A 230686-nucleotide genomic window follows, 5' to 3' on the forward strand; every position below is an offset into this window, starting at 1 on the left:
CGGCCAAGCCCTCGAAGAAGGCCCCGCCGCGTCGGTGAACGGGCTTATACGGCCACCACCCAACACTGTCAAACAATCATCATACGATACTTATCCACAAGAAAAATGACTGTAAATTAGGGAAAATGCGAGAAATCCACACTTTCCACCTTTTTAGCCTCCACAAAAAACTTTCATTTTTTGCATTTTTCTTCTGAAATCTTCGTCCCGCGTTAGAAATCCGGCCAGTTCGACGCCAGATGCCCTCCCATCCTTAAAGGAGCGACGCGGACAGCCAGACCTGTGGCATCATTTGTCTCGACCATCAGACCGCAGACTGTCGCCTCGCCTTCTGCTGGCTGAGGGCGCTCCCCTGGGATTTTACGGATCAGCCGATGAAGGGACGCTTCCTTCCCCATGCCAATGACACTGTCATAGTCACCGCACATACCGGCGTCCGTCTGATAGGCCGTGCCTTTGGGAAGAATACGATGGTCTGCCGTCGGCACATGCGTATGTGTTCCAACAACAAGCGACACCCGCCCGTCGAAGAACTGACCAAAGCCCATCTTCTCACTGGTCGCTTCCGCGTGAATATCTACGACAATTGCATTCACGGTCACGCCAAGCCGATGACGGGACAGCAGTTCACCAACGACCCGAAAGGGATCATCCAGCGGGTCCATGAAAATTCGACCCATGACATTAACCACCAGAGCGCGGCGACCACGCTCCAGATCTATAATGTAGCTCCCCTGCCCCGGCGTCCCTGCGGGATAGTTAATAGGTCGCACGATATTAGGCATCTGACTGATGTGGCTCACCATATCACGTCTGTCCCAGGCATGGTTGCCCAACGTGATGACATCTACACCGGCAGAGAACAGGCTTCTCGCGATATCAGGGGAAAGGCCATAACCATGTGAAGCGTTCTCCGCATTCACGACAACCAGATCCAAAGAGAGCTTTTTACGCCACTCCGGCAAGTTGTCGGTTATTGCTTCACGTCCACTCCGACCTACAACGTCGCCCAGAAACAGCAGTCTCAACAGTCAGCCTTCCAAATTATAAGGCCCCGTCTGAATCGTCTCTTTTTCAGTGACGACAACAGAAAGGGGAATATCGTACGGCCCAACGGGAATGCTTTTCATTTCCTGAAAGGCAAAACCGAAGCCAATTGCGGGCACATTCAGCTGCGCCAGAGTGCGGTCATAATAACCGCCCCCATAGCCCAAGCGAAAACCTTTCCGGTCAAACGCCAGGAAAGGAACAAGAACAAGATCAGGAACAAGGATGGGACCATCAGGATGAAACGTCCCAAAGCGACCTGCCAGCATGGGCGTCTCTTCGCTCCACCCCCGAAAAACGAGAGGCGTTCCTTTGGGCGTCGTCTCAGGCAGCGCAACGCGTCGCCCATCACCAGCCAGCCTGGAACACAAAGGTCGAAGATCGATTTCTCCCGGCAGGGGCCAAACTGCCGCTACGCTCGGAGCATCATAAGTCTGAACGGTTTTGAAAATCCGTTCCAGAAGGTCCGCTTCTGCATGCGCTTGCGCATTCCTGCGCTTCTCAGCCATGAGGTCGCGGAGTTCTTTTTTTTGCTGATCGATGGAAGAAATCTGTGGAGCCGCCAAAGCCGTTGGTCTTTTCAGCCCTCCTAGACCTGCAAGTGCAGGTGGGCACCAGTTAACGTGACCAGGGTCACGACAGAGCCAGTTCCCGTAGGAATGCTTATCGGCCCGGGGGTTGATTTGCCTGACGCACCAGGCAGCTCCGAACTACATATTAGACACTGCGGAGAGATATTCAACGGGAACCCGTCGATTACCCGTCCTTTTCGAGTGTCTCAGCCAAACCCTCAACCTGCTGCGTCAAATGTGTGAGCCTCGCCTGGCGGGATTCCGCGATACGCAAGGCCGCTTTGGCTTCTTCAACAGTCGCCAGCATATCATCCGGAATCGGGCGGCGCTTCAGCTCGAAAATTTCGTCCGCCATCAAGAGCGCAGCCATCATAAGTGTCTTGGACTCGCTGGCGGCACCACCAAGGGTCCTCGCCCGCTGAAGCCAGCTCTCAACCTGCCGCGCCATGGAATAAAGATGGTGTTCTTCTCCATCCTGGCAGCCAACACTGTAAACATACCCGTTCAGACGAATGGAAACCTGCCCCATGGCTCATTCTCCCTTTCGTTCAAGAATTCCGCGGATACGCACACATAAAGCATCAATGTTTGCGGCAATCTCTGGCAGGTCGGGAGCTGAACGCGCCTCGCGCTCACGCTCTTCCCGCATTCGGGCCTGCTGCTCCATCGCGGTGGCAATTCGCCCCACCGCTTCCTCAAGACGATCAATAGTCCTATCGTCCTGCAGAGATCCTGTCTGCTCGCTCAAAACGCGCTCTTTCCGTTCATGCCATCACTATGCCGAATACTATGACCGACACATCTCATCCTAGACTACCTAATCAGGAAAGACCCGAACCCTTCATCAGGTCAAGCGCTGCAGCTTCTCTGATGCTGCCAGTTTTCAGTATTTCTTCTTACCCTGAAATGACCAGACTCAGAGCGCAGCACCCTCAGCCCTTTCTGGCGCTCTCCCCTGACGGCGCAGGTAACAGCTTCGGAATTCCCTGGTGGCTGGATGTGGTGCAGGAGCAAAAAGCTTTTTCCATTCTGGATTGTGGCGCCTCCGCAGCTTTGGCGCGCATGGCACTCCTGGCCGGGATTGGATGGGTTGTTTGCCAAGCGTCTCCGCAGCAAATGAGAGCCTTGAAGTCAGACAAACTCCATGAAACGAGGGTCCTGACGGCCCGCCCTTCCCCTACCTCATGGCGACGCTAGCCCACCGCGCGTGAATCTGCGAAACTCTGCTCATGATACCTTGCGATCTTTATCCCGTTCTGCCCGCCACATTCGAAACAGCCGCAATGCTTGATGCATTGCCGGGGCTACTCGCACGCCCCGAGGTCACTGCGCTGCGTTTTCCAGCCACCCACAGCCTCGACAAAAAGCAGCTTTCCAAATTCGTGAGTCTGCTTCACGAGAATGACGTCGCCCTGATGCTGGATGTGGCGGATGTAACGGTTTCTATCTCGCCAGATCTTTTAAAGGTGGCTGATGGTATCCACGCGCCGTCACCAGACAGCCTGCCTGCCCTGCGCAAAATAGCAGGAGAGAACATCCAGATTGGATGCTTCTGCCAAAGCCGGGACGAAGCGATGCAGGCTGGAGAAAGCGGCGCGGACTACATCGCCTTCCCTTCAGAACATGCAGACATGATTAAGTGGTGGACGTCCGTAATGGAACTTCCTGCTGTGGCCGAAAACATTGTATCGGCCGAAGCTGCACGGACCGCCAGGGACTCTGCTACTGACTTCCTTGCCATCCCCCTGAAGCTGGATGGCAGCGATCAGGACTCAGTCACCAAGCTTTTAGGCGCGCTCAGCACCTGAGGAGGTAGCGCGCCCTTCTTTGATTCAGTGAGAAACAGGAAGCAGCGCGTCCCGCATGAAATACAGAACACCATTGGACTGCGGCAGCGAATGGCTCCACAGATGAGACACCTGCCCGGCGGGATTATTCAGGAAAATTTCGCCAGTCCGCGCATCGATATGGACGCTGATGATATCTCCATACAGCGTCTTAAGACCGATACCCCGACCATGGTTTCTGGCGATGGCCTTGCGGATAGCTTTTTCGTCCCATTTTCCTGATGCGATTGTATAGCCCAGGATATGGGTTAACTGGCCCTTCATCGCAGGCGCCATCAGTCCACCCGGCCAGCGAGCCGAGAGTTTTTCCATGGCTTCATTAGGAATGGCAAAAACCGTGTAAGGGCCGGGACCCGTGATCCAAGGCACCAGACCTACGTGCCGGATCGCAGCCGTATAATCGGCCAACTCTATTGACGCGGCGATATTTTCGTCCAGCGGGCGATCATCATACGACGGGGATGCAGGCCGGTGATAAGCGACCGGCGTGCTCGGCTCATTATTCTTGGGCGTTTCAAATGCATTGGCAACCGTGTCAGGCATATAAGACATGGATGTCTTTGCCTGGGTCTCGAAACTATCCTGATAATTATGCGACCAGTCCGTCCCATGACATCCTGCCAGAGCTAAACCCAGCAGGGCCACTGCGCCCGAACGAAGACCCGAGAACCGGGTCAAAGCGCCGGGGGCAGAGGAAAAACCGAATCGCACATGCATGTCTGGTCACACCGTCTTAATAAAGAGGACGCAGAACCATAGACGAGGAAACCGGGTTCAGCACCCGTCCCCGCGCATGGTCCATCCCACGACGTGACCGCTTACCAGTTCAAACGTCGTCTGACAGCTTGTGTTGTAATAGGTCGCAGGGAAACCGCCACCCCAGCCGCCGCCGTAGCCACCATAGCCGGGTCCACCCCAGCCACCGCCCCAACCGCCGCCCCAGCCACCATAGCCGCCGCCCCAGCCGCCCCAACCCCAGCCGCCGCCACCGGAATACTGGGTCTGGTTGTCGATATAGGCGAGGAACGAGTGACCTTCTGCCTGGTAGTCCTTCGTCGGGACGCCAAACTGGCGAATGACGTCCACTTCAGACTTCCCGACCATCGAATCGAGAACCTTGCGCTGCTGCAGGGTAGGAACCTCACAGGCGGAAAGAGCCAGAAGAGCGACGACGGAAAGCAGCTTTGCCTTTTTCATTTTCTTTGTCCCCGGCTGTGTGACCAGCACAGATATGTTTCTTCGTGAGACGTTCTAGCCCGTTTGGAGATAGAAACGGATTAAAAGTCCTGCAAGTTTCAAAACGGCTATGCCAACCACAAAATGTCACGGATTGCAGGCGCACCCGTCGCGAGCATGACGAGGCGATCAAACCCCAGCGCAATACCAGAACATGATGGCATATCTGGCAATGCCGTCAAAAAAGCTTCATCAAGCGGCCAGTCCTGATCGGGCGAAATATCGAGTCTTCGTTGCCGATCCGTAGCGAAACGTTCGCGCTGCTCCACAGGGTCCGTCAATTCTTCGAACGCGTTCGCCAGCTCGATCCCACCAATATACAGTTCAAACCGCAAGGCTACCCTCGCGTCCGACGGATCTTTGCGGGCAAGAGCCGCCTGCTCTGCGGGCCAGTGTGTCAGGAAAGTGGGCCTTTCACGACCAATCACCGGCTCAACACGCTCCAGAAGTAGGCGAAAAAAGAGATCTTCCCAGGTCTCACCATTTCTGAGCACTGCGCCCGCCTGTGTCGCGAGAGCTTCTGCATTCCCAGCTGTCACTAGAAGGTCTGCACCTACATATCGTGCAAAAGCATCCTGCATTGTCAGACGTTCAAACGGCACAGACAGGGGGATTAGTCTTCCATCCCGATAGACCTGCTCCGGCAACAGAGCCCTGACGTAAGCCTCCGTCTCATCCATCAGGCTGGCAAGATCAGCTTCAGGCGCATACCATTCCAGCATCGTGAATTCCGGAACATGCGTGGAGCTACTTTCTCCATTGCGCCACACCCGGGCGAGCTGGAAGATCGGTAGCCCCGTGGCCGCTACAATTCGTTTCATCGCAAATTCGGGGCTGGTATGCAGGAACCGTGCTTCACGGCCTCCATCAGGCTGTTCCAGCTCTGTCCGGAAGCAGCGAAGATGCACTTCTTCCCCGGGGACTGGAACCGCGTAAGGCGTTTCCACATCCAGATAACCACGATCATCGAAAAATTTTCGCGTAGCCTGCACCATCGCAGCCCGGCGCCTGAGCAACGGCAGGCGTTCAGCAATCCGGTCATGATCGGATGAGGAATGGGTCATAAGGGAAGAGTTCCTGTTGCAACACACAGCCAGCCAGCGTTAGAGCCACCACATGCACGATATGGTCAAGACCACGAACAAGCGGCATGTGCTGCGCACACCATCTGATCTCATTCAGGCAGGTCTAGCTCCGGAAGCCGACAGAGCGACCCTTGATGCTGTCAGCGGCCACTTTGCGACAGCCATCCCACCTGCATTCCAAGCACTGATTGAAACCTCAGACGACCCTATCGGAAAGCAGGTCATCCCTGACATCCGGGAACTGACCACGCAGCCCTATGAAACCGTTGATCCGATTGGGGATGATGCACTGTCCCCCGTCAAAGGGATCGTACATCGTTACGAAGATCGTGCGCTTCTGAAGCCCCTGTTGATCTGCCCGCTTTACTGCCGTTTCTGCTTCCGTCGGGAGCATGTTGGTCCCGATGGTGGCCTTCTGACAGATAAAGAGCTTGAAAATGCGCTGGACTGGGTTCGGGGTCATCCCGCCATCCGCGAAATCATCCTGACGGGTGGTGACCCTTTGATGCTGGCGCCGCGCCGACTGAAACATATCGTTCAGGCCCTCTCGGCAATTCCGCATATTGAGACCATCCGTATTCATTCCCGTGTTCCCGTAGCAGACCCGGCCCGCATTACACCGGACCTGCTGGATGCCATGGAAACAGATCGCGCCATGTGGGTCGTTGCGCATATCAATCACGCACGGGAAATGACAGAAGACGCCCGCAAGGCAGTTCGCGCCATTCTTTCGCGCGCCATTCCGGTTCTGTCCCAGTCTGTTCTTTTAAGGGGGGTGAACGATACGGAAGCCTCTCTGGAGGCGCTTTTACGCGCGCTCGTGACGGCACGTATCAAGCCTTATTACCTGCATCACCTCGACGCTGCACCGGGAACCAGTCACTTTCAAGTTCCCGTTGAAGAAGGGCGTGCTTTGCTGGGCCGCCTTCGTGGACGCGTCACAGGCCTAGCATGGCCGACATATGTTCTCGACATTCCCCATGGCAAAGGGAAAGTCCCATTGGGGCCGGATTACCTGTTGCCTGGCGAGAAGGGCAAAGTCCGTACACCTCAAGGAGAAATTGCGGATTTTGAAGGTTAGGGCCTATCGCTCAGGCCATCGAAATCCTGACCTGATTCAGCCTTCAACTCTCACCGCCTCAACTGCGGACAAGCTTGCTCAACACGATAGAGCATTGCCCAATGACGAACTTTGGAGCTGCTTACCCAAAGAACTGGTACGCAGCCCCGAGCCCCAGCTTTATCCTTCTGTCTTCGGAAACAGATGCGTCGCATGTGTGACGGCGCCACCCGCACGGATAGCCGCTGCCACCAGAGCAATCTCTGAAAGTTGAGCGTCTGTTGCCCCTGCCTCACGCGCAGCCTTGGCATGAAGTTCGATACAATACGGGCACTGCGTGGTCAGCGCGACAGCAACCGCAGCGAGCTGCTTGGTCAGTGCGCTGACAGTTCCGTCTTCAAATGCAGCGCGATCAAACTGCCAGAAAGCGTCCATCCCCTTGCTGGCGTTCGCTTCGAGATGGGAAATACGGGAAAGATTTTTCATGTCGTACATGAGAGCAAGCCCCTGAGTTATCCGTCCCCGCCTGCACGACAGGGCCATTGCGAGCATGAACCCCTCTCACTTTTCCTCCAAGAGCGACATCCTTCACACTTTCCTGAGTTATTCGGCCTACTCAGGCCGCCTTGCGCCTTGCCGAAATCCCCTCCACGGCGCTAGAAGCCCACAAGACGTGATAAGAAACCCACTATTGCAGGGTCAGGACAACACATGAAGCAACAAGCCAACCTTATCCGCGCCGGTCAGGTCATCGAGCACGATGGCCGTCGCTGGACGGTTCTCAAGCAGCAGATCATCACCCCGGGTAAGGGTGGCGCGTTTATTCAGGTTGAAATGCGTGACCTGAAGACGGGCAACAAAACGAACGAGCGCTGGCGCACCGCAGACACCGTTGAGCGCCTGATCACGGAAGACAAGGACTTCACCTATTCCTACATGGACGGTGAGAACATTGTTCTGATGGACCCGGAAACGTTCGAGCAGGTCATCCTGCCAACCGATATCCTGGGTGACCAGCTTCCGTTCCTGCAGGACAACATGGAACTGAGCGTCAAGCTTGTGGAAGGCGACGCCGTTGGCGTGACCCTGCCGCCGCATGTCACGCTCGAAATCACCGAAGCGGACCCGGTCGTGAAAGGCCAGACAGCCTCATCGTCCTACAAGCCAGCCATGCTCGCCAATGGCGTGAAGACCATGGTTCCTCCTTTCATTGAAGCTGGCGAGCGCATCGTTGTCCGTACGGATGATGCGTCCTACGTCGAGCGCGCCAAGGACTGATCATGCGTCTTTCCCCGCACATGGCCGTCATGCAGAACGCAGCGCAGAAGGCAGCACGCCGCCTGCTCCGCGATTTTGCAGAGGTCGAGCAGCTTCAGGTCAGCATCAAGGGTCCGGGAGACTTCGTGTCCCAGGCCGACCTGCGTGCAGAAACCATCATCCGCGAAGAACTCGCCCGCGCACGTCCAGGCTATGCCTTCCTCATGGAAGAATCAGGCCCCTCGGGCGGGGATAACTGGACGTGGCGCTGGATTGTCGACCCGCTCGACGGCACGACGAACTTTCTGCACGGCATTCCGCACTGGGCCATTTCCATTGGCCTTCAGCGTCGCCTGCCGGATGGTACGGTCGAACTGGTCTCCGGACTGGTTTACAATCCTGCTGCCAACGAAATGTTCTGGGCTGAAAAAGGCATCGGCGCATTCCTGAACGAGCGCCGCCTGCGCGTTTCCGCACGACGGAACATGCAGGAAGCCGTGTTCGCCACAGGTATTCCGTTCGCAAAGGTCCCCAGCAGCAAGCGTCTGCCCTTCGCGCGTGTTCTGGGTGCTCTCATGCCGCAGGTTGCAGGCATCCGCCGCTTCGGTGCCGCTGCCCTTGATCTCGCATGGGTCGCAGCTGGCCGTTACGAAGGTTACTGGGAATTCGGCATCAAGCCATGGGACTGCGCAGCAGGCCTGCTGATCGTTCGGGAAGCTGGTGGCCACGCCACTGATCCGGACGGACAGGAGCTTCATGACCTCGACGACGACGTCAATGTTGTTGCCGGAAATGCCCAGCTTCATGGCACTCTGCGCGGTATCGTGCATGAGGCTTTGAACCGGGAGTAAGCAGAAGTCTCTCCTGCCCCATTGCGGGAGGATGGAACGCTCGGTTAGGATCGGTCCCCTATGTACAGGCCGATCCTAACCTCCCTCTCAGTGGCGGCCGTTCTGGCCTGCCTTCAGCCTTCTGGGGCGCATGCCCAGGTCACCAGCAATCTGGATGATCTTCCCAGTGGCAAACCGACTGCTGTTGCAAAACCCGCAGTCCCTTCCCAAGCCACGCATCGTGCCGCAGCGACGCCTTCTCCGTCACGGAGCACGGTTCCGCACAGCGCCCCTGCACCTACAGGTACAGGCAAAACGACGGTTCCTGCCGTTCCCGCAGCACCGCCGCCACCTGTTGTGCTGCCGCCGCCTTTCGTCCCCATCCAGACGCATGCGCCCGCTCCACCGGTTGATATCAAGGCCGTTGCTGATGCGAAGAGCAGCACGACAGCTCTGCCAGAGGGTGGACTGCGCGTGATTTTCGCGCCGTCGAGTTCAGATCTCACCGATGAGAGCCTCAAAGCCCTTACGGCCTATGGCGCCTCGCTCAAGGATCAGCCTGAAAAACGTATCATCCTGACAGCCTATGCCACGGTGCCAGGTGATGACATTTCAATGCCAAGGCGCATTTCCCTTGCACGAGCACTGGCTGTACGCTCCATTTTCATCAATGCTGGCGTTGCAACCACGCGCCTGTATCCCCGCGCCATGGGACGTCCGGACAAGGGCGATGCCAATCCGGCTGACCGTCTCGATATCGTCACTGAGCAAAATCCGCCGCCTTCCGATTCCCCAACCCCGGCAAACGGCACGCCATAAGCCAGGAAAGACCCGCCGTGACCCGTCCCACAACCTTCCTTCTGCGTATGGGCGTCTTTCTCGCCGCCGTTGCGCTTCTCGCAGCGTCTATGGCCAAGACGCTCCTGAACGCTTTCAATGCCAACCCGAAGCTGGATGCCGTCATTCTGGGCGTTCTGATTTTGGGAATTATCTGGAACCTGCGCGTCGTCCAGCGGCTCATGCCGGAAGTTCGCTGGGTGGAAATGCTCCGTCAGCCCCGCGCTGGGCTTGCAGCTCCAAATCCGCCCAAACTGCTCGCCCCAATGGCGAGCATGCTGGCCGCACGCAGTCGCACGGACCGTCTGACCCTCTCGACCCAGACAACCCAGGCCATGCTGGACAGTCTCTCGTCCCGATTGGATGAGAGCCGCGAAATTTCGCGTTATATGACGCAGTTGCTGATTTTCCTGGGGCTTCTCGGCACCTTCTACGGTCTGCTTCTGACGGTGAGCTCCATCGCCTCCGTGATCGGTGGAATGTCAGCGGGTAACGGCGATCTGGACGCCATGTTCAACCAGCTCAAGACAGGCCTTGCCGGTCCACTGGCGGGCATGTCGACCGCATTCTCGGGTTCCATGTTCGGCCTGGCAGGAGCGCTGGTTCTTGGCTTCCTGGATCTGACAGCCGGTCAGGCACAAAGCCGCTTCTTCAATGAGCTGGAAGAATGGCTTGCGGGCGTTACACGCGTCAGCGGCGGCACAAGCATTGAGAGCGACGGGGCTCCGATCCCAGCCTATGTGCAGGCCCTTCTCGAGCAGACAGCGGAAAATCTTGAAACGCTTCAGAACGCCGTTTCCCGTAGTGAAGAAGCTCGCGTCCGTGAGGTTCAGTTGCTGGATAGCCTGCAGGAGCGTCTGCGCGGCATGACTGAACTCCTGAAAGCCAATCAGCAGATCATGACCCGGACGGCTGAGACGAATGCAGCCCTCGTTCCGCTCCTTCGCCAGATGGGTGAAGAGGGTCAACCGGGCTCGCAAGGCACGCCGCTTCTTCGGATTGAGAGCCATCTTTCCCGTCTCGTTGAAGAACTGCATCAAGGTCGCGCCCAAACCGTCGGTGAAATTCGCAATGACCTGCGCGTTCTCGCGCGGACCATCGCTGCGGCCTCCGGCACCACAAACGGCACTTCCAGCAGGCAGGACTGACCATGGCCCGGCGCAGACGCGGACCCAACAACGCCCTGGATGCCTGGCCCGGCTATGTGGACGCTCTGTCCACACTGCTGATGGTCGTCACGTTCGTTCTTCTGGTCTTTGTGGTGGGACAACAGTTTTTGTCCGTCGCCCTGATGCGACGCGAGCACACACTCGACGCTTTGCAGAAGCAGTTGGCTGAGCTGTCACACATGCTCTCCATGACGGAAGACAAGAACCAGTCCCTGAATGCGACGGTCGCCAGCCTGGCCAATGACAAGCAAAAAAACGAGGACCAGCTCAAGGCTTTGGCCGGACAGATGGCCCTTCTGAATGGCCAGCTTCAGTCTAAAGACCAGGCCCTTGTCTCTGCTGACAGCGCAAGCCAGCAGCAGAACAGCAAAATCTCGGACCTACAGGCTCAGATCGAAGAGCTGACGCGCCAGCTTCAGGCCATCAGTAATGCCCTCGATATCGAGAAAAAGAACGAGCAAGCCAAGGATACGCAGATTCAGGATCTTGGAAACAAGCTGAACGTCGCCTTGGCCGACAAAGTGAACCAGCTCAAACGATATCGCTCGGAATTTTTCGGCCGCCTGCGTGATATCCTGAAGAACCAGAAGGGCGTGAATGTCGTAGGAGACCGGTTTGTCTTTCAATCAGAAATTCTTTTCCCTCAGGGCAGCGCTGACCTGACCACTGAAGGCAAAAAAGAAATCACCACTCTGGCAAAGACGTTCAAACAGGTGTCTTCAACCATTCCCGCAGATATCCCATGGATTCTGCGCATTGACGGCCATGCAGACAGACAGCCCATTCACAGCGCTTTTCCGAGCAACTGGGAGCTGTCCTCTGAACGCGCCATCACTGTTGTGAAACTTCTGATTGCCGAGGGTGTGGACCCGCATCATCTGGCAGCAACAGGGTTTGCAGACTTCCAGCCGCTTGACGCGGCCAGTACCCCAGCGGCATACGCCCGCAACCGCAGGATCGAGTTCCGTCTGACGGATCGCTGATTCCCCTTGCCTGCCTTTTCACGAAGGCAGGCTTTTCAGCAGGTCTGCTGACATTCCTGCGATAATCCCGTATGTAACCTGCCATGACCGAAACCCCGCTCTCCCTCATTCGCAATTTCTCGATCATTGCGCATATCGACCACGGTAAATCGACGCTTGCAGACCGCCTGATCCAGGCCTGTGGCGCTCTCACGGCCCGTGAGATGAAAGCTCAGGTCCTCGATTCGATGGAGCTGGAGCAGGAGCGCGGCATTACCATCAAGGCACAGACGGTTCGCCTGACGTACCCGGCCAAAGATGGAAACATCTACACGCTGAACCTCATGGACACGCCGGGCCACGTTGACTTTGCATACGAAGTCAGTCGCTCGCTTGCCGCCTGTGAGGGGTCACTGCTGGTTGTGGATGCGTCCCAAGGCGTGGAAGCCCAGACTCTGGCAAACGTCTATCAGGCGATCGACGCGAACCACGAAATCGTGCCAGTCCTGAACAAGATCGACCTTCCGGCAGCCGAGCCGGAGCGTGTTCGCACGCAGATCGAAGAGGTCATTGGCATCCCGGCAGATGACGCTGTGGAAATCAGCGCCAAAACCGGCATTAACATCGAAGGCGTCCTCGAGGCACTTGTAACGCGTCTGCCTGCGCCGAAGGGTGACCGTTCAGCACCGCTTCAGGCTCTTCTGGTGGATAGCTGGTACGATGCCTACCTCGGCGTCATCATTCTGATCCGCGTCATGAATGGCACCGTCAAGCGCGGTGACCGCATTCGTATGATGCAGGCCGGATCGACCTATCACGTTGATCAGGTTGGTGTGTTCCTTCCCAAGATGACCAACGTGGATGAGCTTGGCCCAGGTGAGATGGGCTTCATTAATGCAGCCATCAAAACCGTTGCGGACGTCGCGGTCGGTGACACAATTACCCTTGATCGCAAACCAGCTGAAAAGGCGCTTGCAGGCTTCAAACCTTCTATCCCTGTGGTGTGGTGCGGCCTCTTCCCAATCGATGCCGACGATTTCGAGAAGCTGCGTGACAGTCTTGGCAAGCTGCGTCTGAATGATGCATCTTTCCACTTCGAGGCAGAAAGCTCTGCCGCTCTGGGCTTCGGTTTCCGCTGTGGCTTCCTCGGACTGCTTCATCTGGAGATCATCCAGGAACGCCTCTCCCGCGAATTCAATCTGGATCTGATCGCCACCGCGCCATCTGTCGTCTATCGCATGACACTGACGAACGGCACGAAGGAAGAACTGCATAATCCTGCAGACATGCCGGATCCTGCCCAAATCGAAACTATTGAAGAGCCTTGGATCAAGGCTACGATCATGGTTCAGGATGAATATCTGGGTTCCGTGCTGACACTCTGTTCAGAACGTCGCGGTATTCAGGTCGATCTCACGTATGTCGGCAACCGTGCGATGGCCGTCTATCGGCTGCCGCTTAATGAAGTTGTGTTTGACTTCTATGATCGCCTCAAATCCCTGACCCGCGGATATGCGTCCTTCGACTATCAGGTTGATGGGTACGAAGAGAGCGACCTGGTCCGCATTTCCATTCTGGTCAATCATGAGCCAGTGGATGCGCTGTCCTTTGTTGCTCACCGCACCGTGGCAGAAACACGCGGTCGGGCAATCTGTGGCAAGCTCAAGGATCTCATCCCCAAGCAGCTCTTCAAGATCGCCATTCAGGCCGCCATTGGCTCCAAGGTCATCGCCCGTGAAACCATTGGCGCGCTCTCCAAGGATGTGACGGCGAAATGCTATGGTGGTGACATCTCCCGTAAGCGCAAACTTCTGGACAAGCAGAAAGAGGGCAAGAAGCGGATGAGACAGTTTGGTAAGGTCGAAATTCCGCAGAGCGCCTTCCTCGCAGCCCTCAAAATGGACTGACCCAGCATTATGCCCAAAACAGCCGCTGTCCTGTTCGTCCATAACGAGGCCGACAACATCGGCTGGTGGCTCAGTCACCATGCCACGATTGGGTTCTCTACCCTGATCGTCTGCGACGACCACTCTACTGATGGCACCTGGACAATTCTTTCCAATGCCGCTTCGTTTTACGATATTCGCCTTCAGCGATCGGACAAAACCATTTCCGATCGCCTGGAGCGCCAGACAGCCTTCCAGAAAGCTATTTTCGAAAACGGTCGTCATGAATTCGACTGGATGATGATTCTGGCCGCAGACGAATATCTCCATCTGGAACACGCCTCGTCCCTGCATGACTTCCTCTCTGCTTCAGAAGGGCAGAGCATTCCGGTAAACTGGTGTCTGTTTGGCTCGAATGGGCATGAAGTTCCTTCGCCTTTTGCGCCAAGCGAGGCCTTCACGCATCATGCTCTACTGGGAACCGCTGATCACAGAGTAACGCGAGCCCTCTTTCCAATGACACGGTTCGAAGGTGCCTTACCTGATCCTTTCGAACGCGTCAGTTCTCACGCGGACTGGTCTCAGGCTCGAGTTCTCCATTACGCCGCAGGCGATCGTCAGAGTTTTTTTCAGCGCAATCCGAGTGAAGTAGCAGAAGAAGCTTGGAAACACTTCAATCGTAATGATGCTGTGGAGACAGGCCCGCAACGCTGGCTTTCTGAAACGCGTCGAATTGCCGCCGCGCTTGTTCAGTCAGGCTTAACGGACCTGTACTGGCGCCTTCGGCAGACTGTGGTTCAGCATGATGAGGCGACGCTGGAAAAGCTGGGCCTTATGGCATCTGATCTCGTGGCGGGAGACGAGAGCACATTTTCTGATTTTCAGTTTTATGCTTTCGGTGAGACGCAGCCGTTCGTACTGGATCTTCACTCAGAAAAACTTATTGCTCTTCAGGTAACTGATCTCGACCCGACCCGGCATGTCCGCATGATACTCGCAGTCGAGGTCAGTGCAGCATCTCCATGTCCGGCTTTCTTATTCCCTGAACGCCCATGCCCAGCCCCATGTCTGAGTATCGCAGGGTCGCCGTCACTTCTTGCAGCCCTTCCCTTGCGCTTCAATCAGGCAGACCAGCGCATTACTTCTGCGATTACAGGACAAAGCGTCCATATTGAGATGCCCGACCCCATCCCGGTTTCCCAGGAGGCTACCTCCGAGCTTTACGCCCGCCTCACCGCATTGATGGTGCTCAGCCAAGGCGGTCACACGCTGGATGCGCTGCTTCGAGGCATTGAAAGACTCTCTGCCCCCGATGCAACTGCACTGGGGTGTGCAATTGCCATGCTCTCTCCCGCAGAGGCAGCGCGGCTGGCCCTCGCATTCCCAGGGCTTGTTCCGTTGAGCGTCCGGCCTGTCAGCCCGTAACGGCCGCTTTTCGAAACAGATCAAACGTTGACGTCACGCCGTCCATAACTGCCGCGCGATAAGCGGCATCTCCATTGGAAAGCCGCTCCCGTAGAATCTGAAGGAATGCGGGCCAGCCACCTTTCTCATGAGCTGCCGACAAATATTCCCTTGGCAGCCCGTCCCCCACCTGAGCTGACAGCATCTTGCCACCAAGCCGGGATCCTTCCAGCACATAAAGAGCGCCCAGAGCGCCTCCTGAGGCTTCAGGAGGCTGCCAATCAAGTGCCATGGGCAGAGCGTGGCCAAGAGCCTTCAAATCCCGCCGTAAAAGGTCAGTGCGGCCCTGCCAGCTCGGCAACCCATGCTGAGTGGCAAGCCACTGCTCCACAACAGGCAACACCTTCGCATGCGCCTGCAGAAACGCACCATAAGATTCCGGGTCTGACAGACTGAAGCGCGAGTACGCCTGATCGACCTGTTCGTGCACAGCGCGACTGACCTGTCGCAAGGCTGTCAGAGGATCATGCTCTGCTCTGATATCGTTCAAGGTCTCACTCATTTTCCACGCTCTTCATGTCTTCAGGCGCAACTGGGTCGGCTGCAAATCGTATTCATACCAATGCAGTCATATTTCTTCTTCGGCCAGATGTTTCGTGATGTGGAGTTTCAATGATGAGTGATGCCTCGTCCCAAAAGGTTCGTCGCAAGCATCCTGTGTTGAGAATAACAGGAGGTCTTGTCGGTGCCCTAGCCATTGCCATCATTGTTCTGGTGCTCATCTGGCAGTGGGACTGGCTCGTCCCCCTCATTAATCGCAAGGCCTCGGCAGCACTTCATCGCCCAGTCAGCATCGCTCATCTTCACGTTTCACCTGGGCTGCGCACCAGTGTCACCGTCGATGATTTGAAAATTGCTCAACCCGAAGGCTTCGAAAAAGAAAAGGCTGACTTTGCGTCTGCCAAATCCCTGACGGTCAAAGTTGATGTCTGGCGTTATCTCACCGGCCGCGGTCTCTTCATCCCGGTAATCCGCATGGACACACCGAAAGGTGACATCATTTCCCTAATGGACGGCCGAAATAATTATACTTTCGGCGATACATCCAAAGACACCCAACCATCTTCCTCCTCAGGCACAACCACGTTACCTGACCTCGGCGAAATCGACATCCAGAATGCCGACATTCATCTGGCGCTCGCTCAGTTAAAAACAGACATGCATGTACTTGTTCACACGACGCCAGCTCAGGCCAATCAAAAAGGCAATGTCGTCGTTGATCTTAAAGGACGCTACGCTCAGGCGCCAATCAACGGACACATTGTTGGTGGGGCTCTTCTCTCGCTCACCAAGCCTGCTGAGCCGTACCCCATTGATGGTCGTATCGCTAACGGCCCAACTTACGTAACCCTCAAAGGAACGGTCGACGACCCGCTGCACTTCAAGGGAGCAAAGCTCACCCTTCACTTCGCGGGCCCAGACATGTCTTTGCTTTATGGACTGACGGGTGTTCCTGTGCCGCACACTCCGGCCTACAGCATCACGGGTAACCTCGGATATTCCGAAAATGCCATTCGTTTCCAGAAATTCGAAGGAAAGATGGGGTCGTCTGACATTGGTGGGGACATCAACGTCAATCCCCACCTAAAACCACCGTTCGTTGAGGCCGCCCTTCATTCACACTCGGTCGATCTGGCCGATCTTGGCGGTTTCATTGGTGCGAAAACAGGCGAAGCAAAGAAGACTGCTCCTCCAAGCAAAAGCGTGCTGCCCGATCAGAAAATCAATGTTCCCAAGCTGAACGCTGTGAATGCCCACGTGACCTATCACGGCGACCATATCCGCAACAAAGACCTGCCCCTGGACAACATCGATACGGAGTTCGAGGTCAAAGATGGCGCCATTGATCTGAAACATCTGACTTTTGCGACGGGATCTGGAAAAATCAGCGCCGCTGCGACCCTGGAACCAACGAAGAATGAGCAGTTCCGGACCAAGTTCCGCCTTGATGTCTCTCGCCTTCCCCTCTCGCAGATCATGAAAGCAACAGACACCTTCAAAGGTGAAGGAACGATCGGCGGCCACGTCACACTGACATCAACAGGCAACTCCGTCGCGTCGCTGGTCGCGAACGGCGATGGCGGAACCACACTAGTGCTGGATCGAGGCGGAGACGTCACCGCCCTTCTCCCGGATCTGCTCGGACTGAAGCTCGGATCCGCAGTTTTGTCTGCCCTCGGCATTCCCGACAGGTCAAAGCTCGAATGCCTCGTCGCTGATATGCCCCTCGACAATGGCATTCTGAAAACCAAGTCTCTCCTTCTCCAGACTGAAACTACTCGCACAACCGGAACAGGAACCGTCAATTTCCGCAACGACACCCTTGATTATGCTGTCACCACCCGCTCAATTCATCCTCAGATTCTCTCCCTTCCAGGTGCCGTTCACATTTTTGGTCCCTTGAGTGGCCCCAACATTCTACCTGGCGCAGAACTGGTAGGACGTGTTGCAGCCTCTGTAGGCCTCGGTGTTCTCTTTCCGCCTGCTGCGCTGATTCCCACCATTCAGCTCGGGGTGGGAGAAGGCTCAGCCTGTGAGCGTGCCGTGCGAGAAGCCAATACCAACCCGGCAGCGGGCATTGCTCCAGGAAGTACGACAGGCGGCGGGACGAGCAGCGTGCCACATCCTTCAAAATCGACATCTTCTGGCAAGCCTGCGAAGCGCCTGACACCCGCTCAGGTCAAGAAAGCATGGGCTCAAAAAACGAACCCGAAATGAAAAATCACTAAGGCCCCATGGCGGAATGAACTTTTTTCACTATAGCTGAGCAAAATTTTCATTCCCGCCGGAGTGCCTGATCGTTGCTGTCCACACTCGACCGCTGGTTTCATATTTCCGCCCGCGGCTCCACCGTTCCGCGTGAGATCATCGCTGGCCTGACGGTTTTCGGGGCCATGGCCTATATCGTTGCTGTCAATCCAGCCATTCTCTCTACGGCGGGCCTCGATCGCCACGACATGGTTATGACCACGATCGCAGGTGCGGTCGCTGGCACATTGCTGATGGCTCTTTGGGCGAAACTGCCCATCGCCTTAGCCCCAGCCATGAGCAGCAACGTTTTGTTCGCGCAGGTTGTCGTTCAGCAGGCCCATGTGAACCCACGGACCGCCTTTACGGTCGTGCTTTTCAGCGGCCTATGCTTCACAGCGCTTTCCCTCAGTCAGATACGCCAGCGTATTATCCGCGGGTTTCCGCCTTCAATTGTGCTAGGCATTCAAGTCGCGCTGGGTGCCTTCATCGCACGCATCGGCCTCACCACCAGTGGCATTGCTGTCCCGACCGCTCAAGGGCTGACGTTCGGTTCTCTGAGTGATCCGTCCGTTATTCTCAGCCTAGCTGGCGTGCTTCTCTGTGCCGTTCTCGTGGTTCTGAGAGTACCCGCCGGGCTTCTTCTGGCGATTCTGACACTGACTGTGGCAGGCCTGTTCATTCATACCGATAAGGGCGCAATCACGACCCTGCCCACGCATATGGTGGACTGGCCGCATTATCCCACCAATCTGTTTCTTCCTTTTGATTTTGCAGGTTTTTTCTCCCACCTCGGCCTTCTCGTTCCCATCACGCTCTACTTCCTCATCAGTGACTTCTTTGATGCGACAGCAACGATGATGAGTGTTGCCCATCGTGCAGGTCTGGATGGAACGCCCGAGAAACCGGCACTGGATCATCGTGCTTTTGCATCTGACGGCGCAGCCAGCATCATTGGGGCCAGCCTCGGGACGTGTACGGTTTCGGCCTATGTCGAAAGCCTTGCAGGTGTCGAAGCTGGAGGCCGAACCGGCCTGAGCGCACTGATCGTCGCCCTGCTTTTCGCAGCTTCCTCCATTTTCTGGCCACTGATTACCGCTATCCCGGCCATCGCGACGGCGCCCGTTCTCGTCTTGGTCGGCCTCAATATGCTTGGCAGCCTCCACCGCGTGGCATCCAACCCGTCCGATGCTATTCCGCCCCTCACGATGCTGCTCATCGCCGGGATCACCGGAAACTTCATGCTCAGCCTGTCCTGCGGCTTGCTGCTTTATACGGGATTGGCCCTCGCATTGCGGGACTTCAAACGCCTTACGCCAATTGTGCTCGGCCTCGATGCTGCGTTTCTTTTTTATATGGTTCTGCAAAGTCACATGGGCGGCTAACAAACTTTGACCGCTCAGTTTTAAGCCTTTCTTAAGGGGAGATAGAACACTATCTCCCCATGAACGCAGCCCCACACGTCTTCATTGCGACACCCTGCTTTGGTGGAACAGTCACCCAAGCATACATGCAGTCCATTATTAGCTGCATGAGTGAAGCACCTTCTCACAATATTCGCCTGACGCTTTCGACACTAGGAAGCGACGCCTTGATTACACGGGCACGCAATACGCTTCTTCACCAGTTCATAACCCAAACCGATGCCACACACCTGTTATTTGCAGACAGTGACATTGGTTTTTCGTTTGCAGATATTCAAGCACTTCTAAACGCCGACAAGCCGGTTATCGGCGGAGCCTACCCGCTCAAATCTCACTACTGGGACCATAATACCCAGCGGTTCATGGGCAAAGGCGAACCCCCGGAGAGCGCCAGCCTACGCTATGTTGGCGACTGCTCTGCGCTGTATGACACTTCACCGCCAGCCGAAATTGCTTCCGTTTCTTACATCGGAACTGGCTTCATGCTGCTGACACGCGCCACAATCAGCCAGATGATGAGCGCCTATCCTGAGACCGAATACGAGCGCATCGATGCTCAACAAAGTGGCCATCTCACCGATCATTCGGTCCCACAGAAGCCTTTTGCCTTGTTTGACTGCATGATTGACCCGGAGACGAGGACATATCTTTCCGAAGACTTCGCGTTTTGTCGTCGATGGCTCAAAATCGGCGGAAGCGTCTGGCTTCATCGGGGACTGCGCCTGTCCCATACTGGTCCTGCGACGTTCCAGGGCAATCCCCAAAACAGGCTTTTCGCGCTTCGTTAAATACCCATAAAAATCAGATTAAATAATTGGCATATTCAGCTACGCCACTATTCGGTCATAATATACCGATCTAAGGTAAACCTGCGATGTCGGGAGCGTGATGCATACAGGTCCCCGGCATCGCTCTCGCTTTAAGCCTGAACAGCTCTCCTGAAATAATCGACATTGGCCATAGGGTCTGCCGCGCCGAGCGGGGTGTTGTAATGCACCTTGTGATACCGGCTTAAGGCAAACGGATCCTGTGCAGCAGGCAGGGCTTCCCGAACACGGTAAAACCGGATTCGCGCCATCGCACAGGCATATCGTAAATTACTGACCATCTGCGCAGTGCGTGGCAGATCATGAGCCAGCATGTTTTCCAGAATGACAGCATATGGCTGCCCAACCGGGAAACGTAGAAAGTTAGCCCAACAATCGTCGTGGGTTGCAGGTTCCATTTGCCACAGCCCCAGCGCTGGCCCTCCCCCAATCTGCTTTACGTAGGCTCCTCTGCTCTCAGCCAGTGCCGTGCCCGTCAGGAGATTAACAGCCGCTCTCCCGCCAAGTCCCAGTGCGGCAAGAGTTGGCTCCACCACCAGATGCTTGAGTTGTCCGACATCAAGACCTTCCATGACTCGTCCCCTCAACGCGTGCTGAGAGACAGAGCGAAATGCACCATCCCAGTTCCGAGGATGGATGTTGCCAGCGTCACTATCGCCGTCAGAACAGCCCGACCACCGATCAGACGGTCCAGCTTTCCATTCACAATCCTGTTACCATTATCGACTTTGGTCTCCAGGGATTTCATCTGATCCCGCAGAGAACTGATTTCCTGCCGCATCTCCGTACGCAGTTGTTCGTACCGATCTGACAACCCCCCAGCGACTGTTTCCAGTCGAAGAACACGGTCTTCCAAAATACGGATCGTGTAAGCCCGATGCTCATTTCCCTCGGAAGACGGCGACCTTTCAGAGATCTGTTTTTCCATGTGTTCCTCAAAAACAAAAAAAGCGCCCCGAAGGACGCTTTGTGGCATTGAGCCACAGTTATAGAAAAACCACGCTATTTCGGCAATGGAAAATCCGTTACTTGGCCCACGGCACGGCGCAGGGCATAACAGATGTCATGACGATACCTCCGACGGAGACCCTGCTGGACCTGCGCGGTCTTGCCTGCCCCATGCCCGTTCTCAAGGCGAACCGCGCCCTGCGTGACATGGCGCCCGGAACACGCCTCCGTATTCTGGCGACGGATCGCGCTTCAGTGGCGGATTTCCAGTCTTATTGCCGCGAAACAGGCCATGCGATGGTGGCATTCACGGAGAGCGCTGGCGTTCTTTCATTTGTCATCCGCAGGCGTGCAGAAACGCAACCCTCCTGAGGAAACTCCCCCGTTCCCAAGCACAGGGCTGGCAAAACCTGTCATCTGGCTGTAATCCCTCGCTACCTTGTTTCCCAAAGCGTGTCTTGAGGCTTTCCATGCCCGAACCCATTGATGCCATGTCTTTCGAAGATGCCCTCTCCGAGCTGGAGCGGATCGTCCGTGGCCTTGAAGGCGGACAGATGAAGCTTGAAGACGCCATTTCTGCCTATGAACGCGGTGCAGCCCTACGCAAGCACTGCGATGCAAAGCTGGGAGAGGCCGAGATGCGTGTGCGCGCCATTGTCCAGAACGATGACGGCAGCACAGGCACAGAGCCTCTTGCCGATACCGGAGAGACCGGCCGATGAGTGCCACCACGTCCACCTCCCTCAAGGAGGCTCTCGCCCACGCCTGCACGGACATCGAAGCAACAATCGACGCCCTGCTCCCGATGGTGCCGGGTGACGAATCCATTCTTCTTGAAGCCATGCGCTACGCTGCCCTCGGTGGCGGAAAGCGTCTTCGTGGCTTTCTGGCCGTAGAAGTTGCGTCTCTATTTGGTGCAGACCGCAGGGCTGCGCTGCGCGTTGCGGCGTCAGTCGAACTACTTCACGCATATTCTCTTGTGCATGATGATCTCCCGTCCATGGATGACGATGATCTCCGCCGTGGGCGTCCCTCTACGCACCGTCAGTTTGACGAAGCCATTGCCATTCTTGCCGGCGACGCTCTTCAGACGCGTGCTTTCGAGATCCTTCTTGAGGATGAAACGTCTTCCGACGCCACCATCCGCTCCAACCTTGCGCTCGCCCTGGCTCGTGCCTCAGGCGCAGCGGGAATGGTTGGTGGCCAGGTCATCGATATCCGTGGAGAAGGCCGTGCCCTTCCTCTGGATGAAGTCCGCCGTCTTCACGCCCTGAAAACAGGAGCCCTGATCCGCTATGCAGCCGAATCAGGAGCAATTCTGGCGGGTGTGACCGATGATCGACGGGACGCCATTGTCTCGTACGGCCAGAATCTTGGAACAGCCTTTCAGGTTGCGGACGACGTTCTAGACACGACCGCAAGCGCCGAGGAACTCGGCAAAACTGCTGGCAAGGATGAAGCCAGCGGCAAATCAACCTATGTCTCCCTGCTTGGCATTGACGGAGCCCGCGCCGAGGCCCGCCGCCTGAGCGATCAGGCCCGGGAGGCCCTTTCATCTTTCGGCGCACAGGCCGCAGCCCTCAGGGCCCTTGCAGACTACGTCGTCGAGCGCAGGAACTGATTTCATGAGCAACCCGTCTTCCACGATTCCCACATACGGTCGCTATCCGGTTCTGGACCGCGTGACCCTGCCGTCAGATATGCGGAATCTTTCCGTCGATCAGCTCAAGCAGCTTGCCGACGAACTGCGCTCCGAAACGGTTGACGCCGTTTCCACCACTGGCGGCCACCTTGGCGCCTCTCTTGGTGTCGTCGAACTGACCGTTGCGCTACACGCCGTATTCAATACGCCGGATGACCGTATCATCTGGGATGTTGGCCATCAGGCTTACCCACACAAGATCCTGACAGGCCGTCGTGATCGGATCCGCACCCTGCGTCAGCCGGAAGGCCTGTCCGGCTTCACCCGTCGCGCGGAAAGCGAATACGACCCGTTCGGTGCCGCTCATTCGTCCACGTCCATTTCTGCCGGTCTTGGTATGGCCGTCGCCCATCACCTGCGTGCGGAAGAAGATCCGAGCTACCATGAGCGCAACGTGATTGCGGTCATTGGTGACGGCTCCATTTCCGCTGGCATGGCCTACGAAGCCATGAACAACGCCGCTGTTGCAGGTCCGGGCGCGAACCGCCTGATCGTGGTGCTGAACGACAATGAAATGTCGATTGCACCACCAGTTGGTTCGATGTCGAACTACCTGTCCCGCCTGATGTCTTCGCGCCAGTTCTTCGGTCTGCGTGACTTGGCTGGCAAGGTTGCCAAGCGCCTGCCCGGCAAGATCGAGCGGACGGCCAAGCGCGCTGAAGAATATGCCCGTGGCATGATCACAGGCGGCACGCTGTTTGAAGAGCTCGGTTTCTACTATGTCGGCCCCGTTGACGGCCATGACATGAACCAGCTTGTCCCCATCCTGCGCAACCTGCGCGATGCGGACGATCAAGGCCCGATCCTGCTCCACATCATCACGGAAAAAGGCCGCGGTTATAAGCCTGCCGAGGCTGCTGGCGACAAATATCACGCTGTCAGCAAATTCAATGTCGTGACAGGCGAGCAGAAGAAGGCTCCGGCTGGACCGCCGAGCTACACGTCGATTTTCAGCCGCGAACTCCTGCGTCGCGCGAAAACAGACGACAAGCTCGTAACCATCACTGCAGCAATGCCTTCCGGTACAGGTCTTACAGCTTTCGCCAAAGCCTATCCGGACCGCTTCTTTGACGTCGGCATTGCCGAACAGCACGCCGTCACCTTTGCGGCAGGCATTGCGTCCGAAGGCCTGCGTCCGTTCTGCGCAATTTACTCGACGTTCCTTCAGCGCGCCTATGATCAGGTCGTGCACGACGTGGCGCTTCAGAACCTTCCAGTCCGCTTCGCCATCGACCGCGCTGGTCTGGTCGGTGCCGATGGCGCGACGCATGCCGGGTCTTTCGACCTGAACTATCTGTGCTGTCTGCCAAACATGGTCGTGATGGCACCGTCAGACGAAATCGAGCTGCTGCATGCTACGGCAACGGCTTGCGAATACGACGCTGGCCCGATTGCTTTCCGTTACCCCCGTGGCAGCGGCATCGGCCTCGACCTTCCGGAAAAGGGCGAAGTGCAGGAAATCGGCAAGGGCCGCATCGTTCGCGAAGCGCGTCAGGCACCTGGCGCCCGCGCAGGTGTCGCCATTCTGTCGCTCGGTACGCGTTTGCACGAATCTCTGCGCGCAGCGGACCAGCTGGCCGCTCAGGGCGTTCCGGTCACGGTAGCAGATGCCCGCTTCGCCAAACCGATCGACACGAAGCTCGTTGATGATCTGGTCAGCCAGCATGAAGTCCTCATCACCCTTGAAGAAGGTGCGATTGGCGGCTTCAGCAGCCTTGTTGTGCAGTACCTTGCAGAAACCGGTCTGCTGGATACGGTGAAATTCCGTCCGCTGGCTCTTCCAGACAGGTACATCGATCACAATGCCCCTGACGTTCAGTATGACGAAGCTGGCCTGACAGCTCCGCATATCGTGCGCACGGCAGCAGCCGCACTGGGCGTCGAAGTCGTCCAGCAGTCTGCCTGAGACATGGCCAAACGCCGCGCAGACCAGCTCCTCGTTGATCGGGGGCTGGTTGACAGCCGAACTCGTGCCCAGTCCCTCATTATGGCAGGTCTTGCCTATACGGGGGATCGGCGCATCGCCAAGGCTGGAGACCAGCTTCCAGAGGATGCCCCCCTGTCCCTCAAAGGACAGGATCATCCCTGGGTGTCTCGCGGCGGCCTAAAACTCATTCACGGCATTGAGCATTTCGGGCTAGACCCCAAAGGCCGTATTGCCATCGATGTCGGTGCCTCAACGGGCGGATTTACGGATGTCCTTCTCACGCACGGCGCGACGAAAGTTTATGCCGTTGATGTCGGGCACGGTCAGCTGGCTTGGAAAATCCGCTCTGATGAACGCGTCGTCGTCATGGAAAAGACGAACGCGCGCGCTCTGACAGCGGAACAGATTCCTGAACGCGCAGGCATCGTCGTTTGCGACGCCAGCTTTATCAGCCTTAAAACCGTGCTGGCCGCCGCGCTTAAGCTAACATCCCCGGATGCCTGGGCAATCGCTCTGATCAAGCCGCAATTTGAAGCCGGGCGAAACGAAGTCGGCGCAAAGGGCGTGGTACGGGACCCCGCCGTTCACGAACGTGTCTGTGCCGAAATCCGTGACTGGCTCTCGGCCACTCCAGGGTGGGAAGTTCTGGGAGTCGAAGCCAGCCCCATTACTGGCCCCGAAGGCAATCGGGAGTTTCTCATTGCCGCTCGTCGCAATGGCCCGCTGGAAGATCCAGACCTCGCCTAAACGTTTCAAGGCGACGTTTGAAAACACCTGCGTCGCCTCGAGCATGGGCCAACACTAATGCTCCCTGAATGCCACTAACGATTTCCTCAGACAGATCAACAGCGTCGCTTGTCGAACGCCCCAGCCGCTGGAGCGCCTGAGACAGACTTTCCTGCCAGCGCAGAAAATAGTTTCTAATCTGCATAGCAAACGATGTGTCTACGCTCAGGGCCAGCAACCCCATCAGACAGATTCTCTGGCCTGACCTAAAGTACTGCTCAGTACCTTCGAACATCGCTGTCAGGCCGACCTTGGGGTCTTCTTCCGTTTCCAGAGGACTAAAAATTTCAGCATCGAACCACTGCTGGATATGCTCCAGGACTTCAGCAGCCATCTGCTTCTTCCCTTCCGGAAAGAAATTGTAGAGGCTGCCTTTTCCCAGCCCAGTCGCAGCTGTGAAGCGACTGAGAGACGCCCCTTCGTACCCATACTGACGAAATACCTCAGCGATATTTTGCAAGATAGCAGTACGGCTACGGCCGCCTGATCCCGTCATAGCCCCAAATCACTCAATCCAGGATGTCCCTCAGGTCGAACCTTGCCTTCCCAGTGGAACAGGCGTTGAGCGTCCTTGATTGGCACATCATTGATGCTGGCATGCCGCTCTGCCATGAGGCCTGCCTCGTCAAAACCCCAGTTTTCATTCCCGTGCGATCGACACCACTGGCCCTGCCCATCTCGCCACTCATAAACAAAGCGGACGGCGATCCGGTTCTCGTGAAATGCCCAAAGCTCCTTAATCAGCCGATACTCACGCTCTCTCTCCCATTTTCTCGTCAGGAATTCCTTAATTTCAGACCGCCCGTGAACAAACTGATCCCGGTTGCGCCAACGACTGTCGGCCGTATAGGCCAGCGCAACCGTCTCCGGATCTTGACGGTTCCAGGCATCTTCAGCCGCTCGAACTTTCTGAATAGCGGTGTCCCGCGTGAATGGGGGCACAGGCGGACGCGTTTGCATGTCGTACCTTTCAGAACCATAGAAGAAACCATATTTTGTACTGAACGGTACAAAGAGTCCAATCTTTCTTGCCCCACCTCACTTTCCCTTGGAAATCTGCGCCCTCCCCGTGCTATGGCTCCGCCGCCATGATCGCTTTGAAACATCCCGACACCCTCCCCCGTATCAATTCCATCGCTTCAGATGATCTGAATGAGGCGGAGCGCGAACGCATTCGCGCAAAGTCCGCCCTGTTCGCCCCACCTGAGGCACGATTGGAAGACGGACGGCGTGATCTGGTCGGAATGTCACGCGAAGAGCTGGCAACCCTGATGACGGAAATTGGCGAAAAGCCTTTCCGCGCAAAACAGATCTGGCACTGGATCTACCATCAGGGAGCCACCGATTTTTCGAAGATGAGCACAATCGCCAAACCCCTTCAGGCGAAACTTGCAGACCACTTCATCGTCGGCCGCCCGACGACAACGACCGAACAGACGTCGGTGGATGCAACGCGGAAATTTCTTTTCCGCTTCCGCGACGGTCAGGAAGCTGAAACAGTTTATATTCCTGACCGTAAGGAAGACCGTGGCGCTGTCTGCATCTCTTCACAGGTCGGATGTACGCTCTCCTGCACGTTCTGCCACACAGGGACGCAAAAGCTCGTCCGCAACCTTGGCCCAGCAGAAATTGTCGGCCAGTTCATGGCGGCACGAGACAGCTACAAGGAGTGGCCTAGCCCAAGCGCGGACATGCCACGCTTTCTCTCAACCATCGTTCTGATGGGAATGGGCGAACCGCTCTACAATTACGATAACGTCGCCAAAGCCATGCGCATCGTGATGGATGGAGAAGGCATTGCCCTCTCCCGACGACGCATCACGCTGTCTACGTCAGGCGTCGTGCCCATGATGGATCGCTGCGGTGAAGAACTGGGCGTAGGCCTCGCCATTTCCCTGCATGCGGTCACGAACGAGCTGCGCGATCAGATCGTCCCTCTGAACCGCAAGTACCCGATCGAGGAATTGATGGCGGCCTGCAAGCGTTATCCTGCAGCGTCCAATTCCCGCCGCATCACCTTCGAATACATCATGCTGCGCGGCGTGAATGATAGCGAAGCCGATGCGAGGGAGCTGGTCCGCCTGATCAAGGACCTGCCGGCGAAAGTGAACCTTATTCCTTTCAATCCTTGGCCAGGATCAGAGTTCCGTCCCTCCACAAAAGAGCAACTCGCAAAGTTCGCAAAGATCGTGATGGATGCAGGATTTGCCGCCCCGATCCGTACACCACGTGGCCAGGACATTCTTGCAGCCTGCGGACAGCTCAAAACCGAAAGCGAGCGTCAGCGCAAAAGCGTCTGACGCCCGGTTTCCCTCACGGACGCGGGATGCTAGAAACGCCTTCCGAACGAACACCATTAAGGACCACGCAGTTATGAGCGCCCATCAGGACGTCAAGAAAGTCGTTCTCGCCTATTCCGGCGGGCTGGACACTTCGGTCATCCTTCGATGGCTCCAGAAGACCTATAACTGCGAGGTCGTGACCTTTACGGCTGACCTTGGTCAGGGCGAAGAGCTGGAGCCGGCCCGCAAGAAGGCCGAGATGTTCGGCGTGAAGGAAATCTTCGTCGAGGATCTGCGCGAGACCTTCGTGAAGGACTATGTCTTCCCGATGTTCCGCGCGAACACGGTTTATGAAGGCCAGTACCTCCTCGGTACGTCCATCGCCCGTCCGCTGATCGCCAAGCGTCAGATCGAAATCGCCGAAGCTGTTGGTGCAGATGCTGTTGCCCACGGCGCAACCGGCAAGGGCAACGATCAGGTCCGTTTCGAACTTGGCTACTATGCGCTGAAGCCGGACGTGAAAGTCATTTCCCCATGGCGCGAATGGGAACTGACATCCCGCACGAAGCTGCTGGAATTCGCTGAAGAAAACCAGATCCCCGTTACGAAAGACAAACGCGGCGAAGCCCCCTTCTCCGTTGACGCCAACCTTCTGCACTCCTCTTCCGAAGGCAAGCTGCTCGAAGATCCGGCTGTCGCGCCTGACGAAATCGTTTTCCAGCGCACCATCTCCCCGGAAGCCGCGCCGGACAAGGCTACGGAAATCAGCATCGACTTCGTGAATGGTGACCCGGTTGCCATCAACGGCGTTGCGATGACCCCGGCAACACTGCTGACGCGCCTGAACGAGCTGGGCCGCGACAACGGCATCGGCCGTCTGGACATCGTGGAAAACCGCTTTGTGGGTATGAAGTCCCGCGGCATCTACGAAACGCCAGGTGGCACGATCCTGCTGGCTGCTCATCGTTCCATCGAGAGCATCACGCTGGACCGCGAAGCTGCCCATCTCAAGGACAGCATCATGCCGCGCTATGCGGAGCTGATCTATAACGGTTTCTGGTTCTCCCCAGAGCGCCGGATGCTTCAGGCTCTGATTGATGCCAGCCAGCATTCCGTCAACGGCCGTGTCCGCATGAAACTCTATAAGGGCAATGTCGTTTGCGTCGGACGCGAAAGCCCGAACAGCCTGTATGATACCCGCGTCGTGACATTTGAAGATGACGAGGGGGCGTATAACCAGCAGGACGCACAGGGCTTTATCAAGCTCAATGCCCTGCGCCTGCGTCTGGGTGGTCAGATTGGCCGCCGCGGCGGCGCACTCTAAGTACAAACCAGTAGCGGGGGACCATGACCAGCCTGTTTCGCCTTACATCAGCCTTGACCCTTTGCGGCGCACTCCTTGCAGGATGCGCCGGACACAAGGAAGACGCGCCAGAACTGACGCCCGAACAGTTCATGGCGAAAATCCAGGCGGAACCGGGTGTCAAAACCCTCCCGGACGGACTGAGCTACAAGGTTTTGAAGTCCGGCCCCAAAGATGGTGAAAGTCCGCATCGTGGCTCCACCATCATGGTGATCTATGAAGGACGCCTGCCAGACGGCGGAATTTTTGACAGCTCTGATCAGCATGGCAGCGGTGCCTATATGGAAATGCCGCTGGATGGCCTGGTTGATGGCTGGCTCGAAGCTCTACCAATGATGCACGTTGGCGATGAATGGATGCTCTATCTTCCAGCCAAGCTAGGCTACGGGAAGCGCTCCATGGGCATCATTCCGCCCAACAGCCCACTCATCTTCAAGCTCCAGCTTCTGGGCGTCAATAACGGACAGCAGTAAGTCCTGCTGCTTCATTTAAGCCCTGTCAGAGAGGCCTCAAGGCCCCTCTGGCAGGCACCAATGCTCATTGCACCGCGCCTCATACAGCTCCTGATCTCCCGTTTCGAGAAGATGCCCAGTTTCATGTGTCTTGGCAGTCCACTGGGCCGGCTGATTGCAGACATGGCACCGAGCTTCCAGGTGAATAATTTCATCGGCGAACTGCATGAGCCTCGATACAATTTCAAACGGCTCCTGACGATAATCGCTATCCAGGCCACCAACAGTGACAGTTGCTCCGCGCAATCGAGCAGACTGCAACTCTGAAACGATATCTCCCTCGTAATGAGGTGAGACCATAAACTGCACTTCATCCAGAACAATGTGTGAATAGTTCTCGGAATGAGACGGCCAGCGCCGCACGGAACGCGCTGCGAAATGTGAGCCATCCCGACTGACCAGTTCTGCACCGTCACGCGTATCGAATCCCGGCTTCAGTGCCAGAACGCGTTCATGCGCAGACGCAGCCTTGATTAGATGCGAGGATTTTCCTGCAAACATTGGCCCCACATACAGTACCAGACGTCCCTTGCCGCTCATGCTTTCTCCTTCTGATGCGCCCATGAGCCCTATCGGGACGGTTTTGCCAAGAGCCACCCTTGCTGAACGCACCATGAAAATGCGACAAACCTTCTGTGATCAGATTAGACCCAGCAATCCGGCTTCCCCTGTTTATTGCCATTTTCATGGCAATTGTCTTTGTGGTTGGCCATGCCTGGGAAAATCGTGAACAGGCACCTCGAGAATATTCGAACGAGTGCAGTATCTGCCATCATGGTGGCCATGGGCAGGTGCGAGCCGTTGCTCCAATCTTCGGTCGGGTTGGGCATATTGCCCTGACTCCGGAAGGCCATCGCTACATTATCCACGTGCTGCTGAACGGTCTTGACGGACCGATCACAGCGGGTGGCGCTCCTTACAACAGTTCCATGCCATCATTCCATCGCCTTTCGGATGATGAAATTGCACGGATCCTGACATTTGTTGGAGGAAAAGAAATGGCCGCAGGGGGCCCAACATTCACGGCTGCTGAGATCGCTGAAGAGCGCAAACATCCGCTGTCACCTCAGGAAGTGCTGCTTGAACGCCAGAAACTGGAACAGCAGTCCCCTCTCCCATGAAACGGATCGCTTTTCTTGGTTGTCTCGCACTTGCCTGCTGCGGGAAGAAACCGGCTGGCCAAGCCGTTTATGGGCCCAACTGCGGTATCTGCCACCATGGCGGAAGTGGAATGCCGGGTGAGACACCCCCCCTGGTGGGGCGTGTGGATTTCATCGCCCAAACACCTGAAGGTCGCCACTATCTCGCAAATGTTCTTCTGAACGGCCTTCGCGGCGGTTTCACCACGCAGGGCTATCGCTATAACTATTCCATGCCCGCATATCGTGATCGCCTCACGGACCAGCAGATTTCTGATACTCTGAACTGGCTGATTGCACGCGGCAATATCAAGCCTTCCCCCACCATTACGCCAGCCGAGGTCGCCAGTGCACGTGCACAGCAGGGTGATCCGGCAGCGAGTTACCAAGAACGCCAGCTCCTGGAGCAGAAGCAGCCGCTTCCCTGAGAGCATGACCTTTCCCCAAAGCTGAAGACAGATCCATCATGCAGCGTGTATTTTCCGGCATTCAGCCAACTGGCATTCCTCATCTGGGTAACTACCTGGGTGCACTCCGCAACTGGGCGGCCATGCAGGCAGACCATGATTGTGTCTTCTGCCTCGTGGACATGCACTCGATCACGATGCCCTGGAATCCGGAAGACCTGCGTCGTCAGACGCTGGGTTCAGCAGCCTGCCTTCTGGCAACCGGCATTGAACCGACACGCCTCTACAACCAATCCGCCGTCAGCGCTCATGCGCGACTGGGATGGATTTTCAATTGTGTTTCCCGCCTCGGCTGGTTGAACCGGATGACACAGTTCAAAGACAAGGCTGGCAAGAACCGCGAGAACCACTCAGCGGGCCTCTATGTCTATCCCAACCTCATGGCCGCAGACATTCTGGCGTTCCACGCGACCCGCGTCCCCGTCGGTGACGATCAGAAGCAGCATATTGAGTTGGCCAATGACATCGCCCAGAAGTTCAACCATGATATGGATACGGAGTTCTTTCCGCAGATCGAGGCCTTTATTCCTCCAGCGGCAGCCCGCGTGATGAGCCTGCGCGACGGTACGAAGAAAATGTCCAAGTCGGACCCCTCCGAGCAGAGCCGCATTGTCCTGACAGACACCCCGGACGAAATCGCTCTGAAGATTCGCCGCGCCAAGACAGATTCCGACGCGCTACCAAGCGACGTTGAGGGGCTGGGAGACCGTGCAGAAGCCCGCAATCTGGTAGCTATTTACGCGGCCATGTCAGACGAGACGATGTCTGACGTTCTGGCGCGTTTCGGTGGACAGGGCTTTGGCCCGTTCAAAAACGCTCTGGCCGATCTGCTCGTGGAAAAACTTGGGCCAGTTGCCACCGAGACAGCCCGCCTGATGCAGAACGAAGATCACATTATCTCCGTCCTGCGCGCTGGCGCCGACCGGGCCCGTGAAATTTCCGAGCCAATCGTGCAGGAAGCAGAACGCTTGGTCGGTTTTATTCGCTGATTTTTTTCTTCTTGGACGAGCGGGACACCGGCTCGTCCAGAAGATCCATAATTTCCGCAGCCGCTGCATCCGCAGGCGTACCCACAGCAGGAGAGAGCTTTTCCAGCACCTCTTCAAATGCCATCTGCTGCTTCTTTGCCGCTGCCGGATCATCAAGCAGCTTTGAGACCATATCCGCCAGCTTTTCAGGCGTGCAGTTCTCCTGCAACATTTCCGGCACGACTTCACGTCCTGCCAGCAGATTGACCATGGCCACGTATGGCACCTTGATCATCCGACGCGCCATCATCGCCGTTAGCGGATTCACCCGATACGTCACCACCATCGGCACATTGCCCATGGCAAGCTCAAGCGTGGACGTCCCCGACTTTGTCAGAGCGCACTGAGCCGCTGCAAACGCATCGTGTTTATCATGAATATCAGTCACGATATGCGGCTGTACGGGCCATTTACGAATAAGGTTGCGCACGGTCGGCGCAATGACTGGAGCAACCGGTATCACCGGGCAGATGTCCGGATGCGTCTTGCGCACAATGTCCAGCATCTTGCGAAAAACTGGCAACAGCTTCGGAACTTCAGAGCGTCGGCTTCCTGGCATCAAAATCAGGACGGGTGCCGTTTCAGGAATATTATGCCGCGTCCGAAAGCGTGCAGCGTTTCCCTGTCTTACACCCGACTGCAACACTGGATGACCGACGAACCGCGCTTCCAGTCCTCTCTGCGCAAACCATTCCGGCTCAAACGGTAAAAGGCAGAGTAACCGATCCCACAGCCCAGGGAATTCCTTGACGCGATTTTCGCGCCAGGCCCAGACCTGCGGTGCAACGTAATGAACGCGCTTGAAGCCGGAATTTTCAATTTTCTGAAGAAGTCGAAGTGCAAAACCCGGGCTGTCTATTGTGACAACCAAATCAGGCTTACGAAGCTCAATATCCTGAACAGCTTCCAGAAGCCGCTGCCGCAAATGTCTGACCCTCGGCAAGACTTCCACAAGCCCCATGACAGCCAGATCACTCATCGGGAACAGGCTATGCAGCCCAAGGGCTTCCATGCGGCCACCCCCGACTCCGGCAAACACCAGCGTCGGGTCCTGCGCATGAAGCGCCAGCATGAGACGTGCACCAATCACGTCTCCGCTGGCTTCCCCTGCCAGAATCCAAATCACGCGCCCATGCTGAGGCGTGGGAGCCCCCGGCTGAAAGGCCCTATTGCCCGGCTGATGCGCCAGTTCGGATTCTGGAAGAGAGTTCATCGGCGCAACGTAGCTCCTGTTGCCTTGAGAACCGCAGCTTCCACCGATTTGGAAAGCGCTTCAAGGCCGACATCCGTCAGACTTTCGGTCTGTGGCTGCAGGACAACCTCAACACCGAGAGAACGATGCCCTTCCGGCAGGCTACCACCTTCAAAGACGTCAAAGAGGCGAACATCCTGAATCAGGTTCCGGTCGGCCATACGAACGGCCTTGAGAACAGCCTGTGCTTCAACATCCGGCCCAGCAAGGAACGCGAAGTCACGACGCACTGGCTGTAGCGCTGAGAGCGCAGGAGGGGTCTTCTTTTTAGCCTTAGGCTGAGGGATACGATCCAGATACAGCTCGAACGCCACGACAGTCCCAGTCAGACCAAGCGCGCGTGCCGTGCGAGGATGCAGTTCACCAAAGCTACCCAGAACCAGCTTAGGACCCTGCCGTACCTGACCTGACCGACCCGGATGATAAAAGCCCGGAGCATCTGCCGTGACAGACAAAGAAGCTTCCGGAACACCAAGCGCGGTCAACGCGGCCGTCAGATCCGCCTTGGCGTCCCAGAGCGTTGCTTCCTGCGCAGCCTGACCGGGTTCACGAGCCGTCAATCCGCCTCGCAAGCCAGCAACACGCAGGTGCTGACCTTCGAAATCAAAACATGGACCGATTTCAAACAATGCACCTTCGCCAGAAAGCCCCAGACCACGCGCCAGATTACGGCCGAGTGCACGCGCCAGATTGACAAGCGGCGTCGGGCGCAACTGATCCAGATCCATGGCGATCGGGTTCAGCAAACGCTGCGTTTCGGGCACATCACCAAACAGAACTGCGTCTTCATGAGCAACGAAGGAGAAACCAACCGTTTCCATCATCCCACGTGCTGCACAGATACGGCGCATTAGCGCTGCACGCGCCTGAAGAGGCGTGACTGCCGGAGCCGCGACCATGGCCAACTGAGGGAGTGGCACAGCCGGCACAGCATCCAGCCCATAAAGACGCAGCACTTCCTCTATGAGGTCACATTCTGCTTCCATGCGCGGAACATTCGCTGCTGCCTTTGCGGCAACGTCCTCATCAAGTGTGACGGCCTGAGCCAGAACCTGACCGGACGCAACGTCATTCCTCCAGGAAGGAACGGCGAAAGTTGCCTCCTCGTCATTCCGCTCAACGACCTCGAAGCCGAGATGCTCCAGAGACCGCACCGCCTCATCCGCAGGAATAGTGACGCCACCCAACGTTGCCAGACGCTCAAAACGCAGCGTAGCCGTACGTTTCCAATTGGGGAGTTCGCCAGCTTCCGTGATTTCGCTCGGCTGACCACCACACAGGTCACGGATCATTGCTGTGGCCGCTTCGAGCCCGCTACGAACCAGCGCAGGATCAATGCCGCGCTCGAAACGCTGACGGGCATCCGTATGAATGGCGAGACGGCGGCCAGTCAGAGCAATCCGAACAGCATCGAACAACGCGGATTCAACAAACACGTCTGTCGTGTTCTCATCCACACCGCTCTGCTGACCACCCATGATGCCCGCAAGCGACTGCACACCAGCATCATCGACGATCACCATATCGTCCGTCCCCAGGACGTACTCATTGCCATCCAGCGCCGTGAAAGTCTCACGTGCCGCGTGGGTCACGGTCAGGGTGCTGCCAGAAAGTTTCGCAACATCAAAGACATGCAGAGGCCGACCGAGATCATATGTGAGGTAGTTCGTGACATCCACCAGAGCCGAAATCGGCTTCACGCCAACCGCCTGAAGACGGCGCTGCAGCCAACTCGGGCTTGGACCATTCTTCACGCCACGAATGACACGGCCTACCACGTACGGGCAGTCAGGATTTTCGGACTTCCACGAGATCGGTGATTCGAAATCACCCTCAAGAGCTTCCGTCAGCCATGGCTTGAGATGACCAATGCCAGCTGCAGCCAGATCACGCGCAATACCGCGAATGCTCAGCGCATCGCCACGGTTCGGTGTAATCGCGATTTCAATGACCGGGTCATCAAGCTCGGCGTAAGTCGCATAAGCCTCACCGATCGGAGCCGTTTCTGGCAGTTCGGCAATACCGTTGCTCTCCTCACCAAGACCCAGCTCACGCAGGGAACACAGCATACCTCCGCTTTCCTCACCGCGGATTTTGCCCTTCTTGATGGTGATATCCAGCCCCGGAACATACGTCCCCGGAGGCGCAAAAATCACATGGAGGCCAGTACGTGCATTCGGTGCACCGCATACGACCTGCAAATCTTCATAACCCGCACCAGCAGCGACGCGGCAAAGTTGAAGACGGTCCGCATCCGGATGGCGATGTGCTTCCAGAATTTTGGCCGTTCTAAAACCTGCCAGCTTCTCGGCGGGGTTTTCAACGCTCTCAACTTCAAGACCGATGCCGTTCAGACGGGCACAGATCTCTTCGCAAGACGCTGTAAAATCAAGATGTTCACGCAGCCAGGAGAGAGAGAACTTCATGTCACACGCCCTCCGTCAGCGTGGCGGGAGAGAAAGCGGAAAATCCGTAGTGACGCAGCCAGCGCAGGTCACTCTCATAGAACGACCGCAGATCCGGAATACCATTCTTGAGCATGGCCAGACGCTCAACGCCCATGCCAAACGCAAAGCCCTGCCACTCCGCCGGATCAAGCCCACAATTGGCCAGCACGCGCGGGTGCACCATGCCGGACCCCAGAACTTCCAGCCAATCGGACCCTCCGCCAATCTCGCCTGTCGCCTTGGACCAACCGATATCCACTTCCATGGAAGGCTCAGTAAATGGGAAATAAGATGCACGGAAACGCACCGGCAGATTAGGCTTGTCGAAGTAGACGCGCAGGAACTCGATCAGGCAGCCCTTGAGGTGCCCAAGAGTAATATTGCGATCAATGACCAGACCTTCGCACTGATGGAACATCGGCGAATGGGTTGCGTCATGATCGGCACGATACGTGCGGCCGGGAGCAATGATGCGGATGGGTGGCTTCTGACCAATCATGGTCCGGATCTGAACGCCAGACGTCTGGGTCCGGAGAACACGCGGTTCATTGCTGCCTGATTTGGGCGGAAGATAAAAAGTATCGTGCTCGGTCCGTGCCGGATGGTGATCCGGCGTATTGAGTGCCGAGAAATTATGCCATTGGCTTTCGACATCAGGCCCTTCCGCGACGGAAAAACCCATGGCGCCAAAGATGGCTGTCATTTCTTCAATGGTGCGGCTGATCGGATGAATGGCACCTGTCACCACAGAAGGGGCAGGCATCGTGATGTCCACCCGTTCGGCTTTCAGGCGTGCTTGAAGCGCTTCCTCTTCAATCTCCCGACCGCGATCTTCGATCACCTTGGTCAATTCGTCCCGCAGGCGGTTTAAAGCCTGTCCGCGCAGTTTGCGCTCTTCGGGGTCGAGTTTGCCAAGCTGTTTGAGCAGCCCGGTGAGAGCGCCAGACTTGCCCAGCGTTCCAACGCGAACGGCATCCCATTGCGCGCGGTCCTGAGCAGCGCCCAGCGCAGCAAGAGTTTCATTCTTCAGCGTGTCGAGATCGTCAGCCATACCGCCCATCGCTTACAGTACAAATACAAAACGGGCCGCCCTGATAACAGGACGGCCCGCCAGTCACCAGCCCCCACACGTGGGGATCAGGTCTGAATAGCTCAGGCTGCGAGAGCGGCCTGTGCCTTCTTGACGATTTCTGCGAAAGCAGCTGCGTCGTCGAAAGCAATGGCAGCAAGAACCTTACGGTCGATCTCGATGCCAGCCTTGTCCAGGCCATTGATGAACTTGCTGTACGTCAGACCGTGCTCACGGACAGCAGCGTTGATACGCTGGATCCACAGAGCGCGGAAATCACGCTTCTTGTTGCGACGGTCGCGATACGCATAGCGCAGCGCCTTCTCAACGCGCTCGAGAGCAATACGGTAGTTCGTAGACGAACGGCCGCGGTAACCCTTGGCGAGATCGAGAACTTTCTTGTGACGGGCGTGCGTCGTTACGCCCCGCTTAACACGTGCCATGTACCTTAATCTCCCTTAGAGCCCGTAGGGCGCCCACTGCTTGATGGTCTTTGCGTCCATATCCGTCATGGTCTGAGGACCACGGTTGGTGCGCTTCATCTTCTGCGGGCGGTTGATAAGGCCGTGACGCTTGTTGCCTGGGCCGCACATTACCTTGCCGGTCGCGGTGATCTTGAACCGCTTCTTGACCGACGACTTCGTCTTCATCTTGGGCATTTCGGTCTCCCTCGCCGTAAACGATTGGTCCCACCGAAGCGGGACTCTGCACGGCCGGGCATGCCACTTATGGCCCGGACGCGTACACGGAGCGGCTGCCTTATCCCATCGAACTGATTCCGCCAAGGACTTTATTTTCTTTAGCGCGCAAGCAAAAGACGCCTCTTTGTTCAAGTCACGTCACTGTGATCTCACTCACAGTGACGTGAGCAACATGAACCATCTGACATCTTGATTCTTAAAGCGCTTCTATGTGTTTGTCCGAAGGTCAAGTGCTGCACCAAATAACAGCTCTAGGAACATCATGAGCACATCATCCCGGCCAGGGCTCTGGGCCCTGATCACGGCCGCGGTCTTCGCGCTTTGCGGCGCGATCCTCACCGTGGGAGGCGCATGGGCCGCTTCCCTCGGCGGCCCTCTGTATTATCTCCTTCTCGGCATCGCACTTCTTGCGACCGCCTTCCTCGCATGGCGCCGTAACCCGGCTGCCCTGTGGCTCTTTGCTGCTGTAGTGTTCGCGACGGTCGTATGGGAACTCTCCGTGGTCGGTCTCGACCTCTGGGCACTGGTTCCCCGCTCCGACATCGTGATCATTCTTGGCATCTGGCTGCTGATCCCGTTCGTGTCCCGTCAGATCGGTGGCACACGCGCATCTGTCCTTCCCCTGGCAGGCTCCGTCGGTCTCGCCGTACTGGTTCTTGCTGCCGGTCTTTTCACAGACCCGCACGACATCAGCGGCAACCTGCCAACAGAGCTGACCAACGCAGCACCGGTTGACGCAGATAACGTTCCAGATAGCGAGTGGCACGCCTATGGCCGCACGCAGGCTGGCGATCGCTGGTCTCCGCTGAAGCAGATCAACTCGTCCAACGTTCAGAACCTCAAGGTGGCATGGCACATCCACACCAAGGATCTGATGGGACCGAACGATCCAGGCGAAGCAACCAACGAAGTCACGCCGATTGAATTCGACAACACGCTGTATCTGTGCTCGCTGCACCAGAAGCTCTGGGCCGTTGATGCCGCAACGGGTCACGTCAAATGGAAGTTCGATCCACGCCTGCAGATCAACCCTGGCTTCCAGCATCTGACGTGCCGTGGTGTGAGCTTCCACCAGACGCCAGCCGATGCCACGGACAGCGATGGCAACCCTGCTCCGACCGATTGCGCCAAGCGTATCGTTCTGCCGGTCAACGATGGCCGCCTTGTCGAAGTCGATGCAGAAACCGGGCAGAAGTGCTCTGGCTTCGGCAACGATGGCGAACTGGATCTGCGCCTGCCGAACCAGCCTTACACCACGCCGGGCATGTATGAACCGACGTCTCCGCCGGTCATCACCGACAAGCTGATCATTGCCAACAGCGCCATCACCGATAACGGCTCCATCAAGCAGGCATCGGGCGCAACGCAGGCATTTGACGTTTATACCGGCAAGCGCGTGTGGGTGTTTGACGCATCCAACCCTGACCCGAACCAGATGCCAGACCCGGATCATCCGGTCTTCCATCCGAACTCTCCAAACTCCTGGATCGTGTCGTCCTACGACAAGAACCTGAACCTCGTTTACATCCCAATGGGCGTAGGTACGCCGGATCAGTGGGGCGGTTACCGCACCAAGGAATCCGAGCGCTTTGCTCCGGGTATCGTCGCGCTGAACGCAGAGACGGGTAAGCTGGCCTGGTATTACCAGACCGTTCACCATGACCTGTGGGACATGGACGCCCCGTCCCAGCCGAGCCTCGTAGACATCACGTCGAAAGACGGCACGATTGTTCCGTCCATCTACGTTCCGACAAAGACTGGCGACATTTTCGTTCTTGACCGTCGTACGGGCAAGGAAGTCGTCCCGGCTCCGGAAACACCTGTTCCTGGTGGCGCCGCACCGGGCGATCACACCAGCCCAACGCAGCCGATGTCTCAGCTGAGCCTACGTCCGAAGGCCCCCCTCTCCGATTCCGATATCTGGGGTGGCACGATCTTCGACCAGATGTTCTGCAGCATTTACTTCCACTCCCTTCGCTATGAAGGTCCGTTCACGCCGCCGTCACTCCAGGGATCTCTGATCTTCCCGGGCGACCTCGGCATGTTCGAATGGGGTGGTCTGGCTGTCGATCCGCAGCGTCAGGTGGCTTTTGCCAACCCTATCTCGCTGCCGTTCGTTTCCCGTCTGGTGCCCCGTGGTCCGGGTAACCCGCTATGGCCGGAACCGAACGCAAAGGGCTCTGGTGGCGAAACTGGTCTGCAGCCGAACTACGGCATCCCCTATGCTGTTGATCTGCATCCGTTCATGGACCCGGTCCTGCTGCCGCTTGGCATCAAGATGCCTTGCCGTACACCGCCTTGGGGTTATGTGGCCGGTATCGATCTGCGCACCAACAAGGTGGTCTGGCAGCATCGTAACGGTACGCTCCGTGACTCCATGCACGGCAGCTCCCTGCCCATTCCGCTGCCTCCGATCAAGATCGGCGTCCCGAGCCTCGGCGGCCCGCTCTCCACGGCTGGCAACGTTGGCTTCCTGACAGGCACGATGGACTACTACATCCGCGCCTACGACCTGACGACAGGCAAGACCCTGTGGCAGGATCGCCTCCCAGCTGGCGCGCAAGCCACGCCAATGACCTATGCGGTCAATGGAAAGCAGTTCGTTGTCACTTATGCTGGTGGCCACAACTCCTTCCCGACCGTTATGGGCGACGATCTGATTGCTTACAGCCTCGCTGATCAGAAGTGATCATTGAGTAAGCCATTGGTTATCGAGAAAAAGGGGTACCTTCGGGTGCCCCTTTTTTTGTCTTCAAGTCCCGGCAAAAGCTTTCTAAGTTCTCGTTACGTTATGAAATATATTCCATAAAGTAAGGGCGTCATGCATTTTTCTCGATCTGGAATGGCTCTGGCCATCTTTGGGCTCATCGCCGTCGTTCCGTCTCCAGCCCACAGCGATGATACTGTTTCCGTAACGGCGGTGCTGGATCCGAGCCATCACGGACGTCTCATCTATCCGCCGGCTGAACTTGAACTGCGGCATTCGGGATCGGCACATATTGTCTGCGTCATCACAAAGGACGGTCAGCCTCAAAGCTGTGAAACTTCAGCGAGCGCACCGGATTTCGCACTTGCAGCAGAAGCCTATGCCTATTCATCCAAGTTTCTTCCGGCATACCAGGACAGCAAACCCGTTGAAGGCCGCTGGGAAAAGACCATTCCCTTCCAGGCCCAGGGAACAGCAACCGTCCCCGTCGTGGATCATCAGCACACTCCACGCCCCTACTATCCAGACTTTGCGAACGACAGAAATATTACAGGAAGAGTAGCCGTCACCTGTCAGGTTGATACTGCAGGCATCGCGCATGACTGCATCGCCAGCCCGGGGCCCGAAATTTTACGACGGGCAGCGCTCGCTTATTTCACGCTGGCCAGATACCTTCCGGCTATGAAAGACGGGCAACCCATCTCAGCCCCCTATCATGGCAACATAAACTGGGAGTCAGACGCGAAAGACCGGAACGACGGGTTCCGCTGAAATCTTGTGTCTGCACGCTGGTCCATTCCATAATCAGCATCGAAAGCCCTGTCGGTTCAGGGCAAAAAACTGCACAGAGGCTATTCATGACCCTTCGCAAATTTGCTCTTCTTGCCTTCGCTACCATCGCTTTCGGCGGCCAGTTCGCACATGCCAAATCTCAGCCCTGCCGGGACGCCAAAGGCAAATTCACAAAGTGTGAAGCACCAAAGAAGCCGAAGGCCTGCCGGGATGCCAAAGGCAAGTTCACCAAATGTGACGTAACAGCTCCGCAAGTTGCTCAGCCTGCTCACTAAGCTCAAACAAAAAAGCCCCTGTCAGCAGACGCTGGCAGGGGCTTTTTTGAAAGACTGAGATCGTTAGGCAGCAGCACGCTTGAGGATGGCCTGAGCCATTGCCTCAACGCCATTTCCACGGTTCGTGGACAGTGCTTTGACCAGCCCCATATTATGCAAAAAGACCGGGCTCGTCTGAAGGACCTCTTCACGGCTCCGCCCTGAATACACCCTTAGCAAAAGGGCTACCAATCCCTGAACAATGGCCGCATCTGAAGCGCCAGCAAAGAAGAGCTTACCATCACGGTCTTCCGCTTCGAGCCAGACCTGGCTTTGACACCCCGGAACACGGTGGACATCGTCCTGCCATTCCGAAGGGAAAGCCGGAAGTTTGCGGCCCATTTCAATAATATACTGATACCGCTCCATCCAGTCGTCGAACATCGCCAGTTCGGCTTCAATTTCCTCGATGGCAGCGGTCGCCGTCTCTTCCTGAGGGGCAAGAAAGGCATCTCTCACAAAAAACGTCTCCGTCACAGGATAAAGCGGCTCAAATCACCCTTGCGGGCAAGCGGCGCCACCCTGTCACGAACATCCTCTGCCGTCACCCTCACGGTCTCGCCTTTCCGGTCAGATGCAGTAAATGAGACGTCCTCCAGCAGCTTTTCCAGAACTGTTGCCAAACGGCGGGCCCCAATGTTTTCAACCCGCTCGTTAATATCAGCCGCCAGTTCCGCCAAAGCATCCACGGCATCGTCACCGAATTCCAGCGTCACACCTTCTGTACCCAGCAGACTCACATACTGCTTCAGAAGCGAATGCTCAGGCTCCAGCAGAATACGCTTCAAATCGTCTCTGCTCAGGCCAGCCAACTCCACACGAATAGGCAGACGCCCCTGCAATTCCGGCAGAAGATCTGAAGGCTTGGCAATGTGAAAGGCTCCGGACGCGATAAACAGGATATGGTCCGTCTTCACCGAGCCATACTTCGTGCTGACGGTCGTCCCCTCAATCAGCGGAAGAAGGTCACGCTGCACGCCTTCACGAGAGACATCTCCGCTGCGCGTTCCATGCTCAGATGTCGCACAAACCTTGTCGATTTCATCCAGGAACACAATGCCATGGTTCTGGGTGTGCTCTATGGCTTCGCGCGTCAGGGCTTCATCATCCAGAAGTTTGTCCGCTTCCTCACGGATTAACTGCTCGCGGGCCACCGAAACCTTCAGTTTCTTGCGTGAAGGCATCCGGTTCATGAACCCCTTCATCATATCGTTGAAACTGATGACCTGCCCGGGCTGGAGACCTGGAATATCGCTGCTCTCCTTACCGCGCTGTGGATCAGGAGCAATCTGGATTTCAATTTCTTTGTCTTCTAAAGCGCCATCTCGCAGCATCTGGCGAAACTTCACCTTGGTGTCGGCCGTCGCGCCTTCTCCAACCAGCGCATCAACGAGCCGGGTTTCGGCGGCGGCCTCAGCTTTCTCCTGCACGTCTTTGCGGCGTCCATCCCGCAGCATGGTCAGAGAGACCTCGACAAGATCCCGGACAATACTGTCCACGTCCCGCCCGACGTAGCCAACTTCCGTAAACTTGGTCGCTTCCACTTTCAGGAACGGAGACTGCGCCAGCTTGGCCAGTCGACGGGCGATTTCTGTCTTGCCGCAACCTGTAGGGCCAATCATGAGAATGTTTTTGGGAACAACCTCATCCTTCAAGCCTTCAGGAAGCTGGGACCGGCGCCAGCGATTACGCATCGCGATGGCAACTGCACGTTTTGCGTCGGACTGACCAACAATAAAGCGATCAAGCTCGGATACGATTTCGTGGGGGGCAAAATTTGGAACAGACATCTCAGGAGGCCTCCCCGCCTAGTGTTTCCAGCGTCACGGAATAGTTCGTGTAAACGCAGATATCACCGGCAATTTTCATGGACCGACGCGCGATTTCCTCGGCGCTCAGGCCCTCCACCGTCATCAATGCCCGCGCTGCAGACAGTGCGTAATTTCCGCCGGAGCCAATGGCCACAATGCCGTCTTCCGGCTCCAGCACATCGCCATTTCCGGTCAGGGTGAAAGAGCGGTCTGCGTCAGCCACCAGCATCATGGCTTCCAGACGCCGCAGATAGCGGTCCGTGCGCCAGTCTTTCGCCAGTTCGACGCAGGCCCGCTCAAGCTGCCCTGGATACCGCTCAAGTTTCGCTTCAAGTCGCTCCAGCAGGGTAAAGGCGTCAGCCGTGGCACCGGCAAAACCCGCAAGGATATTGCTGTGAGGGCCAATTCGCCGAACCTTGCGAGCATTACCCTTGATAACGGTCTGCCCGAGGGAGACCTGGCCGTCCCCCGCCATGGCCACCCGGCCATCGCGACGGACACAAAGAATGGTCGTGCCATGCCAGCCGACCGGATCGTGGGGAGTGATTTGGTAAGACATCACTCAAAAAGATGGTGCGGATATAGCGCCTGACAAGAGGACCTCTCCTGTCAGGTTATATTGCCTCCTGCATCAGCCGCCTGATCGCATCCTGTAGTCCCTTCTGCGTAAAGGGCTTGGGCAATGGCTCATTTTCAGACTGGGTATCTGTGTGGCCACTGATGAACAGCACTTTGAGATGCGACATTTTTTCCATCAGGATGGCTGCACAGGTCGGTCCATCATGGTCGGGCATGCGCATATCAATCACCGCCAGATCGAAGGGTCCCTTTTCATCTGTCAGCGCCAGAGCCTCGGACAGAGAAGATGCAGAAGCAACCTCATGCCCGTCCTGACGAAGAAAACCCTCCGTCACCATGCGAACCGGCGCCTCATCATCGACAACCAATACCTTCAGGGAACGCGGTTTCTCATCTTCCGCAGCCCGATCTGCCACAACATCGCTCCTGACGACCGGAAGCAGCAATGTCATGCACGTCCCTTTGCCGGGCGTGCTGTCCACAACGATTTCGCCATAACTCCGGCTCAGGAACCCATACACACTGGAAAGGCCCAGCCCTGTTCCACGCCCGACATCCTTGGTGGTGAAAAATGGATCGAAAATCCGTTTCATCACCTCGGGTGACATGCCCTCACCTTCATCGACCACATCAATGGCCACCGCACGATCCAGGCAACATTCCGGAGGCAGCGTCGTGAATTTCTGCCCCACTACACGCGCCGACACCGACACTGTCCCACCCTGCGTCATGGCATCCCGAGCATTCACACAGAGGTTCAGAAGCGCCATTTCAAGCTGATCCTGATCCGACCAGACCGCGGGGAAATCAACAGGCATTTCCTCAAGAGACAGTTTACAGGCCACACTTTTTTCACCGCTTCGCCGCTTGAGACTTTGAACCAGAAGCGCTTCCAGCCCCGGCAGAAGATCCTGCAACGCCACCGGCGCCAGACGCGCTTCACGCGGACGTCCAAACTGAAGTAGCCGCCGTGTCAGCACAGCACCACGCTGCGCAGATTCCATAGCGTTCTTCACCAGAGCACTGGATGTCTCATCCAGGTCCACCATGTCTTCCAGCAGTTCCAGAGACCCGGAAATAGCAGCAAGCAGATTGTTGAAATCGTGCGCGATCCCCCCAGCCAACGTACCAAGAGACTGAAGCTTGTCCGCCTGCCGCAGACGGCTTTCCATCAGCACTCGCTGCGTAACGTCCCGATCCATGCTGACCTGCCATCGGTCTTCCGTCGGAACGCCCTGCGGCCACGCCAGAGAAAGGCGGCTCAATTCGTGCCAGCGCTGAACGCTTCCTCCGTCATGATCGGGCAGAACTTCAGCAACCAGTCGCTCTTCCTGCCCCGTACTACGGACATTCTCGCGCATTTGCTGAACATCATCACGCAGTACTTCCGGGAAGTGCATCAGTTCGTCGTTAAAATCCTGTACAACGTCTTTCACATTGCTCCGAATACAGCGCCCCTGAGCATCAGAAAAAACAAGACCCATCGGAAGGGCATCCATCAAGCCCCGCAACAGAGCCTGCTCCGTCTGCAGCGCCCGTTGGGCAATACAATGCTGCGTCACTTCCCCGACCAAAGACCGAAGCGCATCCGAATCCCAGGGTTTGTGCACGTAAGCCTGCACCTGTCCAAGGTTCAGGGCAGACACCACGGCATCCAAATCCGCATAGCCCGTCAGCAGAATACTGCGCGCATCCGAAAACTCGCGCGCCCGCATCAAAAGCTGATCCCCCGTCAGTCCAGGCATCCGCTGATCGGAGATAATGGTGGCAACATCCGGATGCGCCCGCAAAAGCTCCAGAGCTCGCAGCGGATCCGTCGTTGCAAGAATTTCGTACTGGTCTTCCAGCAGATCTTCCAGGGCGACAAGGATTTCTTCCTCGTCATCCACCAGCAAAATACGGGGACGTAATGGCCCCTTCACGCTCCACACACTCATACGGAACGTCCCGTTGCCACCGGCCCGTCTTCCGTCATTGTGACGGGAAGGCTGAGCCGGAAACACGCCCCTATTCCACGGCCATCCGGCAAATGGGCATCTGTAATTTCGATAATGCCATCATGGGCTTCCATCACACTATAAGCGATCGCAAGCCCCAACCCCGTGCCTGTTCCAACCGGCTTGGTTGTGAAGAACGGATCGAACACCCTATTTCTCAGTTCCATCGGCAAACCCGGGCCATCATCGCTGATCGTCATGTCATACCGGCCATTTTCAAGACGGGACTTGATCACAATACGCCCCTGCACAGGGCCGCCCTCAGGCGAGATGTCAGCCAATGCATCGGCTGCATTGGAAATAATATTCATAACCACCTGATTCAGAAACGCAGGCTGACAGACCAAATGCGCCGGAGCCTGCAAATCCTTTTCAATTCTAATGTCCGGACCAAGCTTATGTCCCAGCAACGCCAATGCTGTCTCAAGTGCACTGGGAACATCGACTGTCTGGAATGAACTTTCATCCAGCCGGGAAAATCGCCGGAGACTCAAAACGAGATTCTGAATCCGCTGCAACCCGAGCTTCATGGATTCCAGACGTGAAATCCCCTTCTGCATGAGCGGCGCCCCATCCTCTGGACTCCCCATCGCCTGAAGGCGCTTGAGCGTCCGCTCCACTGTGTCGGCATGGGCGATTGTGAAGGCTAGCGGATTGTTAATCTCATGAGCGATACCCGCCACCAGCTCACCCAACGAAGCCATCTTGGCAGTCTGCACGAGTTTCGACTGCGCCTGAATCAACTGTTCGTTTGTGCGCGCTAATTCCATATTGGCCTGCGCCAGTGCTTCAGCCATTTCGGCCTTCGCCCTTGCCGCTTCTAAAGTAAGCGCATTCTGCTGCCGCTCAATTTCCTGCTGCCGGAACTCATCCTGCGCCATACGTCTTTGCGCAAGCGTCCTGATCCGCATGGCGAGGGCTTCGATGGCAATGTCGCTGGGAACCAGATCGTCAATGCCGGCCTCGAAGAATTCACCGGAAGATTGCCTCCGGAAGCGTGAGGCCTCCACGATACCAAGCGTTCGGAACGGAATTCCACCGGCTTCCAGAACAGCCTGACGGCGTGCATCCAGAAGACGGCAAAACTTGAGATCCTCATCTCCGCTCCCCAGTTCCAGAACCAAACAGTCAGGACCATCTGCGCCGCGCAACCATCCACCATCAATCAGATCGTCTGAACGCTCGATAGACGTGACCGTATGCCCATCACGCCAGAGCAGCTCACCCAACGTTGTCTCAGGTGCATCTTCAGTAATCTCTTCGTCTTCCTCCTCTTCACGGGGAGAATTGACGATGACAATTCTTGCCCGGCGAAAGCGAGAGGCTTCATCCACCTGAAGAAGCTCCGGTCCTTCCCGAAGCAAAGCGCGCATCCGCAACACCAGCAGGTCAGGATGAGCGGATTTGGAAATATAGGCATCTGCCCCACTTTCCAGCCCCTCTCGCTCACCGCCGGGAAAAGCATCTTCCGTCAGCATCAGGATCGGAATGGTGCGTGTCAGGGCATCCAACCGCAAACGCCGCGCCAACTGCCCACCCGTCATGCCGGGCAGCTCAGAGCACACGACCACAAGGTCAGGCATCAGATCCTCAACCGTTCCCAAAGCAGCTTCACCGCTGCCGAGACAGGTCACGGTGAAGCCTTCCTTTAGAAGAACACGCCAGATCCGCTGGGCATGAGCATCATCCGGCTCCACGAGCAGAACACGTGCGGTCTCTGTGGCTCCGAGCGGAGCTTTAAGATCAGAATGCAGCATGAGAATGACGGAATGTTTGCATTAACGGCCTCTTGCAGCTAGTCCGAAGCTGATGTTCGTCCGATTTCCAAGGGGCGAAGATAACTCCCGTTACCGGATCAGTGGAAGCCGTATCTCATGGACATTCAGCCCTCGCGCAACCTGACGGATCGCCTGCTCAACTCCCGCAGCGGGGAAAGCGGCCCTCTTTCAACCGGCGCGCTGATCCGGACGGGCATCTGGTCCATCTGCTATTTCGCCTTCTACTTTGCCCAGCAGGTCGCAGAGCTTCTCGCTCCGCTTCTCCTGATTCTTGGTCTTGGCTGGTATATCCTTCCGCACATCGTGAACGCCATTACGACAAGTGCTGCGAGTGCCGACCCGCAGGCGAAAGACATCATGAACCATGTGGCGGGCACCCTGCCGACCCACCTTCAGATCGGCAGTCACCTGCTAACCCCAGGCTCCCTCATGTTCGACGGCTTTCTCCTGATGGGACTTGCCGCAATTGGAGCGACCCTGTCCGCACTGGCCGCTCGCAACATGTAAGACCCAGGCTCAGGGAGTAAGGAGATGGCCGATACCCGGCCATAAAGTCACGAGCTCCCCAGCCTTCCAGTGCCATAGTGCGGCCACGCCTCCGCCGACCACCACAAGACTGAGCCCCCACGCGGCACTCCAAGTCCCAAGACTTCCAATCATTTTCGTCCCGACAGTCTCGGGTTTACCCAGACCGTGGGTTACTGTCCGGGAATGTAGAACAAACGCATGTTTCGCAGCGTCCCGTGCTTCGGACGCGCTTAGTCCAACAGGATAAGACTGTGATGTTTCAGGGCCTGGAGGCTCTTCAGTCTCAGCCTTGAGCAAGGACAAGTCATCAGGCGGAATTTGCGCAAGCTCAGCCTCCTGCGCCTCTTGTAAAGGCCAGCTATCCCCACAGTTCGCGCAACGCAGCCGCCGCGCCTGCTCCAAAAGTGAATCAGGCACTTCAAAAACAGCATGACAGTGGGGACATTCAACACGCATCACGGTATCCTTCAAAAATCAGACCGTACCGGCCTCGGTCTGACCTCAACTGGGTTGCCCATATGACGAGGTTGTCGTTAATAAATGGTTAATACGCCTGCAACACCTTTGATCGTTTTCATATGATCCGCCTGCGCGATGTCTCCCTGAAACCTGCTGGCGTTGGGCAGCCTGTTCTGCACGGCATGACCCTGACAATCCCTCAGGGAGAATTCCGCTGGCTTCTCGGGCCATCAGGCGCAGGCAAATCCAGCCTTCTCAAGCTTCTGACACTCGGGGCAAAACCCGCCTCAGGCCAAATGGATATTCTCAACACCCCAGTCACGGGCGCCAGCCGAAGCACTCTACGGAACCTGAGAAGACGTATCGGGTTCGTCCCACAGGATTACCGCCTGATCGGAGAGTGGAATGTTTTTGACAACGTCGCCCTCCCGTTGCGTCTGCGCGGGCGCTCCGAACGCGATATTCGACAGGAGGTTTTTGCCGTCCTGGACTGGCTGGATGTTTCCCCGCATGCCCATTCCCGACCGACCACTCTTTCCGGGGGCGAACAGCAGCGTGTTGCCATTGCACGCGCCCTGATCGGACGACCCGATATCCTTCTTGCCGATGAACCAACAAACGCTCTTGAGGATTCTCAGGCCAGACGCCTTCTTGCAACGTTCCAGGAACTGATTGATCTGGGAACAACCGTGATTGTCGCGACGCATAACGAAGGCCTCGTGCGCGATGCTCCCGCCCCATCCATCATGCTTCGTGATGGCACGCTCGATCCGCATGCAAATGAGGCGATAGCGTGAGCCGCCGCGTCTCTCCCGGTCTGCGCTCAGGCAGCCTCCCTCTGCTTGTTGCTCTCATGACCCTGCTGGCTGGCTTGGCTCTTGCTGGTTTGACCGGTGTTCAAGCGCTTGCAGATGGCTGGGCGCAGGCGGCCCAAAGTGCTGCAACGATCGAAATCCCGACGGACATTCCAAACGCCTCAGATCGCACGGACGCACTCATTCACGCTCTCAAAGCCTTGCCGGGCGTTACCAACCTGCAAAAGCTTTCCACAGACAAAGTGCAGGATCTACTGGCGCCCTGGCTTGGCCAGCCTACGGATTCACGGAAAGGCTTGCCGGGCCTCTCACTGCCCACCGTCCTCATCGTCGCCCACACGCCTGACGCTAACCTAAGCTCCACTGTTCATGAGACGTTACCCGAAGCCATTGTTCAGGAAGACATGCAGTGGGGCCAGAGGCTTGAACATTTGGGCACAAGCCTCGTCGGATGCGCCTGGCTTGCTGTTATCCTGATCGCAGCGATTGCCGTTTTATCCATTGGCATCACTGTCCGCCGCTCTGTCGCTGCCCAGAAACGGGCTGTGGAAATCGTGCATTCCCTTGGCGCCGGGGACTTTACAATTTCCAGCCATATTGCCGGTCGGGCTGCACTCCTCAGCTTTATGGGCGGCGTGGCTGGCCTCGTCCTCCTCACGCCACTGACAACCTCCCTTGCCACAACCCTCGCCCCCTTCACGCATCAGGCCACCGTCCCAAGCACCTTTCCGACAACACTAGATGGCTGGTGGACGACACTCCGCATTTTACCTCTCAGCCTCCTGAAAGAGCTCGGTGCCCTGCCCGTCATTGCGGCTCTTCTGGGATGGATCACAGCTCAGGGCGTTGTGCTCGTGTGGCTTCGTCGATTGCCGTGAAGGCCTTTCTTTCCTCGCTGTTTCTTATTGCCGTGCTCTGGTCGGCTGGCTTCGTCTGGTTCATCCACGATTCCCGACAGCCACCGCACGTTGCCACTGTCTGCGATGGCATCGTCACCCTCACAGGCGGCCAATCCCGTATCGAAACCTCCCTCACCCTTCTCAAGGGCGGATATGGCCAGCTTCTACTGATTTCTGGCGTAGGGCCCCATGTTACACTCGATCAACTTGTGCGCCTTCAGAACCAGACCCTTTCCAACGATTTGGCCAGCCGTGTCACTCTGGGCCGCCGCGCCGTCAGTACGATTGGTAATGCGTATGAGATCACGACGTGGGCCAGAGATCACAAGATGCACAGCCTGCTGGTCGTTACCGCTGGCTACCACATTCGCCGCGCCATTATAGAGCTCAGCCGGACTGCCCCAGATCTGGAACTCGTGCCTTATCCGGTTCTCCCGCCAGCTCTGGAAGCGCCACTGTCCCGCCAGACCCTGCACTTACTCATCCGGGAATATTTCAAACTTCTGGGCGCAGAACTTAGTAATCTGACGGGCTTACCAGACGGCAAGATTGGCCTTACGCCTCACTAAGGCCTCTTGTGCAACCGCAGCTTTTCTGGTGAGCAGACAAAATTATGAGCATTCTTCGCGGCCTGCTGTTCAATCTTTATTTCCTGATCCTCACAGTCATCATGGGCCTCGGGGCAATCCCGATCCGCCTTATGAAGCGACAGGATCTGGCACTCTCTTACGCCAAACTGTGGTCCAGAGCAGTGCTGTTCGGATTTGCACAGCTTTGCTCCGTGAAAATTGAAGTTTATGGTCGGGATAATATTCCTGCAGGCCCAAGCCTGATTGCATCTCAGCATCAGTCCTTCTTCGATGGCTTCGTCTGGATGGATCTGGTTCCCCTACCGACCTACATCATCAAGGCGGAACTGACTAAAATACCCCTCGTCGGCCCCATGCTCGTTCTGAGCGGTATGATCCCTGTGGAACGAAGCGCCGGATCTAAAGCCCTGCGCACCATGATGAAAGACAGCGCACGCGCTCACGCATCTGACAGACAGATTATTATCTTTCCTGAAGGCACACGCACACTCCCCGGAGAGCGCCACCCCATCCAACCGGGCATTATTGCTTTAGCCCGACAGGCTAATGTCCCTGTCGTGCCGGTCGCCACCAATTCCGGCCTTTTCTGGGACCGATCTCCCTGGCGGAAAAAACCTGGTGTTTTGAAGGTCGTCATCGGCGCGCCACTCCCCTCCACAGAGGGACGCGACGGCTTCACGACCGCGCTGAACGAAGCATGGGATGAACTGTGCGCAACCCATGAATTACCGCGCAATACTGTGGATAACTCTGTGGAGCTTCAGAGAGTTTAACAGCCGCCGGAACAGAAGGAGTTTTGGGGCGACAGGCTTTGGGCGAATCTCAAGAAACCCAACAGTTTCCATACGTAGCTAAAAAACCCTGTTTTTCTGCGGTTTTCAGCTATTTCCTGACCTCAATTTTCTCAGATCGCCTTCCATAGACTCGGCTGTCAAACAATGACTGCACGCGGAATGCTGTTTTGGGGATAAAATACCGTCCATCGAACCAGCCTCTTTATCCAGTTACACAAAGACAGGCCCAGTGAACCCAGTTTCCAATACTGCCCGTTACCTGAAAATCACGCTTGTCATCTTCTGTTTCATTACAGTTGTGGCGGCTGCAGATACCGCCCTGTGGCATCACGTCACCACCAGAATGCAGGCACAAATTGAAAACGAAGTCGCGAACCTGAAAGCAACAGGATGGTCCGTAGAGACTGGAGAAGTTCGACGTGGAGGCTGGCCTTTCGGAGCATGGATCGAAATTCAGAAACCCCAACTCAGCCATAAAAATTTTCCTGCCCAACCATTCGAAGCTGGTTGGGCAGGTGAGACTTTCAGGCTTGGCGGACCATGGACGGAACTCGTCAGAAACGGCCTCACCGTCTCCCTTCCTGGTCGTCAGGCTGCGCGCATTATCACTTCTTCGGCCAGAGCAACCATTCTCACAGAAACTTTGAGACTGCACATCTCAGAGGACGGAACCGTAATGTTCCATGCTCCTTCTGCCCAAGTCGCCGTCGCAATGAACCTTGTGGATCAGACAGTCGCGCTGTCCCGCCTTTCTGGACGCATCCTCATCCAATCCCAGGCCCCAGCGGGAGCCACACGCCTCGGACTGGATGTGTTGTCTTCCACCCTCAGCACATCATTTTTGAATGCTGCCAAGTATCCACTGCACAACGCTCATCTCGTGGTAGCTCTCACAACGTCCAGCACACATCCTGAAAGTCCACTTTTTAGTCCTGATGGCTATGAGCGCCTACTTGTGCAGACAGCATCATTTTCGATGGGGTCGGAAGCGACTTCTGCACATTTTTCCTTTTCCGGTGAACTGACATACCCAGCGCTCAACGGCCACCTCACCCTGACGCTTCTGAACTGGCATGATGCCGCCGAAAAAATCCTGAATATTCCGCGCCTTCAGGCCTCGCTTGCTCCAGACACGCGCGTCTTTCTTGAGCACATTTTGTACGCAACGCCCTCACCGGGACTGGCAGAAAGTCATCCTGTTGTCGCAGAAGTTTCCGTCGTGAACGGTCATGCTGCACCTGCTCTCGAACAACTTTTGCAAACAATCTCCACACAAAAAATTGACGCGTCACATTTGCGCGAGTAGACGCAGGGAATGTTTTGATTTTTGTCAAAACCATGGCGCGGAAAGAAAACTTTTCCCGTGCTGCGGCTTTCAAGATTCAGATCCGGATCATGTGTGCAGTGCGGTGCGCATGATCTCAGCTCATTCCTGACTTCTAGGGTGCGAGCGTAGCTGACGGGTCCATGCGGACCGGTTCTGCGGTCCGCCTCCCAAGCAGAAGGCACCATCGCAATGTTTGGCCTGTCGGCTTTATTTCTCGCGCGATTTCAGTTCGCGTTTACAGTCGGGTTTCACATCGTATTCCCGGCATTCTCGATCGGGCTTGCTGCCTATCTCGCCGTTCTTGAAGGCCTCTGGCTCAAGACGGGACGCAGCGCCTATCTGGATCTCTTCAAATACTGGCTGAAAATCTTCTCCGTCGTATTCGCGATGGGCGTGGTTTCCGGTCTGGTCATGTCCTACGAGTTCGGGACTAACTGGTCCCAGTTCTCGCAGAAGGCTGGCCCCATCCTCGGCCCAATGCTGGCCTACGAAGTGATGACGGCCTTCTTCCTTGAAGCTGGCTTCCTCGGCGTCATGATGTTTGGCCTGAACCGCGTGGGCAAAGGTCTGCATTTCGGCGCCACCTGCATGGTCTCGATCGGCACGCTGATCTCCATGACGTGGATTCTCGCTTCCAATTCCTGGATGCAGACGCCGCAGGGCTACATCATTGATGAAGCTACAGGTCGCTTCCTGCCGGGTAACTGGTGGCAGATCATCTTCAACCCGTCCTTCCCGTTCCGCCTCGTGCACATGGGACTGGCAGCGTTCCTGTCCGTCGCGTTCATCGTGGCTGGTGTCGCTGGCTGGCATCTGCTGAAGGCCCGTCGTGAAGGGCGCCAGGCGTCCGAACAGGTCCGCCTGATGTTCTCCATGGCCATGTGGATGGCCGCGATCGTCGCTCCGGTCCAGTTTCTGGCGGGTGACACGCAGGGTCTGAACACGCTGGAATACCAGCCTGCCAAAATCGCCGCGATGGAAGGCGACTGGGACTCCGAAGGCCGCGCGCCGGAAATCCTGTTCGGTATTCCGGACATGGAAAACGAGACGACGCACTACAAGGTCCAGATTCCGCTCCTCGGCTCCCTGATCCTGACGCACAGCCTCGATGGCAAAGTGCCGGGCCTCAAGGACTACCCGAAGGATCTGCGTCCGTATTCACCTCTGCTGTTCTTCTCCTTCCGCATCATGATCGCGCTTGGCTCGCTCATGGTTCTGGTTGGTCTGTGGTCTCTCTTCCTGCGCTGGAAGGGCAGCCTCTACAGCAACGCCATGCTCCATCGTGTCGCTCTGTGGATGTCCCCGGCAGGCTTCATTGCTCTGCTGTGTGGCTGGATCACGACTGAGGTCGGCCGTCAGCCGTACACGGTTTATGGCCTCCTGAAGACCTCCGACAGTGTCTCCCAGATCGCTCTGCCGAGCATGGCGACGTCGATGGTTGCCTTCGTGATTGTGTACTTTGTGGTCTTCGCAGGTGGCATCACAATTCTCCTGCGCAGCTTCGCAGAAGAGCCTCACTCTGGTGAGGAAGGTCCGTCCGAGCACGAGCCGCAGATGTCCGCTGGTACCACGCAGGTCTCACATCACCCCCACAATGCTGGTCTGGCGGAGTAAGCGATCATGACCGAATCCGCCGCTTTCTGGCTTCCCGTGGTCTGGGCCGTTCTCGCGGCCTCTGCCATCTTCCTCTACGTCATCCTTGACGGCTTCGACCTGGGCATCGGCGTCCTGTTCCTCAAGGAACGGGACCACGATCACCGCAACGTCATGGTCAACACAGTCGCCCCTGTCTGGGACGGCAACGAAACCTGGATGATCTTCGGCGGCGCCGCCCTCTACGGCGTCTTCCCGGTCGCTTACGGCACGATCCTTCCCGCGCTGTACCTGCCCATCCTGTTCATGCTGCTGGCTCTCATCCTGCGCGGTGTCTCCTTCGAGTTCCGCTTCAAGATGAAATCTCCCGGTTCACAGCTGTTCTGGGATGCATCCTTCTGCGGTGGCTCCATCGTTGCAGCATTCATGCAGGGTGTGATCCTCGGGACGCTGGTGCAGGGCATTCCTGTCCAGAACAACGTGTTCGTCGGAACCTCGCTGGACTGGGTGACGCCGTTTGCATTGTTCTGTGGTGCAGCCGTCACAATCGGCTACGCGCTTCTGGGTTCCACATGGCTCATCTGGCGCTGTGAAGGCGAACTGCAGGATACGATGCGTCGTGTCTCCTATGGCCTTGCCGGCCTGATGCTGCTGACGATCGTCGCTGTATCCGTCTGGACGCCACAGCTTCACACGACCTACATGCAGCATTGGCTTGAATGGCCGCAGCTTGCTCTGGTCCTGCCGGTTCCGGTCGCTGTCGTAGCTGTTGCTGGCGCGCTGTTCCTGGGCCTGCGTAACCGCAAGTCTCACCTGCTGCCGTTCATCTCGACACTGGGTCTGTTCTTCCTGTGCTTTTCCGGTCTCGGGATCAACGTGTGGCCGTATATCGTGCCGCCGACCATCACGATCTGGCAGGCCTCTTCGCCACCAAGCAGTCAGGCTTTCGTCCTGTTCGGTGCGATGTTCCTGCTGCCAGTCATCCTCGGCTACACGATTTATTCCTACTACGTGTTCCGTGGAAAAGTGACGAACGAGCATCACTACCACTGACCTTCAGGGAGTTCGCGCCATGAGAATCGAGTACGGAAAGCCCAACCAGAAAACCGGCACCGTCGCCTGGATGAAACGGGTGGGATGGTTCGTACTCTTCTGGCTCAGCGGTGTCCTCGTCGTTGGCGTGGGAGCTGAACTCCTCAAGAGGATCATCTTCGGCGGCCATCACTAACCGAGGCCTCCCAAAGAAAAACCCCGCCCCTGAAAGGCGGGGTTTTTCATGCCCTCAGAAGGTATCTTTCTGCCGACGCAAGTCCGCAAACTGCGCCACATCGGACGCTCGCAGAAATGGATTCGTGGCCCGCTCCGCTCCCAGAGAGACTGGCAATGTCGGTCTCCCCGCTTCCAGAAGCGTTTCCACTTCCGCTGCCCGCGCTTTCAGAGCCTGATTGTCTGGATCGACATGTAATGCAAAAGCGATGTTCGAGCGGGTGTACTCATGTCCGGCACAAACCAGCGTGTTATCAGGCAGTGCATCATAACGATGGAGACTCCGATACAGCTCCTCTGCTGTCCCCTCCAGCAGGCGCCCACATCCGACACTGAACAGCACATCACCACAGAACAACGCAGGCACTTCAGGCACAATATAGGAAAGATGCCCGACAGCGTGTCCCGGCGTTAGAAGAACATCCACTTTCGTAGATCCGATATAAAAACTGTCACCGTCTCCAAGGCCACGATCCAGCTTAGGAAGCCATTCCTGCTTCTGAGATGGGCCGAACACTTTCGCGCCATATCGCTCGCGAAGGGCTTCCACCCCTGCCGTGTGATCCGCGTGGTGATGCGTCAGAAGAATCAGATCGAGACGCCCTTCTCCCAACACGTCCATGACTGGGCCAGCTTCGCCTGGGTCCACGACAGCCCGCGTCCCGTCTTCTGCTTTCAAAAGCCAGACATAATTGTCTGACAAAACCGGAATGGGCTGAATATCAAGTGACATGACAGTTCCCCTGAACTGAGCTTGCTGGTTAGATACTTCCATGCTGACGCGCCTGACACGCACCCGTTCCGAAGATGCTGCCGCTTTCTATCAAAGCTGGGCAGGCCAACGCACAGCCAGCCTCCTCAACCGAAGATTGAACAGCCTCCTGCCAGACCTCCGGGCGCGTCGGCTGCTCGGGATAGGGTACCCCGGCCCCTATCTTCCTACCACAGCCGGGTGCGCAATTTCTGCGCGTTTGCAGCATCCCCAGACCCAGCGCCCATTTCACCACATCGTTCAGGACTGCCTGATTGAGAGCGGGCGCCTGCCTTTCGATGACCTGTCGATGGATACCGTGCTGGTCGTTCATGGACTGGAGTTTACCCGTTCAGCAGCAGAGTTTCTCCGCGCCGCCTGGAAAGTCATGACGGATGACGGCTACCTGATTCTCGTCGTACCAAACCGCTCCGGCTACTGGGCTCATACGGATGCAACACCTTTTGGTCACGGCGTCCCCTTCAGCACCAGACAGTTGACGCGGCTGCTGGAGCAGGGACTGTTCCAAATCGAACATCACACTGGCGCCCTCATGACGCCTCCTGCTCTGCTGTCGCGCCTTTCAGGCACACTTCCAGAGCGCGTTGGAAAAATGATCCGCTACCCCTGCGCGGGCGTCCATATCGTGGTGGCTCGCAAGAACGTCTATGCAGGCCTACCCCTGATGGACGAAAAAGCGCGTGTGACCGTCCCCAGACAGGTTGCAGAACCTGCCTGAAAAACGCCTTCTTTGTGGCGAATTCTTGACCCTAGCTTCCTGTGCCGTAAGAGTGCGTTCCATGTCGTTGATCCAGTCCCTCAAACTTGTCCTGTCGCCGCCGCATCGCGCTGCGACTCCCTTCCTCGCTGCTGGTGCCTTCGTTGGCATCATCGGGCGCCTGACGCCCTGGCGGTTCACGCGTCTCATCGGAAAGGCTGGCATCGCATTTTCTGCCTTCTGCCTGTACTTCTTCCGGGACCCGAAGCGCACACCGCCACCGGGATCAGATCTCGTACTGGCGTCTGCAGATGGCCGCGTAACGTCGGTCTCCCTCGTTGCTCCGCCGGCAGCGCTTGAAATGGGCACAACTCCGGTCTGGCGCGTCTCCACGTTCCTTTCCGTGCTGGATGTGCACATCAACCGCATGCCTGCAGCCGGTCAGGTCACGAAGATTGCCTATCATGCAGGCAAGTTCCTGAACGCCAGCCTAGACAAGGCCTCCGAGCACAATGAGCGCAATGAAATTCGCCTGACCCTTGCAGACGGCCGCAATATCGGCGTCGTGCAGATCGCAGGCCTGATTGCGCGCCGTATCCTCTGCTTCGTTGAAGAAGGCGAGCATCTGGAAGCTGGCGAACGCTTTGGTCTGATCCGTTTTGGCTCCCGCACAGACGTGTATCTGCCGCCGGGTGTTGAGCCGATCGTTGTTGAAGGCCAAACCATGATCGGGGGCGAAACCGTCCTGGCGAAGCTCTGAGCCAGAACGCGCCAATGACCATTCCCGAGACGGCTGAACCCAACCGTCCTGCCAGACGCCGCCGCATTCGTCGCCGACTGCGGCGCATGGGACGCACCCCCCGCACACGCGTGCGGGGACCGTCCTTTAACCGGCTGATTCCCAACATCCTGACCATGCTCGGCCTGTGTGCCGGGTTGAGCGGGATGCGCTTTGCGCTGGAACACCAGTTTGCACACGCAGCGGTCGCCCTCCTGATCGCCGCCTGCATTGATGGACTGGACGGCCGAATTGCCCGCCTTCTGCGCGGCACAACGCGTTTTGGCGCCGAATTCGACAGTCTGTCAGATTTCGTATGCTTCGGTGTCGCACCGTCATTCGTGCTGCTGATCTGGTGCCTTGAAGATGCCGGGCGCTATGCCTTTGTCCCCTGCATCATGTTCACGGTCTGCATGGCCCTTCGTCTGGCACGCTTTAACGCAAGCCTGGATGACGATGACAAGCCGGATTACTCCGCCAACTTCTTTACCGGCGTACCAGCCCCTGCTGGCGCAGGTATCGTTCTATTCCCTGTATTTCTGGGGCTCGAGGCGGACAGGATGCATGCCGAAGGCCTCGCAGCTTTCGCCCGTGCACCCATCGTCTCGGCAGTCTGCCTGATCCTGACAGGTCTGCTGCTGGTCTCGACGCTGCCGGTCTGGTCTTTCAAGAATTTCAAGGTTCCGGCCCGCTATGTTCTGCCGCTCATGCTGGGAACGGGCCTCTATGCGGCCGTTCTCGTTGCAGACCCGTGGGGCGCACTAGCCGCCGCCGGACTGTTCTATGTCGCAATACTGCCCTTTTCCCGCCGGTCTTATCACCGGCTGAAACGGGCCGCTGAAGACATGTCCGAGACGGTTGAAGAAGAAGCAATCTGAACAAAAAAAGCCGCCGGAATAACCGGCGGCTTTTTTTATGTCTCCACATGGCTGGAAGCAGTCTTCCAGCCATTCGGAAAATACTTATTCCGTGACATCCCAAAGCCATGCTGCACCGCGGACGCCAGAGCTGTCACCATGCAGGTTCTTGACGATTGGCGTTGTGCAGACCGGCGTAATGACGTGCTTGCTCAGGAGCGGCGGAACACGCTCATACAGAGACGCCAGATTGGAAATTCCGCCTCCGAGAACGATCACGTCCGGATCAAGGAAATTGATCGCGAGGGAACAGGCGCGCGCAAAGCGCTCCATGTAGAGGTTCAGGGCGCGGATGGCAGCCTGATCGCCGTTTGCAGCAGCATCTTCGATGCCAGCCGTATTGCGGTTACCTGGGCCCTTCCAGTCAGCAGCAAGAGCCGGACCGGAAAGATAGCGCTCCATGCAGCCTTTGTTTCCGCAGAAGCAAGGACGCGGCTCACCATCTTCAGGGAGCGGCCAGGGAAGCGGCAGATGCCCCCACTCACCCGCAATATGATGACGACCCTCAATCACGCGGCCATTATTAACAATGCCGGCGCCCATGCCCGTTCCGACAATAATGCCGAAAACAGTCTGTGCGCCCTTGGCAGCACCATCGGCGGCCTCAGACAGCGCAAAGCAGTTCGCGTCGTTCTCGGTGCGAACAGGACGGGACAGGGCCGATTCCAGATCCATGCCAAAAGGCTGATCGTTCAGCCAGGTCGCATTGGCATTCTTGATCAGCCCCGTCTCCGGAGAAATCGATCCTGGAATGCCAATACCCAGCGTGGACGTGCTCTGACCGGCAGACACACGGTGGCTGGGAACAGCCCCCAGACGGTGGTCCACGCTCGTCACGAGATCACGGATCGCAAGAACCGCTTCCGGATAAACACCTGGATTGGGAATTCGCTCACGCAGGACAAGATCGCCCTGACGATTAAGAACTGCGATCTCGATCTTGGTTCCACCGAGATCAATACCAAGGCGATAGTCAGCCGTCTCATGCCCTGTGTTGTTTGGCGGCCGTCTGAAAAGAGAGCCTGAAAACAGATTAACGCACTGTATGCGCTCGTCTGATTGAACGTGAAAGCCTCTGTCGGCAAGTCATCCGATCACAAAAAATCAATGTTTCTGTTTTTGTAGGATCGAGTTCTGGTCAAACTCCGCCATTCATCCCTCAGCGAGACGCTGAAGACCCACAAGAATGTCCTGGGGAGACGGAGGACATCCTGGAATAGCCCGACGGACCGGCGTGAGCGCTTTCAAGCCTCCCAAAGTGGCATAATTCGGCCCGAACATCCCGCCATCAACAGCGCAAGCCCCTACAGCCACCAGACTTTTTCCAGCCGGCATCGCATTCCAGACCCGCTCAAGCATCTGAACACAGGCCCTGCCCATCGGACCCGTAACCAACAGCCAGTCGGCATCTGCCGGATCGGTAACGCGTGCGAAGCCATATTGCTCAAGAGCGAAAGCACTGCCGCATAAACTCTCCACTTCCATGGCGCAGCCTTCACATCCGCCGGTCTCCAATACGTACAATTTGATCGTATCGGGACGGACAGACGTGCCTTTGTCAGCAGATAATCTCCACCGCGAGACATTCAGGAAAGCGTGCAACACACTGAGTGGGCCCATAGTCTGCAATGCTGTCACATCGCCACTCCAGACGGGGCCAAAGCGAGAGACTTTAGCCCGGCGCTCAAACGCTCTGGAACCTCTCCCTGCAACACGCGATGCAGAACGGGCAGCAAAGAGACAGCCGGGTCTCGGGCATGGACAGACTCAATCTTCCCATTCTTCAGGCGGACCCAATACCAGACGTCACCTCTCGCCCCTTCAGCCGCGCCAATGCCTTCCTGCGTGGCTTCAGGTGCGGGCTCGTCATCATCCATGCCGATGCTCCCCAAAATCCGCTTAATTAAAGCCAGAGAGTCCCGGATTTCCGTCAAACGTAACGCATCTCGGGCCGCCGCATCGCCATCGCTTGAGCCTGTTGCCCGCAAAGCATCCAGCCGCATACCGACTTCCCTGCGACGTACATCCAGACTTCTACCTGATGCCCGACCGACCAGACCACCCACTGCAAATTCACGTGCCTGCGCGGGCGCCAAAACAGCCAGTCCCTTCAAACGGGGTGCAAATACGGATTGCAGTTCGCGCAGTTGCGCCATGCGAGAGTACATGACCTCCAGAACAGCTTGAGCCAGCGGAACGATTTCCAAACCAGACCGCACACCCTCGCACGTAATCACGTCCGTCAGTCGGCGCGGTACGCCCTGCTCTGCACAAGCAGCGGCAATAGCCTCCCGCGCATGCTCACAGTGTGTTGCCAGCAGCCCCGCATCCACGGCACGTGCTGTTCTCGCCATATCGAAGAGGTGGACGGAAATTCGCTCGATTTCCAGAAGGATCATCCAGGCATCCCGCGTCCCTGGACCCGGCTGCAACCCGCGCGCTTGGGCAACAGCCCGGGAAAACGCCATTGGATGAGCAACAAAACCTCCAGCCGTCATACGGGAAACCAGCGGGAGTGCCTCTTCAGGCGACAATCCAACCATGCGTTGCAACACACCGCGATGAGCCAGCCCGGCATCGACGGCCAGCCCTTGCACTGCGCCGCGCACAACATCAAAAGAGAGTTCGAGCGGACCACTCAATCCTGTTGTTTCCGCTCGCAGGCGGCTACGGCCCGCAGGCAAGGGCATAGCCTGCCCTCCAGGCCCCGGCCGTGAGGAAAGCGGCCATGTCGTTTCCCAGAAACCATCATCAAGGGCAGGACGACCATCTCCGCAGGCACTCATGGCCTCAACGCCCCAGAGATCATAGGCTACGCGTTCCCCCCACTCCGCCGCAGGGAAACGTGAAGATGGCGCCAGATAGCGACGATCTTCCACCGCCGTACTGGCCATCAAAGGGCAATCGCCGTCCAGCAACAGCACGTAAACACGCTGCTCATCCGCCCAGCAGGACAACAGTGACAAAGCTCTGCCGGGTGCAGTCAGCATCGCTTCCCATTGCTCGGGATCAAGATGGTAATGCGCCAGTGCAACCCGCTCACCACTCCGAATGATGCGTTCCATGCTCATCATGGCCGCCACCCAGGCGCTGGATGCCATGCCAGAAGCAGCGGCCCGCAAAGACCGACAAGCAGAAGAACAACCTCAACGGCTGGAACAATGCCACCCTTGAGACTAAGACCGGACGGCATCAGCCCGGCCAGACGAACCTGCCTCAACCCGGGAAGTAGACAAACGATCATCAGCACGAGGAGCAGTGGCTCGAGAGAGCGACCAATCGCCAACAACGCGCAAAAGACCGGCCAAGGCGCTACACCAGCAGCAACCATTTCGTATCGACGTCCGTCATTCTGACGTTCCAAAACAGCCAATCCGACAGACGCCACTAAAAGAAGGACAATTGCACTTCCTTCACCAACTGCCGCGGCAATCGCCCCCAGCGAGGACAGAATGGGCAAAAAGACACCGCGCCCTCGGGACTGGCCTGCCATCCGCATGATCAGAGTCCCCAATCCAGCCACCAGTACCAGAATATGAACGAGCGGGTGTCCGTCCAGTCGCAACATCAGCAGAATGGCCGCAAACCTCAAGCCCGTATCAAGCAACACGGCATCAGGTTCCGGGACGGGAGACGGCCCTAAACCAGCCATCATGCACAACCCGACTGTCAGCAGAACTGGCCCCAGAGGAGACTGGTCCATCGACAGCAGGGACGCCCCCAGCACTCCCAGAATAACGCCACCGAGACGTGACCTCGCCATATCCCAGACAATGGCAGCCTTCTGCGCCCCCCGGCCCTCGCGCCAAGCCCAGAGAACCGTTCCTGCGCCACACAGCACCGTAACGGCGAAAGCTGAATGAACATTCAGGGCCATCAAAGCGCATCCAGTCACCAGAAAGGGCAAAATACGTCCTACCCGGTCTCCCGCAGGCGGCAACAGAAGCGGGATGACTGCAACCACGCAGGAGCACGCGGCGGCGAGCGCATCCGCACCCGGCATCAGCCAAACTGCAACGGGGGTCATGAGAGCACCAGCAATCGCAAACGTGCGACTGCTGACAGCCTGTCGGCCTGGCGGGGTCATGAGCAGCAGAAAAGCGGCCAGAAGCGGCCAGACTGTCACGGCAAACAGCGTTCCAACGGGAGCAAGTGGATGCATCAGTTTTCCTCCACCCGCCGCCAGGCAAGGCGTGGCAACAGCGTCATCCCCAGTGCGCCCAGAACACCCCATAGCGCTACAGCCGCAGCAAAGAACGGCCACGACTGAAGAACACACGCCATGACAATCAGTCCGTCAGCAGCCATCAGCAGCCCTGTAAACTGCACAAGGGCTGGGCCGAAAGCAGCGCCACAAAGGCCCACCAGAACTGCTCCCGCTCCCAACACAGGCGCCAACCCAAGACTCGCACCTGAGAGACCTAGTGCCAGCAGCAGAAGCAACGCCCCGACCACAGGCAGCACGGCACCGCGATCTGGCACATGACCAGCGAACCGCCTGAGCCATATCCAGGCACCAATATTCAGACCGATTAATGCGATCGAGGTGAGCAGCGCCAGAAGCCCTCCACAGACTGTCGCCCCTGCAAAAGCACATACCAGACCGTAAAGCGGCAGGCCTCGTCCATCTCGCCCCAGCCCGGCAAGCGCCAGCAGCAGGAGCACGCCAAATCCGACAATCATGTCGCAAACCTCCCGGCGAGCGCGAGCAAAAGCGCCACTCCGGCAAATAGCGCCGTCAGTCGTTCACTGCGTTCCTGTGCGGTGAGCCTCAGCCCCATAAGCACGACCACCACAAGAGCAAGTCGACCCAACAGACCACCCAATCCTACAAACCAGCCCGTCACATCGCTTCCACCCAGACCAACCGTAATCGGCAGAGCGAGATCAGCCAGCAGCAGAAGCCAGGCCATATTCAGAACTTCCACAACATTCCGCGACATCTCACGAACCTGACGGCTTTTTTCGCCATCCAGACGCTGGATCATATCGTCTTCACGCAGAGGCGGGCAGGAAATCGCCAACGCCAATGCGCATGCGCCCAGCGCGCCTTCCAGCCCTGGTGCTGGCTCAATGTGCAACATGGCACATAAGCCCCCCAGACCATCCGCACCCGGTGCCGCAAGCGCAATCAAGGCTTCCGTCAGGCAGAGAACCAGAACGGCAGGAAGAACCCGCCGCCATTCTTCCCTTTGCTGTGGAACGCCTAACATGAGGCGACCGGCCAGCAGCAAAAGGCCGATCAGCAGAGGATTGGCGAGAGAAACAAATGCCCCCCCCGTCGTCACCGCAGGCAGAACAACAAAGATCAACAATGCAATGGCCAAGACAAGCGCCAGTCTCGGTGCAACAGGTTGCCTTAAGACAACGCCCCAAAAACGGATTGCCCTACGCATCCGACGCTGAGGCCCGCAAATGGCTTCGCCATTTATCCAGCGAGGCAACTCTGCCAGCGCCCACCCCATGACAGGCGCCAGAGCCAGAAGAATAAAAAGCTGAAACAACGTCTGGGCGACAGCCCATAAACCGGTCATCATCATGCCGTCAGACCCAGCACCACCAGAACAAGCGCAAGCAGCACAAGCCAGAGCCCCACCGCCATCTGCCGCATATCTGGCATTTGACCGCTCTTAAGCGCCGCCAGCGCCTGAAGACGGATCCGACCCCCGACAATCAAACGACGCATGATCCAGGGCAGAGCCGGAGGTTCTTCGAAGAGTCCTGTCTCTGATCGGCCTGTCTGCGTCCCCGGAAGCAGTAAGTTCGCGATCGCCTTTTCAAGACCGCGCTCCGTGCGCCACGATTTTACAAAGAACAGCCACAACACACTGAGAATTAACATCACAGCTGGCACCTTGAGGTGCGCGCCATCTCCGCCACCCAAAGACCAGAACGGCCAGACCCACTCTCCCTCGACGTGATGAAGCACGGGACTGAACACACCAAACACTGCCACCGGCAGCAGTAGCGCGCCCAAAATAACCCCGCAGGCAGCACCAGCGGGACCGATAGGCAAAACGCCCGTGTCGGGCCGACGCCCCACAGTCAAAACATCAAACAGTGAAATTAGGCCGATCAGAAGCGCCACAAGCACTCCAATCACGCTCCAGCCCTGCACACCGGCAGCCAGCCCCAGCGCAGCGTGAATTCCCAGCCACAACACGAGAAACCCTGGCAGGGGCGGAAACGGCAGACGCAACGTCACGAGGACCGGCATCAGTCTCAGCACCGGAACGGACAGCGTTATCAGGGTCAAATCCAGCAACAGGCTTTCAAGCGCAATCCGCGCGCCTGTTCCCATGCCCTCATCCTGCGCAGCAATCAGAAGCGTTGCCAGAATGGCAGGCCGGACCAGTCCCAGATCGCCCGGGGAAATTCCCCAGAACACGCTGCGCCCCAAAACGAGCAAAACAAGAGCCGCCAGTCCCGCTGTACAGCCGATAGGGACCACGGCCCCCGCATGCCAGACAAGCGCAACGGCAAGAACAGACGATAACGCCGGAAACAGCGCACCCTCACGGGTGAAGAGCGCAGGCCAGAACAGCACCGGAAAGAGAGAAAGAAGCGCCAACGTACTGTCTGGCATCAACGCCGAGCATACGAGAGCTGGCAGCGCCCACCATACCGGGCACGCTTTGCGCTCCTGCGTCATCAGCACGCCAATCGCTACAGCAACAGCCGGGGCAGACGTTAACAATACAGCCGCAAGAGCTGCCGGGAGTGCAAAGCGCCCCCCGCCAACACGGCTTTCCCGGTCTGTCTTAAGAGCAGCAGGGAACGTCAATGCCGCAAGGCAAAGAGAGACCGGATCAGTATGAAACAGGGCAGAAAAAGTGAGCAGGGTACGGTCCGGTCCAGAGTGGGAACGGGCCGTATCAGATTATGCCCGTCAGATCATGGCGAGAGATACCTTGCGTTGCGGCGGAGGGAAAGCATGATCCAGAACTTTCAGGTCCTCTTCAGTGAGGCTGATTTCCAAACTGGCAACATTGGAGAGGAGATGCTTTGGAGAGCCGGCCTTGGGAATAGCCATGACATTTTCCCGACGCATCACCCAGGCCAGTGCAATCTGAGCAGGATCAGCCGGTCCAGCAGACGTCTCATGTCTCCCTGCGATCTCGGCAAGAGCGGGGTGCTGGAGAAGTTCGCCGCCCTGCCCCAGCGGAGAATAAGCCATCGTCACAGTTCCGGTCGAAAGATCATGATCCAGCAGATCAAACTCCGTTCCGCGATGTTCCAGACTGTAAAGAACCTGATTGACCTGACAGGACCCTGAAAGCGCCTCGATTTCTTCCATGTCATCAACATCGAAGTTTGAAACACCCCATCCCCGGATCAGCCCGTCTGTCTGGAGGTCTTCAAACGCCCGAATGGTCTCTTCCAGCGGCGTACCACCACGCCAGTGCAGCAGATACATGTCCAGCCAGTCCGTATCCAGACGGTCCAGCGAGCGCCGGCAGGCCCGGCGCACGCCGTCATAAGACGCGTTGGACGGGAGAACCTTGCTGACGAGATAAACATCATCCCGTACATCCGCGATGGCTTCACCAACCAGCTTTTCAGACCGGCCGTTTCCATACATTTCTGCTGTGTCGATAACCCGCAGACCGGCTTCCAGACCCGTGCGCAAACTCTCGATTTCCAGAGCGCGGCGATCTGCACTGTCTCCGACATTCCATGTCCCCATTCCCAGTGCAGGAACGGTGGTGCCGTTGCGGAGGGTAACGGTTTTCATAAGGCGTCTCCCGGGAAGAACTCTGTCACACAACGACATACCCCCCGAAGATGTTCCGCCTGAACCTCAGCCGGACTTCTTCCAACCCCGCTCCTGCTGCTGCCAGTACACAAGAGTATGGCCAGCCGCTTTCAGGGCTACCCATCTTTGACGGGCCCTTTGGACGCTCGCGGGGTCGCGCCCATCGAACAGGTCAAAAATTCTTGTGAACGGAGAAAAATCGTCTTCTCCAGCGCCGTCAATCCGGAACAGGAACTTTGCGCCATTCGGCACATCAGTCCCTTCTGTCAGCCAGATCGGCTGCCAGGACGCATGACCCATCTTTGCTGTGCCATGCGGAAGCCACACAGGATCGCGGGACGCCCAGAGCGCCGCATCCAGAGCCGTGACTGACGCTGCATCATGGCAACGGACCAAGGCCCGCTCCCCGACATCCAGCGTCTTACCCAAAAGCGCAGGCAACGCCTCTTCCAGAGGCGTCCGCGTCAGATGATAAAATCCGACATCCACTCTCAGGCACGGGCCTCATGAGACAGTACGAACTGGTTCAGAAGACGAACCCCAAACCCAGTTGCACCCTTCGGAGCCGTCGGGGACGCCGTTGTCTTCCATGTCGTGCCGGCAATATCCAGATGCGCCCAGACAGTCTCACCAACGAAGCGCTTCAGGAACTCAGCCGCCAGAATGGCACTCCCCGGACGGCCGCCAATGTTCTTCATATCAGCAATGTCAGAGTCGATCTGGCGGTTGTAAGCCTCGCCCATCGGCATCCGCCACAGACCTTCGCCAACCTGCTTTCCAGCCTCGAAAAGACCGGAAGCCAGCGTGTCGTCATTGCTGAACAAACCTGCGTTTTCCGTTCCAAGGCTCACCACGATCGCACCGGTCAATGTGGCCAGATCGACCATCAGCTTCGGCTTGAAACGATCCTTTGTGTAGGCAAGCACATCCGCCAGAACCAGACGACCTTCGGCATCCGTGTTCAGCACTTCAATGGTCTGGCCGCTATAACTCGTCACAATATCGCCCGGACGCTGTGCCCGGTCAGACACCATGTTTTCCACCAGCCCGACAACACCAATCGCATTCACAGGAGCCTTGCGGCGCGCCAGTGCGCTCATGAGACCGATAACCGTGGCGGCCCCGCCCATGTCGGTCTTCATCTCGTCCATGCCGGCAGCAGGCTTGATCGAAATTCCGCCGCTATCAAACGTTACGCCTTTGCCGATGAAGGCCAGAGGCGCTTCATCACCACCGCCATTATGACGGACGATCACCGTGCGGGGCTTGTTCGCACTTCCCTGTGCCACCCCCAGAAGCGCACCAAAGCCCAATTCCTGCATGGCGGCTTCATCGAGAACTTCTACTTCAAGACCCGTCTCACGGAGCGCTTCGATCCGCGCTGTAAACGTCTCCGGAGAGAGAATGTTGGCGGGTTCGCTGATAAGGTCGCGGGTCAGGAAAACACCGCGAGATACGGCATCCAGAGCAGTCCAGCGTGCTTCAGCGGCGGCAACATCCGAAGCCACGACCGTCAAAGCTTTCAGAACCGGCCTCTCGGAAGACTTCTTTGTGCGATACAGAGCAAAGTCGTAACGAGCCAGACGCGCACCCAAAGCAGCTTCTGGTACAAATTCTGCAATATCTGCCGTCAGGGCGAGAACCGCATCAGCCACGCCATCGAGTGCTTTAGCCGCAGAACCACCGGCATTTTCAACGGCAACCGACCCGACAGCCGAGCCGTCCTTTGCTGCACATCCCACCAGAACAACCTGAGACAGACCAGCAGACGGCGCCGTCAGAACAACCGTCTGCCCAACTTCGCCCTTGAAACCCTTAAAAGACGCAGCACGGCTCAATGCACCAGCCGTGGCGTCATCGAGTGCCTTGAAGGTGCTGTCTTCAAAGGTCGCCTTCCCATACCCAATCAGGGCAACGGCCTGTGGCTGGGCGTTGTTCAGCGCTGGAAGCGAACCAAAAGAAATATCGAGCATATCGCACCTTTTGCATGGCAGAACCATTTCAGTGCTCCCGTTATCGGGAACAGCGTGCTTCCACACAAGAGGGGAGCAGTTCGATGAGCACAACAGAGACGTCACACGCCACTGCGTTCCGGCTTCATTTCCGCTGCAATCGTCGCCTCATTCGCGTGCTCTGGTCGGTATGCAACAACTCAAGTCACCTCCCTCGCATCAGCACATGACGAAACGCCTTTCATGAAGTAGCCTTGCAGGCATGACCTCAGCCCCCCTTCATACGGTCTCCCCAGACGATGACCGCGCCCTGCTGTCCCTCGCATTCCGTCTGGCTTCGGAAGCAGCGGACATCATCAACGAGATCCGTGCCCGAGGCTTCCTCACGGAAGTCAAGAAAGACGCCTCTCCGGTTACGGAGGCAGATCGCGCCTCTGAAGACCACATCCTGCGTGGCCTGCGCACGGCATGCCCGTCGCTTGCCGCAATCGGGGAAGAGGAAATGTCCGCCGGGATTGAGGTTACAGCCGGGGACGCCTACTGGCTTGTTGACCCTCTGGACGGAACGCGGGGGTTCTCTTCAGGCGGCAAGGACTTCACCGTCAATATCGGGCTAATCCGTGGAGACAGACCCGCTCTTGGCGTCGTGGCACTTCCCGGATACGGGCTAATCTACAGCGGAGGCGTGGGCCTCGGCGCGCATCGTTTCGATGGCACGACCAGTACCCCTATCCACACAGCGGCCCCTTCGACTGAGGGGCTGCGTGTTCTGGCGTCCAGCCATCATGGTAACACCGAGCTTCTTGAGCGGTGGCTCGCCGGACGCAAGGTCGCGTCCATCGACAAGCTGGCCTCTTCTGTGAAGTTCATGCGCGTCGCAGAAGGCGCTGCCGATTTTTATCCCCGTTTTGGCCCCACCATGGAGTGGGACACCGCCGCCCCACAGGCCATTCTCGAAGCCGCAGGTGGCAGCCTGCTGGATGAAAACGGCCAGCCCTTGCGTTACGGCAAGCCTGGCCGCCTGAACTCTTCATTTTACTGCACGGGAGGCGCTTCGTGAGCGAGTCTCTGAACACGGAACGCCTGACTGCTGATACCAACGGAATCCGCCGCGCTGCAGAGCTTCTGAAGGCTGGTAAGCTTGTCGCCTTCGGAACTGAAACCGTCTATGGCCTCGGCGCCCTTGCTTCGTCCGACACGGCTGTCGCGCGTATTTTCGCCGCCAAGGGCCGTCCACGCTTCAATCCGCTTATCAGCCATCTTGCAGATGCAGAAAGTGCGTTCGCCCAGGCGGACCTGCATGGTCGTACCAAAGACATCGCCTATGAGCTTGCGGAAAAGTTCTGGCCTGGCCCCCTGACGATGGTGCTGCCCCGCGCGCCGAACTCCACCGTTTCGGACCTTGCAGCGGCTGGTTTGAATACACTTGCCCTTCGCGTCCCCAGAGGCAAAACAGCCCTTGCCTTGCTCCGCGAGGTCGGGGCTCCTATTGCAGCGCCCTCCGCAAACATTTCCGGAACTGTCAGCCCGTCGGATGCCTCGCACGTGCTGCGCTCGCTGGATGGACGTATCGACGCCATTCTGGATTCCGGCCCCTGTTCTGTCGGCGTAGAAAGCACCGTTCTGGATCTCACACGAGACACACCCGTTCTGCTCCGGCCGGGCGGCGTAACGCTGGAAGAACTGACGGCACTCTGTGGCCCAATCCATCATCCGGATGATTTTGCAGAAGCGCTCCCGTCGTCCCCGGGCAGACTGGCATCTCATTATGCCCCTTCGCTCCCTGTCCGGCTGGACGCCTATGACGTTCGCCCCAACGAGGCACTGCTCGCGTTCGGCCCGCCGCTCCCCAGCGCCGGCCTGACCTGGAACCTGAGTGAAACCGGAAATCTGGAAGAAGCCGCGGCCCGCCTGTTTTCAGGGCTGCGCTTCCTGGATGCAGAAGGAACCAAACGCGGACTGACATGCATTGCTGCCCAGCCCATCCCCCGCCAGGGATTGGGGCTGGCAATCCGGGACCGCCTAAAGCGTGCGGCTGAACCACGCCCACTTTCCCAGAATCCCGGCTGATCATATGGCCGAAAACCGCTTCGCCCCGAAAGATATCAAGATTCTCTCCGATATTCTTGCACTGGTTCTGGCGGAGCCTTCAGGCTCTGCCCAGAATGCGCTCGAAGCCCTTCGTATACGTGCCAAACGCAACAACCTGACAGGCGGCGCGCTCAAAAATCTTTTCACGAGCCTGGCCACTGACACTTCACGCCAGGGCGCGGCAGACCGTGAAGAGCAACTTCGGAACAGGATCTTCCAGCTTGAACGTGAGCTTCGCCAAGCACAGGGCCATATCAGGTCCGCCCAAGGCGCCCTGAGCCATATGCAAATGGAAAGCCGGGCTCTCATGACGGAAATCGCGACACAACGCGCCCAACGTCCATGGCGTTACATTACAATTGCCTTTGGGATCAGCGCGGGGCTATTGCTTGGGATCGCGACAAGCCAGTTCTACCATAGCCTGACAGACCGGCCTCCGATTGACCGATCAGTCTACTTTCGCTGATACCGTATTGTTTTTTTGCCTTTCTCCCGTCACAGGCTAAGGATAGATGAAGGGCCATGGCCTCTTCCCCCGGCGCTGCAAAGCGACATCTGCTGCCCCTTCTTGACCGGTACGTCCTCCGTCAGCTTGTCATTGCCCTTCTGGCACTGACGGGGGGAGCAGTCGCGCTTATCTGGCTGACGCAATCGCTGCATTTCGTCTCGATGATTGTTCAGCACGGACTGTCTCTGCGCGTCTTTTTGCAGCTTACTTCCCTGATGTTGCCGTCCTTTGTGGCAGTCATCTTGCCGATCACGACCTTCCTCGTGATTCTCTTCACCTATCAGCGGATGTCCGGCGACCGGGAAATGACCGTCATGCGGGCCGCTGGACGCTCCCCGTTAGAGCTGGCACGCCCTGGCCTGATCTGCGCAGGAGCCTGCGTGGGCCTGTGTTACGTTTTGACGCTTTGGCTGGCTCCGGTGTCCTATCACGCCTTCCATCGATACGAATTCCAGATCCGCAATCAGATGGCTGCTTTCCTGCTACAGGATGGAGTCTTCACCAAAGTCTCCGGCGACATGACCGTGTATGTCCGATCCCGGGATTCCAACGGGCTGCTACACGGCGTTCTGGTGGAAGATGATCGTGACCCGGATGCTCATACGACCGTTCTGGCCGAACGGGGCACCATCGTCACCGTCAACGACAAGCCTCGCGTCGTCCTCTATAATGGCTCTCGTGAAGAAATCGACCGGCATACAGGGCGCCTGAACGTCCTGACGTTTGGCCGCAACACGATTGATCTGACATCCTCCCGCCAGAACAACCACGAGGAGCGGGATGCGTCGGAAATGCCCTTACATGACCTCTTCCATCCAGACCCCAATGAGGTTTCCGAGCGTGACAGAGGCAAATTTGCGGTCGAAGGGTGGCATCGCCTGACCTCTCCGCTGACGGTGCTGTCCTTCGCCATGATCGGGCTGGTCGCTGTTCTCCGGGGGACGTTCTCCCGGCATGGCAACATTACCCGCCCTCTGATCGCCATTCTGACAGTTGTCGGGCTTCTTGCGCTCTCGCTCATGCTCCAGAATTTTGCTGGCCGGAACCTTGCGCTCGTTCCCCTGCTCTGGGTTGCAGCCCTTCTTCCCAGCATCATCTGTGCAGCTCTTCTGTTCGCGGAACAGTGGACCGGAACTTCGCGCCAGACTGGACGCCCTTCATGAAATCAACGACTGACGGGTATCGCAGCTGGTTTTCCACGCTCCTGCACACCCTGAGACCGCAGGAAACCGAAGTCGGGTTTTCCACGACATTAGCGATCTACATCGCACGCCATTTCACCCTGAACACGCTTTCGATGGTTCTGGCGCTGACAGGGCTTGTGTCCCTGTTCGACTTCATTGATCTGCTCAGACGCGCCGCCACCCGTCCCAATGTGCCAACGAGCCTTATTCTTGAAATCGCAGGCCTGCACATTCCGTATTACGTCATTTATGTGCTGCCTTTCGGTATTCTGCTCGGCGGGATTGTCTGTTTTTCGCGTCTGACACGCTCGTCCGAACTTATCGTCGCCAGAGCTGCGGGCATCTCTGCCTGGCAGTTTCTTGCCAGCCCCTTGGCTTGCGCGCTCCTGATCGGTCTGTTCACAACCACCGGCATCTCGGCCCTCTCCTCCTCAATGTATCGGCAGGCAGAACTTCTGGATCAGTCTTACCTACGGACAGGCGGTGGAGTTCTGACGCTAAAGGGGGGCGAGCTCTGGCTCAGACAGGCCGATGAAGGGCTGACACCGCATGGCGTTGCCATTCTACACGCCCAGAACGTCAAGCTTGCGCAAGACACGCTCGATGTTTCAGGCGTGACCATTTTCCGTCTGGATGACCGTGATCGGCTGATCGTACGCGTCGAAGCACCGACTGGAACGCTCGCCCACCAGCAGTGGAACCTGAATGATTCGTCCTTGCTTCATCCAGACCATCTGCCCGAGAAAGTCGGAACCCTGACCCTTCCTTCCGACCTTACGGTTGACCGCATTCAGGAAAGTTTCGCGTCCCCCGATACGCTCTCGGTCTTTGCTCTACCCGGCTTTATCTCCCTTCTGGAGCGTTCCGGTTTCCCTTCAATTCGGCACAGGTTACATTTCCAATCGCTTCTGGCTCTTCCCATCCTTGCTGGTACAATGGCATTGGTGTCCGCAGGGTTTTCGATGCGTCCCGCACGACGCGGCGGAGTGGCCCGGATGCTGGGATCGGGAATTGCTGCAGGCTTTGCGCTCTTCACGATCTCGAAAGTGGCTGAACAGTTTGGTGAATCTGGCGCTTTGCCGCCGGTTCTTGCCGCATGGGCGCCCACGGGCGCAGGGCTTTGCCTTGCGGTCGCGCTTTTGCTGCACATGGAGGATGGTTGATGTCGGTGCCCCGGTGGCTCCCAAAACGCGCCCGCAGATGCGTCTCTCTTGCAGGCGTCGCCCTGACGGGAACTGCGCTCGTGGCGCCGCAGGACATGTTTGCCAATACGATGCAGCGGGACAATTCGCATATCATCGTCATCGGTAAGCCGACGTCCGAGCATGACCCCCTCACCTATCTGGCTGACAGCGAAAGCTACGCAAAGAACGGTCTGGTCACATGGGAAGGCAATGTCCGCATCTGGCAGGGCGATCACGCCCTCCGTGCGGACAAGATCACCTATGACCGGAATACGGGCGTTCTGGCAGCGCGCGGCCATGTCGCCATCATGGAGCCGGATGGCAGCACAACCTATGCCGCCTATATGGAATTCAGCCATGGCATGCATGACGGCATCGGCACGTCCATCTACATGCAGATGCAGGACAATGCGAAGCTGGCTGGCAACGGCATGCGTCGAACCAATGGTCTGATCAATGATCTGTCACATGCCGTCTATACGGCCTGCAAGATCTGCGAAACGAACCCTGACGCTCCCCCGTTCTGGCAGTTTCAGGCATACGGTGCGACGCAGGATGCCCAGCACAAGCGCATCGAGTTCAACCATGCCTGGTTGAAAATGCTCGGCCTTCCAGTGTTCTATTTCCCGTTTTTCTCGATGTCTGATCCTTCGGTCAAACGGCAGAGCGGCTTCCTGATGGCCGGCATCAGCCCGCATGACCGCTATCTTGGAACGTATTTCACACTTCCATATTTCTGGGCCATTGACGACAGTCAGGACCTCACCGTTCGTGGGCTGGTCTCCACAAAGACAGGCCCGGAAATCACCAGCGAATATCGTCGCCGTTTCAACTTTGGTACGCTGGATATTACTGCCGGTGGCGCATACGACACCAACCGAGAGAGCCGTTACGTCAACACGTTCGGCAACAACGTTAATTCCTCAGGCGAATACGGCCTGCAGGGCTACGTGTTCGGTCAGGGCAATTTCGCGATCAACAAGCATTGGCAGGCAGGCATCAACGTCAATCTGGCGACGTCTGCCAACTACATGCGAGATTACCGCGTTCCTGGTTATGGTCAGGAATCGCTCAACTCGAACGTCTATCTTGAAGGCTACGGCGTAGGCGCCTACGCCCGCCTCGACGCGCAGGCCTATCAGGGTCTGAACCAGGGCGTCATTCAGAACTCTGAACTGCCATGGGCGCTCCCGCGCTTCACCTATGCCTATCAGGGCCAGCCTGATGCGCTCGGCGGCCGTTTCAGTATGAACACCACCGACTTTGACGTCTTCCGTTCCAAGGGTGTGTCTGATCAGCGTGGTCAGCTCCAGATGCAGTGGGACCGTCCATTCCACAACAGTCTTGGCCAGCAGTGGCTTGTAACAGCCCGACTGGACTCAAACGTCTATCGCGCCACCAGTCTGGCACAGCAGCCAACCTATTACGCTGTTGGCGGTACAAAAGTCACCGGGCAGGTTCTGCCGACAATTGCCGTCAAGATGAACTGGCCGTTTCTCAGGTCTTTTGCCCGCGGACGGGGCACGCAGATCCTTGAGCCGATTGTCCAGCTGATTGCCGCCCCTAATACCGGCAACTCTTCCAACAGCAATATGCCGAATGAAGACAGCCTGACGTACGAGTTCACCGATACAACCATGTTCTCCCTAAACCGCTATTCCGGAACAGATCGCCTTGACGGTGGTCTGCGCGGCAATATTGGCGTTCATCAGAGCTGGACGTGGAACGGCCATTCCATTGACATGCTGGTGGGTGAAAGCATCCAGGAGCACATCACGAAGAACCGTATTCCGTATTCCGGGCTGGATCATCATCTTTCGGACCCGGTTGGCCGTGTGCGTTTCACACCCAATAAATACCTCGATGTGACGGCTCGCGGCCGTTACAATCCATGGACACACCAGCTGGACTACGGCGAAGGCCTGTTCAGCGCCGGCATTCCAGCTTTGCGCTTCAGTGCAGGCTATCTCTATGCCCCAGTAACACCGTATTATTACTACGCTACCAATTATCGTGAGAGCGGCGTAAATTCGCCTTATCTGGTCAAAACGAACGAAATCACAGGAAGCGTGGCCACTCACTGGCGTAATTATCATGCCTCCGGCTTCTTCCGGCGCAGCCTGTCCCGGAAACAGTTCGTCGCAAACGGGGGAGACATTGGGTATTCCAACGACTGCTTCGGGCTGGATATCATGTATATCAAACAGTACACACGGATCGGCGGCGAGCAGCGGAACACCACTGTGATGTTCAACTTCACGTTCAAAACGATCGGCACTTTCGGAATTAACGGCTGAGCATGTTCAAGACCCATCGCATCGCATCTACTGCCCTGGTTGCCCTGCTGGCCTTCTCTGCGGCGGTTCCAACCGCTGTGGCGCATGCTGCACCCGCCCACAAGACTGTTCCCAAAAAAGAGCAGGCACCTGTGGCCAAACCACCCGAAGACCAGATCCTGGCTGTTATCAACGGCCAGGTCCTGACCCAGCGTGATGTGGATAACCGCGCCAAGCTGTTCGTACTTTCCACAGGCCTGCCCGTCAGCCCGGATGTTATGAACCGCATGCGCGGCCAGATCATTCACCAGCTGATCGAAGAGCGCCTGAAGACCCAGGAGATGCTCAAGCGACACATCAATGTCGAGCCTGAGCAGATTGCTGGCGCCATCAGCAACATCGAACAGCGCAACGGCATGCCCAAAAATGCCCTGCGTGACCGCCTCGCGTCTGACGGCGTTTCCCTGACGACGCTGATCGATCAGATTCGTGTGCAGATTGGCTGGATGCAGGTCCTGCGTGAACAGTTGGGCGAAGGGGGGCGCATTACAGCCACCCAGATCGCGCAGCGTGAGCAGGCCCTTCAGGCTGAGCAGGGTCGCGCGCAGTACATGATGAGCGAAATTTTCGTTCCTGTTGCTGACCCTCGCCACGATGAAAACGAACTCACGTTCACACGCACCATCATCTCCCAGCTTCGCGAAGGGGCTCCCTTCCCGATTGTTGCCGCCCAGTTCTCGCAGGCACAGTCTGCTCTGGATGGTGGTTCCATGGGGTGGGTACAGGAAGACAGCCTCGATCCACAGGTCGTGAATGTCGTTCGGCAGATGCCGATTGGCGCTATTTCCAATCCGATCCAGGTTGCAGGCGGCTTTGTCATTGCAACGGTGCAGGCCAAGCGCGTCGTCGGCAAGCAGATGGGCACGCTCGTTGCCCTGCGTCAGGCATTCTTCCCGTTCGATGCACCACTGAACCCGCAAAATCCGACCCCTCAGCAGCAGGCAGCTCTTCAGAAGGCGACACATGCTGTGGAAACGATCCATAGCTGCGACGCAATAGAGGCTCTCAACAAGTCTCTTGGGGAGAAGCGTCCCAGCAACCCCGGCACGCAGATCCTGGAACGCCTCGCCCCTCAGATGCGCTCCATCATCGAGCCTCTACCAGTCAACAAAGTCAGTCGCCCTCTGGTCTCCATGGATGGCATAGCCCTGTTAATGGTCTGTGATCGCCAGCAGAAAAATCTGGCACAGCAGACACCGGGTGAAATTGCCGATCAGCTCATGAACGAGCGCGTTGAACAGGCTTCCCGTCAGCTCCAGCGGGATCTGCAGCGTCGGTCCATCATCGATATACGCCCTGCCGCAAAACCGGCTCTTAACTGACGTGAGCCTTCCTTCTCTGAAAGAGTCCATTCAGGCTTATGGCCTGGATGCAAAGAAGTCTCTTGGTCAGCACTTTCTTCTGGATCCCGGAATTTGTGCTCGGATCGTCGCCTTGGGCGGCGATCTGACAGGGCGAAGCGTTGTTGAAATCGGACCCGGCCCTGGTGGTCTGACACGAGCTTTGCTCGATAGTCCTGCAAGCCGCGTCGATGCTGTGGAAATTGACGAACGTGCCTGGCCACTGCTCGAAGAGCTCGCCGGGCACTATCCGGATCGTCTTCATATTATCCGGCAGGATGCCCTGAAACTGGATGCCGCAAGCCTTGCGCCTGCTCCCAGACAGATCATTGCGAACCTGCCTTACAATGTCGCCACTCCCCTTCTTGTGGGCTGGTTGAGGCAGGCCCATGCGTGGGAACGCCTGTCCCTGATGTTCCAGCTTGAAGTTGCTGAACGCATCTGTGCTGAACCAGATACCTCCGCTTACGGGCGGCTGGCTGTGCTGGCCCAATGGTGCGCGTCCTGCTCCGTGGCTCTGCGCATTCCACCGGGGGCATTTTCCCCGCCACCAAAGGTTCATTCTGCCGTTGCAGTCCTGATCCCGCACGCAGAGCAGCCTGCACCAGAGCTTTTCCGAGCGATGGAGCGCGTCACAGCCGCCGCGTTCGGACAGCGCCGCAAGATGCTACGTTCATCTCTCAAATCGATTGGCGGGGAAGCACTTCTGGACGCTGCGGGCATTGAGCCGACACGCCGGGCTGAAACCCTGAGCGTTGCAGAATTTGGCCGCCTTGCAGAGCTGCATCTTGCCCGCTCCTAAGAACCTTCCCCGCTGTCGCTGGGCCGTAACAGACCCTCTTCTTCGCCAGTATCATGACGAAGAATGGGGCGTTCCGATCCGTGATAGCCGAGAGCTGTGGGAGACTCTCGTTCTGGAAAGCTTTCAAGCTGGCTTGTCCTGGGCGATTGTTTTGAAAAGACGAGAAGGTTTTCGAAAGGCCTTCGCCAACTTCGATCCTGAAAAAGTAGCGCTCTTTACGGAACAGGATATCGACCGCCTCATGCAGGATCCCGGCATCATCCGGGCCCGTGCCAAGATCAAAGCCACCATAGGCAATGCACAGGCCTATCTGGCCATGCAGGCACGAGGCGAAGACCTTGCAGGTTTCATTGCATCATTGGTTCCTGATGCTCCGGTTTACAATTCAACCGGAGCAGTATTGGCGCAGTCACCTCTTTCAGTAACTGTGTCCAAGGCTTTGAAAGCCCGGGGCTTTCGCTTCGTTGGCCCTGTCATCGTGTATGCCTGGATGCAGGCCGTGGGTCTGATCCACGATCATGACCCATCCTGCTTTCGCTACACACCCCAAGTATAAAAACTCAGACTGCGCTTTTTGCGCGCTCATTCTCAAACATGTAATCACGCGTCAAAGGCACGGCATCCACAGATCGTGTTAACTGAAGCTGAAAATTCATGTGCCCCTGCACACGGAACGCCAGTTCGCTCCCAACAAGATACAATTCAAACATCCGCACAAAGCGCTCGTCATACAGATCTATGATTTTCTGTCGGTTCGCATCAAAGCGCTTACGCCATTCTGCAATTGTCTTGGCATAGTGCAGACGCAGAACTTCGCAGTCTGTCATCCAGAGACCGGTGCGCTCAATAGCAGCTAGCGTCTCGCTTAAAGACGGAGAATATCCTCCGGGGAAGATGTATTTCTGAAGCCACGCATTGGTGGTTCCCGGCCCATCCGTCCGACCGATCGAGTGGATTAAAGCCACCCCATCCGGCTTCAAACATTCCTTAATTCCGCGAAAATAGCGCTCAAATTGCGGTTGCCCAACGTGCTCGAACATTCCGACTGACACGACACGATCGAACTCGTGATGAACATTCCGATAGTCCATGAGCTCGAAACGGACCTGCCTTTCAAGTCCCTCTGCCCGCACTCGAGCCCGCGCTTCCTCCAGTTGCTCTTTTGAAAGCGTAATACCGACAACCGTCGCGCCATAGTCTTTTGCCAGTGTCAGTGCCAGACCGCCCCAGCCGCACCCAATATCCAGAACTTCCAGTCCGGGACGGTTTAGATTGAGCTTAGCTGCAATATGTCGCTTCTTTGCGATCTGGGCTTCCTCTAGGGTCATATCCTCACGCTGGAAATACGCGCACGAATATTGGCGGTCCTTGTCGAGGAACAAGTCGTAAAGTCGACCATTCAGATCATAGTGATGCGCAACATTCCGGCAGGACCGCTTCAGGGAATTAAGTCCCTTCAAAGGTCGCAGAAGATAACGGAGTCGGTCCTCGATCTCCTCAAAAACATGGCCACCCTGCGTGATGTTCGCCATCAGAACGATCATCAGCGTCTCAAGAGTGCATCCTTCCGGCGCAAGTTCGCCAGCCATATATTCTTCGCCAAACGCCAGCCCGGAATTAATAACCAGAGAACGCTCAGCCTGTTTTGTTTTGAGATGTAAGCCTGCTTCAACGCCGGGCGTTGCCCCACGATAAGTATGTATCGTGCCGTCACTGAACGTGACTCGCAGCGTTCCAACCTGAATAAATTTCTTCAGAACGAAATCGAGAATGGGTTTCACGCCTGTCTCCCTCCTGTTCACGCGTCATGACAAGACATGACACAGTCTTCAGTTTCCTGACCGGGAGAGCAGACATCAAAAAACCCGGCGCGGGAATACCCGGCCGGGTTTTCTGTTGGCTATGCCAGAGAAATCAGCCTTCGGCTTCTTCCGTGACTGCAGATTCGGCAGCAGCTTCTTCAGCTGCGTTCTCTGCCTGCAGTTCGCCGAGGATGTTGTCATCCTCTTCTTCCACGCCAACGGCTTCGCCGCGGGCCTGGCGCTCAGCTTCTTCAGCAGAACGTGCAACGTTGACTGTCAGCGGAATGGAAACTTCCGGGTGCAGGACGATGCGGGCTTCCGTCAGGCCAAGAGACTTGATCGGGTGAGCCAGAACAACCTGCTGACGAGCAACCGTAAGGCCAGCGTCCGTAGCAGCAACAGCGATATCACGCGTGCTGACGGAGCCGTACAGGTTGCCGCTGTCACTTGCCTGACGGATGATGATGACAGACAGGCTGTCCATACGTTCGGCAAGACGCTCAGCTTCTTCGCGCTTCTTGATGTTCAGCGCTTCAAGCTGGGCGCGCTCCGTGTCAAAGCGCTTGCGGTTTGCGGCCGTAGCACGCATCGCCTTGCCTTGCGGAAGCAGGAAGTTACGGGCGTAACCCGGCTTCACGGAAACAAGATCGCCCATCTGGCCGAGATGCTCGACCCGCTGGAGCAGGATCAGTGCGGTCTGGGACATGGTGCTCTCCTCAGCTTACGACGTAGGGGAGCAGGGCAAGGAAGCGGGCACGCTTGATAGCCTGCGCCAGCTCACGCTGCTTCTTGGCCGAAACAGCCGTGATACGGCTCGGCACGATCTTGCCACGCTCAGAGAGGAAGCGGCTCAGAAGACGCACGTCCTTGTAGTCGATCTTCGGCGCATTCGGGCCGGAGAACGGGCAGGACTTACGACGACGATAGAAAGGACGGCGTGCGCCGACAGCCGTGCGACGGGCTGCTGGGTTGACGTCGTTCACGTCGGTGGTGGTTGTATCGGACATGTTTCTTACTCCGCTCCAGCCGCCTCACGAGCATCGTCCTGCTCGCCGCGTGCACGGTATTCTTCACGGTCTTCGCTGCCACGACGCGGGCCGCCACGGCCGCTCTCGAAGCGACCAGCCGGCTTGGAGCCGCCACGGAAGCTACCACGGTCGCCGCGGTCATCATTCTTGCGAGCAAGAACCGGGGACGGAGTTTCGTCGATTTCGTCAACGCGAAGCGTCAGAACGCGAAGCACGTCTTCGTTCAGGCCGAGCTGACGCTCAACTTCACGAAGCGTATCCGGCGTGCAGTCGATACCGAGCAGGACGTAATGGCCCTTACGGTTCTTCTTGATGCGGTATGCGAGCGAACGGAGACCCCAGAATTCGCGCTTCTGGATGGAACCACCATTCTCGGTCAGCAGGGCTTCAATGGTCTCAACCAGGCTCTCGACCTGTGCCTGAGACACATCGTTACGTGCGATGAGCACGCTTTCGTACAGTGGCATGAAAACTCCCTTCGGATAAGGTCAACCCAACTGGTCCAGCCCGTGCCGGAGACAGTGCAATCTTTATGGGAAAGCGCGGGTATAGCCGGCGCGACGCCACATCGCCCGGCAGGGAAAGGCTGCATTAATCATGCAGCCTAACGGAAATCAAGGATAAACTCAGAGTCGACGCAGCTCTGCCGGGACATATTCGTCAGGAACGTTCCAGATTTCCTGAACAACATACTGAATTACAAACCCACATTTCTGATAATTGGTCAGAGCTCTGGGATGATCCAGTGTGCAGGTATTGACCCGCAATCGCCAGCACCCTGCCGCAAACGCCTGAGAAATCGCGGAATCTAGCAATGCCCGACCTAAGCCATGACCAATTGCCGCTGGCAGCAGTCCGAAGTACGCCAGATTGGCGTCTCCACCCTCTCTCAGATCCAGTTCGTAGAACCCAAGAGGCGTACCATCTGCCTGCCAGAGCACCATGAAGTAAACGTCAGGATCATGGACGATTTCAGCCAGTTTTTCGTCCGGCATCGGACGACGCATCCACCAGCAATAGTCTTTACCGACTTCCCGATAAAGCTTGCGGTATAGCGGCAAAGCCGGAGGGAGAACTCTCTCAAGAGAGATCCCCTCCGGCCAAACCGGAGCTGGGCGGCTCGCCCTCGTCTCCAGAAAAGTCACACCCACCTCAAAGCGGGTGGATGATCCCTGCGGATGAAGCCAGGCCGGCAGCATGACCCAGACGATCAGTTATCGTCGAGGAAGGAACGCAGCTTGCGGCTGCGGCTCGGGTGCTTGAGCTTGCGAAGAGCCTTTGCCTCGATCTGACGAATACGCTCACGCGTCACGTTGAACTGCTGGCCCACTTCCTCAAGGGTGTGGTCCGTGTTCATGCCAATACCGAAACGCATCCGCAGAACGCGCTCTTCACGTGGCGTCAGGGATGCCAGAACGCGCGTGGTTGCTTCACGCAGGTTGGTCTGGATCGCGGCATCCAACGGAATAACAGCCGTCTTGTCCTCGATAAAGTCACCAAGATGGCTGTCTTCCTCGTCGCCAATCGGCGTTTCAAGGGAGATCGGCTCCTTGGCAATCTTCAGGACCTTCCGGACCTTCTCCAGCGGCATACCCAGCTTCTCAGCCAGCTCTTCCGGAGCAGGCTCACGCCCGATCTCATGCAGCATCTGACGGGACGTGCGCACCAGCTTGTTGATCGTCTCGATCATGTGCACCGGAATACGGATCGTCTTGGCCTGATCGGCGATAGAACGCGTGATCGCCTGACGGATCCACCAGGTGGCATAGGTCGAGAACTTGTAACCGCGACGGTACTCGAACTTGTCCACGGCCTTCATCAGACCGATGTTGCCTTCCTGAATCAGATCCAGGAACTGCAGACCACGGTTCGTGTACTTCTTGGCAATCGAGATCACGAGACGCAGGTTGGCCTCGATCATTTCCTTCTTGGCACGTGTGGAGTCACGCTCACCACGGGAAATGGTCGCATACACACGGCGGAATTCCCCAACCGGCAGGCCAGTCTCGTGAGAAAGCGCCGCAAGATCGGCACGCATGGAGCGGATCTGGTCCAGGTGCTTGGTCGTCAGCGTCTTCCAGCCCTTACCGGGCAGAGTGCAGATAAAATCAACCCAGGTCGGGTCCATCTCACGGTTACGATACTTCAGCAGGAAGTCATCACGCGAAATCTTGCAGCCCTCAGCCAGACGCAGCAAGCGACCTTCGAGGTTATTCAGACGCTGAACATGCATCTTGATCTGGGCAACAAGCTCTTCAATCCGGTTGTTATGCAGGTGAACCTGCTCCACCAGACTGACCAGTTCATGGCGCAGTTCTTCATAGATGTTCTCAGACTTGTCCGAGCTTTCCTCGCCGGCCGTCAGGGCCTCCAGACGCTTGACCTGAAGCTGACGCAGCTTGTGATACAGCGGCTCGATGGCTTCGAAGCGGGCCAGAATTTCTGGCTTCAGCTTCTCTTCCAGAGCAGACAGGGACAGGCCACTGCCTTCCTGCTGATCACCGTCGCCTTCTTCGGCATCGTCGTCCGTGGCGTCTTCGTCAGACGCAGCTTCCTCGCCTTCCTCGCCCTCTTCGCCTTCAGGACCCGGACCGACAGCCTGACTGGCTTCCAGATCGACGATGTCACGGAGCAGCATTTCGCCGTCCTTGAGGCGTTCATGCCAGGAAATGATCGCGCGGATCGTCAACGGGCTTTCGCAAAGCCCGCCAATCATCTCGTCACGACCCGCTTCAATGCGCTTGGCGATCGCGATTTCGCCTTCGCGGGACAGGAGCTCTACAGACCCCATCTCACGCAGATACATCCGAACCGGATCATCCGTGCGGCTGGCAGCCTCGGCATCAATATTGCCGCCCTGAGGCTCGTCTGATTCCTCAGCTTCTTCCTTGGCTTCTTCCTGAGCCGGCTCAGCTTCGTCCTGTTCTTCGTTTTCCAGAACCTGAATGCCCATCTCTGACAGAGCTGCCATGACGTCTTCGATCTGCTCGGAGGACATCTGGTCCTGCGGCAGAACGGCGTTCAGCTCGTCAAAGGTAATATGGCCACGCTCACGCCCTTTGGCGATCAGCCGCTTCACGGCAGCGGATTGCGTATCAAGAAGAGTGGCATCCCCCTCCTGTTCCTGCGCGTTCCGATCCGTACCAGAGGCTGTTTTCGTCGCCATGCGTCTCTCCCTCAACTCCACCGAAAGCAAGCAATTCGGCAGCGTGCAGGTGGTCGATCCTGAGCCGTAAGTCAAGGTTTAGACGAAAAAGAAAGCAACTTCAGGGCAATAAAAAACGTTAGCCCCGGCCTTTTTCACCCTTCCTCTTCAACATCCTCACCGCGTCGCAGCGCTTCCAGAACCCTCATCCGCGCCAGCAGGCTTTCCGGAAAAGAAGAGTCTCCGCCCCCTCCACCAGAATAGACCTGCATGATGGTTGCCTGAATGTCATTGGCCACTTCGCGCTCGAAATTGCGAAAATTTACAAGCCCGTAAAAGTGCCACCAGCTCTCCACGACATCGATCTTGAGAACTTCATCTCTGTCTTTTCCGAGCCCCACTTCCCGAGGCATGGGACTTTCTGTCACGGCCGCCACGATATCCGTCAGTCCATGAGCCTCGATCCAGCGATGGCAGTTCTCTTCCGTCAGATCCTCGTCCTGACAACTCCAGTCCAGAAGAGCGGAGCGAATCCGATCCAGATCCACTGGTAGAGCCAGACTGCTATAAGCCTGCTCTACCTCCGGAAGAATATCCGGATAGCGCAGCAGCATCGCAGTCAGAATGTTGAGACGCTCCACACTCCCCTGCTCGATATGCCGCATCTCGCCGGGGGCCTGCGTTGAAAGAGGAAGCGGTGCCCCTTTCTTCTGGAACGGCTTTTTGCTTCCACCCCCGCGCCTGAACCGGGCAAAAAACATATCCAGAAACGTACTGCGATACTCAGACGCGAGTGCCCGATCCGGGATCAGCTTTGACAGAGCAACAAGCTTCTCACGCAACGCCGCCCGCTGATCGGGACCGGGATCAACCATCCCCCCTGTCATCAACCCGAACAATTCAGTCGCCAGAGACGTCGCCCCAGACAGGGCTTCCTTCATGGCCGCAACGCCGCGTGTACGGATCAGACTGTCCGGATCATCTTTAGGGTCGAGGCGGCAGAACCTGAGCGTTCGTTCGGGAGACAGCAGCGGAAGCGCGACTTCACAGACCCGCAAAGCGGCGCGGGCTCCTGCCGCATCACCATCCAGACACAGGATCGGAGAGGGCGTCATGCGCCACAGCAGATCCAGCTGCTCTTCGCCCAGCGCAGTCCCCAACGGCGCCACAGCACCGCCGAAGCCTGCCTGGTCCAGAGCAATGACGTCCATATACCCTTCAACCACAACAAGCTCAGCCCCTTTGTGGACAGCCTCACGCGCCAGATCGAGGTTGTAGAGTGTACGCCGCTTGGAGAAGAGCGCCGTTTCCGGACCATTGAGATATTTCGGTTGCCCGTCTCCCAGGGTGCGTGCGCCAAAAGAAATCAGCTTGCCGCGGCGATCCCGGATCGGAAACGTCACGCGATTGAAGAACAGTTCCCCTTTGGGCTGTCCCCGATCATCCACGCGCAAAATGCCCGCCTGAACCAGCATTTCAGGCGTCACATCATGGGCGCGCAATTCTTCAGCCAGATGCCGCCCATCGCCAGACCACCCCAAACCAAACCGCTCGATGGTCGCGTCACTCAGTCCGCGCCCACGCAGATAAGCGAGCCCTTCCCGTCCTTCCGGAAGAAAGAGCCGACGCCGGTAACTGGCCTGAACAAGGGACAGAACATCGCCAAGAGATTTGACCTCCCGCGCACGCGCCTCACTCCGTGGGTCCTGCTTCGGAACTTCAAGGCCTGCTTCAGCGGCTAGTTGCTCAACAGCCTCAGGGAAACTCCGGCCGTCGCTCTGCATGACAAAGGAGATCGCATCGCCATGAGCGCCGCAGCCAAAGCAATGGAAATGGTCATCATAGACGTAAAAAGACGGCGTCTTTTCCCCATGGAAAGGACAGCATGTCTTCCAGTTACGACCGGAGCGAACCAGCTTGTTGCGACGCCCGATCAGGGAGGCCAGCGGCGTTCGATTGCGGAGTTCGTCCAGAAAGGCGGCGTCAAATGCCATCGGGCAGCAGGAGCCTTTCAATCAGGTCTGTCAGGAGAGAAGGCTCTTACAATCCTGGGAAGGGAAAATCTACTCTTCCCCAAATTTCCCTGCGTTAAAGAAAACCTGAATAGTGAATGCCAGTTTCCGAAACAATCGTAGCCGTTTTCCTGATCTGGAAACGATTACAATATGAAAGACAGAAGAAATTTTTTTCTTTTGACACCCATCAAGGGAAAAGGCGCAAATATAGCGTCAATATGGCAGTCGAATGAGGCACAGGCCCCTGCATCCCTTTAGGGGGATGGATGAGTCGCGCCTTCACAAAAGATTAAAGACGCAGGATCTCAACCTATGACCGTAAAAATCACGGTACTAAAAGAACAGGACGAAGGCGGTGAACGCCGCGTCGCCCTGATCCCGCAGGTTGTCGAGCGCCTCAGCAGCCTCGGCGTCTCTTTCGCGATGGAAAACGGGGCCGGTGCCGCCTCTTCCTACCCGGATGAAACCTATAAAAACGTAACCCTTTCAACAGACAGGAAGGCGCTCCTCGGCGATGCGGATATTGTCCTCGCCGTTCAGCCTCCCACCATTGAAACCGTTCAGGCCATGAAGCCCGGCGCCGTTCTGGTGTCTTTCATTTACGGCCGAAACCACCCTGATCTGGTCAAAGCCCTTCGGGACCAGAAAGTCACATGCTTCGCCATGGAGCTGGTTCCCCGCATTTCCCGCGCGCAGGCCATGGATGCCCTGTCCAGTCAGGCCACCCTCGCAGGCTATTACGCCGTTCTGCTCGGGTCCGTGCACATGACCAAGATCCTTCCCATGATGACCACAGCTGTCGGTTCCCTGCGGGCCGCGCAGGTTCTGGTCATGGGCCTTGGCGTCGCTGGCCTACAGGCCCTCGCAACGGCCAAGCGTCTTGGTGCCGTCACGGAAGGCTATGACGTCCGCCCCGAAACACGCGAAGAAGCACAGTCTCTCGGTGCCAAATTCGTCGATACCGGCGTGGATGCCACTGGCAAGGGCGGTTATGCCCGTGAACTGACGGACGAAGAAAAGCAGACGGTCCGCAAGGCTATCAGCGATCACATCGCCCGCGCCGACCTGATCGTCACGACAGCCGCCGTCCCCGGCAAAAAGGCTCCGCGCCTGATTGATGCCGAGCAGATCAAGGCCATGAAACCCGGCTCCGTCATCATCGACCTCGGTGCAGAAGGTGGTGGCAACTGTGAAGGCACACAGGCTGGCCAGACCGTGCAGGTCGGCCCGACGACGATTGTCGGCCCCATCAATGTTCCGTCCATGCTCGCCCTTCAGGCCAGTGAACTTTATTCCAAGAACATCATGCATCTGCTCCAGCAGATCCTGACCAAGGAGGGTCAGATCCAGCTGGATTTCACGGATGAAGTCATTTCCGGCACAGCCCTGACTCATGATGGCTACATCACGAACGAAGGCATCCGCACGGCCGTCGATCCGAATTCCCCGGCACCGCCCGCACCGCAACCCCCTGCCCCGGCTGCCGCCCCCGCCGCACCGGCACAGGCTTCAGGACAGGAGGCCGCACGATGATCACCGCAATGACCTTCATCATCGCGCTTTACATCTTCATGCTCGCTGCTTTCACGGGCTACGAGGTCATCAGCCGCGTACCCTCCATTCTGCACACACCGCTGATGTCCGGCTCGAACTTCGTGCACGGCATCGTGGTCGTGGGGGCGCTGACAGCCCTGTTCAACGCCTCATCCATCCTCGAACAGGTTGTCGGTTTCCTCGGCGTCATGATGGGTGCTGGTAACGTTGTCGGCGGTTACGTCGTGACAGACCGTATGCTGGCCATGTTCAAGCCCAGTGACAAAGCGGCTCCGCAGAAGGGAGCGCAGAAATGATTCTCCTCGAATATATCGTCGCTATCAGCGCCCTTATCGCCTCCGGCCTGCTGGTCTACGGCCTCAAGCGCATGTCCTCTCCCGTCACGGCCGTTTCCGGCATTGTGACGGCGGGCTGGGGTATGCTGTTCGTCACGGCTGCCAGCTTCCTCGGCATCTTCAGCGTTTCTGAAGCCGCAAAGCCGCATCTGGTCGTCAACGTCATTCTGGCCATCCTCGCCCTCGTCATCGGTGGCGGCTGGGCTGGCTGGAAAGGCCGCAGCGTTGCCATGACGGCCATGCCGCAGATGGTCGCTCTCTTCAACGGCATGGGTGGCGGTGCGGCCGCGGCTGTGTCCGTCATCGCCCTGACCGGCCCGAAAGAGACAGGCATCGTTCCGCTGCTCGTCACCGTCGCTGGTGGCTTGATCGGCAGCATGTCCCTGTCTGGTTCCATCATCGCCTGGGCCAAGCTCGATGGCCGCATGAACAAGCCGATCCGCTTCGGCGGGCAGCGTATCGTCAATGCAGCCGTCTTCATGCTGACAGTCCTGCTCGGCATCATGGCAGCCTTCCTGTACCATCAGGATGGCGGCGGTATCGCCACGCTGCTGTTCTTCATCGGCGCCCTGCTGGCTGGCATCTGCATGACGATCCCCATCGGCGGCGCCGACATGCCGGTCGTGATCTCGCTGTATAACGCCTTCACGGGTCTGGCTGTGGGTCTCGAAGGCTATGTCATGGCCGATCCGGCTCTGATGATCGCCGGTATGGTCGTGGGTTCCGCCGGTACACTGCTGACGGTCATGATGGCCAAGGGCATGAATCGTTCGATTGCCAACGTGCTGTTCAGCAACTTCGGTGAAGCTTCTGCCTCCACGGCCACAGGCCCCGAAAAAGAAGCCAAGTCCGTTGCTCCAAGCGATGCTGCTACGACGATGCGCTATGCTTCGTCTGTCATCATCGTGCCGGGTTACGGTCTGGCCGTCGCTCAGGCTCAGGGCAAGCTGTACGACTTCGTCAAGCAGCTTCAAGCCGCAGGCGTGGACGTCAAGTTCGCCATCCATCCGGTCGCCGGTCGTATGCCGGGCCACATGAACGTGCTGCTCGCCGAAGCCGGCGTTCCGTACGACATGATCTATGACATGGAAGACATCAACGACAGCTTCGCTGACACGGATGTCGCCCTCATCATCGGCGCCAACGACGTGGTGAACCCATCCGCCCGGACGGACAAATCCTCCCCGATCTACGGCATGCCGATCCTGAATGCCGATCAGGCCCGTCAGGTCTTCGTCATCAAGCGTGGCATGGGCATGGGTTACTCCGCCGTTCAGAACCCGCTCTTCTTCCAGGACAACTGCGCCATGGTCTTCGGCGATGCGCAGGCCGTCCTCAGCAAGATGGTCGAAGCCGTCAAGGCTCTCGGCGCATCGTAAACCAGTTCTCAAGGAGACACTCTCATGGCTGATACAATGCTAGCCGCCGTCGTCCGCGAGTTCGGGAAGCCTCTCTCGGTAGAGAGGCTTCCCATCCCCGAGATCCGGCCAAACCAGATCCTCGTGAAAGTCGATACCTGCGGCGTCTGCCACACCGACCTGCATGCCGCAGAAGGTGACTGGCCTGCAAAGCCGAACCCACCGTTCATTCCCGGCCATGAAGGCATCGGTCACATCGTGGCCGTTGGCAGTCAGGTCAGCCACGCCAAGATCGGCGACGTGGTCGGTGTGCCGTGGCTCTACTCGGCCTGCGGGCACTGCGAACACTGCCTCGGCGGCTGGGAAACGCTGTGCAAGGATCAGGACGACACCGGCTACACGGTCAATGGCTGCTTCGCCGAATATGTCGTCGCAGATCCGAACTATGTCGCACATCTGCCCAGCAACATCGATGCACTACAGGCCGCACCCGTGCTTTGCGCAGGCCTGACAGTCTACAAGGGCCTGAAAATGACCGAGGCACGCCCCGGTCAGTGGATGGCTATTTCGGGCGTCGGCGGCCTTGGTCAGATGGCCGTTCAATATGCGGTCGCCATGGGCATGAATGTCGTAGCCGTCGATATTGACGACGACAAGCTCGCCACCGCCACAAAGCTTGGCGCGGCTCTGACCGTCAATGCCAAGGACAAGGACCCAGCAGCCTTCATCCAGCAGGAAGTTGGCGGCGCGCACGGTGCCCTTGTTACAGCGGTGGGTCGCACCGCGTTCTCGCAGGCCATGGGTTATGCCCGCCGCGGCGGCACAATCGTTCTGAACGGCCTGCCACCCGGAGACTTCCCGGTGTCGATCTTCGATATGGTCATGAACGGCACGACCATTCGTGGCTCCATCGTGGGCACACGGCTGGACATGATCGAAGCCATGGATTTCTTCGCCCGTGGCAAAGTGAAATCCGTCGTCACCGCAGACAAGATTGAGAACATCAACACGATCTTCGACAACCTCAAAAACGGACGCCTTCAGGGCCGCACGGTTCTGGACTTCCGGTCCTGAGACAGAACACCTGAGACTTTAGAAAGCACACGCCATGTTTGCCATGCAGCTCCGCCAACACCACCAGCCTCTGGAATGGGTGGAGCTGCCAGACCCCGAACCCGGCCCGGACGAAATCCGCATCCGCATCGGGGCCTGTGGCGTCTGCCGCACAGACCTGCATGTCGTAGACGGCGAGCTCGCCAACCCCACCCTTCCCATCATTCCCGGGCATGAAATTGTTGGCCGGATCGACAAGCTCGGAAGCAAAGTTAAAAGCCTTAGCGTCGGGGAACGGGTCGGCATTCCCTGGCTCGGCCATACCTGTGGGCATTGCTATTACTGCACGCACGGGATGGAAAATCTCTGCGACCATCCTCTTTTCACAGGCTTCACCCGCAATGGCGGCTACGCGACTATGACAGTCGCTGATGCAAAATATGCCTTTCCCATGGGTGACAAAGGGAAAGACAAGGACCTCGCCCCACTGCTCTGCGCTGGACTGATCGGCTGGCGCTGCCTCAGCAAAGCTGGCGACGGCAAAAAGATCGGCCTGTATGGCTTCGGAGCCGCCGCTCACATCATCATTCAGGTGCTGCGCTGGCAGGGACGCGAGGTTTATGCCTTCACCTCCCCCGGAGACACAGAGAAGCAGGCATTTGCCCGCTCCCTTGGCGCGGTTTGGGCAGGCGGTTCAGACGAACTCCCGCCCGAACCGCTTGACGCCGTCATCCTGTTTGCGCCTGTCGGCGCGCTGGTTCCGGCCGGGCTAAAAGCCGTCCGCAAGGGTGGAAAGGTCGTGTGTGGCGGCATCCACATGAGCCCGATCCCGTCCTTTTCCTACGATACACTTTGGGAAGAACGCGAAATCGTTTCCGTTGCCAACCTGACCCGGCAGGACGGACTGGATTTTCTGAAACTGGCTCCTGAGATCGGCATCAAGGTCACGAATACGCCTTATGCCCTCAAAGATGCCAATCAGGCTCTGGATGACCTGCGCCACGGTCGTTTTGAGGGAGCAGCTGTTCTCATTCCATAAGCGGACATCACTACTCTGCCCTCGCTCTTAACAGCCCCATCGCCTAGGAAAGACATACTGTGTCACAATAAGGCGACAGGCACTTCATGCGTAAGACAGCTCTTCTCCTGATCGCCTTTCAATTCTGCGGGCATGCTCAAGCTACACCCTGGCAGACTTGCCTTCATGGCGCGGTCTCCGTTCCACTGGAGCACTATAATGCGCCCCCCTCCATGCTGGGCAGTATAGACGGATTACCTGCCCGCTTTTTCCTTGCCCCGCAGGCAAGCGATACTTTTGTTTTTGCCAATCACAATGTCACGTTTTTGGGCTCAGCTCCTGAAGATGCGGCATCAGAGACAGGCGAAGCGACAGTATTTGTAAAGATGCTCTCAACCGTAAATATTGGTGCACTCACACTCAAAAATTATACTGCTTATGTAGCGGATTATTCAGCACCCAATAATATCACTCCAGCACTCCAAGTCGAACTGGGAGACCATTTTCTCTCCCATATTTCCACCCTGATTGACCGCTCCTCTCGCAGCGTCACGTTCTTTCGATACGACGATGAAAAATGTCCATCGATCGGAGATTTGCTCCCCTCGCCGAAAACAAAACTGCACCTCTATCAAGACAGTTATCCACTCTCGAACACGGTTCTCGTTGAGCTCAACGGCCACCCAGTTCGAATGAAAATCAACCTAAGCTCCAACCGAACCCTGATCCAGAAAGATACAGCCAGAGCAATAGGCATTGCTTCCGAGCCAGATAAAGATGATCCGGTCCGCATCAATGCCGGCAATACAGTTGGTGGCTATCTTCATACGTTCGATACACTGAAAATCGGTTCGTTTCTGCTGCCTCACCCGAAGATCGTTATCGCTTCCACCATTGCCTATGACGAGTTAGGCACTGATGCTCTGAACCATTTCCATATCCTTCTGGACCCACTTCACGCGACCATCTGGCTCTCTCCCGCGTCAGACCCTTCTCTAACCAAAGAACCGCCATTGCCATGGACGCCACTCCATATCCGCAAGTATCAGGCAGCCGTTCATGACAAGGTCACCGCACCGAAAGATCCCGTTCATTCCGGGAATGATATGTTGAAGACAGCCGGGCCAGATCGATAATACTATTCCGAATTAGAAACATATCATCTGACCATAAAGGCTCGGCCGCCATGAGACGACTGTCCAAAACGCTTCGAACCGCCGTGCTCGCATCCACGCTCGGCGCAGCATGCATCCCCAGTCACGGCCAGGCACAAACTCTCCCGCCCCTGCAAAGTGTCTCCGTTTACGGTCAGCAGATCCGTTTCCTGGAAGCTGGTACGGGTCCGGACCTTGTGCTGGTCCATGGCCTCGGAAGCAGCGCCACAATGGACTGGGGCAAAGTCATCCCTGAACTGTCCCGGCACTATCATGTGATAGCCATGGATCAGCTCGGCTTTGGTGCTTCGGAAAAACCACTGATCGCCTACGGAATTCAGACATGGGTAGACATGTTGGATGGCTTCCTCAAAGTACGCCACATCACGCATTTCATGCTCGCTGGAGAATCCCTCGGCGGCTGGATTGCAGGACTTTACACAATCGAGGCGGCACAGAATTCCTCCATGGCCATGCCCCTACGGCTTGTCCTGAGCGATGCCGCTGGCCACAAGTCCCTCGTCGAGCACGGCCTTCCCCTGTTCGGGCCAGTCTCATTTTCTGGCATTCGAACGGGGCTGAGAGGGCTGTTTTACAACAAAGCCCTCATTACGGAGGAACTGGTTCAGGCAACATTCCGAACCCGACTGGCCGAAGGTGCACAATATACGCAGGAGAGCTTCGCCAGAAACGCCAATGCGCCGGACACCTTTCTCGATGACAGCATGAAGGCCATTCATATTCCCACGCTCGTGATCTGGGGACAGAATGACCAAGTCATTCCACTGGCCGACGGCCACGATTTTGCTGCAAAAATTCCCGGAGCACATCTGACGGTCATTCCGCAATCAGGGCATGCTCCCAGCATTGAGCGACCCGAGGCTTTTCTTAAAGCCGTCGAGCCGTTCCTAGCGGCGAAGTAGTATTCGCCATCAGGCCAGAGGGGCTGGAATCCCGTCCCTCTTGTCCTGCGCCTCAACATACATCCGCAATACAGCGGGGTATCGCGTGCGGGTTGTTTTCTCCAGCATCGAAACCCCTCGCTCCACGTCTCCCGAGGAGATCGCGTCATCCCAGTCCAGAGACAGCAGAACGATAATACTCTCGGGACCTCGGGTCTCCGTCACAACCTCATTGATCCCGATAACGCCAGGCAATTTCCGCGCTTCCGCACGCACAAAAGCATCAATTTCCGGATTGCTCTCCCCCACAAGAAGAGAGCGTGTCTCATTGGTCAGCAATGCGGCCACCACAACCAGCACGACACCAATCAGCAGCGATGCAATTCCATCCAGAACGTGCAGACCTGTCACAACGGAAAGCACTGTAAACACCAGCGCAATCACCAGACTGACCAGCGCAGCCCCATCCTCAAACAGTACGACAAACAGACCGGGATCGGCACTCCGACGAATCATTCTCCACAATGAAACCCCTTCGCTGCGTGGCACGGATTTCACAGCCGCAATAAAGCCATACCCTTCCATGCTGCCGGAAATCGCGAGAATGGCTACGTTCATCCACCACCCCGGAAAGACATGCCCCAAAAGGTGCACCGGCTGCATTTCCGCCGGATGCATGACCTTCTCCCAGCCTTCATAGAGAGACGCGACGCCACCCCCCACAAACAGTGCGCCAGCTACAACCATCGTCCAGAAATACAGCTCACGATGGTAGCCCAGCGGATGCTCCTTCGTTGCCGGAGCCGCTGACCGCTTCATGCCCACCAACAACAGGATCTGGTTTCCGCAATCCACAAAGGAATGAACCGTCTCAGCCAACATCGCAGCAGAGCCGGTTAGAAGGGCCGCCATCCCTTTCACGCAGGCGATGCCGAAATTGACACCCAGCGCGATGAAAACGACTTTTGTTGAACCACCAGCAGACATGAAGCCCTCATTTCCGTAAGCAAAGGCCAGATTGGGGACCTCAGATAACCTAAGTCAAACTTCGCGAGCTTTCAGGGGTTCACTAACCCAACATAAAAAAGGCCGCCCACAAGGGACGGCCTTCTTCAAGCGACGATGCCTAGCCCGCTTCAGGCAGACAGACGTGCCTTCACAAGCGCACTGGCCTTGGCCGGATCCAGATCGGCACCAAAACGCTCTTTCAGCGCCGCCATCACCTTGCCCATGTCTTTCATGCTTTCCGCACCTACAGCAGTGGCGGCTTCATCAATGGCAGACTTCAGAGTTGCCTCATCGAGTTCTGGCGGCAGGTAGGCCTTGATCGTCGCGATCTCACCCTCTTCCTTTTCCGCCAGTTCCGGACGGCCACCTTCACGATACATCGTTGCGGATTCAGTACGGGACTTGATCATGGAGCGCAGAGCAGAAATAATCTCTGCTTCCGTCACTTCCCCTGTCTTGGCGCGAGCAGCAACTTCAAGATCCTTCAGCTTCGCCGTGATGCCACGGATCTGCGCCACCTTCTCAGACTGACCAGCCTTCATTGCTGTTTTGAGGTCATCCATGATCTGCGTGCGAAGCGACATGCGTCTTCTCCTGTTTGCGCGGGGCCTGAAAAGCCCCTGTTCAGTCAATGGCGGCAAAATCGCATAAAAGCCTCCCCCCAACAATGGAAAGCACAGCTCTTTCCAGCATCGTCACAAGGTGTAGGGAAGTTTTTTCCCATACCACCCCGCAGACACAAAAACTCATTGGGAAAAAACTTCCCATTCCCGGTTCGATCGCCTATCAGACGGGAAAGTGAACGCGGAGCCAGGAACGGGCGACCATGGACATCGACAGAATCATTGAAAAAGCTGGTGGCGCGGAAGAAATCGCCGCGCTGGCTGGTGTCGGCCTTGAAGCCGTACGAAAGTGGCGTCAGTCGCGAACCGTGCCGACCAAGCACTGGCCCGCCCTACTGCGCGTTCCCGGAATCGAACTCCAGGACCTAACTTCCGCTGAAACCCCGCAAGAAAGAGAGACGGACGTGTCCAATTCCTGCCCTGCCGGCGCCAATGCCGCCCTTGTCCTTGCAGATGGCACGGTCCTGTGGGGCCGAGGCTTCGGTGCCCACACCGATGGCGCCGTCGGTGAGCTCTGCTTCTCCACTGGCATGACCGGCTATCAGGAAACCCTGACAGACCCGTCTTTTGCTGGACAGATCGTCACCTTCACCTTCCCGCATATCGGCAATGTCGGTACGAACACGGACGACAATGAAGCGCCGAAAATGGCCGCTCTTGGCGCCGTCGTGAAGGAAGATGTCACCGCTCCGGCAAGCTGGCGCTCCATGGAATCCCTCGACAGCTGGCTGAAGCAGCACGGCCGTGCGGGTATCAGCGGCGTCGACACCCGAGCAGTCACCCGTTCCCTGCGCGACAATGGTCCGCAAACTGCCATTCTTGCCTTCCCGGCAAACGGTCGGATCGACACGGACAGCCTGCTGAACCGCGCCCGCCAGTGGCCTGGCCTCGAAGGCATGGACCTTGCAAAAGAGGTCACGCAGCCGAAGCGCGTCTGGACGGAAGGCGTATGGGAAAGCACCCGCCCGGCTCGTACCGAGAACCGCCGCCGCGTGGTCGCCATGGACTACGGCGCCAAGGACAACATCCTGCGCTGCCTCGTGACCGCTGGGTGTGACGTCACGGTTCTGCCCGCGACCGCTACGGCCGAAGAAATTTTGGAACTGAAACCCGAAGGCGTGTTCCTCTCCAACGGCCCGGGCGATCCGGCAGCGACCGGCACCTATGCCGTCCCGGCCATCAAGGGCGTTCTGGATGCCAACGTTCCAGTCTTTGGCATCTGCCTTGGCCACCAGCTTCTCGCACAGGCTCTCGGCGGCAAGACCTACAAGCTGGATCGTGGCCATCGCGGCGCCAATCAGCCGGTCAAGGACATCGAAAGTGGCCGCGTGGAAATCACCAGCCAGAACCATGGCTTCGCCGTGGATGAGAAGTCGCTGCCCGCTGATGTGAAGGTAACGCATGTGAGCCTGTTTGACGGCTCCAACGAAGGCATCGCCTCCACCACGAAGGACGCCTTCTCCGTCCAGTACCACCCCGAGGCCAGCCCTGGCCCGTCTGACAGTTTCTATCTTTTCGAGCGTTTCGTCGCGGTCATGGACCGTCGCGCTAAAGCAGGAGCCTGAGCCATGCCAAAACGGACAGACATCAAGTCCATCCTGATCATCGGCGCAGGCCCGATCGTTATCGGACAGGCCTGCGAGTTCGATTACTCCGGCGCACAGGCCTGTAAAGCCCTGCGTGAGGAAGGCTATCGCGTCATCCTCATCAACTCCAACCCGGCCACGATCATGACTGATCCGGGCCTGGCGGACGCGACCTATATCGAGCCGATCACGCCGGAATTCGTCGAGCGCATCATCCTTAAGGAAAAGCCCGACGCCGTCCTGCCGACCATGGGTGGCCAGACAGCCCTGAACGCCGCCATGGCGCTCGACAAGTCCGGCTTCCTCAAGACGCACAACGTGGAACTGATCGGCGCGGACGCAGAGGTCATCGACCGCGCGGAAGATCGCCAGAAGTTCCGCGAGGCCATGGACGAGATCGGGATCGAAAGCCCGCGCAGCACCATCGCCCATACGCTGGAAGAAGCTCGTGCTGCTCTGGGTGACGTCGGCCTGCCGGCCATCATTCGTCCGTCCTTCACTATGGGCGGCGCTGGCGGTGGCATCGCATACAACCGCGAAGAGTTCGACCAGATCGTCACAGGCGGCCTCGATGCCTCACCGACAACCGAAGTCCTGATCGAAGAATCCGTCCTCGGCTGGAAAGAATACGAGATGGAAGTGGTCCGCGACACCGCGGATAACTGCATCATCATCTGCTCCATCGAAAACATCGACCCGATGGGCGTGCACACCGGTGACTCCATCACCGTCGCCCCAGCCCTGACGCTGACCGATAAGGAATATCAGCGCATGCGGGACGCCTCGATCGCGTGCCTGCGCAAGATCGGCGTCGAGACCGGTGGCTCCAACGTGCAGTTCGGCGTTAATCCTGCCGATGGTCGTCTGGTCGTCATCGAGATGAACCCGCGCGTTTCCCGCTCGTCTGCCCTCGCCTCCAAGGCTACCGGCTTCCCGATCGCCAAGATCGCTGCCAAACTGGCCGTTGGTTACACGCTGGACGAACTCAAGAACGACATCACCAAGACGACCCCGGCCTCCTTCGAGCCGACGATCGACTACGTTGTCGCCAAGATCCCCCGCTTCACGTTCGAGAAGTTCCCGGGCTCCCCGGCCCTGCTTTCCACGTCCATGAAGTCGGTCGGCGAGGCCATGTCCGTGGGCCGCTCCTTTGCCGAAGCCATCCAGAAGGGCTTCCGCTCCATGGAAACGGGCCTGATGGGTCTGGATCCGGTTGAAGCGCCCGGCGATGGCTCGAAAGACGCCTATCTGGCTGCTCTTGCAGAACCACGCCCGGAGCGCATTCTAATGGCCACGCAGGCCTTGCGCGCGGGCCTGACGGTCGAAGAGATCCAGCAGGCCTGCAAGTTCGAGCCTTGGTTCCTGCGCCAACTGGAAGACATCGTGTCTTCTGAGCGGGACGTGGAAAAGAATGGCCTGCCAAAAGACGCCTACGGCATGCGCCGCCTGAAGGCCCAGGGCTTCTCTGACGCCCAGCTTGCACGCCTGTCAGGCCAGAGCATTCCGGACGTCGCAGCACAGCGCGAAGCTCTTGAAGTCGTGCCCGTCTATCGCCGCATCGATACCTGCGCCGCAGAGTTCGCTTCTGACACTCCGTATCTCTATTCCACCTACGAAGGCGGATACGGCACGCCGGAATGCGAAAGCCGCCCGACCAACCGCGACAAGATCATCATTCTGGGTGGCGGACCGAACCGGATTGGTCAGGGCATCGAGTTCGATTACTGCTGTGTTCATGCCGCTTACGCCCTGCGTGAAGCTGGTTTCGAAACGGTCATGGTCAACTGCAACCCGGAAACCGTTTCCACCGATTACGACACGTCCGACCGTCTGTACTTCGAACCTCTGACTGCGGAAGACGTCATTGCTCTGATCCGCACGGAAGCGAAGGGCGGCAAGGTTCTGGGCTGCATCGTTCAGTACGGTGGCCAGACCCCTCTCAAGCTGTCCCGTGCTCTTGAAGAGGCAGGCATTCCGCTGCTCGGCACCCCGGCTGACGCTATTGATCGCGCGGAAGACCGTGAACGCTTCCAGACCATGCTGCGCAAGCTGGGCCTTCGCCAGCCACGTAACGGCATTGCCCGCAATCCGGCAGAAGCCGAGAAAGTGGCCGAAGAGGTCGGATACCCGGTCGTTGCTCGTCCGTCCTACGTTCTGGGCGGCCGTGCGATGGAAATTGTCTATGATAACGCAGGTCTGAAGCATTACCTGAATACGGTTCTGCGCGCTGCCGGCCCCGAAGTTTCCACCGGTCCGGTCCTGCTCGATCACTACCTGAACGATGCCATCGAAGCCGATGTGGACTGCATTTCGGACGGCGAAAACGTCTATGTCGCCGGTGTCATGGAACACATTGAGGAAGCTGGTATCCATTCCGGTGACTCTGCCTGCTCACTGCCACCCTACACGCTCTCCCCGGCACTGGTGACGGAACTCCGCTCCCAGACGGAAGCCATGGCTCGTGAGCTTGGCATCCGCGGCCTGATGAATGTGCAGTACGCCATCAAGGACCAGGAAGTCTTCGTTCTGGAAGTGAACCCACGCGCCTCCCGGACCGTGCCGTTTGTTGCCAAGGCAACAGGCGTTCCGGTTGCCAAGATCGGCGCTCGCGTCATGGCTGGCGCACGTCTGTCCGAGTTCCGTCTGGATGGCGGAGCGGTCTCCCCGCATGTTGCGGTCAAGGAAGCCGTCTTCCCGTTCCACCGCTTTGCGAACGCAGACACGATCCTCGGTCCGGAAATGCGCTCCACGGGTGAAGTCATGGGGCTGGATTCCAGCTTCGAGCGTGCCTTTGCGAAGTCTCAGCTTGCTGCTGGCGTAAAACTGCCACTGGCTGGAACGGTCTTCCTGTCCGTCCGTGACAGCGACAAGGGACATGTTCAGCCGCTAGCCCGCAAACTGGTTGAAATGGGGTTCACCGTTCTCGCAACCAGCGGCACGGCTTCACGCCTCGAAGCGGCTAACATTCCGGTAAAGCGCGTGAACAAGGTCATGCAGGGCCGTCCGAACTGCGTGGATGCCATCCGCTCGGGTGACGTTCAAATGGTCATCAACACCTCGCAGGGTGGCCAGGCCGCACGTGACAGCTACGATATCCGTCGCGGCGCTCTGACCATGGGCATCCCGCACTACACCACGATTGCCGGTGCCCGCGCGGCAACCTACGCCATCGCGGTTCTCAAGGAAGGCGACCTCGACGTCGCTCCGCTTCAGTCCTACTTCAAGGGTGAGTTCTGAACTCTCCCCGATCCCGAAAACCCCCGCCGGAGTACTCCGGCGGGGGTTTTCGTTTTTAGCCGCCTGAATATCGCAGAAGATCGCCCGGCTGACACTCGAGAACCCGACATAAGGCCTCAAGCGTCGAAAACCGGATCGCCTTTGCCTTTCCTGTCTTGAGAATTGAGAGATTGGCCAGCGTCAGCCCCACTTTCTCCGACAGTTCTGTCAGAGACATTCCCCGTTCTCTGAGAAGCTCATCCAGCTTGACCAGCACAGGCATCAGATAACCTCATCGATTTCGGGTTGAAGCTGAACACCCACCCCGAAAAGCCAGGCAATAAGATAAACCAATCCCAGACAGAGCGCAGAATCAGCAAGATCTGAAAGACAGCCCAGCCATGAGAACGGACCGTATCTTGCAGGATCAAAAAGGCTCGAAAATATCCCTGCAAAAAAAGTAATCCCAGAAAAATAAAGGGTTTTTCTAAAAATATCCCATATAATTTCTGAATTATTTTGAGAGAAAAAATTTCCCGAGATAGCGCTATCAAATATAAATATAGAATTTCTAAAAATAATCTTTAAAATATAAAAAATAATAACTGCCATGATGAGACCAAATATCTCAACAACACTCTGCGACAGAGAATAACAGAAGTTTCCTCCGAAAAAATAGAGTACCGGTGTCAGAACAAGAGTGCATGCCAAGAGCACTAGTTCGCCCCAAAAAAGCACCGATGAGATCCCAAAGAGAAAACGCAGGATCTGACGAACACGGCGCAAGGTATCAACTTTTTTCATAATGGCTTCTCCTTATCGAAAAACGATAAGCACCGACAGGTGTTGCCTGCCAAGAGTTTTATTGCTTTTCGATAAACAAAAACGCGCCACCTTGCATAAACCCCCCTAAAATCCTATGTTGTCAGGCTGTTCATTCAATTTCAGTCACGCTTTTCCGAGGATTTCAGAGTGCAGAAGATCCCCATGACCGCAAAGGGACTGCAGCGTCTTGAAGACGAACTGCGTACCCTCAAGAGCGTTGACCGCCCTGCAGTCATTCGTGCCATCGCAGAAGCCCGCGAACACGGCGACCTTTCCGAAAACGCCGAATATCACGCCGCCCGAGACCGTCAGTCTTTCATCGAAGGTCGCGTGCTTGAGCTGGAAAGCATTGTTTCCTCGGCAGAAGTTATTGATCCTTCGACCCTGACCGGCACGAAAGTACGTTTCGGCGCGCATATCGAAGTCGTTGACGAAGAGACGGACAAGGAAAACGCCTATCAGATCGTTGGCGTTCATGAAGCCGACATCAAGCAGGGCCTGATTTCAATCTCGTCTCCTCTGGCGAAGGCGCTAATTGGTAAAGATGTAGGCGACACCATCTCCGTTCCTGCTCCCGGCGGTGACCGCAGCTACGAGATCCTGAAAGTCACATACCGCTAATGTCTGACGTCCTGACGTCCGTCGCCCCTGTTGTGACTCTCCTGGACATTGAAAATGCTCAGAAGCGTATTGCGTCCACGGTAGTTCGCACGCCGACGATTGCCTGCCCAGCCCTTTCCCGCCTGACAGGTGCTGAAATTACGCTCAAGCTTGAAAATCTTCAGGCTATCGGCTCGTTCAAGGAGCGGGGAGCAGCCAACAAAATGGCGCTCCTGACGCCCGAGGAACGCGCCCGCGGCGTTATTACAGTCTCGGCAGGCAATCACGCACAGGGTGTGGCGCGTCAGGCCAGCCTCCTTGGTATTGATGCCACGATCGTCATGCCCCGCTTTACGCCAGCAACCAAAGTTGCAGCGACGCAGGCATGGGGAGCAAATGTTGTCCTCGCAGGCGACGATTTTGCTTCTGCATGCGTAACGGCGGAAGAAATTCAGAATAAAGAAGGCCGGGTCCTCGTCCATCCGTTCAATGACCCTGCCGTCATTGCGGGTCAGGGGACTGCTGCACTCGAGCTTCTCGAAGATGCACCCGATATTGATATGGTCGTCGTCCCTGTCGGCGGCGGCGGCCTGATCGGTGGTTTTGCAACCGTCATGGCTGCACTTCGCCCCGATGTGGAAATCATTGGCGTGCAGGTCGAGGCTTATGCCTCTTTAGCCGCATTTCCGACGGAAGGTGGCGCCACTCTCGGTGGATCGACAATTGCTGAAGGCATTGCCGTAACGCAGTTGGGCGACCATTGCCTCAGGGCATTTCGTCACCGGATTTCCAAAATTCTCGTCGTTAACGAACTTCAGGTCGAAAGCGCTATCACGACGTTGGCGGAAAAAGCCAAGCAGGTCTGCGAAGGCGCTGGTGCGACGGGTCTGGCTGCTGTTCTGGCCAACCCTGAGATGTTCAAAGGCCGCAAGGTTGCCCTTCCCTTGTCGGGTGGCAACATCAATGCCCGTATTCTGGCCAATACGATCCTTCGCTCCCTTCTCCGGGACGGAAGAATTCTTCGCCTGATCTTCCAAATTCCCGACCGCCCCGGAATGCTGGCTGACATCTCCGCGCGTATTGGCAACTACGGTGGAAACATCATCGAGGTGTCCCATCATCGCCTTTTTGCCTCGCCGTCAGTTCAGACAGCCGAGCTGGTTGTGATGATCGAAGCCCGTGACACTCAGCACGCCACGCAGATCGAAACCGATCTTGCCCGTCATTACATCGTTCGACGGGACTAAAACTGCACGCATTGTGTTCGAACTATTCTCCCAGCGCCGAACACAATGCTGCGGTAACTTAATTTCCGAAGTTCAGACGCCTTCTACAATCACCACGTTGTAAGAAGCAGCTTTCCAGCGATGCTTGGCGACCGTTTGATAGGCTGGGCTGTCATACCAGGCCCGGGCAGCAGCAATATCCGGAAATTCAATGACAACGACGCCATCTGGCTCGATACCTTCAAGCTTTTCCTGCTTTCCATAGGCAGCAAGAATTTTGGCGGGATGTCCTTTGAAGGTTTCGCCGACACCATTTGAATAGGCCTCAAACTCGGCTGGGTCAGTCAATTTGTCACGAATGAAAATAGCGTAAGCGGTCATGGTACGTCATCTCCTGAACGGGGGGATGCATAACCGGCCACAAAACGGCGGGATGTTCAGCACACAAGCGCGTGTGCTGAACATTTGAACCCTTTTTAGCGCGTCCCGAAAAGACGATCGCCCGCATCACCCAGACCGGGGACGATGTATCCGTGTTCATCAAGCTTCTGATCCACGCAACACGTTACGATCTGCACATCAGGGTGCAGCTTCGTCATGTAATCAATGCCTTCCGGTGCCGCGAGCAGGCAGGCGAAAACAGGTGAAATCGCACCCGCTTCCTTGACGCGCGCTACAGCCGCCGCAGCGGAATGCCCGGTGGCGAGCATCGGGTCCAGAACAATACATGTCCGCCCCGGAACGTCGCTTGGCATATTGAAATAATATTCGCTGACTTCCAGCGTTTCATGGTCGCGGCGCAGACCAATATGTCCCACACGCGCAGACGGAACCAGATCCAGCATTCCGTCCAGAAGGCCGTTTCCTGCGCGCAGAATGGAGACGAAGCAGAGCTTCTTGCCGTCCAGTTCCTCACCTTCCATTGGCCCGCTCGGGGCTTCAATATGGCGAGACGCCAGAGAAAGCCCGCGCGTCGCTTCATAGGCCAGAAGCAGACTGAGCTCACGGGTCAGCCGACGAAAGCCTGCTGTAGATGTATTCTTATCACGCAGACGGGTCAGCTTGTGGCGCACCAGCGGGTGGTCGAGAACGATAGGCGGCAGCGCCTGACTCATGCTTTTTCTCCTTCGGCCGGGCGAAAATCGAGTGCCAGACCGTTCATGCAATACCGTAACCCTGTGGGCGGTGGCCCATCAGGAAAAACATGCCCCAGATGCCCATGACAACCCGCACAGTGCACTTCCGTCCGAACCATTCCGTGGCTGACGTCCTGCGTCGTCCCGACACCGTTTTCCAAAGGCGCGAAAAAAGACGGCCAGCCACTTCCGCTCTCGTATTTCGTGGCGGATGAAAAAAGTTCACGCCCACATCCTGCGCAGGCATAAATTCCTGCCCGCTTTTCATCATTCAGCGGGCTGGAACCGGGATATTCGGTGCCATGCTCGAGCAGGATACGGCGCTGTTCCGGCGTGAGGCCGACGCCACACCCCCCGCCATTGGTTCCCGAAACGGGACCGCAGCTTTGGGTCATGGTCAATCTCCAGAAAATCTGAGGTTTTCAGTCTTGGATATATGGAAGCCGCACGCCGCTTTGTCACGCATATCTGAGTGCAAGACATGAAACTTCCTGCCTCACCAGCCGTTTATGTTCGGCAACCCTGTTTCAGGAGGTAATGTCATGAGCTCCATTGAAGACAAGATCAAAGGCGCCACCAACAAGGTCGTCGGCAAGATCAAGGAAGAAGTTGGTCGTGTCACCGACGATGAAAAGCTTGAAGGTGAAGGCGTTGTCCAAAATCTAAAGGGACAGGCCCAGACCGCCAAGGGTGACGTCAAGGACGCCGTCAAGGGCGGCATCGACAAGATCTGACGCTCACGCGACTGTCATGTCACCTGCAACGCCCGCCATATGGCGGGCGTTCGCATTTTGGAGGAGAGGTGGCATAATGCCCGACAGTCTTTTCCTCCTTAATGCGAGACAGGAAGTCCAATCATGTCCCATACCGCTTCTTCTGCACGCCGCCCCGTCATGCTTGTCATTCTGGACGGGTTCGGCTGGCGTGAAGAAAACTCCGATAACGCGGTAAGACTGGCAAACACTCCAACGTTTGACGGACTTTGGGCGAATAACCCGCATGCTTTTCTTAAAACATGCGGAGAAGACGTCGGACTTCCTGAAGGTCAGATGGGAAATTCCGAGGTCGGCCACCTGAATATTGGTGCAGGCCGGGTCGTGATGCAGGAACTGCCTCGCATTTCCCGCAGTGCCCGTGATGGCTCACTCGCCGAAAATACAGCCCTCAAAGAATATATTCATGCGCTGAAGGTGTCAGGCGGAACCTGCCATCTGATGGGTCTCGTTTCTCCCGGCGGCGTTCATGCACACCAGGACCATATTCTGGCTCTCGCGAAAATCGTCAGCGCAGCGGGAGTGCCTGTCGCTCTACACATTTTCAGCGACGGCCGTGATACTCCCCCCCGCTCCGGTGAAGAATTCATCTCAGCGCTCCTTCGAGACCTGCCGGAGACCGTACAGATTGCCACGATCAGTGGTCGCTACTACGCCATGGACCGCGATCGCCGTTGGGAGCGCGTCAAGCTGGCCGTGGATGCGATCCGTGATGGCCAAGGCCCTCATGCAGATGACGCCCTCTCTGTACTCGAAGCCAGTTACGCGGAGGACAAGGGAGACGAGTTCGTCCTTCCAACCGTACTCGGACAGTATGGTGGCATGAAAGACGGCGACGGCATTCTCTCCTGTAATTTCCGTGCCGATCGTATCCGTCAGTTGCTGGACGTTCTCGTGGCTCCGGACTTTGATGGATACGCCAGCGGAGGCCGCATCAAGTTTGCCGCCATTACCGGCATGACGCGCTACTCGGATCACCTGTCGCCTTACATGACAGTCCTGTTCCCAAAAATTCCTTTGGAAGATCTTCTGGGTGAGGTCGTGGCCAAGGCTAACAAGACTCAGCTTCGTATGGCAGAAACTGAGAAATTCCCTCACGTCACATACTTCCTGAATGGTGGTCGTGAAGTTCAGCTTCCGGGCGAAGAACGCATTCTCGTGCCATCTCCCAAGGTCGCTACCTACGACCTGCAACCAGAAATGTCCGCTCCTGAGCTGACAGATCGTGCCGTAGAAGCCATTGATTCCGGCCGCTTCGACATGATCATTCTGAACTTCGCAAACCCGGATATGGTTGGCCACACAGGCTCCCTGCCCGCTGCCATCAAGGCCTGCGAAACCGTTGATCAAGGGCTGGGCCGCATCAATGACGCACTTGTCCGCGCAGGTGGCACACTGATCGTCACCGCCGATCACGGAAACTGCGAAACCATGCGCGACCCTGAGACGGGCGGCGTTCATACGGCCCACACCCTCAACGTCGTTCCGGTCATTCTGGCCCATGCTGACGGCAAAACGCTTCACGACGGACGCCTGGCAGACCTGGCCCCGACGCTTCTGGCACTTCTGGGTCTTGCTCAGCCCCCAGCGATGACGGGCGTCTCCCTACTTGAAAACGCCTGACTCAGCCGTCGTTCTGCCACTGGTTTTGGCGTTCTCGCCATTGCTGGTGGCCGCGACTGCGTCCACGCCTCATGGGCATCATACCACTACCCACGCCCACCCGACGCATGCCCTAAGTGCGGGACAACAAGCGCTCGCCCGTGCTCAAGCGGCTCGGAAAGCGCTTGAGACACAGCAGGCTCAGGAAGCCGCCACACTCCGTGCCAGACAGGCTGCTGCCGTTGCCGCACAGCAAAAGGTCCTGCAGGACAGCGCGCGAAAAGATGCACTGGCCGCTCAGACCCACACGGCCCAGACCGTTGTACAGACGACACGTTCCCGTATCGCGGCTTTGAATGTCGAAATCGCAGATCTCACCAGTCGGCAAGCAAACGTGCGGCAGGATATCGCCCACGAAAACCAAGCGCTCCAACCGCTCCTGCCCGTTGCAGCGAGACTCTCGATAGCGCCCGATGCTGCTCTGCTAGCCTCCCCGACGACTGCAACTGAGAGCATTACCGCACTTTCCATTTTAGGAGGTTTCTCCCGCCTGACCCAGCAGCGGGCTGCAAACCTGCAAACGAAGGAAGATGAGCTTCAGGAGATCGGTGCCACTCTGGAGGCCCGCCAGAAAGAGCTCGATGGCCTCCTTCAGTCACAAACTCATCAACGCGATATCGCAGCCGCCAGAACCCGCATTGCGGCCAAACAGGAAAATGTTTCGGACCAGGCCGCACGCCGTGCGAAATCCGCAGTTGCCGAAGCGATGAAGGCGTCTGCGGACCTTTCTGCAGAAATTGACGCAATCGCCCGACAGGAAGCTCAGGCCAAAGCAACACTGGAAGCCGAGGCCCGTGCGCTCGCAAAGAGCCATCAGATGGAACAGGCCCGCAAAGCCCGTGCTCAGGTCAAGGCTCTTTCCGCCGGAAACGGTGTTTCTTCCGGGAGCGGCCACGCACCTGTCACCGGGCGTATTGCGGTTCGCTGGGGACAGGATACGGAAGCCGGTCCGTCAACAGGCATCACCTATGCCGCTGTACCTTCTGCATCCGTTCAAGCTCCGTGCAGTGGCCGAATCGTCTTTTCCGGTCCGTTCCGCTCTTTTGGACAGATGTTGATTCTGGATTGCGGACAGAATTACCGTTTTGTTCTTTCCGGCCTGGGGTCATTGGGTGTTTCCAGCGGGCAAAGTGTCAGGAAAGCTGCCGCACTCGGGCAAATGCCGTCTGCTGAGGGGTTACTCTTTGTCCAGCTGCGCCACGGCGCCCAGATCGTCAGCCCTGCTCCGTTTCTGTGACCCTGTTTTCTGACAGGGCAGGACACTGTAAGATCACGTCTTAACATTTCGGCAACCCGTTTCGCGCTAGTTCACACACTGCAAGAGACGCCGGAAGCACGCCCGTTCCCGAGGATGGAGATCACATGAAGTTCCGTACTGGCCTGTTGCTGGGCACCGCCTTTCTGGCCGGACTGGCTGTCGGACCGGGCGCACTGCGTCTCGTCGGGTCCGCTGGCAGTTTCCCCACCGCCGCCATCGCTCGCGACGTCTCTCACGACAACAGCGCTGAAACCGTTCGCCTCCTAACCCTGCTCGGCACGGTCATGGATGTCGTGAAAGCCGAATACGTCCATCCCGTGACGGACAAAGACCTCATCAACAATGCCCTGGACGGCATGGTTGGTGAACTCGATCCCCATTCGTCTTATATGACCGCCGCCCAGTTCAAGGACATGCAGACCGAGATTTCCGGCAAGTTCGGCGGTCTGGGCCTTCAGGTTCAGGCTGAATCCGGCCATGTGCGCGTTGTGTCTCCAATTGATGGCACGCCTGCCGCACGGGCTGGTATCCAGACTGGTGATTTCATCACCATGGTGGATCACAAGAGCATTGATGGCCTGACGCTTGATCAAGCTGTTCGCAAGATGCGCGGCGATCCGGGAACATCTATCAGCCTGACCGTGGTTCGCCCGAAAACGGGCAAGACACTCACGTTCGACATGAAGCGCGAAATCGTTCACGTCCAGATCGTACGGTCCGCTCTGTACGGCAGCACTGCGTATATTCGCCTGACAGAGTTCGACGATGATCTCGAAGGCGCAATGCATGCCGCCTTTGACAAGCTGAAGGCTGAAGCTGCCAAGAGTCCAGCCCACAAGCTGACAGGTATCATCCTTGATCTGCGGTCCAATCCGGGCGGCAAGCTCGATCAGGCTATTGCCGTCTCTGATGACTTCATCAAGGAAGGAGAAATCGTCTCCATCCGTGGGCGGCATGCTGAAAATAACCAGCGCTGGGATGCGCGCGGCACGGACATCACAAATGGCCTCCCGATTGTGGTTCTGACCAATGGCGGCTCTGCGTCTGCCAGTGAAATCGTGGCCGGAGCGCTGAAAGACCATCGTCGGGCTGTCATTCTGGGTGAAAAGACGTTCGGCAAGGGGTCTGTCCAAACGCTGATTCCTATTGGAGATCAGGGTGCCGTTCGCCTGACAACGGCGCGTTATTACACGCCATCTGGCCGTTCCATCCAGGGACTGGGCATCACGCCTGACATCCCCGTTGCGGAAACCAAGGACGATGACGCCTATGGTTATCGGGAAGCAGACCTGTCCCACATTCTGACCAATGTCGGTGGAAACCGAACAGCAGAAACGCCTCGGACCGATCTACCCCCGATCTCAAAGTCTATTCCGAAAGCTCCGCCGGCAGACTGGCCGAAATTTGATCTGACCAAACCTGCGACGGACTTCCAGCTGCAGCAGGCCATCAAGGTCGTCAACGCCATGGCTGGAATTTCCAATCCTGCACCGGCTGTAGAGCAGGCTACGGAAGTCAAAGCGCCTCCAGCAGACAAAAAGGCCGCTCCTGCACCGGCGCCGACGCACTAACCCGTAGAACGACACAGGACAGCCCAGACCGTGCAGAACCGTCCCGCTTCATCCCGCTCTGGGCTCTGGAGCCGCCTTCCCGTTATCGGGCGTCTTCTGATCGTGTTCTGGGGTGTCGTCCTGGTTGGTGGCACGTCAGCAGCCTTGATGCTTCGGCATCAAACACCTGCTGACGTGCCACCACAAAAAACCGAAACTGCTTTGGCGATACCGTCACACCCGCCAGAAAACACTGCTTCCGGTGAGAGGACATCCCCCCCGGCGACGCCGCTAAATCAGAATTCCAAAGGCGCTCTCAACGCAAATTCATCGGTCTCACCAGTGCAACCTGCGTCAGCTATAAAAACGCCGGAAATGCCGCCCCCGATTGCGCAGACAGCCCATACTGATCTGACAACAATTACAGCTTCAGGCAAAAGCGTTGTGGCCATCGTGCTCGAAGGTTTCGGGTATTCAGACGCCATGACATATGATGTCCTTTCCCGCATCCCTGAGCCTGTTGCGGTCGGTGTGTCACCCTATCTTGGCAATCTGACGGATGTCCTGTCCCGAGCACACGCGGCCCATCGCGAAACTTACGTCACACTCCCCATGCAAAGCGCTCATCCGGAGCAGGTTGACGAAGGCCCTCATGCGTTAGGCTATGGCAATTCGGAAGCGGAAGACCGACAGGAACTGGACTGGTGCCTCTCGCAGGCTAAAGGGGCCACAGGTCTAACCGATGCCTCCGAAGCCGGAGACAGCCAACCGGCAGATGGCTACGCAACTACGCCTGCATTTCAATCTCTGGCAGATACGATTTCCAGCCGTGGCTTTCTGTATATCAGCAGATCTTCGCAGGAAGACCGTCGTATCCGGGGTATGACAGCGTCCACGTGGATCAATGGTGACACAGATGCCAAAACGCTTGACGCAGAATTTTCCGCCCTAGTCCCGGAGGGGGCCAAGCCCACCCATGTTCTGTTGATGATGGGGCCGCTGACACCCGTTGCAATCGACCGCCTTGAAGCATGGTTGAAAAGCCCGGCGGCAGAGCGTTTCATTCTGGTCCCGCCCTCCGCACTTGCCGACAACGGCACGACGGATCATCAGGCATCCATCCAGTCAACAAACATCCAGGCGGCACCCCTATGACCGATTTTTCAGACCTGCCCTACCGCCCAAATGTTGGCGTGGCGTTGTTCAATCGTCATGGAGAGCTCTTCGTCGCCCGTCGCGCCGATCTTCCTGGAGACATCTGGCAATGCCCCCAGGGCGGTATTGATGACGGAGAAGACCCGCGAACTGCGGCCTTCCGTGAACTTGAAGAAGAAACTGGCTGTACGAAGGCGACACTGCTCGCGGAACGGTCAGACTGGCTGTCCTACGATCTTCCTGCTCCCCTGATTGGTCGTGCGCTAGGCGGAAAATTTAGAGGCCAGACACAGAAATGGTTCGTTCTCGGATTTGATGGGGAGGACGGGGATATCCGTCTGGATCTTCATCTCCCGCCCGAGTTCGATACATGGGAATGGATTGCCCCTGAGGATCTTCTTCAGCGCAATCTGGGGTTCAAGCGAGAGCTTTATGAAAAGCTCCTGCCTGAACTCAAAAACCTCTATCAGGCCGCTTCAAGAGACTGGCTTCGGACCAATCGGGCGTAGAGGCCGTTCTTCTTGAGCAGCTCAGCATGAGACCCAGATTCAACCGCTTTGCCTCCATCCATCACAACGATGACGTCGGCAGCCTGCACGGTTGAAAGTCGGTGCGCCACAATAACAGTGGTGCGACCTGTGCGAAGCGTACCGAGAGCTTCCTGCACACGAGATTCACTTTCGGAATCCAGCGCACTTGTTGCTTCGTCCAGCAACAGTACGCGCGGGTTACGCAGAAGAGCCCGCGCGAGAGCAACACGCTGTCGCTGTCCCCCTGAAAGGCGCCGTCCCCCCGGTCCAACACGCGTTTCCAATCCATGTGGAAGATTACCGAGAAAATCAACGGCCGCCATCCGACAGGCGTTTTCGACCTCTTCCCTGCTCGCATCCGGGCGGCCAATCCAGATATTTTCCATGAGAGACATATCGAAAAGTGTCGTGTCCTGACTAACATACGCGATCGCATCACGCAGGGACGATACGCGCACATCCCGAATATCTACACCCTCCAACAGAATACGTCCTGCCGTCACGTCATGCAGACGAGGAATGAGGGAAAGTGCAGTTGATTTTCCCGCACCACTAGGGCCCACCAGCGCCACTGTCTGCCCCGGTTGAACATCTAAGGTCAGACCGGCCAGTCCGACACGCCCATCCTCGTATTCGTAGGATGCCTGCTCAAAAACCAGATGCCCGGTTCCAGACGGGACAGCCTGAGCGTCCATACGCTCGACGACCGCTGGCGGCTCATCAATGACAGCAAAGACACGAGACAGCCCGGCCAATCCTTCCTGCATCGCCGTATTGAGAGAGCCCAGAGCCCGAATTGGGCGCGCCGCCGTCAACAGAGCCGTAATGAAAGCCGTGAAATCGCCAAGGGTGGCTCCCCCCATTGCAGCACGCCATCCAGCGAAGCCAAGTACGACAGCGACAGCAGTTCCGCCGAGAACTTCCAACACGGGATCAACACGCGCACGCCCCTTCGCAATCCGCAGAAACGCTATGTGCAACAGATCCAGGGAATGATCGACGCGCTTACTCTCCCGGCTTTCCATCCGGTAGATGCGCACCTGACGTGCCAAGGCGAAGCTTTCGTTGAGAAGCGCAGAAGTCTCGCCAATCTGCTCCTGCATCCCCCCCGACGCCCGACGAACCTTTTTACCAAGCTTCTGGATCGGCACAGCAGCAACCGGATAAAGCACTAGAGCAATCAGGCTAAGTTCCCAGTCAGCCCAGATCATGGCTGCTACAAGCCCGACCACAGTAACAGCGTCGCCCAGCGCATTCACGACCCGGACCATGGCTTCACGGATCGAAACAGCGTCTGTCGTGAAACGTGCGGCCCACTGAGCAGGTGCTTCGCGCTCAATGCGCGAAATGTCTGTTTGCAGGGCATGTGCGAACATCCGCGACTGAAGCCCACGGATAACAGTCAGTACCAGCCCCTGAACGGCAATTGTCTGCCCGTACTGGGAGGCAGCCTTGAGGGTCGTCACAATCACAACGAGTGCCGGCACCTGGTAGAGAATGCGCGGGTCCTGAGCCGCAAACATGTCTACAGCGCGTTTGATCACCACTGGATAGAGCGCCGTCAGCCCTGCCATCAGAACCGTCAGCACAACCACGCTCACAATCTGGCGCACGTGATGACGCATTTCATCACGCCAGATCCGTCGAATCAGAATCTGGCTGTCTGTATCAAGGGCTGTCTTTCTGCTCATTCGAGGGGGTTTAGCAGGCCTCTGCAAAAGCACGAAACCGCGACGACACCATGTGCCTACTCTGACGCGTCGCCCATCTCATCCAGAAGATACGCCATGCATGCGTCTCGGCCCGGAAGGCACCCCTGGTTCATCCACCATAAACGCCCCTTAGCCAACCACTGCCCCATGCCTGGGCCTGGCATAATCCCGACGTCTCTGGCCTCTTTGCCTCCAAGCGGGAACACAGGTTGTGGTTCCTGCGTCAGACGATCTCGCAGCCTGTTCCATTCAATACTCGGGGCACCAATCAGCGCAGCCTGCAACAACCAGCTTCTTTCCAGCAAAACGGGAAGGTTTTGTTCTACACGTGCTCGCCGGACATCGTCAGCAGACATTGCGGGTGCCAGATTTGGCTGACCAGAATCAAACAAACGCAGCCGGTCACGATCCGCATTGGAGAGCCTTAGACGCTCTGCCAACAATTCACCTTGCCCATGACCGAGAGCCGATAGCCGCAACACTGGATCTTCTGGCGCTTCACACATCAGAAGCCGCTGTAACAAGACCAGATTGGGTACAGGGATAATCCGAGCCAAAAGGCCGACGTCCTGCATAGCCTGCAACGTTTCCTGCAACCTTGGTCCCGTCAGGATCCGCAGCAGCTCTGAGGCAATCCGCTCGGCGGACAAGCCCTCAATCAGATCAAGCCGTTCCGCAATCGCCGTGCAGGCCTCATGATCGGGTGTTCCCCTGCCATAGCGCGCATCGAAGCGAAAAAATCTGAGCGCCCGCAGAGCATCTTCCTCAATGCGGCGCCCGGCATTTCCAACAAATCGAACGTGATGGGCTTCAAGGTCCCGGCTGCCCTGGAAATAGTCATGTAGACGATCATGCCGATCCAGAGACATCGCGTTGATGGTAAAATCGCGACGTGCGGCGTCTTCTTCCCAGCTTTCTGTCCAGGCAACCACAGCATGGCGACCATCTGTCTGCTCGTCACGCCGTAGGGTTGTAATTTCGTACGGCACACCACGAATCACAGCCGTCACCGTGCCATGAGATAATCCGGTCGGAATAACCCGGACTCCGTTAGCCTTCAGAATGTCCTGTACGATTTCGGGAGGCTCAGGCGTTGCCATATCCAGATCGTGCACGGAGACGCCGCGCAGCAGATCTCTGACGGACCCGCCAACCAGGCGTGCCTCTGGCAGGAGCCTCCACAAAACATCCAGACCACTCCGGTCGTCCAGACGGGCCAGAAGTCCGGATGTCTCCGTCATGGTTGACGTGATAACGGGAAGAAACAGTCTTGGCTCCAGACGCCCAGACACGGCTTCCCCTCTACATGTCCCTGCACAGCAAGGGCCGCGAGCTCAAAATGGACGGACCGGCTGATTCGCGCCTGTATCGGGAAATCACCTTCCCCGTTTCTCAAATGAACGTAAGGAATGGCTCCACACTCATCGAGCGGACGGTCCCAGTCACAGAGGATGGGGTGTTCCGGCCCCACGCAAACGAGTTCGTCCATATTGGTGCGAAAACAGAGCGTCTGGTGGCGCCCACAGCTTCCCCGAAAGTCCATTTCAACGGCGATGTAGGGAACATCCTCCACCTGAATAACCCCGCTTTCCATGGGTGTTTTCAGCCAGTACGTGCCTTCGCTATCTCGTGTCAGCATGGACGAAAACATGCAAAGCATCGCCTTGCGCGTCACGGGAGACCCCCGATACAGCCAGGTGCCATCCCGGCGAATCAGAAATGGAATTTTCCGGACACCGGCAGAGGGTGCTGCGGCAGCTTCAGCAGGTCCCGTCGCGGGGAAAACGTCAGATGGGGAGACATCCCGACAATCATGAGCGCTCAATTTTCCCTCCGGTTAAAATGAAAACTTCTCTTCTCACACCAAGTTGGGTGCAATCGAGCCTTGATGAAACCCCCACACCTGTCAGACTGGTGATATGAGCGAGCAGCATTATTCTACCGGCGCCTCCGCCGGAACCCTCCGGGGCGAAGCAGATGTGGCCGAGGCCGATCGTCTGGCCCCTGTTCTCCGCGATGTCCACACAGCTATCGGCAGTATCGTGCTGGGACAAGACCGGGTGATCGAGCAGGTTCTCGTCACGATCCTGTCTGGCGGTCACGCACTTCTGATGGGTGCGCCGGGCCTCGGGAAAACCCTTCTCGTCAACACGGCCTCCCGCGTACTGGGACTGGATGCCACGCGTATCCAGTTTACGCCTGATCTGATGCCGTCAGACATCACGGGTGCTGAAATCCTGGATCAGGACGTCAACGGACAGCGGGCCTTCCGATTCCTTCCTGGCCCGATCTTCGGACAGCTTGTACTGGCGGATGAAATCAACCGCGCAAGCCCCCGCACGCAGTCCGCCCTGTTGCAGGCCATGGCAGAGCACCGCGTGACGCAGGGTGGCAAGGATTACATTCTTCCAAGCCCCTTCCACGTTCTCGCAACACAGAACCCTATCGAGCAGGAGGGCACCTATCCGCTGCCAGAAGCCCAGCTCGATCGTTTCATGCTTCGCATTCCGCTGGATTTCCCCAACCGGGACGCAGAGCGCCAGATGCTCCTGCAAACAACGGGGGCTACAACGGCACAGGCTCCGACGCTTCTAAACGCCGAATCCCTTCTGGCAGCGCAGGCCCTCGTTCGTCGGCTGCCTATTGGTGATAAAATCGTTGACGCAATCCTGAGCCTGACGCGCGCCCTTCGTCCAGAAGACCCGTCTGCTTCTTCCGAAGTCCGGGACGCCGTTTCTTTCGGCCCAGGTCCTCGCGCCGCGCAGGCCCTGATGATTGCGACCCGTGCCCGCGCCCTGCTGAACGGCCGTCTTGCCCCCAGCCTGGACGATGTCATCGCGTTGGCCGAACCCGTCCTCTCACACCGTATCGGTCTTGGCTTCGGTGCGCGGGCCTCCGGCGTAACAGTCGAAGCCCTGATCCGCGCGCAGGCTCAAACGATTCTCTGACCCCTGTGAAAAGTCCGATTGAAACGCTCCGGGGCCTGTTCTCCTCCCAGAACAGGCACTCTCCCGCCTCTCTCACGGCACCAGCCGAGCGGCTCGCTCTGCCGGCTCTGCTGCTTCAGGCCGAAAAGATTGCAGCCAGCCTTCAGGCTGGCACACATGGCCGCCGACGCTCCGGAGGCGGGGAAGACTTCTGGCAATTCCGCCCTTATCACTCTGGGGAACCGGCAACGGCCATTGATTGGCGGCAGTCCGCACGCTCTCCCATCGAAAATACCTTCTGGGTGCGGGAACGGGAGCGGGAAAACGCGCAGTCTCTGCTCGTGTGGTGCGACCCATCTGCATCCATGGACTGGCGGTCTTCAGTGCAGCTCCCCACAAAACGGGAGCGTGCTCAGCTCTGTACACTGGCACTGGCCGGTGCGGCTCTCCGCGGCGGTGAACGGGCTGGCCTTCTGACAGGCCCAGAAGCCGGACGCGTTTTTGGTGGAGCTCAGGTGCTCAGCCGGCTTGGCGAGGCTCTCCTTCACTCTTCGACGGATGAACCAGAACTTCCTCCCCTGAATGCGCTGTCACCTCAGACAGACCTGGTTCTCATCAGTGACTTTCTTTGGGAAGAAGACCGGATCGAAGCCGTTCTCAAGCATTGCGCCAGTCGGCCAGTCCGCATCCATCTGCTCTGCATTCTGGATCCCGGCGAGCGTTCCCTTAACCAGACAGGACGAATCCGCTTTTCCGGCCTGGAGGGCGGTGTTTTGACCCTTCCCGCCGTGGAAAGTCTCAATTCAGCTTATGAACACGCGGTCTCAGCGCATCTGGGTGCGTTGAAAGCAAGTGCAGCAAACCTGCATGCCGACTGCATTGTGCATGAAACATCGCAGGACCCGCTCCCTGCGTTGCTGGCACTCCACCTCGCCATGGGAAGCGGACGATGATTTTTCTCTCGCCTCTTCTTCTACTTGGTCTGCTGGCACTTCCAGCGCTGTGGTGGCTTGTCCGCGCGACACCTCCTGCCCCGCAGGAAAAGTCCTTTCCATCGCTGCTACTGCTCCGGCGCCTGACGGCGCAGCGGGAGGATGCTGCACGTTCGCCTCTGTGGCTTCTGATTCTGCGGATTGCCGCAGTTGCACTGGTTATTTTCGGCCTTTCCCGTCCCGTCCTCATTCCACACAGCTCTGGGAAGACTAACGGTCCTGTCCTCATTGTTATGGATGACGGATGGGCCGCAATCCCGCACTGGAATGAACGCGTTGCAGCGGCTCTTTCCCTTGGACAGTCAGCCCTCCGCAGCGGAAACCCGGTAACACTTGTTCGTGCAGCCCGCTCCCCCGATGGCGCGATGCCGGAGCCTTTCGTCACGAGAGACAGCCACGCTCTTTCGGAACGTCTTGAGCACATACGCCCTCAGCCCTGGCCGGTTGATCGCGCAGGGCTGGCTGACGAGCTTGGCCATATGGATCTGTCGAACCAACATATTACCCTGCTGTCTGACGGGGTCGCTGCCCCTCATGACGAAGCTCTGCAAAAAGCCTTAAGCAAAGCAGACGCGGTGCAGGATATGCGCTGGAATCCCTGCGATGTTCTACGCCTGAGCGCCAATCAGGAGGCCAACGGCACTCTTCATGCAAAGGTCGAAGGATTTTCCTGCCCCAGCCGAACAGTCACGGTTCGTGCCGTTGTAGGGAATGGCGGGACCTTGGCGGCGTATCCGGTTCAGGTTGGCGAAGACAAAATACTTCCGCTACCTGCGCTGCTTCGCAATCAGCTGGATCATTTCGCTGTAGAAGGCCTAGTAGGCCCAGCGACAACAGTGCTGAGAGGAGACGCCGGGCATCGCCGCCCTGTCGGCCTCCTTCAGACGCCCGGCGACAACACACCGCTCATTGGTTCAGCATTCTTCCTCAATCATGCGCTCGATACACTCTCGGAACGCCGAACCGGTGACGCGAGCGCTCTACTCGGTTCGTCACTTTCCGTCTTGGTGGCCACCGATGGATCCCTGTCTGGCGAGCAGACCCGCAACCGCGTTCTCGAGTGGGTCCGGCATGGTGGAATGCTTATCCGCTTTGCTGGGCCGGGCCTTGCAGCCGCTCAGTCTTCGCAACAGGATAACGCGACCGACGACGCACCGGATGCCCTGCTGCCCGTTCCCCTGATGAGAGGTATGCGCCAGCTCGGAGGGCCGATGTCCTGGGGCAAGCCTCAGGCTCTGGAAACTTTCCCCGCCACGTCGCCTTTTGCTGACCTCGCCATTCCGCCAGACGTGACAGTCTCACGACAGGTTCTTGCGAAGCCGGAAACGGGTTTGCAAGATCACGTCTGGGCCGCCTTGGCAGACGGGACGCCGCTGGTCACGGCACGGTCGGAAGGCAATGGAGAAATTGTCCTGTTCCACATCACAGCCTCTCCTGACTGGTCCAATCTTCCCATTTCCGGCCTGTTTCCACAGATGCTGGAGCGTCTGATCGAGCGCTCCGCAGGCGTGACTGGCACGAGCCCCAACGATCTTTCCCCTTGGCGCACGCTGGACAGCACCGGCGGCCTCACGATGCCGCCCGCAGCAGCCAGATCCGTCAAAGCTAATGCTCTTGCCACCACCGAAGTTAGCGTCACACACCCAGCAGGGCTCTATGGTCCCGCCCGCGGAACACGCCCACTGAACCTGTCCGACCACGCGCCCCCTCTTCGGGAAGAGGCGCTTATGGGAACGCAGCTTACGCCCGAAGGCGCGTCACCAGACCGGCCGCTTGGCCCATGGCTTCTGGCCACCGGGCTGCTGGTCCTGCTTGTGGATTTTGCATTGTCCCTGCGACGGCGTGGCCTGCTTGGCCCTCTGTGTGGTGCACTTGTGGTACTTTCGTTCCAACAGGCCCAAGCTCAGCAACCAGTCCCCTCAGTACTCCCGACAACGGTGCCGCAGGCCGCATTGGAAACCCGGCTGGCCTACGTCATCACTGGCAATGACGATGTGGATACAGCCTCCCGCGAAGGACTTCAGGGGCTGTCTGACTATACAAGTGCCCGAAGCTCCGCTCTGCTGGGGCACCCTGACGGTGTTGTTCCCGGGAAAGATGATCTGGCGTTTTATCCGCTCATCTACTGGCCCATTACAGCAGACGCACAACCGGATGCCGCTCGCACCAAAGCCCTCAACGCCTTCATGGATCATGGCGGCATTCTGCTGATTGATCAGCAGGGCGCCGGCACGGATATGGATGCAGGATCAGGAGGTGCCGTGAGAGCGGCTCTGAAGCGCGTCACAGACGGACTAACTATTCCTCCTCTTGCCAAACTAACGGACAAACACGTTCTGGGACACACGTTCTATCTCCTCCACAGCGGCTTCCCGGGGCGCGTCAATAGCCAGCCCGTTTATGTGGCTCGCAACGGAGATGAAGCAAACGATGATGTCAGCCCCGTCATCATCGGCAACGGAGACTGGGCCCACGCATGGGCGGTCGATGCGTCCGGCAATCACCCTTACGCCGTTCTTCCCGGCGGTGATGATCAACGCACACAAGCCTATCGCTTTGGCGTCAACATGGTGCTCTACGCCCTGACCGGAAACTACAAGAGCGATCAGGCCCATTACCCGGAAATGCTCCATCGTCTGGGGCAGGACAATCCTGACACGCAAAGCCCCTCCGTTGGCACAGACGAAGACGAGGAGGACGCACCATGACGTTCGACCTTGCCCCCATGCTTCCTCTCTGGCTACTGGCCGCTGTAGCCGCAGTCGTTATTCTTGGCGCCCTTTACGGTCTGGTGCGTGGTGCACGCGGGATGGTCTGGCGTGCATTGGCCGTTCTGATGCTTCTGGGCTGGATGGCTGGACCGCGCTCCCTGCACCCGGTTCTTCGACCTGTTCCACAGGATGCCCTCCTGATCGTGGATCATTCTCCGTCCATGCAGGTTGGGCAGCGTGCGTCTCTCGCAGATCAGACAGCCAATCAGATCACGCAGGATGCAACGCACCTGCCGGGCCTGACACTTCACCGCATTGATGTGCCGGGAGGCGCCGGCCACGGAACGCGCCTGTTTGACGCGATGGATCACGCGGATCTGCCACAAGGTCGTTTTGCCGGAGCCATCGTTGTCACGGATGGCATGGATCATGACGTCCCATCACGGCTTCCAACTCGCTTTCAGGGCCCGAACGGACAGAAACTACCGCTTCATCTGGTTCTGGCGGCGAAGGGAGAAGAAACGGATCGTCGTCTGCGAATTTTGAGCACTCCGCCGTATGCCATTGTCGGCCAGAACGCGACCATTCGCCTTCAGGTGGACGATCTGGGAACGCCTGCCCCGGCGACAGCAACCCTGACTGTGCGTGCGGGAGACGCTCCCGCAACGACCCGAACAATCCAAACAGGCCAGCCGCAGGATATAACCGTTCCTGTCCAGCACCCCGGTGAAACACTGGTTGGCCTCTCCGTCTCAGCCCTCCCGGGCGAGGCCTCTACGCTGAACAACAATGACGTTATTCGCATTCGCGGCGTTCGGGACCGGCTGCGCGTTCTGCTGGTTTCTGGCGTCCCAAACCAGAGTGAGCGCGTTTGGCGCCGCCTGCTGAAAGCGGACCCGTCAGTCGATCTGGTCCACTTCACCATTCTCCGCTCTCCAAGCACAGATGATGGCACACCGCTTTCGGATCTGGCGCTAATACCTTTCCCGATCCGGGAACTGTTTCAGGAAAAAATCCGCAGCTTTGATCTCATCATTCTGGATGGATTTCGTAACAGCAACATCCTGCCGGAAGAGTATCTGACAAACATCGCGGATTATGTTCGCCGTGGTGGTGGCCTGCTTGTCACGGCGGGGCCGGAATTCGTGCAGGATGGCTCCTTGCAGGACACGACACTGGCACAGGTTTTCCCTGCGCATGTGCCAACCGATGGCCTGGTGTCCCAAGCCTTCCGCCCCGTTCTGACAGATCTCGGCAAAGCTCATCCGGTCACTGCGGGACTGGGCAACAGCAATGACTGGGGTCCCTGGTACCGTTCAGCAAAGGTGGACCAGTCACACGGCCAGAATTTGATGAACGGCCCCAATGGCTCACCCCTCCTTCTGCTTGACCGAGTGGATCAGGGACGCGTTGCGATGCTTCTGTCTGATCAGCTTTGGCTCTGGTCACGCAATGAAGGCGGCGGAGGGCCACAAGCTGAACTCCTGCGGCGCCTCTCGCACTGGCTCATGAAAGAACCGGATCTCGAAGAGAACCGGCTAAGTGCCCGCATCGAAAATGGCCAGCTTCTGGTGGACCGTCATGCGCTGGGTCAGACCGCCATAACTCCACAAGCCATGGTGACTCTTCCCGACGGTCACACCCAGCCTATTGCCATGACAGGCGGGAAAGGCCTCTGGCATGGCAGCATGCCGGTAACGGGCGGCGGTATCTGGACAATCCGGCAAGATGGCCTTGTCGCCTTCGCCAGTCCTGCCGCACAGGATATTCTTGAACGGCAGGACCTCCGCGCAACCGCAACAGTCATGGGCGCAACGGCCCAGGCATCGGGCGGAAGCCAGAACTGGGCAGGAATCGGTATTCCTCATCTGCGACAAATCACCACAGGGCAGGATCTATCCGGTTCGGGATGGATCGGCCTGCCAGTCAGTCAAGCGGCCGTGGCCGGGGAAACGCGAACGCAGGACCTCGTTCCAGCATGGCTTGCGCTCGTTCTCGCCCTACTATTCCTTGGCTTTGGCTGGTGGCGGGAAGGACGTTGATATTGCAGCATGTGACAAGTTGCGGACGACGATTCTGGAGACTCGCACAGGACTTCAGATCGCAGTATATTGACCCTATGCGACTGCCCCTCACCCTGCCCCGCCTTCTGCTGATTGCCGCTTTGGCAGCCACACCGACAATCTTCGTGCCCTGGCACTCTGCCCATGCGCAGGATGCCGATGACGCAGAAGCTGAACAGGAAGCGGAAGAATCTGCCAAAAAGGCAGAAGCCCGCAAGGCCGCGAAACGCGCCGCCCCGCCTTCAGCTCTGCCAGGCGCAGAAGCGGCAGATGACGATGCGGGCCATGCACGTGTGGACACGAACCCGACGACGGCTCTCTTTGATGCTATCAATCGCGGTTCGCTGAATGCGTCCAAAGAAGCCTTGAATCGTGGTGCTGACATGAATGGCCACAACATTCTCGATCAGACCCCGCTGGACATGGCGATTGACCTGAATCGCAAAGACATCATGTTCCTGCTGCTTTCCATGCGGACCTACAATCCGGATGGACGCCTGGAAACGAGCGTCAAGGATAGCGGCGTGCAGATGAAAGGTGGCAGCGGTCACCTGACGATTGGCGGCAAAGCCTCGACGGCAATGCGCGCAGCTCCTTCACCCCATTTCGATGAAAAAGGTGGCACCGCGGACCCGGCATCCGGCTTCCTCGGATTTGCGGGGCGCTGACGTCCTAAACCTTCAGAAACAAAAAAGGCCGGAAGGAGAACTCTCCTTCCGGCCTTTTTTATGTCTTGGCTTTCAGAACACGAGAGCGCTTAGCCAACGTTGCGCAAGGCAACGCTCTCCTGACGCAGAATATCAATCGGCACCATTTCTCCGTCCCGCTCGAAGAACCAGAACGTCCACCCATTACAAGAAGGCGCATTGGTCAGCATTGCGCCCAACTTGTGAATGGAACCCCGCTGATTACCCGATACCAGCGTGCCATCTGGTGTGACCGTTGCCTTCAGACGCTTCTGGCGATCGTAAAGCGCCGTTCCGGCAGGCAAGACACCCGTTTCCACAAAGCTCCCGAACGGGATCCGTGGAATATCGCGTTTGGCGGGCGTGACGGCAACATGCTCGGACGTCAGACGTTCCTCGCGGGCTACGCGCTCACGCGCAGCCTTCACATAATCGGGGTGACGCTCAATTCCGACGTAGTGACGCCCCAGTCGCTTGGCCACCGCAGGTGTCGTGCCACTGCCACAGAATGGGTCAAGCACGACATCTTCAACATTCGTGGACGCCACAAGCACACGATGCAGAAGGCTTTCCGGCTTCTGCGTCGGATGCAGCTTCAAACCGTGCTCGTTTTTGAGGCGCTCGTTCCCCGTGCACAACGGCAAGTACCAGTCTGATCGCATCTGAAGGTCATCGTTCAGCGCTTTCATGGCCTGATAATTGAAGCGATAACGGCTCTGCGGGCTCTTGGCCGCCCAGATCATCGTTTCATGAGCATTCGTAAACCGGCGCCCACGGAAATTCGGCATCGGGTTGGATTTGCGCCAGATGATATCGTTCAGGATCCAGAACCCAAGATCCTGAAGAATGGCACCGAGACGAAACACGTTATGATAGGAGCCGATCACCCAGATCGTGCCGTCCTTGTCCAGAATACGATGTGCTTCTGACAGCCACTCACGCGTGAATTTGTCGTACGCCGAGTAATCGTCGAACTTGTCCCAGGCATCATCAACGCCATCAACGACAGTTTCGTCCGGGCGCCGCAGTTCGCCACGAAGCTGAAGATTATATGGCGGATCGGCAAAGATGCAGTCCACGCTGCCATCCGGCAGGGTCTTCATCGTCTCCACGCATTCACCACGCAGGATCTGGTCCACTGGGAGTTCGCCGGTCATGCTGCGTGTGCCTCTGCTTCAATCATGTTTCGAATAGGCGCAAATCCGCGCCTGTGATGGGGCGTCACACCCTGTGTTTTCAGGCCGCTCATATGAACAGCGGTGCCATATCCCGCATTGCGCTCCCATCCATAGGCATCATGCCGAACGGCAAGACGGGCCATCAGGCGGTCTCGTGTAATTTTTGCGATAATAGAGGCTGCCGCGATGGAGAGGCTGATGCCATCTCCACCAATCACCATCTGAATGGGACAGGGCAGCTTGGGCGCGTGCTTGCCATCAACCAGCGCAAGATCCGGCATGCGATCCAACCGGTCCAACGCCCGTCTCATGGCCAGGTGGCAAGCCTGCGCAATGTTGATCTGTTCAATTTCCGTGACGGATGCTGCGCCGACCCCGATCAGGATATTCGAAGCCTGCATCAGTAGATCGTAGGCGACCATTCGCCGTTTCGCTGTCAGTTTCTTGGAATCATCCAGAAGGTGCGACAGCATTTCATCGGGGGGAGAGGTGAACGCGACAGCTGCTGCCACGACAGGTCCAGCCAGAGGACCACGCCCGACTTCGTCGATCCCGACGACCAGCCCTCCGTGGGCCGCTTCAAGGGCGTAATCTGGCATTCCTGAACTTCTCCCCGACCAATCCGGTCAATCAACTGACTACCGAATCGGTTTTGAATCATGGCGACTCGAAAGGGAAGCCCAAAAATGGCTTATTTTTCAGAATAAGTTGTCAAGTGTGCCTCGAAAGACTCTTTCACGTGCCTTTCAGAGGTTTTCCTGCTCACCCTCGCCCTCTGCCGGGCCCTGAGGTGCGCTGGAGGCATGATGCGTGTGGTTCACCTGCTGCTGTATTTCGGGCCACCGGCTGATCGTGTCACCGATGTTGAACACGAGCAGCACGATGCTGACGGCAAGAAGAGATCGCCCTCGTCCGGTGATCTGGCGACGACGCCAGAAATATCCAGGCAGGAACAGCCACCACCAGAAACCTGGAGGTGTAGCGCCCGTTTCCCGGATCGAATTCCGATCCATAAAAAACGCAGTAAAAAAAAGACCCAGCACCAGAAGACTGACGATAGACATCGTGCTCATGCGATCGGCTTCCGCAACATGCCGCCAGTCCATGATGTAAAGCGTCAGGCGCCCCATGATCCACGGACCAACCAGAAGCGCCCAGGCCCAATGCTCTGAAATTTCGGCGGAAGGGCGTATCAGTCCCGTCAATGGTGAAACCAGCCCGGCGGACGATGCCGGACGCCAGGAATCCCCAAAGGTCGGTGTCCAGACCAGCGTCTCCGGACGAATCCGCTGCTGCATGATCAGACGCAGAATTTCTTCACGGGATACGGGCCCAGTCTGCTGCCCGTTATTCTCGTAAAACCATTCCATAGAAAAAAAGCCTCCCGGATTACTCCGGGAGGCTTCTAGCACACGATGTAATGCGTGTGTGAAATCAGCTGCTCTTACGACCGAACAGCAGACCACCGACAATCATGCCAACAACTGTTGCAATGACGATCGAGATAAGCGGACGATCCTGCACAAAAGCCGTCGCAGCTTCGAGCTTCGTCTCGCCTTCGTCATAGAGGTCAGCGAATTCCTGCTGAGCCATGCCAGACAGCTGATCGAACTTGCCTTCAGCCTGCGTGGCGGTGTCGCCCGTCAGACCGCCAACGCCGTCCTTGACCTTGCCCTTGACTTCATCAAGTAGGCCCTCAGCCTTTGTACCTGTCGTATCAGCCATGTCTGTATCTCCTTATCCGGATGTGATCCGTTCCTGCCTTAAACGGCCCACGGACCATCGGGTTTCCATAAGGATATGGTGCGAGCATGAAATGAAGCAAGAGACAGATTGCCTTGAAAAGCAATCTCTTAGCCTTCCATGTTGCGTATTCGTTGCCAAACCTGAACAGGATTTAAGGTCCCGTCATGGCAGCATTGCGTTCACTGCACTATAAGGAAAGAACTGACGGAAGGATGCCGTTTCTCAGGTGCATCCATACCAAAAAGCTGTACGGGAAAGACAGGACTACTATGGACGAGCAGACGGCCGGACCCAGCGACCGCCACCAGAGCATAAACGCCCAGTCCCCCTCGCCAGCCCGACGCCCCCGCCGTCGTTGGCTGCTATGGGGCACGATTGTTCTGGTGATTCTGCTGATCCTTTTTGCAGTCCTGCGGACGCATGGATCCCATTCAGGAAAATCGCACAAAAATGGCGCAGCGGGCGACACTCAGCCTGTTGCCGTTGCCACGGTTCATACAGGCGACATGCCTGTCATCCTGCAACTGATCGGCACAGTCATTCCCGTGACAAACGTGACGATTACACCGCGCGTCAACGGACATATTCTTGATGTGTATTATCAGGAAGGTCAGCACGTTAAAAAAGGCGATGAACTGGAGCTGATTGATCCACGTCCTTACGAGGCAGTTCTTGCACAATATAAGGGTACGCTCGCCGCAGACCGTGCCCAGCTTGAAAAAGCCCGCGTTGATAATGCCCGCTACCAGAAGCTGATCCGTCAGAACTCGACTTCCGCCATGACGGCCCGGGATCAGGAATTCACGGTTCAGCAGCTTGAAGGCACTGTGAAATTCGACGAAGCGAACGTTCGTAACGCCGAGCTGGACGTCATGTACTGCCACATTATTGCGCCGGTTGATGGCCGCGTTGGTATCCGCGTGCTCGACAAAGGCAACTATGTCTCAGCAGGACAATCCGGCGGCCTGACAATCCTGACCCAGATGGAGCCCATCTCGGTCATCTTCACGGTTCCGCAGAACCAGATTGGCCCTGTTGCTGATCGTCTGCGTGAAGTTCAGGAACTTCCGGTCGAGGCCTGGAACAGCGATAACACTCAGAAGATTGCTGACGGCACCGTGAAAGCACTGGACAGTCAGATCGACACGTCCACCGGTACGGTTCGTATGCGTGGCATTTTCGCCAATGAAGACGAGCGGCTGTTCCCGAATGAATTCGTGAATGCACATCTCCTCGTCAATACGCTGCACAACGTCCTTATCGTGCCAGGCAATGCACTCCAGACCGGCCCTGACGGACAGTTCCTGTATGTCGTTCAGCCGGACATGACGGTGAAGGATGTGCCGGTCAAGGTTGGTGAGACGGACGACAGCAACGCCGTCATTCTGTCCGGTGTGAAGACGGGTGATCGCGTCGTGACTGATGGTGTGAGCCATCTGCGTCCGGGACAGAAAATCTCAATCCCCGATACGTCCACGCCGAACACCCAGAACGCCGCTGCAGAAGCCAAGACGGCCGAGACCCATCATCGCCACAGCAATGGCCAGCAGAGCACCGATGCCGCCAAGCGTGGCAATGATCCGTCCGCAGCCGATGTTACCGGCAATCACTGACCGCTCACAGGGAACAGCAAGACCGTGAATCCGTCCCGCCTGTTCATCGAGCGTCCGGTTGCCACCAGCCTCCTGATGTTCGCCATCCTGCTGAGCGGACTGCTCGGCTACCACTTCCTGGCAGTCTCCGCGCTGCCTCAGGTTGAATACCCAACCATTACGGTTTCGACCTATTACCCAGGCGCCGGACCGGACGTGATGAGCACGTCCATCACGGCTCCACTTGAAACGCAGCTTGGGCAGATGCCGGGCCTGGACCAGATGACGTCACAGTCTTCTGGCGGTGCCTCGGTGGTGACCCTGCGCTTCGGCCTCGACATGTCCATGGATGTGGCGGAGCAGGAAGTTCAGGCTGCCATCAATAATGCCACATCATTGCTGCCAACGGATCTGCCAGCACCTCCGATTTATGCGAAGGTCAATCCGGCGGATACTCCGGTCCTGACACTGGGTATCACGTCGAAAACCCTGCCGCTTCCGGAAGTGGAAGATTACGTCAACACGCGTCTTGAGCAGAAGATCAGCCAGATCTCCGGCGTGGGTCTCGTCACGCTGTCTGGTGGCAATCGCAAGGCGTACCGCATTCAGGTCAACATCCCGAAGCTGACATCGTACGGCATCGCGATTGATACCTTGCGCACGATCATTACGACCGTGAACGTCAACTCCCCAACAGGCACATTTGACGGCCCAAAACGCTCTACATCTCTACGCATTGATGGGCAGATCAAGTCCGTCGATCAGTTGATGGACCAAATCATTGCCTATCAGAACAGCGGCCCGATCCGCGTTCGCGATGTGGCTACGGTCGTCGAAGGCGCAGAGAACACTCAGCTGGCGGCATGGTCGAACAAGACCCCTGCCCTGATCCTGAATGTTCAGCGCCAGCCCGGCGCCAACGTGATTGGCGTGGTGGACAACGTTCTGCGCATCCTGCCCCAGCTCAAGCAGGACCTGCCCCCTGGCATCGAAATCACACCGCTGACAGACCGGACAACAACCATCCGTGCCTCTGTTGACGATGTTGAATACGAGCTGGGTCTGTCCATGCTGCTCGTGGTCGGCGTCATCTTCGTCTTCCTGCGCAATGTCCCTGCCACAATCATTCCCAGCCTGTCGGTCCCGCTTTCGCTGGTGGGCACCATGGCGGCAATGTACCTGCTCGGGTTCTCGCTCGATAACCTGTCGCTGATGTCCCTCACCATTGCCACAGGCTTTGTGGTGGATGACGCCATCGTGGTGATCGAGAACATTGCCCGCTACGTGGAAGCCGGCGAAGATCGTTACACCGCTGCCCTGAAGGGTGCTGGCGAAATCGGCTTCACCATCATCTCGCTAACAGTTTCGCTGATCGCAGTGCTCATCCCACTGCTGTTCATGAAGGATGTCGTGGGACGCTTGTTCCACGAATTCGCCATGACGCTCTCCATCACGATTGTCATCTCGGCCATTGTTTCCATTACGCTGGTTCCAATGATGTGCGCGCGGATGCTGACGGATACGCATGCCCCCTCCAAGAGCCGTGGGTTCTGGGGCCGCCTGTCCGATGCAACGGAACGCGGCATCAATGGCATGATTGCCTTGTACGGTCGCTGGCTGGACGTGGTTCTGCGGTTCCGTGGCCTGACACTTCTGGTCACGCTCGGAACAATTATCCTGACGGGCGCACTGGCCTACACAATCCCGAAAGGCTTCTTCCCAACGCAGGATACAGGCGTTGTGCAGGGCATTTCCGTCATGTCCCAGGCCATTTCCTTTAATGGCATGAAGGAGCGTCAGGCCGCTTTGGGGGCAGAGATCCTCAAGGATCCGGATGTGGCCAGCATTTCCTCTTTTGTGGGAATTGACGGCCAGAACATGACGCTGAACGTCGGCCGTTTTCTGATTAATCTCAAGGCACGGGATGAGCGCACCTCTGACCTGACAACCATTCTTCAGCGACTGGGTCAGGTCGGCCAGAATGTCATCGGAACGCAGCTGTTTGTTCAGCCGATTCAGGATCTGTCTCTGGATTCCTCGATTTCGGCCACACAATACCAGTTCATGCTGGAGAACCCGGATTACGACACCTTCAAGACCTGGGTTCCCAAAATTGTCGACGCGCTGAAACAGGAGCCTTCCCTGTCGGATGTCACGTCCGATCTGCAGGCTGAAGGTCTGGTTGCCCAGCTCTCGCTCGACCGTGCAACGGGTGCCCGCTATTCCATCACACCGCAGACGGTCGATAACCTTCTGTATGACAGTTATGGCCAGCGTCAGATCTCAACGATCTACACGCAGGCCAACCAGTACCGCGTCATTTTGGAAGCGCTTCCGGATCTTCAGAACGACCTGACATCTCTCAATCAGCTATACCTGCCGGGGATTTCATCCGAAGCGGGCAGCAGCACCTCCGGCCCGACACGTCAGCCGACTTCCGGGTTGGTCCCGCTGAAGCAGGTTACGACGATCAGTCATAGCCTTGCCCCCCTTCTCATCAGTCATTACGGCCAGTTCCCAGCCACGACGATCTCTTTCAACGTCTCGAAAGGGTATTCGCTCGGTGCGGCAACGAGTGCCATTGAACGGGTTGAGAAGCAGCTTGGCCTTCCCCCGGCATTCGAAACCGCGTTTCAAGGCACAGCCGCAGCTTTCCGCTCGTCTCTGACGAACGAGGTCTGGCTTGTTATGGCTGCGGTCATCGCGGTCTACATCGTTCTGGGTATTCTCTATGAGAGCTTCATCCACCCCATCACCATCCTGTCCACGCTGCCATCCGCTGCTATCGGCGCGCTGATTGGCCTGTACCTGTTCGGTATGGACCTCGACATCATGGGGATCATCGGCATCGTGCTGCTGATCGGCATTGTAAAAAAGAATGCCATCATGATGATCGACTTCGCACTCGAGGCCGAGCGACTGGAAGGGCACACACCGCTCGAAGCCATTCGCCAGGCAGCCCTCCTGCGTTTTCGTCCGATCCTCATGACGACGCTGGCCGCTTTGTTTGGTGCCCTGCCTCTCATGCTGAGCCATGGCGTCGGCTCCGAACTGCGCCGCCCCCTCGGCGTGGCGATTGTGTGTGGCCTGATGCTGTCACAGATGCTGACCCTGTTCACCACTCCGGTCATCTATCTGTTCATGGACGGCATCGGCCGTAAGACGCGGACGCTGATGCAGCGCTATCATGCAGGCCGGGCGCAAACTCCAAGCACGCACAGCAACCCGTGAGGCTGATCCGCCTTTTCGTCATGCGGCCAGTTGGAACGATCCTTCTGGCCGTCGCGCTCCTGATCGGCGGCATCCTGGGCTATTTCAGCCTGCCCGTCGCCGATCTGCCGAACGTAGACTTCCCGGTCATCATGGTGATGGCGAACCAGCCTGGCGGTTCTCCGTCCGAAATCGCCAGTACAGTGGCAGCCCCGCTGGAGCGGCATCTGGGTGCGATTTCGGGCGTTACGGAGATGACGTCTGAATCAACGGTCAATCAGACGCGCATTACTCTTCAGTTTGACCTCTCCCGCGACATCAATGGTGCCGCACGAGACGTCGAAGCTGCACTTCAGGGCGCACGCCAGGATCTTCCCTCCACTCTGCGCACAAACCCGACTTACGACAAAGCCAACTCCAACGGCCCCCCGGTTGTTGCACTGACGCTGACGTCCAGCACAAGGACGCCACAGGAGCTTTATGAGTTTGCCAGCAACGTTCTGATTCAGCAGCTCAGTCAGGTTGAGGGTGTGGGCGAAGTCGAAATCCGCGGCAGTTCCCTCCCCGCGGTTCGTGTAGAACTGAATCCTCTCCGCCTGTTCCGCTATGGCATTGGTTTCGAAGATGTTCGCGCGGCACTTGCATCGGCCAATGCTCACACGCCGAAGGGTTTCATTGACTCCCACGGCACGCGTCTCATGCTGTCAACGAACGATCAGGCCAGCAAAGCCGTTGATTACCGTGGGCTGGTCGTCGCCTATCGTGACAGCCAACCTGTTCGCCTGACAGACGTCGCGGAAGTCAATGACAGCGTTGAAGATCTACGCCAGACAGGCTTCCTCAATGGTCAGCGCGCCATCATCTGTACAGTGTTCACACAGGGTGGCGCCAACGTCATCAAGACGGTTGATGGTATTCGCAAGCGCCTTCCCATTCTTCAGTCGGCAATGCCGGGCAACACCCATATCAACGTCCTGATTGACCGTTCCAAGACAATCCGCGCCTCCCTGAACGATACAAAACAGACCCTCATCATAGCCGTAGTGCTGGTCGTGGTCGTTGTCCTGCTGTTTCTGCGCAGCCTGTCCGCCATTCTGATTCCAGCGATTGTCGTCCCGATTTCGATCATCGGAACGTTTGGGGTCATGTCGCTGCTGGGTTATCAGCTCGACAATATGTCTCTGATGGCCCTGACAATCTCCACCGGCTTCGTTGTGGACGATGCCATCGTCGTGCTTGAGAACATTACCCGTTATATGGAAATGGGTCATGAGCGGGTGGAAGCCGCCATCCTCGGGGCAAGCGAGGTTGCCTTTACTGTTTTATCCATCACCATGTCCCTGATTGTGGTTTTCGCTCCCATCATGTTCATGGGCGGCATTGCGGGTCGGCTATTCCATGAGTTCGCGATGGTCATGGTTATCACGCTGACCATCTCCATGGTGCTGTCCCTCTCCCTCACCCCGATGCTCAGCGCCCTGATCCTCAGCTCTGCGCCCGCAGCCTCACAGGGCTTCTGGGGCAGAATTGGTTCCATGCTTGAATGCATGATCGACCGGGTCGCCAAAGGATATGAACAGTCACTCGGATGGAGCCTTCGGCATCCATTCCTGATCGTTATGTCCTTGCCAGCAACACTGATTTTGGCCGGTGTTCTCTTTGTGAAAATGCCCAAGGGCTTCTTTCCGTCTGAAGATACCGGGCAACTCATGGGGCGTCTCGTCGCCGATCAGTCCGTGTCCTTTCAGTCCCTGAAAGACATTACGGCCCGCGCCATGAAAGTCGTCGCAGCAGACAGGGATGTTGCGGGGGTCATGGGTGGCGCAGGCGGACGCTCGGCCAATTCCGCCAATCTTTTTGTCGCGCTTAAATCCAAGGAAGAGCGCAAGGACGATCTGGCTGCAACGGTTCAACGCATCAACCGGGCCTTCTCGCACGTTCCAGGCGCGCAACTCCGCCTTATGGCTCCAGGGGCAGTCCGTATAGGTGCGCGCTCGGGAGACGCAGCCTATCAGTACTCGCTGGAAGGCCCATCGGCCGAAGAGCTCTATGAGTGGACGCCTAAAATTGTTGCAGCGCTCTCAAAAATTCCCCTGCTGATGGATGTTTCATCCAACGTGGAGGAAGGCGGTCAGGCCATTGCCATTGCGATCAATCGGGATATGTCCTCCCGGTATTCCATCACGCCCCAGCTGATTGCGAATACACTCTATGACGCGTTTGGTCAGCGTTCAGCTTCCGTCATTTACGGGAATCTGAACCAGTATCATGTGGTGATGGAAGTCGCTCCGCGATACTGGGAAAGCCCCGAAACGCTGAAACAGATGTGGGTTAGTGCCTCTGGTGGAACCGCCGCAGGCGGCACGTCCTCTAATAACCTGCGTGTTCGAGCCGACACCGCAACTAGCACGCTCTCTCAGAGCGAACAGTCTTACATCAACTCCGTAGCGAATGCTTTGGCAGGTGGAAAATCCGCGTCTAGTGGTGCAGCCGTTGCCACTAGCGTTTCCAACATGGTGCCGCTCTCGGTGCTTGGATATCAGCGCGCCACGAACACGGCCCTGACGGTCAACCATGATGGACTTTCCGTTGCTACAACCGTGTCTTTCAATTTGGCGCCAGGTGCCTCTCTCGGACCTGCCGTTCAGGCTGTCGAAACGGCGATGGTCAAACTGCATGTTCCGCCCACCATTCATGGTGGATTTGCAGGCAATGCCGCAGCTTTCCAGAAGTCTGTCAGTGATGAGCCTTTGCTGATCCTTGCTGCTCTTGCGGCGGTCTATATCGTTCTGGGTATGCTCTATGAGAGCCTGATCCATCCCTTGACGATCCTGTCCACCCTGCCCTCTGCTGGCGTCGGCGCCCTTCTCGCCCTTCAGTTGTTTGGGCAGGAATTCTCCCTCATGGCAATGATTGGCGTCATTCTTCTGATTGGTATCGTCAAGAAGAACGCGATCATGCTGATCGACTTTGCTCTTGTCGCACAACGCGAGGGCGCAACAGCTTTTGAGGCTATCCAGCAGGCGAGCGTTCTGCGATTTCGCCCAATCCTTATGACATCTCTGGCCGCAGCCTTTGGGGCCGTGCCTCTCGTCTTCGGGAATGGATATGGCTGCGAACTGCGCCGCCCGCTTGGCATCGCCATTCTGGGTGGGCTGATGGTCAGCCAGCTTCTCACGCTCTACAGCACGCCCGTCGTGTTCCTTTATCTCGATCGTTTTGGAAAGATGCTCGGCCGCGCCCGGCATAACTTTGCCATTCTGCTTCACATCTCGCCCCGGGAAACGGAAATCTGATGACCGTCCTTCGTATGCCTTCCCTGCGTACTTTTCTGCTGGGAGCAGCCGTGCCTTTCCTGAGTGGGTGCATGGTTGGACCGAATTACCATCGTCCTTCGGCAGTCATTTCTCCACACTTCAAAGAAGTGCCGCCACCAGCCGGCTGGAACAAGGCGCGCCCTGATCTGGTTCAGATGCCCAAAGGCGACTGGTGGACCATCTTCAATGATCCGCTTCTCAATGATCTGGAAGAACGCATCGCGACATCCAATCAGAGCCTGAAGGAATACGAAGCGCAGTATCGCAAAGCCGCGGCGACCATCGATTCCATCAAGGCAAGCCTGTACCCCACACTGAGCGGGAATTTCAGCTTCAACAGGAATTCGCAGGGCAGCAGTGCCTCAAGCACCAGTGGTGGTTTCACCTACACCTCCTCGCAGTCCTACACGAGCAACACTTGGGCAACCGGCCCATCTGCAAGCTGGACGGTTGATGTCTGGGGAAAAATACGGCGGCAGGTTCAGCAGCAGGTTGCTGCAACGCAGGGCGACGCCGCGCTGGTTGCCAGCATGCGCCTGTCCTATCAACTGACACTGGCGCAGGACTATTTCAGCCTGCGATACCAGGATAGCCTGGTCGATCTCTATACGCGCAACGTGGGCCTATACCGGGACAATCTCAAAATTCTTGAAAACCAGCTTGAGGCAGGCGTTGCTGACCCAACAAGCCTTCTGCAGGCCCGGTATCTTCTGCAATCCACCGAAGCCAGCCTCGCCAATGCTCATATTGCCCGCGCCCAATATGAGCATGCCATTGCAATGCTGACCGGTCGCGCACCGGCAGACGTGACGATCGCTCCAGCATTGCTTCCCAAGGAGATTCCTGCAGCTCCTGTAGCCGTTCCTTCCATGATCCTTGAACGCCGACCGGACGTCGCTCAGGCTGAGCGCAACATGGAAGCCTATAATGCCGAAATCGGATATGCGATTGGCGCGTTCTTCCCGGAAATCACGCTCTCTGCATCTTATGGTTATAGCGGTAATCCGCTCCAGCAACTGATCCAGACCGCTACCCGTACCTGGGGCCTGGGCGCGGCTGCCACGGAAACGATCTTCCAGGGCGGCGCACGAACTGCTGCTGTCCGTGAAGCCGAGGCAGACTACGATAATGCTGTTGCGACATATCGACAGACCGTTCTTGCAGCCATGCAAGACACGGAAGATCAGATGTCGAATCTGCATTACCTTGATCAGCAGCTAGGACTTCAGAACCAGGCCGTCGCAAGTGCCCAGGCTGCCGTACGGGTCTCCATGAATGAGTATCTCGCCGGCACCCAGATTTACACGACCGTCATTACAGCACAGCAGACCGCTCTTCAGTATGAAGAGAGCCAACTGAGCATTCGCCAGCAGCAATTCAATGCTGAAGTTGCTCTGCTGACTGATCTTGGCGGCGGCTGGAATGTAAAAGACCTCCCAACAAAGGCCTCTCTTCAGACCGACAACCCTTTGCTTCCCTCTTTCATCCAGAAAGACAAAAACGGACGCTGAAAACAAAAAGGGCGGGATTTTCATCCCGCCCTTTTTTATGCCCTCATCCGGCGAAGGATACAGCGCTCAGAGAGCGTGTAGCCCGGCAACGCCAGCCAGAATGGCCAGAACAGCAAGTACCAGGAAGATGATGAAAAACAGCTTGGCAATACCAGCGGTTGCTGCGGAAATGCCCGAAAAGCCGAACACACCGGCAATGATAGAAATAATGAAGAAAACGATAGCATAATGCAGCATGGGACATGATCCTTGAATTATAGGTCGTGGTCATGTCGTAACGTCATGTGCCTCAGGAAGGTTTCTTTCCTGAAAAAAGACTACGTCCTAACAACAGACCGCTGACAAAAGCGGACAGCAGCAAGAAAAATGGCTGATCCACCATCAGATCCGCCACAACTGCCCGACTTTCTTTTAAGAACGAGCAAATATTTTTCTTTGCACAGGTGCAGTCGACAACCCGCCCAGCCCCATCCTGCAAGGACGGCACGCTCTCATCCAGATATGACGCCAGATCTGCATCCATAGTTTTCAACTCCCAAACCATTTCATCCACGACATACAAAAACAGGGGCAGTTCGATAACGAACCACCCCTGCTCTTTAACAAAGATGTGACAGATCGCTCTTAGTGACCGACAGTCGTGCTCACTTCGCCTCGGGCCGTAGCTTCTTCTGTGTAACGACGAGCCTCAGGAGAAATCTTAAGGGCAAGCGTCATACCAGCGGAAGCAAGGTAGATCACAGCAAATGTCCAGATCACATAGCTCATGCCCGGACCGAAAACCGCTCCACAGAACGAGACGATTGCCGGACCAACCCATGTCGAGGCACCTGCGCCGAGACCCAGAATGGACAGAGCTGCAGCTTTTTCACGTGGGCAAATCTGCGGCATCAGGCCTGAAAGCGGCACGAAGGCAGCGACCGTTGCACCATAGAAAATGCCCGCTGCGGCAACCGCCCAGAAATTCCCCGGATACCAGATAGGCACATAGTAAAACAGCGGAATGGCAATGAAGCCGCCGATACCACCGAAGACCGACACCACGAAACGATGTCCCAAAGTGTCAGCAATCATGCCGGAGACAAGGTTAAACAGGATGTTGCTGAGGAAGATCAGCGACAGCAGGTTGAGCCATTGTTCGAGGCTAAAGTGTAGCTGGTCCACAAAGAACGCTGGCATGATGGCGAGGAAAGCGTATTCCGAAGACGTATCGATAATACGGACAATCCCAGCAATCGTCGTCTTGGGCTCACGCCACATAATGCTGAGTGAGCCAAAGAAAATATCTTTGGTGGGCACGTGATCAGGCAAAAGGCGCTTCTTGCCTGTAGGCTCGTGCGTGAACAGCAATGCGACGAGGCCACCAATAATCACCAGCCCCAGTGAGCACCAGAACGTTTTGAGTTCACCAAGATATGGGATCGTATAGCGTGCAAACTGGGAGCCAAGTGTCGGCAGCCCCGCAGAGAAAGAGAACCAGAACCATCCAGCAGCCGATCCAAGCATGGCAGCCGGAGTGGCGGCAGCAATCCACACGAGGAAACCGTATGCGAACAGCGGATAGGCAAATCCACGCAGCGCATAAAAGAGAAGGATCATAGGCCCACTATTCGGACCCAGCCCGAACGTCAGGAAGCAGACTTCCAGAAGAGCCCAAAGGATCAGGCCGATCCACATGACCTTTTTGGGGCCCATCAGATCAGACAGAGGCCCGGAAAACCAGGCTGCAATCATGACCGTGATGCCGTAAAGAGTGAAGAGTTCGTTGACGAACCCTTGGGAGTGGCCGTGGTGCAGCATGTAGGTGTCGAGATATCCGGCTTCGACACCGTCTCCCACCATGAATAAAAGCTGACCAACAAAAGCCCAGAAAAGGGCGCGTGGGATGCCAAGAATTTCCGCTAGTCCGCGTTTAGGTGCGGCTGTTTCGGACATTTTCATGCTCTCCAGGCATAGGCGCGTCACGAACCTGCTTCGACCTCATTGCCGAAACAGATATGGGAGGCGTCGTTGCGGGCCCTACGAGAGTGCTCGGACCCGTTTCTCAAAATTATGCAGGACAGCGAGGCCAACAGATTGTCGACCTTCAGGAAAAGAGACACCCTCCCCGCCCTGACGGGCGGGAGAAAAACAGCCGGTTAAGAAACCAGACGGGAATCGTCCTGCAAGAGATGTGGCAAAACTACACACTCTGCACAGCAATGTGAACCGCAGAATAAAAAAAAGGCCGGTGCATTGCTGCACCGGCCCTTTTTTCGTCTCGAAACGAGAAGCCTCAGGCGGCTTCCTGCTCTTCTGCAACTGGCTTCGGACCGCTGTCTTGGCCCTTGGCATCAACATCGCGCTCTACGAGTTCGATGACTGCCATGTCGGCATTGTCGCCGTAGCGTACGCCAGCCTTCAGAACGCGGGAGTAGCCACCGGCACGAGCCTTGTAGCGCTCAGCAACCGTGCTGAAGAGCTTGCTGACAACCGTGTCATCACGCAGCTGAGCGAATGCCTGACGACGAGCGTGCAGGTCACCGCGCTTACCGAGAGTGATCAGCTTCTCAACAACCGGACGAAGTTCTTTCGCCTTCGGCAGAGTCGTCGTGATCTGCTCGTGCTTGATGAGTGCGACGGCCATGTTGCGGAACATGGCAGCGCGGTGAGAAGAGGTGACATTGAGCTTACGCCCGCTCACACCATGACGCATTGCTAGTTTTCCTTACCCTAAGAAGTTCTCAAAACGTCTCATCGAGACGCTTGGCCAGATCCTCGATGTTCTCGGGCGGCCAGGCCGGGACGCTCATGCCGAGCGACAGCCCCATACCGGTGAGAACTTCCTTGATCTCGTTGAGCGATTTACGCCCGAAGTTTGGCGTACGGAGCATTTCCTGTTCGGACTTCTGCACCAGATCGCCAATGTAAACAATGTTGTCGTTCTTGAGGCAGTTGGCGCTACGCACCGAAAGCTCGAGTTCGTCAACCTTGCGAAGAAGATTGCGGTTGAACGGCAGGTCGTCCTGCGGCTCTTCATGCTGGACCGGACGCGGCTCATCAAAGTTGATGAACAGCTGGAGCTGATCCTGAAGAATACGCGCAGCAAGAGCCAGACTGTCTTCCGGCGTTACAGCACCGTTCGTCTCAACCGTCAGCAGCAGCTTATCGTAGTCAGTGACCTGACCAACGCGGGTCTGCTCGACCTTGTAAGACACGCGGCGAACCGGTGAGTAGATTGCATCGATCGGGATCATACCAATCGGAGCATCTTCCGGACGGTTTGCAACAGCAGCAACGTAACCCTTGCCCATGTTGACGGTGAACTCCATTCCGAGCTTCACACCATCATCAAGAGTGCAGATCACAAGATCAGGGTTCATGATTTCAATATCATGCCCGGCCTGAATCTGCCCTGCCTTTACTTCTCCCGGACCAGTCGCCGTGAGAATCATGCGCTTCGGCCCCTCACTGTGCATACGCAGAGCAAGCTGCTTAACGTTCAGGACGATGTCCGTTACGTCTTCACGCACGCCAGGTACAGCAGAGAACTCATGCAGCACGCCATCAATCTGAATGGCAGTTACTGCAGCGCCCTGAAGTGAGGACAGAAGAATACGACGCAGCGCATTACCGAGCGTCATACCGAAACCGCGCTCCAGCGGCTCCGCCACGACTGTGGCGATGCGCGAGGCAACCGGGCCGGGCTCGACTTCAAGCTTCTCCGGCTTGATGAGGGACTGCCAGTTTTTCTGGAGAACCAAGGTCGTGGCCTTTCAAACAACGAAGCCCGCCAACAAAAATTGGCGGCACCTGGCCCGCACAAATCGTGCGGAGGGAGATGCAATCACTACACATGCCGTACATCCTCACGAATGTACGGCATGGCATCACTCAAACGCGACGACGCTTGCGCGGACGGCAGCCATTATGGGGCACCGGCGTCATGTCACGGATGGACGTAATGGTGAAGCCAACAGCCTGCAGCGCACGAAGAGCACTTTCACGCCCCGAACCCGGACCGGACACTTCGATCTCAAGCGTTTCCATACCGTGCTCGCGAGCCTTGCGGCCTGCGTCTTCTGCAGCAACCTGTGCAGCATACGGTGTAGACTTACGCGAGCCCTTGAAGCCCTGTGCGCCCGAGGAGGACCATGCAATTGCATTACCCTGCGCGTCGGAGATCGTGATCATGGTGTTGTTGAACGTGGAAAGCACGTGTGCAACGCCAGAGATAATATTCTTGCGCTCTTTCTTACGAATGCGCGGTGCTGCGGCCTTAGCCATAATAGAGGTCGTCCTAAAAGTTAGCGAGAAGCGTCAGAGTGAAGCAGTCAGGCGCGAATTAGCGCGTGACCTTCTTCTTGCCAGCAATCGCCACTGCCTTACCCTTACGGGTACGTGCATTCGTGTGCGTACGCTGACCGCGGACCGGGAGGCCGCGACGATGACGCAGACCGCGGTAGCAGCCCAGATCCATCAGACGCTTGATGTTCATGGCCGTCTCACGACGCAGATCACCTTCGACGCGGAATTCGCCATCGATCAGCTCACGGATCTTTACGATCTCATCGTCAGACAGTTCGTTAACGCGCTTTGCATCGGGGATACCGAGCTTGCTGCAGATTGCCTGCGCGGTCGACGGGCCAATGCCGTAGACATAGCGCAGGCTGATGACCACCCGCTTGTTGGTCGGAATGTTTACGCCGGCAATACGTGCCACGCCAATTCTCCCATCGACGCGATCAATTGACCGCGTCAGCCTGTTTCATGTCCGGTCGAAACCGGATCGATTGCATCGCAGGCATGTCAGCTCCCAGTCCGATTCCGGAACACAGGCCACCTCTACGCTGCAGATATGTCGAGGGCGCGCAATATACCGGGCACCCCCCTTGAGTCAAATGAGAATGATCACTTCTTCGTGATCTTCCTCATTTCTTCAATTTTTTGCGGTCTTTCCAATGAGCGCGTCAATCTCCCCGCCCACTTCGTCAACGCCACGCATGCCGTCAACATGTTTCAGACGACCAGCCTTCTCATAATAGGGAAGGATGGGTGCAGTCTGGCGGCGATAAATATCAAGGCGAGACCTCACGACCTCAGGATTGTCATCTGGCCGACGTGTACCATCTTCCGCAGTACGACTGGCAATACGCTCGACAAGCTGATCTTCGGCGACATCCAGAAGAATGACGGCGTCAATCTTCAATCCGTCGGTGCCCAACATGGCATCAAGTGCTTCCGCCTGGCTTTCCGTTCTTGGGAAACCATCCAGAATGAACCCTTGAGCACAATCTGGCTGGGCAATCCGTCCCTGGATCATCTTCACCATTATCGGATCAGGAAGAAACTCCCCTTTCTCCATAATGGCTTTTGCTTCCTTGCCGATTGGCGTTCCCGCAGCGACTTCCGCCCGCAGCATATCTCCAGTCGAGATCTGCTTTAGCCCATAAAGCTGCTCAAGACGTTTCGCCTGCGTCCCCTTGCCTGCCCCGGGAGGGCCAAGAAGAATGATATTCATCGACGCTTATTTCCTCCCGAAATGCCATTCCTGGAACCACGGCTACGCTGCTTGCGGATCAGCCCCTGATACTGGTGGGCAACAAGATGAGACTGGACCTGCGTCACGGTATCGATTGTGACCGACACAATAATGATGAGGCTCGTACCGCCAAAATAAAATGGCACGTTGTACTTGCTGATCAAAATCTGCGGCAGGAGACAGACAACGACCAGATACAGAGCACCGATCGTGGTCAGCCTCGACAGAATCCGATCGAAATATGACGCGGTGCTTGCTCCCGGACGAATACCCGGAATAAAGCCGCCCTGCTTACGCAGATTTTCAGCCGTTTCTTCAGGATTGAATGTCACAGCAGCGTAGAAGTACGAGAAAAACAGAATCATTGCGGCATAGAACAGCATATAAAGAGGCTGTCCCTGACCAAGCTGCTGCCCAAGAACGGAAAGCCAGCCCGGCATATTATGCCCGTTCATGAATCCTGAAATCGTCACAGGAATCAGCAATACGGAAGAAGCAAAAATGGGAGGGATTACACCCGCCGTGTTTACCTTCAACGGCATATGCGTGGAATCACCGCCGAACATGCGATTGCCAATCTGACGCTTCGGATACTGGATCACAACACGACGCTGTGCCTGCTCCATGAAGACGATAAAGGCAATGACAGCGATCGCCATAACCAAAAAGATCATCACGAAAATCGGAGACAATGCCCCGGTGCGGCCCAGTTCAAAAAGGCTGGCCAGCGCATGAGGCAAATTGGCGACAATACCCGCGAAAATAATCAGTGAAATACCGTTACCGACACCCCGTGATGTGATCTGCTCGCCAAGCCACATCAAGAACATCGTGCCACCGACCAGCGTCACGACACACGACGCGAGGAAGAAGACACCCGGCATCACCACAGCGCTCGCGCCATGAGACGTCATGTTCTCCAGCCCAACAGCGATGCCGTATGCTTGGAAGAGTGCGATGAAAACAGTGAGGTAGCGGGTATACTGGTTAAGCTTTTTGCGCCCCGCCTCACCCTCTTTCTTCATTGCTTCCATAGACGGAAGAGCAGTTGAAAGAAGCTGAATAATAATCGATGCACTGATGTACGGCATGATGTTCAGGGCGAACACAGTCATGCGTCCGAGAGCACCACCCGTGAACATGTCGAACATGCCCAGAATGCCACCCTGATGCTGTGCCAGCAGCTGACCCATGACTGTCGCATCAACACCAGGAACAGGAATGTATGTTCCGAGGCGATAAACGATAAGGGCCAAAAGCGTAAACCAGATACGCTTCTTGAGTTCAGTCGCCTTGGCAAAGGAACTCATATTGAGATTGGCGGCGAGCTGCTCTGCTGCGGAAGCCATCCACCTGTCCTTTCATGAAAACAGCGTCGCCGCACATCTGCACGGGACGCTGTTCACTATCTAACCATACCCCAGATAAATCTGGGAGAGGAGAACTCAGGCTTCAGCCTGAACTTCCTTCTTCGGTGCAAGCACCTTAACGGAGCCACCAGCCTTCTCAACAGCAGCAAGAGCTGCTGCGGAAGCACCGTCGACTTCGATGGTTACGCCATGCGAAAGTTCACCCTTCGCAAGAAGACGAACACCATAGGTCTTGCCATTGACAAGCCCAGCAGCGCGAAGTGTTGCTTCCGTAACAGGAGCCGACTTGTCCAGCTTGCCTGCTTCGATAGCCTTCGAAATCGCGCCAAGGTTCACCGGAGCGTATTCCTTGCGGAAGATGTTCACGAAGCCACGCTTAGGCATACGGCGATACAGCGGAAGCTGACCACCTTCAAAGCCATTCAGCGAGACGCCTTCACGAGCCTTCTGACCCTTAACACCGCGTCCGGAGGTCTTACCCTTACCGGAACCAATGCCACGTCCTAGGCGCTTCTTGCGATAACGAGAGCCCTCGTTATCGCGCAATTCGTTGAGGTTCATTTCAACCCTCCACCTGGATGAGGTGGGCAACCTTGCGGATCATCCCACGCACAGCCGGAGTATCTTCCAGCGTACGGGTGGAACCGATACCGCGCAGACCAAGACCAACAAGGGTCTCAGCCTGGCCCGGTTTGCGACCAATGACAGAAGCGATCTGCTTTACCTGAACGGTCTTACCGTTTTCAGACATTTGCAGTCTCCTCGGTCTGAGCCTGCTCGCGCTTACCGAAAAGTTCAGCGGCCTTCTTGCCACGGCGCGAAGCGACGTTGCGAGGGCTGCTTGCCTTTTCAAGGGCAGCGAACGTAGCCTTGATCATGTTGTGCGGGTTACGCGTTCCAAGGCTCTTAGCGACAACGTCGTTAACACCCAGGCTCTCGAAAACCGCACGCATCGGACCACCGGCGATGATACCCGTACCGGCCTCAGCCGCACGAACAACAACCTTACCAGCGCCGTAGTGACCTGACGTATCATGATGAAGGGTACGACCCTCCTTCATTGGTACGCGGATCATCGTACGCTTGGCGCGCTCGGTAGCCTTACGGATAGCTTCGGGCACTTCACGAGCTTTACCCGCACCGTAACCAACGCGTCCCTTCTGATCGCCAACAACAACCAGCGCTGCGAAAGCAAAGCGACGGCCACCCTTAACAACCTTGGCAACACGATTGATGGTTACGAGCTTGTCGACCAGATCGTCGCCCTGCTCGCGCTCACGACCACCACGGCCGCCTTCTCTTGGCTCACGTGCCATGTGTGATCCTCCTTAGAACGAGAGTCCGCCCTCACGGGCAGCCTCTGCCAGGGCCTTGACCCGGCCATGATAGACATAAGCGCCGCGATCAAACACGACGGCCGTCACGCCAGCTGCCAAGCCACGTTCCGCGATCAGCTTGCCGATCGCCGAAGCTGCGTCCACGTTAGCACCGGTGTTGCCATTGTCGCGGAGCTCTTTTTCCAGCGTAGATGCGCTGGCAAGAGTACGACCCTGTGCATCGTCGATGATCTGGGCGTGAATGTGCTTGCTGGAACGGAAGACCGACAAACGCGGCCGGCCGCCGCTCTTGCGACGAAGCTGGAAACGCAGCCGCTGACGGCGACGTTCCTGCAATCCTTGCTGCGATGCCATTACTTCTTCTTACCTTCCTTGCGACGCAGAACTTCCGTGTCATAACGAACGCCCTTGCCCTTGTATGGCTCAGGCTTGCGGAAGCTGCGAATATCGAGAGCGACCTGACCAACGCGCTGCTTGTCGTTGCCTTCAACAACAATAGCGGTCGGACGCGGCGTGGTGATCTTGATACCGGCCGGAATCGGATAAACGACATCGTGCGAGAAGCCGAGGTTCATCACCAGATTGGATCCCTGAACAGCAGCACGGAAACCCGTACCCTGAATTTCAAGACCCTTGGTGAAACCAACAGACACACCCTTGACCATATTTGCGATCAGAGCGCGCGTCGTTCCCCACATCGTCCAGTTTTCACGGGAGCGACGACCAATCGGAGCAACTGCAACTGAGTTGTCTTCGATTTTCACGTCCACGTGACGAGAAACCGGGAAGCTCAGTTCACCAAGCTTGCCTTTGGCCGTGAAGACACCGTTGGCAACTGCGACCTGCACACCTGCCGGAACTTCTACGGGATATTTACCTACGCGAGACATGCGACCCTCCTCAGAAGACGCGGCAGAGAACCTCGCCGCCAACATTGGCAGCGCGGGCCTCGACGTCCGAAAGGACGCCACGCGGGGTGGACAGGATCGACACACCAAGGCCGGCATAAACGCGCGGAAGTTCCTTGATCTTCGAATAGACACGACGGCCAGGCTTGGAGACCCTATGGATTTCCTTAATGACCGGCTGCCCTTCAACGTACTTCAGCTCAATACGGAGCTGCGATACGCCCTTACGGACTTCTTCCGTGGAAAAACCACGGATGTAACCTTCACGCTTCAGAGCCTCAAGCACGTTCGTGCGAAGCTTGGAAGCGGGCGCAACGCAGGCAGCATGACGAGCACGCTGAGCATTACGGATCCGGGTAAGCATATCACCCAGTGGATCAGACAACGACATTCGATCTATCCCTTACCAGCTCGACTTGACCATGCCAGGAATCTGGCCGGCGGACGCAAGATCACGCAGAGCGATACGGCAAAGCTCGAACTTACGGTAGTTAGCACGGGGACGACCGGTCAGCTTGCAACGAAGACGGACGCGCGTTGCGGATCCGTTACGTGGCATCTGTGCCAGCTTAAGAGTCGCTTCAAATCGGTCTTCAACCGAAAGGGAACGATCCTTGATGATGTTTTTAAGAGCGGTCCGCTTTTCCTTATCGCGCTTTGCAAGAGCTGCGCGATGGTTATTACGGTTAACCGCTGAGATCTTCGCCATCTCGAATTTTCTCCCGGAACCTGTCAGGCCTATCCCGACGGTTTTCCAATCTGCGTGTCTATAAAGGAAAGCGGCCTTCCAATGGAAGGCCGAATCCTTATTTTTAGTCGCGATCGGTCTGAAAAATTACCTGATCAACCTGCAAACGGCAGATCGAAGGCCTTCAGCAGAGCCTTTGCTTCGGCATCGGTCTTTGCAGTGGTCACGAAGATGATGTCCATACCGCGAACGGCATCGATCTTGTCATATTCGATTTCCGGGAAAACAATCTGTTCCTTGATGCCCATGGCGAAGTTGCCACGACCATCAAAGCCCTTGTTTGCCGGAAGACCACGGAAATCACGAATGCGAGGCATTGCGATCGTCACGAGACGGTCGAGGAACTCATACATACGCTGACGACGCAGAGTAACCTTACAACCGATCGGAAGACCTTCACGGATCTTGAAGCCAGCAATAGCCTTGCGTGCCAGCGTCTTGACCGGCTTTTGGCCGGAGATCGCTGCCATTTCAGCAACTGCTGCATCCAGCTTCTTCTGGTCGCCAGCTGCTTCACCGACGCCCATGTTCAGCACGATCTTCTCGAGCTTAGGAACCTGCATCGGGTTTGCGTAGCCGAACTGCTCGAGAAGCTGCTTACGAAGAATTTCTTCGTAGCGCTGCTGCATACGCGGCAAAGCGGTGTTGTTATCGCTCATTTTTGCGTTCCTCAGCCTTCGATCACTTCGCCGGTTGCCTTAGCAACACGAACTTTGCGACCGTCTTCAAGAACCCGAAAACCAACGCGTGTCGGCTTACCGCTCTTGGGATCAACCAGCTTTAGGTTGGACAGATGGATCGGCATTTCCTGCTCGATGATACCACCTTCTCCACCTGCGCGGTTGGGCTTCGTGTGACGCTTAGCGATAGCTACGCCGCGGACGACAGCTTTCTCAGCTTTTGGCATCACTGAAAGGACTTCACCACGAACGCCCCGGGACTTGCCGGAAAGAACGAGGACCTGATCGCCTTTTTTAATACGTGCAGCCATTACAGCACCTCCGGCGCCAGGGAGATAATCTTCATGAACTTGCGTGCACGCAGTTCACGAACGACCGGGCCAAAGATACGCGTGCCAATCGGCTCCTGCTGCTTGTTAATCAGCACAGCAGCATTTTTGTCAAAACGGATCGCAGATCCGTCTGCACGACGTACCGGATAAGACGTACGAACGATAACGGCCTGATGGACGTCACCCTTCTTCACCTTACCGCGGGGAATGGCTTCCTTAACGGATACGACAATGATGTCGCCGACCGAGGCAGTCTTCCGCTTGGAGCCGCCCAGCACCTTGATGCACTGCACCCGACGCGCACCGGAATTATCGGCGACGTCAAGGTTGGTCTCGGGATGAATCATGTGCCTACCCCCTTATGCGCTGACGGAAGAGGAAGCCGAAGCCATGTCCTCTCCGTTGCGTGCGACGACAGACCAAGTCTTGCGCTTGGAAATCGGTGCGCATTCTTCAATGCGAACCAGATCGCCAATTTGGCAGACGTTGGCTTCATCATGAGCCGCATACTTTTTGGAGCGGCGGATGAATTTCTTATAGAGCGGGTGCATGATACGACGATCAACAAGAACGGTAACCGTCTTGTCCATCTTGTCGCTCGTTACTCGCCCTGTCAGGACGCGCCTTGGCATCGTCCGTCTCCTCTCAGGACTTTGCGGCGGACGTTTGGGCGCCCGCACGGTTCTTCGATTGATGAGCCAGTGTCTTGATGCGCGCGACAGCACGACGCACGACCTTAACACGGCTTGTGTTTTCCGACTGCCCGGTGGCAGCCGCAAAACGGTGATTGATCTGTTCGCGCTTCAGATCGATGAGCAGAGCGTTCAGCTCGTCCTCGCTCTTCGCGCGCAGATCTGCAGGCTTGTACGTGTCGGCCATCTTACGCGTCTCCGATACGCTGAACGAACTTGGTCTTGATCGGAAGCTTTGCAGCTCCCAGGCTCAGTGCCAAGCGAGCGACTTCCGGCGGAACGCCTTCGATCTCAAACAGGATGCGACCTGGCTTGACACGAGCTGCCCAGTACTCTGGGGAACCCTTGCCCGAGCCCATACGCACTTCTGCAGGCTTTGTCGAGACCGGAAGGTCAGGAAAAATACGAATCCATACGCGACCGGCACGCTTCATCGCACGAGTAATAGCACGACGGGACGCTTCGATCTGACGGGCCGTGATCCGCTCTGGCTCAAGAGCCTTCAGACCATATGCACCGAAGTTCAGCTGCGTTCCGCTTTTCGCAAGACCGTGGATACGGCCTTTGTGAGCTTTACGAAACTTTGTCCGCTTTGGGGAAAGCATGTTGTTAAATCCTCAATCAGCACCAGCAATGGAACTGTAGGCTTTCGCCTACAATTCAACGTTGCGGAGCCTGCTCCGCGGCACGACGGTCTTGTGCCAGGGGGTCATGAGCCAGGATCTCACCCTTGAAGATCCAGACCTTCACACCGCAGGTTCCATAAGTCGTCTTGGCCGTCGCCGTGCCATAGTCAATATCAGCGCGGAGCGTATGCAACGGCACACGTCCCTCACGATACTTCTCGTCACGTGCGATTTCGGCACCACCCAGACGTCCGCTGCAAGTAATACGGATGCCCTGGGCGCCCAGACGCATTGCAGACTGGATTGCGCGCTTCATGGCGCGGCGGAAAGCAACGCGACGCTCAAGCTGCTGAGCAATGTTTTCAGCAACCAGAGTTGCGTCGATTTCCGGCTTACGGATCTCAACGATGTTCAGCGCTACGTCGGTCTTCGCCATACGGCTCAGTTCCTTACGCAGTGCATCAATGTCCTGACCCTTCTTACCGATCACGACACCCGGACGGGCAGCGTAGATCGTTACGCGGGGCTTCTTTGCCGGACGCTCGATAACAACACGAGAGACGCCAGCACCAGACAGCTTACGACGCAGGAATGCACGCAGCTTAAGGTCTTCATGAAGAAGACGTGCATAGTCTGCACCTGCGTACCAGCGGCTATCCCAGGTACGGTTAACACCGAGCCGAAGCCCGATTGGATTGACCTTATGTCCCATGGATCAAGCTGCCTTCTGCTCTTCGCTGGTTTCCGACGCTTCTGCAGCTTCGGCCACAACAATCTTCAGGTGGCTGAAGAACTTTTCAACGCGAGCCGAACGACCACGGCCACGAGCGTGAAAACGCTTCATGACGATGGACTTGCCGACTTCAGCCGTCTTCACAACCAGACGATCAACGTCCAGCTGATGATTGTTCTCAGCGTTGGCCACGGCGCTCTCAAGAGTCTTCTTAACCTGCTGCGCGATACGACGACGCGAGAAGGTCAGAGCGGCAATAGCCTTGTCAGCTGGCTGGTTACGGATCATTGCCGCAACCAGGTTCAGCTTACGCGGGCTAACACGGATGTTACGCGTAATTGCTTGCGCTTCCGTATCAGCAAGCGTGCGGATGTGCTTCGGCTTGCTCATTTTCAGCCCCGCTTCGACTTCTTGTCAGAGCCATGACCGGTGTAGGTCCGTGTCGGTGAGAATTCACCGAACTTATGACCGACCATGTTCTCCGTGACCTGCACAGGCAGGAACTTGTGACCATTATAGACGCCGAACGTAAGCCCGACGAACTGCGGCAGAATCGTGGAACGACGTGACCAGATCTTGATCACTTCGTTACGACCAGAAGCACGAGCTGCTTCTGCTTTGCCGAACAGATACCCGTCAACGAACGGGCCCTTCCAGACGGAACGTGCCATCTCTGTTTGCCCCCTCTTACTTGCCGGACTTACGGCGACGGATGATCAAGCTATCCGTCTTTTTGTTAACACGCGTCTTGTAACCCTTCGTCGGAACGCCCCATGGCGTAACCGGATGACGGCCACCAGAGGTACGACCTTCACCACCACCATGCGGGTGATCAACCGGGTTCATGACAACGCCACGGTTATGCGGACGACGTCCGAGCCAACGGGAACGTCCAGCTTTACCCATGTGCTGGTTCATGTTGTCTGGGTTAGAGACAGCACCAACCGTTGCCATGCATTCGCCGCGAACAAGACGTAGTTCACCAGACTGAAGCTTGATCTGGGCGTAGCCCGCATCTTTACCAACGAGCTGAGCATACGTTCCAGCGGAACGTGCCATCTTGCCGCCAGCACCTGGCTTCAGTTCAATGTTGTGAACAATCGTACCAACCGGCATAGCGCCGAGAGACATCGCATTGCCCGGCTTCACATCCGTATGGGCGCCAGAGATGACGCGATCGCCAACCTTGATGCGCTGCGGAGCCAGAATGTAAGCAAGCTCGCCGTCATCGTACTTGATGAGCGCGATAAACGCCGTACGATTTGGATCGTACTCAAGGCGTTCAATCGTTGCACCCACATCGAACTTACGACGCTTGAAATCGACGTAACGATAGGACTGCTTGTGCCCGCCGCCACGGAACCGAACTGTCGTACGGCCGTGGTTATTACGACCGCCAGACTTGTTCTTACCTTCCGTCAGCTGCTTGACCGGCTTGCCCTTCCAGAGCTCGCTACGATCAATCAGCACGGTGCCGCGTGTGCTCGGCGTCGTGGGATTAAAGTGCTTTAGTGCCATGGTTATTACCCCGCGTCAGCCCAGCTTCGCTGTAAGGTCAATGGATTGACCTTCTGCAAGCTGTACATACGCCTTCTTGATGTCAGAGCGGCGACCAGGACGACCCTTGACGCGCTTCGTCTTACCCTTCTGGACCAGCGTGTTCACGCCAGAAACCTTAACGTTGAAGAGCTTTTCGACAGCGGCCTTGATCTGCGGCTTGGTTGCAGTCGTGGAGACCTTGAAAACAACCTGATTACGCTCCGAAAGAAGCGTAGCCTTTTCCGTGATCAGCGGCGAACGGACCACATCGTAAAGAGCTTCCTGAGACATGTTCTCAGCTGTCTTACGTGCGTTCATGACGATAGAGATGGTCATGCCAGACGCTCCTTAAGACCCTCAAGACCCGCACGGGTAATAACCAGTACATCGTGGTTGAGGATGTCATAGACGTTCGCGCCGATGGTCGGCAGGACGTCAATCTTCGGCAGGTTCGCAACCGCACGAGCAAACTGCTCATCAACCGCACCATCCACGATCAACGCGGAGGACCAGCCGAGAACCTTGAGCTTAGCAGCAGCTTCACGGGTCTTGCTCACGCCATTGGCGGTATCGAGCACAACCAGCTTGCCAGCAGCAGCCTTCTGCGAAAGCGCAGAAATCAGGCCGAGACGACGAACCTTCTTTGGCAGATCGTATCCGTGGTCACGGACAACCGGACCATGAACAACGCCACCCGTACGGAACTGCGGCGCACGCAGCGAGCCCTGACGTGCAGAACCGGTGCCCTTCTGGCGGAACGGCTTCTTCGTCGTACCAGAAACTTCACCCATGCCTTTGGTGCGATGCGTGCCAGCGCGGCGCTTAGCCAGCTGCCAGTGAACAACTCGCGCCATGATGTCGGCACGCGGAGAAACCGCGAAAATCTCTTCTGGAAGCGCGACCGAGCCAGCGCTGCCATTATCGAGGGTCTTGATATCGTATTCCATGCCCCTCGTCCTCAACCGGCGGCCGCTACGACTGCAGCCGGGTACGGCGCATCGGCGTGGCGAGCCTTCTTGATTGCATCGCGAATCAGCACAAGGCTATTCTTCGCACCAGGAATCGCACCCCTGACCATAATCAGGTTACGCTCTTCATCCACGGCTGCCACTTCCAGGTTCAGCGTTGTAACACGCTCGTCACCCATATGACCTGCCATCTTCTTGCCCTTGAAGACCTTGCCAGGATCCTGGCGCTGGCCCGTAGAACCATGAGAACGGTGGCTAATGGAAACGCCGTGAGAGGCTTCAAGGCCAGCGAAGTTATGACGCTTCATAACACCCGCAAAACCTTTACCCTTACTCTGGCCCGTGACATCAACTTTCTGCCCAACCACGAAATGGTTAGCGGAGAGCTTTGCGCCGGCCTCAAGCAGAGCATCTTCCGCAACGCGGAACTCTACGAGGTGCTTCTTCGGCTCAACCTTGGTACGGGCAAAGTGGCCACGATTTGCCTTGGTGACATTCTTCACCTTGGCATTACCAAGACCGAGCTGAACGGCTGTATAGCCATCACGCTCATTCGTGCGGGTATCCACAACCTGAACTTCGTCAAGGTGCAGGACCGTCACAGGCACATGAGTGCCGTCTTCTTTAAACAGCCGGGTCATCCCCAGCTTTTTTGCAATCAATCCGGTACGCATCGTCTGGACCTTAGAGTTTGATCTCGACATCAACGCCAGCGGCGAGGTCGAGCTTCATGAGGGCGTCCACGGTCTGCGGTGTCGGCTCGACAATGTCGAGCAGCCGGCGGTGAGTCCGAATTTCGAACTGCTCGCGGCTTTTCTTATCCACGTGTGGCGAACGGTTCACCGTGAAACGTTCGATATGCGTCGGCAGCGGGATCGGACCCCGAACCCGCGCACCCGTACGCTTCGCCGTGTTTACGATCTCTTTGGTGCTGTTGTCCAGCACTCGATGATCGTACGCCTTAAGGCGAATGCGGATGTTCTGGTTGTCCATAGTCTTAATTCGTCCAACTCAAAAATTCGGGTCTCGTCCTACTGCCATTGCATCTGAAAGGGAACCCCGGCCAGAAATAAATCTGGCCGGGGCTTCCATATCAACGGCGAAACGTAGGACTTAGGCGCTGATTGAAGAAACCACGCCTGCACCCACGGTGCGGCCACCTTCGCGAATTGCGAAGCGGAGGCCTTCGTCCATGGCGATCGGAGCAATCAGCTCGACATCCATGGCTACGTTATCACCCGGCATGACCATTTCCGTGCCTTCCGGCAGCGTCACGACGCCCGTGACGTCGGTCGTACGGAAATAGAACTGCGGGCGGTAGTTCGTGAAGAACGGCGTATGGCGGCCACCTTCTTCCTTCGTGAGGATGTAAGCCTCAGCCTTGAACGTCTTGTGCGGCGTAATGGAGCCTGGCTTTGCAAGAACCTGACCACGCTCAACGTCTTCACGCTTCGTACCACGAACCAGTGCACCGATGTTGTCACCGGCTTCACCACGATCGAGCAGCTTACGGAACATCTCAACACCCGTAACGGTTGTCTTGATGGTATCCTTCAGACCAACGATCTCAACTTCGTCGCCGACGTTCACAACGCCACGCTCAACACGACCCGTGACAACCGTACCACGACCCGAGATCGAGAACACGTCTTCGATCGGCATCAGGAACGGACGGTCAACCGGACGCTCAGGCTGCGGAATGTAGGTGTCTACAGCTTCCATCAGCTCAAGAACGCGATCTTCACCGATGGTGGCGTCACCATCTTCAAGGGTCACAAGAGCAGAACCCTTGACGATGGGGATATCGTCGCCCGGGAACTGGTAGGAAGACAGAAGCTCACGAACTTCCATTTCCACGAGCTCGAGCAGCTCAGCGTCGTCAACCTGGTCAACCTTGTTCAGGAACACAACCAGAGCAGGAACACCAACCTGACGAGCAAGCAGAATGTGCTCACGCGTCTGCGGCATCGGGCCGTCAGCAGCGGACACAACCAGGATCGCGCCGTCCATCTGAGCGGCACCGGTGATCATGTTCTTGACGTAGTCAGCATGGCCCGGGCAATCGACGTGAGCGTAGTGACGGTTCTTCGTCTCATACTCAACGTGAGCCGTGGAGATGGTGATACCACGAGCGCGCTCTTCAGGAGCCTTGTCGATCTGGTCGTATGCACTGAACGTTGCACCACCGGACTTTGCCAGCACCTTGGTGATTGCAGCAGTCAGCGAGGTCTTGCCGTGATCGACGTGACCAATCGTTCCAATGTTGCAGTGCGGCTTGTTCCGCTCGAATTTAGCCTTTGCCATCGTCTTTCTCCAAAACCCTGCCTTCCACGAGGCAGAGAATAAGACTGAAAGTTCATCCAGTCAGTATCTGTTAGATTCCAAGATACTGCCGGAAGCCCTTTAGCGGGTTCTGATTACCAGCGATAGTGACTGAATGCCTTGTTAGCTTCAGCCATACGGTGGGTGTCTTCGCGCTTCTTTACAGCAGCGCCACGATTGTTAACCGCGTCCATCAGTTCGTTGGACAAGCGCTCCTGCATCGTGTTCTCACCGCGCTTGCGGGAGGCATCGATCAACCACCGGATCGCCAGAGCCTGACGGCGCTCAGTGCGCACTTCGACAGGCACCTGATAGGTAGCACCACCAACACGACGTGAACGGACTTCAACAGCCGGCTTCACGTTGTCCAGAGCCGAGTGGAACATGGCCACCGGGTCAGCAGTTGCACCACCACGGTGACGCAGAACCTCGAGAGCACCGTAAACGATGCCTTCGGCGGTGGATTTCTTTCCATCATACATCAGCGCATTCATGAAGCGCGTAATGACGATGTCTCCGAACTTTGGATCGGGAAGGATCTCACGCTTTACAGCGCGGTGACGGCGACTCATTCCAAATACCTCTTACTTCGGACGCTTCGCGCCATACAGCGAACGACGCTGACGACGCTTAGCGATGCCCTGCGTGTCAAGCACGCCTCGCAGGATGTGATAACGCACACCAGGAAGATCCTTCACTCGCCCACCACGGATAAGAACAACACTGTGTTCCTGAAGGTTATGACCTTCACCCGGAATGTAGCTTACGACCTCGTACCCGTTGGTCAGACGCACCTTGGCGACCTTACGCAGAGCGGAGTTCGGCTTCTTTGGCGTTACCGTGTACACGCGCGTGCATACGCCACGCTTCTGGGGGCATCCCTGTAGTGCAGGGACCTTATTCCGCTTTGCGGCCGGCTCACGGCCGTTCGCGATCAACTGGTTGATGGTCGGCATGCGCCCTTCCCAATCCTTGTCCTATTCCGGACAGAAAGCACCAGACTTTCTGCCATGACATTTTATTCAAATCGACATGCGGCTGAACCGCCTGCCTATCCCACATTTGGAAAGAGAAACAGCAAAAGCCATTTCCCTCCTTTTGTAGCGTGCGGCCTTGGCATCCCCCGAATCCGAGGTAGCGGCACCACATGCGATTCTTTGTCTTCGACGGCTTTTTTTCGCCTAATTAGACGGGAGTAGCCGAGGGCGCGGAACCTACGAAGGGTTCCGCGTTGAGTCAAGTGTTTCGGCTAAAATTGCAGCGATTCTGAAGATAGAGTTTCTGGAATCGCTGCAATTTCCCCTCTGCCCTTCTTTTAAAAGAGAAGCAGAGAGGTTTTTCATTATTCAGCCGCGTCTTTCACTTCCGCCGCTGAACGACCAACGCGATGACGGTCCTGGCTGGCAGCAATGCCCCGCAGACGGTTCATAACGCTACCCGTACCAGCCGGGATCAGACGACCCACAATCACGTTCTCCTTGAGACCGTTCAGTGTGTCGACCTTGCCCGAGGTCGCAGCGTCTGTAAGCACCCGTGTGGTCTCCTGGAAGGACGCCGCTGAGATAAAGGACTGCGTCTGCAGGGAAGCCTTGGTAATGCCCTGTAGCACCGGCATAGCCACTGCTGGTGTATCACCATTTTCCTGAAGACGCTGGTTCTCGATCTCGTACTCGATCCGATCAACAGTCTCGCCGATCAGATAGGTCGAGTCACCCGGTTCCAGAATCTCAACCTTCTGCAGCATCTGATGAACAATGACCTCAATATGCTTGTCATTGATCTTCACGCCCTGCAGTCGATAGACGTCCTGGATCTCGTTGACGAGATAGTCCGAAAGCGCCTCGACACCCATAACCTTCAGAATGTCATGCGGCACACGCGGACCATCGACCAGCGGGTCACCCTTCTGGACGAAGTCACCTTCCTGAACGGAAACGTGCTTGCCCTTCGGGATGAGATACTGCGTCTCTTCGCTGGTCTCGTCGTTCTTCACGATAACGCAACGCTTCGACTTGTAATCCTTCCCGAATTCGATACGCCCATCGCCCTCGGCAATGATCGCATGATCCTTCGGACGGCGGGCTTCGAACAGTTCGGCAACACGCGGCAGACCACCGGTAATGTCACGGGTCTTGGAGCCTTCACGCGGAATACGCGCCAGCACGTCACCAGCATGAACTTCGGCACCATTCTCAATCGACAGAATACTGTCTGGTGAGAGGAAGTAGCGAGCATCATTGCCGTTGGCGAGCTTGACCACATTGCCCGCAGCATCCTTGAGCTGCAGACGTGGACGAAGATCAACACCCTTGGAAGCCTGCTTATAGTCAACCACAACCTTGGAGCTAAGGCCTGTGACCTCATCCATACGTTCGACAAGCGTGATGCTGTCGATCAGGTCAAGGTATTCCACCGTACCAGCCTGCTCGGTGATGATTGGAAGGGTGTACGGGTCCCACTCGGCCATCTTCTGGCCACGTGCAACTGCCTCACCCTCGCCCACCATCAGACGTGCACCGTATGGCACACGGTAACGAGCGCGCTCGACACCGTTCTCATCGGTCAGAAGGATCTCGCAGTTACGCGACATCACAACCAGAACCTTCTGAGAGTTCTCAACCACGTTGCGGTTCTTGATCGTCACCTGACCATCGCGAGACGCTTCGACCATGGACTGCTCGGCGCCACGCGTTGCCGCACCACCAATATGGAAGGTACGCATCGTCAGCTGTGTACCAGGCTCACCGATGGACTGAGCGGCGATAACGCCAACAGCTTCACCAATGTTCACCGGCGTACCGCGAGCCAGATCACGACCATAGCAATGCGCACAGATACCAACGCGGCTATCGCATGTCAGAACCGAGCGGATCTCCATGCTTTCGACGCCGGCCTTCTCGATGAGCTCGGCTTCAGGCTCCTCGATCAGGGTGTTGCGCGGAAGCAGAACTTCATGCGTCACCGGATGCAACACATCCTTGGACGTCGTACGTCCCAGAATACGCTCAGACAGCGAAGCGACCACTTCGCCACTATCCATAACCGCGCGAACCGTCAGGCCGCGTTCGGTACCGCAATCCGGCTCGACGATGATGCAATCCTGGGCAACGTCAACGAGACGACGCGTCAGATAACCCGAGTTTGCAGTCTTCAGAGCCGTATCCGCGAGGCCCTTACGAGCACCGTGGCTGGACGTGAAGTAATCGAGAACCGACAGACCTTCTTTGAAGTTCGCGATAATCGGCTGTTCGATAATTTCGCCCGAAGGTTTCACCATCAGACCGCGCATACCAGCGAGCTGCTTCATCTGGGCTGGCGACCCACGAGCACCGGAGTGGCTCATCATCCAGACAGAGTTGGTCGGCTTACCGATAACCTGCTTGGAGATTTCCTTCAGCATGGCTGCCTGGACTTCGTCCGTGCAACGTGACCAGGCATCAACCACCTTGTTGTAGCGCTCGCCAGCGGTGATCAGACCGTCCTGATACTGCTGCTCGAATTCCTTGACCTCTTCCGAGGTCTTGGCAACGAGAGGCGCCTTCTCTGCCGGGATGATCATGTCATCCTTGCCGAAGGAAATACCAGCACGGGCAGCGTGCTTGAAACCAAGGCCCATGAGACGGTCACAGAAGATCACGGCTTCCTTCTGACCACAGTGACGATAGACCGTGTCAATCACGTCAGACACGTTCTTTTTCGTCAGCTGCTTATTGATCAGGCTGAACGGAATCGCAGGATGCTTCGGCAGGATCTGCGCAATAAGCGCACGTCCCGGGGTCGTCAGGATCGTCTGGCGGATCGGGTTACCGTTTTCATCAACGGTCGGTAGACGCAGACGGATCTTATCGTGAAGCTGCAGGGAACCTGCGAGCATGGCGCTCTCGATTTCTGCAACATCCGAGTAAGCCGGCGGGGCAGCCTTAACGACCTTGCCATCTTCGATGACCGCTTCGTCAGGCGTTGCGCGATATTCAGGAACTTCAAGGCTCAAATAATAGAGACCCAGAACAATATCCTGAGACGGCACGATAATCGGCTTACCGTTCGCCGGGCTGAGGATGTTGTTTGTGGACATCATCAGCACACGGGCTTCCAACTGCGCTTCAAGCGACAGCGGAACGTGCACGGCCATCTGATCGCCGTCGAAGTCAGCATTGAACGCGGTGCAGACCAGCGGGTGAAGCTGGATAGCCTTCCCTTCGATCAGCGTTGGCTCAAATGCCTGAATACCAAGACGGTGAAGCGTCGGTGCGCGGTTCAGCATCACGGGATGTTCGCGGATGACCTCTTCGAGGATATCCCAAACTTCCGGACGCTCTTTCTCCACCATGCGCTTTGCAGCTTTAATGGTGGTAGCGTGACCGTATTTTTCCAGCTTGGAATAGATGAACGGCTTGAAAAGCTCGAGCGCCATCTTCTTCGGAAGACCGCACTGATGCAGCTTCAGTTCCGGGCCAACCACGATGACCGAACGGCCAGAGTAATCAACGCGCTTACCAAGAAGGTTCTGACGGAAACGGCCCTGCTTGCCCTTGAGCATGTCGGACAGAGACTTCAGTGGACGCTTGTTGGCACCCGTGATGGCACGTCCACGACGACCGTTATCGAACAGCGCATCGACAGATTCCTGAAGCATACGCTTTTCGTTGCGAACAATAATGTCCGGCGCACGAAGCTCGATCAAACGCTTCAGACGGTTATTACGGTTGATAACGCGACGATACAGATCATTCAGATCGGACGTGGCAAAACGACCGCCATCCAGCGGGACCAGCGGACGCAGTTCCGGCGGGATCACCGGAATAATGTCCATGATCATCCAGTCCGGGCGCGAACCACTCTCAACGAATGCCTCGACAAGCTTCAGACGCTTGACCAGCTTCTTACGAGCAGCCTCAGACGTTGCCTTGCGCAGCTTCTTGCGCATCATCGTCTTCTCGGAATCGCCTTCCATGACTTCAGCGTCATAGTCGAACGGATCCGGTAGCCCCTTCGCCTTGGCAGCAAGGCTCAGCTCACGCTCCTGAGCGTTGGGAATACCCCAGTCATATGTGGAAAGTGCACGCTTGATGGCTTCAGCGCCGATACCGACGTCAATGCCTGCATCCGGATACTCATCCAGAAGATCTTCACACCGCACTTCGTCCAGAAGGTACTGGTCGCGCTTCTTGCCGTTCTTGTAAGACTCGATCTGATCGGAGTCACAGACTCCCTTGTCGAGCACCAGGAACTTCTCGAAGTACAGAACCGGCTCAACATCCTTGAGAGCCATATCCATCATCGTGGCAATACGGCTAGGAAGCGACTTCAGGAACCAGATATGTGCAACGGGTGAAGCGAGCTCGATATGGCCCATACGCTCACGGCGAACCTTCGCCAGCGTAACTTCAACACCGCACTTTTCACAGACAATGCCGCGGAACTTCATCCGCTTGTATTTTCCGCACAGGCATTCGTAGTCCTTGATCGGACCAAAAATACGAGCACAGAAAAGGCCGTCACGCTCAGGCTTGAACGTCCGGTAATTAATGGTCTCCGGCTTTTTGATTTCACCGTAAGACCAGGAACGGATCTGCTCGCTCGAAGCAAGCTGGATCTTGATCTGATCGAAGGCTACCGACTGGCCAGCCTGACCCAGGATCTTCATGAGTTCGTTCATGCGCCGAAACCCCAATGCGCGCCGCAGCGTCCTGCGGGCGCGTCAAAATTGAACCGTAAAGCGAGCAGCAGAGACGCCAATTAAGCGGCGCCCTGCTCAAGTTCGACATTCAGACCGAGCGACTTCAGTTCCTTGATCAGAACGTTGAAGCTCTCAGGAATACCGGCCTCGAAGTCATCCTGCTCACGCACGATCGCCTCATAAACCTTGGTACGGCCGGACACGTCATCCGACTTCACCGTCAGCATTTCCTGCAGCGTATATGCTGCGCCATACGCCTCAAGTGCCCACACTTCCATCTCACCGAAGCGCTGACCACCGAACTGCGCCTTACCACCCAGCGGCTGCTGCGTAACAAGCGAGTAAGGACCGATCGAACGTGCATGGATCTTGTCGTCGACAAGGTGATGCAGCTTCAGCATGTAGATGTAGCCAACTGTCGTCTTACGCTCGAACAGCTCGCCTGTACGACCATCGATCAGCTGGGACTGGCCAGACTTATCAACGCCAGCCTTCTCCAGCATGTTTTCGATATCAGGGATAGAAGCCCCATCGAAAACAGGCGTAGCAATCGGCAGGCCCTTGCGGAGGTTATTGGCCAGCTCAACAAGCTGCTCGTTAGGAAGCGTTGCCACATCCGTCTCGAACACTTCGTCGCCATAGACATCACGCAGGCGATCAAGCAGTTCCTGCTTACGCTCGCCAGACCGCTGATACTCGTCGACCATTTCCCCGATGCTTGCGCCAATATTGGCACAGGCCCAACCCAGATGGGTTTCAAGGATCTGACCGATGTTCATACGAGACGGCACACCCAGCGGGTTCAGAACGATATCAACCGCCTGACCGTTCTCCAGGAACGGCATGTCCTCGACTGGCACAACGCGGGAAACAACACCCTTGTTACCATGACGACCGGCCATCTTATCACCAGGCTGAAGCTTACGCTTCACAGCAACGAAGACCTTGACCATCTTCATCACGCCAGGCGGCAGTTCATCGCCACGCTGAAGCTTCTCGACCTTGTTCTCAAAGCGAGAGTTAATGAGGCGAACAGCTTCGTCGAACTCTGAACGCAGGGTCTCAAGCTCAGCGGTGACTTCGTCGGAAGCAACCGTAACGTTCCGCCATGCAGCGCGAGGATGCTCATCAAGCACCTCTACTGTGATCGGCGTTCCTGCACGAATGCCCTTGAAGCCTGCTCCTGCAACTTCACCAACCAGACGCTCACGCAAACGGTTGTGGAAGCTACGCTCCTGAATGGAACGCTCGTCGTCACGGTCCTTCGTCAGACGCTCGATTTCAGCGCGTTCGATGGCCATGGCACGTTCGTCCTTGTCCACGCCGCGGCGTGAGAAGACACGAACGTCAACGATCGTTCCGGTCGTTCCAGGTGGAAGCTTCAGAGACGTGTCACGAACGTCAGAAGCCTTTTCACCAAAGATGGCCCGCAGAAGCTTCTCTTCTGGCGTCATCGGGCTTTCGCCCTTTGGTGTCACCTTACCAACAAGAATGTCGCCCGGATTAACCTCCGCGCCGACATAAACAATGCCAGCCTCGTCAAGGTTACGAAGAGCTTCTTCGCCAACGTTAGGAATGTCGCGCGTAATTTCTTCCTGACCCAGCTTCGTATCACGAGCCATGACTTCGAATTCCTCGATATGAATCGAGGTGAACACGTCATCACGAGCAATACGCTCAGAAATCAGGATGGAGTCTTCGAAGTTGTAACCGTTCCAAGGCATGAACGCGACGAGCACGTTACGACCCAGAGCCAGTTCACCCAGTTCCGTGGACGGACCATCAGCAATGATGTCGCCAGCATGAACCGTATCGCCAACCTTCACCAGCGGGCGCTGGTTGATGCACGTCGACTGGTTCGAACGCATGTACTTGCGAAGGCGATAGATGTCGACGCCCTGAGTTGCACCGGCATCGTCGGTCGCGCGGACAACGATACGAGCACCATCGATCTGGTCGATAATACCGTCACGCTTGGCTACGATTGTTGCACCAGAGTCACGTGCAACAGCTGCTTCCATGCCCGTACCAACCAGTGGGGCATCAGCCTTCACCAGCGGAACGGCCTGACGCTGCATGTTCGCACCCATCAGGGCGCGGTTCGCGTCATCGTTCTCAAGAAACGGAATGAGAGCTGCCGCAACAGACACAAGCTGCTTCGGTGACACGTCGCAAGCCGTAACCTGCTCAGGCGGAACAACGCGGAAGTCGCCAGACTTACGAACCGAGACCAGTTCGTCCGTCAGATGGCCGTCGGCGCTCTGCTTCGCATCGGCCTGTGCAACAACAAGCTTCTCTTCTTCCATGGCGGAAAGATATTTCCAACCATCCTGCAGAATACCGTCCTTCACAAGACGATACGGTGTCTCAATGAAGCCGTACTTGTTAACCTTGGCATAGGTCGAAAGCGAGTTGATCAGACCAATGTTCGGGCCTTCAGGCGTTTCAATTGGGCAGATACGACCGTAATGCGTCGGATGGACGTCACGAACTTCAAAGCCCGCACGTTCACGGGTTAGACCGCCCGGGCCAAGCGCCGAAAGACGGCGCTTATGCGTCACTTCGGAAAGCGGGTTTGTCTGATCCATGAACTGGCTCAGCTGCGACGATCCGAAGAACTCACGTACGGCAGCAGCCGCCGGCTTGGCGTTAATCAGATCATGCGGCATGACCGTGTCGATGTCGACGGAGCCCATACGCTCGCGGATGGCACGCTCCATACGAAGCAAGCCAACGCGATACTGGTTTTCCATCAGTTCGCCGACAGAGCGAACGCGACGGTTACCAAGGTTATCGATATCGTCGATCTGGCCACGACCATCCTTCAGATCGCACATGATCTTGATGGTACGCAGGATATCTTCCTTGCGCAGAACGCGCAGGGTGTCCGGAGCGTCTACATCAAGACGCATGTTCATCTTGACACGACCAACAGACGAAAGGTCGTAGCGATCCTGGTCAAAGAACAGACCGCGGAACATCGCTTCAGCGGTTTCCTTGGTCGGCGGCTCGCCTGGACGCATGATACGATAGATATCGATCAGCGCTTCATCACGGCTCGTGTTCTTGTCAACTGAGAGCGTGTTGCGGATCCAAGGACCATGCGAACCATCGATGGAAAGCGTCGGAAGCTCTGTAATTCCAAGCTCTTCAAGTGCTGCCAGACGGTCTTCCGTCAGCTCTTCACCCGCTTCGCCGTAAATTTCGCCGGTGTTCTCGTTAACAAGATCATGGGCAAGGTAGCAGCCAAGAACGTCAAGACGCCCGACCTGGACCACACGGGTCTTTTCAGCGATCTTGCGAACCATGCGCGCTGTCAGCTTGGCATCGGCTTCAGCAACAACTTCACCGGTGTCAGCGTCAACCAAGGGGCTCAGCAGTTTCTGGCCGCGGAACGCATCGGGCTCGAACGGACGTGCCCAACCATCACCCATACGGGTAAAGGTGACCATGTCGTAGAAGTAGGACAGGATTTCATCCTGATCCATACCCCGGATGTCTAGACCTTCGACATCGCCGCCTTCTGCAATCTTCTCTTCGCGCTGGGCGATATAGTTCGCGCCCTCAAGAGCATAAAGCAGCGTCGTAACCGGAAGCTTACGCTTGCGATCGATACGGACGTAAATCAGGTCCTTTGCATCGAATTCGAAGTCCAGCCACGAACCGCGATACGGAATCACACGGGCAGCAAAAAGATACTTGCCCGAAGAATGCGTCTTGCCCTTATCATGATCGAAGAAGACGCCCGGGCTACGATGCATCTGAGAAACGATGACACGCTCGGTACCATTGATAATGAAGGTGCCGTTATTGGTCATGAGCGGCATGTCGCCCATGTAAACCGGCTGTTCCTTCAGATCATGAATGGAGCGTGAACCTGTGTCTTCATCGATATCCCAAGTCGTAAGACGGAGGATAACCTTCAGCGGGGCTGCAAATGTCAGACCGCGCTGAATGCACTCTTCGACGTCATACTTCGGCTCTTCGAACTCGTAAGACACGAAGTCCAGACGACCGCGACCAGCAAAGTCATTGATTGGAAAAACCGAACGGAAGACTTCCTGCAGACCGGAGTTCTGACGGCTGTCAGGACTCACGTTCATTTGCAGGAACGCTTCGTAGGACGCGCGCTGCACATCGATCAGATTGGGCATCGGCGCAATTTCGGGAATGCGCCCGAAGCTTTTGCGGATCCTCTTGCGTCCCGTGAACGATTTGGTGATCGCGTTCATCTATCTTGCCCTCTGCACCAGACCTTCGAGTCGCCCGGGATTTCATTGTCAGACGAACGCCTGACACGACACGGACGACCGGAACGACCGGCTTTCAGTAATTTCAATACGTAGCGAGCCGCGTATTATACTCTTATTTCCACCAACGGCAAATCGGGCGGGAACCGCATGCGATCCCCGCCCTATCCGTCTGCTTTCGCAGAGGCCGCCCCTCAGAGAGGAAACGACCCGATCAAGTTGATTACTTGATTTCGACCTTGGCGCCGTTGTCTTCCAGGGTCTTCTTGATCTTCTCGGCTTCGTCCTTGGACACGCCTTCCTTGACGGTCTTCGGTGCGCCTTCAACCAGGTCCTTAGCTTCCTTCAGACCCAGACCCGTGATGCCACGGATTTCCTTAATCACGTTGATCTTCTTGTCGCCAGCAGCGGCCAGAACAACGGTGAACTCGGTCTGCTCTTCAGCAGGAGCTGCAGCAGCAGCCGGGCCAGCAGCAACAGCTACTGGAGCAGCAGCGGAAACGCCCCACTTCTCTTCGAGAAGCTTGGAAAGCTCAGCAGCTTCGAGAACGGTAAGAGCGGATAGCTCTTCAACAATCTTTGCCAGATCGGCCATGGTCTTATCCTACGTGATGCACTGTTTGATTGGGTTCAAATCTACGCCGCAGCGTTGATTTTACTCTTAGGCGGCTTCGCCGGTCTTGGCATAGGCGCCGAAGACGCGAGCAAGCTGGCCTGCCGGAGCCTGAACAACACCTGCGATACGCGTAGCGGGGGTCTGAATCATACCCACCAGCTTCGCACGCAGTTCGTCCAGAGACGGCAGCTCGGCAAGTGTCTTGATTCCAGCGACGTCAAGCGTCTGGGAACCAAGGGAGCCACCGAGCACTACAAGCTTGTCATTCGTCTTGGCGAACTCGACGATCACCTTTGCAACTGCAACCGGATCTTCAGACCAGGCCAGGGCCGTCGGCCCCTTGAGCAGCGGCGCGATGCCGTCGAATTGGGTCCCATCCAGAGCGCGGCTGGCCAGCCGGTTCTTCGCAACCTTATATGTCGCACCTGCCGCACGAATGCGTCGACGCAGCTCCGTCACATCAGCAACCGTCAGACCCTTATTCTGGGTGACGACAACCATGGACGTGCTGTTGAACACATCGGCGAGGAACTCGACAAAGGCCCGCTTTTCCGTACGGTCCAAAACCTGTCTCCTCGTCAGTCCGGAACGATCCGGACCAAGTTACCCATGGGATACCCCCGTTTCCGGAAAATACCCCGCTCGCCTGTCCACAGAAGTGAGCGAACCCAGTGCATCCTGGCAAAGCCATTGAAACACTGGCGCCCCGCCTGACGCTCGCCACTCCACGAAAGGAGCATTTAAAGCACTAGAGGTGCTACGTGCGGTCTTGGACAGGTTTGGAAGCAATTCGCGAGCGAATTACCCCTACGCCACCATGCCGAAACATGGCGTCATTCCTTGTTGAGGGCTTTCTACAGAAAGCCCTCAATTCAATCAAGCCTCGAAGGAGGACACGTCAACGCGGACGCCCGGACCCATCGTGGAAGACAGCGCTGCCTTCTTCATGTAGGTACCCTTAGCGCCAGACGGACGAGCCTTCTGAACGGCATCGACCAGAGCCTTGATGTTCTCGACCAGCTTGGCTTCATCGAAAGAAGCCTTACCAACGCCAGCGTGGATGATACCGGCTTTTTCAGCGCGATACTCAACCTGACCGGACTTGGCAGCCGTGATCGCACCCTTGACGTCCATCGTTACCGTGCCAAGACGCGGGTTCGGCATCAGGCCACGCGGACCAAGAACCTTACCGAGACGACCAACGAGAGCCATCATGTCAGGCGTTGCAATGCAGCGGTCGAAAGCGATTTCACCAGCCTGGATCTTTTCAGCCAGGTCTTCTGCACCAACAACTTCTGCACCAGCTGCGAGAGCTTCTTCAGCCTTGGCGCCACGTGCGAACACGCCAACGCGAAGTGTCTTGCCCGTGCCGTTCGGCAGGGAAATCAGACCACGAACCATCTGATCAGCATGACGCGGGTCAATACCAAGGTTCAGGGAGATTTCGATGGTCTCATCGAACTTTGCCTTGGCGTTGCTCTTCACCAGAGCAACAGCTTCGGAAAGGGCATATGGCTTGTTGCGCTCGACAGTAGCCTGCGCAGCATTCAGACGCTTGTTCTTGGCCATGATATCAGCCCTCCACCACGTTCAGGCCCATCGACTTCGCGGAGCCTGCGAGCATACGCACAGCGCCATCGAGATCGTTGGCGTTCATGTCCTTGAACTTCGTTTCAGCAATCTCGCGAAGCTGAGACGTCGTCACGGAACCAACAGCCGCAGCCTTACCAACCGTCTGGCTGCCCTTGGAAATCTTGGCGGCCTTCAGAAGGAAGTACGTGTTCGGCGGGGTCTTCGTGATGAAGGAGAACGTACGGTCTGCATACGCGGTGATAACCACCGGGATCGGCATACCTGGCTCAAGCTGCTGCGTCTTCGCGTTGAACTCTTTGCAGAACTGCATGATGTTCAGGCCGCGCTGACCCAGTGCCGGACCTACCGGCGGAGACGGGTTGGCTTTACCAGCCGGGATCTGAAGCTTGATGTAGCCAACAACTTTTTTGGCCATATCCGGGACTCCCCTGTTTGTCGTTCCCGAACCGCGGTGACAACGGAGTCGGACACAGCCGCCCCCTCCCGCGTTCGAAGTGAGGCGGTCCCCTAGACTGGTTTAGCCTAGTGCGTCAACCCTCCGCGGACATTTTTCGTCCCTTTGTCTCCGCTTAGATCGTTGTCAGCTGCAGACTCATGGGCATCAATTCCCGCCACAGGTGCCGGCTTGTGCAATCCTTCATACTGGAACGCACCAAACGGATCGATCTGCTTCACACCTGGAAGCTCACTGACATTCCATCCGCCGCCCAGAGAGCGCACAAGACGGACTGTCGCCTGTATCTGTGACGTCTGCGTCTGAACCAGCCCCAGCCGTGCCTGAAGCGCATCCTGCTGCGCCACGAGAGCATCCAGGTAATTCGACAATCCGCCTGTGTAGAGCGCCATGGTCATGCTCTGCGTCCGCAGTGCGGCCTCAACAGCTTTCTGCTGCTGGTCCTGAGCAATTTTGTATTGCCCGCTCTGGGTCAGACCGTTTTCCACGTCCTGAAACGCCGACAGGACAACGCCGCGATAGTCATCAACTGAAGCCCGATATTGAGACCACGCCCGCTGCAAGGCCGCACGCCGTAGTCCACCCGTAAATGCTGGCTCCACAGCTTGAACTGCAATTTTCCAGAATGCACGGGAGACACTGGCAAGATCAAACCCGCCATCCTCAAAGCCCCCATCCGCGCTCAACGTAATATGCGGATAGAACGCTGCGCGTGATATGCCAATCGCCCGGGAGGCTGCGGCCATATGTCGTTCAGCTGATGCAATATCCGGACGCCGCTCCAGCAGGGACGACGGAAAGCCCGGATTTACCTTCACGACACCAAACCGCATCTTCACGTCGCGGACTGGCGCAATATGGAAACCCGCAGGCGCTGTATTCAGCAACACGGCGATCGCATTTTCCATTACTCTGCGGTCTGCAACCAGAGTGCTCTGAGCGGCCATGGCTGAAAACAGCTGATTCTGGGCACGCGAAACGTCAAGCCCGGCACCAATGGCCCCAGCCTGACGCAGCTCCGTAATTTCTACTGCGGCCTTGAAGTAATGGATTGAGTCTTCATAAACCGCATTCTGGGCATCAAGCCCTCGCAACGCGATATAATCGCTGGCGAGCTCCGCCTCCAGACTCAGCTTGGCTGAGGCATATTCTGCGGCCGTCGCCTGAGCGAGATTTTTCTCCATCCGTGTCGAGTTACGGATGGAGTCCCAGAAATCGGGCTCCCAGGTTGCAGCACCACTATAAGCCTGATTTGACTCATAGACGAGCGATGAACTGGTTCTCGGGTTGTTATACAACCGCCCCACCGAGCCCTTGTTATAGCTCATATGAGCTGCACCGGTGAGCTGCGGATAGAGCTTGCTCTCCGCCTCGCGCGCGACGTCCCGGGCTTGGGTAAAGGCTTCTGCGGCGGCTTGCAGGTCCGGATTGACCTGCAGCATCCGCGTTTCCATCTCGTTCAGGATCGGGTCCTTGAACATCGTCCACCAGTCACTGCGGAGCGCATCATCCGCAGGACGGGCGTTGCCCATGACCCCCTTCCCTTCCCAGCCTTCCGGATAGAGGAATTTCTGGGGATGGTACTCTGGCGCCAGGTTGCAGGACGCCAGACCGATGGACAGGACACCAGCCAAAGCTGTCGCCACATGACGGCGGGGCCTGGAGAAATATCCGCGCTTGCGATCAGTCAATCTCATCAACGGGATCCAGCCTCATCCGGATTGGCATCATGCGAACGCACAGATTTCTGGTCCTCTTCCTGCTGAGCCTTGGTCGGAATGTTATAGCCCGGTGTCGTTGGCACAACACGAACCTCATCCCCTTCCAGCAGATCAGCGGTCGGGTTGGCAATAAGCTGGTCATCCTTCGTCACACCACTCAGGATCTGCACAGTCGTCCCAAAGTTGATGCCAACGGTCACGCTGACCAGATGGACATGTCCGTTGATAACTTTGGCAACCTGCATTCCCTGGGCCCGGAAAATGATAGCGCCCTCGGGAAGAATCAAAATGTCCGGATTTCCGGGAGCAGCGATATGAGCCGTTGCGTAGGAATTCGGCCAGAGAAGATTGTCCTCATTCCCGATCGTCAGCTCTGTCGTCACAGTTCGCGTAGACGCATTGAACGCGTTTGCCGTTGCCAGGAACGTGGCACGGAAGCGGCGCCCTGGATACTGAGGAACAGACAGATCAGCCGTAATTTTAGGCGAAATAACGCTCGCAAAATCCTGCGGAACAGAGACGAAAACGCGCATCCGATGAACATCTGCCACCGAAAACAGCTCTGAGGCTGTTCCGCGCGAATTCACGTTTCCACCCCCTGCATTCACATAGTCACCGACGTTCACCAGACGTGACGTCACGATTCCATCGAATGGAGCGACAATTTTTTTGAAATCTTCCAGCGCCTGAAACCGCTCGACTTCATGCTCGGCAGCTTCCAACTCAGCTTTCTGTGCCGCTGCATTTGCAGCCTGCACGTCCACTTCCTGCCGGGACACAGCCTGCGTCCCCTTCAGAGCGGTCCAGCGCTGCGTCGTGATAACGGCCAGGTTATAGCGCGCCAGTTTTACGTTATATTGCGCCTTGGCCGCCTGGAACTGGGCATCAATGCTTGGCGTATTGATTTCAGCCAGAACATCGCCACGCTTCACATGCGCGCCGTAGTCCTTGTACCACATTTTCACATAGCCGGAGACCTGAGCGTAGATCGGCGCTTCATACCAGGCTGCCAGATTGGCAGGCAGATCTACCTGACGCGTTTTCGGCCCAGGCTGCGGAGAAATCAGCGTTACCGGCGGAATGGCCGCTTCTTCAGTCACACCGCTGAGCGAATGATAGTGCACGCCTCTTTCAACGATACCCCAGGCAGCCAGCACAATGGCAACCACCACGACACCAAGAAGAATCAGTCTGTTCCGCACGGGTGATCCACTTTCCTGTCGGTTTCCCTGAGGCGTCTGCCCCTGTTGTGTCGGGTGGGTCACGCGCGGTCTCCTTCAGGCCTAGCAGGCCGCTTGTAATGCATTAAGGCAAAGACACAGGGAACGAACAGCAACGTTGCCACTGTTGCGATGAGCAGGCCACCAATCACGGCCTTACCCAGCGGAGCGTTCGAGGAATTACTGATCGACATCGGAATCATGCCGATCATCATGGCAAGCGCTGTCATCAGAACCGGGCGGATACGCTCATATCCCGCCTCCAGAGACGCCAACAGAACATCACCGTGGTGATCCAGCCGCTCTCGCGCAAACGAGACAACAAGAATGGCGTTCGCGGTAGCCGTTCCCATACACATGATCGCACCAGTCAATGCCGGCACAGACAATGGCGTGTGGGTCAGGAACAGGCTCCAGGAAATACCACCAAGCGCACCCGGCAACGCCGTGATGATCACGAACGGATCAAGCCAGGACTGAAAATTCACCACGATGATCAGGTAAACAAGAACAATGGACAGGGCGAGGCCGCCAATCAGCTGCACATAGGCATCATTCATGGTCACAGCCTGACCGCGCACCACAAGGGTTGATCCGTGCGGCAGGTCTTTACGCTCTCCATCAACGACGCGGTTCACCGCCCGAGACAGAGTGCCAAGGTCCGTACCCTCTGGCGCTGCGTAAATATCGAAGACCGGCATGATGTTGTAATGTGAGATTTCCGCAGGCGTACCGGTCTGAACCAGTTCGCTCAGGGCACCCAGCATCTGCGGGTTCTGGTTGGTCGGGTTGCCGTCGCCCTTGTCGATTGGAACAATTTCCAGATCATTCATGGTCTGAAGATAGTTCGCAGGTGTCTGCACATCGATAAGCTGAGACGTCCCCTGAGCATTCAGGTAGTAGGTCTGCCCCACCTGCGCACTACCAGACAGCGTGACGAGAGCATTCAACGCAACGTCCCGCTGTGTAATGCCCGTTCCCAATGCAAAGCTTCGACGGTTGTTGATCAGCAACGTTGGCTGGGTCATCGGCTGCTGAACGGATACGTCCGTGATACCCGGAATATGGCGCAGTTTCTTGGCCAGATGCGTTGCAAAGGCAAAGTTGTTCTGCAGATCACGACCCGAAATCTGAACGTCAATCGGCGCTGGCAGACCGAAGTTCAGGATTTTGGCGGTCATGTCGCCCGGCTGGAACGTGAAGATTGTTCCAGGAAACGCATCTATCAGACCCTTACGGACTTTCTGACGGTATTCCGGGATAGGGCTTTCATCATTCTTGAGCTGGATCGTGATGTCACAATCCTGCGCACCGGTTGTCGGTGACGGCACCATGGCCTGGTTCAACTGACTGAACGGCAAGCCACAGTTATTGACGACATTCTCGACCTGACCCGGCAGGATCTGCCGCAGGCGCTTTTCTGCCAGCCCGGCAATCTTACCCGTCTCTTCAATACGCGTACCAACCGGTGCGCGCATATGCATCTGAAGCGTACCGGATTTGATTTCCGGGAAGAAATCCTGCCCGACGAACAACAGCAGGGCCATGGACGCCACAGCCGCCAGAAGGAACATGGCAACAAACCGGCCGCGAATGGCGATAAGGCCAGACAGGATACCTTTGTAATGCTCGCGGAAGCTCGTAAACCGGGCTTCAAAGCCTCTCTGGAACCTGCCGAAAAAGCCTGGCTTACGATGATGCCACTCCGGATCGCGGTGCATCTTCACCTGCGCCGGAAGCAGCCAGTTCGCCATTGTCGGGACGAGGGTTCGTGAGAGAATGAAGGACGCAATCATCGCGAAGATGATGGCCTCGGCCATCGGCATGAAGAGCCAGCCGGAAACGCCCGTCAACTCGAAAAGCGGCAGCCAGACGATACAGATACAGGTTGTCGACACGAATGTCGGGATGACGATCTGATTGGCCGCATCAATGATGGCGTCTTCAAGCTCTTTTCCCATCTCAAGATGGGCATCGATATTCTCAATCATGACGGTCGCGTCATCGACAAGAATACCGACAGCCAGAGCAAGACCACCCAATGTCATGACGTTAATCGACTGCCCCGCAATACTGAGGCCGATCAACGAACAGAGCATGGCCAGCGGAATGGACGTCGCAACGATGACGGTAGAGCGCCAGGAACCAAGGAAGAGCAGAACTGTCAAACTGGTCAGGATCGCAGCGGTGATCATCTCACGCACCACGTCGAAAACCGACTCTTTCACGAAGCCTGACGCGTCCGTCAGTACGTTCAGAGTAGTGCCCGCCGGCAATGTAGCCTTGATCTGAGGCAGAAGCGCCTTCACGCCCGCGACGACAGAGAGGGTCGAGGCATCACCACTTTTCAGAATGACAATCAGAACGGCCTGCTGTCCCTTCACCAGAACAGCGTTGATCTGAGGAGGCCCTCCTCGATGCACCCACGCGACATCTCGCAGGTAGATAACGGAGTTCCCCACCTGCTTGATGGGCATTTTGTTGAAGACCGAGAGATCAAGCGGGGTCGAGTTGGTCTTCACCATCCAGTCAATGGAACCGACCTTCTGATCACCAGCCGGCAGAACAATGTTCTGCCGGTTCAGCGCATTCGCAACGTCCTCAGGTGAAAGACGGTGAGCCTGAAGTTTGATCGGGTCGATATCGACCATGATGTCCGGCGCAAGACCACCATATGGATTCGGAATGGCCGCACCCGCGACCGGCACAAGCGCCGGGCGAATCAGGTTGGACGCCATGTTGTAGATTTCCGACCCGGACATGGTCGAATTGTTGACCTGCAACGTCAGAACCGGGACGGAAGATGCATCGAGCGCGATAATCAACGGCGGCGTCGCCCCAGTCGGCATCTGCTTGATAACCGTCTGGGAAACAGACGTAATCTGGGTTTGCGCAACCGCAGTATTCGTCCCTGGCTGGAAGAAAACCTTGACGATGCCACGACCGTAGTAAGACGAACTTTCAATATGCTCGATATTACTGACAGTCGCCGTAAGAGACCGTTCGTAATAATAAACAATACGGCCCGACATATCGTCTGGCATAAGCCCAGTATAGGACCAGACAATCGCAACAATAGGGATCTTGATTGAAGGAAAAACGTCCGTCGGTGTCGAAACAATCGCCCTGACCCCGAAAATCAGGATCATGATTGAAAGAACAACGAACGTATAAGGCCGCTTGAGGGCCGTTACGACGATGGCATTCATGCGTCTGCGATGCTCCCGTTCCTTGATGATCGGAGCTGCGCGATTACGTCAGTCTTTTTCAGTCTCAACGGGCGTCCCCTTTAAATTGAGACAAGTCATACCGGACACAGGAAGTGCGACAAGCAAAATTGAATTTAAGAAAGACCGGATTCAGGCATGAAACAGAAATGTCATGTAATACTGGCGCTACGCTCAGAGCCACTCCACCCTGAAAAATGGATCGTAAATACTGATCCTGCCAGTTCCTGATTGGGCCGGAACGCACTGATTTTCAGCGTTGCCCCATGCAAATGCAGAATTGCAGATACAAGACTCAAACCAAGACCACTTCCCGGAATGTGACGACTTTTGTCTGAACGGTAGAATCGCCCCAATACGGCGCCCCGCTCTTCTTCCGCAATCCCGATGCCCGTGTCATGCACCTGAAGCCAGGCGCAGCCCTGCTCGTCCTGCCCGACCATCAACCCAACATCCCCGCCTGGAGGCGTAAACTTGATGGCATTGTCCACAAGATTCGCCAGAACCTCATTCAGGAGATCCATATCTCCATACAGTGGGATTGCGCGATCCGCCCCTTCGACAGTTAGTGCCAGTCCACCAGCCTCGGCAATCGGCTCATAGAGATCTGCAATACCCGCAACCAGTTCCGACAGATCCATTGTTGTGAAACCTGCCTGCCGACGCCCGTTCTCGATTTCGCCGATACGCAGCAGTGCCGTAATCACCGAAAAGCACTGATCCAGATCCTGCGTGGCCCGTAGGATAATGGACTTGAGGTGAGCAGGATCATCTGACGATGAGAGTGCCCGCTCCAACCGCGCCCGCACACGGGCCAGCGGGGTCCGAAGATCGTGCGCAATATCGTTGCCAACACCCCGAATTTCATCGAGCAGATGCTCAAGCCGATCCAGCATCCGGTTCACGGCGCCTGCAAGACGCTCGATATCATCCCATTCGCGCCCGGCGGGCAAACGCTCATGCAGATCGCCCGCCATGATCCGTTCAATGGCCTGCCGCATCTCCTTGACCCGCGCCAAGGCCCGATGACTGAGAAACAATCCCGCCAGCAGCGCAAACAGCACCATTGGCACCAGTGAAATCAACGCAGCCCGCTTGATAATGTACCGGAGCTCATCCGCCATATGCATGGAGCGGGCAAGGACCAGAATCCGATCGCCTGCTCCGCCACCCGGCCCCGGAACCTCTATCGCCAGATATCGCATCTCATAAGGCGTATCCCCCGGAGGCGCGACCTTGAGCCGACGCGTCCGGTTAGACACCTCCAACCCTTCAGGCCAGCGCCGAATGTCACCAACAATGCGATTGTGATTCAGGTCGAACAGGCCAGCACCATTCAGAATGACGCGCAAATCCGTCTTGCTTCGTTCCCGAACTTCGTCCTCCAAACGCTCAGGCGTTTCCTGAACGAGCAGAGCTGCCTCACGCCGGAGCAGATCGCTGGAACGGGCGCTTTCGTAACCGTTCATCTGGGCATAGACGAGAAGGAACTGCATCGTGATGCCGCCGATCATCGCCACCACGAATGCCAGTGTCAGCCGGAACGTGGCCGTCCGGAAAATGTCAGTCCGATACACGCAGACTGAACCCCGCGCCCCGGATGCTATGGATCAGCGGCGTTTCGCCCTGAAGATCAATCTTCCTGCGCAATTTACCGATATGCACGTCCACCAGATTGGTCTGTGGAACAAAACGATAGTTCCAGACATCCTCCAGCAGCATCGTTCGGGTCAGAACCGTGCCGGGACGACGCATCATATATTCCAGAAGGCGGAACTCACGCGGTAGAAGCTCGACGTCCCGGCCATTGCGAGACACCTTGCGCTCAATCAGGTCCATCTCGAGCGGACCAACACGCAGAACCGTTACACGGCTATCCGTAGGACGCCGCAGCAAAGCCTCCAATCGGGCAGCAAGCTCCTCCATGGCGAACGGCTTTGTAAGGTAGTCGTCACCGCCAGCCTTCAGGCCATTCACACGGTCATCAACTGCGGACAATGCGGAAAGAACCAGAACAGGAAGTGTGATCTTCTGGCGGCGAAGGGCCTCGATAACACTCAGGCCGTCCATCTCAGGCAACATACGATCAACGACCATCAGGTCGTATTGACCGGACTGCGCTGCTTCGAGGCCCAGAATGCCGTTATCGACCCACGTCACATCATAACCGCGCGTCTTCAGTTCTTCGGAGACTTCCGACGCAATACTTTCATCGTCCTCAATCAGCAGGAGACGAATGACAGGCTCAATCGGGCGGGAGACCGCCTCGTGCTCAGGTACGGGCATCATGCTCATAACTGTCACATGCGGGAATATATCCTGTCATCCAATTAAAATCAGTCTTAAGCTTCCAGACTATCAATCTCGTCCTGCTCCTCATCCATTTTATCAATACCATCCAGTGATCTCAGGCGACGCCCAAGAACACGGGTCCGGCGGCGCGCCTCTTCGATCGTGTTTCCCATCGTACCGGCATTTCGCTGCAACCGTTCAAGAACCTGATCCATCCGAAGCATTTCCTGCCGTGTCGCGCCTAACAGCCTGGCAATGGTTTCTGTCCGCTCTTCCAGCGCGAGCGTCACATAACCGAGATGAACCGTACGCAGCATGGCAGGTAGCAATGACGGTCCCATGACAATCACCCGATACAACCGCCCGATTTCATCAATAACGCCAGGCATCCGGGCAATTTCGGTATAAAGACCGTCCGTCGGCAGATACAGGACGGCGAATTCGACCGTGACAGGTGGCCGAATATACTTGGACGCGATCTTGCGCGCCTCGAATTTGATCGCCGTTTCAAGCTCGCGCCTTGCAGCCTTTTCAGCCGATGCATCCGAAAGCTCTGATGCATTCAAAAGACGCTCGTAAGCCTCCGTGGGAAATTTGCTGTCAATCGCCAGCCGAGGGGCGACATGCCCTTTCACAGGCATGCGAATGGCAAACTCTACCGACTCTCCGCTGTCTCCCAGTCGGAAGTTGGTGTCATAGCTCCCTTCCGGAAGAATATCGTCCAGAATAGCCCGGCACTGTGCCTCGCCCCAGCCACCGCGCGTCTTGACGTTCGAGAACAGACGCTTGAGGTCCCCGATCTGGGCTGTAACGCTTGTGACCTCACCGAGAGCTTTCTGCATTGCACTGAACTGCTCAACCACGCGTTGAAAGCTGGTCTGCATCTGCTTTTCGACAGCACCGTGCAACTGTTCATTTACGGCCAGGCGGATCCGCTCGATCTGCTCGTTCTGACTTTGTGCCATGTCACGCAACGCATCAGAGAGCAGAACACGCCCTTCTGCCTGATCCTGCCCAACACGACGCGCCAGATCACCAAGTTTTTCGCTGGTTTCAAGCCGAAGAGCATCCATCCGACCGGACAGGACACGCTCAACCTCGGCCAAGTGTGCCCGCTGATAGTCCGCATCCCGCGCACGCTCATCGGCTTCACGGTCCAGAAGGCGGGCGACCTCCCCGCTATTCCCACGCAATAATGCCAGTGCAGCTACCACGAGAGCCGCTGCTGCAATAATCCATGGAACGAACTGCACCATACCGGAACTCCCATCCTGCATGGCGCGGTTCTAGCCCCTTAGAAGCTCATGTCCAATCCTGGCAGCCTCAGGGCTGATGGATGTTGCCGTAGCTTGCAGCGCCCAGTCCCGGGCAGGAACAGGAGGTGCCCAAAGGAACCTGAGTTGGCATCTTGCAGGTGTAGATCCCGGCCTTGCAGGTATAGCCATACCCGGCGACCGGCGCTGACGGGTTAACAGGGCCCGGCGCGGCCGTTCCGACGCATGCACCCAATCCAAGGAATGAAAGGCCTGCAACAGCACGCAGGACTGAACGGCGAATAGAACCAGACATCAACATGACCCTCTCAAAACAATTCATGTGAGCGCAAAACGGATCTTCCGCTCATCAGTTGCGGGAATCCTATGCCGATATGGCAATCCTGTGGCGCCCCAGCCTATACACGAGCAGCAGCAGCCTGCCCTGCAGCAACACCGCTGGACCAGGCCCACTGGAAATTGTGGCCACCGAGCCATCCCGTGACATCCACTGCTTCACCAATCGCATACAGCCCCGGGACGTCCCGCACTTCCATTGTCTGGGACGAAAGACCGCTCGTATCGATCCCTCCGCGCATAACTTCGGCCTTCGCGTACCCTTCCGTTCCAGAAGGACGGACCTCCCATCGGGACAGACGTTCTGCGAGCGCTTTGATATTCTTGTCCGGCTGATTGGCCAGCATGACGTCTCCAAGCCCGGCAGCCAGTTCTTTCGCCAGACGCGCAGGAAGTGCTTCAAGCAGGCTGGGAGGAAGCGCGCGCGGCCGTGCCTTCTTGATCGCCAGCAAAACCTCCAACGCATTTCGCCCCGGCATCAGGTCAATATGAGCCGTGCTGCCTGCCTCAAGATAAGAGGAAATCTGGAGGATGGCTGGGCCTGACAGCCCACGATGGGTGAAAACCATCCCGTCGGCAAAGCGAGGCCCTTTTTTCCCGCAAGTTGTCACGACATCCAGTGACACCCCCGCCAGAGAAGGGTCAGCATCATCCAGGACTAACGGCACCAAAGCGGGAGCGGTCGGGACAATCTTCAAACCGAAGGATCGTGCGATCCGAAGGGAAAGGTCAGTAGCGCCCAGCTTGGGAATAGACAGACCGCCGGTTGCCAAAATCACAGAACGGCTTCGAACATCCCCGGCATCCGTGCGAACGACAAAGCCATCCGCATCGGCCTCGACATCTGTGATCCGGGTCTCCATCCGCGCTTCACAACCAGCATCCTGACATTCAGACACCAGCATATCCACGATCTGACGGGCAGACCCATCGCAGAATAACTGCCCCTTGGCCTTCTCGTGCCAGGCAATCTGATAGCGATCCACCAACTTCACGAAATCACGCGGCGTGTACCGTGCCAGCGCCGAGCGCGCAAAATGCTTGTTCTGGGACAGGAAACAGTTCGGCCCCGTCTCCAGATGCGTGAAGTTACAGCGTCCACCGCCCGAAATCAGGATCTTGCGTCCGGGTTCGGACCCATGATCCAGAACCAGTACACGCGCACCACCACGTCCCGCTGTTGCAGCAGTCATGAGGCCAGCCGCACCAGCCCCAAGGACCACCACATCAAATGTCACGGACAGCTCCCGCTCAGAAATCCAGATTCGCATAATGACCGGGCGGCGTGATGCCACTCATCCGGTCAGTCAGAAGGCCGCGGAAACACGGGCGAGACTTCACCCGAGCATACCAGTCCTTGGCGGCCGGCGCTTTTGCCCAGTTCACATCCCCAATGAAGTCCAGCGCCGAGAGATGCGCAGCAGCAGCAAAGTCAGCCATCGAAATGGACGGCCCCGCAAGCCAGGACCGCGTTTCTGCCAGCCAGCCGATATAGTCCAGATGGAAGCGCATGTTGCCGTAACCGGCCCGCAGGGCGTTTCCGTCTGGGTGACCACGGCCATACAACCGCTTGTCAACTTTCTCGCCCAACAGGTTGCGGGTCACTTCCTGCCCGAAACGGGTCTCAAACCAGTCCATCAATCGACGGACTTCGACACGTTCGGCAAGCGTACGGCCAAGCAGGGGTGTATCCGGATAGGCTTCATCCAGATATTCGCAGATGACGCGGGCGCCGGGTACGGCAAGCCCGTTCTCTTCAACAAGAACCGGAACCTCACCAGCAGGGTTCAGAGCGAGGAATTCCTCGCGCTGTTCCCACACCCGTTCGATCACGAGTTCACAGGGCAGTCTCTTCTCGCCAAGCACAAGCCGAACAAGACGGCATTGCGGGGAGAGTGGAAGGTGATGCAGGATACGCATTCTTCATGTTCTAAGTCAGCCATTACGCGCTCACAAGAGCCTCCGTCATTGCTTCCATACAGGGCCAACGAATTTTCCGATGTCAGACACCGCATCCGCTTCTCACGCCTCCTCCCCGATGCGCATCCGTGCCCGCGGCCGCTCTTTTCTGGCGCTGGTCCTGTCACCGGAGGCTCCCCTGAACCTCTGGCTGGCCGGCCTGGATCAGCAGGTCGTCCGTTCGGGCGGCCTTTTCAGCGGAAAGCCAGTGATTCTCGACCTCGGACTTCTCTCGGAGGAAACACCGGGCCTGCCAACCCTTCTGGAAGACATCCGCAGCCGTGGGGTGCGGGTTATCAGCATTGAAGGTGGTGATCGTTCATGGCCAGCTGTCGCAGGGTGGGACTGGCCTGCTTCCTTCGAAGGCGGCCGCCCTTCCGGCGAAGTGGAGCTTCCCGATCAAGGGGCCGCAGCAGATGCCACAGCCGTCGCGGCGCCCGCAGGCGGTCAAACGCTGATCCTCGACGGTGCCATCCGCTCAGGACAGTGCATCCAGCACATGCAGGGCGACGTGATCATTATCGGCTCCGTTTCATCAGGAGCCGAGATCGTTGCAGCAGGTTCTATCCACGTTTACGGTTCGTTACGTGGGCGCGCGATTGCCGGTGTCGGCGGCAAGTCTGAAGCGCGAATTTTTGCGTCCAGAATGGAGGCCGAACTCCTTGCTCTGGATGGCTTTTACGCCGTTACGGAAGACATTGACGCTGCGATTTTTGGCCAGCCCGCACAGGTCCTTCTGGATGAGGACCGGGTCCGCGTTTTGCCTCTTCCGCGCTGATCCGGAGGCGGGAACTGCAAGAAAGTGACCTCATGCCACGAAACAGCCCTTATTCCCGTGTTGCCGTAAGGCTTTACTATCCCATAGGATAAGGCATCAGGCGCGGGTTCCGCACAACGGGCGGCATTACGTCACAGAAGCAGTTTTTGGAGTATTCATGGCCAAGGTTCTGGTTGTCACCTCAGGCAAAGGTGGCGTCGGCAAGACGACATCGACCGCCGCTCTCGGCGCCGCACTCGCGCAGAGCGGCCAGAACGTCGTTGTGGTGGATTTTGACGTTGGCCTGCGTAACCTTGATCTGGTGATGGGTGCAGAACGTCGCGTTGTGTTTGACCTCATCAACGTGGTGCAGGGCGACGCAAGACTGTCCCAGGCTCTGATCCGCGATAAGCGCTGCGAAACCCTGTCCATTCTTCCGGCCTCCCAGACGCGCGACAAAGACGCGCTGACGTCAGAAGGCGTAGCCCGCGTCATGGAAGAACTTCGCGAGAAGTTTGACTGGGTTATCTGTGACAGCCCGGCCGGCATTGAACGCGGTGCGCAACTCGCCATGTACCATGCTGACGCTGCGGTCATCGTGACGAACCCTGAAGTCAGCTCCGTACGTGACTCAGACCGCATTATCGGCTTGCTGGATAGCAAAACCGAAAAGGCCGAACGCGGCGAGAAGATTGAAAAGCACCTTCTCATCACGCGTTATGACCCGATCCGCGCTGCCCGCAAGGAAATGCTGAGCGTTGAAGACGTTCTGGAAATCCTGTCCATCCCGCTGGTTGGTATTGTTCCGGAAAGCGATGATGTTCTGAAGGCGTCCAACGTTGGCGCTCCTGTCACCCTATCCTCTCCGGAAAGCCTCCCGGCGCGCGCCTATTTCGAAGCCGCACGTCGTCTGGCTGGTGAGAAGATTGAAGTTTCAGTCCCGGTCGAGAAGCGTGGCTTCTTTGACTGGCTCCTTGGCAAGAAGGGTGCGGCATGAGCTTCCTCGCAAACCTCTTCGCAAAACGTCAGCAGACGTCCAGTAGCGCTGTCGCACGGGATCGCCTCCAGATTCTTCTCGCCCACGAACGTGGCGCAGGTGAAGAAGGCGAGTCAGACCTAATCAAGCAGCTTCACAAAGAAATCATGGAAGTCATCGCACGCCACGTCGCCGTCGATCAGGACAAGGTCAAGATCAAGCTTGACCGCGGCAGCGGCTGTTCGATGCTCGAAATTGATGTCGAAGTTCCTCAGGAACTCAACAAAAAACGAGCATCCTGATTTAAAGCCGGGCCGATCATTTTGGCTCGGCCCTTTTTTCTCCTAGCGGCGTTCAGGCCGCGTCAAAGACGGAATACGCGCCATGAGCGGCTTTTTCGGTAACATCGTGAATCAGGCAATGGGCGCTCTCGGCGGCCAACTCGGCGATAAGCTGGGCGGTAGCTTTGGGGACATGCTCAAAGGCGAAGGCCTGAACATGCTCATCGCACAGGCCAAGAGCGCAGGCCTTGATGAAAAGATCCATTCCTGGATTGGCAATGGCGAGAACCTGCCCATCACCACGGATGAACTCCGCAATCTGCTGACGAACGAGCAGATCCAGATGATTGTCTCAAAGACAGGTCTTCCGGCAGCAACCATTCTTCCGGCTATTGCCCAGTTGCTTCCTGCCGCAGTGGACAAGCACACAACAGAAGACCAACTGCCACCGCAGCAGACAGCCTGAAGGCCTCAAGCCCGAAAAAGCCCTCGATCCAGTCCTCTGGTCGAGGGCTTTTTTCGTTTTTAATCCCCCGGTGTCCCGGCTTTGGCGGGCGCCCCCTCGGGCAGGGCATTGTAGGCTTCCGGCTCTTCAATCGGGAACCTGACCAGCAGATAGGGCGGAACGCGCCGGTCTTTGCCTTCATTGAAAGACGCCAGCCGGTTCCACTGACCAAACGTGCAGTACACATAATTGTCGGATGCAAAAATGCCATCCGGCGAAAGAGCGCGCGGGTCCCGGAGCATCATCTTGAAACTGCCATCCGGATCACGTCGCAAGATACAGTCGTGCTCGTAGTTGGTCGTGTAAAGGCGATCATGCCGGTCGAAGTCGAGGCCATCAGCCACCCCTTTCTCACCTTCATCCCTGATTGCTGGCTCAAGCTTTGCATCATCCGAAGAGACATCTGCGAGCAGAGCAACAGGCAAGCTATAAAGACGGCGACTTGTCAGAGGCGAGAAGTACAGACGCTGCTCGTCCTTTGTGATGGCGATACCATCCACACCACCTGAAACAAGCTGAGGCTTGCCGGGAATGTATCGGCGGGGCTCGCCCTCCACGATTGCCAGAAAGCCCTGTTCCGCCAGAATGGCCTTGCTTTGCGTCAGGACACGACGCGCCTGCCCCGTCGCGACATCCACCACCACAAGTCCCGGCTTCGTCCCGAATGAAGAATCCGTCACGAACACTGTGCCTTGCGCTCCATGAGACAAGGACACACGCAGATCATTCATATGACTGTCCGGCAAAAGTGCCGGCGCTTTCAGGATAATCCTGTGAACAATCGTGCTGGTCTGTGGATCGATACAAATGATCTTGGCGGCACCAAGCGCTAGCGGGTGACCGGCTCTTTTGCCATCATCGATTGCCCAGATCCGGCCCTTTGCATCCAGCGTCATGCCATGAACGGACACAAGGCAATCCGCGGCCGAGCGGCTGCTGGGCATACTTTCCTCGACCGAAGGATAAGGAACCACCCTTCCCTTCACAAGCTCACCCAGTGTCGCCCCCTTATGGTCAACCGCATGCCGTGGAAAACCAACGAATATGCGACCATCTGGCAGAACCACGACGCCCGAAGGCCCTGGTCCATCAAACTGGGCCACCACTTCGAATACACCGGAAGGGCCTGTTCCCCGGTCTTCATTTCCATCAGCCCAAGCTGATTGGGGCACGAGAGAGGATGCAGCGAGAGAGGCGGGCGCGACAGAAGCCGCGCGCAGAAAATGACGACGCTTCACTGTTCAAGCTCCAAGTGGTCAGTCAAACAGCAACGCCCCAACTGAGGGAATGAAGCAACACCAGGACACAATTTTCGGGAATGTTATCAAACTGTAAGAAATTACGTTGACCAAAACGATACACGACACCAGATTGTCGAATTCTCCATACACTCTCGTGAGATCGTTAAATCGTGGCTGTACGCTTTTCTTCCCGACATCTGGGCCTCCTTGGTACCACACTTCTTGGCTCCTCTCTCATGATGCCGGTTGCAGGACTATGCGCAGCCGTCCCGACAACGGATAACGATCACAAGAAGACCAAGAGCCAAGCAGTCCGCAATGCTTCCCCCGCACACGCCAAAGACGTCTCCGGCGGCACTGAAGCTGTAATTGTCACGGGAACGCGTGAGTTCGGCAAAAAAGCACGGGATTCCATTTCCCCGATCGACGTCGTCTCGAATCGTCAGATCACGTCCACAGGTCAGCCGACGCTTCGCGACGCCCTCTCCCTGTTGCTACCGTCCCTGACAGTCCCGACAGCAGGTTTCGACGCTGGCGCCCTGACGGACACGATTGCCCTGCGCGGTCTGAACCCTAACGAAACCCTTGTGCTCGTAGATGGAAAGCGCCGTCATACGACAGCCAACATTTATGCCGATCCGGGACCGTCTCAGGGCGCAACCCCGGTTGATATCGACATGCTGCCCATGTCCATGATCGACCACATCGAAGTTCTGCGTGACGGCGCATCAGCCCAGTACGGCTCCGACGCGATCGCTGGCGTGGTGAACATCATCACCAAGAAGCAGGACCACGGCCTGAGCATGCGCTCTAACACGGGGATCACCAGTGAAGGTGACGGCTTCCAGCAGGGCGTATATCTGGATGGCGGCTTCAATCTGAATAACCGCGGCTATGTGCATATCGGCGGCGATTTCGTGCATCAGGACCACGCGTTCCGGTCCGGTAAAGACAATCGTACCAACCAGTATACCAACCAGGTGCTGAGCCAGCCCGAACAGACACGTGAGAGCGTCGCCATCACTGCAGGTTACGACATCACCGAGACTGTTCAGGCCTATGCCAGTGCCACCTATGCCCATCGGCATGCGGAATCCTACCAGAACTATCGCCTGCCCTCGACCCTGAGCGCCTATCCCGGATACGCCGCAAAATACCCGTATGGCTATTCGCCGATCCTGGGACTGGAAGAGAACGATTACGAACTGACGGCTGGTTTCAAAGGTATGCTGGCTGGCTGGCACTGGGATCTTTCCACAGTGTATGGCCGTGACTTCGATCGCTTTGATGCTCTCAGCACGATTAACAGCGCCGTTTACAAAGCAGACGGACGGACGCCTACGAACTTTTACAATGCGCAGGGATATAACAACTCTCAGTGGACGAGCAGTTTCGATCTGTCCCGGAAGTTCAACTTCTCTTTCTGGCCTCATAGCATCAACGTCGCCGGTGGCGCAGCGTATCGCTATGAATCCTATTCCATGGGCACCGGCTCCGCAGACAGCATTGCGGGCACAGGCGCTGACGGCATTCCCGGGACGACAACTTACAACGCCGGCAATTGGTCCCGTGATGTCGCGTCTGGATACGTCGATATCTCTACCCACTTGATGAAGAACTGGCAGGTCGATCTGGCGGGCCGCGTCGAGCACTATACAGATGTTGGAAACGCCAAAACCGGCAAAGTCTCCACACGCTACGACTTCAGCCCGCGATTTGCTGTTCGCGGAACATTCAGCAGTGGCTTCCATGCCCCGACACTGGCCCAGCAGCATTACTCCGCGCTTGCCGTTTCCCCAACAGCAGCGCGCGGCCTGATTGCAGCCAACTCCACCGGCGCGTTGGCTAACGGCGCTTCACAGATGAAGCCGGAGCAGGCCACAAGCGTCGAAGGCGGCATCATTGTTGAGCCGATCCGTAAGCTTCACGTCACGGTCGACGCCTATCAAATTGATCTGCGTGATCGTATCCAGCCAGGCGGAACGATCTACGGTTCACAGGCGTATAAGGCCCTCTACGCAAACGGCTTCCCACTGCCGTCAGGCTCCGAAAACTGGGGTGCTGGCCAGTTGTCAGCTTACTGGTTCGCGAACGTCGCCACGACCCGCACACAGGGTCTGGACATCAATGCAACTTACCCAAGCGAGTTCGGCCGCTTCGGTCATGTGGACTGGGACGTTGCCATCAACCTGAACCGGACGCGCCTGCGTCACCAGGGTACAACCACCAGCGGTGCAGACCTGCTGACCATCCCCACTCTCGCCTATCTGACGACAGCCTATCCACGCTCCAAGATTATCTTTGGCGGTCGCTGGCACTCGCCCAACAACACATGGGCCGTCGCCATTCATGAAATCCGCTACGGCCAGACGACATCAAACCTGACCTATTACACTGGCCCGAACGCGTTCTCGACAACGAACTATCGTGAGTTCCAGAATGCACCTAAATGGACCACCAATGCGTCTGTAACCTACAACATCAACACCCGCTGGAGTGCGACGATTGGCGGCAACAACATCTTTGCTGCGTACCCCTCCGTCGTGCCAAAGGAAAACCGCTATCTTGGTGCGCCCAAGTATTACATGAGCACCAACCAGCTCGGTATTGCTGGCGGATATTATTATCTGGATGTGTCTGCGCGCTTCTAAGCCAGAACGCAAAACGGCGGAGCTCAACTCCGCCGTTTTCCATAACCACAACACTGACAACCCATCCACTTAATGCAGACGCTGGAAACTCAGACTTTCCAGATGCCACACAGCGCCGAGATATGACGTCGGCAAAGCGCCAGATCAGGTGCCCCGCTGTGCTTGCAGGCCAGTTCAAAAGTCTGCGTTTCGCGTGCCGCCCGGCTCAACGCAGCCAGAGACCAACGATCAAGAGCCTGATTAAAGGCGGCTGTCCGTTTAAAAAACACCGGGGGTTTGAGCGCTTTCATGGCTTCTGCGCGGCCTTGGCCAGCCTTCACTGCAAGTGCCACTTTCTGAAGCCGCGTCAGCACGCTTAATACCGCACGCGCGACAGCTACGGGATTAGCCCCATCGGCCAAAGCGCGCTCCAGGGCCTGATCTGCTTCTGCCCGATGGCCGGACAATGCAGCAAATACTGCATCCTCCAAAGAGCTTCCCCCTGCATCGCCTACGCAGTCCTGAACAGCATCCAGATCAAGCCGTCCATTCGGGCCCGCATAGAGCACAAGCTTCTCGATTTCTCCACGAACGCCGCTTCGATCTGCACCAAGCCGCCCCATCAGCCAGGTCAACGCATCCCGATCGATAGAAACTCCAGCCTGAGACAGTGCATCTGTGACCGTCTGGGATAATGCCCGCCCTTCCTCGGGATAGCAGGCAATAGATGCCACGTCCTTCCGGCGCTCGGCGAATGCACGCAAGGTGGATCTTGAAGAAAGGCCGGGCGCCTCAATAACGATCAGCGTGTCCGTCGAAACTTCCAGAGCACGCGTCAGCATGGGCGTCAGAGCATCCGTGCCGCTCCGAACCCACACGACACGCCGACCACCGATCAACGAAAGAGCAGTGCCCTCTTCCTCAAGACGATCATGCGTCTCGCGATCGAGTTGGGAGACGCGAAATGGATCGTCCAGCGTCTCTGCAACGAGCCGAACGGCCTGAGCCGCTCTTTCCCGTATTAGCCCCGTGTCTTCGCCATGAAGAAGAATGGCGCGCCACGTTCCGGCATCGGATAAGGCGCGGCCAATATTACGGGCCTCAATTTTCATTAATTGCTTGTGGTGCCCTGAGAGAGACGTCCTGTCGCAGAGGCTGGGAAGCCATCCACGCCAACACGATCCGTCGCCGATCCATTATCAGACGGCATGCTATCCGTATTGATATACCGCGGCATATCAACAGGTGCCGCATTAGACGGCATATTATGAGAGCGGAACCAGACAGCAAGCTGCTGCGTAAGGCTCTGAGCCAGGGTGTCCGCAACGCGCCCCTTGGTCGTTTCGTCATTCAGCGTCTGAGCAAAATACTGTTCGAAACTGGCGTTGTAACCGTCCAGTGTCGTTGCATCTCCCTGCGTGATTAACTGGGGAGACTGCTCCACTGTGAACAACTGCCAGTGCGCGGAACCGGAAACGCGGATACGGCCAGCCGTGTTGTCCTGGTGAATATCAATGGCTTCACTGTTCGCGCCCGAGTTGACCCGCAGCGTATAACGCTGAGGATTTTCCGGACCGGCGCCTGCAAGATTTTTTTGCAGGGCCAGCCGCAGTTCCTGACCATATCTTCCCGGAATATTCGCGACGTAAACCTGTGCGAGTTCAGCCGAAATATCGGTTTTCGTGTCCATCTTGCCGTAGAGGGGGGTGAAACCACACCCTCCCAACAGAAGGAACGCAGAGAGAGTCAGGGAACTGCGATGTTTCACGATCAGCCTGCTACCACAAAATTGACGATCCGGTTGGGAACGTGGATTTCCTTCACCAGACGCTTACCCTCAAGGGCGCGGGCAACATTAGGCTCAGCCTTAGCCGCAGCAAGAACGTCATCCTTTGGTGCATCAGGCGGCACCTGGATCGTTCCACGCAACTTGCCAAGCACCTGCACACCGATCGTGACGCTTTGAACTGCAAGCCACTCATCCTGCGCCTCAGGCCATGCCCGATCCACAACGAGTTCACCACCAGGTTCGAGAACCGCCATCATGTCTTCAGCAAGATGCGGCATCATTGGCGCAGACAGCAGGCACAGCGCGGAGGCAGCTTCCCGTCGTGCGGCAGCAAAACCAGCCCCTTCTTTGCCCTGCGCCTCTGCCAGAGCGGAGGTTAGCTCATGCAATCGAGCCACTGCGACGTTCGGCGTGAACGCTTCCAAAGCTTCTGTGACCGCTGCAATCGCCCGATGGGTAGCACGGCGCAGATCATCTCCAGCCGGGCTATGCACACTGTCAATCGGATCAGCCGCAGCCACAGCCGAAACCAGACGATGCAGACGCTGCCCGAACCGGGCCGCAGCAGCCACGCCAGACGCTGTCCACTCCATGTCACGCTCTGGCGGACTGTCAGACAGAACAAACCACCGCGCTGTATCAGCACCAAAACGCTCAATAATCTCTACCGGAGAGACCGTATTGCGCTTGGATTTGGACATCTTTTCAAAGCGTCCAACCTGAATGGGCGTTCCCGTGTCGCGTCGGACAACCACATCACCGCGACGCTCGACTTCTTCCGGATAGAGCCAGTTTGCCCCGTCCTTGTAGCTTTCGTGCGTGACCATGCCCTGAGTGAAGAGGCCGTCAAACGGCTCATCCAGACCCAAATGACCCGTCTCATGCATGGCGCGGGTAAAGAAGCGCGCATAGAGCAGATGGAGGATCGCATGTTCAATTCCGCCGATATACTGATCGACGGGCAGCCAGCCATCAGCCGCAGCCGGCACGGTCGGCGTCGACGCGTGCGGGCTGGTAAAGCGGGCAAAGTACCAGGAACTGTCCACAAACGTGTCAAACGTGTCTGTCTCACGCGTGGCGGCAGACCCGCAGCTTGGGCAGGAAACGTGCTTCCAGGTCGGATGATGATCCAGCGGATTGCCCGGCCGATCAAATGTCACATCTTCTGGCAGGACAACTGGCAGCTGATCATCCGGAACCGGAACTGCACCACACTTCTCACAGTGAATAATGGGGATCGGGCAGCCCCAGTAGCGCTGACGGGAAATTCCCCAGTCCCGCAGACGCCAGTTTACGACGCCATGCCCAACGCCCATGCCTTCGAGACGCTCGATGACTGTTTTTTTGGCGACTGCAACAGCCAGACCGTCCAGAAATCCCGAATTGTAGAGCGTAGCTTCGCCCGAGACTGCCTTCCGGCCAACGCGGAATGTCTCCGCATCTTCCCCAGCGGGAAGCAGAACCTGCGGCACAGCCAGATCATATTTATGAGCAAAATCGAGATCGCGCTGGTCGCCACACGGGCACCCAAACACTGCCCCCGTGCCATAATCCATCAACACGAAATTGGCGATCCAGACGGGCGCCGTCTGATCTGGATTCAAAGGATTACTGACGCGAAGACCCGTATCGAAGCCACGCTTTTCAGCGGCCTCAATCACCTCTTCGGATGTCCCAAGACGACGGCATTCTTCAATAAATTCAGCCGCAGCAGGATTGGTCCGGGCGACCTTGGCTGCCAGCGGATGATCCGCGGCAATACCAACGAAGCTCAATCCGAACAGCGTATCCGGCCTCGTCGTGAAGACTTCGATACCATCCAGCTCAATGTCGAAGCCCGACGGCGGGCTATGAAGAGCGAAACGGACACGCGCACCTTCTGAACGCCCAATCCAGCGCTCCTGCATCGTCCGCACGCGTTCCGGCCAGCGATCCAACTGCCCCAGCGTATCAAGCAGCGGCTGAGCAAATTTGGTGATTTTCAGGAACCACTGAGAAAGAACTTTCTTCTCAATCAGCGCTCCGGACCGCCATCCGCGTCCCTCGACAACCTGCTCATTGGCCAGAACCGTCTCATCGACCGGGTCCCAGTTTACAGACGAATCCCGGCGCTCAACCAGACCACCGGCGAGCATATCCAGAAACAGTTTCTGCTGCTTGCCGTAATATTCCGGAAGGCAGGTCGCGATTTCACGGTCCCAGTCCAAGGAAAAGCCGAGACGTTGCAGCGTGCCGCGCATTGTGGCGATGTTTTCCATCGTCCACTTACCAGGATGCACATTGCGTTCCCGCGCTGCATTCTCAGCGGGCAGTCCAAAAGCGTCCCATCCCATGGGATGAAGCACCGAAAACCCTCGTGCCCGCTTGTAACGCGCTACGACGTCTCCAAGTGTGTAATTCCGTACGTGACCCACGTGTAGCTGGCCGGATGGGTACGGAAACATTTCCAGCACGTAGTATTTTGGCCGGTCAGCCGGAGGCACATCTGGAACAGCAAATACATTTCGCTGCTTCCACTCTGCCTGCCAGAACGGCTCCCGGGACTGAAAATCGAAAGCCGTATGTGTCGTGTCGCTCATGTCTAACTCAGTTACCCTGTTCGCCGTTTTCTGCGCGCAACTGGCGGGCGCGGGTCAGGATGCGGGTCGTAATGTCAGATGTGGTCGTGGCTGAGACGGGGGTATCCTGCCATTCACCATCCTGGAACACCTGCCGAAATACCGAGACACGAAGCGCGTCAGAGCGCATCCGGCGGTCGAGTACATACGCAGCAATCTTGAAACGCTCATCCTTGCTGGATGGCGGCTGATACCAATCCGTTAGAATGACCCCACCAACAGCATCAGCCGAAGCCAATGGCATGAACGAGAGCGTATCAATCGCACCACGCCACAGATAGGCATTAACGCCGCCCTTGAGCTGGTCCGCACCACCCTCTGCACCGCGATCAACGCCAAGCAGATGATTACGGGGAGCGGTAAGGCTACTGGGATCACGAGCGCCGCCACAGGCTGCAACTGTACCGACGGCAAGAATGCCTAGGGCCGTCCGGAGCGCGGAACGACGGGAAGAGCTGGAAACAATCATCTGCATACGAGACATCATGGTGGTCCTGCGGGCCGGGCCAGGGCCGTCACGGGCATGGAGACAGACTGGCGAAACCTGAATCCGGGCAACATCAATTCCGTGTTCATATCGCGCTCACCGGGTAAGGCCAAGCGCCCTACCCGCACATGAGCGGTTTATAAAAGACCTGTCGAGCTGAAAGCCTGCTGAAGCTCTGCCTTTTTAGTGGCATTCAGATACGGGAAACGGCTCAAAATCTTCTCAATCGTCAGGTCGGGGACCAACCGGTGCAAGTGCTCGCGAACCTGCTGGATCTCCTCAGCACTTTCGCCCTCCAGCACCAAAGCCGCCAGATAATAGACCAACGCACTTGAATAATTGGGGTGCAGTCCTGCCATCAGGCGCCCCATTTCAATGACGTCCTGCCTCTCTCCACCCAACATCATGATCATCATGAAAAATGGTCTGATCAATGTGGAAAGCGGAGAATGATACGGATTATGACGCAGTTTTCCAGCGATCGCAGCTGCACCCTCCAGATCTCCGTCCAGAACATGCAGCAGGACGCGACAGAGCAGCACATCGTGCAGATTATGTGTCCCGGAAGGCCCCGCCATGGACTTTTCACACATCCGCACGATTGACCGTGCCAAAGGCACGGATGCCGGATCATGCATGAGAAACGCTGACAAAAGGATAGCCATACCAGGCGCATCTGGCTTGAGATTAACCAGCAACCGCGCAAACTTGATACCATTTGCGAGCAGAGCTGTACCTTCAGCACTCCAATCATTTTCGTAGCGGATCAGGCAGTAAAGCACCTGCATGACCGCTACAGTGCCTTCCCGGGGGTCTTCCAGTCCGGCAGCATCCAGAAGCTGCCTAATCCTGGGAAACAGGGCATTGTCCCGCTTCAATAGCAACATGAAGACCCGAGTGGCTTTACCCAGAGCCGAAAGCTCCGTGTCAGCCCGGTTCGCTGTACGGCGCCCCTCGGCAAGAAGAAGACCCCATTGCATTGCTGTCGCCGGGCCGATCAGCCCGTTACTGACTGACATCGGGTCCAGATCAGGCAGATCGTAGTACGTACCCCAGACAATAAATCCGCCCGCCCGAACGTCCAGAACCTTCAGGATAAGCCGGAAGGTATTATCCGAAGCCCCTGAACGGACAGCCCCCGTGACAACGTAATCAGCCCCGAGCCCCCGATACGATGCCATCGGATTAGCAGGATCAGGCACGAACCCTTCAGGCTTTGCAACGATGTCAAATGTATCGACATGCACGAACAGCAACTCAAACTGATCACTAAGGCTGGTCGCACATTTTAACTCAGCATCTTTCAACCCGTCAGCGGCAAAGGGCGAAAGGACCAGCAACGAGATCTTTCGAGACTGCCCAGCCGCCATTTGCGAAAGATGCAGAGGCAATGCCAGCATTGGATCGGTGCGTTGTGCGCCAGCAGCGCCGAGAAGATTTTCGTCGCTCCCCGGAAACAGTACAGACGTACTCTCCAGTTCTGCAATTCCAGCGGTCGTAAGACTTGGCTCAAGCCCCGCCGCCTTCAGAACACTCGAAATCAGTGCCTGAGTAACAGGGCCTGCCACATGCCCTTCTTCCTGCCCGAAAGCCCGTACAGCCTGCTCCGCCAAAAGTACGGCCCTTGCCTGCTCACCGCGACGGAGGGCGCTCTGAATTTTAGCGCGCCATGCAGCCTCATTCAGAGAATCAACTTTCAGAAGACGGTCAGTAACGTCATCAACCTGCTCCGGGTCAGTCAACTCACGCAGGCAGCTTTCATAAAGCCCCAGTAGATGATGCGACAGCCGGGCGCGTTGCTGGTTCAGCCACTCATCCAGGGCCACATCAATGCCACTCAACTCCCCAAGCAGCACTTCCTCAGGAGCCGGGATGCTATCAATGGTTCTTACGCTCGCCGTCAGAATACGTTCTGCATCGACAGAAGTCAGGGCAGGCTTAAGCATGAGAGAATGCCGCTGTACGTCTATGATTTCGACGCCAAGCGGGCTTAGAGCATCAAGAAGACGATGAATTTCCTGCCGCAACGACGCACGAGCCATATCTTCTGGCCGACGACTCCAGAGCAATTCAGCCAGCCGAGAACGAAGGACGGGCTTCCTGTCAGAGAGAGCCAGAATGGCCAAAAGCGCGCGTGTTTTACCCCCGACAGGAAGAACACTCTCCCCTGTCAGGGTCCGTGCTTCCATTTGCCCAATCAGCTTGAGGCGTAAAAGTGTCGGGTCTGCTTCACGGGCCTGTCGCACTGAACTTGAAAGCATCTTAGTCATACCCATCAATACCCGCAGTCAGACCGAAATGCATGAAAAAGACGAAGATTATCTTGATCAGATATTCGATACGAAACCATGGCAAGCAACTCTCAACCCTGACAGACCTGAAACAGGCGCTTCAAAACGCTCGCTGTAGGAACAGGTTGTGGCATTGCCATCCTCCCTACCCAGGTGCTGATGATGTCCAGCAACCACCTTTCCAGCAAAAGATTTTTAAAATCCCTGTGGAAAGATCTATTTCAAAGGTCGAACTTTTCCACACATCTTCCGACGTGAAAAATATTCCACCTATTTACGCACTAGTCTCCGCCTACCCTGAGGGTAAGCCACGAGTATGGCGCACCACCAAAGACAGTTTTTGACACAGACACTTCTGAAAGTTTGATATCAAGAAACTTCCTAGATAGGGATGACTGGAACCACAGACAAAACGAAAGTGCAAGAATCTTCTTCCATTTTCGAAGTCCAATTTGAATACATAAATATGCCAGAACCCCCATAAACAGAAATATAAATTACGTTTTTATGTTAATTTAGTAATTATATTGCAGCGCACGCAATGAGTGCATCCCACTGATATCATATAACGTTTTTAATATATTAACACAAGTTTTCAATTTATATACCTCCAAGAGCCCAGCTTGCAGCCGCAGGCATCTTGGGATAACAAACTGCACGTGTGTCCGCGTAGCTCAGCAGGATAGAGCACAGGATTCCTAAAGTCTGAATTGGGCGCCATGACAGGAAACTTCATGGTGGATTCACTCAAATTCGGGGAACGCTCTGGCTTACTTGAGCCGTGCCAATCCCGAGCCAAGCTTTCCGCCCTTAGCGGAAAGAAGGTGTAGAGACTGTACGGGTGACACCTTGGCTCCTCTCGCGGGGTCGTGGTGAAGAGACAGTCCAGACCACGAACATGCTCAGCTATGAGTGTGGCGGCGAAAGTCGAAGTGGTATGAATCCTGGGGCCGGAGGTTCGAATCCTCTCGCGGACACCACAACTTCACAGCGTAATTGCCTTATCCTGCGCCGTGCCCCTGACGGGAATGTTGTGAGGAATACCAAGAAGCGCATGCAATAAATATACGACGATAGCCGCTGTCAGAAGCACCGCCAGTAACCGTCCAAAAATGCGAAATGCCAAAACAATCAGAGCACACAACAGGCAGAATAAAAGGACTGTCTGAAACTGCCCATGTACTCCGATACTACTCAGCACGGCACGTGCGGAAACCTCCACAAAGGCTACAGCCGCAACGATGAAGCCCAGCAGCATCAGGATGAAACTGAGCAAGGTGTCAAAAATGGATTGCATGGGTCGCCCAGGGCATGAATTGAATTAGAAGCATCCTACAAAGACATCACCCTCTTCCTTCGGTCAATCGCTTCCAGAGCCGGGGATGGACGGATGATAACGATGTCATTACGAAAGAGGGTAGCGCCACCTGGAACATCAGACTTTTTATGAGCATCTCATGACCTCTTCGCCCAACCTGCTGCTCACGATCATCCAGGCTATTTTGCCCATTCTGGTCACACTGGGCTTCGGCTATTTCGCCGCATACCGTAAAGATTTCGATGCCCAGCAGGCAGGCGTTCTGACGCGACTGGTCATGCTCTATGCCCTTCCGCTCGAACTCTTCGTCTCCATTCTGAGCACACCCAAAGCACAGGTGCTATCTGCTGGCCCGGTAGCGGCGCTCATACTTTTGGCTATGGTGGGCGGATATGCCGCCGTTTTCAGCGTGTTCCGTTTTGCACTGAAGCGCCGACTGAGCGAAGCCGCAATTATTGCCATGACAATCACCGGGCCTTCGGTCCCGTTTATTGGTATTCCCGTCTTGGGGCAGATTTTCGGGGCCGCCAGCGGTGTACCGATTTCTATCGCCGCCCTGGCCATGAATCTGATCCAGTTGCCCATCACCCTTATTCTGATGGGTCACGACCACGGCAATCAACCGGCTCGCGATACTGCCACGGAAACACGTAACGAATTCAGAGAGCTGGTAGGACACCTTCTTCATTCATGCCGCGAACCCGTGGTCTGGGTGCCCTTGTTAGCTCTTGTTTTGGTCAGCGCTGGCGCTTTCCTTCCCGTCTTTCTGAAGGGATCTTTTCTTCTGCTTGGCCACACGACCGGAGGAGCGGCCCTGTTCGCATCCGGCGTGGTGTTATTTACGCGACAGGTCCGTTTCAGTCCTCTGGTGGGCACAATTGTGGGGATCCGCAACATTGTCATTCCAAGCATAATCTATGCTCTGGCACGCGCATGGCACCTTCCGCCGCAGGCCCTTCAGGAAAGTGTGTTGACGATGGCGATCCCAAGTGCCTCCATCAACGTTATTCTGGCAATGCGGTATCACGTTCTGGAACGCGAAATCGCTTCCGTCCTGTTTTTCGGAACACTCACCTCCATTGCAACAATGGCATTTTTTATATGGTTAACCGGCGCTTAAGTAGCTTTCTGTTTGTCTGCACAGGCAATATCTGCCGTTCTCCACTCGCTGAACTCGCCATGCGCCGAGAGGCTGCAAGGCGACAGCTTGAACTCGATATTGATTCTGCAGCAATCGGCCATTGGCACCTCGGGTATCCCCCTGATCCGAGAGCCTGCAAGGTGGCAAGTCGACATGGCCTGGATGCTTCGGCACTCAGATCACGCTTGGTCTGCGAAGATGACTTCTACCGCTTTGACCACATCATTGCTCTCGATCACTCACACCTGACCCACCTGCAAAATATACAGCCTGCGGATAGCAGAGCACGCCTTTCCCTTATGCTTGACCACATTCCTGGCCGAGAGGGTGAAGACGTCGATGACCCTTATTATGGCCCAGAGAGCGGCTTTACAGTCACATGGAACGACGTTGAACAAGCATGCCGCGCCCTTGCGGACAAAGAGCTCGACGCCCTCCCCTCCCGTCACTGATCAACAGGAGAACTGCCTTGTCTTCCAAACCTGACCTGCTCATGATCGACCCATTCCCAGCCGGGATCGTGGCGCGACTTGCAGAGCATTTTAACCTGCACAAATATAGTGATCTCGATCAGCTCAAGCCACTCGCAGATAAAATCCGGGGAGTTGCTACAGGGGGAGGTTCAGGACTTCCACGCCCCATCATGGACGCACTCCCCGCGCTGGAAGTCATCGCTGTCAATGGCGTTGGCACAGATCAGATCGATCTTGAAGAAGCACGCCGTCGCAAAATTGGTGTTGCCACAACGCTTGGCACGCTCACCGATGACGTTGCAGACATGGCCATTGTTCTGACCCTTTCCGTGATGCGCGATACGGTCTTGAATGACCGCTTTGTTCGCTCTGGTGAGTGGTCCAAAAACTCCCTCCCACTTTCCCGAAGCGTGACCGGAAAACGGATGGGCATCGCAGGTTTTGGTCAGATCGGGCAAGCCATCGCCCACCGTGCAGCCGCATTCGGTATGGAACTGGCCTATTTCAATTCGAAGCCTCGTCCTGAAAGCGCCGTACGTTTCGAAAGTGATCTGAAGAAACTGGCTGAATGGAGCGATATTCTCGTTCTGGCAGTCTCGGGAGGCCCTCGCTCAGCCAATATGGTTGACGCGGAAATTCTTGACGCTCTCGGGCCAGACGGCGTCCTGATCAACATTGCTCGCGGATCGGTTGTCGATGAGGCGGCTTTGCTTTCAGCTTTGCAAGAAAAGCGAATTGCAGGCGCCGGACTGGACGTGTTCCAGAATGAACCAAATATCAATCCAGCATTTTTCAAGCTGGACAATACGGTCCTACAAGCTCACCAGGCCTCAGCAACCGTAGAAACACGGACCATCATGGGCAACCTGATGGTAGATAATCTCATCGCGCACTTTGACGGAAAACCCTTGCTGACACCAATCCTGTAAAAAGCACTACTCCAGAAACTGCTCGGCAATAATACGCTCGGACAGTCCATGATCTGGATCGAAGAGGACCGTGGCATGCAGCTTACGGTCCTCTTTTACGATGACCTCCGCGACATCACGAATTTCTTTAAAATCTGCTACTGCAGCTGTTGGCCGTTTGTCTGTATCCATCAAAGTCAGTCTGACCACGGCTGACGATGGCAAAAGGGCACCCCGCCAGCGCCTGGGCCGGAAAGCAGAAATCGGCGTCAGGGGCAATATGTTAGCGCTTAACGGCACAATAGGCCCATGTGCCGAAAGATTATATGCCGTCGATCCCGCAGGGGTCGCGACGATCACGCCATCACAGATCAACTCTTCCAATCTGACCCGCCCATCAACTTCAATGCGAATACGGGATGTCTGACGTGTCTGCCGAAACAGGAACACGTCATTGAACGCGCGTGCTTCGAAAACCTCCCCACTGACTGTTCTCGCTGTCATATGCAACGGATGCAGTAAAGAAGGCTGCGCGTTTAACAGGCGTTCCGGAAGATTATCTTCATTTGGCGTGTTCATGAGGAACCCGATGGTCCCGTAATTCATGCCGTACACAGCCAGTTCAAGTCCAAGGACACGATGAAGCGTTTCAAGCATGAAGCCGTCGCCCCCAAGACTGACAGCTACATCCGCGTTCTCGAGCGGCACATTGCCATACCGGGCAACCAGAACAGCAAGCGCATCCTGGGCGACATCTGTTGACGCCGCTACAAAAGCAATTTTCATGAGGGTTAGATCAACTGCCTGTTTGCCTGAATGGGCATACGCTCACGCACCTGACGCACCTGATCAAAATCGAGATCGGCAGTTCCCCAAGCGGCTTCACCACCCAGTTTCAGAACAACCTCGCCCCAGGGATTCACAATCATGGAGTGCCCATACGTTTGACGCTCGTTTCCAGCAGCATCCGTGTGCCAACCGGCTGTACCGCAAGCAATAACCCATGCCTGCGCCTCTATGGCACGCGCCCGAATCAGGATTTCCCAATGAGCTTCCCCTGTCTGCTGTGTAAACGCAGCAGGCAAGATGATCATCGCCACATCGGCTGCCCGCAATGCGAGGAACAGTTCAGCAAATCGCAGGTCGTAACAGATGGCAAGACCAGTCGGGACGCTCGAGATGTCCACGACCTCTACACTGTCACCCGGCACATAACTATCGCTCTCCCGATAGCCCTCACCATTCGGCGTCACCACATCAAAAAGGTGAATTTTCCTGTAGCGACCGCACTCATTACCTTGAGGGTCAAAAATCAGCGACGTATTCGCCAACTTGTTTTTACCCTCACCCGACACGATCTCCCCAATCGAGCCACCATGAACCCAGATCCCATGCTCCTTCGCCATCGCACGCAAAGCTTCGTACAGAGGGCCGCCCTGCTCTCCTGGAGTAGGCAGTCTCTCAGCATTTGCATGCTTTGTCTCGGCTGTCCCGCCTAGACAACTCCACACCTCTGGCAAAACGACCAGCGCAGGGTTTCGAGCTTTTACAGCATCCGCGACGAGACGCTGAGCCTGGGAAATATTCGCCTCCCGGTCAGCCGAAGGAGCCATCTGGATCAGTGCAACACGCATGGTCAGTACATTTCCTTAAGCAATGACCCGAGACCATAAGCGATCACAGAGTCCGAGGTAAGCCCGGATTTCTCGAGTTACAGTCGCCGCTTTCAATGCATGAGGACATGATCTCTCGCGTTTTTACTGGATTACCCCAACGGTCCGTATCTTTGCGCGAGTAGAAATTTCTGTCTGCGAGAGCACCATTGTCGAAGGACGGATACGCTCCACAATCATTCGCATGGGACGACGCATCCCCCCGGCGACAAGAATAACCGGGTTTTCACCCTGCCCCAAAGCTACATCCAGCGCCTGCCTCAGCTTTCCTACCAATTCGCTAAGGCGAGATGGCGGGAGAGCCAACTGGCGGTCATCTGCAGGACCAATCATGTTCTCTGACAGCACGACTTCCCAATCGGGGCTGAGTGTCAGAACAGGAATATAACCTTTCGGCCCGGTCACAGCGAAACTGATCTGACGCGCCAGACGACTACGGACATGTGAGGTCAACGCCACAACAGATTTCAGACCTTGCCCACAGCCTTCCTGAAGCGCCTCTAAAATACCCGACAGATCACGAATTGAAATCTGCTCAGCCAGAAGACTTTGTAGAACTCTCTGAACAACACTTACTGACACTTGAGACGGAATGAGATCGACAATCAGTTTTTGCTGATCACGTGGCATTTCATCCAGAAGTTTCTGTGTTTCGGAGTAAGAGAGAAGGTCTGCCATGTTTTCCCGAACCAACTCAGTTAAGTGCGTAATAATAACACTTGCTGGATCAACAACAGTATAACCTTTAATTATCGCGTTCTCTCGTTCACTTTGATCAATCCACAAGGCCGGTAGATTAAATGCGGGCTCTCGTGTTTCTTCGCCACGCAAATCCGGTAATCCGCCCTTAGGGTTCATTGCCAGAAGCCTGCTTATCTGTACTTCCCCATGCCCAATTTCGATTTCTTTAATTTTTACAGAATAGGCATTGGACGATAGCTGTAAATTGTCCTGAATACGAACCGGAGGTAAAATAAACCCCATTTCTCCAGCAATTGTTCTCCTGAGAACCTTGATTTGCTCTGTCAAACGCGCGCCATCACCGCTCGCGATTGACAGTAAATTGAAACCCAATTCCAAACGCAACAAATCGACGCGTAAGCTCTCAGTAAGAGGGGGCTCACCGGGTTGCGTATTTTCAGGAAGGCTAACGGCATCCTCTTCAGCATCATGATCCGTAACCGGAGAGCGGTACCGCAACCATGCTCCTCCTCCTGCAAGAGCCGCCAAACCAAGAAAAGGAAGCGTTGGCAGACCGGGCATCAATGAAAGAACAGCCGCTGAGCCAGCAGCCAGAGCCAGCGGTTTGGGATTACCCCCAAGTTGCCGCACCAAAGCCACGTCTGCTGCTCCTTCTGTCCCTCCCTTAGTCACCACAATACCCGAGGCCGTAGAGACCAGCAGAGCAGGAATTTGCGACACCAGACCATCGCCAATCGTCAAAGTCGTAAAAGCAGAAGCTGCATCCGCCACAGACATTCCATGACGCCCAATGCCGATTGCCAACCCCCCGACGATATTGATTGCCGTAATAATCAGACTTGCGATTGCATCTCCACGAACGAACTTGGCCGCACCATCCATCGCTCCATAAAACCCGCTTTCTTCCTGAAGCTCTTTGCGACGCTGACGAGCAATTTTGTCACTGATGGCGCCAGAAGACAGTTCAGCATCAATCGCCATCTGCTTTCCAGGCATGGCATCCAGCGAAAAGCGTGCTGCCACTTCGGCAATACGTCCTGATCCTTTGGTGATCACCATGAAATTCACAACCAGAAGGATTGCAAACAGGATCGCGCCGATTACGACATCACCTCCCATGAGGAAGCCCCCGAAAGCAGCTACGACATGGCCTGCTGCATACATCCCCTCATAGCCGTGACTAAGAATGAGTCTGGTCGTCGCAACCTCCAACGACAGACGGAGCAGTGTTGTGAGGAGGAGCAATGTGGGGAAGGAGGTGAAGTCGAGTGGTCGCGTCAAAAACAAGGCAACCATCAAAACGAGCACAGACGCCGTCACTGAGAGCGCAAGCCCCACATCCAGAATGAATGTCGGAAGCGGCAAGACGAGGATTGAAAGCAATGCCGCAACAGCCAATGCCAATCCAACATCGGTGCCCGGCAACCAACGCTGCCCTCCTCGCAACCAGACAGGCAAAGGAAATTTCTGAAAATAACCAGAGAGAGTGGTCTTTTTCACAATGGAAGAAAGAGCCCCTTCTGATGTATTCATAATAATAATCTTACCTGATTAAATTTTCACCTCAGGAAAAATACATCCCTATAAGTTAAATATTCGGAAATTTTTTCAGTTTTTAACTTTTCCAGATTTGATGATTTCCGTCATGGTTACCCCAAGTCGGTTTTCATCAACCATCACCACTTCACCACGGGCTATCAGACGATTATTCACAAGAATATCAATCGAATCACCGACTTTGCGATCAAGCTCCACAACGGCCCCACGACCCAAGCGTAATAACTGGCTTACCTGCATATTCGCACGTCCCAGAACTGCACTTACCGTTACCGGGATATCGTAGATCGCTTCGAGATCATGAGCGAAGCGTGGCGGTTCTACAGACTGCGCCGATACTGCCTCGACGTCATCAAGATCGAAATTATTCTGTGTATCAGGCATTTCAATTATTCCGCGCTAACGGCAGGTGAAATTTTATCCAAAGAAAATACCTTCAAAATTTCCTGCACCAGGCTTCCTGCCTCTCGGCTGGCCTTTCCCGTCGACCAGGAAATTCGAAAGTCTCCCGAAGACAAAGTGTCATCTGCACGACAATCAATCACTTCCACTCCTTCTCGCTCACACAGCGTTAATAAATGCTGAAGTTCTTGAGATTTAGCTTCTATTCTGACGCGCGCTGCTTCCCGGAGCGTCGGCATGATTTTATCAACCAAGGCATCCCGTTCTCCTGGCCCGTAACTCTCTAGGAGGGTTGGAAAAATTTTAGCCAAATAAGAGAAAATAGCATGTGCAACATCTTCGGCCGCTTGATGTGCACACTGGTTTGCCTGATCCGAAATTTTTTTTAGAATATTCAAAGAACTGCTCTCAATGCAATTCTTCCATTCAGATTTTTCTTTTTTATAATAACTGCGTTCTAATGCAGATACACGCTCCTTTTCCTGCCTCCGAGCACGATCCAAATCTTCTTCAGTATAGATCTCAGGTGTATTTACTTCTACGGGACACATTTCTGAAGCTGACTCTGGTTCGACAGTTGGCAAAGCAGGAACGTCAAAATCTTCAGCATAAAGAGCCTTAGAAACCTGAACACGACGGTCATAGTCAGTCATGATCATACAAGCATCTCATTTGCAGCCTGCTCTTGGTCCAGGAGTTCAATTTCCCCACGATCAAGCAGAACTTTCGCAACAAGAAGAATATCACTCTGGGCCGCGTCAACGTCCTTAACGCGCACAGGCCCCAATGCCTCAACTTCATCTATCAGAATGCGCCCTGCACGCTCAGACATTGCAGCGAGGAATGCACTTCGCAGTTTGTCGCTTGCGCCTTTGAGAGCAATTGGCAAACTTTCTCGGGCGATCTGATTGAGCAACACCATGAGGCCCTCTACAGGGACCTGAGCCAACTCCTCAAAAGTAAACATAAGGCTCTTAATTCGTTCCGCATCATCATGACTGCGCTCATCCAGGGCCGTCATAAAGCGCGCTTCAAGTCTTCGATCAAAGTTATTGAAGATATCTGCGAGGACTTCATGGCTGTCTCTATGTGAGCCACGAGGGAGATTAGAGACAAATTCAGATCTCAACGTCTGCTCTACACTATGCAGAACACCTTTCTGCACATTCTCCATTTTGAGCATTCGCGTCATAACATCGAGCGAAAATTCTTCTGGAAGCAGGGCTAATACTTTCGCAGAATGTGCAGCTTTGATTCTACTGAGAATAACAGCGACAGTTTGTGGATATTCATTTTTTAAATAGTTCGCGAGTACTACCTCTGAAACGTTTCCGAGTTTGTCCCACATAGTTCGCCCGGCAGGACCACGAATTTCTTCCATGATGGCTGCGGCTCGCCCAGCGGGGAGCGTATTTTTGAGCAATCGTTCTGTTGTCTCGATATCCCCGATCAAGACTTCTGAAGACCCAAGGCTCCGACTAAATTCGTGACAGACACTTTCAACAGTTTCTGCAGAAACCATTCCAAGCTGAGACATGGCGGCAGAAATCTCTCGAATTTCTTCTTCATGCATCTGCTCAAACAAGCGAGCGCAGTTTTCTTCTCCTAATGCCATCATTAAAATCGCGGATTTCTGCGCACCCGTGACAGATTTTTCCAATCCAATCATTTTCAGTGCCCCTCCTGTCTCGGCATCAGCCAATTACGCATCAGTGCAATACTTTCCGCAGGATGCGTTTCGACGAGATCAACAACCCTCTGAACAGAAGAAGCTCGAATACGGCCGGAAACGCCACTTACAGCGATTGTTTCTTCATCACTCTCCGTTAGAGGGGTTGTGGCATCATATGGAGCAGGCAAAAGAGCAGTAGGGTTTCCAGTCTCAGATGCCAGTGCACCTCCTAACTCACGCATGGAAACAACGCCGCGACTTTCATCAGAAAGAACATTTCCTGCCGTAACTCCGCCCCCAGCCGGGCGTAGCAGGGGCCGCACAACAAAGAAGAGCACCATCAAAAGACACAGAGCAAAAATACCGAAACGAACGGCTTCCATTTCATTCGAGCGGCTCAGGAAACCCTTTAGAAAAGGCTGCTGTGGTGCGGGCATTGCCGCTTCGAGATCAGAAAACTGCATCGACATTACGGTCACAACATCGCCACGAGCCTGATCGAAACCAATGGCCGTCTTGGTCAGAGCCGTTAGCCTATCCAGTTCCTGAGTATTCCTTGGTTGCCAGGCATGCTGACCTTTCACATCCGTCTGGACGGCTCCATCAACCATGACAGCAACGCTGATACGAGCAATTCGAGGCTGATCCTGTACCAGGGTCCGAACCTTCTTGCCGATCTCGTAATTATCCGTCTGCTCCTGCCTGCTGCTTTGACTTCCGTTCTGCGGCTGACCAGCATTAGCGTTCGGCAGATTGTTTCCAACCGTCGTATTCGCTGTTCCTTGTGTATTTATACTTTTGTCGTTTTTGGTTTGCTGAGAACGAAGAACCTGCTGGTCAGGATCGTAACTTTCCTGAGTTTCCCGCACACGATCATTATTCATCGCTACGGTCGCTTCCACCCGCACATGCCCTATGCCAACAGAAGCTCCCAACATATCCTCAACTTCACGAGCGATGCGTTGCTCCAGCGCCTGCCGTTGCATTTCCGCCGTTTGATTACCATCGACACTTCCCGCGCCTTGCCGCAGCAGGACATGCCCGCGATTGTCGACAAGCGAGATATTCTGTGCCTCCAAACCCGGTACGGCTGCGGAAACCAGGTTAACGACCGCCGCAATACTCTCCTCATCCAAACGGCGCGCACCTTCCATGGAAAGAAGCACACTCGCCTGAGCTCCCTGTTCGTTCGTCGAAAAGAGTTCTCTGTGGCGCAGTACAAGATGAACACGCGCATTACGAACACCGTGAATCAGACGGATTGACCGTTCCAATTCTCCCTCCAGCGCACGCGTTTCATTGATTGTTTGCTCAAACTGCGTCGCTGTAAAACTGTTTCCCTTATCGAAAATCTCGTACCCGACCGAGCCTCCCGACGGCAGTCCACTTTTTGCGAGAAGAAGGCGCGCCTTAGCAACCTCATCATCAGGGACCATAATCGTCGCCCCCTGATCCTGCAGGCGATAAACGATATGGGCCTTAGCAAGCTGATCTACGATTTCACCGGCTTCTCTGGGATCGAGATCTCTGTAAAGCAGCCCGGTAGCAGAGTTTGCACCATGCATGACCAAAACTCCGAGAAGCACAAGCAGAGCCACACCCACTGCACCCAGGGCAGCCAGACGCGGGAGGCCAAGCTGCTTCAGATTTGTGAGAAGAGCCTTCACTTATGCGCCCACCATGCGGTCATCTGCGTACAAGCTTTTCCAGGAGGTGCCTCAAGCCCTGCCCACATGTGCGTTCACCCTGTCCTGCTGCAATTACTGACAGGTATTGTGGACAGGAAAGGTTAACGTCCGCTTAAAACGACAGAATTTCCCCCGCTCGTCGTTCAGACTCCCGAAAATCCATCCAAGTCACTCAGCGGCACTGTTGCACTTCCCATTTGTACATTGATACCACTCGATGTCCGCGTCAGACCTGTTACCGTACCGGAAACCGTTGTTGGAAAAGACGCCGTTTCCCCACTTGTTCCAGTCCCTTCGACAGCAACAAAGTACTGACCGTCAGACATTTTTGTTCCACTGCTATCAATACCATCCCATGACCAGGAGTTCGTCCCCGCAGTCGCCGTCATCGTGTCGGTCTTGACGACCTGACCGCTGGCATCGGTAACTGCAATGGCTACAGGTCCGGCTTGCTGCGCCGTAAATGTCATGCTCGCGTTGCCATTCTGTAAGGGCAACGAAGCAGTTGTGGCCGTGGTTGTTTTACCCACAAGAGCGACACCAGACGTAATCTGCGTGTCCTGAGTAGCAGAAATCAGGCTGGTAAGATTGGTGTTCGTCTCAACCTGTTGCTGCACACCTGCGAACTGCGCCAACTCACTTGTGAAGCTGTCGGTACTGGTTGGATTACTCGGGTCTTGATGCTGGAGTTGAGTAGTCAGAAGCGTCAGGAACTGATTAAAATTTCCCGCCATGGAGGACAGCGCAGCACTGCCGACACTACTCGCCGTAGATGTGGCTGCACCAGACGCTTGCGATGATGCACTGGACTTGGCTGCCGAAACAGCTTGGCTGAGAAGCGATGATGAATTGACAGAAGAGACCATAAAACAAGCGTCCTTTATGCGGTCAGATCAACAACACCGCGTAAAATTTTTCGAGGAAATACGGAGGCTCTCTCATTAAGATCTTCAGATGAGACCTCGGAAGAACCACCAACAGCGGGCGATCGTTGCTGACTGCCTTCCCGATCAGAACTTCTGGGATAGTCTTGAGAGAAAGATCCCAGAAAACCAAACGTAACTTCTGTGGATATTGCAGTCCGGTCTGCTGAGACAGGCAAAATTCTCTGGTTCAGTGAGGACAATAAGCTCTCTTTATTTGTTGAAAGACTTCGCAGTGCATCTGAACTTTCAGCCAGAATGTGGATGTGGCGTCCCCCGTCCTTGTCTTCCTCAACAGACATGCGGATTTTGCCTTCACGCTCTAAGGACATTTCAATCTGGGTATTGAGGTGCTGACCTGTTGCCTGGTGCGTGATGACAGGGCCGTTCAAAGCTGACTGACGCGCCTCGTCCTGCGTCGGTGTTAGAAGGCTATTATGTCCGGAATCAGAGTTCTGCAATTTCGAGGTCGAAAGTTCCAGGAATAACCCCGGGACCTCAGCAATCGGTGCTGGCGCAACATCAACATTTTCTACCAACGCAAGAGAGACCACCCCTGCACTCTCTGTTTCAGAAACTTGCAGGTCTTTGCTTACTTCAAGCTGATCTGTCGCGGGTTTCGTTTCACAATTGAACGAAGCGACACTGAGAGAAGGCTCAGATACCGAACTTTGAGTGCTATCGTCTTCTAGATCCGAAACGCACTGTGTAGGCAACTCAACGCGTTCGCCCGAACCAGGTTCATCCGTCTTCCCTGGTGCGGATACGTTATCATTTTGCAGCGCGGGCAAAAACGTTTCTGTAACTTCCTCTGTAGAGGGACCCATAGAAATCTTCTGAGCCGATACTTCCGAGGGACGTTGAACCACCTTGGTCGCACTCGATGTTTTCTCAAATTTCTCTGGAAGCGAACTCGATTGAACAGGCTGTTCGGAGACCTTTGTAGCCGGGCTCGAAGATTTTAAGCTTCGAGCCCCCCCGCAGTTTTCCGTTGAAACACGGGGGCCTTGGCCGCCTTCAGGTACTCTGGCCGTCTGGGTACTTTTTTCACCCGGCGACGGAGGAGTATTTTTGCTAGAGACAGCTTTGGCGTCAGGCGGCTGTGTCTTCTCGTGAACGTAGCTTTTCAGAAAATCCTGAAATCGTTCTTTGGAAGCAAGCTGTGCACCAACAGGAAAGACGCTGCCACCAAGCGCTATCGCGGGCGTTGCTACGGGCAAAATCTGCGACAATGATAAGCCCTCCTACACCCGGTGAAACAACCGGAAAGAAGAGTGGCACGACAGGCGTAAAGAAAAGGTTTATACGCGGCCCTTTTCCAAGAAGCCGCGTATCAAACTCAGTTCTGAATGTGATCGTATCCGGGAGAACCAGGAAATGGTCCTCGCGTAATCGCTGCTGGTGCCGGACAAACCGGCGGCATTCCATCAAGCGCAAAGGCCTGCACCGTATGGGACGAAGCTGCCACAAGTCCTCTCACAGCAAGAGGCTGTGCCAGACGTACACCTGCCAGAAGCTCTTCTGGAAGAATGACAGTCGTCCCATCACGCAGCATCACACCTGTAGGCGTAATACGGGAGACAATCCCTTTCGTGACGGGCAGCGGTGACATGTCATACAGACATGGCGCTGCCTCGGCGACCATCGGGGCGGAGAAAGCCAGAAGCAGGCTTGCGAGAGCGAAAGGTTTCAATGCCGGAAATGCCTCATGCCAGTGAAGACCATGGCGATTCCAGCTGCATCGGCAGCGTCGATCACCTCCTGATCGCGGATTGAGCCACCGGGCTGGATCACAGCCACAGCACCAGCAGCAACAACACTCTCAAGACCATCTGCGAACGGGAAGAACGCATCCGATGCGGCCACAGATCCCTTGGTCAACGGGGCAGTCTCACCCGCAACATTCGCAGCATCTTCGCTCTTGCGAGCCGCAATGCGCGCGCTATCAACACGGGACATCTGCCCCGCCCCGATCCCGACAGTCGCATTGTTGCGAACATAAATGACTGCGTTGGATTTCACGTGCTTGGCCACTCGGAACGCGAACAGGAGATCTTTCATCTCCTTTTCCGTGGGCGCGCGTTTAGTGACGACCTTCAGATCGCTCTCAAGGACGCGACCTGCATCCCGGCTTTGCGCCAGAAAACCACCGGCGACAGAGCGAAAAGCCAGACCTTCAGCTTCCGGATCAGGCATTCCGTCTGTGAGCAACAGACGCAGGTTCTTCTTGCGAGAAAGAATTTCAATAGCTTGCGCATCCGCATCTGGGGCAACAATCACTTCCGTGAAAATCGCACTAATGCGTTGAGCCGTTTCTGCATCTAGCGTTCTGTTCACAGCGACGATGCCACCAAATGCCGAAACCGGATCACACCGCAGCGCCGCAATCCATGCCTGTTCCAGCGTTTCAGCAGACGCCACACCGCATGGATTAGCGTGCTTGACGATCACGACAGTCGGCGCATCAAACTCAGCAACAGCCTCGAACGCTGCGTCTGTGTCATTAAGATTGTTGTAGCTCAGCGCCTTGCCCTGCACCTGACGAGCCGTCGCGATGCCCGCCCGTGTGCTGCCATCACGATAGAAAGCAGCTTTCTGATGTGGGTTTTCACCATAACGCAGAAGCTCGTCGCGAGAGCCACTGAGCGTCAGAACAGGGGGCAACAATTCGCCCGCACGCTCCGCGAACCAACGGGAGATCATACCGTCATAAGACGCCGTATGGGCGTACGCAGCACCGGCATAATCACGACGCTCACTTAGATACGTTCCGCCCGCGTCCAGAGACTGAACGAAATCACCGTATTGCTGAGGAGACGTCAGGATCGTGACATGATCGAAGTTCTTGGCCGCAGCACGGATCATGGCCGGACCGCCAATATCGATATTCTCGATACAGTCTTCATCGCCCGCGCCGGATGCAACCGTAGCGGCGAAAGGATACAGGTTAACGCAGACCAGATCGATTGGCACGATGCCGTGTTCTTCCATCTGGCTCAGATGAGCCGGCAGGTCACGACGTGCGAGAATGCCGCCATGAACCTGCGGAACCAGCGTCTTGACACGACCGTCAAGAATTTCGGGGAAGCCTGTATGTTCTGAAACATCTTTGACAGTCAGACCCGCTTCACGCAGCGCCCTTGCCGAGCCCCCCGTCGAAAGCAGTTCTGCACCGTGGGCGGCAAGTGCGCGCCCCAGTTCAATCAGTCCCGTCTTGTCAGAAACGGAGAGAAGGGCGCGACGGACGGGGAGTCGGGTCTCAGTCATGATGGAAATGCAATATCCTTCAAAACATGTCCGTGCAACCGCTGGTGATGCACGACGTAAGGAGCGTGACTACCAAATGGGTCACGTCCCGCGAACCCTGCCCACCCTAATAGAAAGAGAGTAGGCAGAAGAAGCATGATCTCGCCTAGGCCGCCTGTGCGGACATAGGGCCAGAAAGACAGTCTGGACCGGCTAAGAGGTGCCAGAAGCTGGCAGCCACCGGTTGGCAGGTCAGCCGCAATGTGGGTGGCAACGCCCAGAAGAAGAGCACCAATGGGCCCCCTTAGCGCCCCTTCACCCATAAAAGCTCCAACCAGCCCTGCAACCAGAAGCAGCACAACGCCGGAATGCGTCATCCCCCGGTGGCCGAAGGTTCGAGCCAGGAAACGGGACAGAAATTTGACTCGCGCTCCCAGCATGGAGCGCTCCGTATCAATGTCTGGAAGCAGGCTGCCCAGCAACCCTGTACAAACCGAAAAAGGGTCAGGCGACAGCACATGCCAGCGCATCGCACACAAGACAGCAAATCCGCCAATCAGGAGATGAGAACGTCCAGTCACGGGCTCTTATGATCCGATTCGGACGTTATCGGAAAGGGCCGTAACCCCTTTTCCTGCAAAGATATTCATAAATTCCATCCCCCATCTTCTTCTGGAGATGTTCTTTATCCGTTCTCAGTCAGAGAAACAGGCCCTTAATGAAAAAAGAAAGGCGATCCGGATCACTTCCAGACCGCCTTCCTGTTTTCAATGGAGCGAAAAATTTACAAGGGATCTTAGCTCTGGCGCAAAAGAGCAGCAGCCGTAGCACGCTGCGTCACCGTCTTTGCGTCGAACTCACCTGCCGTAATCCACGATCCGCCAACACAGGATACGGAAGGAAGTGCCAGCCAGTCGGGAGCGCTCCCTTCAGTGATGCCGCCTGTCGGGCAGAAGCGGACATTGCCGAATACACTGGCCAAGCTCTTCAGCGCCGGAATGCCACCATTGGTCACAGCCGGGAAGAACTTGAAGCGTGTCAGGCCCAGATCCAGACCGCGCATGATATCACCAGCATTTGCGACGCCCGGAAGGAAAGGCATGTCATGGTCGCGGGCAGCGTCAGCCAGCGGTGCGGTTAAGCCAGGGCTCACGATAAAGCGGGAGCCAGCCTTGACTGCACGCTCCAGATCCGTCGGGTTCAACACAGTGCCGGCACCAACAAACGCACCGTCCACCTTGGACATTTCCTCGATCACTTCAAGCGCACAAGGCGTCCGCAGCGTCACTTCCAGAGTGGTCAGGCCACCAGCGACCAGCGCTTCAGCCAAGGGACGAGCCTGTGCAACATCATTGACCACCAGCACCGGAATAACCGGGCAGCGGGTCATGACAGCATCAAGTTTGGCAGTATCAGTCATGAAATTTGGTCCTTAGTGAATGGCGTCGCCAACGGCTTCGATTACCTGATCCATTTGGGCCAGCATGGCGGATGCGCCGGTTTCGGCCGGATCATGCACTGAACGCATGAGGGCAAACAACTCACGCCCAGTTCCGAGAGCAGGCGGCGGCGGCGCAACAGGTTCGCGTGCCTCCCATTCTGCCGGATCGACGAGAACCTCAATCTGCCCCGTTACGGCACACACCCGGATCATGTCACCATCCCGAACGCGGGCAATCGGGCCGCCGACCTGAGCTTCCGGGCCGACGTGAATGGCAGCAGGCACCTTACCACTCGCACCTGACATCCGTCCGTCTGTCAGAAGAGCCACCTTGTAGCCCCGATCCTGCAACACGCCGAGCGTTGGCGTCAGTTTGTGCAGTTCCGGCATCCCGTTGGCTTCCGGCCCCTGGAACCGCACAACAACAACGACATCCCGCTCAAGTTCACCCTTCTGAAACGCCGTGGCGACATCATGCTGATCATGGAAAACGCGCGCCGGGGCTTCAATGGTCAGGAATTCTTCAGCAATGGCACTGCTTTTATAGATACCACGACCGACATTGCCCTGCATGAGCTTGATACCACCATCAGCTTTGAACGGCTCCTTGACGTCCCGGAGAATATCACGGTCCAGCGATGGTTTGGCATGCGTGTAAACGACTTCGTCGTCCTGCAGGCTGGCACGGCAGGCATAATCCGCGAACCCGCCGCGTGAGACCGTCATGATGTCCGTGTGCAAAAGACCAGCACGGGAAAGCTCGGCAATCAGTGTCGGCATACCACCCACATGATTGAAGGCGTTCACGTCCTCAGAGCCACTGGGATAAACGCGCGTCATCAGCGGAACTGCTGCTGAGAGGCGGCTCAGATCTTCCCAGTCAATAATGATACCAGCAGCTCGGGCAATGGCAGGCAGGTGGATGGTGTGATTGGTCGAACCGCCAGTTGCCAGCAAGCCGACTGCCGCATTCACAATGGCCTTTTCATCAACACACTGCGCCAGTGGGCGGACATCTTCGCCATTCAGGCTGATTTCCGCCAGACGATGGACGCTTGCGCGCGTCATGGCCTGCCGAAGCGGCGTGTTCGGATTGATGAACGCAGAATCAGGCATCATGAGGCCCATGATCTCAACCATCATCTGGTTCGTATTGGCCGTGCCGTAGAAGGTGCATGTGCCGGCGCTATGGTAGGAGGCGTTTTCCGCTTCCATCAGACGATCCTGCCCGACCTTGCCCTGCACATAGAGCTGACGGATCCGCTGCTTTTCCTTGTTAGGAAGGCCTGACGGCATAGGGCCGGCCGGGATCAGCATTGTCGGCAGATGCCCGAAGCGCAGTGCGCCCATCAGCAGGCCCGGGACAATCTTGTCACAGATCCCCAGAAGCGCGACACCTTCGAACATGCCGTGGCTCAGGCCGACAGCCGTGGACATGGCAATAACGTCACGGGAGAACAGGGAAAGCTCCATTCCCTCTTGTCCCTGCGTCACGCCATCACACATTGCTGGCGCACCACCGGCGATCTGAGCAGTTGCACCAACTTCGCGGGCGAACAGCTTCATCTGGTCCGGGTAACGTCCATATGGCTGATGCGCCGACAGCATGTCGTTGTAAGTCGTCACAATCCCGAGGTTCGTGCTGGCCGGACGCATGAGCTCCGGCTTGTCAGACGCAGCCGCTGCAATGGCGTGAGCGAGGTTTCCGCAGGCCAGGCGTGGGCGGGAGACGCCTTTGGCCCGGTTTCGCTCCATCAGAGCAAGATAACGGCGACGGGAGACTTTCGAACGCTCGATGATCCGGGCGGTCACGCTCTCGACGACGGAATTCAAAGACATTGGAACACTCGCTGCTCGACTGACACACGCGCTGCCAGACGGAAAAAACGCTCTTTCCGCTGAAAGACACAGCCTCGTGAAGGGGCTACTTTCATACGGAACCGAACTTGGAACAGCAACACCTCACAATGCCTTTCCGAGAAAATTTATTATTTTTATTTCTCAGAATGGCTTTTTATCTTTTCATTTAAACCGTTTTTTTTCGAAAAAATGAAAATAAAGTACAAATTCAGATTTACCCAGTATTTTCAATATTATGTATTTTCATATACGCAGATGCGATGATGAGCAAATACTCAAAATGAATTCCCACCACGGGAAATCAGAACGAAATTGATCCGGATTAATGATGAAATATAAATCAACTTTCATTTGATAGGTTCTGAATTATATTTTTATGTTTCCCGATATTGATTTTATATTCATTAGGATCTCATCATGCGAATTCTACTTCCCATCCTTGCATCAGCAGCTTTGACACTCTCCGCCATGCCAGCGCATGCCGGATCTCTTCATAAGGACTGGGAATCTTTCAAAGCCCATCGGGCATTTCATCACCTGTCTGCTGACGGACAACGCGCCGTTACGGACATTCTCAAGGCACGTCAGATCCTGAGTGCCGGACAGACAGATGCGGCCATTCCGGCTCTCTACGACGCCCAGAAGCGACTGACAGCCGCAACAACGGCCAGTCAGAAGTTCCAGGCTGCAGAAAACGATCTGCACGCAGCCCCACAGCACCCAATTCCCTCAACGCATCATGCGATCTCCGGCCAGGTTGACTGGCTACCCGTAGGTGGTGAGTTCATTGCCAGCGAGACACTTGCCCCAGAGCAGAAAGCAGCCGTCGCATCCGCCAATGCTCAGCTAAAAAACGGTGATACGGACTCAGCTGCCCAGACAATGAAGGTCGTGGACCAGAACGCGGACTTCATTCTCGCCCTAGCCCCGATTGCCCCATTCCAGGGCGCAATCAATCGGGCAACTGTCTTCACAGAAGGTCGCCATCCGCAGCAAGCTGTAGAGGCTCTGGATGAAGCTCTGGATTCCATTGTGTTTGTGTCCGAAGACTTCGTTACGACACTAGCCCCCGCAAACGCGACCAAGAAGTAAGCTCTCGCGCCCATCTACCGCGCGGAACCAGAAACAAAAAAGGCGGCCTGCATATTCTGCAGGCCGCCTTTTTTGAATACGAACACTAAAGACCGAACACTTCAGTTCCAGAGAGAGATCGCCAATGGCAGCAAGATCTCGCTTTCCATTCGCGTCAGAAACGGCGCGACTTTTGGCGGCCAGCTTCCGGTAGCTACAGCAGCGGCCCTCTTTTCCGACCGTGCATTCAGGTCTGCATAAGGCCACAGATGCGCAATGCGCGGCGTGCCCTCAAGAGAGACGAGTGTGCACGTCAGCGGGGAGACCGTTTCTCTCTCCGGGACAGCAGCAAGGAAACGCTCCTCAACGTCAGGCATGCCATCCGGCTTGGCCTCATAGCAGCGCCATTCATAGACACTTCCATAAGAGCCGGGGTTAGCGACAGGCGTGATGGCGCGCCAAGACGTCACTTCCACCCGAAACAGGTTCTCATGAGGCAGGCTAGACAAGACGTCTGGACGGCCATTCAAGAGCGCCTCGTAGGTCTGCGCTGTCCTGAGAAGGGTAATGCGGTTCAGGCGACCTATTTCGGTCACCCATGCCCCTACCCCCTCAAGACCTGAGAGAGCAGAGACCACCTGCGGGATATGCCCAGGCTGAACGTCCAGAAAGATGGTCTCTACATAACTCATCACATCATCTCCGCTTCAGGACTTGGTCTGGGCGGCGACAAAGTTTTCCAGCCAGTGAATTGTGTAGTCACCTTTCTGGAAAGTCGGATCCGCCAGAATTTTCCGATGAAGCGGGATAACCGTTTCCACTCCATCCACCACACATTCATCCAAAGCACGCTGCATGCGGGCAATGGCTTCCTGGCGCGTCGGCGCATGAACGATAAGCTTGGCAATCATGCTGTCGTAGTAAGGCGGGATGCGATAGCCAGCGTAAATGGCGCTGTCCATTCGCACACCAAGGCCGCCAGGTGCATGGAAAACATTGACCGTGCCAGGGCTCGGCGCAAAGGTTTCCGGGTTCTCGGCGTTGATGCGGCACTCGATCGCATGGCCGGACATCTTGATGTCCTTTTGCGTATAACCGAGTTGCTCACCAGCAGCGATCCGGATCTGCTCACGCACCAGATCGACACTGCACACCATTTCCGTCACCGGATGTTCCACCTGAAGGCGGGTATTCATCTCGATGAAGCAGAACTGGCCATCCTGATAAAGGAACTCAAGCGTGCCAGCATTCCGGTAGCCCATGCGTGCCAGAGCCTCGGTCGAGGTCCGACCGATTTCTTCACGTTCGGCATCCGTCAGAGCCGGGGAACCGGCTTCTTCAAGCAGCTTCTGGTGACGACGCTGGAGGGAGCAGTCACGCTCGCCGAAATGCACCACGTTGCCATGGGCATCACCAAGGATCTGAAGCTCAATATGACGCGGACGATCGAGATACTTCTCGAGATAGACCTCGTCATTACCGAAGGCGGCACGGGCTTCTGCACGAGCTACCGACCAGGCTTCCTCAATATCATCTGCGGTCTGCGCAACCTTCATGCCGCGACCACCGCCGCCGGCAGCGGCCTTGATCAGGACCGGATAACCGACCTTCTCGGCGACTTCACGGGCAGCCTGAATATCGACCAGCGCCCCATCGGAGCCCGGCACCAGCGGCACGCCAAGCGCACGCATGGTCGTCTTGGCCGTGATTTTGTCGCCCATCGTGCGGATATGCTCCGCCGTCGGGCCGATAAACGCCAGACCATGCTCTTCAACAGTCTCGGCGAACTCGGCATTTTCTGACAGAAAGCCATAACCCGGATGAATGGCATCCGCGCCCGTAATCATGGCAGCTGACAGAATGGCAGCGACGTTCAGATAAGAATCGCGTGCACTCGGCGGACCGATGCAGACGGCTTCATCGGCAAGACGCACATGCATTGCATCGGCGTCGGCCGTCGAATGCACAGCCACGGTTTTGATGCCCATCTCACGGCAGGCGCGCTGGATACGCAGCGCGATCTCGCCTCGATTGGCAATAAGGACTTTAGAAATCATTACTCGATGATCGCCAGAGCTTCGCCAAATTCAACAGGCTGCCCGGACTCGACAAAGAACTTTGTCAGGGTACCAGAGCGGGGAGCCTTGATCTGGTTAAAGGTTTTCATGGCTTCGATCAGCATGATCGTCTGACCGGCAGAAACGGTCTGACCTTCCTGAGCGAATGCCGGGGAAGCCGGATCCGGCGCCAGATAGGCGACACCCACCATCGGGCTTGGAACCGCACCAGGATGCTTGGCAGGATCAGCCGGAGGTGCCGCAACAGGAGCAGCGGCTGGTGCTGCGGCGGGAGCAGGAGCAACGGCTGGTGCAGCAGCCTGAACCACGTTGACGTTGCGCGCCACGCGAATGCGGCTATCAGCTTCGGAGATCTCGATTTCGGTCAGGCCGGTCTGCGTCAGAATATCGGCCAATGCCCGAATGGCATCCTTGTCCACGAGCATGCGGCTCATCCTTCGTCTTCGATCATGTCGGTTATTGCCTGAAGCGCATGCGCGTATCCCCTGACGCCGAGGCCGCAGATCACACCGATGGCGGCCTGCGAGACGTAGGTATGATGGCGGAATGGCTCCCGGCGATGAATGTTGGAAATATGAACCTCAACTATCGGCAACTCAACAGCAAGAAGCGCGTCGAGCAGGGCAATCGAGGTATGCCCATAAGCAGCAGGATTAATCACGATTCCATCAGCGCGGCCGCGACACTCCTGCACCCAGGACACAAGTTCTCCCTCACCGTTTGTCTGTCGGAAATCGATCGCGACATCGAGGCGTTCAGCAGCCTGAATACACACCTGCTCGACATCGTCGAGCGTAGCGTGACCGTAGATTCCAGGCTGGCGCAGACCCAGCATATTGAGATTCGGACCGTTCAGAACGGCAATGAGAGGACGTTTCATCTGGCCGCGCGATAGCACTTTCGGAGCCGTCATGAAAGCGTCATCGCCCTAATCCTGCCGTCTTCAGAGGGTTCAAAAGGGGGACAGGCCCATGGTTTTGTGCTAGGAAGCACGGCTCAAGCCCGTTTTCGTCCACTGGAGAAGATACCAGTCTAGTGAAATTTGCCCCGCCTGCCATTCGCTCATCCCGTCGACTGTCTCCCCTGCGCAGCATGACATTTGCACTCGCGCTTGCCGGAATTGCAGCTGGAACGACTGCCCATGCAGCAGACGATTCTTCTGGTGATGCAGCGGGGACGGTCCGGACCAGCTGGGCAGCCTCTGTTCGATCCGCGCTGGCAAACCGGGCCCACAAGGCCGCGTCCTGGACCCAGCATGGCATGGCGAGCTGGTATGGGCGTCATTTCCACGGACGTCGCACCAGTAGCGGGACGATCTTCAACACAAATGATCTGACGGCCGCACACCCTTCCCTGCCAATTGGCACAAAACTGCTGGTGACGTCTGAAGATACGGGCCGTTCTGTTGTCGTCACAGTGAACGATCGCGGGCCGTTCAATAGCCGCATCATCGATCTGTCACATGCGGCAGCGGCGAAGATCGGAATGCTGAACAGCGGAACTGCCCACGTCACCATTGCCCGTATGGCTGACAAGCCCGCGTCAGATGCCGCGAGCGAAGTCGCGGAAGCCGAGTCCAAGGATACGAGCGAACAAGCCATCAAGGCTGCGGGCACCCAGTCTGACACTACGAAGCAGCCCACCCACCGTTAAAACGACGGACGGGCTGAGTTACCCCGGTGTTTACCGGGGCGTACTTTCAGCCGTAACGGCTTCAGCAATTAAAGGGTCTGTCTGTGGCAGACCGGCAATCCGGGGCTGCGCCCCTTTGATGCGTTCTTCCAGCCCCGCGTTCAGCTCCGCCCCAAAGAGCACGACGTACGCACTCACAAAGAACCACATCATGATCGCCGCAACCGCCCCCAAGGGCCCGTATGTTGCGCCGTAGCTCGCAAAGTGCGCTACGTACCACGAAAATCCGAGCGACATGAGAACCCACAGGACGGTCGCCAGCGCTGATCCGGGAAATATCCACCGCCACTTTGCTGGCTCCCGACTGGGGGCAAAGCGATAAAGCATCGTTACTGCCACGAAGACGAACAGCAGCATCAGGATCGGTGCAAGCGTGTGCACGACAAGCGGCGCACCGTAAGACACCAGCAGATCAAACGGCGGCGGCGGCTTTCTGAAACCCAGATAGCGCGGAAGGTAATCAACCAGCGCAGGCGCAGCCACCATCAGCGCCAATGTCAGCGCAGCCCCAACAACAGCCATCAGAGTGGTGGCCAGAGCAGTCGCCTGGAACCTCAGGAAGCCGCGTGTTTCGGTGGCATTATATGCCATGTTCAACGCGGACAGGATCGACTTCGTACTGGCTGAAGCGGACCACAACGCGACGGAAACAGAAAAAATCAGCCCGATGGTCAGAGACGTATGCGGCTGGGAAACCAGCTCGTGAATACGATTGCCAATCAGCGAATAAGCTGTTGGGGGCAGCAGATGACGCAGCACTTCAAGCTGCGGCTCAACGGTCTGCAGATCGAAAGCCAGACCATATAGCGAGATTAGACTCGATATGGCTGGAAAGAGAGAGAGCGTGGCGTAGAACGCACAGCCCGCGGCAGAGAGGGACGTCTGGGACGATCCCACTTCCGAAAAGACCTGACGTAAGACAATCTTCCAGCCCGCCTTGGGCATACTTAGGGGAGAGTTCGCTCCCGTGCCCGGGGCGTCGGGACCAAGCTCACGTGCCTTGCGAATATCTTCTTCGCTAGGTTCAGGCGTCAGTTCATGGACACGCTGGATATCCTGATGGATTTGTTTCCGGTCAGGGTCCGAAGGTGCGTCTGGCGCTGGACCGGAAGCTGACGCAGAATCGGGAAATAAGCTCACTCAGGGGTCCTCGGCAGTTCCTGTTATGGGCAACAGGCGAGATTAAGTCGTTCCGTTCTCGAGATCGACAGAACCTAGCATACGCAGAAATCACCTTCTGCGTTCCGAATTTGCCCTGATTTCACTCTCCTCAATATTTCCAAAACACAAATAATGCAAAATTAGCTCTTGCAACGGCGGGGCTTTGGTTTCATACGCCCCGTCACGCAGCAACGCACGTGCCACTGGCCCTCTCGAGGTTACGCAACGACGTCAAGCGTTCTGGCCTTCCGGGTCCCGCTTCTTTTGGGTCCCCGCTATTCGCTGGTCCGTTCGACCGTTTCGCAACACACTCGCAGGGTGTAACTGTTCCCTGACGAGTCCGGTTCTGGGAAAGAGTGTCATGACTCCCAAAATCACCCGTTTTCTTGCCGAGCAGCAGCCGGCAACCCCTTGCCTCGTCGTTGATCTCGATGTTGTGGAAAGCAACTATCGTGCCCTTCACGACGCCCTACCAGCTGGCAAGATCTATTACGCCATCAAGGCCAATCCGGCACCGTCCATCCTGAAGCGCCTTGTCGCTCTGGGATCGTCTTTCGATGCAGCATCGCTCGAAGAAATCCGGATGTGCCTGAAGGCTGGCGCCACACCTGATCGCATCTCCTACGGCAATACGCTCAAGAAGGTTGGTGCCATCCGTGAAGCCCGGGACATGGGCATTGATCTCTTTGTGCTCGACAGCATGGAAGAGCTCGAAAAGATTGCAGAGAACGCACCGGGAGCGCGCGTCTTCTGCCGCCTGGCTGTTGAGAACGAAGGCGCTGACTGGCCGCTGTCGCGCAAGTTCGGCACAACAATTGCCCACGCCCGCGACCTGATGATCCGCGCGCGCGATCTGGGCCTGCATCCCTATGGCCTCTCGTTCCATGTCGGAAGCCAGCAGACGGGTATCGCCGCCTACCAGCACGCTATTGCTACGGCCGCACGCCTCTATCATGAGCTGCGCGCGGAAGGCCTTGACCTTCAGATGATCAATCTGGGCGGCGGCTTCCCAACCCATTATCGGGAAGACATTCCGTCTGTGCAGGAATTTGGCGCCGCCATTCAGGCCGCTCTCCGCGAGCACTTTCCTGACGAGCAGCCAGAAGTTCTGCTGGAACCGGGCCGATATATGGTCGGTCAGGCCGGTGTAGTGTCGAGCGAGGTCATTCTTGTGAGCCGTCGTGGCGGTGCAGAAACAGACCCACGCTGGGTCTATCTGGACATCGGGCGCTTCGGTGGCCTCGCAGAGACGGAAGGTGAAGCCATTCGCTACACATTCCGCACGTCTCGCGACGACACAGACAGCTCACGTTCCCCCTGCGTCGTGGCAGGACCAAGCTGCGATGGTGTCGATATTCTCTATGAGAAGAACCGCATCCCGCTGCCGAACAGCCTAAAGTCTGGAGATCGCATCGAAATCCTGGCGACTGGCGCTTATGTTTCGACCTACTGCTCCGTCGGGTTCAATGGTTTTCCGCCTCTGACCGAGCACTATATCTAAGTTGCTTCTGATTGGGGGTGGCACAGACCATCCCCGAAAAAAGCCTTGTCTACTCCCTCAGGCCTTGTGTCCTAATGTGTCACCCCCATCTCCAAGGGGGTAGCAAAAGGACCGCACCATGAAACTCAGCGCACGTAATCAGCTCAAAGGTCAGATTACATAGATCGTAAAAGGCGCAACGACGTCTCACATCACGATCGACGTCAACGGGACGATTATTACAAGTGCCATCACCAATGAAGCTGTTGAGGAACTGTCACTGACAGCGGGCAAGGAAGCCTATGCCGTTATCAAGGCTTCCAGCGTCATGGTCGGCGTGGACTGAGCCCACGCACCTACTTGGCCCAGACTTCACTCAGATTGCAGGGCAGTCTGGTGAGGTCTGACCGCTTTTAAATCCAAGCCCTGCAGGCTGTGGTATTTCGTCTCTTGCAGATTTCAGCAGAATTCAGTGCAGGGTACGTCCCGCCCAGGCCTGAGGGATATCCCGTGGCCAAAGCACGCGCATTTCAGCCGGATGAATCTTTTTCCACCGCGCCAGAGATGACAAAGCTCCGGCCCCTGCTGTCTTGCGCTCATGCCGCGGAAGCCAGTGACCAATCCCAGCCATACAGTCTGAAATCAGGGCGAGAGCCGTGACAATGTAACCCTGCATCAGTCGTTCGGGGAAAAGGTCAGCAAGAAGGTGAAAGACTTCCTTCTGGCCATCATTCTGCACCGTCTGGATCCCCTGGAGAAAGCGCTCCTCCATCGCACTCAGCCCCTGAGAGCCCGGCGGATTGATATCCAGCACAGGGAGCCCGGCTTCTCTCAGATGCTGGGCTGCATCCTCGAACGCTCGCTCCGCGGCATCAAGAACAGGACGGAAAGATGCCGGAAACATGCCATCCGTCGTGCGGGTTTCATGGCAGTACGGCAGGCGGTATCGGCTGACCAGACACCGGATACTCCAGAGTGCCAGTCTTTCGCAGCAGCACAGGTCAGACAGGAAAAGCGGTGTCCGTGTCATGATCAATCTCCGAATCAGCAGAACCAGAGACACTCTAATTGAGAATGATTTGCAATATCAAACTAAAAATGCGTGACCGCACGCTTGTGGCACGAAAAAAATGCTTGCCGCCCTCTTCTGGAAAGAGGACAGCAACACTCTGATTTTCAAAAAGAAAGAGAATGCCCGGCAAGAGTCAGACGTACTCGCCGGACAATAGATCAGTGCTTGTGACCGCAAGACCCATGATCGTGATGATGATGATCGTGATCGTCATCGCTTATCCGGGGAGCGACCTGACAGTGATGGCAGGCCACCCATTCGGCGTCACCATCCAGATAATGCTCTTTCTTCCAGACGGGCACCCGGTGCTTGATCTCGTCGATGATATAACGACATGCCCGGAACGCTGCATCGCGATGAGGCGCAGACACGCCGATCCAGACGGCAACATCCCCAACCCGTAGTGTTCCCGTCCGGTGCATGGCCACAGCATGGCTGATTTCAAATCGGGCCAATGCTTCTTCAATAATCCGCGCACCTTCTTTTTCTGCGAGGGCAGCGTAGGATTCATATTCCAGACCATCCACTGGACGGCCCTCGTTGCTATTGCGAACCCAGCCTTCAAAAGTGCAGAAGCCACCAGCTTCGGCCAGATGTAAGCCCTCTCGCAGCATGTCCAGATCGACTGGCGCATCAGCCATCAGAAAATGGGTCATCCGCCGGTCACCGGCGGAATGAACACAACGTGGTCCCCGCTCTTCAGAGGCTGCGTCCAAGGTGCGAAATCTCCATTCAAGGCAACCCGGAGACGATCAGCCTCAAACGGAAAGCCATATTTCTCTTTCAGTTGCTCATAAAGCGGACCGACCGTTCCGAAATGCGTTTCCACAGTTTCAGTTTTCTGCCCTGCAAGTTCACGCATCTGAGCAAAATATTCCACATCGAGGCGGATCATCTGTCCTCCCAATCGCCGTGAGACGCTTGCACGCTCTTCCGGAGTATTGATGTTATCCAGAGCACCAACTGTCTCCGGAGAAAGCAGTAGCGTCCGGCTATTGATAAGAAGCTTACGGGGGCATTTCCGCCCCCCTTCGACCTGACGCGCCAGAGCGTCCAGCGCTTCCGGCTCCCAGATCGCACAGAGAGGTTCTGGCAGCCCATCATGTTCGCTGCGATAGGCTACCGCAACATGCTGATCATCCCGGGCAGCAATCAAAGTTTCAAGCGTAACCTGATCAAGAAGCGGCAGATCACACGCCAGAACCAACCAGGCGGCCTCTGGAAAAGCCTGATGCGCGGACAGGAGGCCCGCAGCGGGACCGTCTACTGTGACCGCGTCAACAATCTGAGGAAACTGCGCCCGCAGCGGGTCCTCCTTCTGTGCCGGACGCACGGAAACAAAACAGCGCTCGACAAGAGGAGAGAGCGCCTCAAACCCAACCTGTAACTGGGGCGCTCCGTGATAGGACAGTTCAGCCTTGTCCTGCCCCATCCGCGCACTGACGCCACCCGCCAGAACCAGACCGTAAAGCGGCCTCATGCTTCAATCCGCTGGAAATCACGTTTCCCACCGGCCTTCCCCATAAGCTTCACTTCGCGAATGACCATGTCATGAGACAGAGCCTTACACATGTCATAGATCGTCAGAGCAGCAACGGAGGCACCCGTCAGGGCTTCCATTTCCACGCCTGTCTTGCCCTGGCAGGACACGCGGCAGTCGATGACGGCTTCATCGCCCTCCATCGTGATTTCCACACGACATCCGTTCAGGGATAGGGGATGACACAGCGGAATCAACTGGGACGTCGCTTTCACACCCATGACACCCGCAATCTGAGCAACAGTCAAAACCGCGCCCTTCTTGGTCATGAATCCGGCATCATTTAGCGTCTGCGCAACGTCCCGGGGAAAGAGAACACGGGCCTGAGCATGAGCCGTGCGGTCTGTCACGGTCTTACCGCTTACATCCACCATGCGCGGATCTTCACCACGTTCATCAACATGAGTGAGCGTTTTCATCCGTCCTGACCTCCCGATCTAACCACCGATATAATTCATTTCTATCCGACGTTTCGTCGAAGATACCTCACCGGCGGTTCGTTCTTCACTGTACCTGTCGGTACGCATCCGCCACACCGAAGCCAGACGTTCGCGTAAAGCCTCTTCATCCGCCCCGCTGCGAAGAAGTGACCGCAGGTCTGTCCCTTCCGAAGCGAAAAGGCACGTATAGATCTGCCCGTCCGACGACAGCCGCGCCCGTGAACAATCCCCACAGAACGGAGCGGTGACGGAAGAAATGAACCCAATCTCTCCCGCACCATCCTGATACCGATACCGACGCGCAACCTCACCCTGATACTGCGCGCCTAATGGCTCAAGCGGCCAGAGAGCATTCAACCGCTCGACCAGTTCGCGGGACGGGACGACTTCACCCAGTTCCCAGTGATTCCGCGTGCCCACGTCCATATATTCAATAAAGCGCACAATGACGCCTGTATGACGAAAGCGGGCCGCAAGAGCCTCCACACCATCATCATTTACACCTCGCTGCACGACGGTGTTCAGCTTGACACCACCGGGGAATGACAACGCCTGTGCATTTTCGATCGCACGTAGCACCGGCTCCAGCTGCGCCCTACCACCGCTCATTCGTGCAAACACAGCCGGATCAAGACTATCCAGGCTCACGGTAATGCGCCCCAGCCCCGCATCTTTCAGGGACTGCGCGTGACGATCAAGCAGAACACCATTGGTCGTAAGTGCCACATCTTCGACGCCCGGTATCTCCACCAGTCTGCGAACCAGAGATACCAAATCAGGCCGAAGGAGAGGCTCGCCGCCCGTCAGGCGCAACTTGGTCACGCCTAGGGAAACCGCCGCCCGTGCCACCTGAACGATCTCGTCAAAGCTCAGACGTTCTTTAGGCTCCAGAAAGCGGAAATGTTCATGATACGTGGCTTCCGGCATGCAGTAAGGGCACCGGAAATTACAACGGTCCATCACCGAAATCCGCAAATCGTGCAGAGGACGATTGAACCGGTCCCGAACAAATCTGTCAGTCGTGCTACCAGCCATGGAACACAGCATATGAGCCCGCAGGCGCAATGCCCTCTCCGGCGGCCAGCTCTACAAATCCATCGGTTGCCGCGAGAAAACTGAAATCACCGGATGTCGGCATCGGATAGGGCGTGGCCAATGCCTGTCCCGAGCCGTCATGCTGAACACGAACGGGCAGATAACGAGTCAATGTTGAAACGCGTGCAGCATCGGCTTCCAGCTTCACGATATAGGTTTCTGGCCGAGCCACACCCTGCCCTGCCAAAAGCATGGGAATGACATACCGTGTAGCACAGCAGGTTGCCGAGACAGGATTGCCGGGCAAACCAAAAACGCGTTGTCCCTCAGGGCCAACACCAAACCAGAGCGGCTTGCCGGGACGTTGCGCAACCTTATGAAAAACCCGCTCTACACCAAGTTTCGTCAGCGCCTTGGGGACGTGATCGAACTGCCCCATTGAGACGCCGCCACTCAGGATCAGCACCTCATGCCGGGCAAGCTGCTTCTCCAGTGCCAGCATGGTCTCAGCCAGATCATCGGGGACAACCGAGCGTTCAAGGCGAGTAAACCCTCTGGACGCCAGCACTCCTGTCAGGGCGTATTCATTTGAACGTCGGATTTCCCAACTCTGAACCGTCGAGCCGACATCGACGAGTTCGTCGCCCGTGGAAATAATCCCGACCGAAGGCACGCTGGACACTTCAACGGTCGGATATCCATTTCCTGCCAGCACAGCCAAAGCCGGTCCATTCAGACGCAAGCCTGGCTTCAGGAGTTCATGTCCCGCCTTGCAGTCTGAGCCCTTCAGATGGATGAACTGGCCTTTCTGCGGCTCGTACCCCGCCTCAAAGTGCACACGCTGACCATCCCGGATCAATCGCTCGACGGGGACAACGGTATCCGCCCCTTCCGGCAAGACAGCTCCCGTCATGACATCAAGGCAGGTCGCCCCATCGGGCAAAGGCCGCGCGGGCACCCCAGCACGCTGGACGCCATGACAACCCAGCACTGCGCCTGTGCCGTAACGATAGGCCATACCATCCATCATGACCCGGTCATAAGGAGGCTGATCACGTTCGGCATGGACGCTCTGTTGTAGGATGCGGCCGGAAGCCTCGGCCAACGGAACGTGTTCTGTTCCCAAATGACCTGCATATCCGAGGACGAGGTCCACGGCTTGTGCGACGCTCAGGAGTTCGACCAATTTCTGCTCCATTGATGATCCGTGCCGGAGTCCGTTCCTGCCGATATAGACCCAATGCGGTCCTGATCAACTCCCCAGCGTGACAGGCTATGTCACAAGCGCATTTGGGATTAGTCTCATGGCCCCATAAAGGAAAGGATATTTCATGATTGGGCCGGACGGGCTTGTTCCTCTTCCCCAGTGGCCAGACTATGGCCTGACAGACGATCTCCTCCCTTACCTGGAGATCTGGCTGGCACAGGGGAAAGAGGTAGCCCTCGCTACGCTGGTGTCAATCACCGGATCGTCTCCACGCCCCCTTGGCAGTGAAATGGCCATTTCCAGCGCGGGAGACGTGCAAGGCTATGTGTCTGGTGGATGCGTGGAAGCAGCAGTAGCCGCAGAAGCCCTGCAATGCCTGAAAGATCGCCAACCCAGAACCCTGGATTATGGCGCAGGTAGTCCGGTTCTCGATATTCAACTGACCTGTGGTGGCAGGATTGGTATCTTCGTTCGGCCTATCGGAGACCTTGCGACTTATGTCGCTGCGCTCCGTCAGGCGAGAGAAGCCCGTCAGGCCATCACCGTACAAACGGATCTCGCAACCGGCGAGATGCAGGTTTCGCCTTCAGCTGTGCAAACCCAGGGTACTCTGTTTGTACGACGATACACGCCGCCGATTCGACTGATTGTCGCGGGAGGAGATCCGGTGACACTGGCTCTGCTGAAGCTGGCCCCCCAGTTCGGGGTTGAGCCTTTCTTGCTACGCCCACTGGGCCCTGCGCTTCCGCCGGAAGGATTAGCGCCGGAGTGCTACGATCGTCGCTATCTGGACGAGGCTCGGCATGACTTGCGTCTGGACGCCTGGAGCGCAGTTTACGCTCTGACCCACGATGCTCACACTGACCTGGCCATCGCCTCGAAAGCTCTGAAATCTGACGCCTTCTGCGTTGGAATTCTGGGGAGCCGACGCAAAATCTCCAACCGGCTTGCTGCATTACACGCAGCCGGCATCACCTCAGAAGATCTAGAGAAACTGCACCTGCCCGCAGGGATGGATATCAACGCGCGTAATCCGATGCAAATTGCTCTGTCGATTTTATCCCAGATCATAGCGAACCGCCCAGCATAATGCCTCATGACGCAGTTCTTCTTGCCGCAGGCGGCAGCACGAGACTGAAGCGACCCAAGCAGTTGCTCACCCGTCAGGGCACACCGCTTGTCCGGTACGTTGCAGAACTTCTCCTGAGCACATCTCCGGACCGATTGGTCATCATCACCGGAGGCTCCGCCGAAGCCGTCGCTTTAGCCCTTAACGGGCTCCCTGTGGACATATGCTACAACCCGCTTTGGAACACCGGTTTGGCGAGTTCCATTCAATGCGCAGCACGAGCTTTGAGTAGACGGGACAGGTCAATTCTCATCGCGGGAACAGACCAGCCGAGGCTATCTCTGCCACACCTGCTCCGGCTGAGGGACACCCTCCCAGCCAATGCGAATGTCGTCACACAGTACAAAAAAGGCGCGATGGGGATCCCGGTTCGCATGTCTGCCGCCACATTAGCCAAGGCCCCCGAACTCAGTGGGGACAAGGGGTTTCGGGACCTGTGGGCAGACCTACCACCAAAAAAAATCGAGGCCCCCGAATTGCTCGAAGACCTCGATACTCCTGATCAAATGGCCGAAGCCGTCAAGGCAGGGTGGATTGATCCGCCTGCCTGACGCCTCAGATCAGCTTCGTGCGTATACGTCTTCGATACGAACGATATCATCTTCCCCGAGATAAGGACCGGACTGAACCTCAATCAGGGTCAAAGGGATCTTGCCCGGATTTTCCAGTCGGTGAACACAGCCCAACGGGAGATAGATGCTTTCGTTTTCACGAACCATCACCAAGTCCTCATCCCGTGTCACCATGGCGGTTCCACCAACAACAACCCAGTGCTCCGCACGATGGAAATGCTTCTGCAGTGAGAGCTTTGCCCCGGGCTCGACTACGATACGCTTGACCTGGAAACGATCGGCCTGAATGAGGCTTTCATAGAAGCCCCATGGACGATAGCACCGGTTATGCGCGACCGCTTCCTTGCGCCCTGCCTGTACCAAGCGGGTTACCATATGCTTCACGTCCTGAGCGCGATCGCGATGAGAGACCATGACCGCATCCGGTGTCACCACCACAATCAGATCATCCACACCAGCAACGGTGGCAATGATACCATCAGAACGGACGTAACAGTTCCGCGCATCGTCAAGGAAAACGTCACCAAAGGTTGCATTTCCCTCAGCGTCCTTGGGCGTCAGATCCCAGAGGGCATCCCAGCTTCCGATGTCCGACCACCCAAAATTGCCCGGAACGACAGCCGCAAGCTTGGTACGTTCTGCAATGGCATAATCAACAGAGATATCAGGCGCAGCTGCAAAGCTTTCTTCTTCCAGCCGTTCGAAATCCATATCCGTATGGCGCTTGCGAACTGCTTCCCCGACGGTTTCGTAAATCCGTGGCTCGTATTGTTCCGTCTCTTTCAGGAATACGCTGGCCTTTGCAAAGAACATACCCGAGTTCCAGAGATATTTCTCGGACTGAATGAGTTCTTCGGCTTGGGCGGGCTGCGGTTTCTCAATGAAACGGGACACGCCATAAACGCCCTGTACATCGGCAAGCTCGGAGCCAACTTCAATGTACCCGTACCCCGTCTCAGGGCGCGTCGGTTTCATTCCAAACGTCACGATCCGACCCGCATCAGCAGCCTTCAGGGCATTTTTCAAAGACTCCTGAAGCGCTTTCTCATCAGTAATCGCAGCGTCCGCCGCCATGATCCAGAGAATGGCATCCGGGTTCTGCTCTGCAACCATGAAAGCAGCAGCCGCGATGGCAGGGGCTGAATTCCGGCCGACCGGCTCGAGAACGATTTTCGGCTTCCGAATTCCAGCATCGCGCAGTTGTTCGGCGACGATGAAACGATGCTCCGAATTACAGATCACGACCGGATCGGCAAAGCCTGCGGCCCGGCCGCGCAGGGCTGTTTCCTGAATGAGGGTCTTGTCGCTAAGCAGGGGCCAGAACTGCTTCGGATAGCTCTTGCGGGAAACCGGCCAGAGGCGGCTTCCGGACCCACCAGACAGAATCACTGGGACGACGTTCTGAACCATGAAGCAGATATTCTTCCATCAGTTGATGAAGTAGCCACGCACGTCCGCAGCCATATTTGCAGACGATTTTACAGAGGCTGAGGAGCGTTGCCAATCGCACCACACGTGAAGAACGCTGAAGATGCCCGAAAGTCCATACGGTCACAACGCGACAAAAATAAGATCAAAAAATCAAAAATTGAAACAGCGCCAAACATCGACGTTTTACGTACAGAAGGGAAAAGCCTCTAATTCTGACGATCAACACTCCTTTATATAGAAAACATACGTTTCTTCAGTGCTGCCAGCTCCTTTGATGCATCTTAACACCGCACGAAACATACAATTCTCCTCTCAACCGGCTTCAACGGGCGGGCGAGAAGACGGATGATGTCTTTGCCAGTGCTCTTCCAACGCCAATCGTTCGTAATGAAGCTTCTGTCGCATCCAGTGCAGCATGCCAGAAAGTGTCACGATAACGATGCCCACGAACGTCCAGCTATCCAGGGGCTGATGGAAAAGGAGGTAGCTGAATGCGACTGCCCAGAGCATCTGACTGTACTGGGGCAGTGCAACCCGGTTAGCCGGCGCCAGAGCCGTTGCCATCATCATGAAGAGCTGACCAAGAGCGGCCAGGAAACCGTATCCGAACAAAAGCGCCCAGTTTCCAGCACCATGTGGCCACGTGGCGTGTGCCAGCATCAAAAGACCATCGCCGATCAACGGGCCAAACAGGCTTGAGCCAAACAAGGACAGTCGGGCGCTCTGGTTTCCGGCCAGTCTGTATGCGATCACACTGGCAGCATTCGCCATGGCTGCGATCACCGCACAGAGGTGCCCCAGATGAAACGCCCGCACACCCGGTCGTAGAACGATCAGGACTCCGAGAAATCCCACACCGACTGAAAGCCAGGTCCACCCAGAAACCTTTTCTTTCAGAATTCCGACGGAAATCAGGGTCACGAAAAATGGCATCAGGAACATGAGTGACAATGCTTCTGGCATCGGCAGCAGCATAAAAGCCATGACACTGGAAGCCGTGGACACAAATGTCGCAAACGCACGCAACAGCCACATGGACGGGCGATCCGTCGCGAAAATATCGGAATAGGATTCCTGTGGCTTTCGGATGAAGGGCAGAATCAGAAAACCGAAAATACCGCCTGAAAAAGCAACTTCAAACGGATCCAGCTGCCCAGCAAGGCCTTTGGAACAGGCATCGCTAATGGAAAAAAGGGCAAAAGCCGCGAAAGACAACATCATGCCTGATGAGAGGAACTTCAGATTCACCCGATGAGTCTCCACGCATTCCGGACCGTACATAATGGCCCGGAGACTATGGAGACCTCATCTGCCGCGCAGTCAATGTGACAAAACATTAAAACTAAACTGTATGATCCTGATGAGCGGGCGGTACTGCCAAAAGATTCTGCAGCCCTATCTCCAACGGCATCGGGTTCACGCCCAGGCGCTCCCTCATCGGAGCAATATCGAAGTTCTTGTCTTCCAAAAGGCGTCGGATTTCTTCCGGCGCAATTGTGGGCAGCTTAGGAACGTGCCGCATGATGTGAGCAGCCGCGATCAGAAACCACGCAGGAAGCGAGATGATTGGCCGACCACCGAGCCCTGAAAAGTAGAGAATCATCCGAACAAACGTTCGGTAGGGAACAGCATTGGGGCCAGCTATGACAAAAACCTCTGGCCCGCTGACTTTCCCACCCAGAATAAGATCAATGGCCGCAACAACGCAGCGTGTGACGTCCTGCTGATGAATGGGCTGAACTAGCGAGCGCCCGCCACCAGGTAGCGGAACAATCGGCAGACGCTCCAGAAGCCGCGCAAGCCGCTGCACATTATCCTCTCCCTGAGCACCATAAATCATCGTCGGGTGCAGAAGAATGGAAGGGCGGCCATCTGCCTTGAGGGCAGCTTCGCCGGCCAACACCCCACGACCATGATCATCCAGCCAACGCGTAAACTTGCGAGTGCTGCCAAGAGCAACAACAGGCGCACGGGTTGCAAGCAGAATGGCTGGAAGATGACGGGCATGAGCTGTATTCACGACAACGTCCGCATGCTCCAGCGCAATTGGAAGAGCAACCGGATCTGTCAGATCGGCCTGTCTTACGGCTGTGCACATCTCTGCAAGATCAGGAGCCAGTTTTCCTCGGCTCCGCACAACCGCGATGACACTTTGCCCTTGAGCAATCAGCTGACGACAGAGCGCCGAGCCTGAACGACCACTGGCGCCAATAACGCAGATCGTAGACGTGCTGACGCTTTGGCTCACTGGACGGTCACCTTGAGATTATCCGGCGACATCAACGTCATGGCTGCCGTAGGCGACGACGCTATTGCTGCTAATGCCGTGAGCGTCAAAGGCGGCTTTGGTGTCAGAGTAATCGATAACGTGCGGTCATTGGGGTTGGCGAAGTAATCCGGCAGAGCCGCCAGGGCAGGATATGGCGACAGCCCCATTTCCATGCCCTGCGCGAGAACCGTTCTTGCCTGGTCCTGCGCTGCACCGTCCAGAGGGCGTCCTGCATTCAGGGACGGAAGAGACTGGACCAGACGATCGCCATGCAACGTGAGAGTCACCTGCGCCAGCTGAATGGCATCATGCGGATTTTTGGCTGTTCCAACCTTGAGCTGCTGATCCGAAGGACCGAGCAAATTCATGCCGAAATGAGCTTCGGTGAAGTTTGGAATGTTCAAGACACCCTGCACATGCAGTTCGCCCGTCTGCGCAATCCGCTCTTGCGTATATTTCAAGGTTGAAGAATGCCCATCAATATGGACCGGCACCTTGCCGCTTGAAGAGTGTGTGTGAAAACCCTCTCCTTCGAAAACCGTCGTGTCTTTGCCGCTTTTACGCGTTCCTGTACCAATCAGCGTATCCATGCTGAACGTTCTGTCTGCCGAAATGATCTGCGTGCCGCTCAGCTTCATGCTTTCAAGAGGTGGCAGCGCATAGGCAGCGGCCTCGTTCCCCGCCTGCTCGTAGGCAATCCGGGTGGCAAGTTCAGGCTGGCGAAGCTGGAAATTTTTCAGAGACATCTGCACTGACATGGCGCGAGGCGTTCCGTCAGGCTGAAGCGTCGTACGGGACGCAATGGCAAGGCCGTTCTGGATCGCGATCGTTGTCGTGCGTCCCGGGCCGTAACCATCAATCTGGATCGAATCTGACGTCAGACTGTTGAAGTGCATGCTGTTCGGCTGAAGAACCTGCGAAAGATTCTGCACCGACAGATGATCAATATATCCACGCTCCAGATTCAGATGCCCCAGATCAAGCGACTCCAGACCGCTTTTCCCTGCGGGAGGCGGAGGAGTCACCAGATGATTCAGAGTGACGGAATGAGCCCGGATGACCGCAGTAGGCGTCTGGAGAGACGGATCCACCATATCCATATGGGACAGCGTCAGGCCACCATCAGGTGTCGGGATTGGATGACCCAGACGTAAAGTATGTGCCCGGAACGTCATGTTGCCATTCTGAAGAATGACATCCGTCAGCAACGCTCCACGAGCGAGAATGGCCGGGCGCGCGGCGGAATAGCTCAGGGTTGCTCCCACAGGAAGGGAGGCACGGAACCGGGAAATCCCCCGATCAAGCGCAACAGAGGCTGCGTGATGGATACCAATCGCGCTCATTCCAGCGATGACTGCGAGCAGGCTCGTTGTGAGCCAAGGGCGTTTCACGTTGTTTTTCCTGTTTTTCATCGACACTGGGGACAGGAAGATGCGGTCCCTGAATTGAGGGCAGGATACCATTCCGGGCGTCCGGGGCAAATCAGACCCAAAAAAATTGCGGTATCATAATACCTCATAGCTCAAAATGGCTGGAAACCGGGCCGAATCAGCCATCCTGATTCCAAAAGATGACTTGACGGAAAGCCGCGAGCCCGCAATAAGGCCGCACCTGATCCGCTTTCTAGGCAGCAGCATTCTCATCAGAGAATTCTTCTGTTTGTGAAAGCGCCATCCACGGCGCGGCCCTGTCGCGCCCCAAGCTGGAATGTCACTAATGAAGACCACACGTTCGCTGAAGCCGGCGGAGGTGACGAAGAACTGGGTGCTGATCGACGCCGAAGGGCTCGTTCTCGGCCGTCTCGCCACCATCATCGCTACTCGTCTCCGCGGCAAGCACAAGCCGCAGTTTACCCCGCATGTCGACTGCGGTGACAACATTGTTGTCATCAACGCAGAAAAGATCGCTCTGACGGGTAACAAGTTCGGCCAGAAGCTCTTCCATTACCACACGGGTCATCCGGGTGGCATCAAGGAGCGCACCATCACGCAGCGTCTCACGGGCAAGAACCCGGGTCACGTTGTCGAGAAGGCTGTTGAGCGCATGATCACGCGCGGTCCGCTGCAGCGTGCTCAAATGAAGCACCTTTATGTTTACGCTGGTTCCGAGCACCCGCATGACGGCCAGAAGCCTGTCAAGCTGGACGTGGCTGCCCTGAACCGCAAGAACACAATCTCACACGAGTCGTAAGGCCTGACCATGTCCGAGACCCAAGAGCGCACCGGCACGCTGCAGGACCTTGCGAGCGTTGCTCCTGCAGTAGCCACCAACGCCGCCCCGGTTCACGAAGTAAAGCGTGACGCCCAGGGCCGTTCCTATGCTACCGGCCGTCGTAAGGACGCCGTAGCCCGTGTGTGGATCAAGCCTGGCAAGGGGGACATCATCGTCAATGGCCGTCCGGTCACGACGTATTTTGCCCGTCCGGTTCTGCGCATGCTTCTGACGCAGCCGTTCCTGATCGCTGACCGCTACAACCAGTTCGACGTGTATTGCACAGTCGCTGGTGGTGGCCTGTCCGGCCAGGCTGGTGCAGTTCGTCACGGTATCTCCCGTGCACTGACGCACTACGAGCCGAGCCTGCGCGGCATCCTGAAGGCTGCCGGATTCCTGACGCGTGACAGCCGTATTGTCGAGCGTAAGAAGTACGGCCGTGCGAAGGCACGTCGTTCCTTCCAGTTCTCGAAGCGCTGATCCGTCAGCTTTTCGAAGCTTTGGAGAAACCCCGGTCACTCTGTGGCTGGGGTTTTTTCATGCCTGAGGCGCAAACTTTAATTTCCATCAGAAAGTGAATTTGGAAATAATATTTCCCTATCGCCTCTCCCCAACTCCTGTGGCAGAGTGCCCCGCACGTTTATCAGAGTAGCTTGCGGAAGTTCTTTTCATGACGACCTTCACTATTGAAAAAACCGAAACCCCGATGGATCCGGCTCATCGC

The 230686-nt window shown here is 56.6% G+C and carries 231 protein-coding genes and 1 other RNA gene (1 of these 232 cut by a window edge); 90 read left to right on the plus strand and 142 right to left on the minus strand.

The features are described from left to right. Window positions 1-212: 212 nt before the first annotated feature. From JN414_RS09045 to JN414_RS09065, 5 genes are all read right to left on the minus strand, one after another. Window positions 213-1028 carry a TIGR00282 family metallophosphoesterase gene (locus tag JN414_RS09045; protein WP_202207620.1) on the minus strand — a complete coding sequence of 272 codons (816 nt, stop codon included), beginning with the start codon at window positions 1026-1028 and terminating at the stop codon, window positions 213-215. Between the two features lie 3 nt (window positions 1029-1031). Then, window positions 1032-1556: a 5-formyltetrahydrofolate cyclo-ligase gene (locus tag JN414_RS09050; protein WP_373687870.1), complete on the minus strand. Its 525-nt coding sequence runs from the start codon at window positions 1554-1556 to the stop codon at window positions 1032-1034. A gap of 43 nt (window positions 1557-1599) precedes the next feature. Further along, a non-coding RNA gene (ssrS, locus tag JN414_RS09055) (6S RNA) lies at window positions 1600-1756 on the minus strand. Between the two features lie 47 nt (window positions 1757-1803). Continuing rightward, the gene (locus JN414_RS09060; RefSeq protein WP_202207622.1) at window positions 1804-2148 is read right to left on the minus strand and encodes a cell division protein ZapA; all 345 of its coding nucleotides are present in this window, start codon (window positions 2146-2148) and stop codon (window positions 1804-1806) included. Window positions 2149-2151: 3 nt separating this feature from the next. Further along, on the minus strand, window positions 2152-2367 hold the full coding sequence (locus JN414_RS09065) for a hypothetical protein (RefSeq protein ID WP_086634867.1): 216 nt from the start codon (window positions 2365-2367) through the stop codon (window positions 2152-2154). Window positions 2368-2848: 481 nt separating this feature from the next. On the opposite strand from JN414_RS09065, the gene JN414_RS09075 reads away from it, so the two are divergent. After that, window positions 2849-3427, plus strand: coding sequence for a thiamine phosphate synthase (locus tag JN414_RS09075; protein ID WP_202207623.1), 579 nt, complete (start codon window positions 2849-2851; stop codon window positions 3425-3427). Window positions 3428-3451: 24 nt separating this feature from the next. Here the strand turns inward: JN414_RS09075 and JN414_RS09080 are convergent, their stop codons facing one another. From JN414_RS09080 to epmA, 3 genes are all read right to left on the minus strand, one after another. Next, window positions 3452-4183 (minus strand): fasciclin domain-containing protein, encoded by a 732-nt coding sequence (locus JN414_RS09080; RefSeq protein WP_202207624.1) that lies wholly within the window; start codon window positions 4181-4183, stop codon window positions 3452-3454. Between the two features lie 57 nt (window positions 4184-4240). Next, the gene (locus tag JN414_RS09085; RefSeq protein WP_046902037.1) at window positions 4241-4663 is read right to left on the minus strand and encodes a hypothetical protein; all 423 of its coding nucleotides are present in this window, start codon (window positions 4661-4663) and stop codon (window positions 4241-4243) included. A 107-nt stretch (window positions 4664-4770) separates the two neighbouring features. Further along, entirely contained in the window at window positions 4771-5766 is a 996-nt protein-coding gene (gene epmA, locus JN414_RS09090; protein ID WP_202207625.1) for an EF-P lysine aminoacylase EpmA, read from the minus strand. Window positions 5767-5818: 52 nt separating this feature from the next. Here epmA and JN414_RS09095 point away from each other — a divergent pair, with 52 nt between their 5' ends. Further along, window positions 5819-6868, plus strand: a complete 1050-nt coding sequence (locus JN414_RS09095; RefSeq protein WP_202207626.1) for a lysine-2,3-aminomutase-like protein — start codon at window positions 5819-5821, stop codon at window positions 6866-6868. 159 nt (window positions 6869-7027) lie between these two features. Here the strand turns inward: JN414_RS09095 and JN414_RS09100 are convergent, their stop codons facing one another. Then, window positions 7028-7342 carry a carboxymuconolactone decarboxylase family protein gene (locus JN414_RS09100; RefSeq protein ID WP_046901305.1) on the minus strand — a complete coding sequence of 105 codons (315 nt, stop codon included), beginning with the start codon at window positions 7340-7342 and terminating at the stop codon, window positions 7028-7030. Between the two features lie 216 nt (window positions 7343-7558). On the opposite strand from JN414_RS09100, the gene efp reads away from it, so the two are divergent. The 7 genes from efp (at window position 7559) to JN414_RS09135 (ending at window position 15213) form a co-directional block, all read left to right on the plus strand. Next, complete coding sequence (efp, locus tag JN414_RS09105) at window positions 7559-8125, plus strand: elongation factor P (protein ID WP_046901304.1); 567 nt, start codon at window positions 7559-7561, stop codon at window positions 8123-8125. 2 nt (window positions 8126-8127) lie between these two features. Next, a complete protein-coding gene (locus JN414_RS09110) occupies window positions 8128-8955 on the plus strand; it encodes an inositol monophosphatase family protein (protein WP_064274968.1) in 828 nt (275 codons plus the stop codon). A gap of 60 nt (window positions 8956-9015) precedes the next feature. Then, window positions 9016-9753: an OmpA family protein gene (locus JN414_RS09115; RefSeq protein WP_202207627.1), complete on the plus strand. Its 738-nt coding sequence runs from the start codon at window positions 9016-9018 to the stop codon at window positions 9751-9753. A 17-nt stretch (window positions 9754-9770) separates the two neighbouring features. After that, a complete protein-coding gene (locus JN414_RS09120) occupies window positions 9771-10919 on the plus strand; it encodes a hypothetical protein (protein ID WP_046901302.1) in 1149 nt (382 codons plus the stop codon). 2 nt (window positions 10920-10921) lie between these two features. Further along, window positions 10922-11923, plus strand: coding sequence for a peptidoglycan -binding protein (locus JN414_RS09125; RefSeq protein WP_202207628.1), 1002 nt, complete (start codon window positions 10922-10924; stop codon window positions 11921-11923). Between the two features lie 83 nt (window positions 11924-12006). Beyond that, on the plus strand, window positions 12007-13809 hold the full coding sequence (lepA, locus tag JN414_RS09130; protein ID WP_086633035.1) for a translation elongation factor 4: 1803 nt from the start codon (window positions 12007-12009) through the stop codon (window positions 13807-13809). A 9-nt stretch (window positions 13810-13818) separates the two neighbouring features. After that, window positions 13819-15213, plus strand: coding sequence for a glycosyltransferase family 2 protein (locus JN414_RS09135; RefSeq protein ID WP_202207629.1), 1395 nt, complete (start codon window positions 13819-13821; stop codon window positions 15211-15213). Here the strand turns inward: JN414_RS09135 and JN414_RS09140 are convergent. Continuing rightward, the gene (locus JN414_RS09140; protein WP_202207630.1) at window positions 15203-15754 is read right to left on the minus strand and encodes a biliverdin-producing heme oxygenase; all 552 of its coding nucleotides are present in this window, start codon (window positions 15752-15754) and stop codon (window positions 15203-15205) included. The genes JN414_RS09135 and JN414_RS09140 overlap by 11 nt on opposite strands. Before the next feature lie 113 nt (window positions 15755-15867). On the opposite strand from JN414_RS09140, the gene JN414_RS09145 reads away from it, so the two are divergent. The 3 genes from JN414_RS09145 to JN414_RS09155 all read left to right on the plus strand — a co-directional run bounded on the left by JN414_RS09145 (window position 15868) and on the right by JN414_RS09155 (window position 20212). Further along, complete coding sequence (locus JN414_RS09145; RefSeq protein WP_373687865.1) at window positions 15868-17970, plus strand: AsmA family protein; 2103 nt, start codon at window positions 15868-15870, stop codon at window positions 17968-17970. Between the two features lie 83 nt (window positions 17971-18053). Beyond that, window positions 18054-19385, plus strand: a complete 1332-nt coding sequence (locus JN414_RS09150) for an NCS2 family permease (protein ID WP_202207632.1) — start codon at window positions 18054-18056, stop codon at window positions 19383-19385. 59 nt (window positions 19386-19444) lie between these two features. After that, window positions 19445-20212 carry a hypothetical protein gene (locus JN414_RS09155; protein WP_202207633.1) on the plus strand — a complete coding sequence of 256 codons (768 nt, stop codon included), beginning with the start codon at window positions 19445-19447 and terminating at the stop codon, window positions 20210-20212. A gap of 131 nt (window positions 20213-20343) precedes the next feature. Here JN414_RS09155 and JN414_RS09160 read toward each other — a convergent pair whose 3' ends face one another. Beyond that, window positions 20344-20823, minus strand: a complete 480-nt coding sequence (locus JN414_RS09160) for a hypothetical protein (RefSeq protein WP_202207634.1) — start codon at window positions 20821-20823, stop codon at window positions 20344-20346. Window positions 20824-20834: 11 nt separating this feature from the next. After that, window positions 20835-21179, minus strand: a complete 345-nt coding sequence (locus JN414_RS09165; RefSeq protein ID WP_202207635.1) for a hypothetical protein — start codon at window positions 21177-21179, stop codon at window positions 20835-20837. Window positions 21180-21316: 137 nt separating this feature from the next. On the opposite strand from JN414_RS09165, the gene JN414_RS09170 reads away from it, so the two are divergent. The 5 genes from JN414_RS09170 to JN414_RS09190 all read left to right on the plus strand — a co-directional run bounded on the left by JN414_RS09170 (window position 21317) and on the right by JN414_RS09190 (window position 25575). Continuing rightward, window positions 21317-21571 (plus strand): sulfurtransferase TusA family protein, encoded by a 255-nt coding sequence (locus JN414_RS09170; RefSeq protein ID WP_046902033.1) that lies wholly within the window; start codon window positions 21317-21319, stop codon window positions 21569-21571. A gap of 98 nt (window positions 21572-21669) precedes the next feature. Then, entirely contained in the window at window positions 21670-21921 is a 252-nt protein-coding gene (locus JN414_RS09175; RefSeq protein ID WP_046901294.1) for an exodeoxyribonuclease VII small subunit, read from the plus strand. After that, on the plus strand, window positions 21918-22820 hold the full coding sequence (locus JN414_RS09180; protein ID WP_202207636.1) for a polyprenyl synthetase family protein: 903 nt from the start codon (window positions 21918-21920) through the stop codon (window positions 22818-22820). The genes JN414_RS09175 and JN414_RS09180 overlap by 4 nt, the downstream gene beginning before the upstream one ends. Before the next feature lie 4 nt (window positions 22821-22824). Then, entirely contained in the window at window positions 22825-24807 is a 1983-nt protein-coding gene (dxs, locus tag JN414_RS09185; RefSeq protein ID WP_202207637.1) for a 1-deoxy-D-xylulose-5-phosphate synthase, read from the plus strand. Between the two features lie 3 nt (window positions 24808-24810). Continuing rightward, the gene (locus JN414_RS09190) at window positions 24811-25575 is read left to right on the plus strand and encodes a TlyA family RNA methyltransferase (RefSeq protein WP_202207638.1); all 765 of its coding nucleotides are present in this window, start codon (window positions 24811-24813) and stop codon (window positions 25573-25575) included. Here the strand turns inward: JN414_RS09190 and JN414_RS09195 are convergent. Beyond that, window positions 25526-26110: a TetR/AcrR family transcriptional regulator gene (locus JN414_RS09195; RefSeq protein WP_202207639.1), complete on the minus strand. Its 585-nt coding sequence runs from the start codon at window positions 26108-26110 to the stop codon at window positions 25526-25528. The genes JN414_RS09190 and JN414_RS09195 overlap by 50 nt on opposite strands. Beyond that, complete coding sequence (locus JN414_RS09200) at window positions 26107-26574, minus strand: nuclear transport factor 2 family protein (RefSeq protein WP_202207640.1); 468 nt, start codon at window positions 26572-26574, stop codon at window positions 26107-26109. The genes JN414_RS09195 and JN414_RS09200 overlap by 4 nt, the downstream gene beginning before the upstream one ends. A 128-nt stretch (window positions 26575-26702) precedes the next feature. On the opposite strand from JN414_RS09200, the gene rlmN reads away from it, so the two are divergent. From rlmN to JN414_RS09215, 3 genes are all read left to right on the plus strand, one after another. Further along, entirely contained in the window at window positions 26703-27914 is a 1212-nt protein-coding gene (gene rlmN, locus JN414_RS09205) for a 23S rRNA (adenine(2503)-C(2))-methyltransferase RlmN (RefSeq protein WP_202207641.1), read from the plus strand. Between the two features lie 73 nt (window positions 27915-27987). After that, window positions 27988-29220 (plus strand): argininosuccinate synthase, encoded by a 1233-nt coding sequence (locus JN414_RS09210; RefSeq protein WP_046901287.1) that lies wholly within the window; start codon window positions 27988-27990, stop codon window positions 29218-29220. A gap of 23 nt (window positions 29221-29243) precedes the next feature. Next, the gene (locus tag JN414_RS09215; RefSeq protein ID WP_202207642.1) at window positions 29244-29732 is read left to right on the plus strand and encodes an FKBP-type peptidyl-prolyl cis-trans isomerase; all 489 of its coding nucleotides are present in this window, start codon (window positions 29244-29246) and stop codon (window positions 29730-29732) included. Between the two features lie 36 nt (window positions 29733-29768). Here JN414_RS09215 and JN414_RS09220 read toward each other — a convergent pair whose 3' ends face one another. Continuing rightward, a complete protein-coding gene (locus JN414_RS09220; protein WP_202207643.1) occupies window positions 29769-30311 on the minus strand; it encodes a thymidine kinase in 543 nt (180 codons plus the stop codon). A 95-nt stretch (window positions 30312-30406) separates the two neighbouring features. On the opposite strand from JN414_RS09220, the gene JN414_RS09225 reads away from it, so the two are divergent. Genes JN414_RS09225 through trpS form a run of 3 tightly spaced genes read left to right on the plus strand, consistent with a single transcriptional unit; the run spans window position 30407 to window position 32366 of the window. Further along, window positions 30407-30892 (plus strand): cytochrome c, encoded by a 486-nt coding sequence (locus tag JN414_RS09225; protein ID WP_086633022.1) that lies wholly within the window; start codon window positions 30407-30409, stop codon window positions 30890-30892. Next, entirely contained in the window at window positions 30889-31338 is a 450-nt protein-coding gene (locus JN414_RS09230; RefSeq protein ID WP_202207644.1) for a cytochrome c, read from the plus strand. The genes JN414_RS09225 and JN414_RS09230 overlap by 4 nt, the downstream gene beginning before the upstream one ends. Window positions 31339-31376: 38 nt before the next feature. After that, window positions 31377-32366, plus strand: coding sequence for a tryptophan--tRNA ligase (gene trpS, locus JN414_RS09235; RefSeq protein ID WP_202207645.1), 990 nt, complete (start codon window positions 31377-31379; stop codon window positions 32364-32366). Here trpS and lpxB read toward each other — a convergent pair. The 5 genes from lpxB to rpmI form a co-directional block, all read right to left on the minus strand. Further along, entirely contained in the window at window positions 32356-33618 is a 1263-nt protein-coding gene (gene lpxB, locus JN414_RS09240; RefSeq protein ID WP_202207646.1) for a lipid-A-disaccharide synthase, read from the minus strand. The two genes, trpS and lpxB, sit on opposite strands and share 11 nt — an antisense overlap. Then, entirely contained in the window at window positions 33615-36083 is a 2469-nt protein-coding gene (pheT, locus tag JN414_RS09245; protein ID WP_202207647.1) for a phenylalanine--tRNA ligase subunit beta, read from the minus strand. The genes lpxB and pheT overlap by 4 nt, the downstream gene beginning before the upstream one ends. 1 nt (window position 36084) lies before the next feature. After that, window positions 36085-37155, minus strand: a complete 1071-nt coding sequence (gene pheS, locus JN414_RS09250) for a phenylalanine--tRNA ligase subunit alpha (RefSeq protein WP_202207648.1) — start codon at window positions 37153-37155, stop codon at window positions 36085-36087. Between the two features lie 101 nt (window positions 37156-37256). Continuing rightward, complete coding sequence (gene rplT, locus JN414_RS09255; protein ID WP_007282845.1) at window positions 37257-37616, minus strand: 50S ribosomal protein L20; 360 nt, start codon at window positions 37614-37616, stop codon at window positions 37257-37259. A gap of 15 nt (window positions 37617-37631) precedes the next feature. Beyond that, window positions 37632-37832 carry a 50S ribosomal protein L35 gene (gene rpmI / locus JN414_RS09260; RefSeq protein WP_046901279.1) on the minus strand — a complete coding sequence of 67 codons (201 nt, stop codon included), beginning with the start codon at window positions 37830-37832 and terminating at the stop codon, window positions 37632-37634. A gap of 304 nt (window positions 37833-38136) precedes the next feature. Here rpmI and JN414_RS09265 point away from each other — a divergent pair, with 304 nt between their 5' ends. The 3 genes from JN414_RS09265 (at window position 38137) to JN414_RS09275 (ending at window position 41648) form a co-directional block, all read left to right on the plus strand. After that, window positions 38137-40563: a glucose/quinate/shikimate family membrane-bound PQQ-dependent dehydrogenase gene (locus JN414_RS09265; protein WP_202207649.1), complete on the plus strand. Its 2427-nt coding sequence runs from the start codon at window positions 38137-38139 to the stop codon at window positions 40561-40563. A 132-nt stretch (window positions 40564-40695) separates the two neighbouring features. Beyond that, window positions 40696-41352 (plus strand): energy transducer TonB, encoded by a 657-nt coding sequence (locus JN414_RS09270; protein ID WP_202207650.1) that lies wholly within the window; start codon window positions 40696-40698, stop codon window positions 41350-41352. Between the two features lie 86 nt (window positions 41353-41438). Continuing rightward, a complete protein-coding gene (locus JN414_RS09275; RefSeq protein ID WP_202207651.1) occupies window positions 41439-41648 on the plus strand; it encodes a hypothetical protein in 210 nt (69 codons plus the stop codon). A 63-nt stretch (window positions 41649-41711) separates the two neighbouring features. Here JN414_RS09275 and JN414_RS09280 read toward each other — a convergent pair whose 3' ends face one another. Genes JN414_RS09280 through JN414_RS09300 form a run of 5 tightly spaced genes read right to left on the minus strand, consistent with a single transcriptional unit; the run spans window position 41712 to window position 47831 of the window. Continuing rightward, window positions 41712-42146: a SufE family protein gene (locus JN414_RS09280; protein WP_202207652.1), complete on the minus strand. Its 435-nt coding sequence runs from the start codon at window positions 42144-42146 to the stop codon at window positions 41712-41714. Window positions 42147-42160: 14 nt separating this feature from the next. Then, the gene (hslU, locus tag JN414_RS09285; RefSeq protein ID WP_202207653.1) at window positions 42161-43477 is read right to left on the minus strand and encodes an ATP-dependent protease ATPase subunit HslU; all 1317 of its coding nucleotides are present in this window, start codon (window positions 43475-43477) and stop codon (window positions 42161-42163) included. A 1-nt stretch (window position 43478) separates the two neighbouring features. Further along, entirely contained in the window at window positions 43479-44057 is a 579-nt protein-coding gene (hslV, locus tag JN414_RS09290) for an ATP-dependent protease subunit HslV (RefSeq protein WP_200898348.1), read from the minus strand. Window positions 44058-44112: 55 nt separating this feature from the next. Beyond that, a complete protein-coding gene (locus JN414_RS09295) occupies window positions 44113-46014 on the minus strand; it encodes a response regulator (RefSeq protein WP_202207654.1) in 1902 nt (633 codons plus the stop codon). Continuing rightward, window positions 46011-47831: an ATP-binding protein gene (locus JN414_RS09300; protein ID WP_202207655.1), complete on the minus strand. Its 1821-nt coding sequence runs from the start codon at window positions 47829-47831 to the stop codon at window positions 46011-46013. Before JN414_RS09300 ends, JN414_RS09295 begins: the two co-directional genes overlap by 4 nt. 117 nt (window positions 47832-47948) lie before the next feature. Here JN414_RS09300 and JN414_RS09305 point away from each other — a divergent pair, with 117 nt between their 5' ends. Continuing rightward, on the plus strand, window positions 47949-48359 hold the full coding sequence (locus JN414_RS09305; protein ID WP_086633011.1) for a hypothetical protein: 411 nt from the start codon (window positions 47949-47951) through the stop codon (window positions 48357-48359). 9 nt (window positions 48360-48368) lie between these two features. Here the strand turns inward: JN414_RS09305 and JN414_RS09310 are convergent, their stop codons facing one another. Continuing rightward, window positions 48369-48836, minus strand: coding sequence for a zinc-ribbon domain-containing protein (locus JN414_RS09310; protein WP_202207656.1), 468 nt, complete (start codon window positions 48834-48836; stop codon window positions 48369-48371). Window positions 48837-48958: 122 nt separating this feature from the next. On the opposite strand from JN414_RS09310, the gene JN414_RS09315 reads away from it, so the two are divergent. The 8 genes from JN414_RS09315 to JN414_RS09350 all read left to right on the plus strand — a co-directional run bounded on the left by JN414_RS09315 (window position 48959) and on the right by JN414_RS09350 (window position 56085). Beyond that, a complete protein-coding gene (locus tag JN414_RS09315) occupies window positions 48959-49636 on the plus strand; it encodes a cell division ATP-binding protein FtsE (RefSeq protein ID WP_046901269.1) in 678 nt (225 codons plus the stop codon). Beyond that, window positions 49633-50532, plus strand: coding sequence for an ABC transporter permease (locus JN414_RS09320; protein ID WP_202207657.1), 900 nt, complete (start codon window positions 49633-49635; stop codon window positions 50530-50532). The genes JN414_RS09315 and JN414_RS09320 overlap by 4 nt, the downstream gene beginning before the upstream one ends. Next, window positions 50481-51122 (plus strand): YdcF family protein, encoded by a 642-nt coding sequence (locus tag JN414_RS09325; RefSeq protein WP_373687864.1) that lies wholly within the window; start codon window positions 50481-50483, stop codon window positions 51120-51122. Before JN414_RS09320 ends, JN414_RS09325 begins: the two co-directional genes overlap by 52 nt. Window positions 51123-51166: 44 nt before the next feature. Beyond that, complete coding sequence (locus JN414_RS09330; RefSeq protein WP_202207658.1) at window positions 51167-51916, plus strand: 1-acyl-sn-glycerol-3-phosphate acyltransferase; 750 nt, start codon at window positions 51167-51169, stop codon at window positions 51914-51916. Between the two features lie 250 nt (window positions 51917-52166). Next, window positions 52167-53243, plus strand: a complete 1077-nt coding sequence (locus tag JN414_RS09335; RefSeq protein ID WP_202207659.1) for a DUF2125 domain-containing protein — start codon at window positions 52167-52169, stop codon at window positions 53241-53243. Between the two features lie 210 nt (window positions 53244-53453). Further along, a complete protein-coding gene (locus tag JN414_RS09340; RefSeq protein WP_046901266.1) occupies window positions 53454-54878 on the plus strand; it encodes a cytochrome ubiquinol oxidase subunit I in 1425 nt (474 codons plus the stop codon). A 6-nt stretch (window positions 54879-54884) separates the two neighbouring features. Continuing rightward, a complete protein-coding gene (gene cydB / locus JN414_RS09345) occupies window positions 54885-55910 on the plus strand; it encodes a cytochrome d ubiquinol oxidase subunit II (protein ID WP_202207660.1) in 1026 nt (341 codons plus the stop codon). A 19-nt stretch (window positions 55911-55929) separates the two neighbouring features. Continuing rightward, a complete protein-coding gene (locus JN414_RS09350) occupies window positions 55930-56085 on the plus strand; it encodes a DUF2474 domain-containing protein (RefSeq protein ID WP_086633006.1) in 156 nt (51 codons plus the stop codon). 54 nt (window positions 56086-56139) lie between these two features. On the opposite strand, the gene gloB is transcribed toward JN414_RS09350, so the two are convergent. Next, window positions 56140-56856, minus strand: coding sequence for a hydroxyacylglutathione hydrolase (gloB, locus tag JN414_RS09355; protein WP_202207661.1), 717 nt, complete (start codon window positions 56854-56856; stop codon window positions 56140-56142). A 40-nt stretch (window positions 56857-56896) separates the two neighbouring features. On the opposite strand from gloB, the gene JN414_RS09360 reads away from it, so the two are divergent. The 3 genes from JN414_RS09360 (at window position 56897) to JN414_RS09370 (ending at window position 59248) form a co-directional block, all read left to right on the plus strand. After that, on the plus strand, window positions 56897-57613 hold the full coding sequence (locus tag JN414_RS09360) for a methyltransferase domain-containing protein (RefSeq protein ID WP_202207662.1): 717 nt from the start codon (window positions 56897-56899) through the stop codon (window positions 57611-57613). A gap of 61 nt (window positions 57614-57674) precedes the next feature. After that, on the plus strand, window positions 57675-58352 hold the full coding sequence (locus tag JN414_RS09365; protein ID WP_046901262.1) for a phosphatidylserine decarboxylase: 678 nt from the start codon (window positions 57675-57677) through the stop codon (window positions 58350-58352). 14 nt (window positions 58353-58366) lie between these two features. Then, window positions 58367-59248 carry a phosphatidylcholine/phosphatidylserine synthase gene (locus JN414_RS09370; protein ID WP_046901261.1) on the plus strand — a complete coding sequence of 294 codons (882 nt, stop codon included), beginning with the start codon at window positions 58367-58369 and terminating at the stop codon, window positions 59246-59248. 84 nt (window positions 59249-59332) lie between these two features. Here the strand turns inward: JN414_RS09370 and JN414_RS09375 are convergent, their stop codons facing one another. From JN414_RS09375 to JN414_RS09420, 10 genes are all read right to left on the minus strand, one after another. Further along, complete coding sequence (locus JN414_RS09375) at window positions 59333-60319, minus strand: ROK family protein (RefSeq protein WP_202207801.1); 987 nt, start codon at window positions 60317-60319, stop codon at window positions 59333-59335. Window positions 60320-60439: 120 nt separating this feature from the next. Next, complete coding sequence (locus JN414_RS09380) at window positions 60440-60907, minus strand: NADH-quinone oxidoreductase subunit B family protein (protein WP_202207802.1); 468 nt, start codon at window positions 60905-60907, stop codon at window positions 60440-60442. Between the two features lie 14 nt (window positions 60908-60921). Next, window positions 60922-62388 carry a hypothetical protein gene (locus JN414_RS09385; RefSeq protein ID WP_237389966.1) on the minus strand — a complete coding sequence of 489 codons (1467 nt, stop codon included), beginning with the start codon at window positions 62386-62388 and terminating at the stop codon, window positions 60922-60924. After that, window positions 62358-63449 (minus strand): hypothetical protein, encoded by a 1092-nt coding sequence (locus tag JN414_RS09390; RefSeq protein WP_202207663.1) that lies wholly within the window; start codon window positions 63447-63449, stop codon window positions 62358-62360. The genes JN414_RS09385 and JN414_RS09390 overlap by 31 nt, the downstream gene beginning before the upstream one ends. Then, window positions 63449-63970: a hypothetical protein gene (locus JN414_RS09395; RefSeq protein ID WP_046901257.1), complete on the minus strand. Its 522-nt coding sequence runs from the start codon at window positions 63968-63970 to the stop codon at window positions 63449-63451. Before JN414_RS09395 ends, JN414_RS09390 begins: the two co-directional genes overlap by 1 nt. Continuing rightward, window positions 63967-64827 (minus strand): hypothetical protein, encoded by an 861-nt coding sequence (locus JN414_RS09400; protein WP_202207664.1) that lies wholly within the window; start codon window positions 64825-64827, stop codon window positions 63967-63969. The genes JN414_RS09395 and JN414_RS09400 overlap by 4 nt, the downstream gene beginning before the upstream one ends. Then, window positions 64824-66071, minus strand: a complete 1248-nt coding sequence (locus JN414_RS09405) for a hypothetical protein (protein WP_202207665.1) — start codon at window positions 66069-66071, stop codon at window positions 64824-64826. The genes JN414_RS09400 and JN414_RS09405 overlap by 4 nt, the downstream gene beginning before the upstream one ends. Before the next feature lie 105 nt (window positions 66072-66176). Continuing rightward, window positions 66177-67022: an aldo/keto reductase gene (locus JN414_RS09410; RefSeq protein ID WP_086632998.1), complete on the minus strand. Its 846-nt coding sequence runs from the start codon at window positions 67020-67022 to the stop codon at window positions 66177-66179. Window positions 67023-67088: 66 nt separating this feature from the next. Then, window positions 67089-67532 carry a DNA polymerase III subunit chi gene (locus JN414_RS09415; RefSeq protein WP_202207666.1) on the minus strand — a complete coding sequence of 148 codons (444 nt, stop codon included), beginning with the start codon at window positions 67530-67532 and terminating at the stop codon, window positions 67089-67091. Window positions 67533-67534: 2 nt separating this feature from the next. After that, on the minus strand, window positions 67535-69016 hold the full coding sequence (locus JN414_RS09420; RefSeq protein ID WP_202207667.1) for a leucyl aminopeptidase: 1482 nt from the start codon (window positions 69014-69016) through the stop codon (window positions 67535-67537). Between the two features lie 241 nt (window positions 69017-69257). Here JN414_RS09420 and JN414_RS09425 point away from each other — a divergent pair, with 241 nt between their 5' ends. The 9 genes from JN414_RS09425 to JN414_RS09465 are packed head-to-tail and all read left to right on the plus strand — an operon-like array spanning window position 69258 to window position 78996. Next, complete coding sequence (locus JN414_RS09425) at window positions 69258-70055, plus strand: 3'(2'),5'-bisphosphate nucleotidase CysQ (protein ID WP_202207668.1); 798 nt, start codon at window positions 69258-69260, stop codon at window positions 70053-70055. Further along, window positions 70052-71065 (plus strand): L-threonylcarbamoyladenylate synthase, encoded by a 1014-nt coding sequence (locus JN414_RS09430; protein WP_202207669.1) that lies wholly within the window; start codon window positions 70052-70054, stop codon window positions 71063-71065. The genes JN414_RS09425 and JN414_RS09430 overlap by 4 nt, the downstream gene beginning before the upstream one ends. A 4-nt stretch (window positions 71066-71069) precedes the next feature. Next, window positions 71070-71552, plus strand: coding sequence for a hypothetical protein (locus JN414_RS09435; RefSeq protein ID WP_202207670.1), 483 nt, complete (start codon window positions 71070-71072; stop codon window positions 71550-71552). 56 nt (window positions 71553-71608) lie between these two features. After that, entirely contained in the window at window positions 71609-72757 is a 1149-nt protein-coding gene (gene lptF / locus JN414_RS09440; RefSeq protein WP_202207671.1) for an LPS export ABC transporter permease LptF, read from the plus strand. Beyond that, complete coding sequence (gene lptG, locus JN414_RS09445) at window positions 72754-73941, plus strand: LPS export ABC transporter permease LptG (RefSeq protein WP_237389967.1); 1188 nt, start codon at window positions 72754-72756, stop codon at window positions 73939-73941. The genes lptF and lptG overlap by 4 nt, the downstream gene beginning before the upstream one ends. After that, entirely contained in the window at window positions 73941-76259 is a 2319-nt protein-coding gene (locus tag JN414_RS09450; protein WP_202207672.1) for an LPS-assembly protein LptD, read from the plus strand. The genes lptG and JN414_RS09450 overlap by 1 nt, the downstream gene beginning before the upstream one ends. A gap of 2 nt (window positions 76260-76261) precedes the next feature. Continuing rightward, entirely contained in the window at window positions 76262-77620 is a 1359-nt protein-coding gene (locus JN414_RS09455; protein WP_202207673.1) for a peptidylprolyl isomerase, read from the plus strand. A 1-nt stretch (window position 77621) separates the two neighbouring features. Next, a complete protein-coding gene (gene rsmA, locus JN414_RS09460; protein ID WP_202207674.1) occupies window positions 77622-78440 on the plus strand; it encodes a 16S rRNA (adenine(1518)-N(6)/adenine(1519)-N(6))-dimethyltransferase RsmA in 819 nt (272 codons plus the stop codon). Beyond that, window positions 78427-78996, plus strand: coding sequence for a DNA-3-methyladenine glycosylase I (locus JN414_RS09465; RefSeq protein WP_202207675.1), 570 nt, complete (start codon window positions 78427-78429; stop codon window positions 78994-78996). The genes rsmA and JN414_RS09465 overlap by 14 nt, the downstream gene beginning before the upstream one ends. A 4-nt stretch (window positions 78997-79000) precedes the next feature. Here JN414_RS09465 and JN414_RS09470 read toward each other — a convergent pair whose 3' ends face one another. The 7 genes from JN414_RS09470 to dnaG all read right to left on the minus strand — a co-directional run bounded on the left by JN414_RS09470 (window position 79001) and on the right by dnaG (window position 86409). Next, window positions 79001-80221 carry a cyclopropane-fatty-acyl-phospholipid synthase family protein gene (locus tag JN414_RS09470; RefSeq protein ID WP_202207676.1) on the minus strand — a complete coding sequence of 407 codons (1221 nt, stop codon included), beginning with the start codon at window positions 80219-80221 and terminating at the stop codon, window positions 79001-79003. Window positions 80222-80354: 133 nt separating this feature from the next. After that, window positions 80355-80948: a 50S ribosomal protein L9 gene (gene rplI, locus JN414_RS09475; RefSeq protein WP_202207677.1), complete on the minus strand. Its 594-nt coding sequence runs from the start codon at window positions 80946-80948 to the stop codon at window positions 80355-80357. Between the two features lie 10 nt (window positions 80949-80958). Continuing rightward, entirely contained in the window at window positions 80959-81249 is a 291-nt protein-coding gene (rpsR, locus tag JN414_RS09480) for a 30S ribosomal protein S18 (protein ID WP_046901240.1), read from the minus strand. Window positions 81250-81254: 5 nt separating this feature from the next. After that, a complete protein-coding gene (gene rpsF, locus JN414_RS09485) occupies window positions 81255-81737 on the minus strand; it encodes a 30S ribosomal protein S6 (RefSeq protein ID WP_046901239.1) in 483 nt (160 codons plus the stop codon). A 159-nt stretch (window positions 81738-81896) separates the two neighbouring features. Further along, window positions 81897-82469 (minus strand): N-acetyltransferase, encoded by a 573-nt coding sequence (locus JN414_RS09490; protein WP_202207678.1) that lies wholly within the window; start codon window positions 82467-82469, stop codon window positions 81897-81899. 11 nt (window positions 82470-82480) lie between these two features. Next, window positions 82481-84436 carry an RNA polymerase sigma factor RpoD gene (gene rpoD, locus JN414_RS09495; RefSeq protein WP_202207679.1) on the minus strand — a complete coding sequence of 652 codons (1956 nt, stop codon included), beginning with the start codon at window positions 84434-84436 and terminating at the stop codon, window positions 82481-82483. Window positions 84437-84570: 134 nt separating this feature from the next. Beyond that, the gene (dnaG, locus tag JN414_RS09500; RefSeq protein WP_202207680.1) at window positions 84571-86409 is read right to left on the minus strand and encodes a DNA primase; all 1839 of its coding nucleotides are present in this window, start codon (window positions 86407-86409) and stop codon (window positions 84571-84573) included. A gap of 333 nt (window positions 86410-86742) precedes the next feature. Here dnaG and JN414_RS09505 point away from each other — a divergent pair, with 333 nt between their 5' ends. The 7 genes from JN414_RS09505 (at window position 86743) to JN414_RS09535 (ending at window position 93825) form a co-directional block, all read left to right on the plus strand. Further along, on the plus strand, window positions 86743-87963 hold the full coding sequence (locus JN414_RS09505; RefSeq protein ID WP_202207681.1) for an NAD(P) transhydrogenase subunit alpha: 1221 nt from the start codon (window positions 86743-86745) through the stop codon (window positions 87961-87963). Further along, window positions 87960-88280 carry an NAD(P) transhydrogenase subunit alpha gene (locus JN414_RS09510; protein ID WP_202207682.1) on the plus strand — a complete coding sequence of 107 codons (321 nt, stop codon included), beginning with the start codon at window positions 87960-87962 and terminating at the stop codon, window positions 88278-88280. Before JN414_RS09505 ends, JN414_RS09510 begins: the two co-directional genes overlap by 4 nt. Beyond that, entirely contained in the window at window positions 88277-89698 is a 1422-nt protein-coding gene (locus tag JN414_RS09515; protein WP_046901232.1) for an NAD(P)(+) transhydrogenase (Re/Si-specific) subunit beta, read from the plus strand. Before JN414_RS09510 ends, JN414_RS09515 begins: the two co-directional genes overlap by 4 nt. Window positions 89699-89722: 24 nt before the next feature. Continuing rightward, window positions 89723-90751: an alcohol dehydrogenase AdhP gene (adhP, locus tag JN414_RS09520; protein ID WP_046901231.1), complete on the plus strand. Its 1029-nt coding sequence runs from the start codon at window positions 89723-89725 to the stop codon at window positions 90749-90751. 34 nt (window positions 90752-90785) lie between these two features. Beyond that, window positions 90786-91769: a zinc-dependent alcohol dehydrogenase family protein gene (locus JN414_RS09525; RefSeq protein ID WP_202207683.1), complete on the plus strand. Its 984-nt coding sequence runs from the start codon at window positions 90786-90788 to the stop codon at window positions 91767-91769. Between the two features lie 86 nt (window positions 91770-91855). Then, a complete protein-coding gene (locus tag JN414_RS09530; protein WP_202207684.1) occupies window positions 91856-92884 on the plus strand; it encodes a retropepsin-like aspartic protease in 1029 nt (342 codons plus the stop codon). 50 nt (window positions 92885-92934) lie between these two features. After that, complete coding sequence (locus tag JN414_RS09535) at window positions 92935-93825, plus strand: alpha/beta fold hydrolase (protein WP_202207685.1); 891 nt, start codon at window positions 92935-92937, stop codon at window positions 93823-93825. 9 nt (window positions 93826-93834) lie between these two features. Here the strand turns inward: JN414_RS09535 and JN414_RS09540 are convergent, their stop codons facing one another. Further along, window positions 93835-94791, minus strand: a complete 957-nt coding sequence (locus JN414_RS09540; RefSeq protein ID WP_202207686.1) for a cation diffusion facilitator family transporter — start codon at window positions 94789-94791, stop codon at window positions 93835-93837. A 149-nt stretch (window positions 94792-94940) separates the two neighbouring features. After that, on the minus strand, window positions 94941-95396 hold the full coding sequence (locus JN414_RS09545; RefSeq protein ID WP_046901226.1) for a GatB/YqeY domain-containing protein: 456 nt from the start codon (window positions 95394-95396) through the stop codon (window positions 94941-94943). Between the two features lie 242 nt (window positions 95397-95638). On the opposite strand from JN414_RS09545, the gene carA reads away from it, so the two are divergent. Beyond that, a complete protein-coding gene (gene carA, locus JN414_RS09550; protein ID WP_202207687.1) occupies window positions 95639-97000 on the plus strand; it encodes a glutamine-hydrolyzing carbamoyl-phosphate synthase small subunit in 1362 nt (453 codons plus the stop codon). A gap of 3 nt (window positions 97001-97003) precedes the next feature. Continuing rightward, window positions 97004-100258 carry a carbamoyl-phosphate synthase large subunit gene (carB, locus tag JN414_RS09555; RefSeq protein WP_202207688.1) on the plus strand — a complete coding sequence of 1085 codons (3255 nt, stop codon included), beginning with the start codon at window positions 97004-97006 and terminating at the stop codon, window positions 100256-100258. Between the two features lie 55 nt (window positions 100259-100313). Here carB and JN414_RS09560 read toward each other — a convergent pair whose 3' ends face one another. Together JN414_RS09560 and JN414_RS09565 are read right to left on the minus strand one after the other, a co-directional pair. Next, window positions 100314-100520: a helix-turn-helix transcriptional regulator gene (locus tag JN414_RS09560; RefSeq protein WP_202207689.1), complete on the minus strand. Its 207-nt coding sequence runs from the start codon at window positions 100518-100520 to the stop codon at window positions 100314-100316. Beyond that, entirely contained in the window at window positions 100520-101041 is a 522-nt protein-coding gene (locus JN414_RS09565) for a hypothetical protein (protein WP_202207690.1), read from the minus strand. The genes JN414_RS09560 and JN414_RS09565 overlap by 1 nt, the downstream gene beginning before the upstream one ends. A gap of 168 nt (window positions 101042-101209) precedes the next feature. On the opposite strand from JN414_RS09565, the gene greA reads away from it, so the two are divergent. Next, complete coding sequence (greA, locus tag JN414_RS09570; protein ID WP_086632975.1) at window positions 101210-101683, plus strand: transcription elongation factor GreA; 474 nt, start codon at window positions 101210-101212, stop codon at window positions 101681-101683. After that, window positions 101683-102909, plus strand: a complete 1227-nt coding sequence (locus JN414_RS09575; RefSeq protein ID WP_202207691.1) for a threonine ammonia-lyase — start codon at window positions 101683-101685, stop codon at window positions 102907-102909. Before greA ends, JN414_RS09575 begins: the two co-directional genes overlap by 1 nt. Before the next feature lie 72 nt (window positions 102910-102981). Here JN414_RS09575 and JN414_RS09580 read toward each other — a convergent pair whose 3' ends face one another. The 3 genes from JN414_RS09580 to msrB form a co-directional block, all read right to left on the minus strand. Next, window positions 102982-103269, minus strand: a complete 288-nt coding sequence (locus tag JN414_RS09580; protein WP_046901219.1) for a DUF1330 domain-containing protein — start codon at window positions 103267-103269, stop codon at window positions 102982-102984. Window positions 103270-103364: 95 nt separating this feature from the next. Continuing rightward, a complete protein-coding gene (gene upp, locus JN414_RS09585) occupies window positions 103365-104003 on the minus strand; it encodes a uracil phosphoribosyltransferase (RefSeq protein ID WP_064275018.1) in 639 nt (212 codons plus the stop codon). Next, on the minus strand, window positions 104000-104419 hold the full coding sequence (gene msrB, locus JN414_RS09590) for a peptide-methionine (R)-S-oxide reductase MsrB (protein ID WP_086632972.1): 420 nt from the start codon (window positions 104417-104419) through the stop codon (window positions 104000-104002). Before msrB ends, upp begins: the two co-directional genes overlap by 4 nt. A 147-nt stretch (window positions 104420-104566) precedes the next feature. Here msrB and JN414_RS09595 point away from each other — a divergent pair, with 147 nt between their 5' ends. From JN414_RS09595 to JN414_RS09620, 6 genes are all read left to right on the plus strand, one after another. Then, window positions 104567-104758, plus strand: coding sequence for a CsbD family protein (locus JN414_RS09595; RefSeq protein WP_046901216.1), 192 nt, complete (start codon window positions 104567-104569; stop codon window positions 104756-104758). A 123-nt stretch (window positions 104759-104881) separates the two neighbouring features. Continuing rightward, on the plus strand, window positions 104882-106420 hold the full coding sequence (gpmI, locus tag JN414_RS09600) for a 2,3-bisphosphoglycerate-independent phosphoglycerate mutase (protein WP_202207692.1): 1539 nt from the start codon (window positions 104882-104884) through the stop codon (window positions 106418-106420). After that, entirely contained in the window at window positions 106407-107696 is a 1290-nt protein-coding gene (locus JN414_RS09605; RefSeq protein WP_202207693.1) for a murein hydrolase activator EnvC, read from the plus strand. Before gpmI ends, JN414_RS09605 begins: the two co-directional genes overlap by 14 nt. 125 nt (window positions 107697-107821) lie before the next feature. Then, on the plus strand, window positions 107822-109288 hold the full coding sequence (locus JN414_RS09610) for a S41 family peptidase (RefSeq protein ID WP_099213195.1): 1467 nt from the start codon (window positions 107822-107824) through the stop codon (window positions 109286-109288). A gap of 30 nt (window positions 109289-109318) precedes the next feature. Continuing rightward, a complete protein-coding gene (locus JN414_RS09615; RefSeq protein ID WP_202207694.1) occupies window positions 109319-110422 on the plus strand; it encodes a divergent polysaccharide deacetylase family protein in 1104 nt (367 codons plus the stop codon). Next, window positions 110419-110931 (plus strand): RNA pyrophosphohydrolase, encoded by a 513-nt coding sequence (locus JN414_RS09620; RefSeq protein WP_202207695.1) that lies wholly within the window; start codon window positions 110419-110421, stop codon window positions 110929-110931. Before JN414_RS09615 ends, JN414_RS09620 begins: the two co-directional genes overlap by 4 nt. Here JN414_RS09620 and JN414_RS09625 read toward each other — a convergent pair. Genes JN414_RS09625 through JN414_RS09635 form a run of 3 tightly spaced genes read right to left on the minus strand, consistent with a single transcriptional unit; the run spans window position 110889 to window position 114489 of the window. After that, complete coding sequence (locus JN414_RS09625; RefSeq protein ID WP_202207696.1) at window positions 110889-112643, minus strand: ABC transporter ATP-binding protein; 1755 nt, start codon at window positions 112641-112643, stop codon at window positions 110889-110891. The two genes, JN414_RS09620 and JN414_RS09625, sit on opposite strands and share 43 nt — an antisense overlap. 56 nt (window positions 112644-112699) lie before the next feature. After that, on the minus strand, window positions 112700-113905 hold the full coding sequence (locus JN414_RS09630) for a CCA tRNA nucleotidyltransferase (RefSeq protein WP_202207805.1): 1206 nt from the start codon (window positions 113903-113905) through the stop codon (window positions 112700-112702). After that, on the minus strand, window positions 113902-114489 hold the full coding sequence (locus JN414_RS09635) for a DUF1285 domain-containing protein (protein WP_202207697.1): 588 nt from the start codon (window positions 114487-114489) through the stop codon (window positions 113902-113904). The genes JN414_RS09630 and JN414_RS09635 overlap by 4 nt, the downstream gene beginning before the upstream one ends. A gap of 94 nt (window positions 114490-114583) precedes the next feature. Here JN414_RS09635 and JN414_RS09640 point away from each other — a divergent pair, with 94 nt between their 5' ends. The 5 genes from JN414_RS09640 (at window position 114584) to JN414_RS09660 (ending at window position 122025) form a co-directional block, all read left to right on the plus strand. Then, window positions 114584-115612: a MoxR family ATPase gene (locus tag JN414_RS09640; protein WP_202207698.1), complete on the plus strand. Its 1029-nt coding sequence runs from the start codon at window positions 114584-114586 to the stop codon at window positions 115610-115612. Window positions 115613-115617: 5 nt separating this feature from the next. Continuing rightward, window positions 115618-116544, plus strand: coding sequence for a DUF58 domain-containing protein (locus tag JN414_RS09645; RefSeq protein ID WP_202207699.1), 927 nt, complete (start codon window positions 115618-115620; stop codon window positions 116542-116544). Next, on the plus strand, window positions 116541-119291 hold the full coding sequence (locus tag JN414_RS09650; protein WP_202207700.1) for a DUF4159 domain-containing protein: 2751 nt from the start codon (window positions 116541-116543) through the stop codon (window positions 119289-119291). The genes JN414_RS09645 and JN414_RS09650 overlap by 4 nt, the downstream gene beginning before the upstream one ends. Next, window positions 119288-121336, plus strand: a complete 2049-nt coding sequence (locus tag JN414_RS09655) for a VWA domain-containing protein (protein WP_202207701.1) — start codon at window positions 119288-119290, stop codon at window positions 121334-121336. Before JN414_RS09650 ends, JN414_RS09655 begins: the two co-directional genes overlap by 4 nt. A gap of 77 nt (window positions 121337-121413) precedes the next feature. After that, window positions 121414-122025, plus strand: coding sequence for an ankyrin repeat domain-containing protein (locus tag JN414_RS09660; RefSeq protein ID WP_202207702.1), 612 nt, complete (start codon window positions 121414-121416; stop codon window positions 122023-122025). An 89-nt stretch (window positions 122026-122114) separates the two neighbouring features. Here JN414_RS09660 and JN414_RS09665 read toward each other — a convergent pair whose 3' ends face one another. The 4 genes from JN414_RS09665 to JN414_RS09680 all read right to left on the minus strand — a co-directional run bounded on the left by JN414_RS09665 (window position 122115) and on the right by JN414_RS09680 (window position 124946). Beyond that, window positions 122115-123200, minus strand: a complete 1086-nt coding sequence (locus tag JN414_RS09665; RefSeq protein WP_046901202.1) for a DNA methyltransferase — start codon at window positions 123198-123200, stop codon at window positions 122115-122117. Beyond that, window positions 123197-123820, minus strand: a complete 624-nt coding sequence (locus JN414_RS09670; protein WP_202207703.1) for a ribonuclease HII — start codon at window positions 123818-123820, stop codon at window positions 123197-123199. Before JN414_RS09670 ends, JN414_RS09665 begins: the two co-directional genes overlap by 4 nt. A gap of 147 nt (window positions 123821-123967) precedes the next feature. Then, window positions 123968-124591: a DUF4339 domain-containing protein gene (locus tag JN414_RS09675; protein ID WP_202207704.1), complete on the minus strand. Its 624-nt coding sequence runs from the start codon at window positions 124589-124591 to the stop codon at window positions 123968-123970. Between the two features lie 64 nt (window positions 124592-124655). Continuing rightward, window positions 124656-124946 carry a CsbD family protein gene (locus tag JN414_RS09680; RefSeq protein WP_046901199.1) on the minus strand — a complete coding sequence of 97 codons (291 nt, stop codon included), beginning with the start codon at window positions 124944-124946 and terminating at the stop codon, window positions 124656-124658. 290 nt (window positions 124947-125236) lie between these two features. Here JN414_RS09680 and JN414_RS09685 point away from each other — a divergent pair, with 290 nt between their 5' ends. The 4 genes from JN414_RS09685 to JN414_RS09700 are packed head-to-tail and all read left to right on the plus strand — an operon-like array spanning window position 125237 to window position 134597. Then, window positions 125237-126580 carry an efflux RND transporter periplasmic adaptor subunit gene (locus JN414_RS09685; protein ID WP_202207705.1) on the plus strand — a complete coding sequence of 448 codons (1344 nt, stop codon included), beginning with the start codon at window positions 125237-125239 and terminating at the stop codon, window positions 126578-126580. A gap of 24 nt (window positions 126581-126604) precedes the next feature. Beyond that, entirely contained in the window at window positions 126605-129790 is a 3186-nt protein-coding gene (locus JN414_RS09690) for an efflux RND transporter permease subunit (RefSeq protein WP_202207706.1), read from the plus strand. Then, complete coding sequence (locus JN414_RS09695; RefSeq protein ID WP_202207707.1) at window positions 129787-133065, plus strand: efflux RND transporter permease subunit; 3279 nt, start codon at window positions 129787-129789, stop codon at window positions 133063-133065. The genes JN414_RS09690 and JN414_RS09695 overlap by 4 nt, the downstream gene beginning before the upstream one ends. Then, entirely contained in the window at window positions 133065-134597 is a 1533-nt protein-coding gene (locus tag JN414_RS09700) for an efflux transporter outer membrane subunit (RefSeq protein WP_202207708.1), read from the plus strand. The genes JN414_RS09695 and JN414_RS09700 overlap by 1 nt, the downstream gene beginning before the upstream one ends. A gap of 66 nt (window positions 134598-134663) precedes the next feature. Here JN414_RS09700 and JN414_RS09705 read toward each other — a convergent pair whose 3' ends face one another. From JN414_RS09705 to JN414_RS09940, 48 genes are all read right to left on the minus strand, one after another. Then, the gene (locus JN414_RS09705; RefSeq protein ID WP_007282750.1) at window positions 134664-134834 is read right to left on the minus strand and encodes a DUF1328 domain-containing protein; all 171 of its coding nucleotides are present in this window, start codon (window positions 134832-134834) and stop codon (window positions 134664-134666) included. A gap of 52 nt (window positions 134835-134886) precedes the next feature. Further along, complete coding sequence (locus tag JN414_RS09710; RefSeq protein ID WP_202207709.1) at window positions 134887-135120, minus strand: hypothetical protein; 234 nt, start codon at window positions 135118-135120, stop codon at window positions 134887-134889. A 101-nt stretch (window positions 135121-135221) separates the two neighbouring features. Continuing rightward, window positions 135222-136538 (minus strand): MFS transporter, encoded by a 1317-nt coding sequence (locus tag JN414_RS09715; protein ID WP_174694847.1) that lies wholly within the window; start codon window positions 136536-136538, stop codon window positions 135222-135224. A gap of 334 nt (window positions 136539-136872) precedes the next feature. Then, complete coding sequence (gene rplQ, locus JN414_RS09720; RefSeq protein ID WP_046901194.1) at window positions 136873-137292, minus strand: 50S ribosomal protein L17; 420 nt, start codon at window positions 137290-137292, stop codon at window positions 136873-136875. A 28-nt stretch (window positions 137293-137320) separates the two neighbouring features. Further along, window positions 137321-138340 (minus strand): DNA-directed RNA polymerase subunit alpha, encoded by a 1020-nt coding sequence (locus tag JN414_RS09725; RefSeq protein WP_202207710.1) that lies wholly within the window; start codon window positions 138338-138340, stop codon window positions 137321-137323. A gap of 130 nt (window positions 138341-138470) precedes the next feature. Continuing rightward, window positions 138471-138863 carry a 30S ribosomal protein S11 gene (rpsK, locus tag JN414_RS09730; RefSeq protein ID WP_007282744.1) on the minus strand — a complete coding sequence of 131 codons (393 nt, stop codon included), beginning with the start codon at window positions 138861-138863 and terminating at the stop codon, window positions 138471-138473. A gap of 58 nt (window positions 138864-138921) precedes the next feature. Beyond that, on the minus strand, window positions 138922-139299 hold the full coding sequence (gene rpsM / locus JN414_RS09735; RefSeq protein ID WP_202207711.1) for a 30S ribosomal protein S13: 378 nt from the start codon (window positions 139297-139299) through the stop codon (window positions 138922-138924). A gap of 216 nt (window positions 139300-139515) precedes the next feature. Next, complete coding sequence (locus JN414_RS09740; protein WP_202207712.1) at window positions 139516-140097, minus strand: adenylate kinase; 582 nt, start codon at window positions 140095-140097, stop codon at window positions 139516-139518. Continuing rightward, window positions 140094-141467 (minus strand): preprotein translocase subunit SecY, encoded by a 1374-nt coding sequence (secY, locus tag JN414_RS09745; RefSeq protein WP_202207713.1) that lies wholly within the window; start codon window positions 141465-141467, stop codon window positions 140094-140096. Before secY ends, JN414_RS09740 begins: the two co-directional genes overlap by 4 nt. A gap of 96 nt (window positions 141468-141563) precedes the next feature. After that, window positions 141564-142049: a 50S ribosomal protein L15 gene (gene rplO / locus JN414_RS09750; RefSeq protein ID WP_202207714.1), complete on the minus strand. Its 486-nt coding sequence runs from the start codon at window positions 142047-142049 to the stop codon at window positions 141564-141566. Between the two features lies 1 nt (window position 142050). Continuing rightward, window positions 142051-142239, minus strand: a complete 189-nt coding sequence (gene rpmD, locus JN414_RS09755) for a 50S ribosomal protein L30 (RefSeq protein WP_046901188.1) — start codon at window positions 142237-142239, stop codon at window positions 142051-142053. Beyond that, the gene (rpsE, locus tag JN414_RS09760; RefSeq protein WP_046901187.1) at window positions 142232-142804 is read right to left on the minus strand and encodes a 30S ribosomal protein S5; all 573 of its coding nucleotides are present in this window, start codon (window positions 142802-142804) and stop codon (window positions 142232-142234) included. Before rpsE ends, rpmD begins: the two co-directional genes overlap by 8 nt. Before the next feature lie 12 nt (window positions 142805-142816). Then, entirely contained in the window at window positions 142817-143179 is a 363-nt protein-coding gene (gene rplR, locus JN414_RS09765; RefSeq protein WP_046901186.1) for a 50S ribosomal protein L18, read from the minus strand. Beyond that, window positions 143179-143715 carry a 50S ribosomal protein L6 gene (gene rplF, locus JN414_RS09770; RefSeq protein ID WP_046901185.1) on the minus strand — a complete coding sequence of 179 codons (537 nt, stop codon included), beginning with the start codon at window positions 143713-143715 and terminating at the stop codon, window positions 143179-143181. Before rplF ends, rplR begins: the two co-directional genes overlap by 1 nt. A gap of 10 nt (window positions 143716-143725) precedes the next feature. Further along, window positions 143726-144124, minus strand: a complete 399-nt coding sequence (rpsH, locus tag JN414_RS09775) for a 30S ribosomal protein S8 (RefSeq protein WP_010502111.1) — start codon at window positions 144122-144124, stop codon at window positions 143726-143728. 12 nt (window positions 144125-144136) lie between these two features. After that, window positions 144137-144442: a 30S ribosomal protein S14 gene (rpsN, locus tag JN414_RS09780; RefSeq protein ID WP_007282734.1), complete on the minus strand. Its 306-nt coding sequence runs from the start codon at window positions 144440-144442 to the stop codon at window positions 144137-144139. 134 nt (window positions 144443-144576) lie between these two features. Further along, the gene (rplE, locus tag JN414_RS09785; RefSeq protein ID WP_046901184.1) at window positions 144577-145140 is read right to left on the minus strand and encodes a 50S ribosomal protein L5; all 564 of its coding nucleotides are present in this window, start codon (window positions 145138-145140) and stop codon (window positions 144577-144579) included. Between the two features lie 11 nt (window positions 145141-145151). After that, complete coding sequence (gene rplX, locus JN414_RS09790) at window positions 145152-145472, minus strand: 50S ribosomal protein L24 (RefSeq protein ID WP_046901183.1); 321 nt, start codon at window positions 145470-145472, stop codon at window positions 145152-145154. Then, on the minus strand, window positions 145472-145840 hold the full coding sequence (rplN, locus tag JN414_RS09795; RefSeq protein WP_007282731.1) for a 50S ribosomal protein L14: 369 nt from the start codon (window positions 145838-145840) through the stop codon (window positions 145472-145474). The genes rplX and rplN overlap by 1 nt, the downstream gene beginning before the upstream one ends. A gap of 12 nt (window positions 145841-145852) precedes the next feature. Next, a complete protein-coding gene (rpsQ, locus tag JN414_RS09800; RefSeq protein WP_010502113.1) occupies window positions 145853-146125 on the minus strand; it encodes a 30S ribosomal protein S17 in 273 nt (90 codons plus the stop codon). Window positions 146126-146138: 13 nt separating this feature from the next. Continuing rightward, window positions 146139-146372 (minus strand): 50S ribosomal protein L29, encoded by a 234-nt coding sequence (gene rpmC, locus JN414_RS09805; RefSeq protein WP_010502114.1) that lies wholly within the window; start codon window positions 146370-146372, stop codon window positions 146139-146141. Between the two features lies 1 nt (window position 146373). Continuing rightward, window positions 146374-146790 (minus strand): 50S ribosomal protein L16, encoded by a 417-nt coding sequence (gene rplP, locus JN414_RS09810; protein ID WP_007282728.1) that lies wholly within the window; start codon window positions 146788-146790, stop codon window positions 146374-146376. A 55-nt stretch (window positions 146791-146845) separates the two neighbouring features. After that, complete coding sequence (gene rpsC, locus JN414_RS09815; protein ID WP_046901182.1) at window positions 146846-147523, minus strand: 30S ribosomal protein S3; 678 nt, start codon at window positions 147521-147523, stop codon at window positions 146846-146848. 3 nt (window positions 147524-147526) lie between these two features. After that, complete coding sequence (gene rplV / locus JN414_RS09820; protein ID WP_046901181.1) at window positions 147527-147934, minus strand: 50S ribosomal protein L22; 408 nt, start codon at window positions 147932-147934, stop codon at window positions 147527-147529. A gap of 2 nt (window positions 147935-147936) precedes the next feature. Next, window positions 147937-148215 (minus strand): 30S ribosomal protein S19, encoded by a 279-nt coding sequence (gene rpsS / locus JN414_RS09825; protein WP_007282725.1) that lies wholly within the window; start codon window positions 148213-148215, stop codon window positions 147937-147939. A gap of 16 nt (window positions 148216-148231) precedes the next feature. Then, the gene (gene rplB / locus JN414_RS09830; protein ID WP_046901180.1) at window positions 148232-149062 is read right to left on the minus strand and encodes a 50S ribosomal protein L2; all 831 of its coding nucleotides are present in this window, start codon (window positions 149060-149062) and stop codon (window positions 148232-148234) included. 15 nt (window positions 149063-149077) lie between these two features. Continuing rightward, the gene (locus JN414_RS09835) at window positions 149078-149374 is read right to left on the minus strand and encodes a 50S ribosomal protein L23 (RefSeq protein WP_174694852.1); all 297 of its coding nucleotides are present in this window, start codon (window positions 149372-149374) and stop codon (window positions 149078-149080) included. 41 nt (window positions 149375-149415) lie between these two features. Further along, entirely contained in the window at window positions 149416-150030 is a 615-nt protein-coding gene (gene rplD, locus JN414_RS09840; protein WP_046901178.1) for a 50S ribosomal protein L4, read from the minus strand. Window positions 150031-150041: 11 nt separating this feature from the next. Continuing rightward, window positions 150042-150725: a 50S ribosomal protein L3 gene (gene rplC, locus JN414_RS09845; protein WP_046901177.1), complete on the minus strand. Its 684-nt coding sequence runs from the start codon at window positions 150723-150725 to the stop codon at window positions 150042-150044. Between the two features lie 10 nt (window positions 150726-150735). Then, window positions 150736-151044: a 30S ribosomal protein S10 gene (gene rpsJ, locus JN414_RS09850; RefSeq protein WP_007282720.1), complete on the minus strand. Its 309-nt coding sequence runs from the start codon at window positions 151042-151044 to the stop codon at window positions 150736-150738. Between the two features lie 120 nt (window positions 151045-151164). Next, a complete protein-coding gene (tuf, locus tag JN414_RS09855) occupies window positions 151165-152355 on the minus strand; it encodes an elongation factor Tu (protein WP_202207715.1) in 1191 nt (396 codons plus the stop codon). Window positions 152356-152468: 113 nt separating this feature from the next. Next, window positions 152469-152945 (minus strand): 30S ribosomal protein S7, encoded by a 477-nt coding sequence (rpsG, locus tag JN414_RS09860; protein ID WP_046901175.1) that lies wholly within the window; start codon window positions 152943-152945, stop codon window positions 152469-152471. A 12-nt stretch (window positions 152946-152957) separates the two neighbouring features. After that, on the minus strand, window positions 152958-153329 hold the full coding sequence (rpsL, locus tag JN414_RS09865) for a 30S ribosomal protein S12 (protein ID WP_010502158.1): 372 nt from the start codon (window positions 153327-153329) through the stop codon (window positions 152958-152960). Window positions 153330-153715: 386 nt separating this feature from the next. After that, complete coding sequence (rpoC, locus tag JN414_RS09870) at window positions 153716-158032, minus strand: DNA-directed RNA polymerase subunit beta' (RefSeq protein ID WP_202207716.1); 4317 nt, start codon at window positions 158030-158032, stop codon at window positions 153716-153718. An 80-nt stretch (window positions 158033-158112) separates the two neighbouring features. After that, window positions 158113-162285: a DNA-directed RNA polymerase subunit beta gene (gene rpoB, locus JN414_RS09875; protein WP_064275058.1), complete on the minus strand. Its 4173-nt coding sequence runs from the start codon at window positions 162283-162285 to the stop codon at window positions 158113-158115. A gap of 241 nt (window positions 162286-162526) precedes the next feature. After that, complete coding sequence (rplL, locus tag JN414_RS09880; RefSeq protein WP_064275059.1) at window positions 162527-162898, minus strand: 50S ribosomal protein L7/L12; 372 nt, start codon at window positions 162896-162898, stop codon at window positions 162527-162529. Window positions 162899-162964: 66 nt separating this feature from the next. Further along, window positions 162965-163483, minus strand: coding sequence for a 50S ribosomal protein L10 (rplJ, locus tag JN414_RS09885; protein ID WP_046901171.1), 519 nt, complete (start codon window positions 163481-163483; stop codon window positions 162965-162967). Between the two features lie 312 nt (window positions 163484-163795). Continuing rightward, window positions 163796-164488 carry a 50S ribosomal protein L1 gene (rplA, locus tag JN414_RS09890; protein WP_046901170.1) on the minus strand — a complete coding sequence of 231 codons (693 nt, stop codon included), beginning with the start codon at window positions 164486-164488 and terminating at the stop codon, window positions 163796-163798. Window positions 164489-164492: 4 nt separating this feature from the next. After that, window positions 164493-164927 (minus strand): 50S ribosomal protein L11, encoded by a 435-nt coding sequence (rplK, locus tag JN414_RS09895; RefSeq protein WP_046901169.1) that lies wholly within the window; start codon window positions 164925-164927, stop codon window positions 164493-164495. 107 nt (window positions 164928-165034) lie between these two features. Continuing rightward, window positions 165035-166663, minus strand: coding sequence for an efflux transporter outer membrane subunit (locus JN414_RS09900; RefSeq protein ID WP_202207717.1), 1629 nt, complete (start codon window positions 166661-166663; stop codon window positions 165035-165037). Continuing rightward, window positions 166663-167889: an efflux RND transporter periplasmic adaptor subunit gene (locus JN414_RS09905; protein WP_046901168.1), complete on the minus strand. Its 1227-nt coding sequence runs from the start codon at window positions 167887-167889 to the stop codon at window positions 166663-166665. Before JN414_RS09905 ends, JN414_RS09900 begins: the two co-directional genes overlap by 1 nt. A gap of 59 nt (window positions 167890-167948) precedes the next feature. Further along, complete coding sequence (locus JN414_RS09910; RefSeq protein WP_202207718.1) at window positions 167949-171116, minus strand: efflux RND transporter permease subunit; 3168 nt, start codon at window positions 171114-171116, stop codon at window positions 167949-167951. Window positions 171117-171286: 170 nt separating this feature from the next. Further along, window positions 171287-172711, minus strand: coding sequence for a HAMP domain-containing sensor histidine kinase (locus JN414_RS09915; RefSeq protein WP_202207719.1), 1425 nt, complete (start codon window positions 172709-172711; stop codon window positions 171287-171289). After that, on the minus strand, window positions 172698-173429 hold the full coding sequence (locus JN414_RS09920; RefSeq protein ID WP_252347476.1) for a response regulator transcription factor: 732 nt from the start codon (window positions 173427-173429) through the stop codon (window positions 172698-172700). Before JN414_RS09920 ends, JN414_RS09915 begins: the two co-directional genes overlap by 14 nt. 47 nt (window positions 173430-173476) lie before the next feature. After that, window positions 173477-174703 carry a DNA recombination protein RmuC gene (locus tag JN414_RS09925; RefSeq protein ID WP_202207720.1) on the minus strand — a complete coding sequence of 409 codons (1227 nt, stop codon included), beginning with the start codon at window positions 174701-174703 and terminating at the stop codon, window positions 173477-173479. Between the two features lie 46 nt (window positions 174704-174749). Next, window positions 174750-175001 carry a hypothetical protein gene (locus JN414_RS09930; RefSeq protein ID WP_237389968.1) on the minus strand — a complete coding sequence of 84 codons (252 nt, stop codon included), beginning with the start codon at window positions 174999-175001 and terminating at the stop codon, window positions 174750-174752. A 97-nt stretch (window positions 175002-175098) separates the two neighbouring features. After that, window positions 175099-176307 carry an NAD(P)/FAD-dependent oxidoreductase gene (locus JN414_RS09935; protein WP_202207807.1) on the minus strand — a complete coding sequence of 403 codons (1209 nt, stop codon included), beginning with the start codon at window positions 176305-176307 and terminating at the stop codon, window positions 175099-175101. Further along, on the minus strand, window positions 176288-176956 hold the full coding sequence (locus JN414_RS09940; RefSeq protein WP_202207722.1) for a glutathione S-transferase family protein: 669 nt from the start codon (window positions 176954-176956) through the stop codon (window positions 176288-176290). Before JN414_RS09940 ends, JN414_RS09935 begins: the two co-directional genes overlap by 20 nt. A gap of 79 nt (window positions 176957-177035) precedes the next feature. On the opposite strand from JN414_RS09940, the gene minC reads away from it, so the two are divergent. The 4 genes from minC (at window position 177036) to JN414_RS09960 (ending at window position 179475) form a co-directional block, all read left to right on the plus strand. Further along, window positions 177036-177773: a septum site-determining protein MinC gene (gene minC, locus JN414_RS09945; protein WP_064275066.1), complete on the plus strand. Its 738-nt coding sequence runs from the start codon at window positions 177036-177038 to the stop codon at window positions 177771-177773. A gap of 157 nt (window positions 177774-177930) precedes the next feature. Beyond that, window positions 177931-178749 carry a septum site-determining protein MinD gene (gene minD / locus JN414_RS09950; RefSeq protein ID WP_046901161.1) on the plus strand — a complete coding sequence of 273 codons (819 nt, stop codon included), beginning with the start codon at window positions 177931-177933 and terminating at the stop codon, window positions 178747-178749. Beyond that, window positions 178746-179030 (plus strand): cell division topological specificity factor MinE, encoded by a 285-nt coding sequence (gene minE, locus JN414_RS09955; RefSeq protein ID WP_202207723.1) that lies wholly within the window; start codon window positions 178746-178748, stop codon window positions 179028-179030. Before minD ends, minE begins: the two co-directional genes overlap by 4 nt. Before the next feature lie 82 nt (window positions 179031-179112). Further along, window positions 179113-179475: a YidB family protein gene (locus tag JN414_RS09960; protein WP_202207724.1), complete on the plus strand. Its 363-nt coding sequence runs from the start codon at window positions 179113-179115 to the stop codon at window positions 179473-179475. Between the two features lie 59 nt (window positions 179476-179534). On the opposite strand, the gene JN414_RS09965 is transcribed toward JN414_RS09960, so the two are convergent. Then, on the minus strand, window positions 179535-180752 hold the full coding sequence (locus JN414_RS09965; protein ID WP_202207725.1) for an SMP-30/gluconolactonase/LRE family protein: 1218 nt from the start codon (window positions 180750-180752) through the stop codon (window positions 179535-179537). A 173-nt stretch (window positions 180753-180925) separates the two neighbouring features. On the opposite strand from JN414_RS09965, the gene JN414_RS09970 reads away from it, so the two are divergent. After that, entirely contained in the window at window positions 180926-183406 is a 2481-nt protein-coding gene (locus JN414_RS09970) for a TonB-dependent siderophore receptor (protein WP_202207726.1), read from the plus strand. Window positions 183407-183495: 89 nt separating this feature from the next. Here JN414_RS09970 and holA read toward each other — a convergent pair whose 3' ends face one another. The 6 genes from holA to JN414_RS10000 all read right to left on the minus strand — a co-directional run bounded on the left by holA (window position 183496) and on the right by JN414_RS10000 (window position 191867). Further along, window positions 183496-184497 (minus strand): DNA polymerase III subunit delta, encoded by a 1002-nt coding sequence (holA, locus tag JN414_RS09975; protein ID WP_202207727.1) that lies wholly within the window; start codon window positions 184495-184497, stop codon window positions 183496-183498. After that, window positions 184497-185153 (minus strand): hypothetical protein, encoded by a 657-nt coding sequence (locus tag JN414_RS09980; protein WP_202207728.1) that lies wholly within the window; start codon window positions 185151-185153, stop codon window positions 184497-184499. The genes holA and JN414_RS09980 overlap by 1 nt, the downstream gene beginning before the upstream one ends. Window positions 185154-185155: 2 nt before the next feature. After that, a complete protein-coding gene (gene leuS, locus JN414_RS09985) occupies window positions 185156-187753 on the minus strand; it encodes a leucine--tRNA ligase (protein WP_202207729.1) in 2598 nt (865 codons plus the stop codon). Window positions 187754-187760: 7 nt separating this feature from the next. Then, window positions 187761-188342, minus strand: coding sequence for a DUF3576 domain-containing protein (locus tag JN414_RS09990; protein WP_202207808.1), 582 nt, complete (start codon window positions 188340-188342; stop codon window positions 187761-187763). A gap of 74 nt (window positions 188343-188416) precedes the next feature. Beyond that, a complete protein-coding gene (locus tag JN414_RS09995; RefSeq protein ID WP_202207730.1) occupies window positions 188417-190555 on the minus strand; it encodes a hypothetical protein in 2139 nt (712 codons plus the stop codon). A 1000-nt stretch (window positions 190556-191555) separates the two neighbouring features. Beyond that, window positions 191556-191867, minus strand: a complete 312-nt coding sequence (locus JN414_RS10000; protein WP_202207731.1) for a hypothetical protein — start codon at window positions 191865-191867, stop codon at window positions 191556-191558. Window positions 191868-192027: 160 nt separating this feature from the next. Between JN414_RS10000 and JN414_RS10005 the strand changes: the two genes are divergently transcribed. From JN414_RS10005 to JN414_RS10015, 3 genes are read left to right on the plus strand one after another with little or no spacing between them, the layout of a single operon-like run. Beyond that, window positions 192028-193008: an AEC family transporter gene (locus JN414_RS10005; RefSeq protein WP_202207732.1), complete on the plus strand. Its 981-nt coding sequence runs from the start codon at window positions 192028-192030 to the stop codon at window positions 193006-193008. Then, window positions 192990-193481, plus strand: coding sequence for a low molecular weight protein-tyrosine-phosphatase (locus tag JN414_RS10010; RefSeq protein ID WP_202207733.1), 492 nt, complete (start codon window positions 192990-192992; stop codon window positions 193479-193481). The genes JN414_RS10005 and JN414_RS10010 overlap by 19 nt, the downstream gene beginning before the upstream one ends. 17 nt (window positions 193482-193498) lie before the next feature. Beyond that, a complete protein-coding gene (locus JN414_RS10015) occupies window positions 193499-194431 on the plus strand; it encodes a 2-hydroxyacid dehydrogenase (RefSeq protein ID WP_202207734.1) in 933 nt (310 codons plus the stop codon). A 6-nt stretch (window positions 194432-194437) separates the two neighbouring features. On the opposite strand, the gene JN414_RS10020 is transcribed toward JN414_RS10015, so the two are convergent. The 14 genes from JN414_RS10020 to edd form a co-directional block, all read right to left on the minus strand. Next, window positions 194438-195196, minus strand: coding sequence for an NAD kinase (locus JN414_RS10020; RefSeq protein ID WP_202207735.1), 759 nt, complete (start codon window positions 195194-195196; stop codon window positions 194438-194440). Between the two features lie 5 nt (window positions 195197-195201). Further along, entirely contained in the window at window positions 195202-196044 is an 843-nt protein-coding gene (locus JN414_RS10025; RefSeq protein WP_202207736.1) for a carbon-nitrogen hydrolase family protein, read from the minus strand. A gap of 123 nt (window positions 196045-196167) precedes the next feature. Beyond that, a complete protein-coding gene (gene flhA, locus JN414_RS10030) occupies window positions 196168-198318 on the minus strand; it encodes a flagellar biosynthesis protein FlhA (protein WP_202207737.1) in 2151 nt (716 codons plus the stop codon). Between the two features lie 75 nt (window positions 198319-198393). Then, window positions 198394-198726, minus strand: coding sequence for a flagellar motor switch protein FliN (fliN, locus tag JN414_RS10035; RefSeq protein ID WP_202207738.1), 333 nt, complete (start codon window positions 198724-198726; stop codon window positions 198394-198396). A 5-nt stretch (window positions 198727-198731) separates the two neighbouring features. After that, window positions 198732-199397 (minus strand): hypothetical protein, encoded by a 666-nt coding sequence (locus JN414_RS10040; RefSeq protein WP_215768812.1) that lies wholly within the window; start codon window positions 199395-199397, stop codon window positions 198732-198734. 2 nt (window positions 199398-199399) lie between these two features. After that, a complete protein-coding gene (locus tag JN414_RS10045) occupies window positions 199400-200413 on the minus strand; it encodes a flagellar motor switch protein FliG (RefSeq protein WP_202207740.1) in 1014 nt (337 codons plus the stop codon). Between the two features lie 2 nt (window positions 200414-200415). Then, entirely contained in the window at window positions 200416-202083 is a 1668-nt protein-coding gene (gene fliF, locus JN414_RS10050; RefSeq protein WP_202207741.1) for a flagellar basal-body MS-ring/collar protein FliF, read from the minus strand. A 164-nt stretch (window positions 202084-202247) separates the two neighbouring features. Then, window positions 202248-202970 (minus strand): flagellar hook assembly protein FlgD, encoded by a 723-nt coding sequence (locus JN414_RS10055; RefSeq protein WP_202207742.1) that lies wholly within the window; start codon window positions 202968-202970, stop codon window positions 202248-202250. A 14-nt stretch (window positions 202971-202984) separates the two neighbouring features. Continuing rightward, on the minus strand, window positions 202985-204259 hold the full coding sequence (locus JN414_RS10060; RefSeq protein ID WP_202207743.1) for a hypothetical protein: 1275 nt from the start codon (window positions 204257-204259) through the stop codon (window positions 202985-202987). A gap of 107 nt (window positions 204260-204366) precedes the next feature. Continuing rightward, a complete protein-coding gene (locus tag JN414_RS10065) occupies window positions 204367-204720 on the minus strand; it encodes a hypothetical protein (protein ID WP_202207744.1) in 354 nt (117 codons plus the stop codon). Next, complete coding sequence (gene purH / locus JN414_RS10070) at window positions 204717-206294, minus strand: bifunctional phosphoribosylaminoimidazolecarboxamide formyltransferase/IMP cyclohydrolase (protein WP_202207745.1); 1578 nt, start codon at window positions 206292-206294, stop codon at window positions 204717-204719. Before purH ends, JN414_RS10065 begins: the two co-directional genes overlap by 4 nt. Beyond that, window positions 206291-206854 (minus strand): metal-dependent hydrolase, encoded by a 564-nt coding sequence (locus tag JN414_RS10075; protein WP_202207746.1) that lies wholly within the window; start codon window positions 206852-206854, stop codon window positions 206291-206293. The genes purH and JN414_RS10075 overlap by 4 nt, the downstream gene beginning before the upstream one ends. 215 nt (window positions 206855-207069) lie before the next feature. Beyond that, window positions 207070-207693, minus strand: coding sequence for a bifunctional 4-hydroxy-2-oxoglutarate aldolase/2-dehydro-3-deoxy-phosphogluconate aldolase (gene eda / locus JN414_RS10080; protein ID WP_202207747.1), 624 nt, complete (start codon window positions 207691-207693; stop codon window positions 207070-207072). Window positions 207694-207705: 12 nt separating this feature from the next. Continuing rightward, a complete protein-coding gene (gene edd, locus JN414_RS10085) occupies window positions 207706-209553 on the minus strand; it encodes a phosphogluconate dehydratase (RefSeq protein ID WP_202207748.1) in 1848 nt (615 codons plus the stop codon). Window positions 209554-209991: 438 nt separating this feature from the next. Here edd and JN414_RS10090 point away from each other — a divergent pair, with 438 nt between their 5' ends. After that, the gene (locus tag JN414_RS10090; RefSeq protein WP_202207749.1) at window positions 209992-210666 is read left to right on the plus strand and encodes a YfdX family protein; all 675 of its coding nucleotides are present in this window, start codon (window positions 209992-209994) and stop codon (window positions 210664-210666) included. A 101-nt stretch (window positions 210667-210767) separates the two neighbouring features. Here the strand turns inward: JN414_RS10090 and JN414_RS10095 are convergent, their stop codons facing one another. Genes JN414_RS10095 through aroQ form a run of 4 tightly spaced genes read right to left on the minus strand, consistent with a single transcriptional unit; the run spans window position 210768 to window position 213603 of the window. Continuing rightward, window positions 210768-211337, minus strand: a complete 570-nt coding sequence (locus JN414_RS10095; protein ID WP_202207750.1) for an NIPSNAP family protein — start codon at window positions 211335-211337, stop codon at window positions 210768-210770. A gap of 15 nt (window positions 211338-211352) precedes the next feature. Then, entirely contained in the window at window positions 211353-212702 is a 1350-nt protein-coding gene (gene accC / locus JN414_RS10100; RefSeq protein WP_046901132.1) for an acetyl-CoA carboxylase biotin carboxylase subunit, read from the minus strand. Continuing rightward, a complete protein-coding gene (locus JN414_RS10105) occupies window positions 212702-213157 on the minus strand; it encodes an acetyl-CoA carboxylase biotin carboxyl carrier protein subunit (protein WP_202207751.1) in 456 nt (151 codons plus the stop codon). The genes accC and JN414_RS10105 overlap by 1 nt, the downstream gene beginning before the upstream one ends. Further along, window positions 213154-213603, minus strand: coding sequence for a type II 3-dehydroquinate dehydratase (gene aroQ / locus JN414_RS10110; protein ID WP_023943307.1), 450 nt, complete (start codon window positions 213601-213603; stop codon window positions 213154-213156). Before aroQ ends, JN414_RS10105 begins: the two co-directional genes overlap by 4 nt. Before the next feature lie 155 nt (window positions 213604-213758). On the opposite strand from aroQ, the gene JN414_RS10115 reads away from it, so the two are divergent. Beyond that, window positions 213759-214376 carry a septal ring lytic transglycosylase RlpA family protein gene (locus tag JN414_RS10115; RefSeq protein WP_237389971.1) on the plus strand — a complete coding sequence of 206 codons (618 nt, stop codon included), beginning with the start codon at window positions 213759-213761 and terminating at the stop codon, window positions 214374-214376. Between the two features lie 30 nt (window positions 214377-214406). On the opposite strand, the gene JN414_RS10120 is transcribed toward JN414_RS10115, so the two are convergent. After that, window positions 214407-215555 (minus strand): YihY/virulence factor BrkB family protein, encoded by a 1149-nt coding sequence (locus JN414_RS10120; protein ID WP_202207752.1) that lies wholly within the window; start codon window positions 215553-215555, stop codon window positions 214407-214409. 382 nt (window positions 215556-215937) lie between these two features. Between JN414_RS10120 and JN414_RS10125 the strand changes: the two genes are divergently transcribed. Then, on the plus strand, window positions 215938-217077 hold the full coding sequence (locus tag JN414_RS10125; protein ID WP_064275088.1) for a type III PLP-dependent enzyme: 1140 nt from the start codon (window positions 215938-215940) through the stop codon (window positions 217075-217077). Window positions 217078-217240: 163 nt separating this feature from the next. Beyond that, window positions 217241-217402: a molybdopterin-binding protein gene (locus tag JN414_RS10130; RefSeq protein WP_237389982.1), complete on the plus strand. Its 162-nt coding sequence runs from the start codon at window positions 217241-217243 to the stop codon at window positions 217400-217402. Window positions 217403-217525: 123 nt separating this feature from the next. On the opposite strand, the gene JN414_RS10135 is transcribed toward JN414_RS10130, so the two are convergent. The 6 genes from JN414_RS10135 to JN414_RS10160 form a co-directional block, all read right to left on the minus strand. Then, complete coding sequence (locus JN414_RS10135) at window positions 217526-218086, minus strand: hypothetical protein (protein ID WP_202207753.1); 561 nt, start codon at window positions 218084-218086, stop codon at window positions 217526-217528. Between the two features lie 200 nt (window positions 218087-218286). Continuing rightward, the gene (locus tag JN414_RS10140; RefSeq protein ID WP_202207754.1) at window positions 218287-218784 is read right to left on the minus strand and encodes a molybdenum cofactor biosynthesis protein MoaE; all 498 of its coding nucleotides are present in this window, start codon (window positions 218782-218784) and stop codon (window positions 218287-218289) included. Beyond that, entirely contained in the window at window positions 218781-219608 is an 828-nt protein-coding gene (locus JN414_RS10145; RefSeq protein WP_202207755.1) for a MoaD family protein, read from the minus strand. Before JN414_RS10145 ends, JN414_RS10140 begins: the two co-directional genes overlap by 4 nt. Then, window positions 219605-220087 carry a cyclic pyranopterin monophosphate synthase MoaC gene (gene moaC, locus JN414_RS10150; RefSeq protein ID WP_202207756.1) on the minus strand — a complete coding sequence of 161 codons (483 nt, stop codon included), beginning with the start codon at window positions 220085-220087 and terminating at the stop codon, window positions 219605-219607. The genes JN414_RS10145 and moaC overlap by 4 nt, the downstream gene beginning before the upstream one ends. 18 nt (window positions 220088-220105) lie before the next feature. Beyond that, window positions 220106-221143, minus strand: coding sequence for a GTP 3',8-cyclase MoaA (moaA, locus tag JN414_RS10155; protein WP_202207810.1), 1038 nt, complete (start codon window positions 221141-221143; stop codon window positions 220106-220108). Then, window positions 221133-222341: a molybdopterin molybdotransferase MoeA gene (locus tag JN414_RS10160; RefSeq protein WP_202207757.1), complete on the minus strand. Its 1209-nt coding sequence runs from the start codon at window positions 222339-222341 to the stop codon at window positions 221133-221135. The genes moaA and JN414_RS10160 overlap by 11 nt, the downstream gene beginning before the upstream one ends. Before the next feature lie 133 nt (window positions 222342-222474). Between JN414_RS10160 and JN414_RS10165 the strand changes: the two genes are divergently transcribed. Both JN414_RS10165 and JN414_RS10170 read left to right on the plus strand, forming a co-directional pair. Then, window positions 222475-223440, plus strand: coding sequence for an XdhC family protein (locus tag JN414_RS10165; protein WP_202207758.1), 966 nt, complete (start codon window positions 222475-222477; stop codon window positions 223438-223440). Further along, a complete protein-coding gene (locus tag JN414_RS10170; RefSeq protein ID WP_202207759.1) occupies window positions 223440-224030 on the plus strand; it encodes an NTP transferase domain-containing protein in 591 nt (196 codons plus the stop codon). Before JN414_RS10165 ends, JN414_RS10170 begins: the two co-directional genes overlap by 1 nt. A gap of 9 nt (window positions 224031-224039) precedes the next feature. Here the strand turns inward: JN414_RS10170 and JN414_RS10175 are convergent, their stop codons facing one another. The 4 genes from JN414_RS10175 to JN414_RS10190 all read right to left on the minus strand — a co-directional run bounded on the left by JN414_RS10175 (window position 224040) and on the right by JN414_RS10190 (window position 229142). Beyond that, a complete protein-coding gene (locus JN414_RS10175; protein WP_202207760.1) occupies window positions 224040-225461 on the minus strand; it encodes a mannose-1-phosphate guanylyltransferase/mannose-6-phosphate isomerase in 1422 nt (473 codons plus the stop codon). A 333-nt stretch (window positions 225462-225794) separates the two neighbouring features. Next, window positions 225795-226730, minus strand: a complete 936-nt coding sequence (locus JN414_RS10180; protein ID WP_237389972.1) for a DMT family transporter — start codon at window positions 226728-226730, stop codon at window positions 225795-225797. 94 nt (window positions 226731-226824) lie between these two features. After that, entirely contained in the window at window positions 226825-227730 is a 906-nt protein-coding gene (locus JN414_RS10185; protein ID WP_202207761.1) for an SDR family oxidoreductase, read from the minus strand. Then, the gene (locus JN414_RS10190) at window positions 227727-229142 is read right to left on the minus strand and encodes a hypothetical protein (RefSeq protein WP_237389973.1); all 1416 of its coding nucleotides are present in this window, start codon (window positions 229140-229142) and stop codon (window positions 227727-227729) included. The genes JN414_RS10185 and JN414_RS10190 overlap by 4 nt, the downstream gene beginning before the upstream one ends. A gap of 325 nt (window positions 229143-229467) precedes the next feature. On the opposite strand from JN414_RS10190, the gene rplM reads away from it, so the two are divergent. The 3 genes from rplM to JN414_RS10205 form a co-directional block, all read left to right on the plus strand. Further along, window positions 229468-229941, plus strand: coding sequence for a 50S ribosomal protein L13 (rplM, locus tag JN414_RS10195; protein WP_046901116.1), 474 nt, complete (start codon window positions 229468-229470; stop codon window positions 229939-229941). Window positions 229942-229950: 9 nt separating this feature from the next. Next, the gene (gene rpsI, locus JN414_RS10200; RefSeq protein ID WP_010502298.1) at window positions 229951-230442 is read left to right on the plus strand and encodes a 30S ribosomal protein S9; all 492 of its coding nucleotides are present in this window, start codon (window positions 229951-229953) and stop codon (window positions 230440-230442) included. 190 nt (window positions 230443-230632) lie between these two features. Beyond that, window positions 230633-230686, plus strand: partial view of a branched-chain amino acid aminotransferase gene (locus JN414_RS10205; protein ID WP_202207762.1) — the 5' portion only. Its footprint extends 1026 nt past the window's final position; only the first 54 of its 1080 coding nucleotides appear in the window; it begins with the start codon at window positions 230633-230635; its stop codon lies off the right edge, out of view.

The sequence above is a fragment of the Gluconobacter sp. Gdi genome (assembly GCF_014132155.1).
Classification (GTDB): Bacteria; Pseudomonadota; Alphaproteobacteria; order Acetobacterales; family Acetobacteraceae; genus Gluconobacter.

Excerpts from the sequence above, each read along its gene's own strand:
- JN414_RS09220 (WP_202207643.1), bottom strand. The coding sequence starts at position 30,311 with ATGAGCGGCAAGGGACGTCTGGTACTGTATGTGGGGCCAATGTTTGCA.
- JN414_RS09360 (WP_202207662.1), top strand. The coding sequence starts at position 56,897 with ATGCTGACGCGCCTGACACGCACCCGTTCCGAAGATGCTGCCGCTTTC.
- JN414_RS09450 (WP_202207672.1), top strand. The coding sequence starts at position 73,941 with ATGTCGGTGCCCCGGTGGCTCCCAAAACGCGCCCGCAGATGCGTCTCT.
- msrB (WP_086632972.1), bottom strand. The coding sequence starts at position 104,419 with ATGACCCAAAGCTGCGGTCCCGTTTCGGGAACCAATGGCGGGGGGTGT.
- JN414_RS09060 (WP_202207622.1), bottom strand. The coding sequence starts at position 2,148 with ATGGGGCAGGTTTCCATTCGTCTGAACGGGTATGTTTACAGTGTTGGC.
- JN414_RS09660 (WP_202207702.1), top strand. The coding sequence starts at position 121,414 with ATGCGACTGCCCCTCACCCTGCCCCGCCTTCTGCTGATTGCCGCTTTG.
- JN414_RS10140 (WP_202207754.1), bottom strand. The coding sequence starts at position 218,784 with ATGACCCATTTTCTGATGGCTGATGCGCCAGTCGATCTGGACATGCTG.
- moaA (WP_202207810.1), bottom strand. The coding sequence starts at position 221,143 with ATGGCTGGTAGCACGACTGACAGATTTGTTCGGGACCGGTTCAATCGT.
- JN414_RS09080 (WP_202207624.1), bottom strand. The coding sequence starts at position 4,183 with ATGCATGTGCGATTCGGTTTTTCCTCTGCCCCCGGCGCTTTGACCCGG.
- JN414_RS09710 (WP_202207709.1), bottom strand. The coding sequence starts at position 135,120 with ATGGATGCAGATCTGGCGTCATATCTGGATGAGAGCGTGCCGTCCTTG.
- purH (WP_202207745.1), bottom strand. The coding sequence starts at position 206,294 with ATGACTGAGACCCGACTCCCCGTCCGTCGCGCCCTTCTCTCCGTTTCT.
- rplO (WP_202207714.1), bottom strand. The coding sequence starts at position 142,049 with ATGAACCTCAACGAATTGCGCGATAACGAGGGCTCTCGTTATCGCAAG.
- JN414_RS09655 (WP_202207701.1), top strand. The coding sequence starts at position 119,288 with ATGACGTTCGACCTTGCCCCCATGCTTCCTCTCTGGCTACTGGCCGCT.
- JN414_RS09435 (WP_202207670.1), top strand. The coding sequence starts at position 71,070 with ATGGCCGAAAACCGCTTCGCCCCGAAAGATATCAAGATTCTCTCCGAT.
- JN414_RS09560 (WP_202207689.1), bottom strand. The coding sequence starts at position 100,520 with ATGCCTGTGCTGGTCAAGCTGGATGAGCTTCTCAGAGAACGGGGAATG.
- moaC (WP_202207756.1), bottom strand. The coding sequence starts at position 220,087 with ATGAAAACGCTCACTCATGTTGATGAACGTGGTGAAGATCCGCGCATG.
- efp (WP_046901304.1), top strand. The coding sequence starts at position 7,559 with ATGAAGCAACAAGCCAACCTTATCCGCGCCGGTCAGGTCATCGAGCAC.
- rpsF (WP_046901239.1), bottom strand. The coding sequence starts at position 81,737 with ATGCCACTGTACGAAAGCGTGCTCATCGCACGTAACGATGTGTCTCAG.
- JN414_RS09700 (WP_202207708.1), top strand. The coding sequence starts at position 133,065 with ATGACCGTCCTTCGTATGCCTTCCCTGCGTACTTTTCTGCTGGGAGCA.
- rplB (WP_046901180.1), bottom strand. The coding sequence starts at position 149,062 with ATGGCACTAAAGCACTTTAATCCCACGACGCCGAGCACACGCGGCACC.
- JN414_RS09295 (WP_202207654.1), bottom strand. The coding sequence starts at position 46,014 with ATGAGTGTGTGGAGCGTGAAGGGGCCATTACGTCCCCGTATTTTGCTG.
- JN414_RS09535 (WP_202207685.1), top strand. The coding sequence starts at position 92,935 with ATGAGACGACTGTCCAAAACGCTTCGAACCGCCGTGCTCGCATCCACG.
- JN414_RS09640 (WP_202207698.1), top strand. The coding sequence starts at position 114,584 with ATGAGCGAGCAGCATTATTCTACCGGCGCCTCCGCCGGAACCCTCCGG.
- eda (WP_202207747.1), bottom strand. The coding sequence starts at position 207,693 with ATGACTGATACTGCCAAACTTGATGCTGTCATGACCCGCTGCCCGGTT.
- lepA (WP_086633035.1), top strand. The coding sequence starts at position 12,007 with ATGACCGAAACCCCGCTCTCCCTCATTCGCAATTTCTCGATCATTGCG.
- minD (WP_046901161.1), top strand. The coding sequence starts at position 177,931 with ATGGCCAAGGTTCTGGTTGTCACCTCAGGCAAAGGTGGCGTCGGCAAG.
- rplL (WP_064275059.1), bottom strand. The coding sequence starts at position 162,898 with ATGGCCGATCTGGCAAAGATTGTTGAAGAGCTATCCGCTCTTACCGTT.
- JN414_RS09140 (WP_202207630.1), bottom strand. The coding sequence starts at position 15,754 with ATGAGTGAGACCTTGAACGATATCAGAGCAGAGCATGATCCTCTGACA.
- rpsL (WP_010502158.1), bottom strand. The coding sequence starts at position 153,329 with ATGCCGACCATCAACCAGTTGATCGCGAACGGCCGTGAGCCGGCCGCA.
- rplK (WP_046901169.1), bottom strand. The coding sequence starts at position 164,927 with ATGGCCAAAAAAGTTGTTGGCTACATCAAGCTTCAGATCCCGGCTGGT.
- rpsC (WP_046901182.1), bottom strand. The coding sequence starts at position 147,523 with ATGGGACATAAGGTCAATCCAATCGGGCTTCGGCTCGGTGTTAACCGT.
- minE (WP_202207723.1), top strand. The coding sequence starts at position 178,746 with ATGAGCTTCCTCGCAAACCTCTTCGCAAAACGTCAGCAGACGTCCAGT.
- carA (WP_202207687.1), top strand. The coding sequence starts at position 95,639 with ATGGACATCGACAGAATCATTGAAAAAGCTGGTGGCGCGGAAGAAATC.
- JN414_RS09125 (WP_202207628.1), top strand. The coding sequence starts at position 10,922 with ATGGCCCGGCGCAGACGCGGACCCAACAACGCCCTGGATGCCTGGCCC.
- JN414_RS09900 (WP_202207717.1), bottom strand. The coding sequence starts at position 166,663 with ATGAGATTGACTGATCGCAAGCGCGGATATTTCTCCAGGCCCCGCCGT.
- JN414_RS09310 (WP_202207656.1), bottom strand. The coding sequence starts at position 48,836 with ATGCGTGTTGAATGTCCCCACTGTCATGCTGTTTTTGAAGTGCCTGAT.
- rpsG (WP_046901175.1), bottom strand. The coding sequence starts at position 152,945 with ATGAGTCGCCGTCACCGCGCTGTAAAGCGTGAGATCCTTCCCGATCCA.
- carB (WP_202207688.1), top strand. The coding sequence starts at position 97,004 with ATGCCAAAACGGACAGACATCAAGTCCATCCTGATCATCGGCGCAGGC.
- JN414_RS09165 (WP_202207635.1), bottom strand. The coding sequence starts at position 21,179 with ATGGAAAAACAGATCTCTGAAAGGTCGCCGTCTTCCGAGGGAAATGAG.
- JN414_RS09490 (WP_202207678.1), bottom strand. The coding sequence starts at position 82,469 with ATGCTGCCGGCCTGGCTTCATCCGCAGGGATCATCCACCCGCTTTGAG.
- JN414_RS10175 (WP_202207760.1), bottom strand. The coding sequence starts at position 225,461 with ATGGTTCAGAACGTCGTCCCAGTGATTCTGTCTGGTGGGTCCGGAAGC.
- JN414_RS09215 (WP_202207642.1), top strand. The coding sequence starts at position 29,244 with ATGACCAGCCTGTTTCGCCTTACATCAGCCTTGACCCTTTGCGGCGCA.
- dnaG (WP_202207680.1), bottom strand. The coding sequence starts at position 86,409 with ATGGCATTTGACGCCGCCTTTCTGGACGAACTCCGCAATCGAACGCCG.
- JN414_RS09995 (WP_202207730.1), bottom strand. The coding sequence starts at position 190,555 with ATGGGTATGACTAAGATGCTTTCAAGTTCAGTGCGACAGGCCCGTGAA.
- rlmN (WP_202207641.1), top strand. The coding sequence starts at position 26,703 with ATGATCGCTTTGAAACATCCCGACACCCTCCCCCGTATCAATTCCATC.
- hslU (WP_202207653.1), bottom strand. The coding sequence starts at position 43,477 with ATGTCTGTTCCAAATTTTGCCCCCCACGAAATCGTATCCGAGCTTGAT.
- lptG (WP_237389967.1), top strand. The coding sequence starts at position 72,754 with ATGAAATCAACGACTGACGGGTATCGCAGCTGGTTTTCCACGCTCCTG.
- rpsK (WP_007282744.1), bottom strand. The coding sequence starts at position 138,863 with ATGGCTAAGGCCGCAGCACCGCGCATTCGTAAGAAAGAGCGCAAGAAT.
- rplM (WP_046901116.1), top strand. The coding sequence starts at position 229,468 with ATGAAGACCACACGTTCGCTGAAGCCGGCGGAGGTGACGAAGAACTGG.
- JN414_RS09835 (WP_174694852.1), bottom strand. The coding sequence starts at position 149,374 with ATGTCTCAGGAAGCTCTTTACGATGTGGTCCGTTCGCCGCTGATCACG.
- JN414_RS09580 (WP_046901219.1), bottom strand. The coding sequence starts at position 103,269 with ATGACCGCTTACGCTATTTTCATTCGTGACAAATTGACTGACCCAGCC.
- rplE (WP_046901184.1), bottom strand. The coding sequence starts at position 145,140 with ATGAGCGATAACAACACCGCTTTGCCGCGTATGCAGCAGCGCTACGAA.
- JN414_RS10160 (WP_202207757.1), bottom strand. The coding sequence starts at position 222,341 with ATGGAGCAGAAATTGGTCGAACTCCTGAGCGTCGCACAAGCCGTGGAC.
- JN414_RS09510 (WP_202207682.1), top strand. The coding sequence starts at position 87,960 with ATGATCACCGCAATGACCTTCATCATCGCGCTTTACATCTTCATGCTC.
- JN414_RS09610 (WP_099213195.1), top strand. The coding sequence starts at position 107,822 with ATGAAGTTCCGTACTGGCCTGTTGCTGGGCACCGCCTTTCTGGCCGGA.
- JN414_RS10170 (WP_202207759.1), top strand. The coding sequence starts at position 223,440 with ATGCCTCATGACGCAGTTCTTCTTGCCGCAGGCGGCAGCACGAGACTG.
- JN414_RS09685 (WP_202207705.1), top strand. The coding sequence starts at position 125,237 with ATGGACGAGCAGACGGCCGGACCCAGCGACCGCCACCAGAGCATAAAC.
- JN414_RS09650 (WP_202207700.1), top strand. The coding sequence starts at position 116,541 with ATGATTTTTCTCTCGCCTCTTCTTCTACTTGGTCTGCTGGCACTTCCA.
- hslV (WP_200898348.1), bottom strand. The coding sequence starts at position 44,057 with ATGTCTTACCAAATCACTCCCCACGATCCGGTCGGCTGGCATGGCACG.
- rpsE (WP_046901187.1), bottom strand. The coding sequence starts at position 142,804 with ATGGCACGTGAGCCAAGAGAAGGCGGCCGTGGTGGTCGTGAGCGCGAG.
- JN414_RS09410 (WP_086632998.1), bottom strand. The coding sequence starts at position 67,022 with ATGAAAACCGTTACCCTCCGCAACGGCACCACCGTTCCTGCACTGGGA.
- JN414_RS10090 (WP_202207749.1), top strand. The coding sequence starts at position 209,992 with ATGCGAATTCTACTTCCCATCCTTGCATCAGCAGCTTTGACACTCTCC.
- minC (WP_064275066.1), top strand. The coding sequence starts at position 177,036 with ATGTCAGACACCGCATCCGCTTCTCACGCCTCCTCCCCGATGCGCATC.
- trpS (WP_202207645.1), top strand. The coding sequence starts at position 31,377 with ATGCAGCGTGTATTTTCCGGCATTCAGCCAACTGGCATTCCTCATCTG.
- cydB (WP_202207660.1), top strand. The coding sequence starts at position 54,885 with ATGACCGAATCCGCCGCTTTCTGGCTTCCCGTGGTCTGGGCCGTTCTC.
- accC (WP_046901132.1), bottom strand. The coding sequence starts at position 212,702 with ATGATTTCTAAAGTCCTTATTGCCAATCGAGGCGAGATCGCGCTGCGT.
- JN414_RS09935 (WP_202207807.1), bottom strand. The coding sequence starts at position 176,307 with ATGCGAATCTGGATTTCTGAGCGGGAGCTGTCCGTGACATTTGATGTG.
- leuS (WP_202207729.1), bottom strand. The coding sequence starts at position 187,753 with ATGAGCGACACGACACATACGGCTTTCGATTTTCAGTCCCGGGAGCCG.
- JN414_RS10105 (WP_202207751.1), bottom strand. The coding sequence starts at position 213,157 with ATGAGCCGCATGCTCGTGGACAAGGATGCCATTCGGGCATTGGCCGAT.
- JN414_RS10000 (WP_202207731.1), bottom strand. The coding sequence starts at position 191,867 with ATGCAATCCATTTTTGACACCTTGCTCAGTTTCATCCTGATGCTGCTG.
- JN414_RS09270 (WP_202207650.1), top strand. The coding sequence starts at position 40,696 with ATGCATTTTTCTCGATCTGGAATGGCTCTGGCCATCTTTGGGCTCATC.
- JN414_RS09170 (WP_046902033.1), top strand. The coding sequence starts at position 21,317 with ATGACGATACCTCCGACGGAGACCCTGCTGGACCTGCGCGGTCTTGCC.
- lptF (WP_202207671.1), top strand. The coding sequence starts at position 71,609 with ATGGCCTCTTCCCCCGGCGCTGCAAAGCGACATCTGCTGCCCCTTCTT.
- JN414_RS10095 (WP_202207750.1), bottom strand. The coding sequence starts at position 211,337 with ATGAGTTATGTAGAGACCATCTTTCTGGACGTTCAGCCTGGGCATATC.
- JN414_RS09050 (WP_373687870.1), bottom strand. The coding sequence starts at position 1,556 with ATGGCTGAGAAGCGCAGGAATGCGCAAGCGCATGCAGAAGCGGACCTT.
- holA (WP_202207727.1), bottom strand. The coding sequence starts at position 184,497 with ATGAAAATTGAGGCCCGTAATATTGGCCGCGCCTTATCCGATGCCGGA.
- JN414_RS09930 (WP_237389968.1), bottom strand. The coding sequence starts at position 175,001 with ATGTTGATGTCTGGTTCTATTCGCCGTTCAGTCCTGCGTGCTGTTGCA.
- rplP (WP_007282728.1), bottom strand. The coding sequence starts at position 146,790 with ATGCTTTCCCCAAAGCGGACAAAGTTTCGTAAAGCTCACAAAGGCCGT.
- rpmD (WP_046901188.1), bottom strand. The coding sequence starts at position 142,239 with ATGTCTGAAAACGGTAAGACCGTTCAGGTAAAGCAGATCGCTTCTGTC.
- JN414_RS09350 (WP_086633006.1), top strand. The coding sequence starts at position 55,930 with ATGAGAATCGAGTACGGAAAGCCCAACCAGAAAACCGGCACCGTCGCC.
- aroQ (WP_023943307.1), bottom strand. The coding sequence starts at position 213,603 with ATGAAACGTCCTCTCATTGCCGTTCTGAACGGTCCGAATCTCAATATG.
- rplA (WP_046901170.1), bottom strand. The coding sequence starts at position 164,488 with ATGGCCAAGAACAAGCGTCTGAATGCTGCGCAGGCTACTGTCGAGCGC.
- rpsQ (WP_010502113.1), bottom strand. The coding sequence starts at position 146,125 with ATGCCAAGGCGCGTCCTGACAGGGCGAGTAACGAGCGACAAGATGGAC.
- rpoC (WP_202207716.1), bottom strand. The coding sequence starts at position 158,032 with ATGAACGAACTCATGAAGATCCTGGGTCAGGCTGGCCAGTCGGTAGCC.
- JN414_RS10020 (WP_202207735.1), bottom strand. The coding sequence starts at position 195,196 with ATGAAAATTGCTTTTGTAGCGGCGTCAACAGATGTCGCCCAGGATGCG.
- flhA (WP_202207737.1), bottom strand. The coding sequence starts at position 198,318 with ATGAATACATCAGAAGGGGCTCTTTCTTCCATTGTGAAAAAGACCACT.
- JN414_RS09365 (WP_046901262.1), top strand. The coding sequence starts at position 57,675 with ATGTCGTTGATCCAGTCCCTCAAACTTGTCCTGTCGCCGCCGCATCGC.
- JN414_RS09630 (WP_202207805.1), bottom strand. The coding sequence starts at position 113,905 with ATGACGGAGACATCCGGACTTCTGGCCCGTCTGGACGACCGGAGTGGT.
- rpsS (WP_007282725.1), bottom strand. The coding sequence starts at position 148,215 with ATGGCACGTTCCGTCTGGAAGGGCCCGTTCGTTGACGGGTATCTGTTC.
- JN414_RS09525 (WP_202207683.1), top strand. The coding sequence starts at position 90,786 with ATGTTTGCCATGCAGCTCCGCCAACACCACCAGCCTCTGGAATGGGTG.
- gpmI (WP_202207692.1), top strand. The coding sequence starts at position 104,882 with ATGTCCCATACCGCTTCTTCTGCACGCCGCCCCGTCATGCTTGTCATT.
- JN414_RS09300 (WP_202207655.1), bottom strand. The coding sequence starts at position 47,831 with ATGCTGCATTCTGATCTTAAAGCTCCGCTCGGAGCCACAGAGACCGCA.
- JN414_RS09390 (WP_202207663.1), bottom strand. The coding sequence starts at position 63,449 with ATGCATCCACTTGCTCCCGTTGGAACGCTGTTTGCCGTGACAGTCTGG.
- JN414_RS10040 (WP_215768812.1), bottom strand. The coding sequence starts at position 199,397 with ATGACTGACTATGACCGTCGTGTTCAGGTTTCTAAGGCTCTTTATGCT.
- JN414_RS09545 (WP_046901226.1), bottom strand. The coding sequence starts at position 95,396 with ATGTCGCTTCGCACGCAGATCATGGATGACCTCAAAACAGCAATGAAG.
- adhP (WP_046901231.1), top strand. The coding sequence starts at position 89,723 with ATGGCTGATACAATGCTAGCCGCCGTCGTCCGCGAGTTCGGGAAGCCT.
- JN414_RS09315 (WP_046901269.1), top strand. The coding sequence starts at position 48,959 with ATGATCCGCCTGCGCGATGTCTCCCTGAAACCTGCTGGCGTTGGGCAG.
- JN414_RS09625 (WP_202207696.1), bottom strand. The coding sequence starts at position 112,643 with ATGAGCAGAAAGACAGCCCTTGATACAGACAGCCAGATTCTGATTCGA.
- JN414_RS10125 (WP_064275088.1), top strand. The coding sequence starts at position 215,938 with ATGACTCCCAAAATCACCCGTTTTCTTGCCGAGCAGCAGCCGGCAACC.
- lpxB (WP_202207646.1), bottom strand. The coding sequence starts at position 33,618 with ATGAACTCTCTTCCAGAATCCGAACTGGCGCATCAGCCGGGCAATAGG.
- rplF (WP_046901185.1), bottom strand. The coding sequence starts at position 143,715 with ATGTCTCGCGTAGGTAAATATCCCGTAGAAGTTCCGGCAGGTGTGCAG.
- JN414_RS09200 (WP_202207640.1), bottom strand. The coding sequence starts at position 26,574 with ATGCAAACGCGTCCGCCTGTGCCCCCATTCACGCGGGACACCGCTATT.
- rpoB (WP_064275058.1), bottom strand. The coding sequence starts at position 162,285 with ATGAACGCGATCACCAAATCGTTCACGGGACGCAAGAGGATCCGCAAA.
- JN414_RS09325 (WP_373687864.1), top strand. The coding sequence starts at position 50,481 with ATGGATCACAGCTCAGGGCGTTGTGCTCGTGTGGCTTCGTCGATTGCC.
- rpsN (WP_007282734.1), bottom strand. The coding sequence starts at position 144,442 with ATGGCGAAGATCTCAGCGGTTAACCGTAATAACCATCGCGCAGCTCTT.
- JN414_RS09095 (WP_202207626.1), top strand. The coding sequence starts at position 5,819 with ATGCACGATATGGTCAAGACCACGAACAAGCGGCATGTGCTGCGCACA.
- rpsI (WP_010502298.1), top strand. The coding sequence starts at position 229,951 with ATGTCCGAGACCCAAGAGCGCACCGGCACGCTGCAGGACCTTGCGAGC.
- rpmI (WP_046901279.1), bottom strand. The coding sequence starts at position 37,832 with ATGCCCAAGATGAAGACGAAGTCGTCGGTCAAGAAGCGGTTCAAGATC.
- JN414_RS09925 (WP_202207720.1), bottom strand. The coding sequence starts at position 174,703 with ATGCAGGATGGGAGTTCCGGTATGGTGCAGTTCGTTCCATGGATTATT.
- JN414_RS09230 (WP_202207644.1), top strand. The coding sequence starts at position 30,889 with ATGAAACGGATCGCTTTTCTTGGTTGTCTCGCACTTGCCTGCTGCGGG.
- rplX (WP_046901183.1), bottom strand. The coding sequence starts at position 145,472 with ATGGCTGCACGTATTAAAAAAGGCGATCAGGTCCTCGTTCTTTCCGGC.
- rpoD (WP_202207679.1), bottom strand. The coding sequence starts at position 84,436 with ATGGCGACGAAAACAGCCTCTGGTACGGATCGGAACGCGCAGGAACAG.
- JN414_RS09505 (WP_202207681.1), top strand. The coding sequence starts at position 86,743 with ATGACCGTAAAAATCACGGTACTAAAAGAACAGGACGAAGGCGGTGAA.
- JN414_RS09265 (WP_202207649.1), top strand. The coding sequence starts at position 38,137 with ATGAGCACATCATCCCGGCCAGGGCTCTGGGCCCTGATCACGGCCGCG.
- rplI (WP_202207677.1), bottom strand. The coding sequence starts at position 80,948 with ATGTCCCAGACCGCACTGATCCTGCTCCAGCGGGTCGAGCATCTCGGC.
- rplQ (WP_046901194.1), bottom strand. The coding sequence starts at position 137,292 with ATGCGTCATGGTGTGAGCGGGCGTAAGCTCAATGTCACCTCTTCTCAC.
- JN414_RS09085 (WP_046902037.1), bottom strand. The coding sequence starts at position 4,663 with ATGAAAAAGGCAAAGCTGCTTTCCGTCGTCGCTCTTCTGGCTCTTTCC.
- rplD (WP_046901178.1), bottom strand. The coding sequence starts at position 150,030 with ATGGAATACGATATCAAGACCCTCGATAATGGCAGCGCTGGCTCGGTC.
- JN414_RS10025 (WP_202207736.1), bottom strand. The coding sequence starts at position 196,044 with ATGCGTGTTGCACTGATCCAGATGGCTCCTTCGGCTGACCGGGAGGCG.
- JN414_RS09920 (WP_252347476.1), bottom strand. The coding sequence starts at position 173,429 with ATGAGCATGATGCCCGTACCTGAGCACGAGGCGGTCTCCCGCCCGATT.
- fliN (WP_202207738.1), bottom strand. The coding sequence starts at position 198,726 with ATGCCTGATACACAGAATAATTTCGATCTTGATGACGTCGAGGCAGTA.
- gloB (WP_202207661.1), bottom strand. The coding sequence starts at position 56,856 with ATGTCACTTGATATTCAGCCCATTCCGGTTTTGTCAGACAATTATGTC.
- JN414_RS10005 (WP_202207732.1), top strand. The coding sequence starts at position 192,028 with ATGACCTCTTCGCCCAACCTGCTGCTCACGATCATCCAGGCTATTTTG.
- JN414_RS09100 (WP_046901305.1), bottom strand. The coding sequence starts at position 7,342 with ATGTACGACATGAAAAATCTTTCCCGTATTTCCCATCTCGAAGCGAAC.
- JN414_RS09175 (WP_046901294.1), top strand. The coding sequence starts at position 21,670 with ATGCCCGAACCCATTGATGCCATGTCTTTCGAAGATGCCCTCTCCGAG.
- rplC (WP_046901177.1), bottom strand. The coding sequence starts at position 150,725 with ATGCGTACCGGATTGATTGCAAAAAAGCTGGGGATGACCCGGCTGTTT.
- JN414_RS09425 (WP_202207668.1), top strand. The coding sequence starts at position 69,258 with ATGACCTCAGCCCCCCTTCATACGGTCTCCCCAGACGATGACCGCGCC.
- JN414_RS09680 (WP_046901199.1), bottom strand. The coding sequence starts at position 124,946 with ATGGCTGATACGACAGGTACAAAGGCTGAGGGCCTACTTGATGAAGTC.
- rplV (WP_046901181.1), bottom strand. The coding sequence starts at position 147,934 with ATGAGCAAGCCGAAGCACATCCGCACGCTTGCTGATACGGAAGCGCAA.
- JN414_RS10135 (WP_202207753.1), bottom strand. The coding sequence starts at position 218,086 with ATGACACGGACACCGCTTTTCCTGTCTGACCTGTGCTGCTGCGAAAGA.
- JN414_RS09530 (WP_202207684.1), top strand. The coding sequence starts at position 91,856 with ATGCGTAAGACAGCTCTTCTCCTGATCGCCTTTCAATTCTGCGGGCAT.
- JN414_RS09515 (WP_046901232.1), top strand. The coding sequence starts at position 88,277 with ATGATTCTCCTCGAATATATCGTCGCTATCAGCGCCCTTATCGCCTCC.
- pheT (WP_202207647.1), bottom strand. The coding sequence starts at position 36,083 with ATGAAGTTCTCTCTCTCCTGGCTGCGTGAACATCTTGATTTTACAGCG.
- JN414_RS09455 (WP_202207673.1), top strand. The coding sequence starts at position 76,262 with ATGTTCAAGACCCATCGCATCGCATCTACTGCCCTGGTTGCCCTGCTG.
- JN414_RS09135 (WP_202207629.1), top strand. The coding sequence starts at position 13,819 with ATGCCCAAAACAGCCGCTGTCCTGTTCGTCCATAACGAGGCCGACAAC.
- JN414_RS09715 (WP_174694847.1), bottom strand. The coding sequence starts at position 136,538 with ATGAAAATGTCCGAAACAGCCGCACCTAAACGCGGACTAGCGGAAATT.
- JN414_RS09540 (WP_202207686.1), bottom strand. The coding sequence starts at position 94,791 with ATGTCTGCTGGTGGTTCAACAAAAGTCGTTTTCATCGCGCTGGGTGTC.
- JN414_RS09420 (WP_202207667.1), bottom strand. The coding sequence starts at position 69,016 with ATGCTCGATATTTCTTTTGGTTCGCTTCCAGCGCTGAACAACGCCCAG.
- JN414_RS09155 (WP_202207633.1), top strand. The coding sequence starts at position 19,445 with ATGAACGCAGCCCCACACGTCTTCATTGCGACACCCTGCTTTGGTGGA.
- rplR (WP_046901186.1), bottom strand. The coding sequence starts at position 143,179 with ATGGCATCGCAGCAAGGATTGCAGGAACGTCGCCGTCAGCGGCTGCGT.
- secY (WP_202207713.1), bottom strand. The coding sequence starts at position 141,467 with ATGGCTTCCGCAGCAGAGCAGCTCGCCGCCAATCTCAATATGAGTTCC.
- JN414_RS09305 (WP_086633011.1), top strand. The coding sequence starts at position 47,949 with ATGGACATTCAGCCCTCGCGCAACCTGACGGATCGCCTGCTCAACTCC.
- JN414_RS09960 (WP_202207724.1), top strand. The coding sequence starts at position 179,113 with ATGAGCGGCTTTTTCGGTAACATCGTGAATCAGGCAATGGGCGCTCTC.
- JN414_RS09385 (WP_237389966.1), bottom strand. The coding sequence starts at position 62,388 with ATGGCATCCAGCGCCTGGGTGGCGGCCATGATGAGCATGGAACGCATC.
- JN414_RS09910 (WP_202207718.1), bottom strand. The coding sequence starts at position 171,116 with ATGAATGCCATCGTCGTAACGGCCCTCAAGCGGCCTTATACGTTCGTT.
- JN414_RS09400 (WP_202207664.1), bottom strand. The coding sequence starts at position 64,827 with ATGATGATGACCGGTTTATGGGCTGTCGCCCAGACGTTGTTTCAGCTT.
- JN414_RS09275 (WP_202207651.1), top strand. The coding sequence starts at position 41,439 with ATGACCCTTCGCAAATTTGCTCTTCTTGCCTTCGCTACCATCGCTTTC.
- JN414_RS10145 (WP_202207755.1), bottom strand. The coding sequence starts at position 219,608 with ATGAGGCCGCTTTACGGTCTGGTTCTGGCGGGTGGCGTCAGTGCGCGG.
- JN414_RS09575 (WP_202207691.1), top strand. The coding sequence starts at position 101,683 with ATGTCTGACGTCCTGACGTCCGTCGCCCCTGTTGTGACTCTCCTGGAC.
- JN414_RS10045 (WP_202207740.1), bottom strand. The coding sequence starts at position 200,413 with ATGATTGGATTGGAAAAATCTGTCACGGGTGCGCAGAAATCCGCGATT.
- JN414_RS09380 (WP_202207802.1), bottom strand. The coding sequence starts at position 60,907 with ATGGGCCCACTCAGTGTGTTGCACGCTTTCCTGAATGTCTCGCGGTGG.
- tuf (WP_202207715.1), bottom strand. The coding sequence starts at position 152,355 with ATGGCAAAGGCTAAATTCGAGCGGAACAAGCCGCACTGCAACATTGGA.
- JN414_RS09075 (WP_202207623.1), top strand. The coding sequence starts at position 2,849 with ATGATACCTTGCGATCTTTATCCCGTTCTGCCCGCCACATTCGAAACA.
- JN414_RS09395 (WP_046901257.1), bottom strand. The coding sequence starts at position 63,970 with ATGATTGTCGGATTTGGCGTGCTCCTGCTGCTGGCGCTTGCCGGGCTG.
- rpsR (WP_046901240.1), bottom strand. The coding sequence starts at position 81,249 with ATGTCCGATACAACCACCACCGACGTGAACGACGTCAACCCAGCAGCC.
- JN414_RS09740 (WP_202207712.1), bottom strand. The coding sequence starts at position 140,097 with ATGAATATCATTCTTCTTGGCCCTCCCGGGGCAGGCAAGGGGACGCAG.
- JN414_RS09620 (WP_202207695.1), top strand. The coding sequence starts at position 110,419 with ATGACCGATTTTTCAGACCTGCCCTACCGCCCAAATGTTGGCGTGGCG.
- JN414_RS10055 (WP_202207742.1), bottom strand. The coding sequence starts at position 202,970 with ATGGTCTCTTCTGTCAATTCATCATCGCTTCTCAGCCAAGCTGTTTCG.
- JN414_RS09210 (WP_046901287.1), top strand. The coding sequence starts at position 27,988 with ATGAGCGCCCATCAGGACGTCAAGAAAGTCGTTCTCGCCTATTCCGGC.
- dxs (WP_202207637.1), top strand. The coding sequence starts at position 22,825 with ATGAGCAACCCGTCTTCCACGATTCCCACATACGGTCGCTATCCGGTT.
- JN414_RS09595 (WP_046901216.1), top strand. The coding sequence starts at position 104,567 with ATGAGCTCCATTGAAGACAAGATCAAAGGCGCCACCAACAAGGTCGTC.
- rplN (WP_007282731.1), bottom strand. The coding sequence starts at position 145,840 with ATGATTCATCCCGAGACCAACCTTGACGTCGCCGATAATTCCGGTGCG.
- rpmC (WP_010502114.1), bottom strand. The coding sequence starts at position 146,372 with ATGGCCGACACGTACAAGCCTGCAGATCTGCGCGCGAAGAGCGAGGAC.
- rplT (WP_007282845.1), bottom strand. The coding sequence starts at position 37,616 with ATGGCACGTGTTAAGCGGGGCGTAACGACGCACGCCCGTCACAAGAAA.
- upp (WP_064275018.1), bottom strand. The coding sequence starts at position 104,003 with ATGAGTCAGGCGCTGCCGCCTATCGTTCTCGACCACCCGCTGGTGCGC.
- JN414_RS09190 (WP_202207638.1), top strand. The coding sequence starts at position 24,811 with ATGGCCAAACGCCGCGCAGACCAGCTCCTCGTTGATCGGGGGCTGGTT.
- edd (WP_202207748.1), bottom strand. The coding sequence starts at position 209,553 with ATGTCTTTGAATTCCGTCGTCGAGAGCGTGACCGCCCGGATCATCGAG.
- JN414_RS09940 (WP_202207722.1), bottom strand. The coding sequence starts at position 176,956 with ATGCGTATCCTGCATCACCTTCCACTCTCCCCGCAATGCCGTCTTGTT.
- JN414_RS10010 (WP_202207733.1), top strand. The coding sequence starts at position 192,990 with ATGGTTAACCGGCGCTTAAGTAGCTTTCTGTTTGTCTGCACAGGCAAT.
- JN414_RS09180 (WP_202207636.1), top strand. The coding sequence starts at position 21,918 with ATGAGTGCCACCACGTCCACCTCCCTCAAGGAGGCTCTCGCCCACGCC.
- JN414_RS09675 (WP_202207704.1), bottom strand. The coding sequence starts at position 124,591 with ATGGAATGGTTTTACGAGAATAACGGGCAGCAGACTGGGCCCGTATCC.
- JN414_RS09115 (WP_202207627.1), top strand. The coding sequence starts at position 9,016 with ATGTACAGGCCGATCCTAACCTCCCTCTCAGTGGCGGCCGTTCTGGCC.
- JN414_RS09145 (WP_373687865.1), top strand. The coding sequence starts at position 15,868 with ATGAGTGATGCCTCGTCCCAAAAGGTTCGTCGCAAGCATCCTGTGTTG.
- JN414_RS10165 (WP_202207758.1), top strand. The coding sequence starts at position 222,475 with ATGATTGGGCCGGACGGGCTTGTTCCTCTTCCCCAGTGGCCAGACTAT.
- JN414_RS09330 (WP_202207658.1), top strand. The coding sequence starts at position 51,167 with ATGAGCATTCTTCGCGGCCTGCTGTTCAATCTTTATTTCCTGATCCTC.
- JN414_RS09705 (WP_007282750.1), bottom strand. The coding sequence starts at position 134,834 with ATGCTGCATTATGCTATCGTTTTCTTCATTATTTCTATCATTGCCGGT.
- rpsJ (WP_007282720.1), bottom strand. The coding sequence starts at position 151,044 with ATGGACAACCAGAACATCCGCATTCGCCTTAAGGCGTACGATCATCGA.
- JN414_RS09665 (WP_046901202.1), bottom strand. The coding sequence starts at position 123,200 with ATGACCGGCGAACTCCCAGTGGACCAGATCCTGCGTGGTGAATGCGTG.
- JN414_RS09195 (WP_202207639.1), bottom strand. The coding sequence starts at position 26,110 with ATGACGGGATCAGGCGGCCGTAGCCGTACTGCTATCTTGCAAAATATC.
- JN414_RS09565 (WP_202207690.1), bottom strand. The coding sequence starts at position 101,041 with ATGAAAAAAGTTGATACCTTGCGCCGTGTTCGTCAGATCCTGCGTTTT.
- rpsH (WP_010502111.1), bottom strand. The coding sequence starts at position 144,124 with ATGTCGTTGTCTGATCCACTGGGTGATATGCTTACCCGGATCCGTAAT.
- JN414_RS09160 (WP_202207634.1), bottom strand. The coding sequence starts at position 20,823 with ATGGAAGGTCTTGATGTCGGACAACTCAAGCATCTGGTGGTGGAGCCA.
- JN414_RS09670 (WP_202207703.1), bottom strand. The coding sequence starts at position 123,820 with ATGCCAGATTACGCCCTTGAAGCGGCCCACGGAGGGCTGGTCGTCGGG.
- epmA (WP_202207625.1), bottom strand. The coding sequence starts at position 5,766 with ATGACCCATTCCTCATCCGATCATGACCGGATTGCTGAACGCCTGCCG.
- pheS (WP_202207648.1), bottom strand. The coding sequence starts at position 37,155 with ATGGCTGACGATCTCGACACGCTGAAGAATGAAACTCTTGCTGCGCTG.
- JN414_RS09370 (WP_046901261.1), top strand. The coding sequence starts at position 58,367 with ATGACCATTCCCGAGACGGCTGAACCCAACCGTCCTGCCAGACGCCGC.
- JN414_RS09340 (WP_046901266.1), top strand. The coding sequence starts at position 53,454 with ATGTTTGGCCTGTCGGCTTTATTTCTCGCGCGATTTCAGTTCGCGTTT.
- JN414_RS09110 (WP_064274968.1), top strand. The coding sequence starts at position 8,128 with ATGCGTCTTTCCCCGCACATGGCCGTCATGCAGAACGCAGCGCAGAAG.